Annotated in this window: 227 protein-coding genes, 4 tRNA genes and 1 pseudogene (2 of these 232 cut by a window edge); 83 read left to right on the plus strand and 149 right to left on the minus strand. The window is 63.8% G+C overall.

The genetic code is table 11. From position 1 onward, the window contains the following. The 7 genes from groL to AC3ZI9_RS12275 all read right to left on the minus strand — a co-directional run. On the minus strand, window positions 1–1,513 hold the 5' portion of the coding sequence (gene groL, locus AC3ZI9_RS12245; RefSeq protein WP_087000409.1) for a chaperonin GroEL. The gene continues 95 nt to the left of window position 1, outside the view; only the first 1,513 of its 1,608 coding nucleotides appear in the window; it begins with the start codon at window positions 1,511–1,513; its stop codon lies beyond the left edge, outside the window. Window positions 1,514–1,577: 64 nt separating this feature from the next. After that, window positions 1,578–1,874, minus strand: a complete 297-nt coding sequence (groES, locus tag AC3ZI9_RS12250) for a co-chaperone GroES (RefSeq protein WP_087000407.1) — start codon at window positions 1,872–1,874, stop codon at window positions 1,578–1,580. A 168-nt stretch (window positions 1,875–2,042) separates the two neighbouring features. After that, entirely contained in the window at window positions 2,043–2,498 is a 456-nt protein-coding gene (locus tag AC3ZI9_RS12255; RefSeq protein WP_489923631.1) for a hypothetical protein, read from the minus strand. Window positions 2,499–2,623: 125 nt separating this feature from the next. Next, window positions 2,624–3,598 (minus strand): hypothetical protein, encoded by a 975-nt coding sequence (locus AC3ZI9_RS12260; protein WP_489923632.1) that lies wholly within the window; start codon window positions 3,596–3,598, stop codon window positions 2,624–2,626. 322 nt (window positions 3,599–3,920) lie between these two features. Then, complete coding sequence (locus tag AC3ZI9_RS12265; RefSeq protein ID WP_489923633.1) at window positions 3,921–4,397, minus strand: hypothetical protein; 477 nt, start codon at window positions 4,395–4,397, stop codon at window positions 3,921–3,923. A gap of 93 nt (window positions 4,398–4,490) precedes the next feature. Continuing rightward, entirely contained in the window at window positions 4,491–5,411 is a 921-nt protein-coding gene (locus tag AC3ZI9_RS12270) for a hypothetical protein (protein WP_489923634.1), read from the minus strand. A 36-nt stretch (window positions 5,412–5,447) separates the two neighbouring features. Continuing rightward, window positions 5,448–5,819 (minus strand): hypothetical protein, encoded by a 372-nt coding sequence (locus AC3ZI9_RS12275; RefSeq protein ID WP_096223353.1) that lies wholly within the window; start codon window positions 5,817–5,819, stop codon window positions 5,448–5,450. Window positions 5,820–6,305: 486 nt separating this feature from the next. Between AC3ZI9_RS12275 and AC3ZI9_RS12280 the strand changes: the two genes are divergently transcribed. Both AC3ZI9_RS12280 and AC3ZI9_RS12285 read left to right on the plus strand, forming a co-directional pair. Continuing rightward, window positions 6,306–7,550: a class I SAM-dependent methyltransferase gene (locus AC3ZI9_RS12280; RefSeq protein WP_441379817.1), complete on the plus strand. Its 1,245-nt coding sequence runs from the start codon at window positions 6,306–6,308 to the stop codon at window positions 7,548–7,550. Window positions 7,551–7,626: 76 nt separating this feature from the next. Then, complete coding sequence (locus AC3ZI9_RS12285) at window positions 7,627–8,769, plus strand: glutamate--cysteine ligase (protein ID WP_489923635.1); 1,143 nt, start codon at window positions 7,627–7,629, stop codon at window positions 8,767–8,769. Window positions 8,770–8,777: 8 nt separating this feature from the next. On the opposite strand, the gene tsaD is transcribed toward AC3ZI9_RS12285, so the two are convergent. The 7 genes from tsaD to rfbA all read right to left on the minus strand — a co-directional run bounded on the left by tsaD (window position 8,778) and on the right by rfbA (window position 14,297). Further along, on the minus strand, window positions 8,778–9,845 hold the full coding sequence (tsaD, locus tag AC3ZI9_RS12290) for a tRNA (adenosine(37)-N6)-threonylcarbamoyltransferase complex transferase subunit TsaD (RefSeq protein WP_489923636.1): 1,068 nt from the start codon (window positions 9,843–9,845) through the stop codon (window positions 8,778–8,780). Between the two features lie 24 nt (window positions 9,846–9,869). Then, window positions 9,870–10,316 carry a ribosomal protein S18-alanine N-acetyltransferase gene (gene rimI, locus AC3ZI9_RS12295; RefSeq protein WP_489923637.1) on the minus strand — a complete coding sequence of 149 codons (447 nt, stop codon included), beginning with the start codon at window positions 10,314–10,316 and terminating at the stop codon, window positions 9,870–9,872. After that, the gene (gene tsaB / locus AC3ZI9_RS12300; RefSeq protein WP_489923638.1) at window positions 10,313–11,023 is read right to left on the minus strand and encodes a tRNA (adenosine(37)-N6)-threonylcarbamoyltransferase complex dimerization subunit type 1 TsaB; all 711 of its coding nucleotides are present in this window, start codon (window positions 11,021–11,023) and stop codon (window positions 10,313–10,315) included. The genes rimI and tsaB overlap by 4 nt, the downstream gene beginning before the upstream one ends. Window positions 11,024–11,067: 44 nt before the next feature. Continuing rightward, the gene (locus AC3ZI9_RS12305) at window positions 11,068–11,565 is read right to left on the minus strand and encodes a hypothetical protein (protein WP_489923639.1); all 498 of its coding nucleotides are present in this window, start codon (window positions 11,563–11,565) and stop codon (window positions 11,068–11,070) included. A gap of 79 nt (window positions 11,566–11,644) precedes the next feature. Continuing rightward, window positions 11,645–12,193 (minus strand): tRNA (adenosine(37)-N6)-threonylcarbamoyltransferase complex ATPase subunit type 1 TsaE, encoded by a 549-nt coding sequence (gene tsaE / locus AC3ZI9_RS12310; protein WP_489923640.1) that lies wholly within the window; start codon window positions 12,191–12,193, stop codon window positions 11,645–11,647. After that, the gene (alr, locus tag AC3ZI9_RS12315) at window positions 12,186–13,388 is read right to left on the minus strand and encodes an alanine racemase (protein WP_441379813.1); all 1,203 of its coding nucleotides are present in this window, start codon (window positions 13,386–13,388) and stop codon (window positions 12,186–12,188) included. The genes tsaE and alr overlap by 8 nt, the downstream gene beginning before the upstream one ends. A 48-nt stretch (window positions 13,389–13,436) precedes the next feature. Then, entirely contained in the window at window positions 13,437–14,297 is an 861-nt protein-coding gene (gene rfbA / locus AC3ZI9_RS12320) for a glucose-1-phosphate thymidylyltransferase RfbA (RefSeq protein ID WP_087000372.1), read from the minus strand. Between the two features lie 74 nt (window positions 14,298–14,371). On the opposite strand from rfbA, the gene rfbB reads away from it, so the two are divergent. Both rfbB and AC3ZI9_RS12330 read left to right on the plus strand, forming a co-directional pair. Beyond that, window positions 14,372–15,370 (plus strand): dTDP-glucose 4,6-dehydratase, encoded by a 999-nt coding sequence (gene rfbB, locus AC3ZI9_RS12325; RefSeq protein WP_489923641.1) that lies wholly within the window; start codon window positions 14,372–14,374, stop codon window positions 15,368–15,370. A 1-nt stretch (window position 15,371) separates the two neighbouring features. After that, complete coding sequence (locus AC3ZI9_RS12330) at window positions 15,372–16,808, plus strand: sugar nucleotide-binding protein (RefSeq protein WP_489923642.1); 1,437 nt, start codon at window positions 15,372–15,374, stop codon at window positions 16,806–16,808. A 121-nt stretch (window positions 16,809–16,929) separates the two neighbouring features. On the opposite strand, the gene AC3ZI9_RS12335 is transcribed toward AC3ZI9_RS12330, so the two are convergent. The 3 genes from AC3ZI9_RS12335 to AC3ZI9_RS12345 form a co-directional block, all read right to left on the minus strand. Beyond that, the gene (locus tag AC3ZI9_RS12335; RefSeq protein WP_489923643.1) at window positions 16,930–18,339 is read right to left on the minus strand and encodes an oligosaccharide flippase family protein; all 1,410 of its coding nucleotides are present in this window, start codon (window positions 18,337–18,339) and stop codon (window positions 16,930–16,932) included. A gap of 147 nt (window positions 18,340–18,486) precedes the next feature. Continuing rightward, window positions 18,487–19,680: a glycosyltransferase gene (locus AC3ZI9_RS12340; protein WP_489923644.1), complete on the minus strand. Its 1,194-nt coding sequence runs from the start codon at window positions 19,678–19,680 to the stop codon at window positions 18,487–18,489. Window positions 19,681–19,715: 35 nt separating this feature from the next. Continuing rightward, the gene (locus tag AC3ZI9_RS12345) at window positions 19,716–20,816 is read right to left on the minus strand and encodes a glycosyltransferase family 4 protein (RefSeq protein WP_489924042.1); all 1,101 of its coding nucleotides are present in this window, start codon (window positions 20,814–20,816) and stop codon (window positions 19,716–19,718) included. Window positions 20,817–21,083: 267 nt separating this feature from the next. On the opposite strand from AC3ZI9_RS12345, the gene AC3ZI9_RS12350 reads away from it, so the two are divergent. Further along, window positions 21,084–22,328 (plus strand): polysaccharide pyruvyl transferase family protein, encoded by a 1,245-nt coding sequence (locus AC3ZI9_RS12350; RefSeq protein WP_489923645.1) that lies wholly within the window; start codon window positions 21,084–21,086, stop codon window positions 22,326–22,328. Window positions 22,329–22,873: 545 nt separating this feature from the next. Then, window positions 22,874–23,599, plus strand: coding sequence for a glycosyltransferase (locus tag AC3ZI9_RS12355; RefSeq protein ID WP_489923646.1), 726 nt, complete (start codon window positions 22,874–22,876; stop codon window positions 23,597–23,599). A 147-nt stretch (window positions 23,600–23,746) separates the two neighbouring features. Here the strand turns inward: AC3ZI9_RS12355 and AC3ZI9_RS12360 are convergent, their stop codons facing one another. Beyond that, window positions 23,747–24,625, minus strand: coding sequence for an O-antigen ligase family protein (locus AC3ZI9_RS12360; RefSeq protein WP_489923647.1), 879 nt, complete (start codon window positions 24,623–24,625; stop codon window positions 23,747–23,749). Between the two features lie 117 nt (window positions 24,626–24,742). Between AC3ZI9_RS12360 and AC3ZI9_RS12365 the strand changes: the two are divergent. From AC3ZI9_RS12365 to AC3ZI9_RS12390, 6 genes and pseudogenes are all read left to right on the plus strand, one after another. Then, a pseudogene (locus tag AC3ZI9_RS12365) lies at window positions 24,743–24,826 on the plus strand (hypothetical protein); the annotation flags it as partial. 425 nt (window positions 24,827–25,251) lie between these two features. Then, a complete protein-coding gene (locus AC3ZI9_RS12370; RefSeq protein ID WP_489923648.1) occupies window positions 25,252–26,013 on the plus strand; it encodes a WecB/TagA/CpsF family glycosyltransferase in 762 nt (253 codons plus the stop codon). A gap of 144 nt (window positions 26,014–26,157) precedes the next feature. After that, window positions 26,158–27,192, plus strand: a complete 1,035-nt coding sequence (gene gmd, locus AC3ZI9_RS12375) for a GDP-mannose 4,6-dehydratase (RefSeq protein ID WP_489923649.1) — start codon at window positions 26,158–26,160, stop codon at window positions 27,190–27,192. After that, window positions 27,193–28,164 carry a GDP-L-fucose synthase family protein gene (locus tag AC3ZI9_RS12380; protein WP_489923650.1) on the plus strand — a complete coding sequence of 324 codons (972 nt, stop codon included), beginning with the start codon at window positions 27,193–27,195 and terminating at the stop codon, window positions 28,162–28,164. A 174-nt stretch (window positions 28,165–28,338) separates the two neighbouring features. Then, on the plus strand, window positions 28,339–29,616 hold the full coding sequence (locus AC3ZI9_RS12385) for a UDP-glucose dehydrogenase family protein (protein WP_489923651.1): 1,278 nt from the start codon (window positions 28,339–28,341) through the stop codon (window positions 29,614–29,616). Window positions 29,617–29,681: 65 nt separating this feature from the next. Next, complete coding sequence (locus tag AC3ZI9_RS12390) at window positions 29,682–31,124, plus strand: sugar transferase (protein ID WP_443425088.1); 1,443 nt, start codon at window positions 29,682–29,684, stop codon at window positions 31,122–31,124. Window positions 31,125–31,146: 22 nt separating this feature from the next. Here AC3ZI9_RS12390 and AC3ZI9_RS12395 read toward each other — a convergent pair whose 3' ends face one another. Then, window positions 31,147–32,625 (minus strand): NAD(P)H-hydrate dehydratase, encoded by a 1,479-nt coding sequence (locus AC3ZI9_RS12395; protein ID WP_489923652.1) that lies wholly within the window; start codon window positions 32,623–32,625, stop codon window positions 31,147–31,149. 3 nt (window positions 32,626–32,628) lie between these two features. Then, entirely contained in the window at window positions 32,629–32,979 is a 351-nt protein-coding gene (locus tag AC3ZI9_RS12400; protein WP_087000362.1) for a holo-ACP synthase, read from the minus strand. Between the two features lie 147 nt (window positions 32,980–33,126). Here AC3ZI9_RS12400 and AC3ZI9_RS12405 point away from each other — a divergent pair, with 147 nt between their 5' ends. Then, window positions 33,127–33,702: a mycothiol transferase gene (locus tag AC3ZI9_RS12405; RefSeq protein WP_489923653.1), complete on the plus strand. Its 576-nt coding sequence runs from the start codon at window positions 33,127–33,129 to the stop codon at window positions 33,700–33,702. A 62-nt stretch (window positions 33,703–33,764) separates the two neighbouring features. Here AC3ZI9_RS12405 and glmS read toward each other — a convergent pair whose 3' ends face one another. Beyond that, window positions 33,765–35,639 (minus strand): glutamine--fructose-6-phosphate transaminase (isomerizing), encoded by a 1,875-nt coding sequence (gene glmS / locus AC3ZI9_RS12410; protein WP_096223371.1) that lies wholly within the window; start codon window positions 35,637–35,639, stop codon window positions 33,765–33,767. 126 nt (window positions 35,640–35,765) lie between these two features. On the opposite strand from glmS, the gene coaA reads away from it, so the two are divergent. Both coaA and mscL read left to right on the plus strand, forming a co-directional pair. Further along, entirely contained in the window at window positions 35,766–36,725 is a 960-nt protein-coding gene (gene coaA, locus AC3ZI9_RS12415; RefSeq protein ID WP_489923654.1) for a type I pantothenate kinase, read from the plus strand. A gap of 72 nt (window positions 36,726–36,797) precedes the next feature. Beyond that, window positions 36,798–37,187: a large conductance mechanosensitive channel protein MscL gene (mscL, locus tag AC3ZI9_RS12420; RefSeq protein WP_087000355.1), complete on the plus strand. Its 390-nt coding sequence runs from the start codon at window positions 36,798–36,800 to the stop codon at window positions 37,185–37,187. A 117-nt stretch (window positions 37,188–37,304) separates the two neighbouring features. On the opposite strand, the gene glmM is transcribed toward mscL, so the two are convergent. The 40 genes from glmM to rpoB all read right to left on the minus strand — a co-directional run bounded on the left by glmM (window position 37,305) and on the right by rpoB (window position 74,601). Beyond that, entirely contained in the window at window positions 37,305–38,651 is a 1,347-nt protein-coding gene (gene glmM, locus AC3ZI9_RS12425) for a phosphoglucosamine mutase (protein WP_087000353.1), read from the minus strand. A 156-nt stretch (window positions 38,652–38,807) separates the two neighbouring features. Next, the gene (gene rpsI / locus AC3ZI9_RS12430; protein ID WP_087000351.1) at window positions 38,808–39,311 is read right to left on the minus strand and encodes a 30S ribosomal protein S9; all 504 of its coding nucleotides are present in this window, start codon (window positions 39,309–39,311) and stop codon (window positions 38,808–38,810) included. A 41-nt stretch (window positions 39,312–39,352) separates the two neighbouring features. Then, window positions 39,353–39,796, minus strand: coding sequence for a 50S ribosomal protein L13 (gene rplM / locus AC3ZI9_RS12435; protein WP_087000349.1), 444 nt, complete (start codon window positions 39,794–39,796; stop codon window positions 39,353–39,355). Between the two features lie 317 nt (window positions 39,797–40,113). Further along, the gene (locus AC3ZI9_RS12440) at window positions 40,114–41,052 is read right to left on the minus strand and encodes a tRNA pseudouridine synthase A (RefSeq protein ID WP_443425082.1); all 939 of its coding nucleotides are present in this window, start codon (window positions 41,050–41,052) and stop codon (window positions 40,114–40,116) included. A 133-nt stretch (window positions 41,053–41,185) separates the two neighbouring features. Then, window positions 41,186–41,686 (minus strand): 50S ribosomal protein L17, encoded by a 501-nt coding sequence (gene rplQ, locus AC3ZI9_RS12445; protein ID WP_443425081.1) that lies wholly within the window; start codon window positions 41,684–41,686, stop codon window positions 41,186–41,188. A gap of 81 nt (window positions 41,687–41,767) precedes the next feature. Then, window positions 41,768–42,778 (minus strand): DNA-directed RNA polymerase subunit alpha, encoded by a 1,011-nt coding sequence (locus AC3ZI9_RS12450; protein ID WP_087000343.1) that lies wholly within the window; start codon window positions 42,776–42,778, stop codon window positions 41,768–41,770. Window positions 42,779–42,949: 171 nt separating this feature from the next. Further along, complete coding sequence (rpsK, locus tag AC3ZI9_RS12455; RefSeq protein WP_087000341.1) at window positions 42,950–43,351, minus strand: 30S ribosomal protein S11; 402 nt, start codon at window positions 43,349–43,351, stop codon at window positions 42,950–42,952. Window positions 43,352–43,388: 37 nt separating this feature from the next. Further along, window positions 43,389–43,763: a 30S ribosomal protein S13 gene (gene rpsM / locus AC3ZI9_RS12460; protein ID WP_087000339.1), complete on the minus strand. Its 375-nt coding sequence runs from the start codon at window positions 43,761–43,763 to the stop codon at window positions 43,389–43,391. Between the two features lie 157 nt (window positions 43,764–43,920). Continuing rightward, window positions 43,921–44,034: a 50S ribosomal protein L36 gene (gene rpmJ / locus AC3ZI9_RS12465; RefSeq protein WP_087000337.1), complete on the minus strand. Its 114-nt coding sequence runs from the start codon at window positions 44,032–44,034 to the stop codon at window positions 43,921–43,923. A 79-nt stretch (window positions 44,035–44,113) separates the two neighbouring features. Further along, a complete protein-coding gene (gene infA / locus AC3ZI9_RS12470; RefSeq protein WP_007271050.1) occupies window positions 44,114–44,335 on the minus strand; it encodes a translation initiation factor IF-1 in 222 nt (73 codons plus the stop codon). Between the two features lie 239 nt (window positions 44,336–44,574). Continuing rightward, window positions 44,575–45,405 carry a type I methionyl aminopeptidase gene (gene map / locus AC3ZI9_RS12475; protein WP_087000335.1) on the minus strand — a complete coding sequence of 277 codons (831 nt, stop codon included), beginning with the start codon at window positions 45,403–45,405 and terminating at the stop codon, window positions 44,575–44,577. 125 nt (window positions 45,406–45,530) lie between these two features. Continuing rightward, window positions 45,531–46,106 (minus strand): adenylate kinase, encoded by a 576-nt coding sequence (locus AC3ZI9_RS12480; protein ID WP_096223373.1) that lies wholly within the window; start codon window positions 46,104–46,106, stop codon window positions 45,531–45,533. Continuing rightward, window positions 46,103–47,407 carry a preprotein translocase subunit SecY gene (secY, locus tag AC3ZI9_RS12485; RefSeq protein ID WP_096223374.1) on the minus strand — a complete coding sequence of 435 codons (1,305 nt, stop codon included), beginning with the start codon at window positions 47,405–47,407 and terminating at the stop codon, window positions 46,103–46,105. Before secY ends, AC3ZI9_RS12480 begins: the two co-directional genes overlap by 4 nt. A gap of 247 nt (window positions 47,408–47,654) precedes the next feature. Continuing rightward, on the minus strand, window positions 47,655–48,110 hold the full coding sequence (gene rplO / locus AC3ZI9_RS12490; protein WP_087000330.1) for a 50S ribosomal protein L15: 456 nt from the start codon (window positions 48,108–48,110) through the stop codon (window positions 47,655–47,657). Between the two features lie 2 nt (window positions 48,111–48,112). Next, window positions 48,113–48,319 (minus strand): 50S ribosomal protein L30, encoded by a 207-nt coding sequence (gene rpmD, locus AC3ZI9_RS12495; RefSeq protein WP_096223375.1) that lies wholly within the window; start codon window positions 48,317–48,319, stop codon window positions 48,113–48,115. Between the two features lie 3 nt (window positions 48,320–48,322). Then, the gene (rpsE, locus tag AC3ZI9_RS12500) at window positions 48,323–49,033 is read right to left on the minus strand and encodes a 30S ribosomal protein S5 (RefSeq protein ID WP_087000326.1); all 711 of its coding nucleotides are present in this window, start codon (window positions 49,031–49,033) and stop codon (window positions 48,323–48,325) included. After that, window positions 49,030–49,401: a 50S ribosomal protein L18 gene (rplR, locus tag AC3ZI9_RS12505; protein WP_087000324.1), complete on the minus strand. Its 372-nt coding sequence runs from the start codon at window positions 49,399–49,401 to the stop codon at window positions 49,030–49,032. The genes rpsE and rplR overlap by 4 nt, the downstream gene beginning before the upstream one ends. Window positions 49,402–49,403: 2 nt before the next feature. After that, entirely contained in the window at window positions 49,404–49,940 is a 537-nt protein-coding gene (gene rplF / locus AC3ZI9_RS12510) for a 50S ribosomal protein L6 (protein ID WP_087000322.1), read from the minus strand. An 18-nt stretch (window positions 49,941–49,958) separates the two neighbouring features. Continuing rightward, window positions 49,959–50,357 carry a 30S ribosomal protein S8 gene (rpsH, locus tag AC3ZI9_RS12515; RefSeq protein ID WP_087000320.1) on the minus strand — a complete coding sequence of 133 codons (399 nt, stop codon included), beginning with the start codon at window positions 50,355–50,357 and terminating at the stop codon, window positions 49,959–49,961. Between the two features lie 60 nt (window positions 50,358–50,417). Continuing rightward, window positions 50,418–50,990, minus strand: a complete 573-nt coding sequence (rplE, locus tag AC3ZI9_RS12520; protein WP_087000318.1) for a 50S ribosomal protein L5 — start codon at window positions 50,988–50,990, stop codon at window positions 50,418–50,420. Further along, entirely contained in the window at window positions 50,990–51,352 is a 363-nt protein-coding gene (gene rplX / locus AC3ZI9_RS12525) for a 50S ribosomal protein L24 (protein ID WP_087000316.1), read from the minus strand. Before rplX ends, rplE begins: the two co-directional genes overlap by 1 nt. A gap of 2 nt (window positions 51,353–51,354) precedes the next feature. Next, window positions 51,355–51,723, minus strand: a complete 369-nt coding sequence (gene rplN / locus AC3ZI9_RS12530; protein ID WP_087000314.1) for a 50S ribosomal protein L14 — start codon at window positions 51,721–51,723, stop codon at window positions 51,355–51,357. A 397-nt stretch (window positions 51,724–52,120) separates the two neighbouring features. Continuing rightward, window positions 52,121–52,411: a 30S ribosomal protein S17 gene (rpsQ, locus tag AC3ZI9_RS12535; protein ID WP_087000312.1), complete on the minus strand. Its 291-nt coding sequence runs from the start codon at window positions 52,409–52,411 to the stop codon at window positions 52,121–52,123. Further along, the gene (rpmC, locus tag AC3ZI9_RS12540; RefSeq protein WP_087000310.1) at window positions 52,411–52,728 is read right to left on the minus strand and encodes a 50S ribosomal protein L29; all 318 of its coding nucleotides are present in this window, start codon (window positions 52,726–52,728) and stop codon (window positions 52,411–52,413) included. Before rpmC ends, rpsQ begins: the two co-directional genes overlap by 1 nt. A gap of 2 nt (window positions 52,729–52,730) precedes the next feature. Then, a complete protein-coding gene (gene rplP / locus AC3ZI9_RS12545) occupies window positions 52,731–53,147 on the minus strand; it encodes a 50S ribosomal protein L16 (protein WP_087000308.1) in 417 nt (138 codons plus the stop codon). Continuing rightward, the gene (gene rpsC / locus AC3ZI9_RS12550) at window positions 53,148–53,969 is read right to left on the minus strand and encodes a 30S ribosomal protein S3 (RefSeq protein ID WP_087000306.1); all 822 of its coding nucleotides are present in this window, start codon (window positions 53,967–53,969) and stop codon (window positions 53,148–53,150) included. Continuing rightward, window positions 53,970–54,335 (minus strand): 50S ribosomal protein L22, encoded by a 366-nt coding sequence (gene rplV / locus AC3ZI9_RS12555; RefSeq protein ID WP_087000304.1) that lies wholly within the window; start codon window positions 54,333–54,335, stop codon window positions 53,970–53,972. A gap of 56 nt (window positions 54,336–54,391) precedes the next feature. Further along, window positions 54,392–54,673: a 30S ribosomal protein S19 gene (rpsS, locus tag AC3ZI9_RS12560; protein WP_087000303.1), complete on the minus strand. Its 282-nt coding sequence runs from the start codon at window positions 54,671–54,673 to the stop codon at window positions 54,392–54,394. A 12-nt stretch (window positions 54,674–54,685) separates the two neighbouring features. Further along, window positions 54,686–55,525, minus strand: coding sequence for a 50S ribosomal protein L2 (gene rplB / locus AC3ZI9_RS12565; RefSeq protein ID WP_087000301.1), 840 nt, complete (start codon window positions 55,523–55,525; stop codon window positions 54,686–54,688). A gap of 29 nt (window positions 55,526–55,554) precedes the next feature. Next, window positions 55,555–55,860 (minus strand): 50S ribosomal protein L23, encoded by a 306-nt coding sequence (gene rplW / locus AC3ZI9_RS12570; protein ID WP_087000299.1) that lies wholly within the window; start codon window positions 55,858–55,860, stop codon window positions 55,555–55,557. After that, entirely contained in the window at window positions 55,857–56,462 is a 606-nt protein-coding gene (gene rplD, locus AC3ZI9_RS12575; protein WP_087000298.1) for a 50S ribosomal protein L4, read from the minus strand. The genes rplW and rplD overlap by 4 nt, the downstream gene beginning before the upstream one ends. A 4-nt stretch (window positions 56,463–56,466) precedes the next feature. Continuing rightward, a complete protein-coding gene (gene rplC / locus AC3ZI9_RS12580; protein WP_087000296.1) occupies window positions 56,467–57,117 on the minus strand; it encodes a 50S ribosomal protein L3 in 651 nt (216 codons plus the stop codon). An 18-nt stretch (window positions 57,118–57,135) separates the two neighbouring features. After that, a complete protein-coding gene (gene rpsJ, locus AC3ZI9_RS12585; protein WP_013349689.1) occupies window positions 57,136–57,444 on the minus strand; it encodes a 30S ribosomal protein S10 in 309 nt (102 codons plus the stop codon). 415 nt (window positions 57,445–57,859) lie between these two features. Beyond that, entirely contained in the window at window positions 57,860–61,462 is a 3,603-nt protein-coding gene (locus AC3ZI9_RS12590) for a hypothetical protein (protein ID WP_489923655.1), read from the minus strand. 595 nt (window positions 61,463–62,057) lie between these two features. Then, window positions 62,058–63,248 carry an elongation factor Tu gene (tuf, locus tag AC3ZI9_RS12595; protein ID WP_087000290.1) on the minus strand — a complete coding sequence of 397 codons (1,191 nt, stop codon included), beginning with the start codon at window positions 63,246–63,248 and terminating at the stop codon, window positions 62,058–62,060. 232 nt (window positions 63,249–63,480) lie between these two features. Then, on the minus strand, window positions 63,481–65,595 hold the full coding sequence (gene fusA / locus AC3ZI9_RS12600; protein WP_087000288.1) for an elongation factor G: 2,115 nt from the start codon (window positions 65,593–65,595) through the stop codon (window positions 63,481–63,483). A gap of 83 nt (window positions 65,596–65,678) precedes the next feature. Further along, the gene (gene rpsG / locus AC3ZI9_RS12605) at window positions 65,679–66,149 is read right to left on the minus strand and encodes a 30S ribosomal protein S7 (RefSeq protein WP_087000286.1); all 471 of its coding nucleotides are present in this window, start codon (window positions 66,147–66,149) and stop codon (window positions 65,679–65,681) included. Further along, window positions 66,149–66,523 carry a 30S ribosomal protein S12 gene (gene rpsL, locus AC3ZI9_RS12610; RefSeq protein ID WP_087000631.1) on the minus strand — a complete coding sequence of 125 codons (375 nt, stop codon included), beginning with the start codon at window positions 66,521–66,523 and terminating at the stop codon, window positions 66,149–66,151. Before rpsL ends, rpsG begins: the two co-directional genes overlap by 1 nt. 548 nt (window positions 66,524–67,071) lie before the next feature. Continuing rightward, window positions 67,072–70,962, minus strand: a complete 3,891-nt coding sequence (locus tag AC3ZI9_RS12615; protein ID WP_096223377.1) for a DNA-directed RNA polymerase subunit beta' — start codon at window positions 70,960–70,962, stop codon at window positions 67,072–67,074. A 132-nt stretch (window positions 70,963–71,094) separates the two neighbouring features. Then, window positions 71,095–74,601 carry a DNA-directed RNA polymerase subunit beta gene (gene rpoB / locus AC3ZI9_RS12620; RefSeq protein WP_096223409.1) on the minus strand — a complete coding sequence of 1,169 codons (3,507 nt, stop codon included), beginning with the start codon at window positions 74,599–74,601 and terminating at the stop codon, window positions 71,095–71,097. A gap of 325 nt (window positions 74,602–74,926) precedes the next feature. Here rpoB and AC3ZI9_RS12625 point away from each other — a divergent pair, with 325 nt between their 5' ends. After that, on the plus strand, window positions 74,927–76,120 hold the full coding sequence (locus AC3ZI9_RS12625; protein WP_087000280.1) for an acetyl-CoA C-acetyltransferase: 1,194 nt from the start codon (window positions 74,927–74,929) through the stop codon (window positions 76,118–76,120). Window positions 76,121–76,351: 231 nt separating this feature from the next. Here the strand turns inward: AC3ZI9_RS12625 and AC3ZI9_RS12630 are convergent, their stop codons facing one another. The 10 genes from AC3ZI9_RS12630 to AC3ZI9_RS12675 form a co-directional block, all read right to left on the minus strand. Then, complete coding sequence (locus AC3ZI9_RS12630; protein ID WP_443390647.1) at window positions 76,352–77,629, minus strand: acyltransferase family protein; 1,278 nt, start codon at window positions 77,627–77,629, stop codon at window positions 76,352–76,354. 187 nt (window positions 77,630–77,816) lie between these two features. Then, window positions 77,817–78,191, minus strand: coding sequence for a 50S ribosomal protein L7/L12 (rplL, locus tag AC3ZI9_RS12635; RefSeq protein WP_087000275.1), 375 nt, complete (start codon window positions 78,189–78,191; stop codon window positions 77,817–77,819). Between the two features lie 68 nt (window positions 78,192–78,259). Continuing rightward, the gene (rplJ, locus tag AC3ZI9_RS12640) at window positions 78,260–78,826 is read right to left on the minus strand and encodes a 50S ribosomal protein L10 (protein WP_096223379.1); all 567 of its coding nucleotides are present in this window, start codon (window positions 78,824–78,826) and stop codon (window positions 78,260–78,262) included. Window positions 78,827–79,136: 310 nt separating this feature from the next. Next, window positions 79,137–80,426, minus strand: a complete 1,290-nt coding sequence (locus AC3ZI9_RS12645; protein ID WP_096223380.1) for an aromatic amino acid transport family protein — start codon at window positions 80,424–80,426, stop codon at window positions 79,137–79,139. A gap of 193 nt (window positions 80,427–80,619) precedes the next feature. Continuing rightward, a complete protein-coding gene (locus AC3ZI9_RS12650) occupies window positions 80,620–81,762 on the minus strand; it encodes a hypothetical protein (RefSeq protein ID WP_096223381.1) in 1,143 nt (380 codons plus the stop codon). Between the two features lie 207 nt (window positions 81,763–81,969). Continuing rightward, window positions 81,970–82,677, minus strand: a complete 708-nt coding sequence (gene rplA, locus AC3ZI9_RS12655) for a 50S ribosomal protein L1 (RefSeq protein ID WP_087000266.1) — start codon at window positions 82,675–82,677, stop codon at window positions 81,970–81,972. A gap of 152 nt (window positions 82,678–82,829) precedes the next feature. Beyond that, window positions 82,830–83,264, minus strand: coding sequence for a 50S ribosomal protein L11 (rplK, locus tag AC3ZI9_RS12660; RefSeq protein WP_087000264.1), 435 nt, complete (start codon window positions 83,262–83,264; stop codon window positions 82,830–82,832). 137 nt (window positions 83,265–83,401) lie between these two features. Next, window positions 83,402–84,241 carry a transcription termination/antitermination protein NusG gene (nusG, locus tag AC3ZI9_RS12665; RefSeq protein WP_087000262.1) on the minus strand — a complete coding sequence of 280 codons (840 nt, stop codon included), beginning with the start codon at window positions 84,239–84,241 and terminating at the stop codon, window positions 83,402–83,404. Window positions 84,242–84,338: 97 nt separating this feature from the next. Continuing rightward, complete coding sequence (secE, locus tag AC3ZI9_RS12670) at window positions 84,339–84,605, minus strand: preprotein translocase subunit SecE (RefSeq protein WP_087000260.1); 267 nt, start codon at window positions 84,603–84,605, stop codon at window positions 84,339–84,341. Between the two features lie 124 nt (window positions 84,606–84,729). After that, window positions 84,730–84,802, minus strand: a tRNA-Trp gene (locus AC3ZI9_RS12675). Window positions 84,803–85,042: 240 nt separating this feature from the next. Here AC3ZI9_RS12675 and AC3ZI9_RS12680 point away from each other — a divergent pair. Beyond that, window positions 85,043–86,242 (plus strand): pyridoxal phosphate-dependent aminotransferase, encoded by a 1,200-nt coding sequence (locus tag AC3ZI9_RS12680; protein WP_087000258.1) that lies wholly within the window; start codon window positions 85,043–85,045, stop codon window positions 86,240–86,242. A 36-nt stretch (window positions 86,243–86,278) separates the two neighbouring features. On the opposite strand, the gene AC3ZI9_RS12685 is transcribed toward AC3ZI9_RS12680, so the two are convergent. Together AC3ZI9_RS12685 and AC3ZI9_RS12690 are read right to left on the minus strand one after the other, a co-directional pair. Next, on the minus strand, window positions 86,279–86,953 hold the full coding sequence (locus AC3ZI9_RS12685; RefSeq protein ID WP_087000257.1) for a LuxR C-terminal-related transcriptional regulator: 675 nt from the start codon (window positions 86,951–86,953) through the stop codon (window positions 86,279–86,281). Next, the gene (locus AC3ZI9_RS12690; protein ID WP_489923656.1) at window positions 86,950–88,278 is read right to left on the minus strand and encodes an ATP-binding protein; all 1,329 of its coding nucleotides are present in this window, start codon (window positions 88,276–88,278) and stop codon (window positions 86,950–86,952) included. Before AC3ZI9_RS12690 ends, AC3ZI9_RS12685 begins: the two co-directional genes overlap by 4 nt. Window positions 88,279–88,402: 124 nt before the next feature. Between AC3ZI9_RS12690 and AC3ZI9_RS12695 the strand changes: the two genes are divergently transcribed. The 5 genes from AC3ZI9_RS12695 (at window position 88,403) to AC3ZI9_RS12715 (ending at window position 92,395) form a co-directional block, all read left to right on the plus strand. Then, a complete protein-coding gene (locus AC3ZI9_RS12695) occupies window positions 88,403–89,677 on the plus strand; it encodes a PspC domain-containing protein (protein WP_158225900.1) in 1,275 nt (424 codons plus the stop codon). After that, the gene (locus AC3ZI9_RS12700; RefSeq protein WP_241895301.1) at window positions 89,674–90,126 is read left to right on the plus strand and encodes a TIGR04086 family membrane protein; all 453 of its coding nucleotides are present in this window, start codon (window positions 89,674–89,676) and stop codon (window positions 90,124–90,126) included. Before AC3ZI9_RS12695 ends, AC3ZI9_RS12700 begins: the two co-directional genes overlap by 4 nt. A 40-nt stretch (window positions 90,127–90,166) precedes the next feature. Then, window positions 90,167–90,415 (plus strand): PspC domain-containing protein, encoded by a 249-nt coding sequence (locus AC3ZI9_RS12705; RefSeq protein WP_087000249.1) that lies wholly within the window; start codon window positions 90,167–90,169, stop codon window positions 90,413–90,415. Window positions 90,416–90,589: 174 nt separating this feature from the next. Then, a complete protein-coding gene (locus AC3ZI9_RS12710; RefSeq protein ID WP_489923657.1) occupies window positions 90,590–91,618 on the plus strand; it encodes a 6-phosphofructokinase in 1,029 nt (342 codons plus the stop codon). A gap of 42 nt (window positions 91,619–91,660) precedes the next feature. Continuing rightward, complete coding sequence (locus AC3ZI9_RS12715) at window positions 91,661–92,395, plus strand: GNAT family N-acetyltransferase (protein WP_441391681.1); 735 nt, start codon at window positions 91,661–91,663, stop codon at window positions 92,393–92,395. A 30-nt stretch (window positions 92,396–92,425) separates the two neighbouring features. Here the strand turns inward: AC3ZI9_RS12715 and ygfZ are convergent, their stop codons facing one another. From ygfZ to AC3ZI9_RS12730, 3 genes are all read right to left on the minus strand, one after another. Then, window positions 92,426–93,499 (minus strand): CAF17-like 4Fe-4S cluster assembly/insertion protein YgfZ, encoded by a 1,074-nt coding sequence (ygfZ, locus tag AC3ZI9_RS12720; protein ID WP_087000245.1) that lies wholly within the window; start codon window positions 93,497–93,499, stop codon window positions 92,426–92,428. 1 nt (window position 93,500) lies between these two features. Continuing rightward, entirely contained in the window at window positions 93,501–94,100 is a 600-nt protein-coding gene (locus AC3ZI9_RS12725; RefSeq protein ID WP_087000243.1) for a heme-binding beta-barrel domain-containing protein, read from the minus strand. Between the two features lie 196 nt (window positions 94,101–94,296). Continuing rightward, the gene (locus AC3ZI9_RS12730) at window positions 94,297–95,181 is read right to left on the minus strand and encodes a hypothetical protein (RefSeq protein ID WP_096223385.1); all 885 of its coding nucleotides are present in this window, start codon (window positions 95,179–95,181) and stop codon (window positions 94,297–94,299) included. A gap of 136 nt (window positions 95,182–95,317) precedes the next feature. On the opposite strand from AC3ZI9_RS12730, the gene mshD reads away from it, so the two are divergent. The 10 genes from mshD to AC3ZI9_RS12780 all read left to right on the plus strand — a co-directional run bounded on the left by mshD (window position 95,318) and on the right by AC3ZI9_RS12780 (window position 104,736). Further along, on the plus strand, window positions 95,318–96,301 hold the full coding sequence (mshD, locus tag AC3ZI9_RS12735) for a mycothiol synthase (RefSeq protein ID WP_096223386.1): 984 nt from the start codon (window positions 95,318–95,320) through the stop codon (window positions 96,299–96,301). A gap of 95 nt (window positions 96,302–96,396) precedes the next feature. Beyond that, the gene (locus AC3ZI9_RS12740; protein WP_096223387.1) at window positions 96,397–98,607 is read left to right on the plus strand and encodes an RNA degradosome polyphosphate kinase; all 2,211 of its coding nucleotides are present in this window, start codon (window positions 96,397–96,399) and stop codon (window positions 98,605–98,607) included. Continuing rightward, the gene (locus tag AC3ZI9_RS12745) at window positions 98,607–99,575 is read left to right on the plus strand and encodes an NUDIX hydrolase (RefSeq protein WP_489923658.1); all 969 of its coding nucleotides are present in this window, start codon (window positions 98,607–98,609) and stop codon (window positions 99,573–99,575) included. Before AC3ZI9_RS12740 ends, AC3ZI9_RS12745 begins: the two co-directional genes overlap by 1 nt. Window positions 99,576–99,657: 82 nt before the next feature. Further along, window positions 99,658–100,008: a GNAT family N-acetyltransferase gene (locus tag AC3ZI9_RS12750; RefSeq protein ID WP_241895303.1), complete on the plus strand. Its 351-nt coding sequence runs from the start codon at window positions 99,658–99,660 to the stop codon at window positions 100,006–100,008. Window positions 100,009–100,074: 66 nt separating this feature from the next. Continuing rightward, window positions 100,075–100,833, plus strand: a complete 759-nt coding sequence (locus tag AC3ZI9_RS12755) for a DUF1648 domain-containing protein (protein ID WP_158225901.1) — start codon at window positions 100,075–100,077, stop codon at window positions 100,831–100,833. 28 nt (window positions 100,834–100,861) lie between these two features. Beyond that, window positions 100,862–101,665, plus strand: coding sequence for a thymidylate synthase (locus AC3ZI9_RS12760; RefSeq protein ID WP_086999002.1), 804 nt, complete (start codon window positions 100,862–100,864; stop codon window positions 101,663–101,665). Continuing rightward, entirely contained in the window at window positions 101,662–102,243 is a 582-nt protein-coding gene (locus AC3ZI9_RS12765) for a dihydrofolate reductase (protein WP_086999005.1), read from the plus strand. The genes AC3ZI9_RS12760 and AC3ZI9_RS12765 overlap by 4 nt, the downstream gene beginning before the upstream one ends. Then, window positions 102,244–102,471, plus strand: a complete 228-nt coding sequence (locus AC3ZI9_RS12770; protein WP_342744379.1) for an NF038396 family protein — start codon at window positions 102,244–102,246, stop codon at window positions 102,469–102,471. It abuts the gene before it with no gap. Between the two features lie 109 nt (window positions 102,472–102,580). Continuing rightward, on the plus strand, window positions 102,581–103,699 hold the full coding sequence (gene asd / locus AC3ZI9_RS12775) for an aspartate-semialdehyde dehydrogenase (protein WP_086999008.1): 1,119 nt from the start codon (window positions 102,581–102,583) through the stop codon (window positions 103,697–103,699). 134 nt (window positions 103,700–103,833) lie between these two features. Beyond that, window positions 103,834–104,736, plus strand: coding sequence for a class II glutamine amidotransferase (locus AC3ZI9_RS12780; protein WP_086999011.1), 903 nt, complete (start codon window positions 103,834–103,836; stop codon window positions 104,734–104,736). Window positions 104,737–104,855: 119 nt separating this feature from the next. On the opposite strand, the gene AC3ZI9_RS12785 is transcribed toward AC3ZI9_RS12780, so the two are convergent. The 4 genes from AC3ZI9_RS12785 to AC3ZI9_RS12800 form a co-directional block, all read right to left on the minus strand. Beyond that, window positions 104,856–105,047, minus strand: a complete 192-nt coding sequence (locus AC3ZI9_RS12785; protein WP_086999014.1) for a hypothetical protein — start codon at window positions 105,045–105,047, stop codon at window positions 104,856–104,858. A gap of 78 nt (window positions 105,048–105,125) precedes the next feature. Then, window positions 105,126–106,190 (minus strand): UDP-N-acetylmuramate dehydrogenase, encoded by a 1,065-nt coding sequence (locus tag AC3ZI9_RS12790; RefSeq protein ID WP_489924043.1) that lies wholly within the window; start codon window positions 106,188–106,190, stop codon window positions 105,126–105,128. Continuing rightward, entirely contained in the window at window positions 106,187–106,633 is a 447-nt protein-coding gene (locus AC3ZI9_RS12795; RefSeq protein WP_443425078.1) for a MaoC family dehydratase, read from the minus strand. Before AC3ZI9_RS12795 ends, AC3ZI9_RS12790 begins: the two co-directional genes overlap by 4 nt. Further along, complete coding sequence (locus AC3ZI9_RS12800) at window positions 106,630–107,082, minus strand: FAS1-like dehydratase domain-containing protein (RefSeq protein WP_441380313.1); 453 nt, start codon at window positions 107,080–107,082, stop codon at window positions 106,630–106,632. The genes AC3ZI9_RS12795 and AC3ZI9_RS12800 overlap by 4 nt, the downstream gene beginning before the upstream one ends. Window positions 107,083–107,249: 167 nt before the next feature. Between AC3ZI9_RS12800 and AC3ZI9_RS12805 the strand changes: the two genes are divergently transcribed. Both AC3ZI9_RS12805 and AC3ZI9_RS12810 read left to right on the plus strand, forming a co-directional pair. Continuing rightward, the gene (locus tag AC3ZI9_RS12805) at window positions 107,250–107,576 is read left to right on the plus strand and encodes an ArsR/SmtB family transcription factor (protein ID WP_086999025.1); all 327 of its coding nucleotides are present in this window, start codon (window positions 107,250–107,252) and stop codon (window positions 107,574–107,576) included. 5 nt (window positions 107,577–107,581) lie between these two features. Beyond that, complete coding sequence (locus AC3ZI9_RS12810) at window positions 107,582–109,237, plus strand: SulP family inorganic anion transporter (RefSeq protein WP_443425077.1); 1,656 nt, start codon at window positions 107,582–107,584, stop codon at window positions 109,235–109,237. 7 nt (window positions 109,238–109,244) lie between these two features. Here AC3ZI9_RS12810 and AC3ZI9_RS12815 read toward each other — a convergent pair whose 3' ends face one another. The 5 genes from AC3ZI9_RS12815 to AC3ZI9_RS12835 all read right to left on the minus strand — a co-directional run bounded on the left by AC3ZI9_RS12815 (window position 109,245) and on the right by AC3ZI9_RS12835 (window position 112,878). Further along, complete coding sequence (locus AC3ZI9_RS12815) at window positions 109,245–109,502, minus strand: hypothetical protein (protein ID WP_086999031.1); 258 nt, start codon at window positions 109,500–109,502, stop codon at window positions 109,245–109,247. 19 nt (window positions 109,503–109,521) lie between these two features. Further along, window positions 109,522–110,484, minus strand: a complete 963-nt coding sequence (locus AC3ZI9_RS12820) for a DUF2797 domain-containing protein (protein ID WP_441380315.1) — start codon at window positions 110,482–110,484, stop codon at window positions 109,522–109,524. 86 nt (window positions 110,485–110,570) lie between these two features. After that, window positions 110,571–110,644, minus strand: a tRNA-Met gene (locus AC3ZI9_RS12825). Between the two features lie 71 nt (window positions 110,645–110,715). Continuing rightward, window positions 110,716–110,787: transfer RNA gene (locus AC3ZI9_RS12830), tRNA-Thr, on the minus strand. Window positions 110,788–111,003: 216 nt separating this feature from the next. Next, window positions 111,004–112,878 (minus strand): DEAD/DEAH box helicase, encoded by a 1,875-nt coding sequence (locus tag AC3ZI9_RS12835; protein WP_086999034.1) that lies wholly within the window; start codon window positions 112,876–112,878, stop codon window positions 111,004–111,006. Between the two features lie 282 nt (window positions 112,879–113,160). Between AC3ZI9_RS12835 and AC3ZI9_RS12840 the strand changes: the two genes are divergently transcribed. From AC3ZI9_RS12840 to AC3ZI9_RS12850, 3 genes are all read left to right on the plus strand, one after another. Beyond that, the gene (locus tag AC3ZI9_RS12840; protein WP_158225902.1) at window positions 113,161–113,586 is read left to right on the plus strand and encodes a hypothetical protein; all 426 of its coding nucleotides are present in this window, start codon (window positions 113,161–113,163) and stop codon (window positions 113,584–113,586) included. A gap of 79 nt (window positions 113,587–113,665) precedes the next feature. Next, on the plus strand, window positions 113,666–114,853 hold the full coding sequence (locus AC3ZI9_RS12845; RefSeq protein WP_086999039.1) for an amidohydrolase: 1,188 nt from the start codon (window positions 113,666–113,668) through the stop codon (window positions 114,851–114,853). Between the two features lie 30 nt (window positions 114,854–114,883). After that, on the plus strand, window positions 114,884–116,128 hold the full coding sequence (locus AC3ZI9_RS12850; protein WP_086999042.1) for a CaiB/BaiF CoA transferase family protein: 1,245 nt from the start codon (window positions 114,884–114,886) through the stop codon (window positions 116,126–116,128). 40 nt (window positions 116,129–116,168) lie between these two features. Here AC3ZI9_RS12850 and AC3ZI9_RS12855 read toward each other — a convergent pair whose 3' ends face one another. Together AC3ZI9_RS12855 and AC3ZI9_RS12860 are read right to left on the minus strand one after the other, a co-directional pair. Beyond that, window positions 116,169–117,326 carry a cystathionine gamma-synthase gene (locus AC3ZI9_RS12855; RefSeq protein ID WP_489923659.1) on the minus strand — a complete coding sequence of 386 codons (1,158 nt, stop codon included), beginning with the start codon at window positions 117,324–117,326 and terminating at the stop codon, window positions 116,169–116,171. 30 nt (window positions 117,327–117,356) lie between these two features. Then, the gene (locus AC3ZI9_RS12860) at window positions 117,357–118,733 is read right to left on the minus strand and encodes a cystathionine beta-synthase (RefSeq protein WP_489923660.1); all 1,377 of its coding nucleotides are present in this window, start codon (window positions 118,731–118,733) and stop codon (window positions 117,357–117,359) included. 116 nt (window positions 118,734–118,849) lie between these two features. Here AC3ZI9_RS12860 and AC3ZI9_RS12865 point away from each other — a divergent pair, with 116 nt between their 5' ends. After that, a complete protein-coding gene (locus tag AC3ZI9_RS12865) occupies window positions 118,850–119,878 on the plus strand; it encodes a DNA-3-methyladenine glycosylase family protein (RefSeq protein WP_443427017.1) in 1,029 nt (342 codons plus the stop codon). Window positions 119,879–119,893: 15 nt separating this feature from the next. Here AC3ZI9_RS12865 and AC3ZI9_RS12870 read toward each other — a convergent pair whose 3' ends face one another. Both AC3ZI9_RS12870 and trxA read right to left on the minus strand, forming a co-directional pair. After that, window positions 119,894–121,603, minus strand: a complete 1,710-nt coding sequence (locus AC3ZI9_RS12870; RefSeq protein WP_489923661.1) for an AMP-binding protein — start codon at window positions 121,601–121,603, stop codon at window positions 119,894–119,896. A gap of 99 nt (window positions 121,604–121,702) precedes the next feature. After that, complete coding sequence (gene trxA, locus AC3ZI9_RS12875) at window positions 121,703–122,071, minus strand: thioredoxin (RefSeq protein ID WP_086999051.1); 369 nt, start codon at window positions 122,069–122,071, stop codon at window positions 121,703–121,705. A 151-nt stretch (window positions 122,072–122,222) separates the two neighbouring features. Here trxA and AC3ZI9_RS12880 point away from each other — a divergent pair, with 151 nt between their 5' ends. After that, window positions 122,223–122,636, plus strand: a complete 414-nt coding sequence (locus tag AC3ZI9_RS12880; protein WP_086999054.1) for a hypothetical protein — start codon at window positions 122,223–122,225, stop codon at window positions 122,634–122,636. A 102-nt stretch (window positions 122,637–122,738) separates the two neighbouring features. Here the strand turns inward: AC3ZI9_RS12880 and AC3ZI9_RS12885 are convergent. Further along, a tRNA-Tyr gene (locus tag AC3ZI9_RS12885) sits at window positions 122,739–122,820 on the minus strand. Between the two features lie 182 nt (window positions 122,821–123,002). Here AC3ZI9_RS12885 and AC3ZI9_RS12890 point away from each other — a divergent pair. Next, on the plus strand, window positions 123,003–123,491 hold the full coding sequence (locus AC3ZI9_RS12890) for a YajQ family cyclic di-GMP-binding protein (protein WP_086999056.1): 489 nt from the start codon (window positions 123,003–123,005) through the stop codon (window positions 123,489–123,491). 103 nt (window positions 123,492–123,594) lie between these two features. On the opposite strand, the gene AC3ZI9_RS12895 is transcribed toward AC3ZI9_RS12890, so the two are convergent. The 5 genes from AC3ZI9_RS12895 to htpX form a co-directional block, all read right to left on the minus strand. Next, window positions 123,595–124,311 (minus strand): hypothetical protein, encoded by a 717-nt coding sequence (locus AC3ZI9_RS12895; protein ID WP_086999059.1) that lies wholly within the window; start codon window positions 124,309–124,311, stop codon window positions 123,595–123,597. 310 nt (window positions 124,312–124,621) lie between these two features. After that, a complete protein-coding gene (gene efeB, locus AC3ZI9_RS12900; RefSeq protein ID WP_198962395.1) occupies window positions 124,622–125,941 on the minus strand; it encodes an iron uptake transporter deferrochelatase/peroxidase subunit in 1,320 nt (439 codons plus the stop codon). Window positions 125,942–125,946: 5 nt separating this feature from the next. Then, a complete protein-coding gene (efeO, locus tag AC3ZI9_RS12905) occupies window positions 125,947–127,113 on the minus strand; it encodes an iron uptake system protein EfeO (protein WP_441380320.1) in 1,167 nt (388 codons plus the stop codon). 46 nt (window positions 127,114–127,159) lie between these two features. Next, entirely contained in the window at window positions 127,160–128,017 is an 858-nt protein-coding gene (gene efeU, locus AC3ZI9_RS12910) for an iron uptake transporter permease EfeU (protein ID WP_086999065.1), read from the minus strand. A gap of 150 nt (window positions 128,018–128,167) precedes the next feature. After that, window positions 128,168–129,034, minus strand: a complete 867-nt coding sequence (htpX, locus tag AC3ZI9_RS12915; RefSeq protein WP_086999068.1) for a zinc metalloprotease HtpX — start codon at window positions 129,032–129,034, stop codon at window positions 128,168–128,170. Between the two features lie 284 nt (window positions 129,035–129,318). Between htpX and AC3ZI9_RS12920 the strand changes: the two genes are divergently transcribed. Beyond that, window positions 129,319–129,744 carry a Fur family transcriptional regulator gene (locus tag AC3ZI9_RS12920; protein ID WP_489923662.1) on the plus strand — a complete coding sequence of 142 codons (426 nt, stop codon included), beginning with the start codon at window positions 129,319–129,321 and terminating at the stop codon, window positions 129,742–129,744. A gap of 46 nt (window positions 129,745–129,790) precedes the next feature. Next, entirely contained in the window at window positions 129,791–131,287 is a 1,497-nt protein-coding gene (locus tag AC3ZI9_RS12925) for a catalase (RefSeq protein WP_443346927.1), read from the plus strand. A gap of 90 nt (window positions 131,288–131,377) precedes the next feature. On the opposite strand, the gene AC3ZI9_RS12930 is transcribed toward AC3ZI9_RS12925, so the two are convergent. The 3 genes from AC3ZI9_RS12930 to AC3ZI9_RS12940 form a co-directional block, all read right to left on the minus strand. Continuing rightward, a complete protein-coding gene (locus AC3ZI9_RS12930; RefSeq protein WP_096223389.1) occupies window positions 131,378–132,811 on the minus strand; it encodes an FAD-dependent oxidoreductase in 1,434 nt (477 codons plus the stop codon). 197 nt (window positions 132,812–133,008) lie between these two features. After that, complete coding sequence (locus AC3ZI9_RS12935; protein WP_087000854.1) at window positions 133,009–133,305, minus strand: hypothetical protein; 297 nt, start codon at window positions 133,303–133,305, stop codon at window positions 133,009–133,011. 106 nt (window positions 133,306–133,411) lie between these two features. Beyond that, window positions 133,412–133,750 carry a WXG100 family type VII secretion target gene (locus AC3ZI9_RS12940; protein ID WP_087000852.1) on the minus strand — a complete coding sequence of 113 codons (339 nt, stop codon included), beginning with the start codon at window positions 133,748–133,750 and terminating at the stop codon, window positions 133,412–133,414. Between the two features lie 200 nt (window positions 133,751–133,950). On the opposite strand from AC3ZI9_RS12940, the gene AC3ZI9_RS12945 reads away from it, so the two are divergent. From AC3ZI9_RS12945 to rarD, 5 genes are all read left to right on the plus strand, one after another. After that, window positions 133,951–134,274 (plus strand): hypothetical protein, encoded by a 324-nt coding sequence (locus AC3ZI9_RS12945; RefSeq protein ID WP_087000850.1) that lies wholly within the window; start codon window positions 133,951–133,953, stop codon window positions 134,272–134,274. 6 nt (window positions 134,275–134,280) lie between these two features. After that, window positions 134,281–135,627 carry a type VII secretion integral membrane protein EccD gene (eccD, locus tag AC3ZI9_RS12950; RefSeq protein WP_443409567.1) on the plus strand — a complete coding sequence of 449 codons (1,347 nt, stop codon included), beginning with the start codon at window positions 134,281–134,283 and terminating at the stop codon, window positions 135,625–135,627. Window positions 135,628–135,642: 15 nt separating this feature from the next. Then, a complete protein-coding gene (locus AC3ZI9_RS12955) occupies window positions 135,643–136,704 on the plus strand; it encodes a nucleotide-binding protein (protein ID WP_441379752.1) in 1,062 nt (353 codons plus the stop codon). A 120-nt stretch (window positions 136,705–136,824) separates the two neighbouring features. After that, window positions 136,825–140,685 (plus strand): type VII secretion protein EccCa, encoded by a 3,861-nt coding sequence (gene eccCa / locus AC3ZI9_RS12960; protein ID WP_489923663.1) that lies wholly within the window; start codon window positions 136,825–136,827, stop codon window positions 140,683–140,685. Window positions 140,686–140,731: 46 nt separating this feature from the next. Further along, window positions 140,732–141,739, plus strand: a complete 1,008-nt coding sequence (rarD, locus tag AC3ZI9_RS12965) for an EamA family transporter RarD (protein WP_489923664.1) — start codon at window positions 140,732–140,734, stop codon at window positions 141,737–141,739. A 27-nt stretch (window positions 141,740–141,766) separates the two neighbouring features. Here the strand turns inward: rarD and gabT are convergent, their stop codons facing one another. The 3 genes from gabT to AC3ZI9_RS12980 all read right to left on the minus strand — a co-directional run bounded on the left by gabT (window position 141,767) and on the right by AC3ZI9_RS12980 (window position 145,038). Continuing rightward, window positions 141,767–143,155: a 4-aminobutyrate--2-oxoglutarate transaminase gene (gene gabT, locus AC3ZI9_RS12970; protein ID WP_441391648.1), complete on the minus strand. Its 1,389-nt coding sequence runs from the start codon at window positions 143,153–143,155 to the stop codon at window positions 141,767–141,769. Window positions 143,156–143,299: 144 nt separating this feature from the next. Continuing rightward, window positions 143,300–143,440, minus strand: coding sequence for a methionine/alanine import family NSS transporter small subunit (locus AC3ZI9_RS12975; protein ID WP_441391646.1), 141 nt, complete (start codon window positions 143,438–143,440; stop codon window positions 143,300–143,302). Continuing rightward, window positions 143,437–145,038: a sodium-dependent transporter gene (locus AC3ZI9_RS12980; protein ID WP_441391644.1), complete on the minus strand. Its 1,602-nt coding sequence runs from the start codon at window positions 145,036–145,038 to the stop codon at window positions 143,437–143,439. Before AC3ZI9_RS12980 ends, AC3ZI9_RS12975 begins: the two co-directional genes overlap by 4 nt. A gap of 120 nt (window positions 145,039–145,158) precedes the next feature. Here AC3ZI9_RS12980 and AC3ZI9_RS12985 point away from each other — a divergent pair, with 120 nt between their 5' ends. From AC3ZI9_RS12985 to AC3ZI9_RS12995, 3 genes are all read left to right on the plus strand, one after another. Beyond that, entirely contained in the window at window positions 145,159–146,565 is a 1,407-nt protein-coding gene (locus AC3ZI9_RS12985) for a PucR family transcriptional regulator (RefSeq protein WP_087000837.1), read from the plus strand. A 25-nt stretch (window positions 146,566–146,590) separates the two neighbouring features. Then, the gene (locus AC3ZI9_RS12990; protein ID WP_087000835.1) at window positions 146,591–147,025 is read left to right on the plus strand and encodes a hypothetical protein; all 435 of its coding nucleotides are present in this window, start codon (window positions 146,591–146,593) and stop codon (window positions 147,023–147,025) included. A 104-nt stretch (window positions 147,026–147,129) separates the two neighbouring features. Then, window positions 147,130–147,516 carry an HIT family protein gene (locus AC3ZI9_RS12995; protein WP_441379757.1) on the plus strand — a complete coding sequence of 129 codons (387 nt, stop codon included), beginning with the start codon at window positions 147,130–147,132 and terminating at the stop codon, window positions 147,514–147,516. 32 nt (window positions 147,517–147,548) lie between these two features. Here AC3ZI9_RS12995 and AC3ZI9_RS13000 read toward each other — a convergent pair whose 3' ends face one another. The 3 genes from AC3ZI9_RS13000 to AC3ZI9_RS13010 are packed head-to-tail and all read right to left on the minus strand — an operon-like array spanning window position 147,549 to window position 150,733. Further along, window positions 147,549–148,646 (minus strand): polyprenyl synthetase family protein, encoded by a 1,098-nt coding sequence (locus AC3ZI9_RS13000; protein WP_087000831.1) that lies wholly within the window; start codon window positions 148,644–148,646, stop codon window positions 147,549–147,551. 4 nt (window positions 148,647–148,650) lie between these two features. Beyond that, window positions 148,651–149,982: a geranylgeranyl reductase family protein gene (locus AC3ZI9_RS13005; protein ID WP_441379758.1), complete on the minus strand. Its 1,332-nt coding sequence runs from the start codon at window positions 149,980–149,982 to the stop codon at window positions 148,651–148,653. A 25-nt stretch (window positions 149,983–150,007) separates the two neighbouring features. Further along, window positions 150,008–150,733 (minus strand): demethylmenaquinone methyltransferase, encoded by a 726-nt coding sequence (locus tag AC3ZI9_RS13010; RefSeq protein WP_441379759.1) that lies wholly within the window; start codon window positions 150,731–150,733, stop codon window positions 150,008–150,010. Between the two features lie 70 nt (window positions 150,734–150,803). On the opposite strand from AC3ZI9_RS13010, the gene AC3ZI9_RS13015 reads away from it, so the two are divergent. The 5 genes from AC3ZI9_RS13015 to AC3ZI9_RS13035 all read left to right on the plus strand — a co-directional run bounded on the left by AC3ZI9_RS13015 (window position 150,804) and on the right by AC3ZI9_RS13035 (window position 154,731). Beyond that, window positions 150,804–152,159 carry an isochorismate synthase gene (locus AC3ZI9_RS13015; RefSeq protein ID WP_441379760.1) on the plus strand — a complete coding sequence of 452 codons (1,356 nt, stop codon included), beginning with the start codon at window positions 150,804–150,806 and terminating at the stop codon, window positions 152,157–152,159. A 139-nt stretch (window positions 152,160–152,298) separates the two neighbouring features. Continuing rightward, window positions 152,299–152,475 (plus strand): hypothetical protein, encoded by a 177-nt coding sequence (locus tag AC3ZI9_RS13020; RefSeq protein WP_489923665.1) that lies wholly within the window; start codon window positions 152,299–152,301, stop codon window positions 152,473–152,475. A gap of 43 nt (window positions 152,476–152,518) precedes the next feature. Next, window positions 152,519–153,109 (plus strand): transporter substrate-binding domain-containing protein, encoded by a 591-nt coding sequence (locus AC3ZI9_RS13025; RefSeq protein ID WP_489923666.1) that lies wholly within the window; start codon window positions 152,519–152,521, stop codon window positions 153,107–153,109. A 75-nt stretch (window positions 153,110–153,184) separates the two neighbouring features. Beyond that, on the plus strand, window positions 153,185–153,970 hold the full coding sequence (locus AC3ZI9_RS13030) for an amino acid ABC transporter permease (protein ID WP_087000823.1): 786 nt from the start codon (window positions 153,185–153,187) through the stop codon (window positions 153,968–153,970). 5 nt (window positions 153,971–153,975) lie between these two features. Further along, complete coding sequence (locus AC3ZI9_RS13035) at window positions 153,976–154,731, plus strand: amino acid ABC transporter ATP-binding protein (RefSeq protein ID WP_441379761.1); 756 nt, start codon at window positions 153,976–153,978, stop codon at window positions 154,729–154,731. A 10-nt stretch (window positions 154,732–154,741) separates the two neighbouring features. Here the strand turns inward: AC3ZI9_RS13035 and menD are convergent, their stop codons facing one another. Further along, window positions 154,742–156,631: a 2-succinyl-5-enolpyruvyl-6-hydroxy-3-cyclohexene-1-carboxylic-acid synthase gene (menD, locus tag AC3ZI9_RS13040; RefSeq protein WP_441379762.1), complete on the minus strand. Its 1,890-nt coding sequence runs from the start codon at window positions 156,629–156,631 to the stop codon at window positions 154,742–154,744. Between the two features lie 9 nt (window positions 156,632–156,640). Further along, window positions 156,641–157,609 (minus strand): o-succinylbenzoate synthase, encoded by a 969-nt coding sequence (locus tag AC3ZI9_RS13045; protein WP_441379786.1) that lies wholly within the window; start codon window positions 157,607–157,609, stop codon window positions 156,641–156,643. Between the two features lie 163 nt (window positions 157,610–157,772). Here AC3ZI9_RS13045 and AC3ZI9_RS13050 point away from each other — a divergent pair, with 163 nt between their 5' ends. Next, a complete protein-coding gene (locus AC3ZI9_RS13050) occupies window positions 157,773–158,693 on the plus strand; it encodes a phosphatase PAP2 family protein (protein ID WP_441379763.1) in 921 nt (306 codons plus the stop codon). A gap of 9 nt (window positions 158,694–158,702) precedes the next feature. Here the strand turns inward: AC3ZI9_RS13050 and AC3ZI9_RS13055 are convergent, their stop codons facing one another. Both AC3ZI9_RS13055 and AC3ZI9_RS13060 read right to left on the minus strand, forming a co-directional pair. Then, complete coding sequence (locus tag AC3ZI9_RS13055) at window positions 158,703–159,971, minus strand: MFS transporter (protein WP_441379787.1); 1,269 nt, start codon at window positions 159,969–159,971, stop codon at window positions 158,703–158,705. A gap of 4 nt (window positions 159,972–159,975) precedes the next feature. Continuing rightward, the gene (locus tag AC3ZI9_RS13060; RefSeq protein WP_489923667.1) at window positions 159,976–160,815 is read right to left on the minus strand and encodes an MBL fold metallo-hydrolase; all 840 of its coding nucleotides are present in this window, start codon (window positions 160,813–160,815) and stop codon (window positions 159,976–159,978) included. A 198-nt stretch (window positions 160,816–161,013) separates the two neighbouring features. On the opposite strand from AC3ZI9_RS13060, the gene AC3ZI9_RS13065 reads away from it, so the two are divergent. Then, entirely contained in the window at window positions 161,014–161,394 is a 381-nt protein-coding gene (locus AC3ZI9_RS13065; protein WP_489923668.1) for a hypothetical protein, read from the plus strand. Here the strand turns inward: AC3ZI9_RS13065 and AC3ZI9_RS13070 are convergent. Then, the gene (locus tag AC3ZI9_RS13070; protein ID WP_489923669.1) at window positions 161,391–162,092 is read right to left on the minus strand and encodes a TetR/AcrR family transcriptional regulator; all 702 of its coding nucleotides are present in this window, start codon (window positions 162,090–162,092) and stop codon (window positions 161,391–161,393) included. The two genes, AC3ZI9_RS13065 and AC3ZI9_RS13070, sit on opposite strands and share 4 nt — an antisense overlap. Window positions 162,093–162,268: 176 nt before the next feature. On the opposite strand from AC3ZI9_RS13070, the gene AC3ZI9_RS13075 reads away from it, so the two are divergent. Then, entirely contained in the window at window positions 162,269–163,207 is a 939-nt protein-coding gene (locus AC3ZI9_RS13075; protein ID WP_489923670.1) for an NAD-dependent epimerase/dehydratase family protein, read from the plus strand. Between the two features lie 148 nt (window positions 163,208–163,355). Here AC3ZI9_RS13075 and AC3ZI9_RS13080 read toward each other — a convergent pair whose 3' ends face one another. The 3 genes from AC3ZI9_RS13080 to pdhA are packed head-to-tail and all read right to left on the minus strand — an operon-like array spanning window position 163,356 to window position 167,097. Next, complete coding sequence (locus tag AC3ZI9_RS13080) at window positions 163,356–164,795, minus strand: dihydrolipoamide acetyltransferase family protein (RefSeq protein ID WP_489923671.1); 1,440 nt, start codon at window positions 164,793–164,795, stop codon at window positions 163,356–163,358. 2 nt (window positions 164,796–164,797) lie between these two features. After that, a complete protein-coding gene (locus tag AC3ZI9_RS13085) occupies window positions 164,798–165,913 on the minus strand; it encodes an alpha-ketoacid dehydrogenase subunit beta (RefSeq protein ID WP_441391640.1) in 1,116 nt (371 codons plus the stop codon). Further along, the gene (gene pdhA / locus AC3ZI9_RS13090) at window positions 165,910–167,097 is read right to left on the minus strand and encodes a pyruvate dehydrogenase (acetyl-transferring) E1 component subunit alpha (RefSeq protein WP_087000799.1); all 1,188 of its coding nucleotides are present in this window, start codon (window positions 167,095–167,097) and stop codon (window positions 165,910–165,912) included. The genes AC3ZI9_RS13085 and pdhA overlap by 4 nt, the downstream gene beginning before the upstream one ends. A 219-nt stretch (window positions 167,098–167,316) precedes the next feature. On the opposite strand from pdhA, the gene AC3ZI9_RS13095 reads away from it, so the two are divergent. Next, the gene (locus AC3ZI9_RS13095; RefSeq protein WP_087000797.1) at window positions 167,317–167,766 is read left to right on the plus strand and encodes an Lrp/AsnC family transcriptional regulator; all 450 of its coding nucleotides are present in this window, start codon (window positions 167,317–167,319) and stop codon (window positions 167,764–167,766) included. A gap of 35 nt (window positions 167,767–167,801) precedes the next feature. Here AC3ZI9_RS13095 and AC3ZI9_RS13100 read toward each other — a convergent pair whose 3' ends face one another. From AC3ZI9_RS13100 to paaA, 6 genes are read right to left on the minus strand one after another with little or no spacing between them, the layout of a single operon-like run. Next, window positions 167,802–168,581, minus strand: a complete 780-nt coding sequence (locus AC3ZI9_RS13100) for an enoyl-CoA hydratase/isomerase family protein (protein ID WP_087000795.1) — start codon at window positions 168,579–168,581, stop codon at window positions 167,802–167,804. Window positions 168,582–168,591: 10 nt separating this feature from the next. Then, entirely contained in the window at window positions 168,592–169,803 is a 1,212-nt protein-coding gene (paaE, locus tag AC3ZI9_RS13105; protein ID WP_086998005.1) for a 1,2-phenylacetyl-CoA epoxidase subunit PaaE, read from the minus strand. Next, window positions 169,800–170,288 (minus strand): 1,2-phenylacetyl-CoA epoxidase subunit PaaD, encoded by a 489-nt coding sequence (paaD, locus tag AC3ZI9_RS13110; protein WP_086998002.1) that lies wholly within the window; start codon window positions 170,286–170,288, stop codon window positions 169,800–169,802. The genes paaE and paaD overlap by 4 nt, the downstream gene beginning before the upstream one ends. A 10-nt stretch (window positions 170,289–170,298) precedes the next feature. Further along, complete coding sequence (gene paaC, locus AC3ZI9_RS13115; protein WP_086997999.1) at window positions 170,299–171,150, minus strand: 1,2-phenylacetyl-CoA epoxidase subunit PaaC; 852 nt, start codon at window positions 171,148–171,150, stop codon at window positions 170,299–170,301. Then, window positions 171,147–171,470 (minus strand): 1,2-phenylacetyl-CoA epoxidase subunit PaaB, encoded by a 324-nt coding sequence (paaB, locus tag AC3ZI9_RS13120; protein WP_086997996.1) that lies wholly within the window; start codon window positions 171,468–171,470, stop codon window positions 171,147–171,149. Before paaB ends, paaC begins: the two co-directional genes overlap by 4 nt. Next, window positions 171,471–172,460 carry a 1,2-phenylacetyl-CoA epoxidase subunit PaaA gene (paaA, locus tag AC3ZI9_RS13125; RefSeq protein WP_443409540.1) on the minus strand — a complete coding sequence of 330 codons (990 nt, stop codon included), beginning with the start codon at window positions 172,458–172,460 and terminating at the stop codon, window positions 171,471–171,473. It lies immediately after the preceding gene. A 200-nt stretch (window positions 172,461–172,660) separates the two neighbouring features. On the opposite strand from paaA, the gene AC3ZI9_RS13130 reads away from it, so the two are divergent. The 3 genes from AC3ZI9_RS13130 to AC3ZI9_RS13140 are packed head-to-tail and all read left to right on the plus strand — an operon-like array spanning window position 172,661 to window position 174,494. Continuing rightward, the gene (locus tag AC3ZI9_RS13130) at window positions 172,661–173,017 is read left to right on the plus strand and encodes a PadR family transcriptional regulator (protein WP_489923672.1); all 357 of its coding nucleotides are present in this window, start codon (window positions 172,661–172,663) and stop codon (window positions 173,015–173,017) included. Then, a complete protein-coding gene (locus AC3ZI9_RS13135; RefSeq protein WP_489923673.1) occupies window positions 173,014–173,718 on the plus strand; it encodes a hypothetical protein in 705 nt (234 codons plus the stop codon). The genes AC3ZI9_RS13130 and AC3ZI9_RS13135 overlap by 4 nt, the downstream gene beginning before the upstream one ends. A gap of 5 nt (window positions 173,719–173,723) precedes the next feature. After that, window positions 173,724–174,494 carry a hypothetical protein gene (locus tag AC3ZI9_RS13140; protein WP_489923674.1) on the plus strand — a complete coding sequence of 257 codons (771 nt, stop codon included), beginning with the start codon at window positions 173,724–173,726 and terminating at the stop codon, window positions 174,492–174,494. An 82-nt stretch (window positions 174,495–174,576) separates the two neighbouring features. Here the strand turns inward: AC3ZI9_RS13140 and AC3ZI9_RS13145 are convergent, their stop codons facing one another. The 5 genes from AC3ZI9_RS13145 to AC3ZI9_RS13165 all read right to left on the minus strand — a co-directional run bounded on the left by AC3ZI9_RS13145 (window position 174,577) and on the right by AC3ZI9_RS13165 (window position 179,029). Next, entirely contained in the window at window positions 174,577–174,978 is a 402-nt protein-coding gene (locus AC3ZI9_RS13145; protein ID WP_489923675.1) for a hypothetical protein, read from the minus strand. Between the two features lie 203 nt (window positions 174,979–175,181). Beyond that, window positions 175,182–175,940 carry an amino acid ABC transporter ATP-binding protein gene (locus AC3ZI9_RS13150; protein WP_443411353.1) on the minus strand — a complete coding sequence of 253 codons (759 nt, stop codon included), beginning with the start codon at window positions 175,938–175,940 and terminating at the stop codon, window positions 175,182–175,184. Beyond that, window positions 175,937–176,557, minus strand: a complete 621-nt coding sequence (locus AC3ZI9_RS13155; RefSeq protein ID WP_489923676.1) for an amino acid ABC transporter permease — start codon at window positions 176,555–176,557, stop codon at window positions 175,937–175,939. The genes AC3ZI9_RS13150 and AC3ZI9_RS13155 overlap by 4 nt, the downstream gene beginning before the upstream one ends. After that, on the minus strand, window positions 176,541–177,428 hold the full coding sequence (locus tag AC3ZI9_RS13160; RefSeq protein WP_489923677.1) for a transporter substrate-binding domain-containing protein: 888 nt from the start codon (window positions 177,426–177,428) through the stop codon (window positions 176,541–176,543). The genes AC3ZI9_RS13155 and AC3ZI9_RS13160 overlap by 17 nt, the downstream gene beginning before the upstream one ends. Window positions 177,429–177,580: 152 nt before the next feature. Further along, entirely contained in the window at window positions 177,581–179,029 is a 1,449-nt protein-coding gene (locus tag AC3ZI9_RS13165) for a serine hydrolase domain-containing protein (RefSeq protein WP_489923678.1), read from the minus strand. Between the two features lie 84 nt (window positions 179,030–179,113). Between AC3ZI9_RS13165 and AC3ZI9_RS13170 the strand changes: the two genes are divergently transcribed. Both AC3ZI9_RS13170 and AC3ZI9_RS13175 read left to right on the plus strand, forming a co-directional pair. Next, window positions 179,114–180,745, plus strand: a complete 1,632-nt coding sequence (locus tag AC3ZI9_RS13170) for an alkaline phosphatase D family protein (RefSeq protein ID WP_086997972.1) — start codon at window positions 179,114–179,116, stop codon at window positions 180,743–180,745. Window positions 180,746–180,793: 48 nt separating this feature from the next. After that, window positions 180,794–181,576: an SDR family oxidoreductase gene (locus AC3ZI9_RS13175; protein WP_489923679.1), complete on the plus strand. Its 783-nt coding sequence runs from the start codon at window positions 180,794–180,796 to the stop codon at window positions 181,574–181,576. A gap of 16 nt (window positions 181,577–181,592) precedes the next feature. On the opposite strand, the gene AC3ZI9_RS13180 is transcribed toward AC3ZI9_RS13175, so the two are convergent. Beyond that, window positions 181,593–182,591: a malate dehydrogenase gene (locus tag AC3ZI9_RS13180; RefSeq protein ID WP_443413545.1), complete on the minus strand. Its 999-nt coding sequence runs from the start codon at window positions 182,589–182,591 to the stop codon at window positions 181,593–181,595. 415 nt (window positions 182,592–183,006) lie between these two features. Then, window positions 183,007–183,471, minus strand: a complete 465-nt coding sequence (locus AC3ZI9_RS13185) for an SRPBCC family protein (RefSeq protein ID WP_441379774.1) — start codon at window positions 183,469–183,471, stop codon at window positions 183,007–183,009. Window positions 183,472–183,826: 355 nt separating this feature from the next. Between AC3ZI9_RS13185 and AC3ZI9_RS13190 the strand changes: the two genes are divergently transcribed. From AC3ZI9_RS13190 to AC3ZI9_RS13215, 6 genes are all read left to right on the plus strand, one after another. Further along, complete coding sequence (locus AC3ZI9_RS13190; RefSeq protein WP_489923680.1) at window positions 183,827–185,998, plus strand: S9 family peptidase; 2,172 nt, start codon at window positions 183,827–183,829, stop codon at window positions 185,996–185,998. Window positions 185,999–186,155: 157 nt separating this feature from the next. Further along, complete coding sequence (gene paaI / locus AC3ZI9_RS13195; protein WP_443382454.1) at window positions 186,156–186,608, plus strand: hydroxyphenylacetyl-CoA thioesterase PaaI; 453 nt, start codon at window positions 186,156–186,158, stop codon at window positions 186,606–186,608. A 74-nt stretch (window positions 186,609–186,682) separates the two neighbouring features. Further along, window positions 186,683–188,002, plus strand: a complete 1,320-nt coding sequence (locus tag AC3ZI9_RS13200) for an AMP-binding protein (protein WP_443382452.1) — start codon at window positions 186,683–186,685, stop codon at window positions 188,000–188,002. A gap of 10 nt (window positions 188,003–188,012) precedes the next feature. Further along, window positions 188,013–188,621: a TetR/AcrR family transcriptional regulator gene (locus AC3ZI9_RS13205; protein ID WP_443382450.1), complete on the plus strand. Its 609-nt coding sequence runs from the start codon at window positions 188,013–188,015 to the stop codon at window positions 188,619–188,621. 136 nt (window positions 188,622–188,757) lie between these two features. Continuing rightward, window positions 188,758–189,450, plus strand: a complete 693-nt coding sequence (locus AC3ZI9_RS13210; protein WP_443382448.1) for a nicotinamide mononucleotide transporter — start codon at window positions 188,758–188,760, stop codon at window positions 189,448–189,450. 47 nt (window positions 189,451–189,497) lie between these two features. Beyond that, entirely contained in the window at window positions 189,498–190,109 is a 612-nt protein-coding gene (locus AC3ZI9_RS13215) for a GrpB family protein (protein WP_443382446.1), read from the plus strand. Window positions 190,110–190,134: 25 nt separating this feature from the next. Here the strand turns inward: AC3ZI9_RS13215 and AC3ZI9_RS13220 are convergent, their stop codons facing one another. Beyond that, window positions 190,135–190,770 (minus strand): GNAT family N-acetyltransferase, encoded by a 636-nt coding sequence (locus tag AC3ZI9_RS13220; protein WP_443382444.1) that lies wholly within the window; start codon window positions 190,768–190,770, stop codon window positions 190,135–190,137. Window positions 190,771–190,955: 185 nt separating this feature from the next. Here AC3ZI9_RS13220 and AC3ZI9_RS13225 point away from each other — a divergent pair, with 185 nt between their 5' ends. From AC3ZI9_RS13225 to AC3ZI9_RS13240, 4 genes are read left to right on the plus strand one after another with little or no spacing between them, the layout of a single operon-like run. Beyond that, window positions 190,956–192,653, plus strand: a complete 1,698-nt coding sequence (locus AC3ZI9_RS13225) for a thiamine pyrophosphate-dependent enzyme (RefSeq protein ID WP_443382442.1) — start codon at window positions 190,956–190,958, stop codon at window positions 192,651–192,653. Between the two features lie 45 nt (window positions 192,654–192,698). Continuing rightward, window positions 192,699–193,142 (plus strand): hypothetical protein, encoded by a 444-nt coding sequence (locus AC3ZI9_RS13230; RefSeq protein ID WP_444561085.1) that lies wholly within the window; start codon window positions 192,699–192,701, stop codon window positions 193,140–193,142. Continuing rightward, the gene (locus tag AC3ZI9_RS13235; protein WP_443382438.1) at window positions 193,129–194,622 is read left to right on the plus strand and encodes a sensor histidine kinase; all 1,494 of its coding nucleotides are present in this window, start codon (window positions 193,129–193,131) and stop codon (window positions 194,620–194,622) included. Before AC3ZI9_RS13230 ends, AC3ZI9_RS13235 begins: the two co-directional genes overlap by 14 nt. After that, window positions 194,594–195,262 (plus strand): response regulator transcription factor, encoded by a 669-nt coding sequence (locus tag AC3ZI9_RS13240; RefSeq protein ID WP_443382436.1) that lies wholly within the window; start codon window positions 194,594–194,596, stop codon window positions 195,260–195,262. Before AC3ZI9_RS13235 ends, AC3ZI9_RS13240 begins: the two co-directional genes overlap by 29 nt. Before the next feature lie 40 nt (window positions 195,263–195,302). On the opposite strand, the gene paaZ is transcribed toward AC3ZI9_RS13240, so the two are convergent. Beyond that, window positions 195,303–197,435, minus strand: a complete 2,133-nt coding sequence (paaZ, locus tag AC3ZI9_RS13245; protein WP_443382434.1) for a phenylacetic acid degradation bifunctional protein PaaZ — start codon at window positions 197,433–197,435, stop codon at window positions 195,303–195,305. Window positions 197,436–197,655: 220 nt separating this feature from the next. On the opposite strand from paaZ, the gene AC3ZI9_RS13250 reads away from it, so the two are divergent. Beyond that, window positions 197,656–198,552, plus strand: coding sequence for a serine protein kinase RIO (locus tag AC3ZI9_RS13250; RefSeq protein WP_443382432.1), 897 nt, complete (start codon window positions 197,656–197,658; stop codon window positions 198,550–198,552). 12 nt (window positions 198,553–198,564) lie between these two features. Here the strand turns inward: AC3ZI9_RS13250 and AC3ZI9_RS13255 are convergent, their stop codons facing one another. From AC3ZI9_RS13255 to AC3ZI9_RS13275, 5 genes are all read right to left on the minus strand, one after another. After that, the gene (locus AC3ZI9_RS13255; protein ID WP_443382430.1) at window positions 198,565–199,554 is read right to left on the minus strand and encodes an NAD-dependent epimerase/dehydratase family protein; all 990 of its coding nucleotides are present in this window, start codon (window positions 199,552–199,554) and stop codon (window positions 198,565–198,567) included. 103 nt (window positions 199,555–199,657) lie between these two features. Next, on the minus strand, window positions 199,658–200,365 hold the full coding sequence (locus AC3ZI9_RS13260; protein ID WP_443382428.1) for a tyrosine-protein phosphatase: 708 nt from the start codon (window positions 200,363–200,365) through the stop codon (window positions 199,658–199,660). Between the two features lie 50 nt (window positions 200,366–200,415). Next, window positions 200,416–201,318 (minus strand): 3-hydroxyacyl-CoA dehydrogenase family protein, encoded by a 903-nt coding sequence (locus AC3ZI9_RS13265; protein WP_443382426.1) that lies wholly within the window; start codon window positions 201,316–201,318, stop codon window positions 200,416–200,418. A gap of 2 nt (window positions 201,319–201,320) precedes the next feature. Beyond that, window positions 201,321–202,130, minus strand: a complete 810-nt coding sequence (locus AC3ZI9_RS13270) for an enoyl-CoA hydratase/isomerase family protein (RefSeq protein ID WP_444561111.1) — start codon at window positions 202,128–202,130, stop codon at window positions 201,321–201,323. 17 nt (window positions 202,131–202,147) lie between these two features. Further along, window positions 202,148–203,371: an acetyl-CoA C-acyltransferase gene (locus AC3ZI9_RS13275; protein ID WP_443382424.1), complete on the minus strand. Its 1,224-nt coding sequence runs from the start codon at window positions 203,369–203,371 to the stop codon at window positions 202,148–202,150. Window positions 203,372–203,664: 293 nt separating this feature from the next. Between AC3ZI9_RS13275 and AC3ZI9_RS13280 the strand changes: the two genes are divergently transcribed. Beyond that, the gene (locus AC3ZI9_RS13280) at window positions 203,665–205,089 is read left to right on the plus strand and encodes an MFS transporter (RefSeq protein WP_444553350.1); all 1,425 of its coding nucleotides are present in this window, start codon (window positions 203,665–203,667) and stop codon (window positions 205,087–205,089) included. Between the two features lie 59 nt (window positions 205,090–205,148). Here the strand turns inward: AC3ZI9_RS13280 and AC3ZI9_RS13285 are convergent, their stop codons facing one another. After that, window positions 205,149–205,694: an SRPBCC family protein gene (locus AC3ZI9_RS13285; protein WP_444561086.1), complete on the minus strand. Its 546-nt coding sequence runs from the start codon at window positions 205,692–205,694 to the stop codon at window positions 205,149–205,151. Window positions 205,695–205,726: 32 nt separating this feature from the next. Then, window positions 205,727–206,875 carry a baeRF3 domain-containing protein gene (locus AC3ZI9_RS13290; RefSeq protein WP_444561112.1) on the minus strand — a complete coding sequence of 383 codons (1,149 nt, stop codon included), beginning with the start codon at window positions 206,873–206,875 and terminating at the stop codon, window positions 205,727–205,729. Window positions 206,876–206,981: 106 nt separating this feature from the next. On the opposite strand from AC3ZI9_RS13290, the gene AC3ZI9_RS13295 reads away from it, so the two are divergent. The 3 genes from AC3ZI9_RS13295 to AC3ZI9_RS13305 are packed head-to-tail and all read left to right on the plus strand — an operon-like array spanning window position 206,982 to window position 210,000. Further along, on the plus strand, window positions 206,982–207,932 hold the full coding sequence (locus AC3ZI9_RS13295; protein WP_444561113.1) for a 1,4-dihydroxy-2-naphthoyl-CoA synthase: 951 nt from the start codon (window positions 206,982–206,984) through the stop codon (window positions 207,930–207,932). Window positions 207,933–207,941: 9 nt separating this feature from the next. Continuing rightward, on the plus strand, window positions 207,942–209,060 hold the full coding sequence (locus AC3ZI9_RS13300) for an AMP-binding protein (protein WP_444553352.1): 1,119 nt from the start codon (window positions 207,942–207,944) through the stop codon (window positions 209,058–209,060). A 43-nt stretch (window positions 209,061–209,103) separates the two neighbouring features. Continuing rightward, window positions 209,104–210,000, plus strand: a complete 897-nt coding sequence (locus AC3ZI9_RS13305; protein WP_444553353.1) for a 1,4-dihydroxy-2-naphthoate polyprenyltransferase — start codon at window positions 209,104–209,106, stop codon at window positions 209,998–210,000. A gap of 11 nt (window positions 210,001–210,011) precedes the next feature. On the opposite strand, the gene AC3ZI9_RS13310 is transcribed toward AC3ZI9_RS13305, so the two are convergent. Further along, window positions 210,012–210,281 (minus strand): DUF4229 domain-containing protein, encoded by a 270-nt coding sequence (locus tag AC3ZI9_RS13310; protein ID WP_444561087.1) that lies wholly within the window; start codon window positions 210,279–210,281, stop codon window positions 210,012–210,014. Window positions 210,282–210,335: 54 nt separating this feature from the next. Between AC3ZI9_RS13310 and AC3ZI9_RS13315 the strand changes: the two genes are divergently transcribed. Next, window positions 210,336–210,761: a PLDc N-terminal domain-containing protein gene (locus AC3ZI9_RS13315; protein WP_444561088.1), complete on the plus strand. Its 426-nt coding sequence runs from the start codon at window positions 210,336–210,338 to the stop codon at window positions 210,759–210,761. Window positions 210,762–210,795: 34 nt separating this feature from the next. Here the strand turns inward: AC3ZI9_RS13315 and AC3ZI9_RS13320 are convergent, their stop codons facing one another. The 6 genes from AC3ZI9_RS13320 to AC3ZI9_RS13345 form a co-directional block, all read right to left on the minus strand. Next, window positions 210,796–211,023, minus strand: coding sequence for a hypothetical protein (locus AC3ZI9_RS13320; RefSeq protein ID WP_444553356.1), 228 nt, complete (start codon window positions 211,021–211,023; stop codon window positions 210,796–210,798). A 170-nt stretch (window positions 211,024–211,193) separates the two neighbouring features. Next, window positions 211,194–212,255 (minus strand): c-type cytochrome biogenesis protein CcsB, encoded by a 1,062-nt coding sequence (ccsB, locus tag AC3ZI9_RS13325; protein WP_444553357.1) that lies wholly within the window; start codon window positions 212,253–212,255, stop codon window positions 211,194–211,196. Between the two features lie 18 nt (window positions 212,256–212,273). Next, entirely contained in the window at window positions 212,274–213,986 is a 1,713-nt protein-coding gene (resB, locus tag AC3ZI9_RS13330) for a cytochrome c biogenesis protein ResB (RefSeq protein WP_489923681.1), read from the minus strand. Beyond that, window positions 213,953–214,747, minus strand: a complete 795-nt coding sequence (locus tag AC3ZI9_RS13335) for a cytochrome c biogenesis CcdA family protein (RefSeq protein WP_444553359.1) — start codon at window positions 214,745–214,747, stop codon at window positions 213,953–213,955. The genes resB and AC3ZI9_RS13335 overlap by 34 nt, the downstream gene beginning before the upstream one ends. After that, window positions 214,744–215,379, minus strand: a complete 636-nt coding sequence (locus AC3ZI9_RS13340; protein ID WP_444553360.1) for a TlpA family protein disulfide reductase — start codon at window positions 215,377–215,379, stop codon at window positions 214,744–214,746. Before AC3ZI9_RS13340 ends, AC3ZI9_RS13335 begins: the two co-directional genes overlap by 4 nt. Before the next feature lie 7 nt (window positions 215,380–215,386). Beyond that, on the minus strand, window positions 215,387–216,049 hold the full coding sequence (locus AC3ZI9_RS13345) for a histidine phosphatase family protein (RefSeq protein ID WP_444553361.1): 663 nt from the start codon (window positions 216,047–216,049) through the stop codon (window positions 215,387–215,389). Window positions 216,050–216,221: 172 nt separating this feature from the next. Here AC3ZI9_RS13345 and AC3ZI9_RS13350 point away from each other — a divergent pair, with 172 nt between their 5' ends. Continuing rightward, window positions 216,222–217,064 (plus strand): hypothetical protein, encoded by an 843-nt coding sequence (locus AC3ZI9_RS13350; protein ID WP_444553362.1) that lies wholly within the window; start codon window positions 216,222–216,224, stop codon window positions 217,062–217,064. 6 nt (window positions 217,065–217,070) lie between these two features. Here AC3ZI9_RS13350 and AC3ZI9_RS13355 read toward each other — a convergent pair whose 3' ends face one another. Together AC3ZI9_RS13355 and AC3ZI9_RS13360 are read right to left on the minus strand one after the other, a co-directional pair. Continuing rightward, window positions 217,071–217,718 (minus strand): redox-sensing transcriptional repressor Rex, encoded by a 648-nt coding sequence (locus tag AC3ZI9_RS13355; RefSeq protein ID WP_444561114.1) that lies wholly within the window; start codon window positions 217,716–217,718, stop codon window positions 217,071–217,073. 5 nt (window positions 217,719–217,723) lie between these two features. After that, window positions 217,724–217,978, minus strand: coding sequence for a glutaredoxin family protein (locus tag AC3ZI9_RS13360; RefSeq protein ID WP_444553363.1), 255 nt, complete (start codon window positions 217,976–217,978; stop codon window positions 217,724–217,726). Window positions 217,979–218,080: 102 nt separating this feature from the next. Between AC3ZI9_RS13360 and AC3ZI9_RS13365 the strand changes: the two genes are divergently transcribed. Next, window positions 218,081–218,899 carry an HAD family hydrolase gene (locus AC3ZI9_RS13365; protein ID WP_444553364.1) on the plus strand — a complete coding sequence of 273 codons (819 nt, stop codon included), beginning with the start codon at window positions 218,081–218,083 and terminating at the stop codon, window positions 218,897–218,899. A 118-nt stretch (window positions 218,900–219,017) separates the two neighbouring features. On the opposite strand, the gene AC3ZI9_RS13370 is transcribed toward AC3ZI9_RS13365, so the two are convergent. From AC3ZI9_RS13370 to AC3ZI9_RS13395, 6 genes are all read right to left on the minus strand, one after another. After that, the gene (locus AC3ZI9_RS13370) at window positions 219,018–219,116 is read right to left on the minus strand and encodes a 30S ribosomal protein bS22 (RefSeq protein WP_003792170.1); all 99 of its coding nucleotides are present in this window, start codon (window positions 219,114–219,116) and stop codon (window positions 219,018–219,020) included. Window positions 219,117–219,243: 127 nt separating this feature from the next. Then, the gene (locus AC3ZI9_RS13375; protein WP_444553365.1) at window positions 219,244–219,456 is read right to left on the minus strand and encodes a helix-turn-helix domain-containing protein; all 213 of its coding nucleotides are present in this window, start codon (window positions 219,454–219,456) and stop codon (window positions 219,244–219,246) included. Window positions 219,457–219,662: 206 nt separating this feature from the next. Next, window positions 219,663–220,214: a flavin reductase family protein gene (locus AC3ZI9_RS13380; RefSeq protein ID WP_444553366.1), complete on the minus strand. Its 552-nt coding sequence runs from the start codon at window positions 220,212–220,214 to the stop codon at window positions 219,663–219,665. Window positions 220,215–220,303: 89 nt separating this feature from the next. Further along, the gene (gene gdhA / locus AC3ZI9_RS13385) at window positions 220,304–221,644 is read right to left on the minus strand and encodes an NADP-specific glutamate dehydrogenase (RefSeq protein WP_444553367.1); all 1,341 of its coding nucleotides are present in this window, start codon (window positions 221,642–221,644) and stop codon (window positions 220,304–220,306) included. 165 nt (window positions 221,645–221,809) lie between these two features. Further along, window positions 221,810–222,421: an ArsR/SmtB family transcription factor gene (locus tag AC3ZI9_RS13390; RefSeq protein WP_444553368.1), complete on the minus strand. Its 612-nt coding sequence runs from the start codon at window positions 222,419–222,421 to the stop codon at window positions 221,810–221,812. 52 nt (window positions 222,422–222,473) lie between these two features. Continuing rightward, entirely contained in the window at window positions 222,474–223,619 is a 1,146-nt protein-coding gene (locus AC3ZI9_RS13395) for an acetoin utilization protein AcuC (RefSeq protein ID WP_444553428.1), read from the minus strand. Between the two features lie 202 nt (window positions 223,620–223,821). On the opposite strand from AC3ZI9_RS13395, the gene AC3ZI9_RS13400 reads away from it, so the two are divergent. Then, a protein-coding gene (locus AC3ZI9_RS13400) for a TrkH family potassium uptake protein (protein ID WP_444561091.1) crosses the window boundary here: on the plus strand, window positions 223,822–224,036 show its 5' portion. The gene runs 1,204 nt beyond the window's last position; only the first 215 of its 1,419 coding nucleotides appear in the window; its start codon is at window positions 223,822–223,824; the stop codon falls past the right edge of the window.

Genomic DNA, 224,036 nt, shown 5'->3' on the forward strand with positions numbered 1-224,036 from the left:
GAAGTGCTGAACGCGTCACCTTCACCGGGTCGATGACACCGGCTGCCAGCAGGTCCTCGTACTCACCGGACTTGGCGTTGAAGCCCGAGTTCACCGCCGACTCGGAGACGTGGTTCGCCACGACGTAGCCATCGAAGCCTGCGTTCTGGGCGATCCAGCGCAGCGGCTGGACCAGTGCACGGCGGACGATGCCCACCGCAGCAGCGGCGTCGCCTTCGAGGGCGGTCACGTTCGGGTCGGTGTCCAGCACGGAGAGCGCGTCGACCAGGGCGGTACCGCCACCGGCGACAATGCCTTCCTGGATCGCTGCACGCGTGGCGGAGACGGCGTCTTCGATGCGGTGCTTGCGTTCCTTGAGCTCAACCTCGGTGGCTGCGCCGACGCGGATCACGCCGATACCGCCGGAGAGCTTGGCCAGACGCTCCTGGAGCTTTTCCTTGTCCCACTCGGAATCGGTGCGGCCGATTTCGGCCTTGAGCTGGGCCACGCGATCATCGACATCCGCGGTGTCGCCGTTGCCGTCGACAATCGTGGTGTTGTCCTTGGTGACCGTGATGCGGCGGGCGGAACCGAGAACCTCGGTACCGACCTGGTCCAGCTTCAGTCCGAGGTCCTGGGACACGACCTGGGCACCGGTGAGGATCGCGATGTCCTGCATCATGGCCTTGCGGCGATCGCCGAAGCCCGGGGCCTTGATGGCCACGACGCTCAGCGTGCCACGCAGCTTGTTGACCACCAGCGTGGACAGGGCTTCGCCCTCAACGTCCTCGGCAATGATGAACAGCGGCTTATTGGCCTGCAGGACCTTCTCCAGCAGCGGCAGGAAGTCCTGCACGGCGGAGATCTTGCCGGAGTGAATCAGGATCATGGCGTCTTCGAGGACGGCTTCCTGACGTTCCGGGTCGGTCACGAAATGCGGGGACAGGTAGCCCTTGTCGAACTGCATGCCCTCGGTGATGGTCATTTCGGTCGAGGTCGTGTTCGATTCCTCGATCGTGATGACACCTTCGGCGCCGACCGTGCCGAACGCCTTGGCCAGCAGCTCGCCAATTTCGTCGTCCTGGGCGGAGATCGCGGCCACGTTGGCCACGTCCTCGCCTTCAACGGGGCGGGCGTTCTCTGCCAGACGGGCCGTCACGGCCTGGACCGAGGCCTCGATGCCACGCTTGATCTCGCCCGGCGCAGCGCCGGCCGCGACGTTGCGCAACCCTTCCTTGACCAGTGCCTGAGCGAGCACCGTGGCGGTGGTGGTTCCGTCACCGGCGACATCGTTGGTCTTGGTGGCGACCTCCTTGGCGAGCTGGGCTCCGAGATTCTCGTAGGAATCGTCAAGCTCGATCTCGCGGGCGATGGTCACGCCGTCATTGGTGATCGTGGGGGCTCCCCACTTCTTGTCCAGGACCACGTTGCGGCCGCGCGGGCCGATCGTGACCTTGACGGTATCGGCCAGCTTATTGATGCCGGCCTCGAGCGCCTTGCGGGCGTCGTCGTTGAATGAAAGCTGCTTTGCCATGTTGCTACTCCTTGCTCACCGCGTGAAGCCCCGGCCGCTGGGGCCGGGGCTTCACGCTCGGGAACTACTTGACGACGATGGCCAGAACGTCGCGGGCGGAGAGGACGAGGTACTCGGCGCCGCCGACCTTGACCTCGGTGCCGCCGTACTTCGAGTAGATGACGACGTCGCCCTCGGCGACGTCGACGGGAACGCGGTTGCCGTTGTCGTCAACGCGACCCGGGCCCACTGCCACGACCTTGCCCTCCTGGGGCTTTTCCTTGGCGGTGTCAGGGATGACCAGGCCGGAAGCCGTGGTCTGTTCTGCCTCGAGCGGCTGAACAACGATGCGATCCTCGAGAGGCTTGATGGAGACCGACATGCGGATCTCTCCTTTGCGTGAGTTACCAATGGTTACGGGGCCGTTGGGGTGTACCAACCGTCGTCGCGGTGCCAGCTGGCAAGTACCTCAGGCTTTAGCACCCGATGTCTTCGAGTGCTAATACAGACTCTATGAGGTCGCTGGCACTCGGTCAAGGCGAGTGCCAAATCAGACGCTGTGAGCAGCCTTGCCGCGCTGGATGCCCCAGACCCCGATGCCCATGCCGATGAGGCAAAGCAGAAGGACCGAGATGAATCCCCCGACCGGTAAGGACAACAGTTCCCTCGCCGTGCTCGCCTCGATACCGGAGCCGAAGTATTCGCCTCCGCCGCGGAGATAGGAGCCGGTCAATACTGCTTGGATGCCCCAGGCCGCGATGAGAGACAGTCCGGCCACCACGCCGATGGACAAAGCTGCATAGAGGACGACCCGGAATCCGAGAGCCGAACCACGGGGCCAGATGGCCTCCCCCGCGTCGACGTCTCCGGCTGCCAGGGCTTCCGGGAAGCTGTCCAGAAGTCCGTCACCGGTTTCAGGGAGGCCCTCAGCTGCCTTCCCGTCCCCCGGGATCGAAGTAGCCGGGGCACCTGGTGAGGGGGTGGGGAATTCATCGGCGGGGTTCATGATCCAACGGTACCTGCCACCGACTTTGCGCGCGCCCCCCGGCTCTTCATTGACATTCCGCGGTGCGGGCGCGGAAATCCCCGCCAAGGTCACCGTGAAGTACACCGCCGTAACCCTCGATGAAGCTAGTGAAGTTGAAGAGCCAGCCCGATCTCCTGGCTCATGGTTTTCCAGACATGTGCCGATGGCGTTGCTTGGACCATCATGGTCCCTTCCGGGGAGCGGCCAATCGCAAAGTGTCCGGCACTCCCGGCATTAAGCCACGCTCGTTCCATGTCCAGATCCGGCATCCTAAAGCGCCACACGAACCAAGATTGGGCCCATGCTCGCTCCAAAGCGCGATCCGCTCCCGCAGGCGGGGCGCCGGAACCTTCAAGCCTGTTTTCAAAGGCCGCCATGGGAACTTGGTCGACGCTTCCCGGCACGCTCCACGCGGGCCCCAGACCGGCCCAGGCAGCGATGACACCCGGCAGGCTCCCCTCACGGATCACGTCCAGGCGTGCAGCCCCCGGCGGGACGGCGTTTTCCGTCTCACCGAGCACCAGCTGCGCATGCGAGGGCCGCGAGGCGACCAGCACGCCGCCTCCCCCTGCCCAAGCATCAAGCTGGGTGGTTTGGGTACCGTACTGGCCTTCGACGACAAACCGTCGTCGAGCCGAATTCAGGGGAACCGACAACAGCTCGAAGGCGCGGGTGAAGGCGCCGTCCGGCTCCATGAGTCCTACGGCCACTAGTTCGGCGCACTCCCCGGCCGCGGCCATCATCTGCATCTTCCCCAGCCGACGCTGCCCGGCATGGTCCATGACCAAACGGAAGGCCGCATCAGTCAACACGGGGCCTGCCGGTCGATACGGCTGGATCCGGCAGACCCGGTCCACGGCTTCGGCACGGATCCCCGAGGCTTCCTGGAGGTACGGGTCCAGCGGCGGTTCACGCATGGGTTCGGGCATCGATCCATCGGCTACTGCATCATCGATGATCGCCCCAGCAAGGATCTCGGCGAACAGCGGGGCAATGTCCTCCTGTTGTTCCACGGTGTAATGCGCAGCGATTTCTACGGCGTTCGCTCCGGCGAAACACAACCAACGGTCAATCAGCACCGTGTGTTCGTTGGTGGAGAAGGTGAATAATTGACCACGCGCAGGCCGACCAGCCACCTCCCCGCGATCGTGTGCGATGCAATGGGAGCCTGGTATCCCACCCAATATTCCGGCGAGTGACTGCGCGCCCAGCGCCGGAAGCGAACCAGAGGTGGGCCGGCTGCGCACGACGATGTTCGGACGGAACGTATCTGGAGAGACCTCGGGATAGGCCAACACCATCGTGTCGGCTTCCCCCGCACGCCTGACCCACTCCGGTGGGCAGGGCAGGCCAACGGTCTGGTGAACTTCCCTGGGCCACCCCCTGTCGGGATGTCGGAGCTCATCGGCTCTCCCCATCGTCATCCGGTTTCGCGCCCCGGGGCCCGCCCTGTCCCCCGTTGTGGTGCCGGGCAGCGACGCCGAGACGGCCATAGAGTGCACCACCAGGCGCGAGTGCCTGAGAGAGCCGATCCTCGCCTGCTCGTATTCTTCTGCGGGTTTCCTTGATCCAGGCCGGAAGCATGAAGGAAGGGAGCCAGAACACGGCGATGATGCCCACGACCAGACTCGGAAACAACAGGAAGAAATGGGCCAGCTGAAGCAAGGGTGGCGCATACCCCAGGACTAGGGGCCCCACGCCGATCATCATGAAGGCCACCCCGAGATACAAGGAAGCCAGCCCCGGCCAGCCGGGCATCAACGAGCCCTTGAGCATCAGCCAGGCTTGGCATCGGCCACGATAGGCCAGTATCCCGGCGATGAAATTCACCAGACCGAACGCGAAGGACACCCACGGGGCCAGTTGTTCTGCCGTCATGTGCGGCCTCCTTGTCGTTCGCCACGCCGGTCGGCAACGTGGCCGGTCCGCGCTCGAGTTCCTGGCTGCCCGCATCCACAGACGGGCTACAAACTATCCGAACACTGAATTCCACGCGTCGCTGACCTGATCGCCTGCGTCCCCCAGGAGATCCTTGCCACCATCCCAGGCGGCTTGGGCGATGTCCTTGATTCCATCGCCGATTCCGGATTCGTTCAAGACCCAGCTGAGGCCGATGCCGACGCCGAAACCGATCACCGTGCCCACGGGGCCACCCATCGCAGTGCCGATCGCAGCGCCCGCCAACCCGGCACCAATGTCCAGGCCAACCTGGACCGTTCCCTGAACACCAGCCATTTCTCGGGCGCGGGCTGAAATTTCGTCCTGGGTCCAATCAGGGTGGTCGGTGACCAGCTCGGCCTCGGCCTGATCGTACTCGTCCTTATCGGTGAGTCCTATCGTGGCAACGGTGGCAATCGGCCCGGCCACGCGCAGGGCCTTGGTGAGTTTGCCACCATTGCGCATCGCATCGTCGAAGTCGAGGATCCGTCCCTTCACGTCCCAGAAACGAGGCCCACCCTGGGTATAGAGGGTGGAATGGGTATCGACCCGGTTCTTGTACCAATCAAAGCGCTCATAGGCCCACTGGTTGATGGGAGTCCGCATGCCGGTCCACGCCTTCTTGGTCCCGGTATGCTCAACGTCCTGGATTTCTACCCGTGACCCCACCTGTTCTGGTCCAGTGATGAATGGTGCCCGAATGATATCGCCGTCGACGTCGACTACCCAATCGGCGCTCGGAGCAGTAGTGCTGTAATCCCACAAGGGAACCTCGACCGCAGTGGAAACCGTGTAGTTATAGACCACCGAGTCGAAAGTCGCCCAGGCGGCCATGGTGACGTAGTCACCCGAGCCCAATTCCGGTTTCAACAGCCCGGCGTTTTCAATGGCCTGTCCATCGATGCCTTCCAGCGTGGAGGAACAGTTCTCTGCCGCCTTGACCAAGTCCCCCACGAGGATATTGACGCATTCCTGAACCAGGTCCGTCGTCTAGATGCCCGCGGTAACCTCCGTGCCCGCGGCCACGAGTTCATCGTGTTCGGAGATACGCAGACGGGCCTCCGTCTTGCGGATTTCCAGCTCGCGGATCTTCGACGCGAAGTCCTGCGTGGCATCCTTGACGAGAGACGTGGCACCCTTGACTGCCGCACCGTGGGTCGTGATCAGGTCGAACAACTCTCTGACCTTTTCCTGCGCCGTCTCGGGTTTCGTGGTGAACCCCGGGTACAAGCCTTTCCACGCCGTCTCGCAATCCTCGACCTTTTCGCAGAGGTCTTTGCCCTTCTTGGCGAGAGCCGAAGCAGCAGAGTCGATAACTGCGGGCTCCGGCCAGTCCTCAAGCCCCGTCGCGTCAATGACCATACCTGTTCCTCCACGGTCAGTGCGTCGTCGATTTCCACAACAACACTCTGCTGCATTGAGGTTTGTGCACTGTCCATCATCGTGGCATCGCCCTGTTCGAAGGCCTGTACCGATTCCTCCATGCCGGTGACCGCATCTTCGTCGCTTCCATCAGGTCTTCCATCGTCCCCAAAAGTGCTTCGCGCTGAGAATCCAGGTCCTCCCGTTCGCTTCTGACTTGTCGCAACGCGCCGCGCACCGTCGCCGGGACAATCGCGTACCCGTGCACACCGCTCGTCTGCCTCTGCCCCGCTACTCGTGATACCGGCAACCATCCGAGTTTTCAGCCGGTCCCCGAACTTCCTCACCCACCAAGATATCCGCGCCCCTGCAGCCACGCCATGGGCAGAACTCCCCATGGCGGGCACCAAGCACAGTTGACTCCTCGACCCAACTACCCTTCTTGAAGGCGATCGGACGAGCCAACCGGCGACTAGGCTGGTTCCCATGCCATCCCCCGCGCCTGCCTCGGAAAATCTTGCCGCCATCCTCTCCCCCGAGGGTTTTGGCCTGCTCAACTCCCTTCCCGTCGACGCGGCGACCACCGACCAAGAGGCGTTGGAACTGAACCTGCGCTTGCGCAAGGAGGGGCACGAGGCCGAACTGGTCACCGCCGTCGTCCACCAGGCCCGACTCCGCGCCCAGGGAACCAGCAAGCTCGGCCCGTTCGCCGAGCACATGATCTTCACCCGCGCCGGACTCGAACAGGCCACCCGGCTCAATATCGCCGCCCTGCATGCCCAACGGTTCGTCGGTGCCGGATTCTCCAAGGTGGCCGACCTCGGTTGCGGGCTGGGCGTCGATTCCATGGCCATGGCCTCCCTGGAACTAGACGTCACCGCCGTCGAACTCGATGAGACAACCGCCGCGGCGGCCACCGTGAACCTCATGCCCTGGCCCAATGCCCGCGTGGTCAACACGGATGCCACCACCTTCGACCTGGAAGGCTTCGACGCCGTCTGGTTGGATCCGGCACGGCGCACCACCTCGTCGTCGGGCACCTCCCGGCTCTTCGACCCCGAAGCGTTCAGCCCACCGTTGTCCCATGTCGAAGCATTGGCGGACAGCGGGCTGCCCGTCGGGGTGAAGCTCGGTCCCGGGATCCCCCATGAGTCGCTCCCGGCCAACTGCGAAGCCCAATGGGTTTCGGTTAACGGCGATGTCACCGAAGTCGCGCTGTGGTTCGGCCCGCTGGCCCGGGCAGGAGTCCGTCGAGCCGCCTTGGTCGTGGGCACTGCGGGTTCCCACGAGCTGACCTCCTCCACGGACCACGACGCCGGGGCCTCACTGCGCGGTGAGGTTCCCGTCGGCGACATCGGAGGCTACCTCTACGAACCCGATGGGGCGGTCATCAGGGCCGGACTGGTGGCCGAGGCACTTCAGCAGGTCGGCGGCCACCTGGTGGACCCGCATATTGCCTACTTCTGCGCTCCCGAACATATACAGACCCCCTTTGCCCGGGCCTACGAAGTGCTACGTGTCCACCCCTATAACGTCAAGGCGCTGCGCATGTGGGCAAAGTCCGAAGGGATCGGCATATTGGACATCAAGAAACGCGGGCTCGATGTCGCACCGGAGGAACTACGCAAGATGCTGTTGGCCGGCGTGGGGAAGAAAGCCAAACGCCGGGCGACGCTGGTCCTCACTCGGATCGGCGATCGCCGTGTGGCCATCGAGGTCACACCGCTGTGAGCTGGTTGTCCCCAGCGGCCGGTCCCCCACAGCTAGACTGAGCCGGTACTCATACCCACCGACGTCAGGAACGCGGATGCAGATCGATTTCGCCGACTCCCGGCAATCAACGCTCGGCGTCGAGTGGGAAGTTGCGCTCGTGGACCACGAGAGTGGGGATCTGCGATCGGTAGCCCAACAGGTGTTGGAGGGCATTCATGCTGCCCATGGCGGGTTGGATCCCGATGAGGAGCACCCGCATGTGAAGCAGGAGCTGCTGTTGAACACGGTCGAGATCGTGACCGGAGTCTGTGAAACGGTCAGCGAGGCCAAGACCCAGCTCCACGAGAACCTCGGGGTCATCCGCAAGGTCACCGATCCCCTGGGAATCGACCTCTATAGCGCCGGCTCCCACCCCTTCGCCTCCCCCAAGCTGCAGCCGGTCACCGACCAGGAGCGCTACGCCAAGCTCATTGATCGCACCCAGTGGTGGGGCCAGCAGATGGTGATCTACGGGGTGCATGTCCACGTCGGCCTGGATCGTCGGCAGAAGGCTCTACCCGTGGTCGATGGCCTGATCAACTACCAGCCCCACTTCCAAGCCCTTTCGGCCTCCAGCCCGTTCTGGGGCGGGGAAGACACCGGCTACGCTTCCCACCGGGCCTTGATGTTCCAGCAGTTGCCCACGGCGGGGCTGCCCTACCATTTCGAGACCTGGTCGCAATTCGAAGGCTACGTCGCTGACATGCTGCACACCGGTGTCATCGACGACATCTCCGAAATCCGCTGGGATGTCCGCCCGGTCCCCCGGTTCGGAACCGTGGAGATGCGGATCTGCGACGGTTTGTCCTCGCTGCAGGACATCGGCGCCATTGCGGCCCTCACCCAGTGCCTGGTGGATGACATGTCCACCACTTTGGACCACGGCGGCAGCATCGACGTGATGCCGCCCTGGCATCGCACGGAAAATAAGTGGCGGGCCGCCCGCTATGGCATGGACGCGATCATCATCCTCAATGCCGCCGGTGATGAAATGCTGGTCACCGACCACCTGATGCGAGAGCTGAACCGGTTGGAGCCGGTGGCCCGCAAACTGGGGTGCAGTGATGAACTCGCCGACGTCGAACGCATCATCCGAGGTGGAGCCGGCTACCAGTGGCAACGCAAGATCGCTGCCGCCAATTCAGGGGACCTGCGCGCCGTGGTGAAGGACAACATCGCCAGAATGCACATCGCCTGAGCAGCGGGCTACAGGCTGATGGCCGATACCGGTTGGCCGGAATCGGCGGAGAATTCCAGACCGGTGGGCTCGACCCCCTCCATCACCAGTTGTGAGGCCAGCGCCGCCACCATCGCCCCGTTGTCGGTGCATAACCCGATCCGCGGAACCCTCAAAGTAATGCCGGCAGAGGTGCACCGGGCGGCAAGTAGTTCACGCAGGCGCGAGTTCGCCGCGACGCCACCACCGAGCAGGAGGTTGTCCAGCCCGTGTTCGGTGCAGGCCATGATGGCTTTTTTGGTCACCACGTCGACCACCGCTTCCTGGAAGGAGGCGGCGATGTCCGCCACCGGGAGTTCTTCGCCGCGGGCCCGGTATTGTTCCACGCAACGGGCCACCGCTGTTTTGAGTCCCGAGAACGAAAAGTCGTAGCGGTGCTTTCCCGGGGATTCGGGGGTACCGGTGAATTTCGGCAGCGAAAGCCCGCGGGGGAAGCGGATGGCTTTCGGGTCGCCCTCACGGGCGATCTTGTCGATAACAGGTCCGCCCGGATAGCCCAACCCCAGGAGTCGGGCCACCTTGTCGTACGCTTCGCCGGCAGCATCATCGATGGTGGCCCCGAGCAGCTCCACATCGGAGGCCAGCGAATTCACCCGCAGGATCTCGGTATGTCCCCCGGAGACCAGCAAGGCACCCAGCCGGTCGGGCAGAGCCCCGCCGTCGAGCACCCCCACCCCCACATGGGCTACCAAATGGTTGATGGCATACAGCGGTTTTCCCGAGGCCAGGGCCAAGGCTTTTGCTGCGGCCACTCCGACCATGAGCGCCCCGGAGAGACCGGGGCCCGAGGTGACGGCGAGCGCGTCGACGTCGGCCAGGCGCACGCCGGCAGTGGAGAGGGCTTCCTCCAGTGTCGGTACGAAGGCTTCCAGGTGGGCCCGGGAGGCAATTTCGGGGATGACTCCCCCGAAGCGGACGTGTTCGTCCATGGAGGAGGAGACCGTGTTGGCCAGTAGTTCGGTGCCTCGGACGATCCCGATACCGGTCTCGTCGCAGGAGGATTCAATGCCCAGAACCAGGGGTGCCGCGGAAGTCATGGCTCCAGTTTAGTGCTGTCCGGGTCAGCTGCCGGCCAGCCCCAGTTTCATGATCCTGGCGTCCACACCGCCGGGATAGTATCCGCGCCGGGTGTGGATGTGCTCGAACCCTAGATGTTCGTAGAGTCCCTGGGCGCGAGGATTATCGGCACGCACCTCCAACAGGACATCTTTCGCTCCACGTTCGGTGGCCTCGGAGATGAGTCCACGCAGCAGCGTGGATCCGATCCCGCGCCCCTCGTAGACGGGAAGGACGGCAATGGTCTGGATATCGGCCAAGGGCAGCACGCACATCATGCCGCAGTAAGCCACAATTCGCCCTTCCTCCTCCGCCACCCAGTAGCGTCGGGTTCCGGTCTGTCCCAACTCCTCGTGGAACATGCGCAACGGCCAGGCGTCCTCGGGGAAGAGCTCTAGTTCCATCTCCCACACGGCCGGGATATCTGCTTCGGTCATCTCGCGGAACTTCATGAGGCCGGGGTCCCCTTCATCTGCCGGGGCACCTTGGCATCGGATTCGCGCAGGTACAACGGGGTGGTGGACAGCAGCTCCTGGCCCCGGCCCAGGACCCGGATGGCCCAGGCGCCCAACGAGGCTGCCGCGGGCCGGCGTTCGGCGAAGCCAGGTTCCACCCTCGCCCCGATGGCTTCCAACCGTTCCGCATACAGCCCGGCTCCGGCACCGTGCATCGGCAGTGCCGGCAGGGTCTCCGCGGTTCCGACCTGTGGCCCATCAACCAGTTCGCCAGCTGCTGTGTAACGGGCCCAATACAGTTCCTTGCGCCGGGCGTCGATGGCGACACAGAATCCGCCGTCACCTGATGCGGCGCGGCCCCCACGTTCCCTCTCGGACATCACGTCCCAGGCGATCGCGTCCAGACTCATGACCCCGTGGACGGGTATTCCCCAGACGAAACCCAGGGTGCGGGCGGTGGCAATGCCCACACGCAACCCCGTGAAGGGCCCGGGGCCGACCCCGACGACGATGCCATCCAGTTCGGTGCCAGCAATCCCCGCCTCGGTCAGCAAGGAGTCGATGCCGGGGGCCAGGACCTCGGAGTGGGTGTTCGTTTCCGTGGTTTCGAAGGAGGCGAGCACCTCGGAGGGACGGTCGGTGGAAGGTTGCGAGAGCACTGCCGCGGAGGCAGCTGCGGACGTATCTATGGCCAGAATGAGCACCGGTCCATCGTATGCCGGTCCGGCCCCACGTGTCAGCCGGGCTCTCAGGCGGCCCACACCATCCGCTCTTCCAGTGCATCGAAGTCGGCGATGAAGTGGCTGAAATGATCCAGCGTGCAGGTCGCCGCAATTTCCAGTGTGGTCGCCCCGGCGTCGATGACCCACCGCCGGGTGAACAGGGCCACCCCGCGATGCCTGTGGGTGAGATCCATCCTCCACGCCTGCTGGCCGGCCATGGTGGAGGCGGTCTCCTCGATGATGTGCAGCCCCTCGATCCCCTCCAGCAGGTCCCGGGAGGGGTATTCGACGGCGATGATCGTGCTGGGCAGTGCCGTGGATTCGGGGCGTCGGGAATCGAGCTCCCTGCTGATCGAGTCCAGGATGTCCAGCCCGTGGACGGTGACCGGCACAGCGTCGCTGCCCACGAACAGTTGGGTGTGTTCCGGTGGCGGCGGGGCTCCGGTATGAAAAGCCAGAAAGCGGCATCCTGCGGTATCGATCTGCTGCCAGCCCGCTGGCAGCTGCGCGCTGACCTTCAACATTTCCGTCCGGCTTCCATCCGATCCACCCTAGGGCGGCGGCCCGGAACCCGCGATGGGGAGAACTCCCCATCCGGTGGCTTCAGAAAAGTCGGTGGTCCGCCCACCGGGGCCCGAAGGCGGCAATGGTCAGGGTCCGCGGATCCTCGTCCTCTGTTTCGGAGTAGTCCAGCACGAGTTCGCCGCCCGGTTCGGCCATGGTTTCGCCGGTGGCACGCAGCAGGGCGATCTCCAGGCGTGAGTCGCTGAGCTGCTCGGCTTTACCGGCGCCCCATTCGATCACGGTGACCGCCGATTCCAGGCTCTGGTCCAGGTCCAAGTCGTCGAGTTCGGCGGCCGTTCCGAGGCGGTAGGCGTCCACGTGGACCAGATCGGGGCCGCCACGGGTGGAGGGGTGGATCCGTGAGAGCACAAAGGTCGGCGAAATGATCCCTGACCGCACCCCCAAACCGGCACCCAGTCCTTGGGTGAACGTCGTTTTCCCGGCACCGAGTTCACCGTTGAGCAGGATCAGGTCCCCGGCTTCCAGCTGTTCTCCCACGCTGGCTGCCAGTTCCTGGGTCGCCGTCGCCGACTGGGCGGTCAGCTCGACGGTCCAGACCGGGAGGGCCCCCACTGCCGGTTCAGCCATCGGCTGGCCCCCATGAGCCCTCAACGTAGACCCGCGGGACGCGTTGGGAGACCCGAGTGACGATCTCGTAGTTGATGGTGCCCGCCGCGGTGGCCCAGGCATCGGCTGCTGGCCCGTCACCGCCGAACAGGACAGCTTCGGTTCCCACCAGGGATTCAGGATCCTCGAGGGGACCCAGGTCAACAACGAACTGGTCCATGGCGATCCTGCCGCGGCTGGGTAAGACTCGTCCGTCCACCAGCACCGGCGCCTCCACCGCTGAACGCGGTACCCCGTCACCGTAACCGAGCGGGATGAGCCCCAGCGTCGTGGCTTCCCCCGTGCGGTAGGTCAGCCCGTAGGACACCCCCTGGCCCTTCGGCACCTTCTTCACATTCGTCACCCGGGCGACCAAACGCATGGCAGGGCGCAACCCCAACTCAGCCGAACTCTGGTCAGCGAAGGGGCTCAGCCCGTACATGCCCAAGCCCAGGCGGACCAGGTCGAAGTGCGCATCCGGACGAGACAGAATGGCCGGGGTGTTCGCCGCATGCCTGACCTCGAGGTCGAAACCTGCGTCTTCGGCCAGGCTGACGGCCTCACGGAAGGCCGCCAGTTGTTCATCGGTCTCTTCGCGGTCAGGTTCATCGGCAACGGCCAGGTGGGTGAAGACCCCCACCACGCGCAGTAAGCCGTCCTCCTGGTAGGCATTCGCGGCGCCGAGTAGTTCATCCCAGCGGTCCGGCGGGCAACCGTTGCGGCCCAGACCGGTATCGATTTTCAGGTGCACCCGGGCGGGCAGCTCGGCCTGTTGGGCTGCCGCAGCGATATATTCCAGTTCCCAGCCGCTGGAAACTCCCAGGTCGATATTGGCGGTGATGGCTTCGGCGAACGGGGAGTCGATGGTGTGCAGCCACGCCAACAGCGGCGCCGTCACGCCGGCAGCGCGGATGGGTAGCGCCTCACTGATGTGGGCGGCCCCGATCCACCCGGCTCCTGCCTGCAGGGCAGCCTGGACGACGGGGATCGTTCCGTGGCCGTAGGCATCGGCTTTCACCACCGCCATCACGGTGGCCGGCGCCGCCAATTCGATCACCCGCTTGACGTTGTCTCGGATGGCCGAGAGGTCGATTTCGGCGCGGCGTTCGAAGCCGGGGGCAGTCCCGGGACTTCCGGCAACGCCGGGCCCGGTGAGGGGGTCAAGGTTCGCAGTCACGGTTCCATTCTCGCACTTGGCCTGCGGCCGCGGGCTCAGCGAGGCGTCTCAGTGCAGCAATTCCAGCAGGTAGGCCCCGTATCCGCTCTTGAGAAGCGGGCGGGCCAGCGCTTCGAGCTCGGCATCGGAAATGAACCCCTGCCGCCATGCGATCTCTTCCGGGGCGCTGATCTTCAGCCCCTGCCGGGCATCCACCGTGCGAATGTAGTTCGACGCATCGTTCAGCGATTCGAAGGTCCCGGTATCTAGCCACGCCGTACCGCGGGCCAGCACCGAAACCTGCAGCTGGCCCATCTCCAGGTAGCGTCGGTTGACGTCGGTGATTTCCAGTTCCCCGCGCGGCGATGGTTTCAGCCCCCGAGCGATCTCCACGACCTGGTGGTCATAAAAATACAGTCCCGGGATCGCATATTTGCTGCGCGGTTTCTCGGGTTTCTCCTCCAGCGAGACGGCCCGGCCCGTGGTATCGAATTCGACGACACCGTAGGCGGTCGGATCGGCCACCTGGTACCCGAAGATGGCAGCGCCTTCCAGGTCGGCGAGCTTCTGCAGCTGGGTGCCCATGCCGGAGCCGTAGAAGATGTTATCGCCCAAGACGAGCGCCACGTTGCCGCCGTTGATATGTTCTTCCCCGATCAGGAAGGCCTGGGCGAGGCCGTCAGGGGATTCCTGGACGGCGAAATCCAGGGTGATCCCCCATTGCGACCCGTCCCCCAGCAGCCTGCGGAATTGCTCCACGTCCTGGGGTGTGGTGATCAACAGAATGTCCTTGATGCCGGCCAACATCAGGGTCGCCAACGGGTAGTAGATCATCGGCTTGTCATAGACCGGAACGAGTTGTTTGCTGATGCCTTGGGTGATCGGGTGCAGCCGCGACCCCGTACCACCGGCCAGAATAATTCCCCTCATGGGCCTTACGCTACGTTGCCACGAGACGAATGCGGAAGAGTGCGACGCCGGTGCCACCGGGTAACCTGAATCTCATGGACAAACTTGTGGTCACCGGTGGCGCCGGTTTCATTGGTTCGAACTTCGTGCACTATCTGATGGAGAACACGGCTACGCAGATCACCGTGTTGGACAAGATGACGTATGCCGGCAACCGGGCTTCACTGCAGGGGCTGGACCCCCAACGCTTTCGGCTGGTCGAGGGCGATATCTGCGATGCGGCCCTGGTGAACCAGCTGGTGGGTGAGGCGGACGCCGTCGTGCACTATGCGGCGGAATCGCATAACGACAATTCCTTACGCGACTCGCGCCCCTTCCTGGATACGAACATCATCGGCACCTACACGCTGCTGGAGGCCGCCCGCACCCACGATGTGCGCTACCACCACATCTCCACCGACGAGGTGTATGGGGATCTGGCCCTCGATGAGCCCCAACGGTTCACCGAGCACACCCCCTATAACCCCTCCAGCCCCTACTCCTCGACCAAGGCGGGCTCGGATCTACTGGTCCGGGCGTGGGTGCGTTCCTTCGGGGTGCGGGCCACCCTGAGCAACTGTTCGAATAACTACGGCCCCTACCAGCACGTGGAGAAGTTCATTCCACGCCAGATCACCAACCTCATCGACGGGGTCCGTCCACGGCTTTATGGCAGCGGGGAGAACGTGCGCGATTGGATCCACGCCAACGATCATTCCAGCGCCGTGTGGAGAATCCTGACCGCAGGCCGGATCGGGGAAACCTACCTCATCGGTGCCGACGGGGAACGCAATAATCTCCAGGTGGTGCAGTCGCTCCTGGGCATCATGGGCCGGGATCCCGACGATTTCGACCACGTCACCGATCGTGCCGGCCACGACCTGCGCTATGCCATCGACTACACCAAACTGCGCACCGAACTGGGGTGGACCCCCGCCCACGCGGATTTCGATTCAGGTTTGGCGGACACTGTGGACTGGTACCGCAACAACGAATCCTGGTGGCGCCCCCAGAAGGCCGCCACCGAAGCCACCTATCGGGCAGCCGGGCACTGAAATGACCACGCCTCAGCCCCCGACGGCCCCACTGGTCACCGCTTCGGAGACGATTCCCGGCCTGTTGGTGGTCCGCCTGCCAGTTCACGGGGACAACCGCGGCTGGTTCAAGGAGAACTGGCAGCGGGCGAAGCTGGTCGCCCTGGGACTACCTGACTTCGGGCCCGTCCAGAACAACATTTCCTTCAACGCCACCGTGGGCACCACCCGCGGTATCCATGCCGAGCCCTGGGATAAATACGTTTCCGTCGCCACCGGCAAGATTTTTGGTGCGTGGGTGGATCTACGTGCCGGGGAATCCTTCGGGAAGGTCTTCACCCTGGAGGTGGATTCCTCCACAGCAGTCTTCGTGCCCCGCGGGGTCGGCAACGCCTTCCAGACACTCGAACCCGATACCGCCTACACCTACCTGGTCAACGACCATTGGTCGGCCGCAGCCCTCGAGAAGTACGCGTTCTTGAACCTCGCCGATGAAACGGCAGCCATCGACTGGCCGATCCCGCTAGAACAAGCCGAACTCTCCGAGAAGGACCGCAAGCATACCCGCCTGGCCGACGTCACCGCGGTCGCCCCCCTGAAGACCCTGGTCCTCGGGGCGGGAGGCCAGCTCGGGGCGGCCCTCAAGGGGCGCTTCGCCGGCCGGGAAGACGTGGACTTCGCCACCCGCACCGAACTCGACCTCACCGATGCCACAGCTCTGGCAGGCCACGACTGGTCGGCCTACTCCACGGTCATCAATGCCGGCGCCTACACCCGGGTCGACGAAGCCGAAACCGCTGCCGGAAGGGTAGAGGCCTGGGCGGCCAACGCCACCGGCGTCGCCGCCCTGGCCCGGATCTGCACCGAGCACCGCCTGACACTGGTGCACATTTCCAGCGATTACGTCTTCGACGGCACCTCCCCGAGCGCCTATCCCGAGGACGCGCCGTTCTCACCGCTCGGGGTCTATGGGCAGTCCAAGGCGGCAGGCGATCTGGCCGTGGCCACGGTCCCTCGTCACTATCTGGTGCGCACCAGCTGGGTCATCGGCGATGGAAACAACTTCGTGAAGACCATGCTTTCCCTGGCCGAGCGGGGCATCGAGCCCACGGTGGTCAACGACCAGTACGGGCGGCTGACCTTCACCGATACCATCGCCGATGGTATCGCCCACCTGCTTGACAGTGGGGCCGAGTACGGCACCTATAACCTGACCAATGGCGGGGAGGCACTCAGCTGGGCGGACATTGCAGCAGAAGTCTTTGCGGCCGCTGGGCGGGACCGCGGCGACATCACGGAAGTGAGTACCGCCGAGTACTTTGCCGGAAAGCAGGTCGCCCCCCGACCTCTGAATTCGGTTCTGGACCTGTCGATGATTCAATCGACGAACTTTACGCCGTCAGACCAACGCCTCGCCCTTCGAAAATACTTGCGCTGCCGGTTTTCCGAGGGTCGCTGAGAAGCAGACGAGGAACACTCAAGGAAACTGGAAAAAGACGGTCCAGGCCGGTGCTCCACACCTGTACTCCTTCTGTTCTGGCTTGTGGATCTGGCAGATAACGAATTAGCCAAGTCAAGGTTTAAGAACGCCGGACCGCCAATCTAGCAACTTCAGCTACGCCCTTCACCTCGCGTCTGACCGGTCTGATGAGGACTATCAGCAGTAGGCCGGCGACCGTTGCAAGTACTATCCCTAGAAGCAGGGACAACAACGGAGGAAATTCAGAAAGGTTCGAGATACTAGCCGCTCCGCCTACAGGAAGTGCAAAAAGCATGATTCCTCTGAGCGCACTAAAGAGTATAAGTTTCGCGTCAAGACCAGCCGCTCGACCAGAGACCAAAGTTGCTACGGGCCAATAGACTAGCCACGCGACAGCGTTCCCCGTGGCCACGCCGTAGACACCCCATGGAAGTCCAGCAAGGGTAAACAGTATAATTGCAGGTTGGGACCACAGGCTGAACTTGAGTGCACTTGATGTATTTCCTGACGCAATGAAGACCCACTGCGTAGACTGCCCGAGAGTTCGAAAGATCGCACCGACGGACAAAATTCTAAGTACATGTCCAGCGAGTTCCCAATCGGGTCCAAGGACTGTGAAGATCAATTTCGGCGCCAATGCAGCTACAACTGCAAAACCAGTCGCCGTAGAGTAAGTAAGTACCGCCTGTGATCGAAGTACGTACTGCGTCATCCGATCTGGAACGCCCTTCAGCCGAGAAAGGACCGGTACGGCTACCTTCTGGAGCTGGTCGACAGTAGCATTTATCGGCATTACGGCAATTTGGTGAGCTCGGTCGTAGTTTCCAAGCGCCGAAGGTGTCACAGCAAGTGCCATTATGGGCATTAATATATTTCGAGATCCATCCCTAAGCACGGTTGTTCCAAATACCCTAAGCCCAACCAAGAGCAGACCCTTGACCTCACTTTTCCAGTTCCCAGGCATCCCCGGAATCAAGCCAGCCGCTAAAACAGAGGCAGCTCCTTGGACACCGACGAAGACGACGCTCAACGAGAGTACTGCCGAAATACCGTAGCCAGAGAATGCGAGCGTTATGGCAGTCAAAGTGGCAACAATTTGCGCTAGTACATCAGAAATTGCGAGGTAAGTGAATTTGAGCCGCCTAATTAGGTGAAGGCGAAACTGCGATTGAACCCCGCTGATTAGAGGCACAACCGCGAAAACTTGCATCATAATCACTAAGTCTGGTGCACCGTAAAAATCCGCAACGCGGTGTGCAGAGACAAACATTAGTAGCCCAAGAAGAAGACCAAGAGTGGCGTTTATATAGAGCAGGGTGGAAGTCGCCCGAAGGCTAATAGTCCGCGCCTGGAGAGTCGCCATCGGCAGTCCCAAATTGATTATATTGGAGGAGAATGCCCCAATCGCCCCAACCACTGCCACCAACCCGAAGAGTGACGGCGGCAGCAAGCGTGCAAGGACAACCATTCCGAGAAGACGGATGAAAATGGAAGTGCCCTGAGCCAGCATTGTGGCTAGGCCTCCTCGAGCGCCATCTCTCGCAAGACTCATCTGCTATTCTCTTCTGGATATTTTTTAGTCACAAATACTCTTTGAGTTTCTCGGCGCAAGCTTTGGGACACTATCAGCCTTCTGATGGACATATCCGCACCTTAATCAAATGTCAGACACATCTGCAGGCGATTTCCGGCGACCTGCCAAAACCTCTTCATATACGCCTTTCAGATTCGCGCCGACCTGTGCGGGAGAGAAACTTCGAAACCAGTAATCTCGCGCTTTCATCGAAGCGACTTCCAAGCCCTGAGCAGACGTTTCCATAATATCCATTAGACGAGAACTCCAGACCTGAGGGTCGGCTGACGCTACGATATATTGGGGATCTAGTGGCCTTACGATCTCCGGAAGCCCACCAACCCCAGACACCATCGGTAGTGCCCCGGATGCAAGGGCTTCAACGGCGACTCTCCCGAATGGTTCCTCCCACTGCGAAGGAACTAGTACAACTTTCGCATCGGCCATCAGCTCAGCAGTCGCTGGCGATGAGATCTCCCCAAGGAATTCAGAATTGTCTAGGCTATCGATTGCAGCAGAAATTACGGGAGACTCAATTCCGCTCCCCGCGAAGCAAAAGCGCTGGTCGGGCATTTCTTTAGCCATCTCAACGGCGATATGAGCCCCCTTCTCCGCTGATAGTCTCCCCACGAAAACGGCATCGAACTTGCGTTCCGAAAACCTAGAAGGAGAGGCGACATCGCGGGGCTTCACCGCATTGTGGACTACGAACGAAGGAGTACCTAACGGAAGAAGTGGCAGTAGAATCTCGGACATTGCATTACTCACGAATATATAGGCATCCGGCGCATATCGCGCCTCGGCCTTAGTTTCCCAAAAGGCGTAATTGGTGGCTCCGAGAGAAGCAACGTAGCTTTGGCGATAGCAACGATGCATCACCCCTGGAACGCGTCCAAGCGACCCCAGACAATCAGTGCAGCTACTGCCGTTCCTCCGAAACGTACCCGCTATGCACCCTTTACGATAATTGCGAAGCGTCCGCACCCAAGGAATATTGGTCAGCTCTAAGGCGTGAATTGCACTCGCACCGAGCCTAGGAAAGATATTCTGAGCGTGGACGATGTCCGGTTGAAACCTGCGTATCTCTTCTTCAAGCGATCGCCTCACCGCGCTCTGCGGAAAAGTGCTCCCGACTCGTTCTACGACGCTAGCCGTAGCTAACCTTTCGTTGTCGACGCGGTGTAGATGTACATCAATTCCAAGCCCGCGGAGCGATTCAACCTCCGTAGTAACAGATTGCCGTTCGCCTCCAGATCTCAGGTAATCGTTATAGAGCATGAGAACTCTCAAGAAAAGCCCCTATTCCAAATAGATTAAAATTCCGAAGCGGCGCGCTGTTGCAAACTAGCTAGGCATGCTGCCTCGAAATTCTTGGCATTGCCTTCAACTGTGAACATGGCTAGCGCGCGCCTGCGCAACCGTTCACCGCAAAGAGACCGTTGAGAAGGATCGATGAAGTTCAATAGCTCCCGTCTTAGTGCATCGACGTCACCCGCCGTGATAACTGGCGCGATGCCTCCTGTAGCCCAAGGCATAGGCTCGATGTTTGACGTTATAACTGCCCGCCCCAACAACATGGCATCAATTAGCTTTACTGGTAGCTGTCCCCTCGCGTTCAAATTGTCCTCGCTGGGAAGCACGACTAAATCCGCCTCCGCGGTTATTTGGAGGCCCTTTTCCAAAGGAACGGGTCCAACCCAATCCTCCCAAGATTTGGCGTCGACGGGAGCACTAGCAGTGACAATAAGACGAAACCCTTTTGAGGCAAGGCCTTCAACAGCAGCACGAAGGGTGTCGATGCCTTTGTGTGCCCTTGGAGTCCCCACAAACGCAACAACTGGTTGTCGGCTTGTGTGTCTGGCCCCCAGCCCAACATCGCCTCGTACATGGGGGACCACAAGACCACCGTAGCGTTCGTTCAGAACGGGATTGCTGACCATAATTGAGCAATGCTTGCTAAGGCCTTTCAACAGACACGCTTGAACCCAAAATCGATAATTGTAAAGACGCCACGCTATCCCACGCCATATTGGGCGCCAAGATAAACGCAGCTCCAGATCAGGGTCATCTATATCTAAGACAAGCGGAAACGGCTGTATTTTTCGGGCTCTTAGCGCGATTCCTAGAGAGTTTGGTAGCGGTTTCACGGCAATAACGACGTCAAAGTTACGTGCCTCGTCGGCTAACAGCTCGGCGCGCGCGCGCCGTGTCTTTAGGTTTGCCACTGTGCAGTCAGCCGCAAACTCCGTATTCTCCAAGGGACCCCAAACGCTATTTCCCTTAAATGAAAGAACTCGAACACGATATCCAAGTGACCTAGCTAGTAACCACAATGCAAACGTTCGCCCCGTGGAGTTATCAGTAATATCTGGCGTTAGTAAAAGAACGGAATTTATATATCCGGAATCGCGCATTTTGTGATTAACCAAGCCTTGAAATTATCGCCTAAAAGGAACGCCGAACTCTTACGAACGCGTGATTCAACTGCCAAAAGGCTATCGTAGTATGTAGCTCAAGAGCAGCGCGTTCAACCCAGATTCAGCAGGCAAATACGAGCATCGTGGAGTTTCAAACTTCGGAAACTGATGCATCTACCTACGCTGCTCACCATAAAAACAATTAACGGAGCCATCAGCCCTCTTGGGCGGTGCGAGCTCGGGTTCAATGGACGGAGACCACCTATGGGCGGCACCACTCTTCTTATCGGGGCATACGAACGTGAGAATTTTGGCGACTTACTATTTTTGAGTCAAACAGAATCATACTTGAAGTCGACAGCGACCTTGGCGACAGCACCATTCCCCGGTGCAATGAAAGAGTTTATCGATAAAGACATAATCCAATACGGGAGGGCTATCGAGAGCAATCGTCCCAGAGCCGTTTGGTGCGCTGGCGGAGAAGTCGGCGGCACTTCATTGAAGCAGGCATTCAAAATGTCAGCAGTCGACCATGACGTTGACAGAACAGCGAAATTAAGTTTGAGCGATTTCCATCAGTTTCTACGCAGCAATACAGGACTATCGGAATTCAGTTCCCCGTATCTGCCGCGCATGTCGGCCCACCGGCACACGCATGAAAGCGTCATGATCATTAATTCGGCCGGCCTGTCGGGCCTGCGACGCCTTATTGGAAGTCGCCGAAGTGAGGCTTGGGGGGCTGTTCGGGAAGCGCGTTTCATATCTGTACGAGATCAAGATTCAAGCAACCTACTTAGGCGTCATAGAGTTCCCCATGCCCTGGCTCCCGACCTAGTTCATACACTCGGGCTCGATGAATCGTTCAGAAATGCCGCGGAGCCGGATCTTGCCCTCGTGCAGGTCAAAGCTGCGGTTTTGGAACGCGTAGGAACCGAAACGCTGGCTAAAGCCTTGGTCGAGAGTCCTGCGTTGAAACCTTTCAGGATCAGACTATTCTCAGCAGGATCCGCGAGGGGCCACGACGACTCACGTTTATACGAACAAGTCGAATGTCGAGTCAGGGCAATGGAGCCCAGGCGGGACATCAGCATCTCTCAGACGACACGTCCGCTAGATAAGGCACGCGAGATCGCCAATAGTGGATTGTGGATCGGAACGTCTCTTCATGGGCTAATCATCTCCTCAACTTTCGGAATTCCGCGTATTGGCCTTCACCTTGAGAAGCTCATCCGCTACGCAAAGACGTGGAACGACGACATGCCGGTCGGAGCCGAAATCTCCGAGATCAATGCTGCTGTCGAAAGGGCATTGCATGTCGCAACGAGAACAGAGCAATCCTCCGCTGGCCTCAGACTGGCTCAGCTTGCAGATGACAATATCAAAGCTGCCATCAAGAGCTTAGAAAGTGCCCCACTATCGGACCTTCACCGAGACCAGCGAAACGCGGTCCATGACAGGCGAAGGAGTTCTGTATCCATTTTTCTGGATTTTATCGAGAATCGCAGGTGATAGGCCACCCTAGAATTCAAACTGGTCATGAACTGCTGATGCTAGGAGTACCTTCTGAGGTTATGCGCCACCATATTCTTTTAGAAATAGAAAGTCACTAAGGAGAGAAGAAAATGGTGGCAGCCAAACATTCCGTCGTCTACTTATCCGCGTACGCGTGCGACCCAGACGAGGGGAGCGAGTCTGGAGCAGGATGGGCGGCACTAATTAGTGCCGAAGCGAATGCAAAATGTGTAATCTTATTCACCCGTGAGGGAAATGCCCCAAACTTGGAGACAAAAATCGCGGAGTTGAATCTGAATGTAGAGACTGTGCGTATTCCGACATCGTACGACTCTCGAGACTCTACCTACCGTCGCTATATCCAGTGGCTATGGCGGGCCTCGAAGATAGTGAAAACACGGACGACTACTCCGGGGGTATTCCAGCACGCCACATTCGCTTCGGATTGGATGCCAATTCCAATATTCGCTGGCTTCGGCTCTCCACAACGCGTGGTATGGGGCCCAGCAGGCGGGTCTACTTATCCGCCCTTTAGAATATCCATGAAGATCGGCCTTGGTTTCGCACTAAAAGAAGTTTTTAGGCATTTTCTGACAGCGTCAGTGCGTAGATCCACGCATCGTCTTCTTGCTTCCAAATTGAACGCATTCATCGCATTGAACGCAGATGCGGTTAGGCACGCCCCAAAGAACATACCAGTACTGACGCAGCCAAACTGTGTGATGGACTACGATCGCCTACCTAGCCGCGATATGAATGCCACACGAAAGGTGGTCTTCGTAGGGAGGCTTATCGAGCTCAAGGGAATTCGGCTAATCTTCCAAGCATTCGAGCATCTGCCCAACGATTGGAGTCTTACAATCGTTGGAGACGGCCCACTTCGAGTTCATGCGAAAGATCAAGCACGCACAAGCGACGGAAGGATTACGGTAACTGGACAATTGACCAGGGAAGGTACGCTAAATGAGATTGCCGCCGCATCGGTCATGATTTTTCCCAGTCTTCATGACTCGGTTGGATGGGCTGCGGCAGAGGCTTCAGGAATGGGGGTTCCGGTCGTTTGCCTCGATTTAGGCGGCCCACAGTTGGTGGCTGGGCCCAACGCAAAGGTTGTTGCCGCTAGCCCCGGGCGGTCTCTTGCTAGGCGACTCTCACAAGCGGTTGCAAGCGCTGACTACTGGGTCGGTGAGCCGTTCAGGAACTGGACCAAGATGCGTATGGATTTCACTTTTTCCGAAGCATACGGTCCCCCTCGCCCCAGCCAATAAATTCTTCCCGCTCGTCGAAATCATGTCGTCCTCCAAAGCGACTTTCTTGATTCGCCCTGGTCGGGTTGGTTGGGGCCCTATCAGGACTGCTAACGGGAACCAACCAGCACTTCCGAAGCGCGGTTAAAATATTCTGTCACGCGTGAACTAGAACTTGCTCATGCTGTCCGACGATTTTCGCTTACCCTGAGTTTGTCGGCCATCCGGCGCGGTCAAGCATGCCAGAGCCAGGACAAAAGCGAGGTAACCGAATGGAGACTCGAGGATAACGCCAGCTGAGGCTGAAACCAGAATCCCAAAAGCCAAGCCAAGCCCAAGCGGTTTCAACTTCTCGGCCGGTTCCCGACGTAGCTTCACCACTTGGGCGAATATGAGAATAAGTGCGCCAATTACAAGACTTAAGCCCACAACACCGGTCAGGGCCACCCAAGTGACCGCCACGTTGTGTGCGGCTCTGACTGTGGGATCTCCAGACAGATAACGAAGAGCACCACTCGCTGCTACCGGGTTAGAACCGAATCCATAACCAAACCAAAGGGTCTTCCAAGAGTCTAAAACGTAGTGAATAACCAACGCCCAAGCATCCAGACGTGCTTGCCAAGTATTCTGACCACTCTGGTACTGTGCACTCTGATTTGGAACAAGCCGAATAAATCCGGCAGCCCACCGAGGCGGATTGCTCAGTAAAAATACCCCTGCAACCATTGCCGGTGCTGAGGCAACTAGGAGCAATCCGAGGCGATGCATCCGGCGCCTTGTACCGAGACCAGATTTTCGAGTTAGCAGTGTCACTAGATATACCGCGAGCGCCGCGAATAGCCCAGCACGGCTTCCACCTAAGAGAATCGAGAGCATCGCCAAGCCCATCAAGGGGACCCTGACCGTGAAGTGGAGCCGTTCGTCTATATGCAGCGCAGCAAGGGCAATGCCAGACACTAGAAGATCGAAATCCCCGCGCGTGCTAAACGCGGGAACACCAGCAAAAGGAACTGCAATTTCCGGCAAAACTCCCATCGCAGCTGGCAAGTACCAAATTAGGTGAACTATAGCTGCGTTCCGAATCCAGCGAAAAGTACTTCCACGCCCCAAAATACGAACAGCGTGATAAAACCCGGGTAGCAGGCTTAGGTACACAAACGGTGCAGCGTCGCGGAACGTGTATATGGAAAATTCTGGCGCACCCAAGATCCCGACTGCCAACACCATGAGCATGAGGAGTGCGCTTAGTGTCAAGAGTGGAGGAGTTCTGATTCGCATCGTGCTTGTGCCGGCCAAATACGACAAAACCAGTAGCGCGAATCCAGACATGATCAGCAGGTCGGCAGCGTACAGCGGCGTACCCGGTACACCCAAATAGCTCCCCCACCGTCCAAAGGCGACACCTACTAGACAACCTAGGACTATGATTTTCGAAGCCGCAATTTCTGACCACGACCTCAGCATGAGAGTTTTAACAATCTATCCTCTCAGGAACAGCGTTTAAGTGCGACCAAGAGTAAGTATACTTAAACGGTGCAAATCTTAGCGATGGCTTGTTGCGCCTTCATCCTCGACGCTGTTTCCAAACTCTGTACAGCTGCAGGCCAAGCACTTCAATACCCGACTGATACGGACAAGTTTTGATCCACACGAGCGAGCCGCCTAGATTGAACGTGGGCGGAGTGAAATTTCATGCTGTTCGCAGTTACAAAGAAGCGATACAAACAGTCTTCGACGCTACGAACACATCGAAGAATGGTCTTTCTGTACGCTTTTCAAATGCCTACTGTGTCGCATTAGCCTCCAAAGATCTTGGATACCGCGATGTCCTGAACGGCCCTGGACTAACTTATCCAGACGGTGCACCGGTAGCTCTTCTCATGAAGCTCCTGAAGAGCGGCCGCCACAGATCAAATCGTGTTCGGGGACCATCATTTTTCGAAACAATGCTGGATTCTTGCTGCGATAAGACTTCGATCCACGCATTCGTTGGGACGACCGATACGACGCTGGCGAAACTATCGACGAAGATTGCTTCTCGTTACCCTTCAATTGTGAACGGCGGCACATACTCACCACCGTTCACCTCTGACCTGGACACTCTGGTAGATGGCATAGCTGCTTGGCTACCCAAAAGAGTCGACTATGTGTGGCTCGGACTGGGTAGTCCCAAACAGGACCTAGTCGGAGTGCGCCTTGCACAGATCACAGGAAGTACAGTTCTTGGCGTCGGAGCGGCTTTCGACTTCATGGCAGGAACTTCACGCGAGGCGCCGCCGTGGATTCAACACGCTGGCGCCGAATGGATCTATAGATTTCTGTCCGAACCACGCAGGCTGTGGCGTCGATACATATTCGGCAATACACGATTCATATTGCTCGTCCTTGCTCAATTCTTTACGAAGATCAGTTCCGGCAAAAAACGTATCGTCTAAACGCCGGACCGCATAACCTCTAGGAAATCGCAGTGCCCCTCCTAAGAGGATTCGAAACGATGAAAACAAGTCTGGCGAGATCAACTAGCATCTCCATTGACAGCCAATCTTAATGCAATCCGAAAATGAACTGGTGGGGGTATATTGATCAAGCGAGCATTGATAACGGGGATTACGGGACAAGACGGTTCCTACCTTGCTGAATTGCTTCTAGGAAAAGGGTACGAAGTTCACGGACTAATCCGGCGAGCTTCAACCTTCAACACGGCGCGCATCGATCATCTCTACGTTGATCCCCATCAGCCCGACGCCAAGATGTTCCTACATTACGGCGATCTCTCGGATGGGGTCCGACTCGCGACGCTTCTGGCGCAGATCAATCCGGACGAGGTTTACAACCTCGCTGCGCAATCCCATGTTCGTGTTTCCTTCGACGAACCGGAACACACCGGGGACACCACAGCTATCGGAACTATTCGCCTCCTTGAAGCCATGCGCATGGCCAATGTTGATGCTCGCTTTTACCAGGCTTCGTCCTCGGAAATGTTTGGCGCTACTCCTCCACCACAGAACGAAGAAACGCCCTTCTACCCGCGTTCGCCGTATGGTGCGGCAAAGGTCTACAGCTACTGGGTCACCAAGAACTACCGCGAGGCCTACGGCATGTACGCGGTTAACGGGATTCTCTTTAACCATGAATCTCCCCGACGCGGCGAGACTTTCGTGACACGAAAGATCACGCGTGCCGTAGCCGCAATCAAGGCGGGCACTCAGCACGAGCTCTACATGGGCAATCTCGACGCAGTTCGGGACTGGGGATATGCTGCTGAATTTGTCGAAGGCATGTGGCGCATGCTGCAGGCTGACGAGCCGGACGACTTCGTGCTGGCGACGAACGCAGGCTACACCGTCCAAGATTTTCTGCAATTGTCCTTCGAACATGCAGGTCTCAATTGGAAGGACTATGTGAAGTTTGACGAGCGCTACCTTCGTCCTACGGAGGTCGATGCCCTGGTCGGCGACTATTCGAAGGCCGAAGAGAAGCTCGGCTGGGTGCCGACCGTGAAAACACCCGAACTTGCCCGGATTATGGTGGATGCGGACATCGAAGCGCAGAAGAATGCCGGCACTCCCTGGATCGACAACGTGGCGCTCAAGAGCTGGATGGTTTCTGCCTAGATGCCGGACGTCCACTACACCGCACGGCCCCTCGAACGCGATGCAAGAATCTACGTCGCCGGACATCGAGGTCTCGTCGGGTCTGCGATCAAACGTAAGCTCGAGGCCGAGGGATTCACCAACATCATCAGCCGGACGTCGGCCGATCTTGATCTCAAGAATCGCGATGCCGTATTCGACTTCTTCGCGAAAGAGAAGCCACGCCACGTTGTGCTGGCAGCTGCCAAGGTAGGCGGCATCTTGGCCAACGACAACCACCCCGCGGACTTCCTCAGTGAGAACATGCAGATCCAGGTCAACACCATGGACGCTGCCCTTGCATACGACGTTGACCGCCTACTTTTTCTGGGTTCGTCCTGCATCTATCCAAAAATGGCGCCCCAGCCGCTCAAAGAAGAATACCTGCTCACCGGGCACCTAGAGCCAACCAACGACGCCTACGCGATCGCCAAGATTGCTGGCATTCTCCACGTGCAGGCTGTGCGACGCCAGCACGGCAAGCCATGGATCTCCGCCATGCCCACCAACCTCTATGGCCCGGGGGATAACTTCTCCCCCGCGGGGTCGCATGTCCTACCGGCACTCATCCGCCGGTACGACGAGGCGGTTACCTCTGGACTTGAATCCGTGACGAACTGGGGAACCGGTTCCCCACTTCGCGAGTTCCTCCATGTCGACGACATGGCATCGGCGTGTCTGTTTCTTCTCGAAAACTACGATGGGGGCCAACAAGTCAATGTTGGCGTCGGAACCGACGTCACCATCAAGGAACTCGCGGAGACAGTAGCCAAGGCAGTCGGTTACGCCGGCGCCATGGAATGGGACACCAGTAAACCTGATGGAACGCCGCGGAAACTGATGGACGTCAGCAAGCTCTCGAAAGCAGGGTGGAAAGCGTCCATACCCCTCGAGCAGGGGATTCAGGATACTGTCGATTGGTTCCGGGACCATCAGGATTCCTTCCGCGGTTGACGCCGACGCGTGGGAATTCGAACGTCCGGGTGTGTACTTAAAATCGACATCTCGACATTGAACCGTTCCCTGATTGGACTAGGCAATGACAAAGCAACAAGGGGGTAGAGAACCGTGGCACTTCACATAGCGGTGATCGGTACTGGTTACCTCGGGGCGACTCATGCAGCGTGTATGGCAGAGCTCGGTTTCGAAGTTCTCGGACTTGATGTCGACCAGGAGAAGGTCGACAGTCTTTCTCGTGGCGAGCTACCATTCCACGAGCCTGGCCTGCCCGAGCTTTTGCTCAAGCACATCGACTCCGGACGTCTGCGCTTCACCACATCCTACGAGGAAGTCGGCGCATGGGCAGATGTCCACTTCATCGGTGTGGGTACACCGCAGTTGCCGGGCGAATACGCTGCGGACGTGGCTTTCGTGGACGCGGCAACCGTGTCGCTCGCGAAGAACATCACCAAGGATGCGCTGATCGTCGGCAAGTCCACAATCCCCGTGGGAACAACGCGTCGGCTCCTGGGCCTCATCGCTGAGCACCAGCGCGAAGACGTCCGGATCGATCTCGCATGGAACCCAGAGTTCCTGCGCGAAGGATTCGCCGTCAAGGACACGATCACACCGGATCGATTGGTTGTGGGCGTAGACAGCGTGCGTGCAGAAGAGACACTCCGCGAGGTCTACGCTTCCGCGTTGGCTCTCGACACCCCCTTCATCAGCACGGACTTCGAGACCGCCGAACTCGTGAAGGTTGCGGCGAACGCCTTCTTGGCAACCAAGATCTCGTTTATCAACGCCTTTTCGGAAGTCACCGAGGCCGTCGGCGGGGACATCCGTACGCTGGCCGACGCCATCGGTCACGACTCCCGCATCGGCCGCAAGTTTCTCAATGCCGGCCTCGGTTTCGGAGGTGGCTGCCTCCCCAAGGACATTCGCGCACTACAGGCGAGAGTAAGCGAACTCGGCCTCGACCGGACCATGCGCTTCCTCACTGAAGTCGATGAAATCAATCTTCGGCGTCGTGAGCGGGTCGTGTACCTCGCTACCGAGATCCTTGGTGAACTTGCAGGCAAGAAGATCGCCGTATTGGGCGTGACGTTCAAACCCGACAGTGATGACGTGAGGGACTCTCCCGCTCTGGACATTGCAGCGAGGCTGTATGGATCAGGAGCCGACGTCACCGTCTATGACCCCGAAGGCAATGCGAATGCTGCCAAACGCTTTCCGCGCCTGCACTACGTCGATGACACGTCCACTGCCGTCGCCGAGGCGGACCTGGTGATGCTCCTGACGGAGTGGCCTGAGTTCAAGGCCTTGGAGCCCGCGTCACTTGAGAGCTTCGTCAATGAAAAGCGGATCATCGACGCGCGAAATGTCCTCGATGCCACTTCGTGGGAAAAAGCCGATTGGCACTTCACCGCCCTTGGCCAGTACTTCGAGCCCACGGCGCCCCGCTAACGCAAGAACGAATACCCAAAGTTGGACTGCTCAGCGGCCAACGAAACGATTCCGGGGGGAATATCTTGAAAAACCCGCACGACGATTGGCATTCGTCGATTCCCAGGCTTTGGGGGATCGTGGATCTGTTGTGCATCTCTGTTGCCGTCGTCGTTGCCCAGCTCGCACGTTTCGGCGCATCAAGCGACCCCGAACTAGCTGGCGCGGTCCCGACCAACTACTGGCTGGTCACTGTCCTCATCGGTTTACTCTGGTGGGCAGCCCTTGCCGGGTGGCAGTCTCGGGACGTCAAGATCCTGGGCGCCGGAGCCGAGGAATATAAGCGAGTCGCCGTCGCATCCCTTTATCTCTTCGGCGCCATCGCGATCGTCTCCTACGCAGGCGAGATCCCCACGGCCCGTGGCTATGTTGGCGTGGCCCTGCCTTTGGGGATCTTCCTGCTTCTAGCGAGTCGTTGGTTCATGCGGAAATGGCTCATTCGGCGCCGCGCCGCAGGACGGTTCACCCGCAAACTTCTGCTGATCGGCGCTCCTTCCGCGGTTGAGCATCTGCACGAAAATCTGTCCAGAGATTTCGGCGCGGGATACACACCAGTGGCCGCCATCCTCCCCGGCCATTCGCTGCACTCCCCCACGGGTCAGGAACTCCAACTTCCGGTGGTCAGCGTGAGCTCAGAGCTCCCGGCGGTGCTGGAGGCCATCGAAGCGACCAACGTCGACGCGATCGCCATATCAGCCGGATCCCACCTCAAGCCCCGGGTCATCCAACAGCTCGGTTGGGAACTTCAGGACCGCGGTGTCAGCATGATCATGGCGCCGGCCCTGACCGGCGTCGCCGGACCGCGAATCCACACCCAGCCAGTGGCTGGCCTACCACTCATCCACGTCACCACGCCAAAGCTCAACGGTGCCAGTTCGTTGGTCAAGCGCACCTTCGACATCGCCGGCTCGGGTTTGGCCCTGCTGGCGATTTCTCCGATTCTTCTGGTGACCGCCCTCCTGGTTCGGGCCGGCAGCCCTGGCCCCGCCTTCTTCCAGCAGGAGAGGGTCGGGAAGCACGGAGAGACATTCAGGATGCATAAGTTCCGTTCCATGGTTGTCGATGCCGAAGAACGCCTTGCCGCGCTGCAGGAGGCCACCGAGGGAAACGGTACGCTTTTCAAGATGAAGGCAGATCCTCGTATCACCCGCCTGGGTGCTTTCATCCGCAGATACAGTATCGACGAGCTCCCACAGCTGTGGAACGTATTTATGGGGGATATGAGCATGGTTGGTCCACGGCCACCACTGGTCTCGGAAGTCGAAACCTACGAAAAGTATGTGCTACGTCGTTTGATGGTCAAGCCCGGCATCACCGGGCTCTGGCAGGTTAGCGGACGATCGGATTTGTCGTGGAATGACAGTGTCCGGCTGGATCTTTATTATGTGGAGAACTGGTCGCTCATGAGCGATCTGATCATTCTCTTCCGCACGGCCAAGGCAGTTCTGGGCAAGGACGGCGCCTACTAACGCTCGACGCGGCCCGCCTTGCTCACCCCCTGCTGATGGAACGTGCCAGTGCTTGGGCATGGGGCTGGCCTTCCACGGCGATGCGCCGTCCAGCTTCTGCGTGGACATGGGCCGATGTGGCCGCCAGCTCTACTCGCGAGCGTGTCGATGAGCCATGTTGGCTGTCGACAGCCAACATGGCTCCCAGAATGCCGGTCAGCACATCGCCGCTTCCCGCTGTAGCCAACTCGGGTCCGCCGTTGTTGCTGACGATGGTCGGGCCGTCGGGCGCCACGCATACCGTGGCCGGTCCCTTCAACAGCACCACCGAGGAGTACGCCACAGCGGCCCACCGCGCCCACCGAACGGGGTTCTTCTCAACAGCTTCCCGATCCAAACGCATGCCAGCGCGCTGGAGCAGCTCGGTGAGCTCTCCTGCATGCGGGGTCAGCACCAGTTTTGAGTGGCCTTGTCCCTGAGACAGCTCTGCCAGCGCGCTGGCGTCAACCACGCAGGGCAGTCCGGAGGAAATAGCCGTCCGTGTTGCCGCGAGTTGATCGGCATCCTCGCCGATTCCCGGGCCTACCGCCCAGGCTTGCACATGCGCCTGAGCATCCTGGGCTGCTACCGCTTCGGGGACGGTCTGGGACAAAAGTGGCCGGACGGTCTCGGTGGTTACCGTCCGAAGCATACCGACGCCGGTGTTCACCGCTGCCGTCGCCGAAAGGACGGCAGCGCCCGGGTACTCGTCGGAGCCGGCCACCAAGCCCAAGACTCCTCTGCTGTACTTCTGTGCGCTGCGCGCTGGACGCGGGGACAGTCTGTGGGCATCGCTATCTTCCATGACGAACAGGTCTGGTTCCCCGAGGTACGGGCTCAGACCGATGTCCACGACTTCGACGCGTCCCGAGAGCAGGTGTCCGGCACCGACCGTGAGCCCGGTTTTCATCGCACCAAAGGTCACTGTGAGATCTGCTTGAAGCACAGCATCTGGCGCGCTTCCCGTATCGGCGTTCACTCCTGAGGGCAGATCGCAGGCGACGACCAGAATATCGTCAGGAATCGTGGGCATCGAGACGCCCCCACGGGCCCCCGTTCCCAACACCGCGTCGATGACCAGGTCCACTCCGTTGAGTGCTTCAGTGGCCCGATGCCAACGGCGGTTGCGCCCCCGTGATCCTGCGGCTCCTTCCCTCCCGGCTTCGACGACCTTGCCGCCAGCCCGCTTGAAGGCTGCCAGGCCTTCTACATGGACCTTTGGCGCCATGAGAACGGCCGTGCAGGCCACCCCGCGGCTTGCCAGCCGTGCCATAGCGAAAAGTGCGTCGCCACCGTTGTTTCCGCTTCCGATGAGTGCGGCGATCCGAGCACCATAGACGCCGCCAAAACTCTCACGCAGCAGGTTCATGGTGTGGTGGGCCAGCCCGTGGGCCGCCCGACGCATCAGGGATGCCCCGTCCTGCCCTTGGAGGAGCCCGGCCTCGGCAGCACGGATCTGGGTTCCGGTATAGGCATTAATCATGTTCTAACGCTCCGCAATGACCATGGCCGTGGCCAGGTCTCCATCGTGGCTGAGGGATAAGTGCCAATGACGGACACCCTTGGCTTCAGCGACCTCGGCCACCGTGCCGTCGATCTTCACTTGTGGGGCACCTGCGGCGTCCATGACGACCTGGCAATGCTGCCAGTTCATGCCGGCCGGAGCACCGAGAGCTTTGGCGACCGCTTCCTTCGCGGCGAAGCGTGCCGCCAACGACCGCATGTTCAGCGCGCGCTCTGCCGGCACAAAAAGTCGCTCACATAACGCCGGGGTTCGTTCCAATTGCGTCGTGAAACGGGAAACCTGCACGACGTCCACTCCAATGCCCACAATCATTCCCCCAGCCTATCGGTTTCGGAGTCCTCATATGGTGGTCATGCGCAGGTGACGCGCGCTATCGCTGAACCGGTTCCAGGCGTAGCGTCGCTGACATACCTGTCGGCCGCCATCGTGCCGGAGGAGCAGCCCACGAAAGGACCACCGATGAGCGCGAATATTGCCCGCGAACTTCTACGCGACGGATTCGATCGTGTGGCGCAGACCGTCCGTTCGGTCACCAGCGGTACCGATGCCAGCGTTCTGCTGTATCAGCCCGACCCCCAGTCGAATCATGCCGCTTGGCTGATCTGGCATCTGACCCGTGTGCAGGACGACCATATGGCGGACCTCGCTGCCGTGCTCGGCGGTGCCGCGGCTCCCTCCCCCGGTGCGGCACAGCACATCCCAGCGGGGCAATTATGGCTCGAACATGGCTGGGCGCACCGTCTGGCGCTGCCCTATGAAGAGTCGGACACCGGGTTCGGACATGACGCCGAGCAAGTCCGGGCCTTCGACAACGGCGATTCGGGCCTTCTCTCCGCCTACCATCAGGCGGTCCACGACCGCACCCTGCAGATCCTCGAGTCCCTCGGTAGCGGGGACTTCGAACGGATCGTCGATACGCGGTGGGAGCCTCCGGTGACGGCCGCCTCCCGTTGGGTGAGTGTTCTCAACGACACCACCCAGCATGCCGGTCAGGCAGCCTATGTGCGCGGACTCGCCGAACGGGCGTTGGGGTAGGTGATCAGCGAAGGAGCCCGGTGCATGAACACATCGGGCTCCTTCAGCGGGTGCGGATCTGCCTACTCGACCGTGACGGACTTCGCCAGGTTGCGGGGCTGGTCGACGTCAAAGCCCTTGGAACTGGCCAGTTCACAGGCAAAGAGCTGCAGCGGCACGGTGGCCAGCAGCGGCATCAACAACGTCGGAGTCTCCGGAACGTAGAAGACAAATTCGGCGTAGTCCCTGACTGCTTCGTCCCCGGATTCGGCGATCACCAAGGTCTTGGCTCCTCGCGCCCTGACCTCCTGGATATTAGAGACGACCTTCGAATGCAGTGAATGCCGTCCCCGCGGGGAGGGCACGACGACGAATACCGGCTGGCCGTCATCGATCAGCGCGATGGGCCCGTGCTTCAGCTCGCCCGCGGCGAAACCTTCGGCGTGGATGTAGGCGATCTCCTTGAGCTTCAAGGCCCCTTCCATGGCTACCGGGTAACCGACATGGCGTCCCAGGAACAGCACCGAGCTGGCCTCGGACATCGACCGGGCCAGCGTCTTGATCTCCTCCGCCCGGTCGAGGATGTCCTGGATCTTGGCGGGGATGTCCTGCAGGTCGGCCAGGATGTCCTTGATTTGGCCGGTGAACAGGTTGCCGCGCAACTGGGCCAGATAGAGTCCCAGCACGTAGGTGGCGGTGATCTGCGCCAGGAAGGCCTTGGTCGAGGCCACGGCGATCTCGGGGCCGGCGTGCGTGTACAGCACGGCGTCTGACTCGCGCGGGATCGTGGAACCGTTGGTATTGCAGATCGACAGCGTCTTGGCCCCTTGTTCGCGCGCATAGCGCACTGCCATCAACGTATCCATGGTCTCCCCCGACTGGGAGATGGAGACGATCAGGGTGTTGGCGTTCACGATCGGGTCCCGATACCTGAACTCGTGGCTGAGTTCGACCTCCACGGGGATGCGGCACCAATGTTCGATCGCGTACTTGGCGACGGAGCCGGCGTAGGCGGAGGTTCCACAGGCCAGCACGATGATCTTGGAAATATCGGCCAGCTCCGCGGAATCGATCCGCAATTCGTCGAGGGTCATCCGGCCCTCGGCGTCGTACCGGCCCAGGAGGGTATCGGCGACGGCGGCCGGCTGGTCGAAGATCTCCTTCTCCATAAAGGAATCGAATCCACCCTTTTCCGCGGCTGCCGCGTCCCAATCAACATGGAATTCGGTGCCTTCGGCAGGGTTGCCTTCAAAGTCGGTGATGACGTGATGATCCGGGGTGATGGTGACCACCTGGTCCTGCCCCAGTTCCACCGCACGCCGGGTGAAGTCAATGAAGCCGGAGACGTCGGAGCCCAGGAAGTTCTCGCCCTCCCCGAGCCCGAGGACCAGCGGCGAGTTCCGTCGTGCGGCCACGACCACGCCGGGCTGGCTTTCATGGATGGCCAACAGAGTGAACGCGCCTTCGAGCCGCTGGCAGGCCAGCTGCATGGAGCGGGCCAGATCCCCGCCGCCGGCGTGAGTGTAGATATCGCCCAGCAGCACGGCGGCAACCTCGGTGTCGGTTTCCGAGTCGAAGACATGGCCAGCAGCGAGGAGTTCGGCGCGCAAATCTGCAAAATTTTCGATGATGCCATTGTGGATGACGGCCAGCTTCCCGCCGTCGGCCAGATGCGGGTGAGCATTGACGTCAGAGGGGCCACCATGGGTGGCCCACCGGGTGTGGCCGATGCCGGTCAGCGACGGCGGCAGCGGACGGGCTTCGAGTTCGCCGATCAGATTGGCCAGCTTGCCGGCCTTCTTGCGCGATTCGAGCCCTGCTTCTCCGATCACCGCGATCCCTGCGGAATCGTAGCCACGGTATTCCAACCGGCGCAGCCCCTCCAGAACCACGTCAAGGGCCCCATGGTTACCGGTCGTTTTTTCTGGACGGCCTACATAGCCAACAATTCCACACATGCGCACAAGAATACCGCGCCGAAGAACCGATATTGATCATTTCCGGCCCCCGAAACGAGTGGCCGCCACGGCTGGTGGCTGCGCTCCGGTTTGGGAATACGAGGACCTGCTTGGCACAATTCAGTGGTGAGCGCCCCCCGAGACCACGACGCCGGAGTCTCCCCTTTTGTGGAACTGGACCGGCAGACCTGGGCACGACTGTCCAACGAGATCACCCAACCGCTCGACGAGGGGGATCTGATCAGGCTCAGTGGGTTGGGTGAAAAACTTGATCTCAAGGAAATCAAGGACGTCTACCTTCCCCTCTCCCGCCTGCTGAACCTCTATGTGCAGGCAGCCGGACAGTTACATCAAGCCACGAACACCTTTTTGGGCGAATCGACCCGACGCACCCCCTTCGTCATCGGCGTTGCCGGCTCCGTGGCCGTCGGGAAGTCCACGACGGCCCGCGTACTCCAGGAGATGTTGCGCCGGTGGCCGGATACCCCCAATGTCGAGTTGGTGACCACCGACGGGTTCCTGCACTCCAACGAAGTGTTGGAACGCCGCGGGCTGATGCATCGCAAGGGGTTTCCTGAGGCCTACGACCGGCGCGCCTTGCTCCGCTTCGTTTCGGCGGTGAAGTCCGGTGCCGAGGAGGTTCGTGCCCCCTGGTACTCACATCTGACGTACGACATCGTCCCCGGCAAGGAAGTCGTCGTTCACCGCCCCGACGTGCTCATCGTGGAGGGACTGAACGTGCTGGCCCCGGCCCAGGTCAGAAGCGATGGGACGGCCGGTTTGGCGCTCAGCGACTTTTTCGATTTCTCCGTCTACGTTGACGCCCAGACCCAGGCGATCGAGAACTGGTACGTCAAGCGGTTCATGAAACTGCGCAGCGGCGCCTTCGCGGATCCTGCCTCCTACTTCCACCGGTACTCCAGACTGTCCGACGATGAAGCCCGCGAAACCGCTTTGGGGATCTGGCGCCGGATCAACGAACCAAACCTCCGGGAGAATGTCCTTCCCACCCGTGGCCGCGCCCAGCTGGTGCTCACCAAGGACAGCGATCATTCAATCCGGCGCATGCTGCTGCGCAAAATCTGACCAACAGGTCATCAATAAAACCATTGGATCTAAATCCCCACGTGCCCGGCAGACATCTGTATAGTTGTTCGCATGTTACAGGGATTCAAGGAATTCATCATGAAGGGCAACGTCGTTGACCTTGCCGTCGCCGTCGTCATTGGTGGCGCCTTCGCCACAGTGATCGATGCGTTAGTCAACAGCGTTCTGATGCCGTTGATCTCGGTGCTCGTCGGCACCCCGAACTTCGATAACTTCCTGGCCGTCGGCCCGGAGCACGCGATCAAGATCGGCGTCCTGCTCACCGCAGTCGTCAACTTCTTGCTCGTCGCTGCGGCAATCTACTTCGTCGTGGTCATGCCCATGAACAAGATGATTGAACGCCGCAACGCCCGTCTGGGCATTCTTCCCGAAGAGGAGGAAATCGATCCACAAGTCCTCCTGCTCACCGAAATCCGCGACTCCCTCCAGCCGCGTACTTAGTTTTCCTTGAAGGACCGGCTGCTACCTGCAACCGGATAAACCCAGCGGGCCCCGTCTCAGGACGGGGCCCGCTCGATTTTCATGGTTAGGTTCTGTTCGACCTGCCGGCCTCTGTGGTCAGAGCGCCAATTCGTTCTTGACGACACCGGCCAACCGGCTGGCCACATCGTCGGCGACGAGGTGGTCGGTCGCCTCGACCATCACCCGGACGACCGGCTCGGTACCGGAGGGACGCAGCAATACCCGTCCGGCACCGCCTAATTCGTTTTCCGCGCCCTGGACGGCCAATGAGACCGCTGCGTTGGAGTGCGCGGCGTGCTTGTCCACGCCCTTCACGTTGATCAGCACCTGTGGAAGGACCTCCATGACGGCCGCCAATTCCTTCAGGGTCTTCCCCGTGGCTGCCACGCGCGCGGCGATTTGCAAACCGGTCAGGACGCCATCACCGGTGGTGGCGAAGTCGGAGAAGATCACGTGCCCTGACTGTTCACCACCGAGGGTGAACCCGCCGTCGCGCATGCCCTCCAGAACGTAGCGGTCCCCCACCCCTGTTTCGGCGATGGTGATGCCCGCGGCCTCCATGGCCATCTTCAAACCCAGGTTACTCATGACCGTGGCTACGAGCGTGTCATCCTTGAGCTTGCCGGCTTCCTTGAACGCCACGGCCATGATGGCCATGATCTGGTCCCCGTCCACGACGCTGCCTTCGTTGTCAACGGCCAGGCACCGGTCGGCGTCCCCGTCGTGGGCAATACCCAGGTCGGCCCCCTCGGACAGGACCTTCGCCTGAAGCATCTCCAAATGGGTCGAGCCGCAACCGTCGTTGATGTTGTTTCCATCGGGATTCGCCCCGATCACCACCACCTCTGCCCCAGCGGCGGCGAAGGCATCCGGTGAGCAACCGCTAGCCGCGCCATGGGCACAATCCAAGACGATCTTCAGCCCTTCAAGACGGTGCGGCATGGTCTTGAGCAGATGGACCACATAGCGGTCCTCCGCATCCGCGAAGCGTTGAATCCGGCCCACGTCCGCGCCGAGCGGCCGGGGGGACTCCCGATCCAGCTCGGCTTCGATGGCATCTTCTTGAGCGTCGGAGAGCTTCTGGCCTCCGCGGGCCAGGAATTTGATGCCATTATCGGGTGCCGGGTTATGGGAAGCGGAGATCACAACACCGAAGTCCGCTTCGATATCGGCGATGAGGTAGGCGGCCGCCGGGGTCGGCAGGACGCCGGCATCGAAGACGTCGACCCCCACGGAGGCGAAACCAGCTTCGATGGCTGCGGAAATGAAATCACCACTGATTCGAGGGTCACGTGCGATCACGGCCACCGGGCGGGTTCCCTCGGCAACAGTTCGCAGACCAAGCACCACTGCTGCTGCCTGCGCCAAGTTCATGGCGAGTGCCGGGGTGATCAGTTCGTTTGCTTTTCCACGCACACCATCGGTGCCAAATAATCTAGCCATCCCGCCCATCTTATCGCCCGGAAACGATAAAAATGTGGCGGCTGGCAACGATCCGGCCACACTTTCACCCTCGCACGGCCCCATTAAGCGGCCGAGGGCCCCACGGCATATGCCGTGGGGCCCTCGGTGGGAACCCTGCGGTTCCAGGGAAGCAGATTAACGCTTCGAGTACTGCGAGGCCTTGCGTGCCTTCTTGAGGCCAGCCTTCTTGCGCTCGATGACGCGGGCGTCACGAGTCAGGAAGCCGGCCTTCTTCAGGGCCGGACGGTTGTTCTCGCGGTCAATCTCGTTCAATGAGCGAGCAACACCCAGGCGCAGTGCGCCGGACTGGCCGGAAGGCCCGCCACCGTGGATGTTGGCGATCACATCATACGCACCGTCGAGCTCCAGGAGCTTGAACGGATCGTTGACTTCCTGCTGGTGCAGCTTATTCGGGAAGTACTCCTCCAGCGTGCGACCGTTGACGGTCCACTGGCCGGTGCCCGGGGACAACCGAACGCGGGCGATAGCCTGCTTGCGACGGCCGACGGCGGAGCCACCGACAGTCAGTGCCGGACGTTCCTTGACGACGGTCTCTTCGGCCGCCGGGGACGACTCGGAGGTGTAGGCGGACGGAGCCGCACCCTCGGTTTCATTCAGCTCTTCAGTGTTCTGAGCCACGATTCTCCTTGAAAACTAGTCTCTTGTTTCGGGGCCCAGCGCTACTGCGCGACCTGGGTGATTTCGAAGGTCTTGGGCTGCTGGGCAGCATGCGGGTGCTCGGCTCCGCGGTAGACCTTGAGCTTGCCCAGCTGCTGAGCAGCAAGGGAGTTCTTGGGAAGCATGCCCCTGATGGCCTTCTCAACTGCCTGAACCGGGTTCTTTTCCAACAGTTCGGCGTAGCTGACGGACCTCAGACCACCCGGGAAACCGGAGTGGCGGTAGGCGCGCTTCTTTTCGAGCTTGGCGCCGGTGAGGGCAACCTTCTCGGCGTTGATGATGACGACGAAGTCACCCATGTCCATATGAGCTGCATAGGTGGCCTTGTGCTTGCCGCGCAGCAGGGTTGCGGTCTGGCTGGCGAGTCGGCCCAGCACGATGTCAGTGGCGTCGATGACGTGCCACTGGCGATCTGCGTCGCCGGGCTTCGGAGTGTACGTACGCACGTTTATTGCCTTCGTTTCCTTGGATACTGGTCAAGCGTTCCACCTGCGGCAGCTGTGAGATCCACCAGCAGGGAAGAGCACTGTGTTATCGATGCGCTGTACCAGTTCTTCAGGTGAGGTCTGAATCTAACCGGCCATCCATCAGCTGCCTGCAGTCTCCACAGACCAGGGCCCTGCAACTGGGCCGTCACGCGGAAAAAGTTGTGTCAGGCATAGGACATGCACAACAGCAGCCTACTTTACCGTATGCGCGGCCCGGCACCAAAAGCCGCGATACCGGGCCTTTACTGCTCCCCTGTTCTGGGCCCCAGGGCGCCTCAGGATCGTTGCAGGTCTTCGGGACGACGCCGCGCGCGGGTGGTTTCGGCACGCAGGCCCAGCTGGTCGTCTTCCGGGTAGGCCACCTGTTCCAACACCAGCGGATGCGGTGCAGCCATGCGGGTCCGATGGTCTCGGATCGGCTCCGCGATCCGACGTTCCACCCATCCCGGAGCTTCCTCCCCATCGCCGACCCGCAGGACCGCGCCGATGAGGGTGCGCACCATGTTGTGGCAGAACGCGTCGGCTTGGAGGCTGGCCACTAATATGCCGTCCTCGGCCCGGGTAAAGGTAAATGCTTCCAGGGTCCGAATGGTGGTGGCGAAGTTCTTGGGCCGGCAATAGGACAGGAAATCATGTCGGCCGAGGGCAACCTGTGCCTCGGCGTTCAGCAGGCCCGGGTCCAGCTCCCGCGGATGCCATAACGTCATGGACCGGGTGAGTGGGTCCCACCGATGCTGCCCGTCGGCGATGCGGTAGCTGTATCGGCGCCAGAGAGCTGAGAATCGGGCGTCAAAACCATCGGCTGCAGCCCTCGCCTCGTGGACGAAGACCTCTCCCCCGATGCGGGACGTGACACCGCGGACGCGTCGCAGCAGCGCCTCGTCTTCGGTCAGGTTCTTTCCGCGGGGCAGGGCCCGGTATTCGGCTTCGGTCAGATCAAAATGGGCGACTTGGCCCCTGGCGTGGACTCCCGCGTCCGTCCGGCCGGCGACCGTGGTGCGGACGTCACGCCGAAAGAGCAGCCCCAGGGCCTCCTCAAGGCTCCCCTGGACCGTACGCCGCCCCGGTTGGGTGGCCCAGCCGGAGAAACTAGAGCCGTCATAGGCCAAGCGCAGGCGGATGCGCACGGTCGCTGGTTCCACGGTGTTGGCCCCGGCCACGCCGGTTCCAGCGTCGGGCACACGTCCGCTGGCGGTGTCGAGGGGGAAGTTCATGAACCGAGTCTAGAAGCGGTGCACGCTGTGGCGCCATTTGGGTGGGGCACGCCGCTCACGACGAAGGGGCCGGGACCATCCCGTGGGATGGTCCCGGCCCCTTCTGAAGAGGAGTCGGCTTTAGGGCCGGTCCTTACTTATCGTCGGATGCCTCGGTGGCTTCCGCCGGAACCTCGGTCTCGGCGACCTCGGGCTCGGCAACCGGAGCGGACGTCTCGGCAGCCTTGGTGGCTTCCTTCACGACGGCCTGCTTCGGGGAAACGGGCTCGAGGACCAGTTCGATGACAGCCATGGGGGCGTTGTCGCCCTTGCGGTTGCCGATCTTGGTGATGCGGGTGTAGCCACCTTCACGCTCGGCCATGGCCGGGGCGATGTTGGTGAACAGCTCGTGCACCACTGACTTGTTGGTCCGGTTGCGCGAGGCAATAGCCGCCTGGACGCGACGACGCGAGGACAGGTCTCCGCGCTTCGCGAAGGTGATCAGGCGCTCGGCGTAGGGACGCAGGCGCTTGGCCTTCGTCACCGTCGTCGTGACCGACTTGTGCTCGAAGAGCTGGGTCGACAGGTTCGCCAGCATGAGGCGCTCGTGGGCTGCTCCGCCTCCGAGGCGCTTTCCCTTGGGTGGGGTAGGCATTGTTTTTTCTCCTAGATGGAGCCCGCCGCCCCGCGCAAAGGCGCGGGCCTTGGGGCAAAGTACATTACTTTGAAGGCGGCCTTAGGCCTCTTCGTCACCGAATTCGGCGTCGTCCTCGTCACTGGCGGCTACACGCGCGGCCAGATCAAACCCTGGAGGTGAATCCTTCAGGGACAGACCCAGCTCGATCAGCTTGGCCTTGACCTCGTCGATGGACTTGGCACCGAAGTTCCGGATGTCCATCAGGTCGGCCTCGGAGCGAGCAACCAGCTCGCCTACCGTGTGGATTCCCTCGCGCTTGAGGCAGTTGTACGACCGGACGGTCAGCTCGAGATCTTCGATCGGCAGAGCCATGTCGGCGGCGAGTGCGGCGTCCGTCGGGGACGGGCCGATCTCGATGCCTTCGGCGGCCGAGTTCAGCTCGCGGGCGAGTCCGAACAGTTCAACCAGGGTCGTACCTGCCGAAGCGACGGCGTCGCGGGGCAGGATGGAGTCCTTGGTCTCGACGTCGACAATGAGCTTGTCGAAGTCGGTGCGCTGCTCGACACGAGTGGCCTCCACACGGAAGGTCACCTTCAGAACGGGTGAGTAGATGGAGTCGACCGGAATACGGCCGATCTCGGCATCAAGGCTCTTGTTCTGCGCCGCCGAAACGTAGCCGCGGCCACGCTCGATCGTGAGTTCCATATCGAACTTGCCCTTCGCGTTCAACGTCGCGATGTGCAGATCCGGGTTGTGGAACTCGACGCCGGCCGGCGGGGTGATATCCGCGGCCGTGACGACGCCGGGGCCCTGCTTGCGCAGGTAGGCGACGACTGGCTCGTCATGCTCTGAGGACACAGCAAGGTTCTTGATGTTCAGGATCAGTTCGGTGACGTCTTCCTTCACACCCTGAACGGTGGTGAACTCGTGCAGCACGCCGTCGATGCGAACACTGGTGACAGCTGCACCAGGGATCGAGGACAGCAGCGTGCGGCGCAGCGAGTTGCCCAGGGTGTAGCCGAAACCCGGCTCCAAGGGCTCAATCGTGAACCGTGAACGGTTCGGGGCAACTACTTCTTCGGTAAGGGTGGGGCGCTGTGCAATAAGCACTTACATTTCCTTTCAGCGAGCATCCGCTATATGACGCAACACATGTGGGTGGAAACGACGTCTGCCGTCAGGCGTCCGTCTAGATCGGGCGAATGATCCGCAGTTGGCGCGCGCCGCCGTCGTCCCCGGAGTACGGAGACGACGGCGGCACAGGCCTATAACTGGGTCAAACTAGACGCGGCGGCGCTTCGACGGGCGGCAACCGTTATGGGCGCTCGGGGAAACATCCTGGATGGATCCCACTTCGAGGCCGGTGGCCTGCAGTGAGCGGATGGCGGTTTCGCGACCCGAACCCGGTCCCTTCACGAACACGTCGACCTTCTTCATGCCGTGTTCCTGGGCACGCTTGGCGGCCGACTCGGCTGCCATCTGCGCGGCGTACGGGGTCGACTTGCGTGAACCCTTGAATCCGACCTCGCCGGCCGAGGCCCACGAGATGACGGCACCGGTCGGGTCCGTGATGGACACGATGGTGTTGTTGAAGGTGCTCTTGATGTGCGCCTGACCAAGCGCGATGTTCTTCTTGTCCTTGCGACGCGGCTTGCGGACCGCTCCACGAGTCTTTGGGGGCATTGCTAACTCCTACGAAGTATTTGGCTGGGACCGCTGTTTAGCGGGTCTTCTTCTTACCGGCGACGGTGCGCTTCGGGCCCTTGCGGGTGCGAGCGTTGGTCTTGGTGCGCTGTCCGCGGACCGGCAGGCCCTTGCGGTGGCGAATGCCCTCGTAGGAGCCGATCTCTACCTTGCGGCGGATGTCGGCCGAAACTTCGCGGCGGAGATCGCCCTCGACCTTGAAGTTGCCCTCAACGTAGTCGCGCAGCTGCAGGAGCTGGTCGTCACTGAGGTCCTTCACACGAGTTTCCGGGGTGATCCCGGTCTCGGCAATAGTTTGTTCTGCACGGGTTCTACCCACGCCGTAGATGTATGTCAGCGCAATGACAACACGCTTTTCGCGCGGGATGTCTACGCCTGCAAGACGAGCCATATTGGTGTCTTCCTTACATGATTTTCGGAGGTCTGGAGGCAGCACATCCCGTTTCCAGGTCCCCGGCCTCCGTGCCCGGGGGTATGCGTCCCGCGTAATGGACGCCGTACTGCCGATATTCGATTACTACGCGCAGGTTGAGATTCCCGAAGGAGACTTAGCCCTGACGCTGCTTGTGGCGTGGATTTGCGCAGATCACCATGACCCGCCCATTACGGCGAATCACCTTGCACTGCTCGCAGATCGGCTTCACGCTAGGGTGAACCTTCACGGTATTTCCTTTGCGGTTGCGGTTTCAGTGGAACGATAACGACCTTCGCTCCCCCGGAAGACCGGGAGGACGGAAGTCCCTACTTGTAGCGGTAGACGATGCGTCCGCGATTGAGGTCGTACGGGCTGAGTTCCACCACTACGCGATCCTCAGGAAGGATTCGAATGTAGTGCTGACGCATCTTTCCCGAGATAGTGGCAAGTACCACGTGTCCATTCGGCAGCTCAACGCGGAACATCGCGTTGGGCAGTGCTTCCGACACGGCGCCTTCTACCTCGATGACACCCTCTTTCTTGGCCATATCCTCCGCTAACGTTTGTGCCGGTCGCTGACGCTTCCGACGTGTATGTTCGTGGCTGACGAGCGCCCGTGCCCGACAGCAGCATAAGACCGCGTGTTTTTTGGGCACAAACGTAGAGACAACCAACAAATAATCCTACGCTCTGGAACCCAATATGCGAAATCCCCGGTTTGATCACTGCGCACCTGCCGGAAGAGTGGTAATGCTCCTCGACGGGGACCTTTCTTCTGCCGCGGCACCTAGTCCTGGAGCGGTGCCGGGGTGATCCCGAACGGTGCCAAGCCGGCCGCACCGCCGTCGTGCGCTGACAGTACCCAGATCCCTCCGAGGTGTACCGCCACCGAATGTTCCCACTGCGAGGCTCTCGACCCGTCGGTGGTCACGACCGTCCAGTCATCATCCAACGTGCGGGTTTCGATGCCCCCGCGGACCAACATCGGCTCAATGGCCAGGCACATGCCCGGCTTTACCCGTGCGCCGCGGTCCCCGGACCGGTAGTTGAGCACGTCCGGGGCCTGGTGCATCTCCGTGCCAATGCCGTGGCCGACATAATCCTCCAGAATCCCCAACGGCTCACCTTCGACGGAACTGACGTAGTCGTCGATGGCTTCTCCGATGGCGCCAACGAATCGTGCGTTGGCCAGGGCGGCGATTCCCCGCCACATGGCTTGCTCGGTGACATCGGAGAGCCGCTGGTCGGCGGGGTCAGGAGTACCCACCAAAATGGTCCGCGCGGAGTCTGAATGCCAGCCATCGATGATGGCCCCACCATCAATTTTCAGAACGTCCCCATCGGCGAGTACATAGTCGGAGGGGAACCCGTGAACGACCTGATCGTTCACCGAAGCGCAGATCGTGGCAGGGAACCCATAGTAGCCCTTGAAGTTCGAGGTGGCCCCATGACGTTCCAGCACGCCTTCGAAGAGCGCATCGAGTTCTGCCGTCGTGGTCCCGATACGTGCGGCGTCAACCACGGTGTCCAACGCTTCGGCCAGCACCAGTCCGGCTTCTCTCATTTTACGGATCTGTGCGTTGGACTTGTACTCGATCTTGGGCTGGCCGAATGCCATGCGGTGTTCCTTTGTTTCGTTGTTCATCTGCGGGGTGCTTCTCGGTAAACACCCCTGAAATGCCGCGACGGCCGCCCCACGCGAGAGAGATCACGTGGAGCGGCCGTCGGTTCAGGCGGGTGACGTTAGGACGCGTCGCCTTCGAGGGCGCTCATCACACGGTTGGTGACCTCGTCGATGTCGCCCAGCCCGTCGACGTGGCGGACGATACCCCGTTCGAGGTAACGGTCCACAACGACCTGGGTCTGCTTTTCGTAGACATCCAGGCGGTGCCGGATGACTTCCTCGGTGTCGTCTGCCCGGCCTTCGACCTCGGCCCTCTTGAGCAAGCGTGCCACCAGCTCATCGGAGTCGGCGGTCAACTGCAGGACGATATCCAACGAGGTCTTGTTTTCCTCTAGGATCGCGTCGAGTTCGTCGACCTGGGCCGAGGTGCGCGGGTAGCCGTCCAAGAGGAAACCTTCGGCCACGTCATCCTGCTTGAGACGGTCGCGCACCATGCGGTTGGTGACCGAATCGGGGACATAGTCGCCGGCGTCCATGTATTGCTTGGCTTCGATCCCCAACGGGGTTCCGCCCTTGACGTTGGCACGGAAGATGTCGCCCGTGGAGATCGCAACGATCCCCAGCTGCTCCGTAATACGTGCTGCCTGCGTTCCTTTGCCCGAACCAGGCGGGCCAATGATCAAAAGTCTGGTCATCGCAGAAGTCCTTCGTAGTGTCGCTGTTGCATCTGGGCGTTGATTTGCTTGACCGTTTCCAGTCCCACACCAACCATGATGAGGACCGAGACGCCGCCGAACGGGAAGTTCTGATCGGCCTTGATCAGGACGAAGGCGATCAATGGCGTCAGGGCGATCAGGCCAAGATAGATGGCTCCGGGGAACGTGATGCGGCTGAGCACGTAGGACAGGTAGTCCGCCGTGGGCTTGCCGGCACGGATACCCGGAATGAATCCACCGTACTTCTTCATATTGTCCGAGACCTCGATCGGGTTGAACGTGATCGCGACGTAGAAGTAGGTGAAGAATATGGTCAGCAGCAGGTAGACGAGCATGTACAACGGGCTGCTACCGCTGAAGTTGCTTTGGATCCAGGCGGCCCAGCCGGGCAGCGAACCATCGGGGTTCATATTGAACTGGATGAGCATCTGCGGCAGCGCCAACATCGATGACGAGAAGATCACCGGGATCACGCCGGCCATGTTGACCTTGATCGGGATGTAGGTGGAGCTGCCCCCGACGGTGCGTCGACCCACCATGCGCTTGGCGTACTGCACCGGCACACGACGCTGGGACAGTTCGACGAAGACGACCAAGGCCACGACGCACAGCCCGATGATGATGACTCCGGTGAAGACGCCCCACCCCTGGGTGCTGGCGATGGAGCCCATCGAGGAGGGGAAGCCCGAAGCGATCGACACGAAGATCAGGATGGACATGCCATTGCCGACACCCTTTTCGGTGACGAGTTCGCCGAGCCACATGATCATGCCTGTGCCGGCGGTCAAGACGATCACCATGAGCAGGATGTGCACAATGCTCTGATCGGGAATGATCGGCAACTGGCAGCCTTGGAAGAGGTTTCCGCTGCGGGCCAACGACACCAAGGTGGTGGCCTGCAGGAGTCCGAGGGCGATCGTGAGATAGCGGGTGTACTGCGTCAGGGTCGCCTGACCGGCCGCGCCTTCCTTATGAAGGTCTTCGAACCGGGGAATGACCACGCGCAGCAGCTGCACGATGATGGAAGCGGTGATGTAGGGCATGATCCCGAGGGCGAAGATCGAGACCTGCAACAGGGCGCCGCCACTGAAGAGGTTGACGAACTGGTAGAGCCCACCGGAAGTATCGCCCATTTCAAGGCATTGTTGGACGTTGCCGTAGTCGACCCCTGGCGCGGGAATGTAGACGCCGAGACGGTAGATGGCAATGATGCTGAGCGTGAACAGCAACTTACGTCGCAGGTCAGGCGTCCGGAAGACCCGGGCAATGGCGCTGAGCAAGCGTCCTCCTGAAAGGTGTGGTTTCGGCCTGATGCCGTAATGGACTTCTGAGAGTCTACCGGTTCTCGGGACTGTTCGAAGCAGTGGGACGGCCGGTGCCACCGTGAAGTGGCCCCGGAACTAGGTGCCCGGCAGGTGGTGGGGTTCTCCCATCGTTCCGTGGGGCGGGATGCGAAAGGTCCCCAGCGCGCCGGGACCTGCCCGGGCGTTGGGGACCTTTCAGCTGTGCCGTGCTTTCATCGGGACCTTAGAGCGAGGTCACCGAGCCGCCGGCGGCAGCGATCTTATCCGCGGCTGACGCCGAGAAGGCGTCGGCCTTGACGTTCACCTTGACGGTGATGTCGCCGGAACCCAGGACCTTGACGGGCTGGTTCTTACGAACCGCACCCTTCTCGACCAGGTTGTCGACGGTGATGTCGCCGCCTTCGGGGAACAGTTCCGAGATCTTGTCCAGGTTCACGACCTGGTACTCGATACGGAACGGGTTCTTGAAGCCGCGCAGCTTCGGCAGGCGCATATGCAGCGGCAGCTGCCCGCCTGCGAAGCCGGCCTTGACCTGGTAGCGGGCCTTGGTGCCCTTCATACCACGGCCTGCGGTCTTGCCCTTGGACGCTTCACCGCGACCCACACGGGTCTTGCTGGTCTTAGCGCCTTCGGCGGGACGCAGGTGGTGTACCTTCAGTGACTTTTCGTTACTGGCCATGATTACTTCGCCTCCTCAACCTTTACGAGGTGCTGAACCTTGTTGACCATACCGACGGTCACGGCATCGGCGTCACGCACCACTGTGTGGTGCATACGCTTCAGGCCGAGTGACCGCAAGGTGTCACGCTGGTTCTGCTTGCCGCCAATGACGGACTTGGTCTGGGTGATTACCAGCTTCGCGTTGCTCGCGACAATGTTCTTCGCCACAGCTTACGCACCTGCCTTCTGGTTGAGCGTGCGCAGCATCTGGGCCGGCACGACTTCGTCCATCGGCAGTCCACGGCGCGCAGCAACTGCGGCCGGCTCCTCCAGGGCCTTCAACGCCGCGACGGTGCCGCGAACGATGTTGATCTGGTTGGCGGAGCCCATGGACTTCGACAGAACGTCATGGATACCAGCGCACTCGAGCACGGCACGCACCGGACCACCGGCGATAACGCCGGTACCCGGAGCAGCCGGACGCAAGAGCACAACGCCAGCGGCGGCTTCACCCAGCACCAGGTGCGGGATGGTGGTGCCGACGCGGGGAACGCGGAAGAACGACTTCTTGGCTTCTTCAACGCCCTTGGCGATGGCCGCGGGAACTTCCTTGGCCTTGCCGTATCCGACGCCGACCATGCCGTTGCCGTCGCCCACCACAACAAGTGCGGTGAAGCTGAAGCGGCGGCCGCCCTTGACGACCTTGGACACGCGGTTGATAGCTACCACGCGCTCAAGGAACTTGTCCTTGTCATCGTTGCGGCTGTCCTTGGAATCGCGGCCGCGGCCACGTCCCTCGCCACGGCCACGGCTTTCGCCACGACCGCCCTTTTCGCCGCTCTTTTCGTTGCGACGACCGGCGGAGGTGTTCTCCGTCGTGGTCGTAGCTGCCTCAGTGGTTTCCGACACCTGAGTTTCCTTCTCGTTAGTAGCTTCGCTCACAGTGCCAGCCCACCTTCCCGCGCGCCGTCCGCTACCGCGGCCACTCGGCCGTGGTACCTATTGCCTCCGCGGTCAAAGACCACGGTATCGATGCCTGCGGCCTTGGCACGCTCAGCGATCAGTTCGCCGACGCGCTTGGCCTTGGCGGTTTTGTCACCGTCGAAGGAACGAAGGTCCGCTTCCATGGTGGACCCGGATGCCATCGTGACGCCCTGGCTGTCATCGACAACCTGGACGAAGATGTGGCGAGCCGAACGGTTGACCACCAGGCGCGGGCGCAGGCCCGAACCGGTGACACGCTTGCGGACGCGCAGATGGCGACGGCTGCGAGCTGCGGCCTTGCTCTTACCCTTAATTGAAAGAGCCATGTTTACTTACCAGCCTTTCCGACCTTGCGGCGGATAACTTCGCCTTCATAGCGGATGCCCTTGCCCTTATAGGGATCCGGCCGACGGAGCTTGCGGATGTTGGCTGCAACTTCGCCAACCTGCTGCTTGTTGATGCCGGAGACAATCACCTTGTTGTTGCCCTCAACGGCGAGCGTGATGCCCTCCGGAGCTTCAACGGGGACCGGGTGCGAGAAACCCAGAGCGAACTCCAGGTTGCTGCCCTTGGCCAGCACGCGGTAACCGGTGCCGTGGATTTCCAGCTTCTTGGAGTAGCCGTCGGTGACCCCGGTGATCATGTTGGAGATCATCGTGCGGGTCAGGCCATGCAACGAACGCGATTCGCGCTCGTTGTCCGGACGCGACACCGTGAGGACATTGTCCTCCAGGGCAACCGTGATCGGGGAGACAACGGTGAAGTTGAGCTCGCCCTTGGCGCCCTTGACGGCAATCTCGGATCCGTTGACCTTCAGGTCGACGCCGGCAGGGATAGTGATTGGAAGTCGTCCAATACGTGACATGGTGCTTCTCCCTTCCCGTTACCAGACGTAGGCGAGGACTTCCCCACCTACACCCTTCTTGGCTGCCTGGCGGTCCGTCAGGAGACCCGAGGACGTGGACAGAATGGCGATGCCGAGTCCACCAAGGACATGCGGCAAGTTGGTGGACTTCGCGTAAACGCGGAGGCCCGGCTTGGAAATACGGCGGACGCCAGCGATGGAACGCTCACGGCTCGGACCGAACTTCAGGTTGATGGTCAGGTTTTTGCCTACCTCGGCGGCCTCTTCGACGAAGTCGCCGATGTAGCCTTCCGCCTTGAGGATCTGGGCAACGCGCACCTTCAGTTTTGAAGACGGCATGGACACGGTGTCGTGGTATGCCGAGTTCGCGTTGCGCAGACGAGTCAGCATGTCTGCGACAGGATCTGTCATTGTCATTTGGGCTGAGGCCCTTCCTCGCTACGGTTTCCGCTCCCGCGGACCTGCAACGTAGTTGATCTAGTTATCGTCGGTCCTGAACGGGAAGCCCAACGCCTTGAGGAGCGCGCGGCCTTCTTCGTCGGTCTTGGCGGTGGTCACCACAGTGATGTCCATGCCGCGGACCCGGTCAACCTTGTCCTGGTCGATTTCGTGGAACATTGCCTGTTCCGTGAGACCGAAGGTGTAGTTGCCGTTTCCGTCGAACTGCTTGCCGTTCAGACCGCGGAAGTCGCGGATACGCGGCAGAGCCAAGGTGACCAGGCGGTCAACGAATTCCCACATGCGATCGTTGCGCAGCGTGGCGTGGGTGCCAATCGGCATTCCCTCGCGCAGCTTGAACTGTGCGATCGACTTGCGGGCCTTGGTCACGAGCGGCTTCTGGCCGGTGATGGCCGTCAGGTCGCGAACAGCGCCTTCGATGAGCTTGGAATCCTTGGCTGCCTCGCCGACACCCATGTTCACAACGACCTTGACCAGGTTCGGGACCTGCATCACGTTCGTGTAGCTGAACTCGGTCTGCAGAGCTTCGCGGACCTCGGAGCGGTACTTCGCCTTCAGGCGCGGCTGAACCTTTACTGCTGTTTCAGTCATTAGAGTGCCTTTCCGGAAGCCTTGGCGTAACGAACACGCACAGTCTTCTTCACGCCATTCGTTTCCACGGTTTCTTCGCGGAAGCCAACGCGGGTCGGCTTCTTCGACTCGGGGTCAATGACCGCGACGTTCGAAACGTGGAGGGGAGCCTCAACGACCTCAATGCCGCCCGTGGAGGCGCCGCTTTCGGTCTGGCCGGCCCGAGTGTGCTTGGTGACGCGGTTGATGCCCTCGACGAGCACGCGGTTCGCCTCGGGGAACACCTTCAGGACCTTGCCCTGCTTGCCGCGGTCTCCACCGCGATCGGCCTTGGCGCCGGTGATGACCTGAACCAGGTCACCCTTCTTGATTTTTGCGCCCATGGTTACAGCACCTCCGGAGCCAGCGAAACGATCTTCATGAACTTCTTATCGCGAAGTTCACGCCCGACGGGACCGAAGATACGGGTACCCCGCGGCTCGGTGTCCGCCTTGAGGATGACCGCTGCGTTCTCGTCGAACTTGATGTACGAACCGTCGACGCGGCGACGTTCCTTCTTCGTGCGGACGATGACGGCCTTAACCACATCGCCCTTCTTGACGTTGCCGCCAGGGATTGCATCCTTGACGGTGGCGACAATAGTGTCGCCGATGCCTGCGTAGCGACGTCCGGATCCACCGAGAACACGGATGGTAAGGATTTCCTTAGCACCGGTGTTGTCAGCCACCTTGAGTCGCGACTCCTGCTGAATCACTTTCAACTCCTGTCGTCTCGCCGGTTCTCCTAGGGAGCCTTGCGGAACGGATATGGTCCATCTGCGACGCTCGCTTACCCCCATCTCCAACACAGGCAGGATTCACGGGGAATCCGATGCTGCTGGGGAAATCGGGCCGAGGCGAAATGCCGCAGAGCCGTGCCGCGCACCGAGCCCGGATCAGACCGGGCCGCGCACGAATGCCTGCCATGAAGGTGGATAGTCCTCGCAACAGAGCGCACAGGCTGTCGAGTCTACGCCAGAGGTGCGCTGAGGGCCAAACCCGTGATATGGGGGCCACGCAAGCGGCCTCTTAACAAAAGCACGACGCCGGTGCGCTCCCCTCTCGGGGCGCTCACCGGCGTCGTGCTTTAGATCCCTGCGGATCGGGAGGAGGCTACTTGGCCTTCTCCACGATCTCGACCAGGCGCCAGTTCTTGTCCTTGGACAAGGGGCGGGTCTCAGCGATGATCACCAAGTCGCCGATACCGGCGGTGTTGGCTTCGTCGTGAGCCTTGATCTTCTTATTACGACGCATGACCTTGCCGTACAAGGCGTGCTTCACACGGTCCTCGACGTCAACGACGATGGTCTTCTGCATCTTGTCGGAAACCACGTACCCGCGGAGGGTTTTGCGGTAACCGCGAGCTTCTGCTGCTTCAGCCACTGCGTTCTCCTTCTCGCTCATTACTTGGCTTCCTCAGGTGCATCGGCCGGCTCGGCCGTCTTCGAGGACTTCTTGGCCTTCTTATCGGCCTTGACTTCCTCGACGGGGGTCGAAACCTCCGCACGAATTCCGAGCTCACGCTCGCGCATCACGGTGTAGATGCGTGCGATATCGCGCTTGACCGACTTCAGACGACCATGCGACTCGAGCTGACCGGTGGCGGACTGGAAACGAAGGTTGAACAACTCTTCCTTCGCCTTTTTCAGTTCCTCGACCAGACGGGCGTTATCGTAGCCATCCAGCTGTTCGGTGGCGAGATCCTTGGATCCGATTGCCATACCTATTCACCACCCTCACGACGCACGATGCGTGCCTTCAGCGGCAGCTTGTGGATCGCCAGGCGCAGGGCCTCGCGAGCTACCTCATCGGTAACACCGGAGAGTTCGAAGAGAACCCGTCCCGGCTTGACGTTTGCAACCCACCACTCAGGTGAACCCTTACCGGAACCCATACGGGTTTCGGCAGGCTTCTTGGTCAGCGGGCGGTCCGGATAAATGTTGATCCAGACCTTACCGCCACGCTTGATGTGACGGGTCATGGCAATACGGGCAGCTTCGATCTGACGGTTGGTCACGTAGGCCGGTGTCAGGGCCTGGATTCCGTAGTCACCGAAGGAGACCGTGGTGCCGCCGCTAGCCATGCCCGAACGATCCGGGTGGTGCTGCTTGCGGAACTTTACTCGGCGTGGGATCAGCATTTAAGCCTGCCCTCCTTCTGCGGACGCCGGAGCCTGAGCCGCCGGAGCAGCTTCGGTTGCCGGAGCGCCGGTGTTGCGGTCGTTACGACGACGGCGATCTCCACCCGGTCCACCCGGACGTCCACCGCCACGCTCGCCACGGCCACGGGCCGGGGCAGCAGCGTTCTGTGCAGCAAGTTCCTTGCTGGTCAGGTCGCCCTTGTAGATCCAGACCTTCACGCCAATGCGGCCGAAGGTGGTCTTCGCTTCGAACTTGCCGTAGTCGATGTTCGCGCGCAGGGTGTGCAGCGGCACACGACCTTCGCGGTAGAACTCCTTGCGGGACATTTCCGCACCGCCCAGACGACCAGCGCACTGGACACGGATGCCCTTGGCGCCTGACCGCATGGCGGACTGCATGGCCTTCTTCATCGCACGGCGGAAAGCCACGCGTGAAGCAAGCTGTTCGGCGATGCCCTGGGCAACCAGCTGAGCTTCGATCTCGGGGTTCTTGACCTCGAGGATGTTCAGCTGAACCTGCTTGCCGGTGAGCTTCTCCAGCTCGCCGCGGATGCGATCGGCTTCGGCGCCGCGGCGGCCGATGACGATGCCCGGGCGGGCGGTGTGGATGTCAACGCGGACACGATCGCGGGTGCGCTCGATCTCCACCTTGGCGATGCCGGCACGGTCCATGCCGGTGGTCATGAGCTCGCGGATCTTGACGTCCTCGCGGACGAAATCCTTGTAGCGCTGACCCGGCTTGTTACCGTCGGCGAACCAGTGCGACACGTGGTCCGTGGTGATGCCGAGACGGAACCCGTTTGGGTTGATCTTCTGTCCCATTTACTTTTCCCCACCCTTCTCCGGGCTTGAAACAACCACGGTGATGTGGCTGGTGCGCTTGTTGATGCGGTAGGCGCGGCCCTGGGCCCGCGGCTGGAACCGCTTCATCGTCGCACCTTCGTCAACGAAGGCTTCGCTGATGAACAGCTCGTCCTCGTTGAACGCAACACCATCACGGTCGGCGGCGACACGGGCGTTTGCCACGGCCGACGCAACTACCTTGAGTACCGGCTCCGAAGCACCCTGCTGGGCAAACTTCAGAATCGCCAGAGCCTCATTCGCCTGCTTGCCACGAACAAGGTCGACGACGCGCCGGGCCTTCATAGGCGTTACGCGGATATGGCGCGCAATTGCCTTGGCTTCCATTGCTTTCCTTCTCTCGTCTATCAAAGGGATGCTCAGCGCTCAATAACCCTTGCGGGTTAGCGGCGCTTACCCTTCCTGTCGTCCTTTACGTGGCTGCGGAATGTCCGCGTCGAGGCGAATTCGCCGAGCTTGTGCCCGACCATCGACTCAGTGACAAACACGGGAATGTGCTTGCGTCCGTCGTGTACGGCGATCGTGTGCCCGAGCATGTCGGGGATGATCATCGAACGGCGGGACCACGTCTTGATGACGTTCTTGGTGCCCTTTTCGTTCTCAGCAGCTACCTTCACAAAAAGGTGCTGATCGACGAAGGGGCCTTTCTTCAGGCTGCGTGGCATGTCTCCAGGCTCCTATCGCTTGTTCTTGCCAGTACGACGACGACGCACAATGAGCTTGTCGCTTTCCTTGTTCGGACGGCGGGTACGGCCTTCCGGCTTGCCGTTCGGGTTGACCGGGTGACGACCGCCACTGGTCTTGCCCTCACCACCACCGTGCGGGTGGTCGATCGGGTTCATAACCACACCACGCACGGTCGGGCGAACGCCCTTCCAGCGCATGCGGCCGGCCTTGCCCCAGTTGATGTTCGACTGTTCGGCGTTGCCGACATAGCCGACCGTCGCACGGCAGCGAACGTCCACGTTCCGGATTTCGCCGGAAGGCAGGCGGAGCTGCGCGAAGCGGCCCTCACGGGCAACCAGCTGGACCGAAGCGCCAGCCGAACGTGCCATCTTGGCACCCCCGCCTGGACGCAACTCCACTGCGTGGAGCACGGTACCGACCGGAACGTTGCGCAGCGGCAGGTTGTTGCCCGGCTTGATGTCGGCGTTCGGGCCGGCTTCAACCGAGTCTCCCTGGGAGAGCTTGTTCGGAGCGATGATGTACCGCTTGGTTCCATCAATGTAGTGCAGCAGCGCAATGCGGGCGGTGCGGTTCGGGTCGTACTCGATATGAGCGACCTTGGCCGGCACGCCGTCCTTGTCATGACGACGGAAGTCGATCAGACGGTATTGGCGCTTATGTCCACCACCCTTATGACGGGTAGTGATCTTGCCGGAACTGTTGCGTCCACCGGTCTTGGTGAGCGGGCGGAGCAGCGACTTTTCCGGGGTAGTCCGGGTAATTTCTGCGAAGTCGGCCACGCTCGAGCCACGCTGGCCCGGGGTAGTCGGCTTGTATTTACGGATTGCCATGTTTTATTCCTCGTTAAAGTGGTCTCCGCTTATGAAAGCGGACCGCCGAAGATGTCGATCGTGCCTTCTTTAAGGGAGATGATCGCTCGCTTGGTAGCTTTGCGGGCTCCCCATCCGAAGCGGGTGCGCTTGCGCTTACCTGCACGGTTGATGGTGTTGACGGAGTCAACCTTGACGGAGAAGATGCTCTCCACCGCCAGCTTGATTTCCGTCTTGTTCGAGCGCGGGTCGACCAAGAAGGTGTATTTGCCTTCGTCGATCAGGCCGTAGCTCTTTTCCGAAACGACCGGCGCCAGGATGACGTCGTGCGGGGACTTGGAGAAGGTGGCGCTCACTTGGCGTCCTCCTTGTTGACCAGGGCATCGAATGCGGCCTTAGTGAATACCACGTCATCGGCAACCAGAACATCGTAAGTGTTCAACTGGTCGACGTAGAGAGCGTGGACGTCCACGAGGTTGCGCACGGAGAGTGCTGCAACATCATTGGCGCGGTCGATGACTACGAGCAGGTTCTTGCGCTCGGTGAGAGCGCGCAGGGTGGCCAGTGCTTCCTTGGTGGACGGCGTGGTGCCGGCAACCAAGTTCTCGATCACGTGAACGCGATCGTGACGGGCACGGTCCGAGAGGGCTCCGCGCAGGGCGGCGACCTTCATCTTCTTGGGGGTGCGCTGCGAGTAATCGCGAGGCGTCGGTCCGTGGACGATGCCACCACCGGTCATCTGAGGTGCACGGATGGAGCCCTGACGAGCCCGGCCGGTGCCCTTCTGCTTGAACGGCTTGCGACCTGCACCTGAAACCTCGGCGCGGGTCTTGGTCTTGTGCGTACCCTGACGGGCGGCAGCAAGCTGACCTACGACGACCTGGTGCAGCAGCGGAATGTTGGTCTGGACATCGAAGATCTTGCCCGGGAGCTCGACCTTGAGTGCTGTGTTAGCCATTTGCTTATGCTCCCTTCACGGCGGTGCGCACGAGGACGACCCGGCCGCGGGCGCCGGGAACGGCACCCTTGATCAACAGGAGGTTCTTCTCGGCGTCGACTCCGTGAACCGTGAGGTTCATCGTGGTCACGCGCTCGTTGCCCATGCGGCCAGCCATGCGCTGTCCCTGGAAAACGCGGCCGGGCGTGGATGCCCCGCCGATGGAACCGGGCTTGCGGTGGTTCTTATGTGCACCGTGCGAGGCACTGGCGCCGTGGAAACCGTGGCGCTTCATGACGCCGGCGAAGCCCTTGCCCTTGGAGGTGCCCACGACGTCGACCTTCTGGCCGGATTCGAAGACGTCCACGGCCAGTTCCTGGCCCAGGCTGTACGTATCGGCATCCGCGGTACGCAGCTCAACGACGTGGCGACGCGGGGTGACCCCTGCGGCCTCGAAGTGACCGGCCAACGGCTTGGTGACCTTACGCGGGTCGATCTGGCCGTAGCCGATCTGAACCGCTGAGTAGCCATCCCGTTCCGCATTGCGGAGCTGGGTGACGACGTTGGAATCTACCTGCACGACAGTGACGGGGATGAGGTTGTGGCTCTCATCCCAGACCTGGGTCATGCCGAGCTTCGTGCCCAGCAGGCCCTTTACATTACGGGTTGCGGTCATAGTTTCTCAGCACCTCCCCTAAAGCTTGATTTCGATGTTGACGTCCGCCGGCAGGTCGAGACGCATCAGCGAATCAACAGCCTTCGGGGTCGGATCGACAATGTCGATCAGACGCTTATGCGTGCGCATTTCGAAGTGCTCACGGCTGTCCTTGTACTTGTGGGGCGAACGGATCACGCAGTACACGTTCTTCTCCGTCGGCAGCGGCACTGGGCCGACTACGGTTGCGCCTGCGCGCGTGACCGTCTCAACGATCTTCCGGGCAGAAACGTCAATGACCTCGTGGTCATACGACTTCAGCCGGATGCGGATTTTTTGTCCCGCCATGGCGTCATGCCTCTTTCTAAGTAGCACTCTCTGTACAGTTACTGTGCACTAACGGGCCCTTACGGACCGGCACACCTCGCACGGGCTGAATCCGGGTAGACCCGGGTTCCTCACCCCGCCGAAGCTCCGACCCCCGCGGTCGGGCGTGTCGCCTAGATTTGGCTTCACGCTCCACAGGAATGGGGGCGGGTCATATTTGGTCCTCGATGTTTCCGTCGTATCCGCCCCTGCTCCGGGCATTATCCCGGACGGGACGCAATCTCGGTCGAAACCGGCCCCTGCCCCGGTATCGGCGAACCGATCGGCGAGCACAAGGCACAAAGAGGCGCTTGAACAACTTATCCAGTGTGTCAGAAGTTCGCTGGATTTACCAATCAGGCGACGTTGGGGGTCTAGCTCTTCGTCTGGCGGCCGTCTACCTCTTCTGCTGCTCCGGGGCCGGCACTCCCGTTTGTTTTTCCTGCGTGGGAGCCGGAGGCGCCGAATCCGGTCCCTCCGGTTCCGGGACGGGAGCCTGCGGCACCTCCTTGTCCTTCCCCAGCCGTTGGAGTCGCCAGATAGCCAGGGCAATCAACCCGGCAGCCAGGAACGCGAGCAGCAGGATCGTGAATCCACGCAGGAACCACAGGATCATCAGTGCAGCGGCAACGGCACCCCACACCACATACAACCGTCGGTTGAGCAGGAGTCCGGCTGCCAGCAGCAGGACATGAGCCAAGAGAAGCCAGGCCTGTCCCCACCCTTGTTCCAGAGCCAGACCGAAGGGTGCCGAGCCGGAGAGCAATACCGCCGAGGCGATCAGTGGGTAGTCGGCGTCCTTGCGTCGACCAGCCCTGATTTCGTAGGCCGCAAGCAGAGCGAACAGGATGACCCAATACTGTGTCATCCAGAACCAGCCGGGTTGCCCGTAGGCCAGATGCCAGGCATGTTGGGCACAACCGGCAATCACCAGGGCGGCGACCTCGCCGCTTCGTTCACGGTGCCTGCGGGGGAATTCCGCGACGGTAGCGACTGCGGCAACGGCAATCATGAAGGTCCCGATGTAGGCCAGTGTCGTTGCTGGTCCTGCGGGGCCCTCACGGGACTGCATCACGCTGGCTTCGAAACCGTCAATGAACAACACAACGATCGCCCCGCCCGTCAAGAAACGAGCATGTAACCAGGACCAGCTGCGCGGTGCGGTAATGAGACCCGATTCATCCCGCGTCTGTGGACGCTGTAACCATCCGGCGGCATAAAGCAGGACGGCCGATGACACCGCCGAGATCATGTACACCTTCGACAGGACCACCCTACTTTCGGGATCCCCGACCCACTGGGCCAAGGCCAAGGATACCGCCCACGGCAGGAACACGATGGCCCCCGAGAGCAGCAACGGCAGTCCCCTCGTCACCGCGAACACCACACAACCGGCGGTTGCGGCCAACAAGATCGCCGCAAACCAGAGGTCGCACCCCGGAACCGTTGCCGGGTTGGAACCTGCAGAGGTGTTTGAGCCGCCGAGGACGACTGCGGCGGCGAAGCCCAAATAGCCGGCCACGGCAATAGCCCTCGCCATCGGATGGGCGCTGTTCTCGGGGCCGGGGCCGGATCGGCCCAGCAATCCAGCCCCTTCCCTTCCTGCCAGGAGCGAGGTGACACGTCGGCGTAGGGCAGTATCGGGAGCCAGCGCTTCGAAACCCATCATGAGCACGGAGAACATGAGCAGCAAGACCAGCAACACCTTTGTGTTCCACAGCGGCTCCGTCAACCAACCACCTTGGCGTAAGGAAATCAGGCCCGAGGGAATGAGCAGCAGCCAGACCCACGCATAGGCAACCACCAGGATCTGCATCCTGGTCACGGTCCGCCACATGCTCGAGGCGGTGTTCGGCGCCGCCACATCGGTGCGCCACTTCAGCAGCCCCACGGACAGCAGACAGAAGTACTGCACCAGAAGCGAGACCATATCCACCCCGGATCCCGGGCCACCATGGATTCCGAAGTACACCAGGGGCCCCAGGAACAGCAGCACGAGGGTCGCGTTCGAAATCGTCGAGCCGTAGGTCGACGGGGTCCCATCGCCCCGCCGACGCGTCCAGAGCCGTGCCGTCTGCCCCACGGCCAGGCTGATGGCAAATACAGCCCACCGTACGTGTGCGTCAGCATGTAATTGGTAGGACAGTTCGAGGATCGAGAGGGAGAGGAACAGCTGCGCCGTCACGGCATAAGCCAGTCGTTCCTTCGCCCCGACGGCTCGGAACAAACGCCAGGCAGCGTGAGACAGTGCTGTCAGACACACGGCAAGAACCAGCCAGCGGTTCTCGATCTCGAAGCTTGCCAACCAGGTGCCGACGATGACCAGTGGTGCCACGCCCTGGGCGATGAGGCTCTTGCGTCGCGCGGCACGTCCGCTCCCCCTGGAGAGTGTTTCCAAAAGGGTGTTGGAGCCGAGGACAGACAGCACTAGGGCGGCCAGGGCCACGGCGGTCGTCCACGGGTCACTGCCGGACTCCAGCGAGCTCAGGCGGACTTCGGTGACGACCACCACGACCAAGCTGCTCAACATGAAGCCAGCTTCCAACGTCCAGGCCGCCAGTGCGGCGAGGGCCATCCACGAGATCACAAAGATGAGGATGGCGATGATCATGAGGTCTCGGGTCTCAGTTCCCCCTTCGGCCCACCGGCTGGGGTCACCGAAGAACCAGGCAGTCAGGCTCGGTCCCGATGTTGAGGTCGTGACGAGGAATCCGCTGGTGGCCCAGGCGCCGATCGCTGTAAGCCCGATCGGCAGGACGGCGAGGATTCCACGACGCAGCCTGCGGAAATGGCGGCCAACGGCCAGCCGGAGACCGGGGACCGCGCAGGCCAGCCCCACCACCAAGAAGGCCACCTGGCGCCACGGTGAGAGCACAACCCCGGGTTCCAGAAGGCCTGCCAGCCCCATGAGCAGGGCAATCCATGGAAGGAATTTTCTGCCCCGCGCGCTCAGTGCCGCCGAGCTCAGCGCCACCAAGAGGAGCAAGTAGTTGATCGAGGCCCAGCCGGTGGAACCACCGCCGTTGAATGCTTCGTTCAGCACGAGCACCAATGCCGCTGCCCCGGCGAGCAACCCTTGGATTTCGATGCCAACCAGCGCGCGAACCTGCGGGGCCACGAAGCGCCGGTACCGCTCCCCCGCATAGTGCACGGCGACGGCTTGGAGCAGGAGGACGATCCCCAGGGTACGTGCCATCCCCCAGGGGCCAGCACCAAACACGTATGCGAGCAGCACGATGGCTCCGGTGGCACAGACCCTTCCAGCGACCAGGTTCAGGGCGCGTTCTGGGGCCGGGCCGAAAATGGTCACCGCCACGTAGTATATGGTGCCCGCGATCAGGAGCAGGCTCAGGTCTTCGGCGCCGAGCGTCTGCCCCAGAAGAATTGCGGCGAGCAGGGTGGCAGGTGCGAGGAAGCGATGGGTCTCGGTGAAGGCCCTGAGATACAAGTTGCCCAGCCAGCCCGGGCGGCCGTAGGCCAACGCCGTGCCAACCGCGGCCAGCACCATGGAGAACATGAAATACCAGAACAGCCCCCGGTTCAGCACCGCACCACCCGCCCATGCCGAGGAGACCAAGAAGGTGAGGCTGAGATAGGCCACGACGCGGCTGTCCAGTCTGGCGGCAGCATAGACGAACGCCGCGGTCCCCACGAGCGACGTGACCCACCACGCCGTCACCGGGTCATGCACCACCAGGGCAGAAAGTGCCAGACCGCTCACGGGAATCAAGGCCAGACCCGTCCCGGCGAAGGCCATGCCTGCGGGGCGAAGCCGCTCACTGAACGCGTGGATCACTAGTCCTGCGACATAGAACATGGTGGTTACGGCGACCAGCCCGCCGAACTTCGCCAACGGCGGCATGGCCAGACCGATGAAGAGCGAGGCTGCTGCCACCAACAGCAGAGAGGCCGCGTAGAGAGTGATGTTGATGTTGCGCAGCGTGGCCTTCTCACGTTCTTGCGCGGACCGCGGTGGAGGCGGCTGCCGAACGCCCACCATGGGAGGCGTTTGTCCAGGCGCGGGAACATGATGATGGCTCGGAGCTAGGGGAGACGGATGGGTCTGATACCGCTGAGCAGGAATTCCGTCGACGTTCGCCATAGCGTGCACCGGTTTTGGCCCGTTCTCTAGTGGGCGCGGAAGGACGGGAAGGAAGTCGCCATCTTTGGCCAGGGCGGTGGCTGGTGTGAGGTCGCCGGGGGCACCTGTCTCTACCGTCGGCAAAGACGCGGAGGCCTCTTCACGGAGAGCGGAGTCGCGTCCCTCTTGCCAGGCTTGCGCCAGTGCAGACGGCTGGATGCCGCCTGAGGTGACCTGCGCTTTGCCATGCCGGGAACCCAACAGCCAGCCAACCAAGCCACAGGCCACTAAGGCCACCAAAACCAGAACGGATCCCACGCAGACTCCCACGCCGTCGAAGATATTTATTCACAAGACTAGTGAAACCCTACCTTGACTCGTGGGGATACCGGCGGACAGCGCCCCGGCCACGGATGGGCCCTGTTCAAGATGGTCAGGCACACAGACACGAAAAGGCCCCGCTGTCGAAACAGCGGGGCCTTTTCTGACCAATGGTCAGATCATTAGGTAGTGACTACTTGGTGATCTTCGTGACGCGGCCTGAGCCAACGGTGCGGCCACCCTCACGGATGGCGAAGCCGAGGCCGTCTTCCATGGCGATGGGCTGGATCAGCACAACGCTCATTTCGGTGTTGTCGCCAGGCATAACCATTTCCGTGCCCTCGGGCAGGGTGATGACACCGGTGACGTCCGTGGTGCGGAAGTAGAACTGCGGGCGGTAGTTCGAGTAGAACGGGTTGTGACGTCCGCCTTCATCCTTGGAAAGGATGTAGACGTTGGCCTCGAACTCCGTGTGGGGAGTGATCGAGCCCGGCTTGACGATAACCTGTCCACGCTCGACATCGTCGCGCTTGATGCCGCGGAGCAGCAGGCCACAGTTCTCGCCGGCCCATGCTTCGTCGAGCTGCTTGTGGAACATCTCGATACCGGTGACCGTGGTCTTCTGGATCGGACGGATACCGACGATCTCGATGTCGGAGTTGATCTTCAGCGTGCCACGCTCGGCGCGGCCGGTGACGACCGTGCCACGACCCGTGATGGTGAAGACGTCTTCAACCGGCATCAGGAACGGCTTGTCCTTATCGCGGACCGGGTCCGGGATGTACTCGTCCACTGCCTGCATCAGGTCCTCGACGGACTTGACCCACTGCGGGTCGCCTTCAAGAGCCTTCAGCGCGGAGACACGCAGGACCGGGGCGTTGTCGCCGTCGAACTCCTGCGAGGACAGAAGTTCGCGAACTTCCATCTCCACGAGGTCCAACAGCTCCTCGTCCTCGACCATGTCGGACTTGTTCAGCGCGACCAGCAGGGTGGGGACACCAACCTGGCGGGCCAGCAGAACGTGTTCGCGGGTCTGAGCCATCGGGCCGTCGGTTGCTGCAACCACGAGGATCGCACCATCCATCTGGGCGGCACCGGTGATCATGTTCTTGATGTAGTCAGCGTGACCCGGCGCATCGACGTGTGCGTAGTGACGCGCTTCCGTCTGGTATTCGATGTGCGAGATGTTGATCGTAATGCCGCGCTGGCGCTCTTCCGGGGCGGAGTCAATCGCCGTGAAATCACGCTGGTCGTTGAGATCGGGGTACTTGTCAGCAAGCACCTTCGAAATGGCAGCCGTCAACGTCGTCTTACCGTGGTCAACGTGACCAATGGTGCCGATGTTAACGTGCGGCTTAGTCCGCTCGAACTTTGCCTTCGCCACAGGTTCCTCCTAGAACGTTTTCAGAAGACTTACCCCGCCTGCGCGGTTCGCAGGCGAAACTTAATAAAGTCTACTGGGGGCTTGTTTACTTTTTGAAATTGCGGTTTCCGTCCGGCCCCGCTATGGGAACCCTTCGTTCGCCTTGGGGAGGCCAGCCGGACATTGCTGCCCGGCTGGCAAACCCGGTGTCGCTCACCTTTCGGCCTGCGACTAGTTTAGTTCCCTGGGGTGATTACTCGCCGCGGGACTTCTGGATGATCTCCTCGGCAACTGCCTTGGGGACCTCTGCGTAGCTCTCGAACTTCATCGAGTACACGGCACGACCTTGGGTCTTGGACCGCAGGTCGCCAATGTAGCCGAACATCTCCGAGAGCGGAACGCCGGCCTTGATGACCTTTACGCCCGATGCGTCTTCCATCGACTGGATGGAGCCACGACGGGAGTTCAAGTCACCAATGACGTCACCCATGTACTCCTCAGGAGTGCGGACCTCAACGGCCATCAGCGGTTCCAGGATGATCGGGTTGGCACGACGTGCGCCCTCCTTGAATACCTGGGATCCGGCGATCTTGAAGGCCATCTCCGACGAGTCAACGTCGTGGAAGGCACCATCGAGAAGCGTTGCCTTGACCCCGACCATCGGGTAGCCGGCCAGGATGCCGAACTGCATGGCGTCCTGGATGCCTGCGTCAACCGAGGGGATGTATTCGCGAGGGATACGTCCACCGGTGACAGCGTTCTTGAACTCGTAGAAGGTCCCGTCGCTGGTGTCCAAGGGCTCGAAAGCCATCTGGACCTTAGCGAACTGGCCGGAACCACCGGTCTGCTTCTTGTGGGTGAAGTCGACCTTCGCGACCGAAGACTTGATCGTTTCGCGGTAGGCAACCTGGGGCTTGCCCACGTTGGCTTCCACACGGAACTCGCGCTTCATGCGGTCCACCAGGATATCCAGGTGGAGTTCTCCCATGCCGCCGATTTCCGTCTGGCCGGTGTCTTCGTTCAAGGAAACGGTGAACGTGGGGTCCTCGGCCGAGAGCTTCTGGATGGCGGTGGAGAGCTTCTCCTGGTCACCCTTGGTCTTCGGTTCGATGGCCACGAAGATCACCGGGTCCGGGAAGGACATCGACTCAAGCACGATCGGCGCATCCAGAGCCGACAAGGTATCACCGGTAGTGGTGTCCTTGAGGCCAATGGCTGCGTAGATGTGCCCGGCATGTGCTTCCTCGACCGGGTTTTCCTTGTTGGCGTGCATCTGGAAAAGCTTTCCGATGCGCTCCTTCTTGCCCTTGGTGGTGTTCATGACCTGAACACCCGGGGATGCCTTGCCGGAGTAGACGCGGATGAACGTCAGCTGACCGAAGAACGGGTGCGCTGCGATCTTGAACGCCAACGCCGAGAACGGCTCGGTCTCGCTCGGCTTGCGCGTCATCGGGATTTCCTCGTTGCGAGGATCGTGCCCGATCATCGGCGGCACGTCGATCGGTGACGGCAGGTAGGAGATGACGGCATCGAGCATCGGCTGGACGCCACGGTTCTTGAATGCTGAACCGCAGAAGACCGGGTAGGCCTCGGAATTGACAGTCATCTTACGGATGCCGGCCACCAGTTCCTCGTTGGTGATTTCCACACCTTCGAGGTACTTCTCCATGAGCTCATCGGAGGACTCGGAAACATCCTCAATCAGCTTGGCCCGGTACTCCTGGGCGCGCTCCTGCAGGTCCTCGGGGATCTCGCGGGTCTCGTAGGCGGCACCCATGGTGACATCGCCCTTGGAGTCGCCAGGCCACACGAGTGCCTTCATCTTGATCAGGTCAACGACACCGATGAAGTCGCTTTCGGAGCCGATCGGCAGCTGCATGACCAGCGGCTTGGCACCCAAACGCTTAACGATGGTGTCGACCGTGTAGTAGAAGTCAGCGCCCAGCTTGTCCATCTTGTTGACGAAGCAGATGCGCGGAACGACGTACTTATCGGCCTGGCGCCAGACGGTCTCTGACTGCGGCTCGACGCCTTCCTTGCCATCGAAGACGGCAACGGCGCCATCGAGTACGCGCAGAGCGCGCTCGACCTCGACCGTGAAGTCAACGTGGCCAGGGGTGTCGATGATGTTGATCTGGTTGTCGTCCCAGAAAGAAGTCACGGCGGCAGACGTGATCGTGATACCGCGTTCCTTCTCCTGCTCCATCCAGTCAGTCGTCGATGCACCGTCGTGCGTTTCGCCGATCTTGTGGTTCACACCCGTGTAAAACAGGATGCGTTCCGTAGTAGTGGTCTTACCGGCATCGATGTGCGCCATGATGCCGATGTTGCGGACCTTCGTGAGGTCGGTGAGCACGTCCTGTGCCACGTTGTCTCCCTTTGTCTATGGTTTCGAGTCACACGGCGGCGAGGCACCGGGGTGCCTCGCCTCGCCGTCGTACAAGAGGCGATTTACCAGCGGTAGTGGGCGAATGCCTTGTTGGATTCAGCCATCTTGTGAGTGTCTTCGCGGCGCTTAACAGCGGCACCGAGACCATTCGAGGCGTCCAGGATCTCATTCATGAGACGCTCTACCATCGTCTTTTCGCGGCGGGCCTTGGAGTAGCCAACGAGCCAGCGCAACGCCAGAGCCGTCGCGCGGCCCGGCTTGACCTCGATCGGCACCTGGTAGGTTGCGCCACCAACGCGACGGGACTTGACCTCAATGGAAGGACGGACGTTGTCCATGGCCTTCTTCAGGGCAACCACCGGATCGGCATTGGTCTTGGCCTGCACGCCTTCGAGGGCACCGTAGACGATGCGCTCGGCGGTGGACTTCTTGCCATCGACCAGGACCTTGTTGATCAGCTGGGTGACGAGCGGTGATCCGTGGACGGGATCGGAAACGAGGGGGCGCTTGAACGCCGGACCCTTACGAGGCATTACTTCTTCTCCTTCTTGGCGCCGTAGCGGGAACGAGCCTGCTGACGGTTCTTCACGCCCTGCGTGTCGAGCGCGCCGCGGACGATCTTGTAACGGACACCCGGGAGGTCCTTCACGCGACCGCCGCGAACGAGCACGATGGAGTGCTCCTGCAGGTTGTGGCCTACACCGGGAATGTACGCGCTGACTTCCACGCCGCCGGCCAGGCGCACACGGGCAACCTTACGCAGTGCGGAGTTCGGCTTTTTCGGGGTGGTGGTGTACACGCGGGTGCACACGCCACGACGCATCGGGTTGCCCTTCAGGGCAGGGGCCTTGGTCTTGTTGACCTTCGGCGAGCGGCCCTTCCGGACCAGCTGCTGAATAGTAGGCACTTTCGTGTCCTCCGGTTTCTTGGTTCTGCTGCGCCCGACGCCCACATGCGGCGTTCCGGACACTGCGCTTTTGGTCGTTTCATCGCAGCGCTTGCGGAGTCGACCGTAGGCGTGCAAAAGTGTGGCATTTGTTGCGCAAGTTCCCCGCAACCCGGACCGTGTCCATTTGCCACACATAAAAACAATTAGTCATAGCTTATCACGCCGTCCAGTCCGACCGTAACCAGCAATCACGAGGCCTCGATCACGCCCCGCTGCTGGGCACCGTCACCATCACGGGTCGCAGGTCACTCATCATCCACCGCCCATCGTGACGTCGACGATGAATAGTCGTCTTTACATCCAGTGGACTACTCCCCTATCCATACGATGTGTTGTGATTCGCAGGGACCTGTTCGCCCAGCACCGCGTCCAGGCCGCTGCCAGGGTCCCGGTTCGTGGAAGGCTCGGAACCAGGGACAGTTTTGTCCCCGCCCCCCACAGACGACTATGGCCGGCACCCCGCGAGGGATGCCGGCCATGATGCCGATCAGCTGATCAGCTGGTGCCTAGCGGAAATCGTTGCCGAGATCGTAGTCATCCATCGGGATGGCGTGGAACTCCGGGCTCATACCCGGCTCGACACCTTCATAATCGAAGCCCGTGAAGGCGCTCGGACCCGTGAAGAGGTTGGCCTTGGCTTCCTCCGTCGGTTCCACCGAGACCTGCGTGTAGCGTTCCAAGCCGGTACCGGCCGGGATCAGCTTACCGATGATCACGTTTTCCTTCAGGCCCAACAGCGGGTCGCTCTTGCCTTCCATCGCGGCCTGAGTCAGAACACGCGTTGTCTCCTGGAAGGAAGCGGCCGAGAGCCAGGAATCCGTGGCCAACGAGGCCTTGGTGATGCCCATGAGCTCGTCACGACCCGATGCCGGAGTCTTCCCTTCGGAAACCGCCTTGCGGTTTTCGCTGGTGAAGCGGGCACGGTCTGCCAACTCGCCCGGCAGCAGCCCGGTGTCGCCGGATTCGATGACCGTGATGCGGCGAAGCATCTGGCGCACGATGACTTCCACGTGCTTATCGTGGATGCCCACACCCTGGGACTGGTAGACCTCCTGGACTTCGCGGACCAGGAACTTCTGGGCCTCGCGGGGTCCGAGGACACGCAGCACCTGCTTCGGGTCGATGGCGCCGGCCACCAACTGCTGGCCCACCGCCACCGAATCTCCGTCGGCCACGAGCATACGTGAACGCCGAAGCACCGGGTAGGCGCTTTCCTCGGAGCCGTCATCGGGGGTGATGACGATCCGCAGCTGCTTCTCGGCGTCCTCGATGGTGACTCGTCCAGCAACTTCAGCGATTGGCGCGACGCCCTTGGGGGTCCGTGCTTCGAAGAGTTCCTGAATACGGGGCAGACCCTGGGTGATGTCATCCGCGGAGGCGACACCACCGGTGTGGAAGGTACGCATGGTCAGCTGGGTGCCCGGCTCACCAATCGACTGTGCGGCAATGATGCCCACCGCTTCGCCGATATCCACGGTCTTGCCGGTGGCCAACGAACGGCCGTAGCACAGGGCACAGGTGCCGACGGCGGATTCGCAGGTCAGAACCGAACGGACCTTGATCTCCTGGACGCCCGCTGCAAAGAGTTCGTCGATGAGGATATCGCCCACATCAGCGCCGGACGCTGCCAGCACCTTGCCATCGTCGCCAACAACGTCGACGGCCAAGGTGCGGGTGTAAGCCGAGTTCTCAACGGTCTCGTGCATACGCACGGTACCGATCTCGTCGACGTAGGCAATCGGCACATTGAGGCCGCGTTCGGTGCCACAGTCCGCTTCACGGACGATGACATCCTGCGAGACGTCCACCAGACGACGCGTCAGGTAGCCCGAGTTAGCGGTCTTCAGCGCGGTATCCGCGAGCCCCTTACGGGCACCGTGGGTAGCGATGAAGTACTCGAGAACCGACAGACCCTCACGGTAGGAGGACTTAATCGGCCGCGGGATGATCTCACCCTTCGGGTTCGACACCAGTCCACGAATACCTGCGATCTGGCGCAGCTGCAGCCAGTTACCACGAGCCTTCGAGGTCACCATGCGGTTGATGGTGTTCAGTTCCTCCATGCCGGCCTGCATGGCCTCGGCTACCTCGTCGGTGGCCTTGGTCCAGACATCGATCAGCTCCGAGCGACGCTCGTCATCTGCGATCAGACCCTTGTCATACTGCGACTGGACCTTCAGCGCCTGCTCCTCGTACGGGGCGAGGATGGACTTCTTGTCCATGTTCGAGGTGATGTCAGAGATGGCCACGGTGATACCCGAGCGGGTCGCCCAGTTGAAGCCGGAGTCCTTGAGATTGTCCAGCGTTTCCGCGGCGACGTTCTTCGGGTACCGCTCGGCTAGATCGTTGACGATCTCCGAGAGCACATCCTTGCCGGTGACCTGGGCAACCCAGGGGTAGTCGGCGGGCAGCGTCTCATTGAACAGAACCTGCCCGAGGGAAGTCTCGATCAGCGCCGGGGTGCCTTCTTCCCAACCTTCCGGGGCCGGCTGCTCGGAAGAAGGCACGAAGCCATCCACGCGCATCTTGACCAGGGCGTTCAGGTGAAGGTCGCCGCGGTCCATGGCCATGATCGCTTCAGCCACCGAGCTGAAGGCATGACCTTCGCCGGCTTCCCCGGGACGCTTGGTCGTCAGGTGGTGGAGTCCAATGATCATGTCCTGCGACGGCAGTGCCACGGGGCGTCCATCGGAGGGCTTGAGGATGTTGTTGCTCGAGAGCATCAAAATCCGTGCCTCGGCCTGGGCCTCGGGGCTCAGCGGCAGGTGTACTGCCATCTGGTCACCGTCGAAGTCGGCGTTGAACGCTGCACAAACCAGCGGGTGCAGCTGCAGGGCCTTGCCCTCCACCAGCATTGGCTCGAAGGCCTGGATACCCAGACGGTGCAGGGTGGGTGCACGGTTGAGCAGCACCGGGTGTTCGGTGATGATTTCTTCGAGCACGTCCCAGACCTGCGGGCGGTACCGCTCGACCATGCGCTTGGCGCTCTTGATGTTCTGAGCGTGGTTCAGATCCACCAGACGCTTCATCACGAACGGCTTGAAGAGCTCCAAGGCCATCTGCTTGGGCAGACCACACTGATGCAGCTTCAGCTGCGGGCCGACCACGATGACCGAACGGCCGGAGTAGTCGACACGCTTGCCGAGAAGGTTCTGACGGAAGCGTCCCTGCTTGCCCTTGAGCATGTCGGAGAGCGACTTCAGCGGACGGTTGCCCGGTCCGGTGACCGGGCGACCGCGACGGCCGTTGTCGAACAGCGAGTCAACAGCTTCCTGGAGCATGCGCTTTTCGTTGTTCACGATGATCTCGGGAGCACCAAGATCCAGCAGCCGCTTCAGGCGGTTGTTGCGGTTGATCACGCGACGGTACAGGTCATTCAGGTCGGAGGTCGCGAAACGGCCACCGTCCAACTGGACCATGGGGCGCAGCTCCGGCGGAATCACCGGGACGGCGTCCAGGACCATGCCCATGGGGCTGTTGGTCGTCGTCAGGAACGCGTTGACGACCTTCAAACGCTTCAGGGCGCGGGTCTTACGCTGGCCCTTGCCGTTCTTGATGATGTCGCGCAGCAGTTCGGCTTCGGCTTCCATGTCGAAGGAGGCCAGACGCTTCTGGATCGCCTCGGCGCCCATGCAGCCTTCGAAGAACAGGCCGTACTTCTCGCGCAGGACGCGGAACAGTCCTTCATCACCTTCGAGGTCGGCGACCTTGAGGTTCTTGAAGCGGTCCCAGACCTGCTCGAGACGCTCGATCTCGGCGTCGGCCCGCTTGCGCACCTGGGCCATGGTCTTATCGGCGAGGTCGCGGACCTTCTTCTTCTCGGCAGCCTTGGCACCTTCGGTTTCAAGCCGCGCGAGGTCGTTCTCCAGGTCGCGGGCGATGGCCGCGATATCGGAGTCCCGGTTGTCCACGAGCTGCTTGCGCTCGACGTCGTGCTGGGCCTGCAGGTTCGGCAGCTCAGCGTGACGACGCTCCTCGTCAACCGAGGTGATCATGTAGGCGGCGAAGTAGATGATCTTCTCAAGATCCTTCGGTGCCAGGTCCAACAGGTAACCCAAACGCGAGGGCACGCCCTTGAAGTACCAGATGTGGGTGACCGGGGCGGCGAGTCCGATGTGACCCATCCGCTCACGACGCACCTTGGCACGGGTCACCTCGACGCCGCAGCGCTCACAGATGATGCCCTTGAAACGAACACGCTTGTACTTGCCGCATGAGCATTCCCAGTCGCGGGAAGGACCGAAGATCTTTTCGCAGAAAAGACCGTCCTTTTCCGGCTTCAGGGTGCGGTAGTTGATGGTTTCCGGCTTCTTGACCTCGCCGTAGCTCCAATCGCGGATCTCTTCCGCGGTGGCCAGGCCAATGCGCATATTTCCAAATGAGGATTCGCTGGACATATGGTCCCTGTCTCTCTCTTGTTCTGAAGAAGTCTAATGTTCTGCGGCGGGCACTAGGCCCGCTGGGGTGGGGAAAAGGAAAGCGGTCGACGACGGACGCCCGGCATGGATGCCGGGCCCCCGCCCGTCGTGCTAAACCTCGTCGACGGAGCTTGGCTCGGCCCGGGAAAGGTCGATGCCCAGCTCTTCCGCAGCCCGGAACACTTCTTCGTCCGAGTCCCGCATCTCAATGGGATTGCCATCGGTGGAGAGGACCTCCACGTTGAGGCAGAGTGACTGCATTTCCTTGATGAGCACCTTGAAGGACTCCGGAACACCCGGTTCCGGGATGTTCTCGCCCTTCACGATGGCCTCGTAAACCTTCACGCGGCCGTGGATGTCATCGGACTTGATGGTCAGCAGTTCCTGCAGCGTGTACGCCGCGCCATAGGCCTCGAGGGCCCAGACTTCCATCTCACCGAAGCGCTGGCCACCGAACTGTGCCTTACCACCCAGCGGCTGCTGCGTGATCATGGAGTACGGTCCGGTCGAACGAGCGTGGATCTTGTCGTCGACCAGGTGGTGCAGCTTCAGGATGTACATGTAGCCCACGGACACCTGGTCCGGGAAGGGCTGTCCGGAGCGGCCGTCAAACAGCTTGGCCTTGCCGGAGTTGCCGATCAGGCGATCGCCATCCCGGGTGACATTGGTGTGGTCCAGCAGTCCGCGGATCTCGTCTTCCTCTGCACCGTCGAACACCGGAGTGGCGACGGTCGTGGGGCCTGATTCGCGGGGCAGGTTGGGCAGTTCCTTCACCCAGTCCGGCTCACCCTCGATCTTCCAACCCTGCTTCGCTGCCCAGCCAAGGTGGATTTCCAGGACCTGTCCGACGTTCATACGGCCAGGAACACCCAACGGGTTCAAGACGACGTCGACCGGGGTGCCGTCCTCCAGGAACGGCATGTCCTCGACCGGCAGGATCTTGGAGATGACGCCCTTGTTGCCGTGACGCCCGGCCAGCTTGTCGCCGTCGGCGATCTTGCGCTTCTGGGCCACGTAGACGCGGACCAACTGGTTCACGCCCGGAGGCAGTTCGTCGTCGTTATCCCGTTCGAAGATCCGGACCCCGATGACGGTGCCGGATTCGCCGTGGGGAACCTTCAGGGAGGTGTCACGCACTTCGCGTGACTTCTCGCCGAAGATGGCCCGCAGCAGGCGCTCTTCAGGGGTCAGTTCCGTTTCGCCCTTGGGGGTGACACGGCCAACGAGGATGTCACCGGCCTCGACCTCGGCACCGATGTGGATGATGCCACGTTCGTCGAGCTGTCCCAGAATTTCTTCGGAAACGTTCGGGATGTCTCGGGTGATTTCCTCGGCACCAAGCTTGGTGTCGCGGGCATCGACCTCGTGCTCTTCGATGTGGATGGACGTCATCACGTCGTCGGAAACCATCCGCTGGGACAGGATGATGGCGTCCTCGAAGTTATGTCCTTCCCAGGACATGAAGGCCACCAGCAGGTTCTTACCCAACGCCAGCTCACCATTGTCGGTGGACGGGCCGTCGGCGATGATCGACTGGTATTCCAGACGTTCGCCTTCGGAGACCCGCACCCGCTGGTTGTAGGCGTTGCCGTGGTTTGAACGGGCGAACTTCATGATCGGGTAGGCGGAGTCGGTTCCGTCGTCGTTCATGACGGTGACCAGATCGGCGGACACCTCGGTGACCACGCCCGGCTTGGCAGCGGTGATGGAGTCGCCGGCGTCGACCGCCACGTACTTCTCCATGCCGGTACCCACCAGCGGGGCTTCCGAAGCCAACAGCGGCACGGCCTGGCGCTGCATGTTCGCACCCATGAGGGCGCGGTTGGCGTCGTCGTGCTCCAGGAACGGGATCAGCGCGGTGGCCGCGGAGACCATCTGGCGCGGGGAGACGTCCATGTAGTCGATTTCGGCCGGTTCGACGAGCACGGGCTCGCCGCCGCCGCCACGCTCACGGCAGAGGACCAGGTCCTCGGCGAAGCGCAGGTCATCGGTCATCGGTGCATTCGCCTGGGCGATAATGCTTTCGAGTTCCTCGTCGGCGGTCAGGTAGTCGACCTGGTCGGTGACCTGGCCGTTGACGACCTTGCGGTACGGGGACTCGATGAAGCCGAAGTTGTTGATGCGGGCGTAGGTAGCCAGCGAACCGATCAGGCCGATGTTCGGGCCTTCGGGGGTTTCGATGGGGCACATACGGCCGTAGTGCGAGGGGTGCACGTCACGGACTTCCATGCCGGCTCGGTCACGGGACAGACCACCCGGGCCCAGCGCGGACAGTCGACGCTTATGCGTCAGTCCGGCGAGCGGGTTGTTCTGGTCCATGAACTGCGAAAGCTGTGAGGTTCCGAAGAACTCCTTGATCGCAGCGACCACGGGTCGGATGTTGATCAGCGTCTGCGGCGTGATGGCCTCGACGTCCTGGGTGGTCATCCGTTCACGGACGACGCGCTCCATGCGGGACAGGCCGGTCCGGACCTGGTTCTCGATGAGTTCGCCGACGGCGCGGATGCGACGGTTGCCGAAGTGGTCGATGTCATCGACCTCGACCCGGATATCCGCCTTTACGCCCTTGCGGACGCCAGGAACGGTGGGTTCACCGGCGTGCAGAGCAACGAGGAACTTGATCATCGCGACGATGTCGTCGATGTTCAGCACCGATGCGTCAGCAGCGTCCAGCGGGGTCTCCACGCCGAGCTTGTGGTTGATCTTATAGCGACCAACCTTGGCCAGGTCGTAACGCTTGGAGTTGAAGTAGAGGTTGTCAAGCAGCGCTTCAGCGGCATCGACCGTCGGCGGCTCACCCGGACGCAGCTTGCGGTAGATGTCCAGCAGCGCCTCCTCCTTGGTCTCCGTCGCGTCCTTTTCCAGGGTCGCGCGGATGGAGTCGTACTGGCCGAACTCCTCGAGGATGCGGCCTTCGGTCCACCCGAGGGCCTTCAGCAGTACGGTTACTGACTGCTTGCGCTTGCGGTCCAGACGCACGCCGACCTGATCGCGCTTGTCGATTTCGAGTTCGAACCAAGCACCACGGGACGGGATGATCTTCGCCGTGAAGATGTCCTTGTCACTGGTCTTGTCCGGGGTGCGCTCGAAGTAGGCGCCCGGGGAACGCACCAGTTGGGAGACCACGACACGCTCGGTGCCGTTGATGATGAAGGTGCCCTTGCCGGTCATCAACGGGAAGTCACCCATGAACACGGTCTGCTGCTTGATTTCGCCCGTGTTGTTGTTCATGAACTCGGCCTTGACGTACAACGGCGCGGCGAACGTGGCGTCGCGGTCCTTGCACTCGGCTTCGGTGTACTTCGGGTCCGCGAACTCCGGTTCCGAGAAGCTCAGGGACATGGTGCCCTGGAAGTCCTCGATCGGGGAGATCTCTTCGAAGATCTCTGCCAGACCGGACGTGTCGGCGACACTGGTGATGCCCTCGGCACGCGCCGTCTCCAGACGGGCCTTCCAGTTATCGTTGCCGACGAGCCAATCGAAGCTCTCGACCTGCAATGCCAGCAGGTTCGGCACATCCAGAGGTTCGTGGATCTTTGCGAATGAAATTCGGCCAGCCGCTTCAGCGGTACGAGCCGAACTAGCGGTTTGATGATTTGAGGTGCTCGAGGCGACCAAGAGGGATCCTTCCACAGACCGTCAGGTTTCCGGCGCCAACCCCCGCCCGGGATGAGGAACCCGGAACACCACCGAACATCGGGCCCACCGCTATATGAAGGCCGATTGGAAAGAGGGAAGACGCAAAGATCCACAGTACACGTCCGTAGAGAATCTGTCTACCATACTAGATGCTCGCAAGAAATGCCCGTAGGCCGGAAAAATAATTTCCGACCCCGCCTTCAGTCTGCGCCATCTCCGAGCGAAGCAGCCCGCTTTGGTCTTTATGCTCCACGTCACGATAATTGAACATGAAGTAGTTCCCCCAGCGAAAGCGAGCACCACCATGTCCGATCCACGTGAGGCAGTCCTCGTTTCAGGAGCCCGGACCCCCTTTACCCGCCTCAAGGGCCAGCTTGCGGGCTTTAGCGCCGTAGAGCTCGGCGCTGCCGCCATCACCGGCGCCCTGGAGAAGGCCGGCGTTCCGGCCGCCGATGTGCAGTCGGTCATCATGGGCCACGTCGTCCAGGCCGGCTGCGGACAAAACCCTGCCCGGCAGTCGGCCATCAAGGCAGGCATTGGATGGGACGTGCCCACCGTGACCATCAACAAGGTCTGCCTTTCGGGCCTGGCCGCAATCACCGACGCCGCCCGCATGGTCCGCCTGGGTGAAGCAGACGTCGTTGTGGCCGGCGGTCAGGAATCCATGACCAACGCCCCGCATATTCTGCCCGGCAGCCGCAAGGGGTGGAACTACGGAAGTTTCACGGCCATTGACTCCGTCGATCACGATGGGCTCACCGACGCCTTCGACGGCCAGTCCATGGGCGTCAGCACCGAGACCCGGAACGGCGAACTCGGCATCGATCGGGCCTCACAGGACGAAGTCGCCGCCGCGTCCCACACCCGGGCAGCAGCTGCCCGTGAAGCCGGGATCTTCGACGAAGAGATCCTGTCGCTCTCCGTTCCGCAACGCAAGGGCGATCCGCTCACCGTCGACTCCGACGAGGGTATCCGGCCGGACACCACGGCCGAGAAGCTCGGTGGCCTGCGCTCGGCTTTCGCCAAGGAAGGCACCATTACTGCCGGAAATTCCTCCCCACTCTCCGATGGTGCCGCGGCAGTGGTGGTGGCATCGCGCGAATACGCGGAAAAACATGGCCTGGAGATCTTGGCGGTCATCGGCGCTCCGGGGCAGGTTGCCGGCCCGGATACGTCCTTGCACTCACAACCTTCCAATGCCATCACCGCGGCCCTGGGCAAGGCCGGCTGGACGGTATCGGACCTGGACTTCATTGAAATCAACGAGGCCTTCGGTTCGGTCGCCTGCCAGTCGCTCAAGGATCTGGACTACCCACTGGAGAAGACCAACCTCCACGGTGGCGCCATCGCCTTGGGCCACCCGATCGGCGCCTCGGGTGCCCGGCTGGCCTTGCATGCAGCACTCGAGCTGCAACGCCGAGGTGCGGGCAAGGCAGCTGTCAGCCTCTGCGGCGGCGGAGGCCAGGGCGAGGCATTGCTGCTCTTCCGTGATGCCTGATAGGTAGGAGCATTCCGCCTTCGGGCGTCAGGGAGCGGTCCGCGGCTGGTTGTCGCGGACCGCTTTCAGTTTCTTTTCAGTTCCTGGCCTCCCCGGCCGGTGCATGGCCACGGCACCCCGGGACCGCCAACCTTCCAGTCCGGCCTCGGCTGGTCCGGCACGATGCGGTGGCGGAACGCTGCCGGGGTGAACGCCTTGCGCCGTTGCCCGTTTCCGCATCACCCCCTCCGGCTAAAGGCCCCGAGTGATTCCTCCTTGGGTATGGGGAACCACGCGGGCGGCCGACTGGCGCCGGGCGTCGGCTCGATTGACCCGTTCGGCGAGTCCCCTCCCCCTGTCCAGCAAGACTGTCAGGTCATCGACCCGCGCGGTGACGGCTTTGCCCAGGCGCCGGCCCAGTGTCTGCTCGACGAACCGATACACCAGATAGGCGGCCACCGCCGCGGCCCCCATGGCGATCATCAGGACCACCGGCCGCGGGAGGTATCCGCTGAGCTGGTCGATGATCCACCAACCCCAGATCTCGTGCAGCAAATAGATGGGATACGTCAGCGCCCCCGCCAACGCGAGTCCAGGAAGATTGACCCGACTCAAGGGCGTCAACGTCAGCAGGGCGATCAGGGCGAAGATTCCGACGACGATAGCCCAGTAGGCCTGTTCCGGGATCTGGTATCCGACAAGGCTGGCGGCTTCCTCCGCCCCCTTCTGACCGGTCAGCACCGCAGCTTGGACCACGTTCAACCCCAAGGCAGCCCATCGCATCGGCGTGTGGCCGAACCGGTAGATGAGGAAGAGGCAAATGCCGCCAGCAAAAAGGGCAGCATGTTCGGGGATCAGTGCCTGCCGAACAAAGTTACTGGGAATCAGTGGAGCTAGGAGGCCGACCAGCGGCCAGATCACGGCAAACGCCAGTATCCGACGACACGTCACCCAGCCCAACATCATCAACAACAGGACCAGCCCGTAGAAGCGCATTTCGGCCCAAAGGGTCCAGTAGACGCCGTCGACATACGGGACGTTGAAGCCGCGCTGCATCATCGTCAGGTTCACGGCCCAGTCGGAGAAGGAAAGCCGCTTGCCCATCACTGGCCAGATGAAGAAGATGAGCACCCCGGTGGCGAGCACCGCCACCCAGTAGGCGGGAAAGAGCCGGCCGACACGTGAACCGATAAATTGTGCCGGCCGCTTCCCATAGGCCGAGAGCAGGATGACGAAGCCGCTGATGACGAAGAACAGCTGGACTCCCATGTTCCCGAATACTGACAGACGGGAGAGATTTGGCCAGGCGGCCTTGGCCGGCTCGACGCCCCAGTAGCCGTGGTGCCATGCCGTGTAGTGGTAGAGGATCACTCCCACGGCGGCTACGAGACGTAGCCCGTCAAGCAAAGCCATACGAGGTTTGCCGCGGGGAGCTTGTCCCGCATCCGGCGGAGTACTGCCAGCCTCGGCTGCCGTGGTGACAACCCCGGTGGGGGCCTGCTTTTGGAGTGTTGCCGTGCCGTAGTCCATGCCGCCCACTCCTGTCGCTCTCCGTCTACGTTATCAAGTCGTTACATGTCACGCTAGCAAAGCGGAGTGGAACTTCTTCAACAATATGACGGGCGTCACGAGGGCTGGCTCCTTCTGGCCACCGGTTAAACAGCGTTGCCCCGCCCACCTGGTCGGTGGACGGGGCAACGCTCATGTTGCTTGCTGGTTACTTGAGAGTAACGCTAGCGCCGGCGGCCTCGAGGGCCTCCTTGGCCTTGTCGGCAGCATCCTTGGATGCGCCTTCCAGGACGGCCTTCGGGGCGCCGTCAACGAGGTCCTTGGCTTCCTTCAGACCCAGTGAGGTCAGTGCGCGGACCTCCTTGATGACTGCGATCTTCTTGTCGCCGGGGCCTTCGAGGATGACGTCGAATTCGCTCTGCTCCTCGGCTGCCTCAGCGGCACCGCCGGCCGGGCCGGCAACAGCAACGGCTGCAGCGGTGACGTCGAAGGTCTCTTCGAAGGTCTTAACGAACTCGGAGAGCTCGACGATGGTCATTTCCTTGAAGGCCTCAAGGAGCTCTTCTGTGCTGAGCTTCGCCATGATGTGGCGTCCTTTCAGTGGGGCGGCACGCTATGGTGCCACGAGATTTTTGGTGGTTTGAAGAGCCTTTAGGCTTCTTCGGTGGCAGCGTCGGCAGCAGGTGCTTCCTCGGCCTCGGCGGCAGAAGCTTCGGCCGGAGCCGACGCTGCACCACCTTCTTCACGCTTGGCGCGCAGTGCATCGATGGTGCGGACTGCGGCGGAAGCCGGAGCCTGCAGGACACCGGCGATGCGGGCCAACTGGTGTTCGCGGGACTCAAGCGCACCGAAGGCGACCACCTGAGCGGCGTCCATGGACGCACCCTCGAAGTAGCCGGACTTGACGATCAGCTTTTCGTTGGACTTCGCGAAATCCGTCAGGCTCTTGGTCGCGGCCACTGCATCGCCCTTGATGAAGGCGATGGCGGTCGGGCCGGCCAGCTGGCCATCGAACGAATCGATGCCGGCTTCCTTGGCTGCGATGCCCGTCAGGGTGTTCTTCACAACCGAGAACTTGGTGTCTGCACCAAGCGCACGGCGCAACTCCTGGAGCTGTGCAACGCTGAGCCCACGGTATTCGGTCAGGACAGCGGCGCTCGACTCCTTGAAGTCGTTGATGATTTCCTGAACTGCTGAAATCTTGATTTGCGTTGCCATAACCCTCCTTCCGGGGATTGTTTATGAGTCGGTCTGACCGGTCCACGAGCCCGGAAGGGCTGGCATAAAAAACGCCCCGCGCAGATGCACGGGGCTTGGCTTTTTCCAACGGGTAATCGCCAGAAAAAGAAAGGCTTCGTTCACCTGCGTAGGCCGCCCAGAAGCTGGGACTTTCGGATGGTTTCCCATGCTGGCACGGGCTACCACCGACCGACGGTCTTTGGTTCGTCTAGTTTATCTGTAGACCTACCCGAGTACCAAATCGGGTCTGGGTGGCGCCGTCGAGGTTCCGCGGGCGCCACCCCATCCATCAGCGCAGCAGGCTAATGAGGATGCCGCCGACGGCGACGATGCCTGCAATGACCACGAAGACGTTGGAGGCCCTCCCCCGGAACCGGGCCAGGGCGGGAACCTTGTGGATGGCGTACATGGGCATCAGGTAGAGCACGGCGGCGATCACGGGGCCAGCCAACGATTCGATCAGCGACAGGATGCTTGGATTGAGGATGCCCGCTACCCAGGTCGTGACGATAAGGAAGGTGCTCACCCCGATTTTCAGGGCACGGTCGCTGATGCGCTTCTGTTGCGGATCCACCATGGTCCGGACGATCGCCGTGGCTCCTTCGGCGGCACCTAGCCAATGGCCGAAGAAGGAGGAGGCGATGGCGGCAATGGCCACCGCTGGGCCCAGCCAGGCAATGATCGGCATGTCCATGACATTGGCCAAGTGGGAAAGGACCGGCAGATTCGCATCCTTGGCATCCTGTAGCCCCGCCGGGCCTAGGGCCAGGACGCATGACCATACGAAGCCCATCGTGAAGACGACCAGCAGGGTTGCGACCCCGCGCAGGATCGATGAGGCCTTATCCACCGACCCGACGCCATAGCGTTCGCGTAAAGACACGGAAAACTGGGAGATGGCCGGGGAATGGTTGAAGGAGAAGACCAGGACAGGAATCATCAGCCACAGCGACATCGCGAAGTCGCCAACTGCGGGAAACGCACCGAACCCTTCGAAGGACCAGGACGGGATGAGCAGGAGCGTGACCGCCAAGAGCACGGCGATGAGCGGGTAGACCAGCCATTGGGTGACGACCAGCATGACTTTCTGACCGGCGACCATCACCGAGGACAGCAGGAGGATGAGCAGCCCGGCCAAGAGCCAGCGAGGCCACGGGTCCATCCCGAGCTGATTGACCATCAGGCTTTCGACGGTATTGGTGATGCCCACCCCGTAGATCAGCACAATGGGGTAGATCGCCAGGAAGTACAAGAACGTGACCACGCGGCCGGCGTTCTCCCCGAAGTAGTTCCGCACTACCCCGGTGATGTCCTGGTCCGGGTTCGGCGAGGCGCAAACGATACGGGATAGCGCCCGGTGGGAATAGTACGTCATCGGCCAGATCAACACCGTAGCGATGAGTAGCGGCCATAACCCTCCCAGCCCGGCGTTCATGGGCAGGAAGAGAATGCCTGCGCCGACCGCGGTACCGAACAGGCCCAGAGTCCAGCTGGTGTCGAACCGGTTCCAGGCCGGAACGACGGCCCGCCTGGTGGAAACCGTCTTCTCGGGAGGGACGGGTGGTTGGCTCGTTGACATGGGAGAACTCCTCCGTTGGCGGTTCTTCAACATTTGGCATGGAGCCCCGAAGACCAACAGAGTGTTGGGCCTGGGCAGCAAGGGGACTTTCATCTGCCGGTGGTGTGGGACCTCGGGATCTGACCGATGCCGCAGCATTGGGTCGCAGAAGGCTCCGCTGCCATCTTCCCCCAGAACGGACCTTGAACGCCATTTAGCCGTTGGGGGGCAGGGGCACCCCCGAGGTCCGGGTCCATTCGCCTTCGACCATGCAGGCGGCGAACCCGAGGGCCTCATTGACGTGGAGCATGTAGGAATTCTCCGCAGCATTCCAGGTATAGATGCGCTCGACCCGGGGCAAGGCGTCCAGGATCCGCCGATGGTTGGCCGCCTTGACCCGTAAACCGAGGCGGTGGCCCCGATGTTCCGGAAGAACGAGTGTCCCCTCTTGGAAGGCGATCCGTTCCTGCCCGTCGAAGACCACCAGCTCCGTATAGGCCACGAGTTGGCCACTGCCGAGGTCCCGGGCGACCGTGACCACGGAGGTGGTTCCCTGCTTCCGTCGCCGCGCCTCCATCGTGCGCAGCCGATCGCCGTCCCAGCGCGAGGGTTCGAAGCTCAGTCCACCTGCTGGAGGGTCGATGTCCATTCGCTCAATAATCCTGCAGTAATCTGCCACGTGGGCCTCGGGAACCGGCCCCGTCCAGGATTCGAGAACGTACCCGGGCCCGGCCACGGCAGCTTGCTTTTCCAGGCGCACCAACGAAGCACCGTCTGCTGCGCTGATCCCCACTCGGCTGCCACGGTCCACCAGGCCCAGCGTGAAGCCGTGCCGGTGGGCAAAGGCGGGCCCCGGCGCCGCGGTGCTGATCCATCCGGCCCCCGAATCCGGCCTCAGGATTCCCTCCGCAGGGTCCGCGGCCACCCCCTCGCCGCCGTTTTCCAGCGAGACTCCGGTATAGAGGTTCAGTACGGTGCGGTTGTCTTCCAGGCAGAGGTCGGCAACCCGCCGAAGGAGCCGGCTGCCCAGCCCGTGGGACCGCCTCGGCCCAGCCACGACGAGATCGATGTCGGCCGACTGGCGGTTTTCGGCCAGCGGCAGGAAAACGATGGCCGCAGCAATAATGTCCGCTCCCGGCTCCTCTCCGTCACCAATCATGTGGATCATATGCCTGCCGTAGGCGCTGGGTTGGACACGGGCGATTTCGACGGCGTCCCCGGTGACCAGGTCATCGTGTCCGAGCTCTTCAATCCCCGACTGTCGGAAGAGGCTGCGGATGGCCGAGAACTCGGCGCCGCCGGGCCCTTGCAGGGTGGCCGGAATGGGCAGCTCTCGAAGCGTGAGTTGTTCTGGCATGGCGGCCTTCCGCTGGTGGTCAGAGCGGCAGACAGCTACATCAAACCACTGATTGGCACTTCTCAATCAATATTCTAGCGAGTCCGGTCCTCCCGGGTAAAGGGGCCGGCCGATCCACTTTCCGCTCGCACGGGTTAACCCAAAAACCCCCGCACCGTGAGGTGCGGGGGTTCCTGCGGTTCCACCTGATCGGGGAGCCTCTGCCAATTAGGCGTCGGCGATGACCTTGGTCACGTTCGGGTCCACCGGGATGCCGGGGCCGAAGGTGGTGGCCACGGTCGCCTTCGAGATGTAGCGGCCCTTGGAAGCCGAAGGCTTCAGGCGCAGAACCTCTTCGAGCGCTGCTGCGTAGTTCTCCGCCAGCTTGTCGGCGTCGAAGGACACCTTGCCGATGATGAAGTGCAGGTTGGAGTGCTTGTCGACGCGGAAGTCGATCTTGCCACCCTTGATGTCGTTGACGGCCTTGGCGACGTCCATGGTCACCGTGCCGGTCTTCGGGTTCGGCATCAGGTTACGCGGGCCCAGGACCTTGCCCAGACGTCCAACCTTGCCCATGAGGTCAGGGGTGGCCACGGCGGCGTCGAAGTCGGTCCAGCCGCCCTGGATCTTTTCAATCAGGTCGTCGGAGCCAACGAAGTCGGCGCCGGCGGCGATGGCCGCTTCGGCCTTATCGCCGTTGGCGAAGACCAGCACGCGGGCGGTCTTGCCGGTGCCGTGGGGCAGGTTGACCGTACCGCGGACCATCTGATCGGCCTTACGGGGATCGACGCCCAGGCGGAAGGCGACCTCTACGGTCGAATCCGTCTTCGCGGAGCCGGTTTCCTTGGCCAAGGCAATGGCCTCGGTCGGGGAGTACAGGTTGTCGCCATCAATCTTGGCGACAGCTGCCTGGAATGCTTTGCTGCGCTTTGCCATCTGCTTGTTCTCCTTATGCAGTCGTGGTCATTCGTGGATCGCGCTGGACCCTGCCACTAGGACGTCGGTGGCTGCCACCGGTTGGAGGCTTCCGACGTCGTTCTTTGATGTTTGGTGGGTGTTTCCGCCGGGACGGAAACGGTGAGGCGGTCTTAGCCTTCGACGGTGATGCCCATGGAGCGGGCAGTGCCGGCGACGATCTTTGCGGCGGCCTGGACGTCGTTGGCGTTCAGGTCCTCCATCTTGGTGTTGGCGATCTCCTCGACCTGTGCGGCGGAGAGCTTGCCGACCTTATCGGTATGCGGCGTGGAGGAGCCCTTGGCAACGCCCGCAGCCTTCTTGATGAGCTCAGCAGCCGGCGGCGTCTTGGTGATGAAGGTGAAGGAACGGTCTTCGTAGACCGTGATCTCCACCGGGATGACGTTGCCGCGCTGGGATTCCGTGGCGGCGTTGTACGCCTTGCAGAACTCCATGATGTTCACGCCGTGCTGACCAAGTGCCGGACCGATCGGCGGGGCCGGGTTGGCGGCACCTGCCTGGATCTGCAGCTTGATGAGGCCGGAAACCTTTTTCTTCTTCGGGGCCATATCGGGACCTTCTTCTCATTGCGTTTCCCGCGGAACACAGGAGCGTGTTCCGGGGTGGTGGCCGCCGTGGCGCGACGGCCTTGGTCGTTTCCAGCTGCGGAAAGCGGCCGCGCTGGGAACGAAGTCTTCGGTGATCCCTACTGGATCTTCGTGACCTGGCTGAACGACAGCGTCACCGGGGTCTCGCGTTCGAAGATCGACACGAGGACCACGAGTTGCTGGGACTCGAGCTTGATCTCGCTGATCGTTGCCGGGAGGGTTTCGAACGGACCATCGTTGACGGTCACGGACTCCCCCACGGTGAAGTCGACGTTGACCTCGGTGATCGGGGCGCGCCCCGGCTTCGAGGAGCCGCCTTCCTGCGCGGGTTCCTCGGTCACGATGGTGTGCTCGAGCATGGAGAACACCTCGTCGAGGCTCAGCGGTGTCGGGTCATGGGCGTTGCCCACGAAACCTGTGACACCGGGGGTGTGACGTACGGTGCCCCACGATTCGTCGGTCAGCTCCATGCGCACCAGGACATAGCCGGGGATGCGCACGCGGCGAACGATCTTCCGGGTCGTGTTCTTGATTTCCACGACCTCTTCCATGGGGACCTGGATTTCATAGATGAAATCCTCCATGCCCAGGGTCTGGGCGCGGGTCTCCAGGTTCACCTTCACACGGTTCTCATAACCGGCGTAGGAGTGGATGACGTACCAGTCACCGGGCTGGCGGCGCAGCTTGGTCCGGTATTCCTCCTTGGCGGCCGCAACGGCCTCCTCGGGGGACAGTTCGGGAGCCCCTGCTGCTTCGTCCTCGCCCGTGGCGGTGGATTCATCGGCGTTGGAGGCGTCGTCCGCGGTTTCCTCGGACGCCTCGGCGGCCGGGGTCTGTTCCGAAACGACGGAATCGACCGGCGCCTCTACGGCGTCGGCCTCGGTTGCCTGCTCAACGGCGTCGTCGTTGGCCTGCGGTTCGAGTTCCTGCTCGGACACTGCGGTTCCTGCTTTCTTTGACTGGTAAACCAGAACATTTCATCGTGGCTGGGCCGAGGGATACCGACATCGCCCTCTTCGGGGGCGTCGGCAGCCGCTACTGCTCCGGTGGGTTGGTGAAGACCAGGATCGCGCCGTTTCCGAACAACAGGTCCAGCCCGCTAACGATCAGCATCACCAGGATCACGAAACCCAGAACGGTCAGCGTGTAGTTCACCAACTCGCTACGGGTCGGGGTGACGACCTTCTTCAGCTCGGAAATGACCTGGCGGAAGAACAAGGCGATACGCGCAAAGAAACCGCCCTTGGCGGGCTTGCCGCCTCGGGGGGAGCCCGTGGAGCGTCCCGTTGTTGCTTCGGTCACTGTGCCTCGATTCGAGTTCTTCGCATCTTGAAACAATCACGGTGTACCGCGGCCTGTCGGCCGCAACACACCGTGACGTGGATTTCGCCGAGCCCCCACATCCAAGATGTGGGTTGCCACTGCGCAGGGCAGACAGGACTCGAACCTGCAACCTGCGGTTTTGGAGACCGCTGCGCTACCAATTGCGCCACTACCCTTCGGATTGGTCGTCCGTCCCGCCGTGGTGGCCCTTCAAGCACACCGCGTCGAGGCGTAATCCAACACCGAGGGAACAGTCTACGCATTGACCACCCACAAGTCGAACCGGATCGACCTCGCGGACCGACTGTCTTGGCCTGACTTCCATGGGCCTGGTGACGCATTCTGTGCCGCCCGGCGGAGCGCGGCTAAGCTGGAATCAGCTAGGCCCCACGCCCTCGACCCCAGGAAGCGAACCCATGTCACGCATTTCCCGACGCATCGGATCGATCGCCGAATCAGCCACGCTCGCCGTGGACGCCAAGGCCAAGGCGCTTAAGGCCGCCGGGCGTCCCGTCATCGGGTTCGGTGCCGGCGAACCCGATTTCCCGACGCCCGACTATGTTGTGGAGGCCGCGATCGAAGCGGCCCGCAACCCACGATTCCACCGCTACTCCCCCGCCTCGGGCCTGCCGGAATTGAAGGCAGCCATAGCAGCCAAAACCCTGCGGGATTCGGGCTATGCCGTGGAGGACTCCCAGGTCTTGGTCACCAATGGTGGCAAGCAGGCGGTGTACAACACGTTTGCGACCCTGTTGGATCCTGGCGACGAAGTCATCGTCCCCACCCCCTATTGGACGACCTACCCCGAAGCGATCCGCTTGGCGGGCGGCGTGCCGGTGGAGGTCTTCGCAGGTCCCGAGCAGGGGTACTTGGTGACAACCGAGCAGCTCGAGGCAGCGCTGACCGAGCGCACCAAGATCCTGGTCTTCGTTTCCCCCTCCAACCCGACCGGCGCCGTCTACCCTCCGGAGATGGTCGCCGAAATCGGCCGGTGGGCCGCGGCGAAGGGCCTATGGGTCGTCACCGACGAGATCTACGAACATCTGACCTACGACGACGCGAAGTTCACCTCGATCGCCACCGCAGCCCCGGAATTAGGTGACCGGGTCGTCATCCTCAACGGCGTGGCCAAGACCTATGCGATGACCGGTTGGCGGGTGGGTTGGATGATCGGCCCCTCGGATGTCATCAAGGCGGCCACCAACCTGCAGTCCCATGCGACGTCGAACGTCGCCAACGTCCCCCAGATGGCAGCTTTGGCTGCCGTCGCTGGCCCGTTGGATGCCGTGGATGAGATGCGGACTGCCTTCGACCGTCGGCGCAAGGCCATCGTTGCTGGGCTGAATGCCATCGACGGGGTGGAATGCCCCACCCCGAAGGGCGCCTTCTACGTCTACGCCGATGTCCGCGGTCTTTTGGGCCGGGAGATTGACGGCGTCCGCCCGCAGACATCTGCCGAGTTGGCCGCCTTGATCCTGGAAAAGGCCGAGGTGGCCGTGGTCCCCGGCGAGGCCTTTGGTCCCTCGGGTTTCCTACGCTTGTCCTACGCGCTCGGTGATGACGATCTGGCCGAAGGCATCGGTCGGATCGCCACCCTCCTGGGCCGCGCCGCCTAGGTGCACCGGTCCCCGGTCGGGCCGTGGAGCCCAGGATCAGAGAATCCGGCGGTCCACGGCCCATCGGGTGAGTTCGTGACGGTTGGACAACTGCAGCTTCCGCAGGACCTTGGAGACGTGGGTTTCCACGGTCTTCACGGAGATGAATAGTTCCTTGGCCACTTCCTTATAGGTGTATCCCCGGGCGATGAGTCGCATCACCTCCAGCTCCCGGTCGGACAGCAGGTCCAGTTCGTCCTCGGCGCTGACGCCGGCCTGGGTGCCGAAGGCGTCCAGGACGAAGCCAGCCAGTCGCGGGGAGAACACCGCGTCTCCTGCCGAAACCCGGATCACGGCGTCGGAGATCTCGGCACCGGAAATCGATTTGGTCACGTAGCCGCGGGCCCCTGCCCGGATGACGGTCACGACGTCTTCGGCCGCATCGGAGACGCTGAGGGCCAGGAAACGCACGTCGCCGAGTAGTTCTGAGCATCCCGCCAAGACTTCCGCACCTCCGCCCCCACGGCCGCCGGGCAGGTGCACATCGAGGAGGACGACGTCTGGACGTCGCTCGCTGACGGTCCGGATGGCCTCTTCCACGGTGGCGGCCTCGCCGACCACCCGCAGCCGATCGTCCAGATCGGATTTCAACCCGGAACGGAAGATCGCGTGGTCATCGACCACCACGACACTGATCTGCCGAGCTGCCGCTGTCGGTTCGAGGGTATTCACCGGTTCTGCTCCTCCATCGGTTCGTGCTTTATGGCCAGGTGCACTTCGGTGCCCCCGGTCGTGCTGGAAATCGTGGCGGTACCTCCGTTGCGTTGCATTCGGCCGATAATTGATTCCCGCACCCCCAGCCGGTCCTGTTCCAGATCCTCTGGATCGAAGCCGGTTCCGCGGTCACGGATGAAGACATCGACCCTTCTCGGCGAGGCCTCCACATAGACGGCAACCGTCCCCCCGGCATGTTTGGCAGCATTCAGCATGGCCTCGCGGGCCGCCTGCACCACGGCATCGTGCCCTTCGAGACCTTCGAGGTCCCCCACGGCGACGACGTCGATCACCGCGTCATGGGACTCCTCAAGCCGGGCAGCTTCGACGCGGATGTCCTCACAGATACCGCCCTCCGCCCGCGGAGTGTCCCGGTAGAGCCATTGACGCAACTCCCGTTCCTGGGCCCTGGCTAGCCGGAGTACTTGGGCCTCGTCTCCGGCGCGCATCTGGATCAGGGCCAGGGTTTGCAGGACCGAATCGTGGAGATGTGCGGCAATTTCTGCTCGTTCCCCGATTCGGACCCGACTCGCCCGTTCGGATTCATAGTCCCTCCAGAACCTCAGGCCCCACGGGGCGAGGACCAGCAACACCCCAGCCAGGACGATGACCGCGACGAAGACCCCGTTCCACAACGCGTCCAGGCTGACGGCGCCGGAGACCAGGAAGATCAGTCCCAGCACGACGAGGGCAACACCGCCCACCAAGCGCACCACTCCTGCTGCCCGCTCGGCCCCAGCGGCCTTGCGTAAACCTTGCCGGCGGACTCCGTCGAGTTGCAGCCAGGCCAGAACGGCACCGGCGATAATCAGCACGGCAGGCCAGATGAGCCCCCACGCCACCGGCAGGCCCTGCATCTGGGCGAAGAGCAACAGGCTCAGCAACAGCAGCCCGGCCCCGGCCAGGACCTGACGGCCTGCCAGGCCGCCTAGACGCCAGTGCAGCCAGGCACCGGTCCCCTGCGGGGCGGCAGGATCACCGGTAGCCTGCTGTTCCCCTCCTGCCCCGGTCCCGAGGAAGCCCCCGGTGTCGGTGGCCAACGAGATCGGTGCCCCGGCACGGGAGCGTTCGGCATCCTCGAGGGCGTCCTCCCGTGAGGGGACCATGACCCACAGCCAGCCATACAGGACAATCCCGGCACCGGCGAAGAGGGTCAGCAGAGCCATCCCGAACCGGATATTGCGCACCGGGTACTCCAGGTGGACCGCCAATCCGGCGCAGACTCCGCCCAGCACGCGAGGTTCAGCACGCAACAGGGGCGGGCGGCTGCGCGTTTCGGTCATGACCCCATACAAACATGCCCCGGACCGTTCGCTGGTCCCACTCAGGGGAATCGGGGGAAGGATCAGGGGCCGTTCAGGGCAGACCCCGATGGTGGCAGGAGCCCTAACAGGCAAGGATGAAAACATGAATCACGCACCTGTAGAAAATTCCTTCTTCCGTTGGCTCCGGGGGCTGGGCGTCGAGCGCGGTGAACACCACTGGATTGGTGGTGTCTCCTCGGGCTTGGCGCGGCGCTTCGGCATCGACACAGCCCTGGCCCGCGGCCTGCTGCTGATCGTCGTCATCTTCTCCGGAGTCGGGCTCCTGCTGTATGGCTTGGCGTGGGCCCTGCTGCCGGGCCCCGATGGACGTATCCATCTCCAGCAGGCAGGACGCGGGCAGTGGAGCAGCGGGATGACCGGTGCGCTGATCTTCGTGGTCATCGGACTGGTCAACGGGCCCTCCTTCTTGGGCGGATGGCGCTTCGACACCAGCGATTCATGGTGGAGCAGCCTCATCTGGACCGCCGTTTGGGTGGGGGCCATCATCTGGTTCTTCTCCACACGGTCGTCGCGTCGACAGAAGCGTCTGGATCATCAGGGCCTCCCGGCCGACGGCGTCCCGGGCCAGCCTGCGCCCGGTACGGACCCCACCCAGGGCCCCTCCGGGTCCGCTGCGACTCCTCAGGCTGGCGCGGGTGCGGACTCCGAAATGAATACGGGCATCACCCACCCAGGAAAGGCCCCCACGGCCAAGAACCGCCAGCCCCGGCCATCCCGGGTCCGCCCAGCCATTCCGGGTCACCATGTCGCGATCTTGCTGGGCGTGGCCGTTCTGGTCGCCGGGGCCGTCATGCTCACCGCGATGGAGGCGATCTTGGACTACGGCGGCCGCGAGGTCACAGTGGCTCTGGCTGCCGCACTGACGGTACTGGGCGCCGGCCTGGTCGGCGCCGCCCTGCGCTCGTTGCGTGGAGGGGCCCTGACCGGATTCACGATCGCGCTGCTCGTCCCCACCCTCCTGGTCGGCGGAATCGGCACCCAGTACGCTCCGAGCACCAGCTGGCCTGGACCAGTCGTGCAGCGCTCTGGCAACGAATACACCTACGTCTTCAACAACGGAACCCTTGACCTGAGTCGGTACGGGCAGGACATGACGGAGGACACGAAGCTGAAGGTGAACAACGTCTTCAGCAGCCTGAAGGTCATCGTTCCGGACAACCTCCCGGTGAAAATCACCGCCGACTCAGCCTTCTACTCGCTGCAGGTACCTGACGGCGAGGGGGTCCGAAAATACTCGGGGATCGCCAGTGGAGACACCATCAACATCAACCCAGAAGCCGATGGCCCGATCCTGCACCTCGACATCGACGGGGCCTTTAATTCCATCGACATCACCTCCAAGGAGGTCACACCATGAGCGATCCCAGTACCGGACATGAGCCCGAACAGGGCCCGGTAGAATCTCAGCCGGAGCAGCCGACCCGTCCCATCGGCCCCCCGGAACATCCGACGACACCGATCGGCAGTACCGGGCCGACCCCGTCTCCGAAGGAACCCGGCCCGATGCCAGGGGAACCGACGACGAACGCCGACTTCTTCACGGCACGACCCGGGCCGCTGGGCGTCCCTGCCGAAGAAGCACCGCCGATGGCCCCAGAGAACCACGGCATGCCGTTGGGGACGTTCGTCTTCGGGCTCGTGGTCATGGCCATCGGACTGTTGATCCTGGTTTCGGTCTTCTACAACATCACCCTGAGCGGAAGTACGGTGGCCATCGTCCTGTTCCTCGGTGCTGGTCTGGTGTTGATCGTCGGCGGCCTGGTGGCCGCACGCCGTTCCTCCCGGACACACCCCGCCCGCTCCTGATACCGTCACAGTCCAGCAGCACACCTTGAAAGGAATCCCCATGGAATCCGTTTATCAGTCCCTCCGGGCCATCCGCTTCCGCCGCGGGCCGAAGCGGATGGCCGGCGGCATCGCCGGCGGAATCGCCCAGGCCACCGGCTGGGATGTGACGATCGTCAGGATCGCCATCCTGCTCAGTTTCCTGCTCCCGTTCATCGGGGTGCCGCTGTATCTCGTGCTGTGGCTCATCCTGCCCTTCCACGACGACAGCATCCCACTGGAGCGCATCATCAAAACGGCCCGCTCGTAGCGTCGCCGGCTGCCCTGCCCCGCTGAACGGGGCAGGGCAGTGTGACGCGTTCCGACATCGCTGTGGTGGCCGTCTCATGGGCCAGTTGCTAGCATCGAGGTGTTGAGCTCAACGTCGCGCTCCCCTGAAGGTCCCACAGTGGGACGAGAACCCGACGAAAGCACACACATCACCATGCGCATCGGAATCCTGACCAGCGGCGGAGACTGCCCGGGGCTGAACGCCGTCATCCGCGGGGCGGTCCTGAACGGCATCAAGAGCCACCACCACGAATTCGTCGGTTTCCTCGACGGCTGGCGTGGAGTCGTCGAAGGTGATGTGGTCGATTTGCCGCGCGAACGCGTCCGTGGCATCTCCAAACAGGGCGGCACCATCCTGGGCACCTCACGCACCAACCCCTTCGATGGGGAAAATGGTGGACCCGAGAAGATCCAGCAGACCCTGGACCGGCTGGGTATTGACGCCGTGATCGCCATCGGCGGTGAAGGAACACTGGCCGGGGCCAAACGACTGACCGATGCCGGGCTGAACATCGTAGGGGTCCCCAAGACCATCGACAACGACCTCGACGCCACGGACTACACCTTCGGCTTCGACACCGCCGTCGCCATCGCCACCGAGGCCATTGACCGGCTTCGGACCACCGGAGAATCCCATCACCGCTGCATGGTGGCCGAGGTCATGGGACGGCATGTGGGCTGGATCGCCCTGCACTGTGGCATGGCCGCTGGTGCCCATGCGATCCTCATCCCCGAACAGCACACCACCATGGAGCAGATCAACGCCTGGGTCCTCGAGGCCCGGGACCGCGGGCGTGCTCCGCTGGTCGTCGTCGCCGAGGGATTCGTCCCCGAAGGCTCTGAAGAGGCCTACTCGGATCGCGGCCACGATTCCGTCGGCCGCCCCCGGCTGGGCGGGATCGGCGACCAGTTGGCCTACCGCATCGAAGCAGACACCGGCGTCGAAACCCGGGCTACCGTCCTCGGACATATCCAACGGGGTGGCATTCCCAGCGCCTTCGACAGGGTTCTGGCCACCCGGCTGGGCATGGCCTCGGTGGACGCCGTGGAGGAGAAGGCTTGGGGGAACATGGTGGCCCTGCGCGGCACCAACATCCACCGGGTTCCCTTCCAGGCCGCCCTGAACAACCTCAAACGGGTTCCGCAACAACGCTACGACGAGGCCTCGCTGCTTTTCGGCTAGCCCAATGGGACTGAAGGCCCGGCGATCAGTAGTGTGGTGATCATGGAACTGGAGACCGGAACGCTGGCCATCATCGCGTTGGCGTGGGCCCGACGACTGCACATGGAGGACTCCGCCCTCGCCTCCGTGGCGATGGGCGGTGACACCCCGCTGCGCATCAACCACATCGACGAAGAGTCCTCAACGGTGACGTTCCTGCGCTTCGGCGCCGGGTCGGTGCTCTGCGGTCCCGACTGGCTGCTCCGGGCCGCCGCCGAGACCTCGGATGAGGAGCTGGCGGCCGAAGCGGTCCTGCTGGGCCTGCTGCGCGACCACGGCGATGTGTCGGCCAGGGGGTTGGGCGAATCGCTGCTGTACCATGCCGACCAGCCGCCGGAAATCGTGGAATCGACCACGACCCTAGTCTCCGATGAGGTATCCACCGCCGTCGAGCTCGAGGAGTTGTGCCCCCGTGACGATCTTGCCGGGGTGCGTCTTTCCCACCAGGACAAATCCTTCACCCTCATCTCCGAAGAGGGCCAAGCCCCTCTAGCAGGCGCCGGGTATTCGGTGTGGGAGGGTCTCATTGCAGATCTGGCGGTTCTCACGGCGCCCTCCCTGCGCCGGCACGGATTGGGGACCTATATCGCAGCGGTGGCCGCCGACGATGCCCTCAGTGAGGGGTTCGTCGCCCAGTTCTCCGCCGATGTGAACCATAAGGGTGCCCAGCGGCTGGCCGATGCGTTGGGCCTCGTGCTTTCCGGTTCCCTCACCCGGGCGAGCCTGGGCGGGGAATAACACGGACGACGACGGAGCGCCGCGGAAGGCCTAGCGGCGCGGGCGAAGGAAACCGGTAGCCCGGCCCACGACTTGACCGGCGTCCGGAGTCACGATGGTTTCCTGGTTCACCGGGTACTCCTCTTCACCGTCCAGCACGGTCAAGACCGCTTCGGGGTCGGTATTGCGGCGTACGACGGCCAGGGCGACCGGCCCGGCTTCGTAGTGCCAGGCGACGGAAGTGACCTTGCCGACGGTCTTCTCCCCCAGCTTCACCTCGCTCCCGGCGGCAGGATGGGAGTGCATGCTGCCGTCCAGGTGGAGGAAGACCACACGCCGCGGTGGACGGCCGAGGTTGTGAACCCGGGCGATCGTCTCCTGGCCCTTATAGCAGCCCTTATCCATATGGACCGCGGTGCGCAGCAGATCCAGTTCGTGGGGAATCGTCTTTTCGTCGGCGTCCACGGCCACCCGCGGGCGCCATGCCGCCACGCGAAGCGCTTCGGCTGCCATCGTCCCGGACAGCCGGAGCTGACCGACGGCGACTTCCAGTTCGACCCGCGGAACCAGATATTCGATCCATACCCGGCCGGCCGCCGGATGGTCGGGGGTCGAGTAGGCGTAGCCGCCGGCGCTGATACCGGGCCAGGGGTCATGCCAGGCGGTGAAACCGGCCAACGACTCGATGGGGGCACCCGCGCCGACAACAGCCCAATCGGCCGTGGCATCGTGGACTTCGACGCGCAAGGTGAAGCGCATGGAGTCCAGCCATGCGGCCAGTGGAGCGGCATCGGCAGCCTCCACCAAGAGCCAGGCCGTCTCGCCATCGTCGACGACGTGGCAGGCGTATTCGATGCGTCCCTGCACGGTGAGCAGGAGTGTTTCGGCGCCTTCTCCCGGAGCCAGGCCGAGCAGCAGCTGACTCGAGAGGGTGTTCAGCCACGACAGCCTGTCGACACCGGCGACGGTGACGACCCCGTGATGTGACAGATCGACGACGGCGTCGCCCTCGTCGAGTCGGCGTTGTTCGGGCAGCGGTTCGCCATAATGGGCGGCGACACCTGCGTCGATTCCCGTGCCTTCGATGGCCCCGTCACGTCCGAGCAACGGCGATTTCCACGTCATGTCATGCCTCTTTCGTCAGGGCGGCAGAAGCATGCGCCGCCAAGGCAGTACCGCCGGCCGCGACATCCCAACGCCAGAACAGCTGTCCGTTGACCAAACCGAACATCCGTGTGGCCGCAGAAAACTCCTTGGAGTTCGAACCGCGGACCACCATATCCGTGGCCAACTCGATGCGCGGCCCGTTGATGCTGCCGTAGTACAGCTCACACACTCCACGCGGGTGGGCGATGTTCACCACGATATTGAACCCGCCCTCGGGCGCGCGGAGCGCCTCGACGTCGTCGGCGGTGCGCAGGGTGGGAACGATATCGCCGGGGATCAGGCCGGGACCGCCGTCGGAGTCCTCCAGCGGGCGGTCCAGCCCCCAATAGCCCTGTTCGGTGGCCAGCGGGCGCAGCTTATTGCCCTTTTCGTCGCTCAGCCAGCTCTCGGCCCGGTAGGACAAATAGGGCGTGGAGTCGTGGGTGAACTCGACACGCTGCACAAAGTGGGCGTCCTCGCCCTCGCCTTCGCCCAGTCGACCGGCACCTTCCCAGGTGCCAATCAGCCAGGAGAGCGGGACGAGCTCGGGGGTCAGGTCGGTAGGTAGCTCAATGGGCATGCAGCGTGGTCCTGCTACCTCTGGCCCTTGAACAGGCGCGTGACGACCAGACCGGCAAAGCCGGCCATCCCCAGCCCGGCAACCACCAGCAGGGTGATGAAGAAGATCTCTAGTGCCATGTAATTCGATTCCATGCCACCATCCTAACGCCGTGTCGGCACGAAAGGGATTCGGTGTCCGGCACGGGGGTCGCCACTTAGTGCAGGAGCAGGCGTTCCACGTAGTAGACCAGCGCCCCCGAGGCGATGACCGAGGCCACGCCCACGGCAATGGCCCCCCAGATACCCAGGACGCCGGAGGGGGCCACCGTCGCGCCCTCCGGCGAAGAACCCGGAGTGCCCGCGGCTTCGTCGGCTGCCCCGGCAGGGGCACCGGGCACCCCCGGGGCCACGGCTGAGAAGGAGCCTGCCCGCAGCACCTGGGCCTCCGAAACCACGAGCACGTGGAAGCAGACGACGACCGAACCCACCACGGCCCCCACCACCACGGCAGGGATCACGGGAACATCAGCGACCAGAACACTGGCGACCCCACCGACCAGGATGGCGGCCAGCAGGCCCAGCGGCGCCGTGAGTCGCTCGGGCCACGGAATGGCGCTGACCAGGACGGCGGAGGCAATACTCAGTCCCGAGAGCAGCATCATGGAACCGTTGGTGGCGTTGGGGGTCAGCCGATCGGCGGCGACCCATCCGCTGCCGAAGACCACCACGAGGACGCCCGCGCAGCCGCCCAGGGTCGATTCGAGGCGTTGCCGCTGGCCCGTCCCGCGCACTAGTTGGGTCACGAAGACCAAGATCACCCCGACGGCGCCGAAGGCCCCCATCCACTGCAGCGGAGAGGGCATCGGGGCCACGGTGGCCGCCGTCGCCGCTCCGATGCCGGCGAGCGCGATCACCGTGCTCACGGGCAGCGGGGCGGGCATCCCGACCAGACGGGGATATCCCCAGGCAAACACGAGGATGCAAGCACAGACCACCGCCCAGATGGCCCAGCTCCCGGCTCGGTCCGGGCCGATGTAGCTGGAGGCGACAAGTGCGGCGACCGCCACGAGCGACGCTGCGGCAAAGGTTTTGGTTCTCACGCCTTATATCCTGCCCTATATGAGCCCGGTCGTGGCCAGCACGGTGTCCTGTCCTCCGAGGTGACGTCGAACCACGACGCGCCCCGACAGGGGTCGCGGGCTGCACAAGCAGGTCCAGCGGGGATATGTTGGGTGCATGAGCGCGACCCAGAACACCGATTGGACCATCACCCTTGTCAACGGCAGGCCTGATCAGGACCTGCTGCGGCGGATCACCGCCCTAGCGGCGGAGGCCGAGGACAGCGACGGTAATCCGCCGCTGAGCGACCAGACGATCGTGGAACTGCGGACCGGGGAGGCCTCCGAGGGCCTCATGGTTGTCACCGCTTGGCTCTGCGACGACGATGGCGCGGTTTCCGGGGAGTTGGTGGGCGTCGCCGTGGCTGTTTCCACCGGCGATCCGACCCCCGGGACCCTTGAGCTGGTGGTCCACCCCGAATACCGTAACGATGGGATCGGTGCCGCACTGCTGGCCTCCCTCGATGCCCGTTCCCCCTTGGAAGCGATGCAGGCGTGGTCGCACGGCAACCATGCTGCTGCGTCCCGGCTGGCGCAGCGCCACGGGTTCGTGCCCATTCGTGAGCTATGGCGTATGCGTTTGATGCACGACGCAGGACTTCCGGCCGCCGAGATGCCTCCCGGGTACCGGCTGCGCCGGTTCGTTCCCGGACAGGACGAGGAAGCCTGGTTGGCGGCCAATGCCGCGGCATTCGTGGACCATGCGGAGCAGGGTTCGATGACCCGGGCAGACCTGCTGGCCCGGATGGACGAGGACTGGTTCGACCCCGAGGGCTTCCTGATCGCCGAGGCTGGGGACGGTTCGATCGCCGGCTTCCATTGGACCAAGGTCCACCCGCCGTTGAAGGACAGTGCCACCGGAGCGCACCAGAGCCTGGGGGAGGTCTATGTGGTCGGTGTGGTCCCCGCAGCCCAGGGCACCGGGCTGGGCAGGGCCCTGACCATTGCCGGCATCGAGCATTTGCGCTCTCGTGGCCTCCAGGCCGTCATGCTCTACGTCGATGCCGACAACACCGCCGCCGTCGGGCTCTATAACAAGCTCGGTTTCACCCGTTGGGACGTGGACGTGATGTATGCGCACGGCACGACGACCGCCGGGTAAAGTAAAGCAGGAACGCACCGTCGCGCCTGCGCCGGAATCGTGGGCGCCCCGGAGCTTGTCGCAACTCCACACATTTGTACGTTAGGACGGACCCGATGGACAGCACCTCCGTAGCCGCAGCGAGCTTTGGCGACGGTGATGTGCCATCGGCCCGGGCGACCCAGGACCGCATCGAACTACCGCTCTTCGATCCGCCGCTGGGTCCTGAGGGGGATTTCACTCTCGACCGTTTCCTGGACCGTGAGGTCAGCTGGCTGGATTTCAATGCCCGCGTACTCGAGCTCGCGGAGGATCCCGACCTGTACCTGCTGGAGCGCATCAGCTTCCTGTCGATTTTCGCCTCCAACCTCGACGAGTTCTTCATGGTCCGCGTCGCCGGTCTCAAACGCCGGATCGCGACCGGTTTGGCGGTCCCTTCGGCCGCCGGGGTGAGCCCCATCGACCAGCTCGAGGAGATCCTGGTGATGGCCAAGGATCTGCAGTTGCGTCATGCTCGGGTCTTCGCCGAGACGCTGCGTCCCGCGCTGGCCGCCGAACAGATCGAGATCACCCGCTGGAACCAGCTGGACCAGTCGGCACAAGAGGAGATGCGGCGGTGGTTCGTCGCCCAAGTCTTCCCGATTTTGACTCCCCTGGCCGTGGACCCGGCCCACCCGTTCCCCTACATTTCGGGGTTGTCGCTGAACCTTGCGGTGATCGTGCGCAACCCGGTCAGCAGCAAGGAGCTCTTCGCCCGGCTGAAGGTCCCCGATATGCTGCCGCGGCTGATTTCGGTGGACGGGCCCCGCGCCGGAAACACTGCAGGACGACTGGCCCGGTTCATCCCCCTCGAAGATGTCATCGCCCAACACCTGGAATACCTCTTCCCGGGGATGGAGGTCGTCGAACACCACACGTTCAGGGTGACCCGCAACGAGGACCTTGAAGTCGAGGAGGACGACGCAGAAAACCTGTTGCAGGCCCTCGAGAAGGAACTGCTGCGCCGTCGTTTCGGCCCTCCGGTCCGCCTCGAAGTCGCCAGCGACATCAACCCCACCATCCGGGACTTGCTGGTGCGGGAGCTCGGGGTCGAGGAGGACGAGGTCTTCGAGGTACCCGCGCCTTTGGACCTGCGTGGTCTTTCGGTGATTGCCAACATTGATCGCGCCGACCTGCACTACCCCAAGCAGTTGGCCCACACCAGCCGCGATTTGAACCCGTCGGAGACCTCGAAGGCCGCCAATGTGTTTGCTGCGATGCGCCGCCGGGACATCCTGCTGCACCACCCCTACGATTCATTCTCGACCTCGGTGCAGGCCTTCCTCGAACAGGCAGCCTCCGACCCGAAGGTCCAGGCCATCAAACAGACCCTGTACCGCACCTCGGGGGACTCCCCGATCGTCGATGCCCTCATCGACGCCGCCGAGGCGGGCAAGCAGGTCTTGGCCCTGGTGGAGATCAAGGCCAGATTCGATGAACAGGCAAATATCTCGTGGGCCCGGAAGCTCGAAGAGGCGGGCGTCCATGTGGTGTACGGGATCGTGGGCCTAAAAACCCATTCCAAGCTGTCCCTGGTCATCCGTCGTGAAGGTGACCGGCTGCGTCGCTATTGCCATATCGGCACCGGCAACTACCACCCGCGCACGGCCAGGTACTACGAGGATCTCGGCCTATTGACCACCGATGAGCAGGTCGGAGAGGATCTCTCCCGGCTGTTTAATCAGCTCTCTGGCTATGCTCCGCGTTCGACCTTCAAACGCCTGCTGGTGGCTCCCCGATCACTTCGTTCCGGACTGATCGACCGCATCGACCAGGAGATTCAGCACCGCGAGGCGGGGCGTGAGGCCCGGGTGGTCATCAAGGTCAACTCCATGGTCGACGAGGCCATCATCGATGCCCTCTACCGGGCCAGCCAGGCCGATGTGAAGGTCGATGTGATCGTCCGGGGCATCTGTTCGCTGCGCCCCGGGGTACCCGGGCTGAGCGAAAACATCAGGGTCCGCTCCATCTTGGGCCGTTTCCTGGAGCATTCACGGGTCTTTGCCTTCCATAATGATGCGGACCCGGTGATCTACATCGGCTCTGCAGATATGATGCACCGCAACCTGGACCGCCGGGTAGAGGCCCTGGTCAGAATCTCCAATCAGGAGGACGTCGCAGAGTTGCAGCGCATCCTGGACCGGTATCTGGACGAGGGGACCGCCAGTTGGCATCTTGACTCGGACGGTGATTGGACCCGCCACCACCTCGGCCCGGACGGGGAACCGCTCTCCGACGTGCAGTCGTGGCTGCTGGAATCCCGCCAGCGCTGGACGGCCCGCCGCTGATGTCACTGGTACTGCGCACGTCCGATGACCCCCTCGTCACCGGCGGGACCGTCAAGGTGCTCGCGGGCGGGGCGATCCCCTGGCGGATCTCCGAGGGAAACCTCGAGGTTCTCCTGATTCACCGGGAGAAGTACGACGACTGGTCCTGGCCCAAGGGCAAGCTCGACGATGGTGAAACCCTCCCGCAGTGCGCCGTCCGGGAAGTGCAGGAGGAAGTGGGCCTCCGGATCACCCTGGGCATCCCGCTTCCGGCGATCCGCTACCCCGTGAAAGCCGGACAGAAGGTCGTCTACTACTGGGCGGCCCACGTCCCCAGCGAGCACTTCGCGCCCGATGGCCACGAAGTCGATGCCGCACGCTGGGTTTCCTGCGCCGAGGCAAGGCGCCAGCTGACGAACCCTTCGGATATCGACCCACTGGATACCCTCGAGGGCGCCTATATCAATGGCCGTCTGGCCACGGTCCCCTTCATCGTGGTCCGCCATGCCAAGGCGAAGCCGAGGTCGAGCTGGACGAAGGAAGAAGGCAAACGCCCGCTCGCCGCCACCGGTAAGCGACAGGCATTGGAAGTGGACGCACTCCTGTCCTCCTGGCGCCCCGAACGGGTCGCCAGCAGCCCCTGGACACGATGCATCCAGACCGTCTCCCCGTATTTGAAACGCCACGACCTGGGCGTGAAGCTGGTTCCTGCGTTGACCGAGCATGAGGCCAAACGCCGACCGTCCACGGCACGCAAGGCAGTGTTGAAGCTGCTCAATAAGGGTGTCCCGCAGGCCGTGTGCACCCACCGCCCGGTCTTGCCCCTCGTGTTCGACGCGTTGGCCGAGCGGCTCCCCGGGCCCTTGGCCCGTTTCCTGCCGGCCGCAGACCCTTATCTGCGCCCCGGTGCCATGGTTGTGTTGCATCTGCCGGTGACGAAACTCCGTAAACCGGTATCCGTTGAGGTCTTTGAAACCTTCGATGACTGATACCCGGCCGTTGGGCAGGTAGTGCCCGGGCGGGGCGCCGAGTAGGCTCGGTGAACAGCTATCCGCCGTTCCAGGAGGTAATGTGACCGCCGACCACGAGCAACAGCCCGCAGTGCCGGGCTGGCGTCCGGAAAAGATCGTCCATGAGGGTCTGCGTCTGGAACATGACGCGGACCGCGGCCGGTATGCGCTCTGGCAGGGCGAGGAATTCATCGGCTTCCTCGGCTACAGCACCGACCCGCAGAGCGGGATCGTGACGCTGCAGCACACCATCATCGATGAGGCCCATGGCCGCCATGGGTATGCCCGGGCCCTGGTCACCCTGGTGCTGGACGAGCTACGTGCGGCACGGCGCCGAGTCATCGTCGAATGCAGCTACATCCAGGACTATCTGGATCGCTACCCCGAATATCAGGACCTGGTCCTCGAATAACCGAATCAGAACGACGTCAGCAGGCGGGCAGCCAACGCCGGACCCCCTAGGATCGAAGGCATGGGGATGACGATCACTGACAAAGAGTTGACCCGCGGTCGTGGAGGAATTTGGCTGACCTATCTGGTGGGGCTGCTGCTTCTCCTCGCCACCCAGCTGTACGGCTTGAGCCTGTATGCGGGGTTGCCCGAAACGGTCCCCACCCACTGGGGACCCTCCGGCGCCCCGGACGCCTTTGCGGACAAATCCCCCGGCGCCGTTTTTGGCATGTTGTGGATCGGCGCGGGGGTCATCGTCGTGCTGGCTTTCATCGCCGCAGTGGTCCCTGCGATGTCACCGGCTCGTACCCGGGCCTCCGAATATCGCCGCGTTCGTCGCGAGGGGATGATCCGGGGAACCATGAACGCCTTGGGCGTGGCCTCGATCGCCCTCGCTGCCGTGTTCTCCAGCCTGGCCCTTCAAGGCTGGCTCAGACCGGAGCACGTGGGCGGTTGGTTTGCCGTCTTCCTCGCGCCGATCCTGCTCGTTCCCATCGGCTGGGCCATGTGGCGGGGTTCGCGCTGGGGCCAACGCCGCGTCGTCGAACTGGGCATCCACCCGGATGAGGACGAAGCCGCCGAGGAACGCCGCTGGGTCGCCGGCGGGCTGTTCTACAACGATCCGGTCGACCCGCAGATCCTGGTCCCCAAACGGGAGGGAACGGGGACGGGGTTGACCATCAACATCGGCAATCCGAAGGGAAAATGGGCCATCGTGATCTTCCTGCTCGTGATCCTCGGCCTGCCCATCGCCATGTCACTGGGCATCGCGGCGGGCACCGCCTAGGCCCCCTGGAGACCGGTAGACTTTGGCCATGGCTATACCCACCCCCTATGAGGATCTGCTCCGCGATGTGCTGGAAAACGGCACCCCGTCCCCGGATCGAACCGGAACCGGCACCCGCAGTGTCTTCGGCCGGCAAATTCGTTTTGATCTGCAAGCCGGATTCCCGCTGATCACCACCAAGCGCGTCCACTTCAAATCGGTGGCCGCCGAACTCTTGTGGTTCCTCCGCGGGGAATCCAACGTCTCCTGGCTGCAGGAACAGGGCGTGCGGATCTGGAACGAATGGGCCGACGAGAACGGCGACCTCGGGCCGGTGTACGGGGTGCAGTGGCGCTCCTGGCCCACCCCTGATGGTGGACATATCGACCAGATCACCCAAGTGGTCGACGCCCTGAAGACCAACCCGCATTCCCGCCGCCATCTCGTCTCGGCCTGGAACGTGGCCGAACTGGAGAACATGGCTCTGCCGCCCTGCCATGTCTTCTTCCAGTTCCATGTCTCCAACGGCAAACTCTCCTGCCAGCTCTACCAGCGCAGCGCCGACACCTTCCTCGGGGTCCCCTTCAATATCGCTTCCTACGCCCTGCTCACCCATCTGGTAGCCCAGCAGGTCGGCCTCGAGGTCGGGGAGTTCATCTGGACCGGCGGGGACGTACATATCTACGACAACCACCTCGACCAGGTCAACGAACAGCTCGGCCGGGAACCCTACCCGGCTCCCCGGCTGCGGTTGACCCGCACCCCGGAGTCCATCCTGGACTACCGGCTCGAGGACTTCGAGATCCTCGACTACCAACACCACCCGACCATCAAGGCACCGGTGGCCGTATGAGCCGCCACTCCGCCGACGCGACCACGGACGCTACGCCGGCAGGCCAGACCGGTGCCGCCGGGCGCATTGGCATGATCTGGGCCCAGACGGTGGACGGGGTGATCGGCCAGGAAGGCACCATGCCCTGGCACCTGCCCGAGGACATGAAGCATTTCAAGAACACCACCATGGGCCACCCGGTCATCATGGGCCGGCGGACCTGGGCCTCGATCCCACCGAAGTTCCGCCCCTTCTCGGGCCGTACCAACATCGTGCTGACCTCCGAAGCCCAGACGGCATCCGAGGTAGCCGAAGCTGGCGCCTCGGTGGCCGGATCCCCCCAGGAGGCACTGGATATCGCGGCCACCGCCGAGGGCCCGGCCGAGACCTGGATCTGCGGCGGTGGTGAGGTCTACGCCGCCTACGAGCCGTTGGCCGACACCGCAGTGGTCACGGTCATCAACATCGACGCCGCGGGCGATACCCGGGCTCCCCGGTTGTCTCCCGTCTGGAAATTGACGCTCAGCGAACCGTCGCAGGGATGGCTGACTGCCGCCAACGGGACCGAATACCGCCACGAACTTTGGGAGCGCAGCTAAGTGAAGGAAGCTTTCAAGGAACTGACGACGAAGCCGGAACCGCTCTTCGCGATCGGTTTCATGCTCTTCCCCCTGTTGGCCCTGATCTGTGCCGCACTCGGGCTCTGGATGATCATCACCGGCCAGGTCATCGGCGGGATCATCGTGTTGTTCACGATCACCCAGGCCTTTGCCCTGGGTGCCTTCTGGGCCATCAACCGCCGCGCCAAACTGCTCTCCGATCAGTAGCCCAGGCCCCACGAAAAAGAGTCAGGATCCGGCTGGGAAGCCCGGCATGGGCGGCTGGGCGAAGTAACCCGGCTGGGGTTCGACCCCCTGCCCACCGTACGATGGTTGAATGACTTCTACCGTTGGATTCATTGGATACCGAGGCATGGTTGGCTCCGTGCTCATGCAACGCATGCTCGACGAAGGGGACTTCGAGGGCATCGACCCGGTCTTCTTCTCGACCTCAAACCCGGGTGGCCCCGCCCCCTCGTTCGCCGCGGGTGCGGACGTTTTGCAGGATGCGTACGACGTCGACCAGCTGGCCAAGCTGCCGATCATTGTCACGGCCCAGGGTGGTGACTACACCCAGCGCGTCCATCCCGAACTGCGGGCCCGGGGATGGAAGGGCCTGTGGATCGATGCAGCATCCACCCTGCGCATGAACGACGACTCGATCGTCGTGCTGGACCCGGTGAACCGCAATGTCATTGACGCCGGACTGGCCGGCGGCACCCTGGACTTCATCGGCGGCAACTGCACCGTCTCGTGCATGCTCATGGGCCTGGGCGGACTGTTCCGCAACGGGCTGGTCGAATGGGGTACGGCGATGACCTACCAGGCGGCCTCCGGTGGCGGTGCCCGCCACATGCGCGAACTGCTCAACCAATTCGGTGGGATCCATTCCTCCGTAGGCACCGAGCTGGCAGATCCTTCCTCCGCCATCCTGGAGATCGACCGCAAGGTCCTCGAGGCCCAGCGCAGCGGCTTGGATGCCTCCGAGTTCGGTGTTCCGCTGGCCGGCTCGCTCATCCCGTGGATCGACGCCGATCTGGGCAACGGCCAGTCCAAGGAGGAATGGAAGGCCGGAGCGGAGACCAATAAGATTCTGGGCACCACCGCGGATAACCACATCATGCTCGATGGTCTCTGCGTTCGCGTCGGCGCCATGCGCTCGCATTCGCAAGCCCTGACCCTGAAGTTGACCGAGGACCTGCCGCTGGATGAAATCGAGCGCATCCTCGCCGAAGACAACGAGTGGGCCACCGTGGTCCCCAACTCCAAGGAGGCCACCATGGAGCAGCTGACCCCGGTTTCCGCTTCGGGAACGCTGGACATCCCGGTTGGACGTCTCCGCAAGATGGAAATGGGCCCGAAGTACCTCTCGGCCTTCACCGTCGGCGACCAGCTGCTCTGGGGTGCCGCCGAACCGCTGCGCCGCATGCTGGCCATTGCCCTGGGGCGCCTCTAGTCCCTGAACCCGCCACGACGACGGCTGCCCTCCGGGAGCCGTCGTCGTCGTTTAAGCGGGGCTGCAGCCCAGCCTGTTGCCTGCACGGCTGCCCGGGTCCAGACTGGCCTGACCAACCAGTTGTGGAGGTGGCCATGTGCCGCTGGCTTGCCTATGTGGGATCACCCATCACCATGGATACGGTGCTGACCAGGCCAAATCATTCACTGTTGGACCAGAGCCTGCTCGCCCGGGATCTCCAACTGCCCTCGCTGGCCATGTCTTCTCAGTTCCGCGACCATGCCTTCCCCACCAACGGGGACGGGTTCGGCTTGGCGTGGGCGGGCGTCAACGGCACGCTGGGGCAGTACCGGGAGATCACTCCCGCCTGGGACAGCCAGAACCTTCGTCATCTTGCGGCGCAGATCTCCTCCGGATGCTTTCTGGCCCATGTGCGTGCCGCCCCCGGGGGAACCATCGCCCAGGACAACTGCCACCCCTTTGTCCATGCCGGGTGGATGTTCCAGCACAACGGTGACATCAACGGCTTCAGTGCCGTCAAACGTGAACTGACCTTCGATGTGGCCCCCGAGCTCTACCCCTTCATCCGCGGTAATAGCGATACCGAGGTCTGCTTCTTCCTGGCCCTCACCTACGGATTGGCTACCGACCCCGTCCGGGCACTGACCCGGATGATCCTCCGGATCGAGCAGGCCCGGAAGGACCGGGGCCTGGCCGAGCCGTTCCGGGCCACCATCGCCGCCTCGGATGGGGAGCGGCTGTACGTCCTGCGGTGGGTCAGCCCCGACGCCCCGGCGGTCAAGGCCCCCTCGCTCTTCCACTCCTCTGGAGCGATGACACTGCATGTCGGCGTCGGCTTCGGGGCCGGCACCGGAGAGTTGGAGATGCTGCCCGCCGACGCCCAGCTGGTGGCCTCCGAACCGCTGGAGCTGCATTGGAGCAAACGGCACTGGGTTGAAGTTCCCCCGGCCACGGTGGGGGTCTTCACCCGCGGCCACGACCCGGTCTTCACCGCCTTGGAAACTACCGGCGGCTAGGCCTGCCGCCGGCTAGGCCCCGGCCACCCGGGCCCGGGAGACGCGAAGGGCGGGGGTACCAGCGGTTCGACCCGCGGTACCCCCGCCCTTCGAGGCATAGCCAACCGGCTCGCGTTGACTCAGGTGTCGTGGCGGGCGCGTCCCACATCCTCATGTGCCGTGTCATAGAGTCGCTGCAGCGAGGCCATCCGCTCATCGCTGATCTCCCCGGCAGCATGGGCCGCCTTGCCCTGGTCGAGCAAGCGTTTGGCTTCCTTCATGTTGCCTTCGGCCAGATCCATCGCGTGTTCCAGGCTCGTCTCGTGTTCCATGCCTCAATAATGCGTCAGTTCAGCCCTAAAAGTCCACGATGACTTGCACGGGGAGGAAATGTTAATCCTTCCGTGTCCTTAGAGCTCAATACCGATGAGCAGCGACTCGTTATGCAGGGTGACCCCGAAACGTTCGCTGACGCCGTCGCGAACGGCCCGGGCGATGGCCAGCAGGTCCTGCGCGGTGGCCTCACCACGATTAGTGATCGCCAGGGTGTGTTTGGTGGAGAGCGAAGCCCTCCCCCCGGCCAGTGAAGCGCCCGGGGTGCCGGGGAGCCCGAAACCTTTGGCGAAGCCGGCTCGGTCGATCAACCAGGCCGCAGAGAGCTTGGTTCCGCCCTCGGCGGGGAAACGCGGTGCGTCCTCGGGCAGGGATGCAGCGGTCTCGGCATCGACGATCGGGTTCGTGAAGAAGGACCCGGAGCTATAGGTATCCCGGTCGGAGGGGTCCAACACCATGCCTTTTCCTGCGCGCAAGCCCAGAACGGTGGAGCGGACGGCTGTCGACTTCGCGCGTTCGCCGGCCTGCACGCCCAGGGTCCGGGCGAGTTCGGCATAAGCGATCGGAGCTCCCCATGCGGAGGTCTCCAGCACGAAACTGACGTCCAGGACCACATAACGGGGGGAACCCTCCACCGTGGTCGCCTTGAGGAGGGAGTTCCGGTATCCGAAGTCCAGATCGGCGGCACCGAAAACCACCAGGCGGGCTTCCTGCCGGTCCCAGGCCCGCACCGATTCCAGTGTTTTGGACACATCGGTCCCATAGGCACCGACGTTTTGCACCGGGGTGGCTCCTGCCGAACCGGGAATCCCCGATAAGGCCTCGAGCCCTACCAGGCCGGCGTCGAGGGTGTACCGGACGACGTCGTCCCAGGGGTGCCCCGCCTGTACCGTGACGCGGGTCCCGCCGGGCGCGCTGGCAATATCCACGCCCCGGGTCGCCACCCGCAGCACGGTGCCCGGGTAGCCGTCATCGGAAATGACCAGATTGGAGCCGCCACCGACCAGCAGGATCCGGTGGCCTGCCTCGTCCGCTTCCCGCACAGCGGTGATGAGCTCTTGCTCGGTCCGGGCCTCGAGGTAGGTCCCGGCGGGTCCCCCGACCCCATTGGTGGTCAGAGTGGACAGCAGTGGGCCCATCAGAGTTTGACCAGTGCCTGCGCCTTGACCAAGACCTTTTCCCCACCGGCCATGACCGTCAGGTCCACGCGGACCGTGCCTGCCTCGAGATCCATTGCCCCGATCACACCGGTGACATCCAAGGCGGTGCCCTGCGCGTCGGAGGGGTTCGTGCCGGCGGGATCCTCGACGATGACCGGCTTGGTGAAGCGGCTCTGGTAGTCGATGACCGCTCCCGGGTCACCGACCCAGTCCTCCACGAGCGTGACGGCGGCGCCCATGGTGAACATGCCGTGGGCGATGACCCCGGGCAGTCCGACCTCGGTGGCGAAGCGTTCGTTCCAGTGGATCGGGTTGAAGTCACCGCTGGCCCCGGCATAGCGCACCAGATCGGCTCGATTCACGTGCAGCGTGCTGCTGCCGATCTCCTGGCCTTTTTCCAGGGTGGCGACATCGATGTTGCTCATGCTGCTTCCTCTCCGCGGACGAGAATCGACGAAATGGTGGTGGCGACGGATTCCCCGCAGGCCGTGGTGATTTCCGCGCGCGTGGTGATCATCGCGCCGGTTCCCATACCGCGGACCTTGTCCACATGCAGTTCGGCCACCAGTTCATCGCCGGCAACGATGGGGCGGTGCAGGGTGAAGCGCTGGTCGGCGTGGACCACCCGGGAGAAATCGATGCCCGACTCCGGATCGGCAATCAACTGGGCATCGGCCCGTTGGGCGACGATGATCGCGAAGGTCGGCGGCGCCACGAGATCGGCATGGCCGAGCGAGGCTGCGGCTTCAAGGTCGTAGTGGGCGCGATGGGTGGCCTTCGTGGCCGTCGCAAATTCGCGAATCTTCTCCCGGGAGACCACATAGGTCCCGCCCGCCGGATAGCTGCGCCCTTCAAGGGCCGGATTGATGCTCATATGTCCTCGCTGTCAGGCACGTCGATGGCTGGAACTGCTCGGCCTCCAGCCTATGACACCGGGCCCCGGCAGGGGGCGAACGGTGGTGGAACGTGGCTCGTGTTCCCGACCACGCCCCCTCCGGTATGATGGATTGATCAAGTCAGCGAGTTGTGGTGAAAGGCGACATGTTCCTGGACGATGAGCAACGGCCCCTTTATGAAATCAAGGCCAACCTTTTCAAGGGCCTCGCCCACCCGGCACGCATCCGGGCCCTGGAAATCCTGTGCGCCGCCGAGGGTGGGACGGCCACGGTGTCCGACCTCTTGGAGCAGATGGACATCGAGTCCAGCCATCTATCCCAGCATCTCAGGGTGCTGCGTCGCCACCAGGTGGTGACCTCCGCGCGCCGAGCGAGCCACGTCTATTACTCCCTCGCCCACCCGGGGATCTCTGAATTGCTGGATATTGCGCGGATCTTCCTGAACGACCGGACGAGTGCGGGACCACGATGAAGGCCATGCGGCGCATCCACTCGTTCCTGCCGACCCTGAACGATTACGCCGAACTCCCCACGACCTGGCGCGCCGACATCCTGGCCGGGGTGACGGTGGGGATCGTCGCCCTTCCTCTCGCCCTGGCTTTCGGCGTGACCTCCGGAGTCGGCGCGGCAGCCGGACTGGTGACGGCCGTCGTCGCCGGATTCGTGGCGGCCATCTTCGGTGGCTCCCATGTGCAAGTTTCCGGCCCCACGGGGGCCATGGTGGTGATCCTCGCGCCCATCGTCGCCACCCATGGGGCGGGCTCGATCGCCCTGCTCTCGGTGATGGCCGGAGTGATCGTGTTGTCCGCGGGATTCCTGGGGGTGGGCCGCGCCGTGGCCTACATCCCGTGGCCCGTGGTGGAGGGGTTCACGCTCGGCATCGGGACCATCATCTTCCTGCAACAGGTCCCGCTGGCCACCGGTACCACGGCGCCCGCCGGACTCAACACCGCGGTGGCTGCCTGGTTGGCCGCCTCGACCTCGCTGTGGCCCACGGCAGCCATCACCCTGGGGATCGTGCTTTTGGTCGCCGCCTTGATGGTGTTCGGCCCCCGGATCCATCCCGGGCTGCCCGCCAGCCTGGCCGCCGTCGTGCTCATCACCGTCGCCGCCGAATGGCTCCAGCTGGATATTCCCCGGATCGGGGAACTCCCCTCGGCGCTCAGTGCCCCCTCCTTCCCCAGCTTCACGGTGCCCCTCATCGCCGACCTGGCGGGCCCCGCCCTGGCCGTCGCGGCCCTGGCAGCCATTGAATCGTTGCTCTCCGCGCGGGTCGCCGCCGGCTTGGTGGGCCCCAACGGCTCCGCCACGGGCCCTTACCAGCCCGATCGCGAGCTGTTTGGCCAGGGGTTGGCTTCGATCGCCGCGGGGCTCTTCGGGGGCATGCCAGCCACCGGGGCGATCGCTCGGACTGCGGTGAATGTGCGCAGCGGTGCTCGCACCCGTTTGGCCTCCGTGGTGCATGCCCTGCTGCTCCTGGTGGTCGTCTATGCCGGGTCCCAGCTGGTGGGACGCATCCCGTTGGCCGTGTTGGCCGGGATTCTCATGGTGACCGCTACCCGCATGGTCTCCCGACACACCATGGCCTCCATTCTGCGTTCGAGTCGAGCCGATGCCGCCCTGTTCGTGATCACCGCGGTCATCACCGTGGCCTTCGACCTGATCGAAGCCATCCAGATCGGAGTGCTCGTGGCCGCATTCTTCGCCCTGCGCACCGTCGCCAAGGCCTCAGGAGTCGCCCGGGAACCGTTGGAAGGCCCCGCAGCGGAGGGCGACGAACGGATCGCCATCTTCCGGCTCGACGGGGCCATGTTCTTCGGGGCGGCAGAGAAAATCCTGCAGGACCTGCAATCGGTGACGGGAGTCGAGGTGGTGATCCTGCGCCTGTCACGGCTGCGGATGCTCGACGCGACCGGCGCCCACGCCCTGGTGGAGATCATCGGGGCGCTGGAACGCCGCAAGGTCACCGTGCTGATCAAGGGCATCAAACCCGAGCATCTCCAGCTCGCCGATACCGTCGGGGTGATCGCCGCCCTGAGGCACTACCGCCACTCTTTCGATGAGCTGGAACCGGCGATCGACCATGCCCGCAAACATGTGCGTGAGAACCGCGAGGCCGACGAGGCCAGCTGAGCGTGTCTTAGCGCCCGGATTTCTGTTGGGGGGCTGGCGGGTTCTGCCGCCGATAGGCCTTCACATCTCGGCCACGGACCATCAGACCCCCCACATGGGTCAGCAGGCCGACCAGGATAATGGCGACCGCCGTGTACATCAGCGGACGGTTGGTGGTGTTGGCGCCGACCAACGCCAGGATGATGCCCAGTCCGGAAATGGACATGGAGGCGATCACCAGGAGCTTATAGAGGCTCGACGCCGATTCCCAGGGTGTGCTGATCATGCCCTCCAGTGTATCGGGGTCAGAACAAGGAGTCCTGCGCGGCGGGTATCGCCGTGGAGTACTCGCCCGGGGTGACCCTGCGCCCCTTGAGCACCGCGGCATCGGCGGCGTAGAGACGTTCCGAGCCCTCCAAACGCACACCCAGGCTCTGGCCCAGCACGGATTCGACGACGAAACCGTGGGTACTGGCGCTGAGCCATCCGGGGTAGGCATAGAGCTCCCCGGCATCCCAGGCAGCCAGCATCATCCGAGCCTGCCGGGGCGGGGCGAAGGCCTCCTCCGCGGGTTCGACCTCGAGCTCGCGGACCGCGGGATCCTCGGCGAGCAGGGCCAGCACGCGCTCCGCTGCCGCCTGGTGCACCCCGGCCAGCGAACCGGCGTCGTACACTCCAGTGGCAGAGGGGCCGCCCTGCCCCGGCTCGGTCAATCCCGAGGTTTTGGCCGAGGACCGCACGGCTTGGCTCAGACCGAGTCGTTCGGTGACCAGGTCCTCGAGTACGCGGACCACACGTCCGTCGGCTGCCAACGCCACGTAGGTGCCGTTGACGGCACCCTGCTGGGCGAGCCGGCGCCACTTATTGCCCTCCCCCGCGGTACCGACCTTGGAGGCCCCGTTGGCGAAGGTGGCGACGTAGAGCCACTGCGGGCGGGCCAGATAGGCGCGTAAACCCGGCGGGGCGATCCCCGAGCGGTGAAAGTCGTGCATGAAGCGGGCTTCGTCACGCGCCACGCAGGACCCACATTGGGTTCCGCGTTCGGCACGTGCGGCGTCGGGGCAATCGACGTGTTCCCACCCCTCGGTTGCGTGGACCAACGTATGGCCCAGGCACCAGCGTCCGGGGGCCACGGCGAAGGAGCAGCTTGTTCCCGGTTCCAACACGATGTCGGCTCCTGCGCCGTGACGGGTGCGCCGGGTCCAGGAGGGGGTGGTGCCATCGGCGGGCCATTCGATACCGCTACTGAGCAGGGCCGGTGATTCCATCCCTCCAGCATAGATGGAGGGGTTCGGGATGCTGCGGCCGCGTTAACGACGAAATCCGCCCCGCGAACGGGACGGATTCCTATGGGTAGCGGTGCCGGGACTCGATCCCGGGACCTCACGATTATGAGTCGTGCGCTCTAACCAGCTGAGCTACACCGCCACGAATGTGAAATGCCCGCGTCTGCGTCGGTTTCTCTCGCGAGTCGACACGGACGCGGGCTTTCCATTCAGAGCCCCCCACCGGAATCGATCCGGTGACCTCGTTCTTACCAAGAACGCGCTCTACCACTGAGCTAGGGGGGCAACGGAGAAAAACATTACCAGCATTTCCCGCCCGGATGAAATCGGGGGCACTCCTTGTGTTGGACGCCACATAATGAGCGCACGCACGGACCTCATCGGACCGACGACTACCCCGTCACCGCGGGCCCCTGGACGGGCTGAAGGCCGGGCATCCCCGTGGGGACACCCGGCCTTCAAACCTTGTCAGTCGGCGGGCCGCAGTGGGCCCTGCGGCTGCTAGTAGCTGCGGCCGCGGCCGCCTTCGAAGCTGCGCTGGGAGCTACGGGGCTTACGCGATCCGCCGGAGCCGCCACGGCTTCCCTCGTCCTTGCGGTAGCCTCCGCCGCCGCCACGGTTGCCGTCGAAGCCGCCACGGTCCTTGCGGTAGCCGCCCCCGCCGCCTTCGCGTTCGCGGCGTGGCGCACGGCCGGTATCCAGCTCCAGGCGGATCAGCTCGCCACCGATGCGGGTGCGGGACAGCGAGTTCCACTGGTCCTTGGACAGTTCGGCGGGCAACTCCACCAAGGTGTGGTCGGCGCGGATATCGATCCCGCCGATCTGGCCGGAGTTGAAGCCGCCCTCATTGGCCAGGGCACCGACGATCGATCCGGGCATCACGCGTTGGCGACGTCCGACGGCGATCCTGTAGGTCGCGTTGCCTTCGGTGAGGGTGCGTGTCGGCCCGCGGGAGCCGAAGCCATCCTTGGCGCCCTTGGACATGCGTGCCTGCTTGGCCGGCGGGGTTGGCAGTTCCTCCATCAGCAGCGGGCGTCCACCCTGGGCCATATGGGCCAGGGCTGCGGCGACCTCCACTGCCGAGACGTCATGTTCGGCCTCGAACTTCTCCACGAGGTTGCGGAAGACGCCCAGCTCCTGGGAGGCCAGGGTTTCGGAGATCTGGCCGGCGAAACGCTCGAGGCGCTTATCGTTGACGATATCGACGCTGGGCAGCGCCATGGCCTCGACCGGCTGGCGCGTGGCCCGCTCGATGGCGCGCAGCATGTGCTTTTCACGCGGGGTCATGAACAGGATCGCGTCACCCTGGCGTCCGGCCCGGCCGGTGCGGCCGATGCGGTGCACATAGGACTCGGTGTCGTGCGGGATGTCGTAGTTGAAGACGTGGCTGATGCGCTCGACATCGAGGCCACGGGCCGCAACATCGGTGGCGACCAGGATGTCGATCTTGCCGCTGCGCAGGTTCTCGACCGTGCGTTCGCGCTGCTGCTGCGGGATGTCGCCGTTGATGGCTGCGGTCGTGAATCCGCGGGCCTTGAGCTTATCGGCAAGGTCCTCGGTGGCCATCTTGGTGCGCACGAAGGCGATGACGCCCTCGTGGGCTTCGGATTCCAGGATCCGGGTCATCGCGTCGAGCTTATGCGCGCCCATCACCTGGACGTACCGCTGGCGGGTGTTCTTGCCGGTGGTGGTCGAGGACTTCACCGACACCTCCTGCGGGTTGCGCAGGTACTGCTTGGAGATCCGGCGGATGGAGCCGGGCATCGTGGCCGAGAAAAGGGCCACCTGCTTCTCCTCGGGGGTGGCCTCGAGGATCTTGTCGACCTCTTCCGCGAAGCCCATGCGCAGCATCTCGTCGGCTTCGTCGAGGACGACGTACTGCAGATGCGACAGGTCCAGGGACCCCTTGTTGATGTGGTCGATCACACGCCCCGGGGTGCCGACGACGACCTGGGCGCCACGGCGCATGGCCGAGAGCTGCGGGCCGTAGGGGGAGCCACCGTAGACGGGCAGGACGGTGAAGTCACCCATGTGCTTGGCGTAGGAGGTGAAGGCCTCGGCGACCTGTAGCGCGAGTTCGCGGGTCGGGGCCAGGACCAGAACCTGGGTATTGCGGGCGGTCCCGTTCTGATCGGCCAATTCGGCCATCCGTGACAGGGCGGGGATCGCGAAGGCTGCGGTCTTGCCGGTGCCGGTCTGGGCCAGACCGACGACGTCGCGGCCTTCCAGGAGCATCGGGATGGTCGCGGCCTGGATCGGGGTCGGGGTCTCATAGCCGAGGTCCTCGACGGCTGCGAGGACGCGGCCATCGATCCCGAGGTCGGAGAACTTCACCGGGGTCTCTTCGGAGGGGGTTTCGGGCGTGTTGGTGGACATGTCGGAAGACACGGGGCATTACCTCATTCATAGGGGCGGATAACCCGTGGCTCTGACGAGGCGGGATCCGCGGCACATTCGGACTCAAACACCAGTCCGGCCGCTCCCCTATGAAGAAACTGCCCGCTATTTTGCGGACTCACACACGATGAGCTCCTGCCTCAAGAATTGGGCAGGATGCGAGGGAAGCCGGATATCGGTGAGATCCCAGTCTACAGGAGGGTGCGGCACGACGACGGGCCGAACGCTGTGCGGTTGGGCACACCCAGTAAGCTGGCAGGCGTGAACAAACTTCCCCTCACCCTGCGACTGGCCGTCGGCTGGTGGACCGTGCTGGCAGCCGCCCTGCTGGGTCTGGGCATCGCCTCGTGGGGGAACTCCAAACTCTTGGACGACCGCGGCCCATCGGGGCTCGTGGCACTCGGAGTGCTGCTGGCCCTGCTGGGCCTCGGCGTTGGTTACGGCGCCTGGCGCCTCTCCCGCGGAAAACTGGCTGGGCGCGCCTGGCTGACGACCATCGGACTCATCGGCGGGGTTCCACTGATCCTGCGCGGCCCCCGACTCGGGGTCATCGGGGCGACCCTGCTCATCGGCGTCGTCCTGCTCTGGTTGCCGCCGAGCCTGGCCTATTTCAAGGAACAGTCCCGGGCAGCACGGGCCGAGCGCAAGGCCCAGCGCCGTGCCCTGCGCAGCCTTCCTCCGAAGTAGCCCGAACACACCGTGTCGCAGCTCACGGTGGGGCGATAGGCTCGGGGCATCCCGTCACCGCTTCGAAAGGGCTTCACCCATGAGTCTGCTGGCCATCATCAACGCGCACGTCGTCCCCATCGAGTCCGAACCCTATGACGGGGCGGTCATCGTCCGAGACGGCAAAATCGAGGCCAGCGGCCCAGATATCGTCGTTCCCGCCGGCGCGGACATCGTCGACGCGAACGGCCAATGGCTGCTGCCGGGGTTCATCGACGCCCACGTCCATTTGGGTATGCACCCCGAAGGGGAGGGTGGCGCCAGTGCCGACGTGAACGAAATGACCGACCCGATCATGGCGGCGGTCCGCGCCATCGACGCGGTGGATCCTTTCGACCCCGGCTTCGACGATGCGCTGGCCGGGGGCATCACCACGGTCAACGTCAACCCCGGATCCGGGAACCCGGTCGGCGGGCTGGCCGTGGCCATCCACACACATGGCCGCTATATCGACGAGATGGTGCTGCGCTCCCCCAGCGGCCTGAAGTCGGCCCTCGGAGAGAACCCCAAACGTGTTTACGGGGAGAAGAAGCAGACCCCTTCCACCCGGCTGGGCACCGCCATGGTGATCCGCAAGGCCTTCATCGAGGCACAAAACTACATGGCCAAGGCCGACTCCGAAGCCATCGATCCGCGCATGGAAGCCCTGGCGATGGTGCTGCGCCGAGAAATCCCCTGGCGTCAGCATTGCCACCGGACCGATGATGTGGCCACCGCCATCCGTTTGGCCGATGAGTTCGGTTACGACCTGGTCATCGACCACGGCACCGAGGCCCATCTGATTGCCGACCTGTTGGCAGAACGCAAGATCCCGGTGTTGATTGGTCCGTTGTTCACCACCAAATCCAAGGTCGAATTGCGCGGGCGTTCACTGGCCAACCCGGGAAAATTGCACGACGCCGGGGTAGAGATCTCCGTGATTACCGACCACCCGGTGGTGCCGATCAACTTCCTGGTCCACCAGTGCACCCTGGCGGTGAAGGAAGGGCTGGACCCGGTGACGGCGCTGCGCTCGATCACCATCAACCCGGCCCGCGTGCTCGGCCTCTCGGATCGCCTCGGTTCCATCGAAGCGGGCAAGGACGCCGACCTGGTGTTGTGGTCGGGGGACCCGTTGGACGTGATGCAGCGGGCCCAGCAGGTGTTCATCGGTGGCCGGAAGGTCATGGAGTTCGATGCCAGGACCCGCCTTCCAGTCGTCGTCGACCGGGCTGTGGCCCGCCCGTAGTTTCTCTCCACTCTTTCGAAAGGAGCCCTCGTGTCCCCCACGAATGCACCGTCCCCCTCGACCGCCGGCGGCCCGTTGGCCGGCTACACCGTTCTGGATCTGACCCGGGCGTTGGCCGGACCTCATGCCGGCATGATGCTCGGAGACCTCGGGGCCCGGGTCATCAAGGTCGAAACCCCCGATACCGGGGATGACACCCGGATTTGGGGCCCACCCTTCGTGGGTCCCGAGGACGACCCGCAGGCCACCTATTTCCTGTCCTGCAACCGCAATAAAGAATCCCTGTCCCTCGATCTCAAATCCGAGGAGGGCCGGGCCACGTTGACCGCGTTGATCCGCCGGTCGGACGCCCTGCTGGAAAACTTCAGGTCGGGGGTGCTCACCCGGTTGGGGTTCTCCATGGAGACGTTGCAGGAGCTCAACCCCCGGCTCGTCATCCTCTCCATCACCGGCTTCGGCCATGACGGTCCGGAGGCGAAGCGCAGCGGCTACGACCAGATCGTCCAGGGGGAGGCGGGGCTGATGTCCCTGACCGGTTCCGGGCCGGATGATCCCCAACGCGTCGGCGTGCCGATCACCGACCTGCTGTCGGGGATGTACGGCGCCTACGGGGTCTTGGCTGCCCTGCTGGAACGGGAGAAGACCGGTCGCGGCCAGGTCGTGCGGACCTCGCTCTTGGCATCGGCCATCGGTGTGCACGCTTTCCAGGGCACCCGGGCCACGGTCGCCGGGGAGGTCCCGAGGGCCCAAGGTAACCACCACCCCTCGATCGCCCCCTACGGTCTTTTTGCCTGCCGCGGCGGCAACGTCCAGATCAGCGTTGGTAGTCATAAACTCTGGAAGGCCTTGACCGGGGCCTTCGGCATCGATGGAGAGGACCCCGACTTCGCCACCAATGCCGAGCGCGTCCACCACCGTGAGAAGCTCATTACCGTGATCGAGGACGCCTTCAGTGCCTATGCTCCTGCCGAGCTGTTGGAGAAGCTGAACGAGGCAGGGGTGCCTGCAGGAAAGGTCAGGACCCTGGATGAGGTTTATGCCTGGGAGCAGGTGAAATCCCAGGGTCTGCTGGTCGACGTCGAGCATCCGGTGCTCGGGACGATCCAGCTGCCCGGCCCGCCGCTACGGTTCTTCGACGCGGCGACCGCCGAGGAGACCACCCGCACCGCCCATACGTCCCCTCCCCTGCTCAACGCCGATGCCGAGTCCATCCGGTCATGGCTCGAGGAGGAGAACCCCGCCCCGTCGGCCGGGGTCCCGGACGCCACGGATTAGGTTCGGCTGCCCCGCCCTGGGGGCGGGGCAGCCGGTTCGGTTACAGCTGGCTGAAGGCGCGTTCGAGGTCGGCGATCAGGTCCTGAACGTCTTCGATCCCGCAGGACAGGCGCAGCAGGTTCGCAGGAACCTCCAGTTCGGTGCCTTTCACCGAGGCGTGGGTCATCTCCGCCGGGTAGTTCATCAACGATTCGATGCCGCCGAGCGATTCGGCAAGGGTGAAGACCTGGGTGGACTCCGCAATTTTCCGCGCGGCCGTCTCGCCTCCGGTGAACTGCACCGAAACCATGCCACCGAAGCCGCTCATCTGTGATGCCGCCAATTCGTGGCCCGGATGGTCCTTCAGACCCGGGTAGAGGACCTTTTCGACTTCGGGACGGCCCAGCAGCCATTCGGCGACGGTTTGTGCGTTCCGGCAATGCCGATCCATCCGCACCCCCAAGGTCTTCAGGCCACGAGTGGTCAAGAAGGCGTCTAATGGTCCGTTGACCGCCCCGGCGGCGAACTGCAGGAAACCGATCTTCTCCGCCAGCCCGGCATCCTTGACGATCACCGCTCCGCCACCGACGTCGGAGTGTCCCCCGATGTATTTGGTGGTCGAGTGGACCACCACGTCCGCGCCCAGATCCAACGGCTGCTGCAGGTACGGCGATGCAAAGGTGTTGTCCACGACCAGCAGGGCACCGGCGTCGTGCGTTGCCTGCGCGATGGCGGCGATATCAGTGATCTTCATCATCGGATTCGAGGGCGTTTCCAGCCACACCAGGGCGGTCTGGTTGGCCGCGATGGCTGCGGCCAGCGCCTGGGGGTCTGCCATGTCCACGGGGGTGTTGCCGATGCCCCAGTCCCCGAAAATACCTGAGATCAGTCGGTAGGTTCCGCCGTAGGCGTCGTTGCCGAGCACAATGTGGTCTCCGGGGCGGGTCAGCGCCCGGATCAACGAATCCTCGGCGGCCAGGCCGGAGGCGAACGTGAAGGCGTGGGCCCCGTTTTCCACGGCCGCCAGCTGCTCCTGCAGCGCATCACGGGTCGGGTTGGTACCGCGGCCGTATTCATAACCGTCACGCAATCCGCCGATGCCGTCCTGGGCATAGGTGGTGGAGAAATGTACGGGCGGCACGACGGCGCCGGTGCGCGGTTCGAAGGCTTGTCCCGCGTGGATGGCACGAGTGTTAAAGCCGTTGGTCGGGCTGCTCATGGAAGTTCTGCCTTTCGCTGGAGGGGTGGGTCAGTGGTTCAGGTGGTTCAGCAGGTCCTGTCGGGTCAGCACGCCCACGGGGCCACCGTTGTGGGTGACCAGCAAAGCGTTGGCTTCCTGCAAGTGGAGGCGAGCAGCACCGATCGTTTCTCCGGCACCAATCAGCGGAATGGGATCGCCAACATGTTCGGAGACCGCCTCGGTCAAGGTGGCTGCACCGGAGAAGAGCAGGGCGGTGAGCTCACGTTCGTCGACGCTGCCAACGACTTCTCCCAGACGCACCGGGGGCTCGGCGGAGAGGACGGGCAGCACCGAGACACCGTACTCGTTCATGATGTTGATCACGTCGCGCACCGATTCCCCCGGATGAGTGTGGATCAACTCCGGCAGGGTGCCGGTCTTGCCGGCCAACACCTCCGCCACGGTCCCCTCCTCACCGTCGGTGATGAACCCATAGGACTTCATCCACGAGTCGTTGAAGATCTTCGCCAGGTAACCGCGTCCGCCGTCGGGCAGGATGACCACCACGACGGCGTCTTCGTCCAGGTCCTGCGCCGCCCGCAGCGCGGCCACGACCGCCATACCGGAAGAACCTCCGACCAGCAGGCCTTCCTCCCGGGCCAACCGGCGGGTCATCGCGAACGAGTCCGCATCGTCCACGGCGATGACCTCATCCGGGATTGCTGGGTCGTAGTTCCCCGGCCACATATCCTCCCCGACACCTTCGACGAAATAGGGCCTCCCGGTGCCTCCGGAGTACACCGATCCGTCGGGGTCCGCAGCGATGACCTTGACCTGACCGGTGGTGCGGTCCGCCGAAACCTCCTGGAGATAACGCCCGGTACCGGTGATGGTTCCCCCGGTGCCGGCGCCGATGACCACATGGGTCACTTTTCCGTCGGTGTCGTTCCAAATCTCGGGGCCCGTGGAGGCGTAGTGGCTGGCGGGTGCCGCGGGATTGGAGAACTGGTCTGGTTTATAGGCACCGGGGATGTCCCGGACCAGCCGGTCGGAGACCCCGTAATAGGACTCGGGTGAATCCGGGGCCACCGACGTCGGGGTCACCACGACCTGGGCCCCGTAGGCGCGCAGGACATCAAGTTTTTCGGCGCCCACCTTATCGGGGGCCACGGATATCGTCTGATACCCCTTGGCTTGGGCCACCAGGGCCAGTCCGACGCCGGTGTTTCCCGACGTCGGTTCGACCACCGTGCCGCCGGGTGCCAGTTTTCCGGATTTTTCCGCGTCCTCGATCATCTTCAACGCAATCCGGTCCTTGATGGAGCCTCCCGGATTCAAGTATTCGACCTTCACCAGGATCGTGGCCCGGACACCCTCGGTGACCTTGGACAGCTTCACCAACGGGGTGTTGCCGATGAGCTCCAGAACGGATTCCGCGTATTTCATGGAACCGACTCTACCGCCGGGCTACCGCGGTTCCCGGGTCGGACGAAACCCTAAGTCATGGACCGGGCACGCACCACCGGCTGGGTCTTGGCGCGCGTCGGTGGGATCATCGGGGGATGACCCCCAGTGCAGCTCCCGGCTACCCGGCACCGGCCGCCCTGCTGCGCCCGACCGGCCCGGTGGACGCCCCGGAGGCCTACGGCCAGTGGTCCGCTCCGCGGGGATACGACCTGGCAGCGACGCTCGGTGTCCTCCAGCGCGGCACTCATGATCCGTGCACCCGGGTGGGCGCGGACCGGGCCTGGTTGTGTTTCGAAACCGGGGAGGGAGCGGCCACCTTGCTGGTGATGCTGCACCGTAGCGGTGCCCGGCAAGCCGATGGTCCCCTTGAGGGGCCGAGGATTTCCCTGCGGGCTTGGGGTCCCGGGGCCTCCCGGGCCGTCCTGTCGGCCCCTGCCTTGCTGGGCGCGGAGGATGACTGGTCAGGTTTCGACGTGGGCCCGCGGGAAGATTTACCCGACTGGATCGGCGAGGCACGACGGCGGAATCCCGGCTTCCGCCTGCCCTCGACGGCGCGGGTCTTCGACGCCTTGGTGCCGGTCATCCTCGAACAGAAGATCACCACCATCGAAGCCCGCCACGCCTGGCGGTATCTCGTCTCCCATTTCGGTGCCCCGGCTCCCGGTCCGGCGCCCGAGGGGTTGGCGATCGCCCCCGGGGCCCACCGCCTGCGCCTCATCGGAGGATGGGACTGGCATCGGGCCCGGGTTGACGATTCCCGCCGTCGGACCGTGCTCCGGGCGGCCGAAGCGGCAGCCGGCATCAACCGGCTCGGCGCCCTCGACCTCGCTCAGGATCCGGGCGGGAAATTGCAGTCGCTTCCGGGGATCGGCCCGTGGACTGCCGCCGAAACCGTGCAGCGCAGCCATGGTCACCCCGATGCTGTGTCCATCGGTGATTTCCATCTGCCTGCCTACGTCGGCCATGCACTGGCCGGCACGGCGACCGACGATGCGGGGATGCTACGGCTGCTGGCCCCCTACTCTGGGCATCGCCAACGCGTGGTCCGACTGATCGGGCTGACAGGATTCCACAAACCGTCCTTCGGACCCCGGCTGGCGCCGATGGATCACCGTGACCGCTAAGGTCGGCACCGCGGGCTAGTTCCCGGCGACCATCCTGATGGCTTCCTGACGCATCTCCACCTTGCGGATCTTCCCGGAGATCGTCATCGGAAAACTGCTGCGGATTTGTACGTAGCGGGGGATCTTATAGTGGGCGATCCGCCCGCCACAGTATTCGCGCACCGTTTCCAGGGTCATCTCCGGGGCCCCTTCGTGCAGAATGATGCAGGCCATGATCTCCTCCCCGTATTTCTCGTCGGGAACCCCAATGACCTGGACGTCCTGGACATCGGGGTGTCGGTAGAGGAACTCCTCGATTTCCCGGGGCGAAACATTCTCGCCGCCACGGATGATCAGGTCCTTGATTCGCCCCTCGACCCGAAGATAGCCGTCCTGGTCCATCGAGGCCAGATCCCCGGTATGCATCCATCCGTCGGCGTCGATCGCCGCGGCCGTTTTCACTGGTTCCCCCCAGTAGCCCTTCATCACGGCGTAGCCCCGCGTGCACAATTCGCCGGTCGAGCCCCGGGGAACCACCTTTCCGGAGACCGGGTCAACGACCTTGGATTCGAGTTGGGGCATGGTCCTGCCGACGGTCTGGGTGCGGCGTTCCAAGGAATCGTCGGTGCGGGTCATCGTGGAGACCGGCGAGGTTTCGGTCATTCCGTAGCAAATGGCCACTTCAGTCATGTTCATCTCGGAGATCACCCGCTCCATCACCTCCTCCGGGCAGGTCGACCCGGCCATGACCCCGGTACGCAGGGTGGTCAGGTCGTAGTCGGCGAAATCGGGAAGGGCGAGTTCGGCGATGAACATCGTGGGCACCCCGTACAGGCTGGTGCCTCCATGGGCCTGCACGGCGTGCAGGGTCTCCTCTGGTTTGAAGGCCCGCCCCGGCAAGACGGTTGCCGCCCCATGGGAGAGCGCCCCCAGGTTGCCGATCACCATGCCGAAGCAGTGGAAGAACGGGACGGGCAGCACCACCCGGTCGTTCTCGGTGTAGCCGAGCAATTCGGCGATATGGAAGCCGTTGTTCAGGATGTTGTGGTGGCTTAAGGTCGCACCCTTGGGAAATCCGGTGGTCCCCGAGGTGTATTGCAGGTTGATCGCATCATGGGGATCCAGGGACTTCAAGGTCGCTTCAAGGCTCGCCTGCGGTGTTTGATCTGCCAGCTCCAGTAAGGACTCCCAAGTGAACTCCCGTCCGGGGTTCTGGGCGACATCCGCCGAAGCATCCCATCCGGTGGGATCAAGGCCGTCCGGGCGCGGCAGATGGATCAGATCCTGCAGCGGGTTGTCCTGTGCGGCCACGGTCCGGGCCATCGCGGTGTAGTCACTGCTCTGGTCCGAGGGTGCGACGGCCAGAGCCCGCATGCCGCATTGCCCGACGACGAAGGAGAGTTCCTCCAGGCGGTAGGCAGGGTTCACATTCACCAGAATGATGCCCGCCTTGGCGGTCGCGTATTGCAGCAGCGTCCACTCGGCACAGTTCGGGCTCCAGATACCCAGCCGGTCACCGATGCCGATCCCCGCAGAAATCAAGGCTCGGGCGAGCTGGTCGGTGGCCCGGTCCATCTGCGCATAGGTCCAGCTGCGTCCCGTTGCTACCTCGATGACGGCCGGATATTCAGGGAACCGGGCCGCCACCGATCGGAAGTTCTCCCCGATGCTCTGCTCCAGAACCGCGGGAACGTTGCCCCCGTGAGTGTAGGAATCGGCGCTAGCGGGGTTCTCGGTATCCATCATCGACGGCACCTTTCAGGGATTGCGGTCCAACTGTCTGTGATCCACAACATATCAGCCCCGCGCTGGCCTCTCGCGCCCCTCCCCGAGGGACGTCCTACGCTACTGGCCGGGGGTCTGTTCGGCGAGCTGGGCATGGACTTCCTGCATGTCGATGCCCTTGACCGCCTCGATCAGGTCATCGAACTGGGAGGACCCGATGGCGCCGGGCTGGGAAAACACCAGCACGCGGTCGCGGAAGGCCATGAGCGTGGGAATCGAGGTGATCCCCGCCGCCGCTGCTAGGCCTTGCTCGGCTTCGGTGTCCACCTTGGCGAAGGTGATGCCGTCATGCTTTTCCGAGGCGGCAGCGAAGATCGGGGCGAACTGCTTGCAGGGTCCACACCAGGAGGCCCAGAAATCGACGAAGACGATGTCGTTGTCCTGGATGGTCTGCTGGAACTGTTCTTCGGTGATGTCGATGGTAGCCATACCTCCACGGTAGCCTCCCGTCCTGCCGCATGTCTGCCCCGGCGTCGTTCGGTGGAGGGGTTTTCCACAGCTTGGCGCTCCCCCTGTGCCGGGCCATGGCATCTACCTAGGCTCATTTCTAGAGGGAATCGACCCTGAAGGAGGAACGCACATGCCACGCTGCACACTGCTGTTCGTGATTGAAGGTGAACTTCTGCGGGAGTCCATCCGGGCCAGCTGCGAACTGGCCGATGAATATCAACGACTCATGCCTCAGGTGATGGAGGTATCCAAGTCCGAGATTTTTGCTGTCGGTGAAGCCCCACGAATCCAACGACGCATGCGGCTTCCCCATCCGCTGGACGACTGCTCCTCGGCTGCCACGAGCGCCGGCCCGATCCACGCCCTCTGGTCTCCTGCCGGGTGGTGGACCCCTGGCGATTGTCCCCCGGCTCCCCCGGATTCCAATGGTGCGACCGCGTGGCAATGGGCCCACTATGGGACCGTCATGAAAGCCAGTCGGGATGCACATCTCATCCTGTGGGATCTGTACATCAGGCACGTCGGCAACGAGCTGGCCGCCTGAAGCTCGTCACTTGACCTATCTCTGCGCGGGCCGGTTCCGGACATGAGAAAACCCCGGACTCGTGAGTCCGGGGTTTTCAGCGGTCCGCGCTGGGACCGTGGGTGGCAGATACTGGATTCGAACCAGTGAAAGCGATGCTAGCTGATTTACAGTCAGCCCCCTTTGGCCACTCGGGAAATCTGCCCGAAGTTCCGTAATGGAACGAGTAGAAACTTTACCGAAATTCCTGCCAAGAATCGAATCGGCTTTCCAACCGGGCTCCGGCGACGTGCTGAAGCCTGGCTCCCGGCGCCTTGATGGGGTGCCCCAGTGCGCCCCTGCCGATAGGCTGGAGGCCAATGCAGGAAATCAACTTGAGGAGGACTTGTGGCCAGTGAATCCACATTCGATGTCGTGAGCAAGGTCGACAGCCAGGAAGTTTCGAACGCGATGAACCAGGCCCAAAAGGAGATCTCGCAGCGCTATGACTTCAAGGGCGTCGGAGCCGAACTCGACTTCAGCGGCGACAACATCTTGTTGAAAGCCAGTTCAGAAGAACGTGTCAAGGCAGTGTTGGACGTCTTCCAGTCCAAACTGGTCAAGCGAAAGATCTCATTGAAGTCCTTGGACGCGGGCGAACCTTACGCCTCGGGCAAGGAGTACCGGATCGAGGCCTCCATCAAGGAGGGGATCGCCCAGGACGTCGCGAAGAAGATCAATAAGCAGATCCGTGACGAAGCACCCAAGGGCGTGAAGTCCACCATCCAGGGCGACGAGCTGCGGGTCTCTTCAAAGTCCCGCGATGATCTGCAGGCGACGATGGAGATGCTGCGCAAATTCGAGGATGTTGACTTGCAGTTCGTGAACTTCCGCTAGCTCTTCACCTCACGCACGCTGCGGGGCCGCCGTCCTGCTGGATGGCGGCCCCGCAGCATCTGGGCTTCAGGTTTAACGAGAGATCAGTTGATGGCCCCGGCCGTTAGTTGTCCGTCTCCGGTGGGGAGGTCAACGTCAAGGTTTCGCCGTCCGGACGCGGGATTTCAATGCCGCCCAAGTCATCGGCGGTCTCAGTACCCATGGCGAGCGTGATCGAGTGATCAACGTTGTCCATGATTTCCACGGGTGGCCGGAGGTCCTGATGGTTTCCGGGGATCGCCAGAATGGTCTTTTTCACTTGTGGCATCTCCATGTCCGGTGGGAGCAGGTGGGCCACCAGACCATCAGAGCCCTCGCCCTGATCCACGCGTACTGAGAGCCCCTGTTGCTGGACCTCCGGAATCGTGCTGCATTGGATTCCGGGGCTTCCGTAATCCACCGGGGTAGCATCCCCGTGGCCCGGGGTCGCCCAGGCGATGAAGCAGAGGTTGTCCTCCGAGTCGGTGGCTATAAATTGTGCGGTATACGACGAACTACCCAGCCAGCGAACACTGTCGCGGTTGATGTTTCCGAGGTCGGCCTTTGCGGGCAGCTGATCATCCTCACCCGGTGTGCGTTTCAGGGCGGGGTAGAGCTCTTCCGCTTGGGGTGGGGGCGTCTGCTGCGCTGTTTCGGTTGCCGGTCCAGAGGAATTACTTCCCTGGACTTCGCTCGAGCTGGCTGGCGCGGATTCGGGTTCTGAAATACAGGCGCTGCTACCGACGAGAACAGCTCCCACCGACAATGTGCTGATGATGAGTCTTGCGTGTTTCACAATCATCGTCTCCTGAGCGTTGTCGCGGACCTACCGTCGTCTCCGTAGGACCGCACCGTGCGTTAATTGCCGTCGTTTTCCAATGATTCAACACACTGAGTCTAGGAAGTTACTGCCGCCACTTCAATGATGCATTACTACGGAATACCAGTGACAGTTTTTGCTCCTGCCTACGAGTGTTTGCGTTATATGGCGCACCGTCGGGTGCTGTCAGGAGCAGCGGCGCGGCTATGGGACAGAAGCAACGGATCAATCTCGCGTGCACCCACTCGCGAGAGACCTCCGGCCACTCATGAAACCTGGCTTCGACGCGATTTTACGTCGCTGACTTGAACAGGCCTTCGCCCAGGTAGCCATCCGGGTCGGTCACCCCTGGGGGAACGGCAAAGAGACCTGACCCCGTGTGTTTCAGATACTCAACCAGTAGATCGTTCTTGGCCATGGCCATTTGCATCGGCACGTAGTGGGTACGCGGATCCACCACGTAGGCAATGAAGAACAGACCAGCGTCGAGCCGCCCCAGACCATCGGAGCCGTCCGTGTAGTTGAATCCGCGGCGCAGCATCCTCACACCCCCGTTCCGGCTCGGATGGGCCAGGGCGACATGTGAGTCCCCCGCAATCAATGGACCTGCGGAACCCTTCATATCGAAGTCGGGTTCGTCGAACTCGGCGCCGCCCGAAAGGGGTGCACCTTCTCGTTTGGTCCGTCCGATGTCCAGTTCTTGTTCGCGCAACGATGTGCGGTCCCAGGTTTCAATGTGCATCCGGATCCGGCGAGCCACCATATAGGTCCCGGCATTCATCCACGCTTGTCCGCCCGTGGCCCCTGAGACCCACACGTGGTCGGCCACGGCCTGGGTTTCCTGCGATTTGACGTTCGCGGTCCCATCTTTGAAGCCGAAGAGGTTTCGTGCGGTGACCTGGTCGGTCGAGGTGGAGGACGTGCGTCCGAAGCCGATTTGGCTCCACCGCACACGAGCACGACCGAAGCCGATCCGCGCCAGGTTGCGGACGGCGTGGACGGCGATTTGCGGATCGTCGGCGCAGGCCTGGACCACCAGATCACCATCACTACGGTGTTCTTCCAGCGCGTCACCGGGAAAGTGCGGTAGCTCGATCAGCGCCTCGGGCATCCGATCGCCCAACCCGAAACGGTCCTTCCCTCCGTGGGTGAAGAGGCTGCGTCCAAAGCCGATGGTCACGGTGAGGTGGCTCGCGGGAAGATCCAACGCTTCGCCGGTGTCCTCCGGTGGAGCGTCATAGGCGCCCCCCGTGGCCCCCTTTGGGCCCCCGACCGGCTGGCCAGCGGTCATCGATTCGATCGCGGCCGTCCAATCCTTCAGCAGCGAGATCAGCTCGTCTCGGTCAGCTGTCGTGACGTCGAAGGCGGCCGTATGCATCCGGTCCTGTGCTTCGGTCTCGATTCCCGCCTGGTGCTCCCCCCTGAAAGGAACGACGTCTTGTTGTGCTTTCGGAGTGGAAACACGTTCCACGGCGGCGGCCCCCGTGGCACCTGCTGCAGCACCGACCACGCCGCCGATGCCTGCGGCTGCGAACAAGGTCCGGCGTCGTAGACCACGGGCCGGCGGCCCCTGCTCCTGGACCGTTGCCTCTTCGAGGTGTTCTTCCTCCACGGCTGCTACTTCACCACCGCGGCGGTGAGCCGGGATAATGGTTCCGCCAAGGCGTCGACGCCAGCGGCGAGTTCCTGGGTCTGGGTTTCGGTCAATTCGTCGAAGTACACGAACCCGTCTCCACGTTTGTACTGGTCCAGGAGCTTCTGCAGCGCGGTGAAGTTCTTTTCGAGGCTGGCATCGAGCTTCGCGTCGTCCTGGTCGAGCAACGGTTTGAGATCCTCGTAGGCGATGCGGGCCCCGTCGACGTTGGCTTGGAAGTCCCAAAGATCCGTGTGAGACCAGATCTCCTCTTCACCGGTGACCTTCCCCGTGGCCACCTCGTCAAGGAGTTCCTTGGCCCCGTTGGCCAGCGCATCCGCAGTGAACTCGACTTCCAGGGTGCGGGCCTGTAGCTCCTCGGTATCGGCGACCATCTGGTCGGCGATCTTCTGGCGTTGGGCGGAACTCATGTCCTGATAGTCGCCCTTCGGCGGCCACAGGTCCTTCTCCGCCCGGTGCCAACCGGTCCACTCCTGCCCCGGCTCCAGATCGGCTTCTCGGGCGTCAAGGATCGGGTCCAGGTCGCCGAATGATTCGGCCACCGGCTCGATGCGTTCCCAGTGCATACGCGTCGATGCGTAGAGCTTCTTGGCCTGTTCCGTGTCACCTTCCGCGAAGGCCCGGGCGAACTTTTTGGTACCTGACAGCAGCTGGTCGGTCTGATCCTTGACGTAGGCGCTGTACTGCGTGGTGGCGGTCTCCTGCAAGGCAGCCCGGTCGGCGCTGATCTCCTCGCCCTCGGGCACCGGTCCCACAGCAAAATCCGCCCGGATGCCGTCGCCGACCATGCCTGGTTTGCAAGCAGTAGCGTAATTTCCTTCCGGAGCCACCACCACCAAGTCCCGGCTCAGACCGGGCCCGATATTCTCCACCTCTCCAATAATGCGCAGACCGTCTTCTGCCAGCAGATAAAATTCGGTGACCTGGGATCCTTCGTTTTTTACCGAGAATTTAAGCGTTCCCCCGGGCACGCTTTCGGCGCTCACCTCGCAGGTGTCATCGGTGCTGGTCACCGCAATGGTGCCGTCCTCGCCACCGGCTGCGGTCGCATTGTTATCGGTGCAACCGGCCAGAGTGAGCGCGGCTACCGCTAGGGCGGCGATAGCGGGGAGGGTGCGGTTGGAGGTCATGGGGATCCTTGTAGGGTCGAGGCGAATTCGCGGAGGCGACGTAAATTTAGGCGTTTGAACCGACGGCGGTATCGGCCGATGAACTCGTCCGGGCCTTCGGGCTCCCGCGGCGCAGGCCCCGGAAGTAGAAGTAGAAAACGGGGACGACATAAGCTGTCCATGCGGTCGCCTCAAGCCAGGTGGTGGCCGGGGAGAAATTGAAGACCCCCTTGAGTACGGTGCCGTACCAACTCGAGGGCGGGATGATGTGGGAGACGTCGAAGGCCAGGCGATGCAGCCCCGGTAGGATGCCGGCTTCCTGCAGATCGTGGATGCCATAGGCCAGGACACCTGCAGCAACGATGATCAACGCCGCGCCGGTCCAGCTGAAGAACTTGGCGAAGTTGATCTTGACGGCACCGCGGTGGATCAAGGCGCCCAGGACGACGGCGACGGCGAGGCCAAGCCCTGCACCGGCGATGGGTTCCCACGTCTCGCCGGTGGCGCGGGCTGCAGCCCAGATGAACAGGGCAGTTTCCAAGCCCTCCCGGCCAACGGCCAAGGCGGCAACGAGGACGAGCACCCAGGCCTTCCCATCGGCCGCGCCGTCTACTTTATGGCGCAGGTCGGTGGCCATGGACCGTGAGGTCCGGGCCATCCAGAAGATCATCCACGTGACGAACCCGACGGCGACCAGGGAGAGGGTCCCGCCGATGGCCTCTTGCGCTTCGAAGGTCAGGCCGCGCGGGCCGAAAGTCAGCAGCGCCCCGAAGGCCAGCGATACGGCTACCGCGACGCCGACACCTGCCATAATCCGCGGTACCAGATGGGTCCGCCCGGTCTTGCCCAAGTAGGCCAAAAGGAGCACGACGATCAGAACGGCTTCGAGCCCTTCCCGCAGGCCGATCAGAAAATTCGCGATCATTATGGTGCTTCCGGATGGGCGTCAAAGTGTCTAGGTAAGCCTTACCTATGCCCATGACGATACGCAACCCTTGCCCAATGACCAAACGGGCGTTCCAGGGTCAAGGACCTGCCAACGCCCACCCGCCGTTGACGTCAGTGATCCATCCGGCTATTCCAGCGGGCGACCTGCCATCTTTTCCAGCCGGGCAATCCTGTCGGCCATGGGCGGGTGCGTAGCAAAGAGCTTCTTCGCGCCACCGAGGAAAGGATTGGCGATCATGAGGTGGGAAGTGTTGACCAGGTTCTGCTCCTCGGGCAACGGGGCCCGCTGGACTCCCGTTTCAAGCTTTCGCAACGCAGAAGCCAGGGCCAGCGGATCGTTGGTCAACGTGGCACCGTCTTCGTCGGCGTCGTATTCACGGGTCCGACTGATCGCCATCTGGATCAGCGCCGCTGCCAGCGGGGCCAGCAACGCTGTCGCGATCATGGCCAGTGGGTTGGCATTGCGGCGGTCACCTCCGCCGAAGAAGAGCATGAATTGGGCCACGGAGGTCACGACCCCGGCGACCGCGGCCGCCACCGAAGAGGTCAGGATGTCCCGGTTGTAGACGTGCATGAGCTCATGCCCCAGCACTCCGCGCAGTTCACGTTCGTCCAGCAGGTTCAGGATGCCCTCGGTGCAGCAGACGGCCGCGTTTTGCGGGTTCCGACCGGTGGCGAACGCATTCGGGGCCGCCGTCGGGGAGACGAACAACCGCGGCATCGGCTGGCCGGCACTAATGGAGAGCTGGTTGACGATTCGGTACATCGCCGGCTGCTCCTGCTCGGTCACCGGATAGGCCTGCATGGAGCGGATGGCGATCTTATCGCTATTCCAATACCCATAGGCCGTGGTCCCCAGCCCGATGAGGGCGAAGATCCAAATGAACGACGAGCGGCCCGTCCCGGAGGCGATCAGCGATCCGATGACCAACAGCAGGGCGAACATGCCGCCAAGCAGGGCGGCCGTCTTGAGACCGTTGAAATGGTTGTGCACCGGGTTCCACTCCTTGATAGTGCTTCTGACCATCGAGATGACGGCCGGGTTACTGGTTAACGGCCCGCTTTCCCCCGGTGTTCCGGATGAGCCGCGGATCACACCGCGGGAGAGCCGGAGTAGCGGGCACACCGACCCTTGATCCTATGACACCCTCCGGGGCATCACACAGCCCCCTTGATCAATGGCGGTCGACTTAGCGTGCCCTATCTTGACTTCATCAAAATAGGGAGTTGAATAGGGGTATGGATCACACGGAGCAGCTACACGAATTGGGACTGCGCGTGACACGCCAGCGCCTGGCCGTGCTGCGCTTCTTGGAAACGAATCCGCACTCCTCCGCCGACACGGTGGCTTCCGGGGTGCGTGAGGAGTTACCCGAGGTGTCCATGCAGTCCGTCTATAACGTGCTGAACGACCTCACGGCGCTGGGGATGTTGCGGCGGTTTACTCCGCCCGGCTCCGCGGCCCTGCACGAGACGCGCGTGGACGACAACCACCACCATGCGGTGTGCATGGCCTGTGGACGGATCGAGGATGTCGAGTGCGCGGTGGGCCACGCCCCCTGCCTCTCTCCCTCCGATACGCATGGCATGAACATCCAGATCGCTGACGTGGTCTATCAGGGGGTATGCGCTTCCTGCAGGGAATCTGCGCAGGCCACCGAAGTTGCCGGTTCCGGGGCTCCGGTTCCGGAGAACGTCGCCTGAGACCGCCCAGCCATCGACCAGAAACCATCACCTGAAGGAGAACCTCTTGTCTGAGAACTTCACCACCACACAAAGCGGTGCCCCCGTCCCCAGCGACGCGCATTCGCTGACCACCGGCGCCAATGGCGTCACCGCCTTGCATGACCGTTACCTGGTCGAGAAGCTGGCCTCGTTCAACCGCGAACGTGTCCCGGAGCGCAACCCGCACGCCAAGGGTGGCGGCGCTTTCGGCGAACTGACCATCACCGAGGACGTCTCGAAGTACACTCGTGCCGCGGTTTTCCAGCCCGGTGCGAAGTCCGAGACCCTGGCCCGCTTCTCCTCCGTGGCCGGCGAGCAGGGCTCCCCCGACACCTGGCGTGACGTACGTGGATTCGCACTGCGTTTCTACACCACCGAAGGCAACTACGACATCGTCGGCAACAACACCCCGGTGTTCTTCATCCGCGATGGCATCAAGTTCCCGGACTTCATTCACTCGCAGAAGCGCCTGAACGGCTCAGCCCTGCGTGATGCCGACATGCAGTGGGATTTCTGGACCCTCTCCCCCGAGTCCGCACACCAGGTCACCTACCTCATGGGCGACCGCGGCCTGCCGACTTCCTGGCGTGAGATGAACGGCTACGGTTCACACACCTACCAGTGGATCAACGCCGAAGGCGAGCGCTTCTGGGTGCAGTACCACTTCCAGTCCCGCCAGGGCGTCCACAACATGAACAACGAGGAGGCAGAGAAGCTCGCGGGCTCCGACGCCGACTTCTACCGCCGCGACCTGTACGACAACATCGAGGCCGGAAACTTCCCGACCTGGGACGTGTTCGTGCAGATCATGCCGTACGAAGACGCCAAGACCTACCGCTTCAACCCCTTCGACATCACCAAGGTGTGGCCGCACGCCGACTACCCGCTGGTGAAGGTCGGCCACTTTACGCTGAATCGCAACCCGCAGAACTTCTTCGCCGAGATCGAGCAGGCCGCCTTCTCACCGTCGAACATGGTTCCGGGCACCGATATCAGCCCCGATAAGATGCTGATGGCCCGCGTCTTCTCCTACCCGGATGCCCAGCGCAACCGCATCGGAACGAACTACAACCAGTTGCCGGTCAACCAGCCGCACGCTGCCCACGTGAACACGTACATGCACGAAGGCAACATGCAGTACCACTTCAACGACGCGACGACCCGCCCCTACACCCCGAACTCGTACGGTGGAGCGGCAGCCGAGCCGGAGCGTGCCGGCGAAGGCAGCTGGGAAACCGACGGCACGCTCGTTCGTGCCGCGCAGACCCTGCGGAGCGAAGACAGCGACTTCGGCCAGGCCGGAACGCTGTACCGTGACGTTTTCAGCGCCGAGTCCAAGGAGCGCTTCCACGACAACCTACTCGGCCAGGTCGCAGGAATCACCCGTGACGACATCCGTGAGCGCTTCTTCCAGTACTGGACGAACGTGGACGAGAACCTCGGTCAGATTCTGCGCGATGGCTACGCAGCAGGCAATCAGGGCACGACCGATGGCGCGTCGGAGCAGTCCGGCAAGGCCTAAGCACCCCGCCACCGGTACCCATCGGTGACCCGCAGAAAAGCCCGGGATCCCTTCAAGGGGATCCCGGGCTTTTCTCGTGGCCTCGCGGAACTACTGTTGCTGGGAGATGCGCACCATCTCGTCGCGCTCCACCACTTTGACCCGCTCGCGGGACACGGGCCCGCGGCTGGTTTCCACCGTGCCTGCCGCCTCGCCCAGCGCATGCTCATGGGCGTCCAGCGCGACCCAACCCTCCCAGGTCGTATAAGCGACTTCGCGTTCCGCGAGTAGTTCGATGATCGCCTGCTCATCGGGGTGTATCGCGGCGGGCAGTTCGAGCCGATCCTCGAGCAGGTTACCAATGGTTTCCAGGGCATCACCCTTGGTGCTTCCGATCAGGCCCACCGGCCCCCGCTTGATCCACCCGGTGGCATACAGTCCCGAAATCTTCTCCCCGTCATCGTGCAGGACACGGCCGCCCTCGTTCGGAATCACGCCACGGTTCGGGTCGAATCCGACCTCCGCGAGTTCCGAGCCGAAGTAGCCGATGGCCCGGTAGACGGCCTGGACGTCGTAGTCCACGATGTCCCCGGTCCCGCGCACGTTACCGGTGCCATCGAGTTCCTGGCGTTCGAATCGGATGCCTTCGACGGCCCCGTTGTTCCCGGTGATCTCCACCGGGGCGTGCAGGAAGTGCAGGTGCAGTCGCCGCGAGGCAGGGGTCCGGGTACCGGCCTCCTCGGCCTCTTCACGGTCTTCCTGCTCGATGAGCCAGTTGGTGAGGGTGTTGACCATGGTCTTGGCCTGGTTGTTGGTTTTGATCGTCTCATCGGAGGCGGCATCGAATTCGAAGTCCTCCGGGTAGAGGACGATGTCCACGTCCTTCGAATGCGAGAGTTCGCGCAACTCCAACGGGGTGAACTTCACCTGGGCGGGGCCGCGACGGCCAAAGATATGGACATCGGTCACCGGGGAGGCCGCCAGGCCCGCATGGACGTTATCCGGGATCTCGGTGACCAGCAGGTCCTCGGGATGTTTGGAGAGCATCCGGGCGACGTCCAGGGCGACGTTCCCGTTGCCGATGACCGCGATCTGCCGCGCGTTCAGGGGCCAGGTGCGCGGGACGTCGGGGTGCCCGTCGTACCAGGAGACGAAGTCCGCGGCCCCGTAGGCGCCGTCGAGTTCCATGCCGGGGATGTTCAGGTCGGCGTCCTGGATGGCCCCGGTGGCGAAGATGACTGCGTCGTACATGTCTCGAATATCGGCCAGAGTGATGTCTTGGCCATAGTTGACGTTTCCCAGGAAGCGGATGTCCCCGCGGTCCAGGACCTTATGTAGCGCCTTGACGATGCCCTTGATCCGTGGATGGTCCGGCGCGACACCGTAGCGGATCAACCCGTAGGGGGTCGGGTACCTGTCGAAGAGGTCGATGCTGACCTCGAACTCTCGTTCGGCCTTGGTCAGGATGTCCGCAGCGTAGACGCCAGCCGGGCCGGCGCCGATGATGGCGACTCGCAGCGGACGATCAGCAGCAGGGTTGGACACTGTTTTTCCTTTCGGCGGTACTCCTGGGATGTGTCACTCCGGAGAGGAATTAACACACAGCCACCTAGTCTAATTGCACTCACGCCGCCCCGCGTATTTGTGTGGGAGCGCACACACTCATGGGGCGGGTGACCGACCGGCCACCCGCCCCATGACGGACCTCAACCGCAGCGTGATAAACCGCGATCCTTGAGCAATTAGCTCCAGATGCCTTGGACCTTCCCGCTGGCGTCCTTGGCGGTCACGGAGTTTTCTCCCAAAAGCTTCCGCGCCCGATGTACGAGCTGGAGAGTTTCATTGGCGGCATCGATCCAATCCTTTTCGACGCTGGAGTAGGCATCTCCCGAGTTGCTGTCCTCCCAGTTGTCCTTGACGAATTTCGTCTGGGATTCGCGGTCGCCGATGATGCTTTCAATACGTCCGGCAATGCGGATGATGTCGCCTTCGGCGCGCGAGGCGGCGTCGCTGTCAAACTGAATGAGGTCGTCTGCCATGTTCAAATCCTTTGCTGTGGGTCCGTGCCGGACCGGTATATCGGGCTAGTGAGGCGATACCGCCCCGTCAGCAGCGCCCCGAGGCACTGCGAAGCACTGGCTACTGCTAGAAGCGGAAGTTCGAGGTTTTGGCTCCGGACGCCTGGTTTTCGGCTTCCTTGCCGCCGGCTTCGAAGTCGTCATCCATCTGGACGTAATGCTTGGCACTCTCCGCCTGGCCCTGCGAGATGCCCGAGAGGGCCTTGACGAGGTCCTGCTGGACCCGCTGGGACTCGGCCATGAAGTTCTCGTAGGAGACCGCACCGTTGCCCTTGAAGGTGGTCTTCAGATCTTCGACTCCATCGACCAGTTCCTCGACCAACCGCACCAGCTCATCACCTGAACCGCTGGCCTCCTCAGCCGCCTTGCCGATGGCATTGACATCCATCTTTCCCTTAAAGCTCATATCCCTGTTACCTTTCCTCGATGCGGGGCGGACCCTCGCTGTCCGTGCCTTGCTTGCTACCAGCTAACGGCACGGCGATAAACAGGGTCAAGCGTCCTGCATGGGGAGAACTACCCATGCTCCCGGTTTTCTGCCATTTTTCATCCATTCACCTGACATGATGGACTCACACCAACACATCGTTAGATCGAGAGGGAACCGTGGCGACTGAATTCGACAACCAACTCATCGAGTCGGTCGCCGTCCGTCGCAACCGGGTTACCGATGCGCTTCTCTATGGTGAGAATCCGACCGAGCGCCGCTGGAAGGCGACGACTAAGCAGTTCCTGTTCAGCCTCGTCGCCGCGGCACTGATCACTGCCATCTGCATCGGGGTCTCCTTCGTCTCAAACATGCTCGCAACCCGGGCCGCGGAAAAGAAGCAACGGCAGGATCAGATGCAGAGCTCTGCCATCCTTTTCTTGGCGCCTAACCAGTCAGCCTGGCCCTCGCCCAGCCCGAGCCCCGGAAGGATGGGGAACTAGCCCGTCATGGCCCAGCCCTACACACGCGTGACCCTCGTGGGAGAACGCCGCAATGCCGACCTCTTGCTGCCCGCCACCGAATCCGTGGGAACACTGATGCCACAGATCCTGGACCTGCTCGGAGACAGCCCGGGCGACTCCGTCGCCACCAAGGTTCTCCTGACCGCCACCGGGGAGCCCATCCCCTCGCGGGAAACGTTGACCCAAGCGCAGGTCGTCGACGGTGCTCGCCTCACGCTCGTCAGCAACAGTGAAGCCCCACCACCTGCCGTCGTCTATGACATCTCCGATACCGTCGTCGAGCAATCCCGGGAAGTGCGGGGTTCATGGGACCGCACCCATCTGGTGACCGCATCGGGGATCTTCGCCGCGTTGGGGCTCTGGCTCGCCCTGGATATCTTGCTGGGAAGGTACCTGCCTGAGGCCCGTTGGTGGATCCTGCTCGCTGTGGGGGCCGGGCTCCTGGCATTGGGCGCTTCGGTATCTGCTGCGTCCCGGCCCGTCTCCTCTGCCCTGATGGGCGCGGGCTGGGGTGCGGGCATGATTGGCCTGCTTCATTGGTCCGCTACCCCCTCGTTGCGACTGTTATTGGCCGCTGCGGGCACCGCCGCTTTCGTCGCCTGCTTGGCGACGGTGCTCAAACATCCACGAGCCGTCCTGTTGGGCGCCGGTGTTCTGGGGACGCTGACCGGCATCTGGGCCGTGGCCCTGCCCTTGGCCCGTTGGGCATCGGCCAGTACCGATACCGACCTCGAGGTCGGCGTCGGCGCCATCGCGGCAATTTGTTCCATCCTCATCATGGGTCTGCTGCCGGCCTTGGCACTGTCACTGTCGGGTTTGTCCACCCTCGACGACCAGCGGGCCAAAGGCACCTCCATCTGGCGCCGAGATGCCATCACCGCCATCCGCTCGGCCCATGCCGGACTCACCCTGGCCACCGTGGCCGCTGCCATCTCCGCTGCCGTCGGGATGTGGTTGGTCGCCACGGATGATCGGCATCCCGTGTGGACACTTCCCCTACTCCTGGCTCTCGCATTGGCAACCCTGCTGCGCTCCCGGGCCTTCCCTCTGGCTCTGGAACGCTACGCGCTCTATGCCGCCACGGGCATCGGGGTCCTGGCCGGCGCAGGGGCACTGACTCGGTTGAACGAAGACACCGTGTGGATCGTCGGGCTGTCCATCCTGGTGCTGGCCGTCGTGATCGGCCTGGGCTTGGCGGTGGATCTGCCAGACCATATCGAGGCACGAATCCGGCAGATCTGCGAACGACTCGAAACCCTGGCCATACTCGCCACGATCCCCCTGCTCATCGGCTACTTCGGCGTCTACGCCCAAATGCTGGACACGTTCTAGCACGGAGGACCTTCCATGACCGCATCTCAGCATCCCGGCCACCCGGCGGGCGAGCAACAACTCGACCCATGGGGGCAGCCACTCAATGATCCCTGGGCACCCACGCCGGATAGCCGACGGGGTGGCTCCGGAGGGGTTCCCGGCCCCTCCACACGGCGGGCCCGGCCCTCCTCCGATACGTTGGGCGCACCGTTGGAGAACGACCGCCGCCGGCTATCCGGTGTCCGGGCCACCGGCGGATCCCTCCGGCGCATCCTCGGGATGTTGTTCGGTGGCAAACACCGCGCGACGGAAATTAGTCAATTCGCTGCCGGCGTGCAGGCCCCGGTCACCACCGGTCGACGGATCGCCGTGGTCTCGACGCGTGGCGGTGCAGGAAAAACGACGGCCGCCGCGCTCCTGGCCCGCACGTTCTCTGCCCTACGGACCGACAGCGTCTGCGTTCTGGACCTCGACCCGGGCCATGGAAGTCTCGCCCTGCGCCTAGGGATCGATGATGCCCTCGCACTAGACTCCATCGTCCCAGAACTCACCAACGGCGCCCAGCCCGGCGCCGCGCATCTGGCCGAGTTGCTTGCCCCGGCCGCCGACGGGCTTTACGCAACGGGGCCACGCTCAGGCTCACCGCAGCGGACTGCGGCTCCGCTGCTACGGGAAGCCGCGTCCACTGTCTCCCGGTATTTCCCCATCACGTTGCTTGACTGCCCCACCGGTCTGGAAGCTCCCGAAACCCAGGCCGCACTGGCTGACTGCCACGGGGCCCTCTTCGTGGTCCCGGCGACGCTCTCGGGCCTCGATGACGCTCTCACTGCCTTGTCCAGGTGGCGGATGAACCCGCTCCTCGCGCCAGTGCCCCTGACGGTGCTGGTGATGCAGCAGGACCATTCATCGGCGCTGCAAGCCCTCGACCAAGCGGGCCGGCTCTCCCGGCTCGGTTTCGATGCCCACGCCATCGGCTACGACCGGCATCTAGCCGCCGGTGCACGAGTCACGCTGCCATTGATGCTTCCGGCTCATCGGGAGGCAGGCACCGTCCTGGCCGCCCGTAACCTCGAACTGGCCAACGGGGTCCAGTAGCCGATGGCTCAGCGAATCATTCACCGCCCCGCGCGGACCTCGACACCGTTGCGTATTTTCCGTCCCTTCCTTCTTGACGGGCCCCCACCGGTCGAGGGCGAAGCCCCCGGTCTGAACTTGATGTCTATCGTGCCCATGCTCGGCGGCGCGGTATCCATGACGGCCATGATGATGTTCCGCAACTCCCCCTTCGCGGCCATCGGAGCCATGATGATGATCGTGACCGTGGTGATCGCCATCTTCATGATGTTCTCCAACCGAGGTAAGGCCGTGCGGACCCGCACCCAACTGCGCGAGAACTACATGCGCTACTTGGAACGTTCCCGCGTGAAAATGCGTGCCGACGAGATCGAGGCGCTCGGGGTGGCCCGGCAAAGTGCCCCGCCACCCGAGGCTTTATTCGATATCGTGCGCACGCCCATGCGGCTCTGGGAGCGTCGCCGCGGGAACGAGGACTTCCTGGACGTTCGGCTCGGCTCAGGGGCCCGCCCTTGCCGGGATATCACGGTCAGCGAGGTTTCCGGCGCCACCCAGCAGACCGATTCCTTCATGGCCGCCGAAGCAGAAATCCTCAAACGCCGTTTTTCGACCAGTCCCGATATGCCGGTGACGGTTCCCCTCGATTCGGTGGGGAACGTCAGCATCATCGGCGACCGCGAATTCGTCACCTCCACCACCCGGAACCTCCTGATTTCGGCCAGCGCGTTCCATTCCCCCGAAGATTTGGGTCTGGGCATCAGCACCCCCGAACATTTGAGGGACGACTGGCAGTGGGCCACGTGGTTGCCGCATCTGGCGGATCAAAGCCGAAGTTCGGGGGTGGAGTTGGAACGCCGGATCGCCCCCGACCTTGCGTCGTTGGCCGACGTCATGAATACCGATCTGCAACGCCGGGCCAAGATCGCCGTGGAAGCAAAAAAAGTGAATAGTCGGGCGGGGCAGGCCCTGGCACGACTCGTCGTGGTCTCGGATACCCATGGAACACAGGCACAAGAGCTCCCCTTGGCCGACCGGTTCCTCTCCCCCGGAGACCTCGGCCTCACGGTCCTGCACTTGGTGCACGATCGCAGCGAGGAACCCAGCGACATCACCATCAGGATCACCCAGACCGGCGAGGGATTCCAGGTCCAGGACTACCGCTCGGACTCGGTACATCCCGAAGTTTCCTTCGGGTCCTTGGACCCGCTATCCGTCGCAACAGCCGATGCGTTGGCCCATGAACTGTCCCCGCTGCGGCTTTCAGCCGATTCCTTGGAACATGGCGGTTCCGGACAAGGCGCCGAGAGCTATTTGGGGATGCTCGGCCTCAGCTCGAATCTGGACCGTGCCGATATAGAACGCACCTGGAAACCGCGTGGCGACGCCGAGTTCCTTCGGATCCCCCTGGGACCAGACGACGCTGGCCGTCCCACGGTCCTAGATTTGAAGGAGTCCGCCCAGTTCGGCATGGGCCCACACGGGTTGTGTGTCGGGGCTACGGGTTCGGGAAAATCGGAGATGCTGCGTTCACTCGTCTTCGGATTGCTGGCCACTCACTCCCCCGACGTTCTGGCAATGGTCCTCGTGGACTTCAAAGGCGGTGCCACCTTCGCCCCCTTCGAGGGCGCTCCACAGGTCACGGGCATCATCACCAACCTCTCGGACGACCTTTCCCTGATCGAGCGCGTCTACGCCAGCCTCAACGGGGAAATTTTGCGTCGCCAGGAAGTCCTCAAGGCTGCGGGAAACATTGCCAACATCACCGACTACCAAGTTCACCGCAATGAGCGACTAGCCCGTGGCGAAGACATGGCACCCTTGCCGCATCTGGTGGTGATCATCGACGAGTTCGGTGAGCTGCTCACCGCCCGCCCGGATTTTATCGATCTGTTTCTGTCCATCGGGCGCATCGGCCGGTCTATCGGCGTCCACCTTCTGTTGAGCAGCCAGCGCGTTGAATCGGGAAAGCTCAAGGGGCTGGAAACCTATCTGTCCTACCGATTGGGCCTGCGCACACTGTCCGAATCAGAATCGCGCACGGTGTTGGACAGCCCCGATGCCTTCCATTTGCCCCCGGTCCCCGGATACGGCTTCCTCAAGGTCGACACCACGGTCTATACGAGATTCAAGGCCGGCTACGTTTCCGGCCCGGTCGAGGACGTCAGGCAAGATGAGGCAGACGAGATGGCCCCTGCCGAGGTCGCCGATGTGCTCACGGTCCCCCGCTATGCGGGGGAGGAACCGGAAGGGGAAACGAGCACCACCCAGAAGAAGGACGGAGCAGCCAAACGCACCACCGGCCCCACCGTGATGTCCACGCTGATGGACACGTTGCGTTCGTTCCCGCGCTCGGTCCAAGAAATCTGGTTGCCTCCGCTGCCCGCCGCCATCTCCTTGGATGCCGCAGCTGGCGGCGTCCATCCGGGCAAACATGGCCTTCAACTGGGTTCAGGAGGCGGGTTGCGCGTACCGATCGGTCTGCTCGACGACCCGGCCAAACAGTGGCAGGGTCTCTGGCATATCGATTTCACCTCAGGCGGCGGGAACCTGATGATCACCGGTGGCCCCCAGTCGGGGCGCAGCACGTTATTGAGGACCGTCGTGGCCTCCATGGCGTTGACTCACTCTCCCCATGAAGTCGGCATCTACTGCATCGACCTGCTCGGCTCCGCACTGCTACCCCTTGGCGGGCTGCCCCACGTCGGCGGCACGGCCATCCGTACCAACCGCGAAGTCGTCCGCCGCACCGTGGAGGAACTGGTAGGCATGCTCCTGGTCCGTGAACGAGTCTTCGAACACCACCAGATCGATTCCCTCACGACCATGCGCCGCATGCATGCCGATGGTCGGCTCCCCGAACTACCCAGCGCCGACATCTTCTTGGTGATCGACGGCTATGGGCAGATCGCCGACGACTTCGAAGAGATCCAGGAGAACGTCTTCGCGTTGATCATGCGCGGTGGAGGCTACGGCATCCATGTCGTGACCACCCTGAACCGCAATGCGGAACTTCGCATGGCGCAGCAGGGCTTCTTCGGCAACAAAATCGAGACCGCCCTCGCCGAACCGTCAGACTCGCAGATCGACCGGAAGGTTGCCCCCGGTGTCAATCCTGAGGCCCCCGGACGGGCGTTGTCGGACCGCAAGTTGATCGGCCATGTGGCGCTGCCCCGGATCGACGGAGTCGATGATCCCGAGGACCTCTCCGACGGCCTGAAAGACCTCGTGGCCCAAGTGGCCGAACACACCACCGAAACCGCCATGCAGGTCCGTGTTCTCCCGGCCAGCGTCGGCTGGGAACAGGCGCCCCCAACACCGGGCCAGGGACAGTTCCCACTGGGCCTGCGCGAAGTCGACCTCGGCAACCACGTCTTGGATCTGCAGTCCAAGGACCGGCACCTGATCATGCTCGGTGACGAAGAATCCGGCAAATCCAACATTCTGCGCAATGTCATCGCCACGCTGGTTGATCAGCACACCCCGGATGACCTGCTCTTCGGTGTCTACGATCCCCGCAAGGGACTCGACGACGTCGTACCCGACGACTATCTGGGTGGCTACGCCGGCAGCGCCATCGTCGGGGAACAGCTTTCCGCGGCTTTGGCAGCCGAGTTGGAGCTACGCAGCACGGGAGGTGACGATGACAACAAGCCCAGCAAGGCGAAACTGGTCGTCATCGCCGATGATTACGACGTGCTGACGGCCAGCGGTTCCTCCCCCTTGTCACGCCTCACCAAATACCTGCCCATGGCCGACGAACTTGATCTTCACGTCATTTTGACCCGCAAGGTCCGCAGCGCCAGCCGAGGCATGTATGAATCATTCTTTTCCACACTGCGCGACGCCGGAACGGCTGCACTGATCATGAGCGGGGACCGTTCCGAGGGCGGATTGATCAACAACATTCGTGCCCGGCCCCTGCCCCCGGGCCGCGGGCAGCTAGTCCAGACCGGGCGTCCGGTACAGACGGTACAGACCTACCTGAACCCCGACACGGAATAGTGTCGGAATGTGGAATAGGCCGGGGGCACCCCGGGTTGCCAAGAGTATGCCCCACGAAAGTACCTCCGAAGCCCCTGCACGCCCGGGGATGACCGGCACGACGACACGGCCGAGCCGTGCCGGGTTGGGCCAGGGGCTTGGCGCTTACGCGCTGTGGGGCCTGATGCCGCTGTACTTCATGACGATCGCGATCGCCTCCCCCACGGAGATCGTCGCCAACCGGATCGTGTTCAGTCTGGTCTTCTGTCTGCTGCTCATCACCTTCACCCGCAGTTGGAATGACCTGCGCGTGCTTTTGCACGACCGCCCGGCCCTGCGACGGCTCGCGCTCGCCGCGGTGCTGATCACGGCGAACTGGGTGACCTACGCTTTTGCCGTGCTCAACGGGCACGCGGTGGAGGCGTCACTGGGCTACTTCATCAACCCGTTGGTCTCCGCCGGCCTGGGAGTGGTCTTCCTGAAGGAACGGCTGACCCGGCTGCAATGGACGGCCCTGGGTTTCGGACTCGCTGCGGTACTGGTGCTGACCTTCGCCTACGGTTCGGTGCCGGTGATTGCGTTGACCCTGGCCTTCTCCTTCGGTCTGTACGGGTTCGTGAAGAATCGTGTGGGGCGCACCGCCACGGCCGTGACCAGCCTGACCGTCGAGACTGCCTTTCTGACGGTTCCTGCCATGGTGTACTTGGGATGGCTGATGTCCCGGGATGAGTCGACGGTGCTCAGTAACGGTCCGGGACACTTCTGGCTCATGGCGGCGAGCGGCATCGTCACCGCGGTACCCTTGCTGCTCTTTGGCGGCGCGGCCCGCAGACTGCCGTTGAGCACCTTGGGAACCCTGCAATTCTTGAACCCGGTGATGCAGTTCATCATTGCCGTGGCGATCTTCGGAGAGGCCATGCCTCCTGTACGGCTCGCCGGTTTCGCCCTCGTCTGGGTGGCCATCATCCTGGTGGCTGTCGACATGCTGCGCCGGCCAGGTCCTCCCCGGATGGCGCGCCGCTCAGCAACTGCCGCCGCGATTAAGCACGACGGCGCCGGACCAGCCAACGGCTGATCCGGCGCCGAACGTCGCCTTGATCGGTCAGGCGTGCTGGCGAATGGCTTCTTCCAGAACATCGAAGGCGTCGGCCAACAACTCGTCGGAAATGACCAGTGGCGGCAACAGGCGCACCACGTTGCCGTAGGTGCCGCAGGTCAGGATGATGACCCCTGCGGCCAGGCAATCAGCGGCGATCTTCCGGGTCACCTCGGCGTCGGGTTCCTTCCCTCCGACCTTGACAAATTCGATGGCCAGCATGGCTCCACGGCCGCGCAGGTCCCCGATGGCAGGCACTTCCTGCTGCAGTGGGCGCAGCCGGGTGTAGAAGGTCTCCTCGATGGCCCGGGCGCGGCCGTTGAGGTCCGCTTCGGCCATGTATTCCACGGCAGCCAACCCCGCGGCGACCGCCACCGGGTTGCCGCCGTAGGTTCCGCCAAGCCCTCCGGGGTGAACTGCATCGAGGAGTTCGGCCCGGCCGGTGACAGCCGAAAGCGGCAGGCCACCGGCGATGCCCTTGGCCAGGGTGACGATGTCGGGGACCACGGATTCGTGGTTCACCGCGAACCAGTCGCCGGTGCGGCAGAAACCGGACTGGACCTCATCAGCGATGAAGACGATGCCTTGTTCCTTCGCCCATTCGGCGATGCGCGGCAGGAATCCCGTGGCGGGGACGATGAAACCGCCCTCGCCTTGGATGGGCTCGATGATGATGGCGGCGATCTGGTCCCCACCGATCTGCTTTTCCATCGAAAGGATCGCCCGTTCGGCGGCTTCCTTGCCGGAGATGTTCGGGTTTTCCTCACGGAAGGGGTAGCTCATCGGCATCCGGTAGATCTCCGAGGCCAACGGCCCGAATCCGCGCTTATAGGGAGCTGCCTTGGCGGTCAGGCCCATGGTGAGGTTGGTGCGGCCGTGATAGGCGTGGTCGAAGGCGACGACGGCGGTGCGTCCCGTGGCGACACGGGCGACCTTGACGGCGTTCTCCACGGCTTCTGCGCCGGAATTGAAGAACACACTCTTCTTGGCGTGCTCGCCAGGAGTGAGCTCGGCCAGCTTCTCCGCCAATTCCACGTACCCCTCGTAGGGGGTGACCATGAAGCAGGTGTGGTTGAAGCGTTCCGTCTGCTGGCTGACGGCGGCAGCGACCTTCGGGTTGGAGGCGCCCACGGTCGTCACCGCAATGCCGGAGCCCAGGTCGATGAAGGAGTTCCCGTCCACGTCAACGATGACCCCACCATCAGCGTCCGCGGCATAGACCGGCACTGAGGAGGCGACGCCGGCAGCAACGGTCGCGGCGCGACGTTCGGCCAGGGCCAGGGAGGCGGGGCCGGGGAACGCCCCGGTGATGTTGCGCTTTTGTTCGAGCCGGTATTCGATCTCCACGGCGGCTTCCTTCCATTGGGTACTGCGGTTGGGGCCATGCTTCGGCATTGAGCCTACGGTCAGCCGTCCAACGGACGCTAGGGTGCCTGGCACAGGGCTACCCGTGATGCGTTATGCATCCGCACAGCACACAAACGGCGGTGCTCCCCATCCCTGGAAAGGGACGAGGAGCACCGCCGGTGAGGGAAGAGGCTAGAGCTCGGGTGCGATGTTCTCGGGCAGGTCGTCCTCGGGCTCCTCGGGGTGGCGGGAGAGGTTGATCAGCGCAAGCGCCAAACCGCCCCAGACCGTCACGATGGCAATGATCAGCATGGTGATCGCAATGGGTGTCATGGCTGGGTCTCCTTGTTTTTCGCGGCCGTATACGCATCCTCGTCGGCCTTGACTACGTCGTATTCCGGGTCGTTATTGGCCTTGGATTTCTTGCTCCAGGGAACGAGCGTCAGCAAGAGGGCGATGACGATCAGCGAACCGGCCATCCCCCATCCGAAGACTCCGTTAAACCAGGCAGGGTATCCGCTGTACTGTTCCGTGGCCTTGTCCTGCAGCTCGGAGATCAGGATGTAGCCGAGCACGATCGGCGTCAGGCCTCCGAGCAAGATCCGCCAGAGCCCACCCATTTTGAGGCTGGACGTGCGGTTGAGGTGCTCGTGCAGTGCCGGCAGCTTGGTCACCCCGACAGTCACCACGATGACCGCTGCCAAGGCCACCGCCATGATGCCGAAGCTATTGACGAAGGCGTCGGTGGTATCCAGCAACTGCAACCCCGTGGTGGTGGGGAAGAGCACCAATGAAATCAAGGCGATGGGTACGGTCACCACCAGTGTGGAAGAAACACGCCCCCAAGCCAGCTTGTCCTGGATGGCCGCGACGATCACCTCGAGAATGGAAATCAGCGACGTGATGCCGGCGAAGACCAGGGCCCCGAAGAACAACACGCCCAGCACCGAACCGAAGGGTGCCTGCGAGACGATCGTCGGGAACGCCACGAAGGCCAGCCCGATGCCGCCGCTGACGACATCGTCGATCGCCACGCTCTGGGCCTGCGCCATGAAGCCCAGCACGGCGAAGACGCCGATGCCCGCCAGCAGTTCGAAACCGGAGTTGGCGAAAGCCACCACTGAACCGGATCCGGTCAGGTCGGTTTTGCGTTTGAGGTAGGAGGAATAGGTGATCATGATGCCGAAGGCGATGGAAAGGGAGAAGAAGATCTGCCCGTAGGCTGCGGCCCAGACTCCGGGGTCCGCCAAGGCGCCCCAATTCGGGGTGAAGAAGGCGTTCAGTCCTTCCATGGCCCCGGGCAGGAACAATGCCTGCACGACCAGGATGACGAACATGACGACGAGCAGCGGCAGGAAGATGCTGTTGGCCTTCGAAATGCCCCGCCGGACACCCAGGACCATGATGGCGATGATCACGGCCCAGACGATGAACAGCGGGATCAATACCCCCGGTACGTAGTCGAAGCTCAGACCGGGGACTTCTGCGACCTTCAGGAAGTCGCTGGAGAAGAAGGTGTCCGCGTCGTCGCCCCAGGCCTTGTTGAAGGAGAAGATCGTGTACATCGCCGCCCACGCGATGATGACCGCATAGTAGATGGCGATGACGAAGCAGATCAGCACCTGCCACCAGCCCAGCGGTTCGGCGGCACGGTGCATGCGCCGGTAGGCCAGCGGCGCTGAGCCGCGATATTTATGCCCCACCGCATAGTCCAGGAAGAGCAGTGGGATGCCTGCCGTCAGCAGGGCCACCAGATACGGGATCAGGAAGGCGCCGCCGCCGTTTTCGTAGGCAACGTAAGGGAAACGCCAAATATTGCCCAAGCCGACGGCGGAACCGATGGCCGAAATGATGAACAACTTGCGCGAGGAGAAAGTTTCTCGTTTATGGCTCTTGGCTGTCGCTGCCCCGGCCTGAGATGGAGTGGTCATGTCATACACCGTAAACTGCTGTTGCCCTCGTCACAATTACCTCGAGTCGCGTTCGTCATAACACCCAACGATTTCGGTACGCATAAGGCCAATGCACAATCACCGACTAGACTGGCAGACATGGCGATGACGCTTTCCGGACTGCTGTCCTCCCCCACCCTGAATCTGCGGCCTCTGACCGGCGTCGACGACGCCGAAGACCATCCCCTCTCCTGGGCCGCCGTCACCGAATTGGCGGACCCCACACCGTTCCTGGCCGGCGGAGAGGTCCTGCTCACCACCGGCGTCCGGCAGAAGACCGTTGCCTCCCAAACCGGCTTCGTCGACCATGCCGTCCACGCCGGTGTGGTGGCCCTGGGCTATGGGACGGGGCTGACCCACACCAAGGTTCCTGCGGCGGTCATCCGGCGTGCGGCGGAGGTGGGCCTGCCGCTCTTCGAGGTCCCCTATGAGACACCCTTCGTGGCCATCACCCGGATCCTGGCCGAAGCGCTGGCCGCCGAAAACGTGGCCCGGATGGAACGACTGTTGCAGGGTCACCAGCGACTGGCTTCAGCGCTCCTTGGCGGCGGCCTGCACCCACTACTGCGGGAACTAGGCCGGCAACTCCAGCGACCCGTTTCCCTCACCCAATATGGTGCCCGGATCCACGGCCCCTCCCCGGCTGCCGATGGCTGGCAGAGCATACCCGTTTCCACTGGGCTGCAAGATCGATGCACCCTGTTCCTGGAAGGACAGGAGGCTGGCGGGGGGCTCATCGAATACGCGCAGTCGTTGATCAGTGTCGAACTGGCCGGGCGGGCTCGGCTTCGTGAATCCCACCGGACCACCAGCGGGCAGGTGCTCACGGACCTGACCCGTGGAACGGTCGAGGGCCAGGATGCCGCCCTGCGCCTGCAAGCAATCGGCATCGCTCCCCATGCCGCCCACACCATCCTGCTGGTTGAAGCTGTCAGACCGCGCAGCCGGGCCTTATCCACCTTGCCGCTGCCGCCCGGACGGGAGAAGGGCGTCTCGGCCATGGTCGAGGACCGGCTCGCAGTGGTGCTCGAAGCCGGGGACGGCGAAGCCGCTGCCACGGAGTTTGCCGCTTACCTCTCCGGTGCCGGCATCCCTGCCAGGGTCTCCTACGGAGGTTCCTACGCCCAGGTGACGGGTCTGCGCTGGAGCTACTTCGAAGCCATCGAGGCGCTCCGTCATGGGGCCCGGATCAACCACCCCTCAAGAATTTCGTTGACGTCGCTCCTCTTGGCAGCCCATGACGTGCCCCTGCAGGCCCTTGCGGCCGAGGCCCTGGAACCGTTGACTGATTTTGATGCAGCGCACGGCTCCGATCTGATGCTCACCCTGCGGCGGTTCCTGGAGCTCAACGGCAGCGTCGGCACGGTCGCCGAAGCACTGGGTCTGCACCGAAACACCGTCAGGTACCGGCTGCAACAGATCGCCGACCTCAGTGGTTATGACCCGTCGAACACCCCGGACCGGGTCCAGTTGTGGCTGGCGCTTTCGGCCCGCGACGTCTACTGACTCCCGGGACCGATAGTATTTAGGCATGGCTGAAATGTTCGTGGAGAAGTTCCGTTCCCTGATTCCCAAATATCTTGATGACCAGTGGGTTTCACAGGATGGGTTGACCTCCGAAGAGCTCGGGGACGAGCTCTCCGAGGCCGGCGTCGAGATCCCCCAGGTGCTCCAGGAGTTTTATTTGGCGGTCGGCGCTTGCGATGACCTCATGGAGGCCTATTACTTCTTCTTCGACCCGGATGAGCTGGAGATCGAGGACGGCTATTTGCTATTCATGGAAGATGAGGATGAACAACATGTCTGGGGTTTCCGCGCCGACCAGTTGGACATCCCGGATCCGATCGTCCACCGCCGTCGTAATTCCAATGGATCGTGGGACAGCGAGGAGGGGACCTTCAGCGAATACGTACTCGACATGTTCGAGTGGGTCTTCGAGGAGCTGGAACCCGAACTGGAGGTCTAGCGCACGTGCCGGCGCACCCCTATGGAAGTCATGAGCCGCCCGGGTACAACTGCCCCTTCTGCGAGCTACTGGCCGGAGGACCGCTGTCGGAAGACAACCTGTGTGTGCCAACCGACCTGGTGTACAGCGACCCGACCGTCGCCGTCATCATGGCCTGCGATGGATTCGGTGACTACGGCGGGCATGCCATGGTCATTCCCGCCGCCCATCTGGAGTCCCTCTACGATCTGGACGATAGCGTCGCTGCAGCGATCATGATCATGACGCGCAAACTCGCTTTGGCCATGAAACTGGCGTGGAATCCGGAGGGCACCTCGACCCGTCAACATAATGAGCCGGCCGGAAACCAACATGTCTGGCACTACCACCAACACGTATTTCCGCGCTATTGGGACGATAACCTCTACCGCCAGCTACGCCATCGGGTACCCGCTGATATCAGGGCCCGCAAGGCCACCGAGTTGTCGGCAGCCCTCGCCGAACTCGGCTGAGCCCCACCTGCGGTGCGAGCCAGCCCGCGCGGTTAGTTCTCCCGCGAGACCACAGCCTCGGCAAAGGCCGCCAGCGAGGACTTCACCGGCCCTTCGGGCAAGGGAGCCAGCGCCGCAATGGCGTCGGCAGACCATTGGCGGGCCACCGCCCAAGACTTCTGGGTGACGTCATGGGCCGCTAGTGCCGCCACGGTGCGGGCCAGGTCCTCGTCACTGGACAGATCCCCGTCGACGAGCGTCAATACCTCGGTCGCGGACCTGTCCCCCGCAGCTGCGGCTTCACGCAGGAGCAGCACCGGAAGGGTGGGGACGCCTTCTCGCAGATCGGTTCCGGGGGTTTTGCCCGAAGCCACCTGGGCCCCGGTGACGTCAATGACATCATCGGCCAGCTGGAAGGCCACCCCCACCTTCTCGCCATAGTCACGCATGACCTCCACATGTTCGGCTGCCCCGCCGAACAGCGCGCCAAAGACGCCCGAGGTGGAAATCAGCGATGCCGTCTTATCCCCGATCACGTCGAGGTAGTGCGCCACCGGATCCTCCCCCTCACGGGGACCGACCGTTTCGTGCAATTGCCCCAGGCAGAGCCGCTCGAACGTCTTGGCCTGCAGTTCCACGGCCTGGGGCCCGAGTTCGGAGCCGATGACCGATGCCCGGGCGAAGATCAAGTCACCGGTGAGGATGGCCGTTGAATTGCCCCACACCTCGTGGGCGGTGGGGGCCCCGCGCCGGTAGGAGGCCGAGTCCATCACATCGTCATGGTAGAGCGTGGCCAGATGGGTGAGTTCGACGATGGCAGCCGCCTTGATGGTCTCAGCCGTGACTCCTTCACCCAGCAGTGACGTCAGGATGACCAGCAGTGGGCGGACACGCTTGCCGCCGGCTTCGACCAGGTGACGGCTCGTGGCGTCGATGAGCGGATCGGAATTAGCGACGGCGGCGCGCAGCACCTTCTCGACCTTGGCCATGCCCTGGGAAATGGCGGGGCCGAATTCTTCGTCCTCGGCGACGGCTCGGAATCCCGGCGGCAGGTTGATGCCGGCGGCGATGGCCGAGGTTTCCGCGAACAGGTCAACGGATTCGGGCACACCGTGTCCGGCGGTCGTCCAGTTGGTCGGGGAATCATTCACGGTTCTAGGACCTGCTTGTCATCTGGGTGGGTCGTTTCTCGGGCCGTGCCCTGGGAGCCTGCCGGTTTTCGGTGGGCGGGGCCAGCCGTTCCAGCACATGGATCACTCTATCCTCAAAAGAGCGTCCACCCTCGTCGGTGAGATTGGCGAGCATCCTGACGACGAACCGCATCAGCACCGGGGTGCTCATGCCGGTGCGCAACGCCAGCTTCATGATCTTCGGGTTGCCAATGAGGCGGGCAAACAGGCGACCGAGGGTGAAATGGCTGCCCCAGGCGTTCCGCACCATGTCGGGGTAGGAAGCCAGCAGTGCCTCCCGAGCTCCCGGCGTCGTACCGTGCAGACCCGAATGGGCATCGATCACCAGTTCGGCGGCCATGCGCGCCGATTCCATCGCATAGCTGATTCCTTCTCCGTTGAAGGGCGAGACCATGCCTCCGGCATCGCCGAGCAGCATCAGTCCCGGGGTGTAGTGGGGGGTGCGGTTGAACCCCATCGGTAGGGCGGCCCCGCGAATGGGTCCGACCTGATTCTCCTCGGTGAATCCCCATTCTCCAGGCATCCCTGCCGTCCAATCACGCAGCACCTGACGGTAGTCCATCTTGCCAAACTCGCGGGTGGAGTTCAGGATGCCCAATCCGACGTTGGAGGTTCCGTCGCCGACCCCAAAGACCCAGCCATAGCCGGGCAACGGGCGCCCCGACTTATCCGGTAGTTCGAGCCAGCCTTCCATCCAGTCGTCATCGTGTCGCGGGGAAGTGAAATACGTTCTGTAGGCCACGCCCATCGGACGGTCATCGCGCTTATGCAGTCCGCTACTGACCGCAGTACGTGTTGAGTTCCCGTCGGCGGCCAGGACGATATCGGCGTGGAATTCACGGGTCTGGCCCGTTTTGCGACCCCGCTCGTCCAAGATGTTCGCGCTGACGCCGGTGACACGGCCCGTCACGTCCCGGACCACGTCGGAAACACCGTGGCGTTCCAGCACCCGGGCGCCACCGGCCTGAGCGTGACGGGCGAGTGTTTCGTCGAATCCTTCGCGGGTACGGATCAGTCCGTAGTCGGGGAAGTCGGTGAGTTCGGGCCAGGGGATCTCCAGTGAACGTCCACCGGCGACCAAGCGCAGCCCCTGGTTCCGGCGCCAGATGCCCGTCTCGGAATGGTCGACTCCGAGACGGGCGAGTTCGCGCACGGCGCGCGGGGTCAGGGCATCCCCGCAGACCTTCTCCCGGGGGAAGGCGGTCTTCTCTAAGACCGTCACCTCGATGCCGGCACGGGCCAGATAGCTGGCTGCGGTCGAGCCGGCAGGCCCGGCCCCGACGATCAATACAGACACGAGTGTTCCTTTGTCGACAAAGTGGCTAGCCGGCCGGACGGGCGGCGGACTGGGGGTCCACCGGTTTGGTGGCCCGGTGCACGGCGACGATGCCGCCGCTGAGATTGCGGTACCTGCAGTTTTCCCACCCGGTTTCGGCAACCCAGCCGGCCAGGCCTTCCTGGTTCGGCCAGGCACGGATCGATTCCGCGAGATACACGTAGGCGGCGGGGTTGGAGGTGACTTTCCGGGCCACGGTCGGCAACGCCCGCATCAGGTATTCGGTGTAGATGGTCCGGAAAGGCGCGAAGGTGGGATGGGAGAACTCGCACAGCACCAGGCGCCCGCCCGGTTTGGTCACGCGCAGCATCTCGGCCAGCGCCTTCTGGGGATCGCTGACGTTGCGGAGGCCGAAGCTGATGGTCACTGCGTCGAAGCTATGATCGGCGAACGGCAGATTCATCGCGTCCCCTGCCACGAAATCGATATCCGGGCGGCGCCGTTTACCGACCTCGAGCATGCCCAACGAGAAGTCGCAGGCCACAACTTCAATCCCGGCATCGGCGTAGGGCTCCGAAGACGTCCCCGTTCCTGCCGCCAGATCCAGCACTCGCTGACCGGGCTGGGCCCCAACGGCGTCCACGACGACCTTGCGCCACAGCCGCGCCTGCCCCAAGGAGAGGATGTCATTGGCCAAGTCATAACGCGGTGCAACGTCATCGAACATGGCTTGGACTTCTTCTGGACGTTTTTCCAGCGATGCACGACTCATGTTCTCAGTATCTCAAAATTCGACGTCAGGGCGAAAAGCGCCCCACGGCCACGGGTAGGCTGGAACCATCATGAACATTGATCTTCCCGGCTCCGTCGCGCCGGAAACCGGTAGCGCGCAGATGCAGGACGCACCCGCGCCCCGGCTGCGCAGTATCACCATCCCCCGCGCCCCCGGGCAGGAAAGCTCGCTGTTGGACCTGCTCGTCCGCGACGATTCCCTCGTCTGGGGCCGCCGTGGCGAGGGCCTGGTCGGTTTCGGGGAAGCGGTCCGCTTCGTCGCCGACGGGCCGGATCGCTTCCGCAGGCTCCGGCAGTGGTGGGCCGACGTCTCGACCGCCGCTGAGGTCCAGGACGACGTCGACCAGCCGGGAACCGGGCCGGTCGCCTTTTCCTCCATCGCCTTCTCGGGCACCAGCGCCCATGCTTCACGGCTGATCATCCCGCGCGTGCTGGTGGGGCGATCCGGGGATCACGGTTGGTTGACCCTGATCACCGACGACCCCGAGGCCGAACTCAGTGCTGCCACAGCCGAGGCCGAACTGGCCGGACTACTCGAGGAGGCCTCCATCGAGCGCGACCTCAGCCCCGGCAATGACCAGCTGGTCCCCGGCCGGGTCTCGGAGGACCAATACCAGGAGTCGGTGCGTGCCGGTGTCCGGGCCATTGCTGCCGGAGAACTCACCAAACTCGTCCTCGCCCGGGATGCCGTGGCCGAACTGGGCTCTCCGCTGGCCGTTTCCCAAGTGCTGCGGGAGTTGGCCCTTCGCTATGCCGATTGCTGGACCTATTCGGTCGACGGACTGATCGGTTCAACCCCCGAGATGCTGGTTAAGGTCTCCGGGAACACCGCACGGGCCCGGGTGCTCGCCGGAACCCTGGATCGAGCCACGGCACCAGCCGGTGACGACGGGTACGCCGAGCGGATGCTCTCGGGGAACGAGAAGCAACGCCACGAACACCGGTTGGCCATTGATTCGTTGACGCTGGAGCTGGGACCGCTGGTCACCGGAATGGTCTCCCCCGAGGAGCCCTTTGTCCTGGAACTACCCAACGTCTGGCATCTGGCCTCAGATGTCGAAGCGCAGTTGCGTGTCCACGACGACGGGACCTCACCGTCGGCCCTGGATCTGGCAGAGGTCCTGCACCCGACTGCGGCGGTTTGCGGCACACCGACGGCGACGGCCGCTGACCTCATTCTTCGGTTGGAGAAGATGGACCGCGGCCCTTACGCAGGGCCTGTCGGGTGGGTCGATGCCATGGGCAACGGGGAGTTCGGCATCGCCTTGCGGGGTGGAGTCATCGAATCCCCGACGAGCGTGCGCCTCTATGCCGGTTGTGGCATTGTGGCCGCCTCGGATCCGGCCGCCGAGTTGGCCGAGTCGTGGGCGAAAATGCGCCCCATGCGTGAAGCGCTCAATTTGTAATCTTTTTGTCACCAAAACAACTTGTTTACTGGAGCGACACCACTGTAGCTTGTGATGAACATCTCATTCAGCCCATCCCCGGGCTACACTGGCCATCCCGGCGAGGATGTCCGTCGGTTCACTCGAGAAGGACACTTACATGCGGATTCACTCCAGCTTCACTAAAGCTCTGGCCGTTTCGGCCGTTGCCTTGATGTCATTGACGGCTTGCGGCGGCTCGGACGGCGGAAGCGAAACGTCCGCCTCGGCTGGCGGCGATGATCTGGGACTGGTGACCGCGGGCACCCTGACGGTCTGCTCGGACATCCCCTATTAAGCCCTTCGAATATGAGGAAAACGGTGAATACACCGGCTTCGACATGGACATGGTGGGCGAGATCGCCAAAGCCATGGACCTGAAGCTGGCCATCAAGGACGTCGGCTTCGACGGTCTGCAGTCCGGCGTCGTCCTCGCCTCGGGACAGTGCGATATGGGGGCCAGTGCCATGACGATCACCCCGGAGCGCGAGAAGAAGCTCGCCTTCACCGATGGCTACTACGACTCCGAACAGTCGCTGCTGGTGCCCAAGGGCTCGGATATCAAGTCCATCGATGATCTGGCCGGCAAGAAGGTGGGCGTCCAACAGGGCACCACGGGCGAGAAGTACACCCGCGAGAACGCGCCCAAGGACGCGAAGATCAAGGCCTATCCCTCGGACGCCGAGATCTTCCCGGCCTTGCAGTCCAAGGGTGTGGACGCGGTGTTGCAGGACCTCCCGGTCAACCTGGAGCACACTCAGGGCGATAAATTCGAGATCGTCGCGAAGTTCAAGACGGACGAGCAGTATGGTTTCGCCGTGAAGAAGGATGGCGGCGAGGCCCTGCTCAAGGAGCTCGACGCCAAGCTCGCCGAGCTCAGGGACAACGGCAAGTACGACGAGCTCTACGACAAGTACTTCTCCACGAAGTAGTAGTAGCCCAGACGGGTTCGCCCCGGGGGTTTCTCCCCGGGGCGAACCCCTGACAACACCCGGAAGGCAACATCGTTGAAACCCTCCACCCGCAGGCGCCTCTTCCGTGGCAGCCTCTACGTCATACTGCTGCTCGTCGTGGTGTCGCTGCTATTCATCGCAGACTGGAAGGAGATCAGATACAACTTCCTCGACGTCGACATCGCCAAACAGCTTTTCCCCCAGATCATCATCGTGGCTGCAAAAAACACCGTAATCTACACGGCCGTTGCCTTCGTTGGTGGACTGTTCCTGGGCCTTCTGCTCGCCCTCATGAAGCTCGCCCCGATTGGCCCCTACCGGTGGATCGCGACCGCCTACATCGAACTCTTCCGCGGGCTGCCGGCCCTCCTGGTCATCTTCGGCATGGCGTTCGCCGTCCCCTTGGCCTTTGGCTGGAATCCACCGGGAGGTAGCGCCAGCGCGGGTTTGATCGGTTTGATCTTGGTCTCCGGCGCCTACATCGCCGAGACCATCCGTGCCGGCATCCAAGCGGTTCCTGCGGGCCAACGTGAGGCGGCCAGTTCTTTGGGGATGGCGCCGGGCTGGACCATGGTCTCCGTGGTGCTTCCTCAGGCCTTCCGCATCATCACCCCTCCGTTGACCAACGAATTGGTCATCATCATCAAGGACACCTCACTGCTGTTCATCGCGGGCATGGCGCTGGCAGACCGGGAGCTGACCACCTTTGCCCGCGATGCGCTGTCGCAATACGGCAACTCCACCCCGCTAATCATGGCGGGTCTGATGTATCTGGTCATCACGCTGCCGCTGACCCAGCTCGTGGCCAAGCTCGAACGCCACCAAAACAGAGGACGGTAAGGCCCATGAACTCACAGGAATCAGTGGCGGCCCATCCGGCCATCGAGGTCCGCGGCCTGCATAAGAGCTTCGGTGACAACGAGGTCCTCACCGGTATCGACTTCCATGTCGGCCAGGGCGAGGTGGTTTGCGTGATCGGCCCCTCCGGTTCGGGCAAGTCAACGTTGCTGCGTTGCGTGAACCGGCTCGAAGAACCGACCCAGGGAACCATCCTGGTCGAGGGAATCGACATCACCGACCCGGAGACGGATCTGAACAAGGTCCGTACGCGGATTGGCATGGTCTTCCAGCAGTTCAACCTCTTCCCCCACCTGAACGTGTTGGATAATTTGGTTCTGGCCCAGCGCCGGGCCAAGAAGCGCGGAAAGGCCGAAGCCCGTCGGGTCGCGCAGGGGAACCTGGAGAAGGTCGGGCTCGCAGATCGCGGCAAGGCATTCCCCAACCAGCTCTCGGGTGGCCAGCAACAGCGCGTGGCGATCGCCCGGGCGCTATCGATGGACCCGGATATGATGCTCTTCGACGAGCCGACCTCGGCGCTCGACCCCGAATTGGTGGGTGACGTGCTGGCCGTCATGCGCCAACTAGCCGACGAGGGCATGACCATGATGGTGGTGACCCACGAGATGGGATTCGCCCGAGAGGTCGGTGACCGGGTGGTGTTCATGGACGGCGGAGTCGTCGTCGAACAGGGCAAGCCCGACGACGTGTTGGGCAACCCTCAGCACGAGCGCACCAAGGGTTTCCTCTCCAAGGTCCTCTAACCCCACGTCACTAGTCCGATAGCGTGGCTCCTGCTCTGGCGGGAGCCACGCTATCCGTTGGGCTGTTGGCCTCCCCGGTGCTCTGACGGCCCCGCGTTTCAGCGACGGCTGCCATGATGCTCTGGTGTAGTCCGCGCACTCCGGCCCGGTCGATCCTCACGTCGACGATGCGGCGGCGCACCTCCGAGTCGGCCGTCGGACCGGCAGCCAGGACGGCTTCCAGAGCCCGGCGATCCTCAACACGGACATAGTCCAAGCCGTAGGCTGCGGCCAGTGCGCGCAGGTCCACGCTGTGTGGGGTGGCGAAATAGCGTTCCACGGTCCGCGCATAGGCCGGCTGCTCGGCCAGGGCACCATGTTCGAGCGTGGAGAAGATCGCCCCACCCCCGTCATTGAGCACCACCAGGTCCATCACCGGCACCGTCTCGCCGGCACCGATGAACAGGCCTCCAACGTCGTGGAGGAAGGTCACATCCCCTACGAGGACCGTGGTGCGTTCCCCGACGTATTGCTGTGTCCCCAGGGCGATACCCGTGGCGGTGGCTAGGGTCCCGTCGATTCCTGCGAGCCCGCGGTTGGCGTAGACGGCACGACCGGCACGGCCGGGGTTGCCGGCGAGGTCGACATCGCGGATCGCATTGGAGGAGCCGAGGACCAACGGTCCGGTGTCGGCGCTCCAGACCAATTCCGCCAAATCCAGTCCGGTCAGCTCCGTCGCCGACGTCGCCTCCGCGATGATGGTGGTGGCCCGTTGTGCAGCCGTGGTCCATTCGTTGAGCCAGGTAGCGGGTCCCCGACCGGCGAAGCCCGCCAGCTCGCCTAACTCGGTGATCACCCGGTCTCCACGGTGTCCAGCATCGAACCAGGCCACCGGCTCCGGGACGTAGAGTGCCGGGGGCAGCTCGCGGTGGGCCAGCAGCCGTCCCACCTGACGATTCAACGTCGGCCTGCCAAAAACCACGACTCGTTCAATCCTGGCTTCGAACTCGGGGATCAGTACCCGATAGGGGCCGATCGCGTTGGGACCGAAACGGGCGTTCGAACTCGGCTCAGCCAAAAGCGGCAGGCCCAATACCCTGGCGAATCGTTCGGCTACGGCGGTGGCGTCATGCCCGGCGATGACCACCGTGCGGCGACTCTCGAGCTCCACCTCCCGGAACTGTTCCAGCACTTTGCCCGACGGCAGGTCCTCGACCGCGGCGGTGTCCCCCACAGCTACTGTGCCGCGCCCGGGGGCATCCATCAGGACTTCACGGCTCTCGTCAGTGTCCGGAATGAGCGGGTCCCGGAAAGCGAGGTTGATGTGTACCGGACCACGGGCAGCGAGTTGGACGGCGGGACGCAGCGCCCTCGAGGCCGGACTGGGGGTGCTGACGTCCACGGCATGCACTCCGGTTTTGGAACCTGCAAGGGGTAGCCCTTCGCCAGCCAACAGGGCACGTCTGACGTCCGGTGACGGATCCTGACCCGCGGGGATGTCCACGCAGTACCGCACATGCACCCCGAACAGGCCGGCCTGGTCGGTGGTCTGGTTGGCCCCCGTTCCACGCAACTCCTCCGGACGGTCGGCGGAAACGACCACCAAGGGCACCGCCGCGTGGTTGGCTTCCATCACTGCAGGGAGCAGCTCCCCCACCGCGGTGCCGGAGGTGGTCACGATCGCTACCGGTCGGCTCGTGGCCAGCGACATCCCCAAGGCGGTGAAACCGGCGTCCCGTTCGTCGATGCGGATGTGCACACGCACTTCCCCCCGGGTCTCGGCCTCAGCCAGCGCATAGGCCAGCGGGGCACTACGGGAGCCCGGGCACAGCACAACTTCACGGACCCCGTCCTCGGTGAGGGTCCCTACGGCGAACCGTGCCGCGTCCATGGAGGTCAGGAGACTTTCCGACAACGTCATCACCCCATCCTATGGCTGGCGGGGCCCCAAAAGCCCGGCACAGCGCCGTAGGCGTTCCCTCCACCAACGCTGCCGTTCAGGAGTCGCAGCATGCCGGCGCAGCAGCTCGTGATCGGCGACCACGTCGCGGACCTGAAGCGACCCCCCATGGGCTTCATACCGGTTGGTGCAGACATCGTCGGCAAATAGGGACACCGTCCCGAGCCCACAGGCGTGGGGCAGCTCGGGTAAAGCTGCTGCCAAGGCCACCCCGGTACGGATCCCGACGGAGGAATCCAACGCCGAGGAGACGACGGCGGGCAGACCTGCTTCGGCCACGATCCGCAGGGCCGCACGGACCCCTCCCAGAGGCTGGGCCTTGACGATGATCAGATCAGCGGCATCTGCCCGAGCCACCGCCAGTGGATCCGATTCCTTGCGCACCGATTCGTCGGCGGCGATTTTTACTCCGAGCCCCCGGTGCAGGACCTCCAGGCGCAGACGACGCAGCCCGGCGATGCCGGCGACGGGCTGTTCAGCGTATTGCAGGTCGAAACCGGCGAGCGCTTCGAGGCCCTCGAGAGCTTGTTCGTGGCTCCACCCCGCATTGGCGTCAACCCGGAGTGCCGCATCCGGCAGCAAACGACGGACTTCGGCGACGCGAGCCACGTCGTCGTCCAGGCTTTGACCTCGTTCGGCGACTTTGATTTTGACCGTGTGCGTGGCATCAAAAGAGGTCAGCACCGCTTGGACACCTGAGGCCGGAACCGCGGGGACGGTCGCGTTGACCGGGATGCTGGTCCGCACGGGTGCGGGGAATCCTTGCCACCCGGCTTCGAGGGCGCAGCGCAACCACGGTGCCGCCTCCGCGTCGTCGTATTCGAGGAAAGGGGAGAATTCTGCCCACCCGGCAGGCCCGTCCAGGAGCAGGACCTCGCGGTGAGTCACTCCCCGGAAACGCACCCGCAACGGCAGCGACACGATATGGGCCGAGGCCATGATTTCCTCGAGCGAGGGGAGACCCCCGGTGGCATTGATCTCGCGTGACTCCGGCGCGGGAACGCCTAGGGTGCGCGATGCGTTATCCGGTGTAGCCATCACACCATCGTATCGGCGGCGGGTCCGCCCGAACCCGCCCGGCTCATGGGATGCTAGGAGCGATATGAACGAGACCAGGGAAATCCCCATTCAGGGCGGACCGCCCCACCGTGCAGCCCGCAATCCTGGGTTGTGGATTCTGGCGATGCTGTTGGTCGCCGGACTGTTCAGTGTGGCTTATTGGGCGTTCGTGCTCACCGCCACGGGACAGCAGGCCGACGATGATGCCCTGCGGGGTGCGACGGCCTTCCTGGACAGCGATACGGCCCGTGCTGCGGCCCTGTCATTCTTGAACCAGCTGCCGTTGATCTCCGGCATCGTGGCGTTGGTGGCGTTGCTGGCTGCCGCCATCCTGCGGCGCGACCTGCAGGCACCAATCGTGGCCGCCCTGTCCTTCGGTGCGGCCGTCGGCAGCACCCAGGTGCTCAAGCACCTCATGCTCGTCCGACCGAACCTCGGTATTTCCGAGGCCACCGGTAACTCGTTCCCTTCGGGACACACCACGGTGGCTACGTCGGCGCTGATCGCTGTCTTCCTGGTGACGTCCCCCCGGTGGCGCCCCCTGATCGCCACCTGTGGCGGACTCTATGCTGCGGTGACCGGTATTTCCACGTTCGCGCTGGGCTGGCATCGGCCCTCCGACGTGGTTGCCGCCTATTTGGTGGCCGGCTTCTGGGGGTTGCTGGCCGGGCTGATCATCCTCCGCAGGCAGCCGGGGTGGAACCGCTGGAAAGGACCAGATTCCTCCTGGTCCTCCTCCGGAATCTGGCCTACCCTCTTATGGTTTCCGGGGATCCTCGGGTTCCTTGGCTCGGCGGCGGTGTATCTGTTCGTCACGCATCTGGGCCGGACGGCGGGGACCTCGGCGCGCAGTTGGTTCCTCGTCGCGGGGGCACTACTGATCATCGGTGCAGCGGGCAGCCTTTTCGGGCTGCTATGTGGGGTTTTTTCCCATCAGACCCGGGGGCGCGCCCCCCTGTCCTGATCCGGGTTGCTACCGTCCCGGTGTCCGTGCGCTGCGGGCATCGAGGCTTCCCGGTGGTGCTTGGCGCGGGATGAGCCAGGCGAAGAGCCCTCCCCCGGCGAAGGAAAGCACCGCGACGGCCAAGACGCCGGCACCCAGGCTGGCGACGGCGGTCACCGCCGACAGGAGGACGGGCCCGGACATCACGCCCACATCCGAGATCAGCCGCCAGAAGCCCAGGAACTGCGGCCTACCCACCGATGGTGAATGATCGGCGCCCAAGGTCATGACCAGACCCGAACCGATCCCATTGCCCAGCCCCAACAACATCGCCACCAGCAACAGGGGCAGGGGCTGATGGGTGAATGGCATCAGGGACAGGGCAACACCCATGACCACCATGCAGGGCACGGCAATCCAGGTCCGCCCCCAACGGTCCATCATGGCCCCTGCCGGATAGAACACCAACATGTCCACCGCCCCGGAGATGCCATAAATCAGCGAGGTGGCAGAGGCGTCCATGCCCAGGTGCTCGGCCCAGAGCGGGATGACTGCCTGGCGCGTGGCCCGCACCGCGGAGATCACCATGATGGCCGTCCCGATCGTGGCATAGGTGCGCCAGTGCGCGGCCAGGATCCTCCCCAGGGTGACCGTCGCGGCCTCCGGCGCCGGGCGGGCACCGGTTCCGGCGGTTCCCTGATGCGCCGTCCCGTCGGGGATCTGGAGTTCAGGGATGCCGATGCAGACCCCGGCGGCGGCAACCATGGCCACCAACCCGACCCAGTAGGCCCCTTGCAGGCCGAGGAAGTGCATGGTGGCTGCACCGACGAAAGGGCCGATGAACAGCCCAATACGCAGGGTTCCACCCAGTCCCGACATGGCTCGGGCCCGGTAGGTGATCGGCACCGCATCGGTGAGGTAGCTCTGCCGGGCGAGGTTGAAGACGGAGCCGGCCATCCCGATCATCAGCACCCCGGCAGCATAGAGGACCAGGTTGACTGCGCTCAGGCAGGCCACCATGCCGGCGCTGGCCCAAAGCGCTGCACCGATCATGGCGGTGCGCTCACCGAGCCGGGCGATCAGCAGGGACGCGGGGATGTTGGTGATCAACGATCCGACACCGATGAGTGTGATGACCAATGCTGCTTCGGCAACCGTTGAACCGTGGCCGCGGGCGCTCAGCGCGATGACCGGCAGGATGCTGCCCTGGCCCACCGCATAGAGCAGAGACGGCGCGTAGATCCGGAAGATCAGCGTCCGTAGAGGAGTCCCCCCACCGGGGAGCGAGGTCGAGGTGATGTCTCTACTCCCCTTGCGGCCCGGTGGTGTCCCTCACCCGGCGAAGCAGGTGCCGCGACTGCGCCGGGGCATAGGGCAGGGAGGGAATGACCCGAGCCGGGTCGGTGGAGCGGTCTTCGAGCGCGACACGGCACAGCTTGATGGCCGTGCGAAGCTCCTCCCGCTGGTCCCGCACGAAATCCAGGTCCACGAACTCCCCATGTCCGGGCACGACCACCGGGTGGCTTCCACCCAGGGCCATGAGCCGTCCCAGGGCCTCGTTCCATGAGTCGGGGAAGGAGCCCCCGAATTGGGGTTTGGCCCCCTCTTCGACGAGATCGCCGACAAAGAGCACATCCCCGGAAGCGATGAGCAGATCCCCTTCGGTATGGGCGGGGCCGAGGTGGAAGAGCGTGATGGACCACCCCCCAAGATCCAGTTCCACGCCGTCGATTCCCACGGTTCGGTTCGGGGCAAGAATTTCGGTGTGTGGACCGCGGGCCGCAGCCATGGCCGGGTCCACCTCCAGCACCAGGTCGCGTTGTGCGGCGCCGTGGCAGGCGATCGACGTGGCGGCTGCGGCGTGACCCCAGATATCGACCACGCCCTGGGCCCGGAAGTACGCATTGCCGAAGAAGTGGTCACCGTGTGCATGCGTATTGATCAGCATCAGGGGCAGGTCGGTCAGGGTGCGGACCGCCGCGTACAACTCGGCGGCTTCGGCCGGCCCTGCCCCTGAATCGATGACAGCCGCCCGCTCATCACCGATCACCAGACCGGCATTGACGGCAAAGCCGTCCAGACGCAGGGCATAGCTACGCTCCCCCGCCCGCCGCCAGGGAGCTGCTGTGGCCTGGGCACTCATGATCCATCCTTGTCCCGGCGCCCGTGGGCGGGCCCCGGTTCGCCGCAGTGACTGTCGATGTTCCGACTCTATTCCCCCTTGCCCACGGGGCGCGGATCCGGTGGCACCCGTCGGGGCGGCCCCGGTGGGTAGGCTCGAGAGGAATAAGGCACCGGCGAGGATCCGTCGGGAGCATCCAGAGGACCGGGGGAAACACCGATGAAACGCATTTCGTTCAAACTCATGATCTACGGGGTCGCGATCCTCATCATCGGTGTGGCACTGCAGCTGCTCTCGATGAACCTCCTGCAGTTCCTCTTCGACAAGGTCGATCCGCAAGACATGGTCACCGCCAACGCCTTGAGGGCGTTAAGCACGATTTTCAGCACCGCCGTCATCCCCCTGGGCACCACGTTCATTGGCGCTTCGGTGGTGGTGCGCATGCTGGAAAACCATCTGCATCTCGACGAGCGCAAGTCCCCCGCCGAGCCGAGCAATGACGCCGGGTCCGAAGGAACCGAGGTCCCCGACAGCGCGGCCACCTCCGAGGGCGACGACGACTCGGTGGAGACCTTTTCCGATGACTTCTACCGCCGCTAGATCCCACCGCCTGCACCAGATCCGGGGTTCAGCCCCACCTGTGTGGCCAGGAGCCGGACGGTTTGTTCGAAGATCTCCCCGGGGTCGCCGAAAGTAGCTGGCCCGTAGTGGCCGAATACTTCGAAGGTGACCGCCCCGAACAGACCGGACCAACAACTGAAGCCCCGGGCCACCAGTTCTGCGGGCATGACGATTCCATATTCTTGTTTGATCGCTTCGAGGTCCTGGCCGAGCCGCACCGGGAAATGTGTTTTTTGCTGCCCATCGGAGCCACTGGCCGCCGTCGTGATGGTCCCGTTGTTCCAGGCCTCGTCAAGAATCGTGAAGAGGGCAACCACGACCCGGGTACCTGCTTCGTTCGTGAGTGCGGCCGGTGCTGTATAGCCCGGGACCGGGGTCCCGAACAGCAAGGCGTAGCGGGCGGCATCGCCCAGCGCCCAGCTGCGAACGGCCCGGGCCAGCACCTCGAATCGCTCCAGCGGGTGTGCCGGGGCATCGGCCACTGCCGTTTCAACCTGCTCGCCCAGATCCGAATACGCCTCGACGATCAGGAGGGTCAACAGTTCGTCCCGGCTGGAAACATAGCGGTAGATGGCCGAGGAGACGATACCCAGCTGCCGGGCCACGGCTCGTAGCGATAGCGCGGCGGGCCCCTCGGCAGCCAGTTGTTCACGGGCGATACGCAGAATTTCGGCCATGGTGCGCTCCCTGGCTTGTTCGCGCGGCGTCAACGTCCTGGTCATGATCTCATCAAACGACACCTCTGGGAGCACTGTCAACTTAAGAGAGCACCGCTCTTGACCACATCATTCCTTGACGGTAGCTTTGCAACAGAGAGCACTGCTCTCATTTCCGTCCTACGAAAGAGCAGGCCATGTCCCAGCAATTCCTGGTCGCCGGATCCGGCCCCGTCGGTTCCACCGTCGCCCTCCAACTGGCCGATGCCGGCCATACCGTGGTGATGGCCACCCGCTCAGGCAGCGGGCCGGCCCACCGGCTGATCCACAGGGTCCGCGCCGACGCGACGGATGCGTCACAACTGGCCAAGGCCGCCACCGGCGCCTCGGCGATCTTCCATTGCGTCCACGCCGCCTACCGGGCCGACGCCTGGCGAGCTATGCTGCCACAGGCCGAAGAGGTGGTTTTGAAGGTCGCCGGTGAACTGGGGATTCCCGTCGTCTTTCCCGAAGGTCTGTACGCATACTCCGAGCCGGACCAGGTCATGGACGAAGACTCTCCACGCGAGGCAGCCAGAGGCAAACGGGGCATCCGCACTGGGCTGCTGACTGCTCGGCAGGCCTCAGGGACTTCGACGGTCAGCATGGTTGCTTCGGATTTTTTCGGACCACTGGTGGAGAACGCCCATGCCGGGTCGCGTATGTTGGAGGCTGTTTTCTCGGGCAAACGCCTCTTCGCGATCGGCCATCCGGGCCAGCCCCACTCTTTCACCTTCGTCCCGGACCTCGCTGCGGCGATGATCCGTGCCAGCGAACGGCCGGAATTGTGGAACCGGGTCCTCCATGCCCCGACGGCGGTTCCCACGACACAGCGGGACCTGGCGGCCGCGTTTGCGCGGGCAGGAGGGGTCAAACCACCCCCGGTTTCGGGGTTGCCAGGGTGGTTGCTGCGCCTGGTGAGCGTCGCCGCTCCCGGCCTCCACGAAATGACCGAGATGGCCTACCAATTCGATCGACCGTTCATCATGGACTCCCACGCCAGCCAGGAAGCGCTCGGTCTCGAACCCACTCCCCTGCCCGCGGCCGCGGCAGCGGCCGTCCACTGGTGGCAACATTCCCGGCTGGCACTGGCCTGAAGCCTTTCCTTCCGGAAGGCTTCCATCGACCGCCACGGACTCGGCGGATGCCCACGGTCGCCGGATCAGTGAGCTGCCGAGATGGAACTGGCGCGGAAGAAGGTTTCCCCCGCGCCGGTTCCTCACCTCGACTTCTGCAGGCCGGGGCCTACAGGTCCGCGAGCACCGAGCCGGGGTTTTCGATGGCGTCGGCAATATAGCGCAGGAACCCACCCGCGGTGCCGCCGTCACAGACCCGGTGGTCGAAGGTCAGGGTCAATTCGGTGACCTTACGGACGGCCAGCTCCCCGTCCACGACCCACGGACGGTCAATGATGCGCCCGACGCCGAGAATGGCAACTTCCGGATGGTTGATGATCGCAGCTGAGCCATCCACCCCGAAGACACCGTAGTTGTTCAGCGTGAACGTGCCACGAGTGAGCTCGGCGGGAGTGCATTTGCCCTCACGGGCCACCCCGGCCAACCGGCGAACCTCGGTGTCGAGCTGCCGGGCGCTGAGGTCTTGGGCCTGGGCAATGCTGGGCACCATCAGACCGCGATCCGTCTGGGCGGCGATACCCAGGTTGATCCCGTCGAAACCGATAATTTCCTGTCCCCCATCGGAGGCGTCCTGGATCCGGGTGTTCAGTTCCGGGTACCGGGCCAAACCGGCGACGGTGAAGCGGGCGATGAACGCCAGCAGCCCGGGAGTGTTCCGGGGATCTGCCGCCTTGAGCTTGGCCCGCATGCGGACCAGTTCGGTGGCGTCGACGTCGACCCACACCGTGGCCTCCGGGATTTCTTGGCGCGAGGTGCTCATGGCTTGGGCAATGGTCTTACGGACACCCTTCAACGGTGTACGTGAGCTAATGCCCAGCCCCGAACGGGGGTCGGCCCCGACCACGCCGCCGGCCGAAGCCGCAGCCGAGGAGGCTGCCGACACTGCCGGCGCCCCGTCCGACGAGGCGTCGATGGCCCCCTGGACATCGGCACGCATGATCAGCCCGCTCCGGCCAGAACCGGTCAGCGTTGCGACGTCGATCCCGTGGTCCTTCGCGAGTTTGCGGACCAGTGGGGAGATCACGGTCGGTGCCGTGGCTCGGAACTGCGACGGAGTCTCAACCGGTAGCGCCGCCGGGGCCGCGGCGGTGGAGGGCGCCTTCGCCATGGCGGGCGCCGAGGAGCGCGGACGGCGGGTCCGCTTGGTCGATCCGGCCCCGCCGGGGGTGCCGTAGCCGACCAGGACGTTGCCCGAGCCTTCTCCGGCTCCGGCCCGCTCCTCCTCGCGGTAGGACTGTGCCGTTTCCACGGGGGCCGCCTCGGTCGTGGCCGGCGCTTCCGCCGGAGCGTCACCGTCGGCCACCCCCTCACCGTCATCCACGGAGAGCAGCGCCTTGCCGACGTCCATGGTGTCGCCGGCGGCACCATGGAGTTGATGTACGGTGCCGGCGAACGGGCTGGGTACCTCGACCAGGGATTTGGCGGTCTCGACTTCGGCGATCGGCTGGTCCACGACGATCGTGTCCCCCTCGGCCACGAGCCAGTTCACCAAATCCGCCTCGGTCAGTCCTTCGCCCAGATCGGGAAGCAGGAATACCTTGATGCTCATGTCTAGTCCTCCCACTGCAGCGAGTCGACGGTGTCCAGAATGCGGTCCACGCTGGGCAGGAAGAAGCCTTCCAGCTTTGGCGCCGGGAACGGAATGTCGAATCCCGTCACCCGCAATACCGGGGCGGCCAGGGAGTGGAAGCAGCGTTCCTGCACCCGGGCAGTGATCTCCGAGGCGACGGAGGCGAATCCGGGGGCTTCGGAAATGACCACGGCGCGGCCCGTCTTGCGCACCGAAGCGCAGACGGTCTCGTCATCGAAGGGGACGATGCTCCGGACGTCGATGACCTCCAGTGAACGACCTTCCTCGGCGGCCGCCGCTGCGGCAGCCAAGGCCGTGGAAACCGACGGGCCGTAAGCAATCAGCGTGGCGTCGGTTCCGGCCCGGGCGACGGCAGCATGGCCTTCGGTGGGGTGTTGACCCGCGGCGGCAGCGGCTTCATACTCGGCACGCAGTCCCTCAAGATCCACCGGATCCTTGGAGAAGTACAGTTTCTTCGGCTCCAGGAAGACGACGGGGTCGTTGGAGGCGATGGCTTCGCGCATCATCCGGTAGGCGTCGGACACCGTTGAGGGCGTCATGACCTTCAGCCCGGGCGTGTGTGCGTAGTAGGCCTCCGAAGAGTCGCAATGGTGCTCGACACCTCCGATGCCACCGGCATACGGGATGCGGACGACGACCGGCATGTCCACGGCACCGCGGGTGCGGTTGCGCATTTTGGCCAGATGGGAGGCAATCTGTTCGAAGGCCGGGTAGGCGAAGGCGTCGAACTGCATTTCGATGACCGGGCGCATACCGTTCATGGCCATGCCAATCGCCATGCCAACGATGCCGGATTCGGCCAACGGGGTGTCAAAGCAGCGTTCGACGCCGAAGCGTGCGGTCAACCCGTCGGTGATGCGGAAAACGCCGCCGAGGGTACCGATATCTTCCCCGAAGAGGACGACGCCGGTATCGGCTTCCATGGCGTCGGCCAGGGCAGTATTCAGTGCCTTGGCGAGGGTGACCGGACGGGGGCCTGTGGCTTCGGCACGCTCGGCGGCACGCTCGCTCGCACGGGCCGTGGCGGCGCTGACATTGCCGTTGGCCTCGGATGAAGTGGTGATATGCGGGTTCACTTGGCGTCCCCTTCCCGGGAGAGTTCATCCGCGAGCAGGGCGCGCTGTTCGGCGAGCTGCGGGGTCTGGGTGGCGTATACATGATCGAAGAGTTCCAGCGGGTCGATCTCCGGGTCCTGGTTCAGCCCGTCACGCAGGGCCTGCGCCGTGTGTTCTGCCTGGGCAGCAATACGTTCGGTGACCGCATCGTCGAGCAGGCCCTTGTTCTGCAAGTACGTGGTCATCCGGTTCAGCGGATCCTTCCCCCGCCAAGCCGTCACTTCCTCGTCCTCCCGATACCGGGTGGCATCATCGGCGTTGGTGTGTGCCTGCATGCGGTAGGTATGGGCTTCCACCAGCAGCGGGCCGGACCCGGTACGGGCCAATTCCACGGCACGCCCCAGCACGGCCATGAGGGCGACCAGGTCGTTACCATCCACGCGTTCGCCGGCCATGCCGTAGCCGACGGCCTTATGGGCCAGCGACGGGGCCACCGACTGCTGGGACAGTGGAACGGAAATGGCGTACTGGTTGTTCTGCACGAAGAAGATCACCGGCAGGTTGAACACAGCGGCGAAGTTCAGGGCCTCGTGGAAATCGCCTTCACTGGTGGCCCCGTCGCCACACATCGCCAAGACAACAGTGTCCTCGCCGCGCAGCTTGGCCGCATGGGCGACGCCGACCCCGTGCAGCAACTGGGTGGTCAACGGGGTGGACTGGATGCCGACCTTGTATTGGCGCGGATCGTAGCCGCCATGCCAGTCACCCCGGAACAGCACCATCGTCTCCACCGGATCCACTCCCTTGGCCATCACTGCCACGGAGTCACGGTAGGTGGGGAACATCCAGTCGTTCTCCCCCAGGCACAGGGCCGCCGCCACCTGACAGGCTTCCTGGCCATGGCTGGAGGGGTAGACGGCCATCCTGCCCTGGCGGACCAGGGCTGAGTTCTGGTCGTTGGCGCGCCGGCCGATCACCAGCTGCTCGTAGGCCTTCAACAGGGTCTCGTCGTCGGGAAGCGGGTATTCATGACCCGGCTCGGTCCCCTGGTCCTCGACGGGTCGCAACGAACCACCCTCATCGACGATCTGGATCTGGCCGCGTGAGGGCAGCAGGTAGTCCTCCACGGAAATGCCGAAGTGACGGCAGACGCTGTCGAGGTCGGCAGCTTCGGTGGCTTGCGGCTCACCTGGCACGGCGCTCATGATGTACTCCTTCGTAGAATCCCGGGCGCCCGACAGACCGCATCAGCACGGCACCGTCGAAAGCACTTCGTGACTCAAGTATGCGAAGGAGCAACCGATCGTATCCAGTTAAGGACAAATGCCTAGAAAGATGCGAATAAATATCGTATTCTTGAAGACAGATCGTCACTGTGAGTGACGTTACATCGTCTTTCGTAGACACCCGTCCCGGAGGAAACCATGGACTCGATTCCCGTTAAGCTCGACGACGTCGACCACCGCATCATTGCCGAGCTGACCCGTGATGGCCGGCAATCGGTGACCACCGTGGCGCAGAACGTCCACGTCTCCCGCGCCCACGCCTACTCGCGGATCAACAGGTTGCAGGACGAGGGGGTCATCACCCGGTACATGGCCGTCGTCGACCCGGTGCGGGCGGGGCTGCGCTCCTCGGCCTATGTCACGTTGAAGTTGCGCCAGCATTCATGGCGTGAACTCCGCGAGCGGCTCGCAGCCCTGCCGGAGGTCCATCACATCGGCCTGGTGGGCGGGAACTTCGATGTGATCCTGTTGGTCAGGGCCAAGGACAATGTGGATCTGCGCCGCGTGGTCTTCGACAACATCCAGTCGATGCCCGGTGTCCTGGACACCCAGACGTTCCTGGTCTTCGAGGACGTCGACACCCGCTAGCGAGTGCGGGCCGGACGGTAACCGCCCCGCCCGGATCAGCCCTTGAAGTGTGGCTTGCGCTTCTCCTGAAAGGCTTTGAATCCCTCGGCGTAGTCGGCAGTGGCGCAGAGTCCATCCTGGGCCCGATTCTCGTGGGCCATGGACTCCCAGAGCCCGAGCCGCTGGTCGCGCACCTCGGCCACCAGCGCTTTGGAGGCCACGAAGGCCTGGGTGGCCCCCTGGGCGACCGTGCCCACGATTCCCCGCGTGCTCTCCAGGAGTTCGTCCGCTGGCATCGCCCGGCTGAAGAGGCCCGAGCGCACCGCTTCCGCCCCCGAGATCAGCTCGGCCGTATAGATCATGTCCAGCGTCCGATGGGCGCCCAACCGCTCGGTGAACAACCAGTGGCCGCCCGAATCCAGCGTGGCCCCGAGGTTGGCGAAGGGCGAACCGATCTTGGCGTTCTCCGCCACGTATACGACGTCGGTGGCAATGGCCAGACCCAACCCGACGCCGAGGCAAGCTCCCTGGACGGCGGCAAAGGTCGGGGCCGGGAACCCAGACATCTGGCGCAACAACGGCTGCACCAGACCGCCCAGGTAGCCCTGGACGTCATCCTCCGCCGGGTCAACATCGGAGATATCCCGCCCGGCGCAGAAGCCACGGCCTTCACCGCGCAACAGGAGGGCCCTGACCTCACCGGATCCCACGGCTTGGGCGGCCCGCTCGTAGGCATCGGAGAGTTCGCGCAGGGCGCCCTCATTGAGGGCGTTCATCTTCTCGGGCGCGTTGAGCACGACGTCGGCGATGCCGTTGGAGATCTGCAGTTCGATCATGCGGTGCCTCCTAGGCGTCGTAGTTCACGGACACGGCGTCCGAGGTCGGGTGCGATTGGCAGGTCAGGATGTAGCCGGCTTCGATCTCTTCGGGTTCCAACGCATAGTTCTCTTCCATCTCCACCGTCCCCGTGACCAGTTTCGCGCGGCAGGTGCCGCAGACGCCACCGGCACAGGCGAAGGGGACGTCCGGACGCACGCGCAGGGCGGCGTTGAGGATGGTCTCGCGGGCGGAGAGCGGCGATTTCACTTGGCCTTGGAGTCCGTCCAACCGGAATTCGATGTCGTAGTTCTCACCTGAGTCATCGGCTTCCACGGCCCGACCGATCTGGCCTTCGGGACGGTTGGGCCGGCCGGTGGTGAAGAGTTCGTAGCGCACCTTCTCCGGCGAAACCTCCTGCTCGCTCAGGTGGTCGCGGACCAACTGGACCAGTTCGAACGGGCCACAGAGGAACCATTCGTCGATCTGGTTGGTGCGGATGACCGACCCCAATAATGAGGTGAGCTTTTCGGCGTCGAGCCGTCCGGAGAGCAGCGGGGAAATGCGCTGTTCACGCGAGAGCACATGGTGCAGGGCGAAACGCGAGGGGTAGCGGTCCTTCAGATCCGCCAGTTCCTCCAGGAACATGACATCCATGGCTGCTCGGTTGGCGTAGATGAGGTCGAAATGGACGTGCTCGTTGGCTGCCAGCACGGTCCGGGCGATGGCCATCACCGGAGTGATCCCCGACCCGGCGGCGACGGCGACGAAGTTGTGGCTGATCGTCGTGTCGATCGATGCCGGGTCGTTGAGCGCCGTCATCTTGTGCTTGGAGATGAAGGCACCCGAGGGGCTCATCACCTCCATCGTGTCCCCGGCCCGCAGCGATTCGTTGGCCCAGGACGAGAAGAGGCCGCCCAGATCGCGTTTGATGGCCACCTTGATTTCACCCGGCTTCGGCTCGGCACAGATGGAGTAGCTGCGCCGGACCTCGGAGACGTTGCCTTCTTCATCGGGCAAGTCCTTGCGCAGGGCGACGTACTGGCCGGGAAGATAGTCGTACTCCCCCATCAGATCCTCCGGCACGGCGAAGGTCACCTCGATGGCCGCAGCCGTCAACCGGCGGACCTCGCTCACCTCGAGGGTATGGAAGGCAGCCCGACGGCGGGACGTGGTTCCGGTTTCGGAACCGTCTGCCGCTTCGGTGTCGTCGGCCTCGGGCAGGGGGGTCGTTGCAGTCATGAAAGCACCTTGAAGTAGTCGAAGGGTTCCAGGCACTCCCGGCACTGGTAGAGCGCCTTGCAGGAGGTGGACCCGAAGCGGGAGAGTTCTTTGGTATTCAGGCTGTGGCACAGCGGGCATTTCACGGCCATGCCGAGGGTGACCGGGCCGCGGTGACCGGTTCCTGTCGGCGGCGCGATCCCGTATTCCTCGAGCTTGGCCTTGCCGGATTCGCTCATCCAGTCGGTGGTCCATGCCGGGGAGAGCACCAGATCGACGGTGACGTCGCCGTAGCCCTCGGCGTGGAACGCCGTCTGCAGGTCCTCGCGGATGGCGTCCATGGCCGGGCACCCCGAATAGGTCGGGGTGATGACCACTCGAACACCGCCGTCCTCGTCGAGTTGGACATCGCGCAGGATCCCCAGGTCCTCGATGGTCAACACGGGGATCTCGGGATCACAAACCTGCGCGGCGATGGCCCGCAGGGTCGTCGTGCTCGTGCTCATGGCTTGCTCCTTACCAGCTGGCGCCGGGGTGCTTGCGCGCCAGGACCTGCATTTCGGCCAACAGGTGTCCCAAATGTTCGGAGTGCTCGCCGTGGCGGCCGCGGCACAGCGCGAACGGACCGGTGGGGACCTCGAGGCCTGCCGACTCAAGAATGGCGGCGAACTCTTCGTCCCACCGTTCACGCAGGCTTGAGGGCCATACCCCGGCGTCGCCCAGTTCGTCGTACAGGTCCTCGTCTTCGAAGAGTTCGCCCACGTAGGGCCAGAGGACCTCGAGGGCATGGCGCATCCGGCGGGCCGATTCCTCGGTACCGATGCCCAGCCGGCGCGTCCACATCATGGCATGGTCACGGTGGTAGTCGACCTCCTTGACCGCCTTGGCGCAGATCGCCGCGATGGTTTCGTCGGAGGAATCCAGTAGCTCGGTGTAGAGCAGGTGCTGGTAGATCGAGATCATCAATTGGCGCATGATGGTGACGCCGAAGTCGCCATTGGGCTGCTCAAACAGGTGCAGCGAGCGGAATTCCTCCTCCTCGCGCCAGTAGGCCAGATCGTCTTCGCTCTGGCCCCAGGCCAACCCGGCATAAGACAGGAACGACCGGGCATGGCCGAGCTGGTCCAGGGCGATATTGCCCAAGGCGATGTCTTCTTCGATTTCCGGGCCGCGCGAAATCCAGTTCGACAGACGTTGGGCCAGTATCAGGGCGTCATCGCCTAGACGCAGGGCGTACTGTGCCACCGCTTCGCTCGGCGCCCCCTTCTGGAGCTGAATATCCTCCGGACGCAGGGCGTTTCCGGGGGTGATGCGGGTGGCCGAGGCGGTGGAGTCGCCGTAGCTCTCGGTGGTCTCGGTGGCGCTCACAGGTGCTTCACGCCTTCGCTCTTCTTGTAGTACGTGGCGTGCCGGTAGTCCTTACCCTGAGGGGACTCGAAGAACTGGCCCTTGGAATCCGGGTCGGAGGCGATGATATCCGTGGAGGCCACCACCCAGAGCGAGACACCCTCATTGCGGCGGGTGTACAGGTCCCGGGCATTGCGCACAGCCATTTCGGAATCCGGTGCGTGCAGCGATCCGGCGTGCACATGCGACAGACCACGGGCGGAGCGGACGAAGACCTCCCACAGAGGCCATTCGCGTGTGGCGGGGGTACCGGCGTCGTGCTGGTTCTTTTCCTGGGCCACCTAGGCCACCTCTGCTTCTTGTTGCATCTTCTCGGCATATGCTGCGGCGGCCTCGCGGACCCAGGCGCCTTCGTGGTGGGCGTCGCGGCGGCGCTGCAGGCGCTGGGCGTTGCACGGCCCGGCCCCGGCGATCACTGCCTTGAACTCGGCCCAGTTCAGGTCCTTATGCATCCATTTGCCGGTTTCCTCGTCGAAACGCAGTTCGGGATCGGGCAGGGTCAGCCCCAGGACCTTGACCTGCTCGGCGATCATGCCCACGAAACGCTGGCGCAGATCGTCGTTGGTGAAGCGCTTGATCTTCCATTTCATCGTCTGCTGTGAGTTCGGCGAATCCCCGTCCGGCGGACCGAACATCATCAGCGAGGGTTCGTAGAAGCGGTTGATGGCGTCCTGTGCCATCTGCTTCTGCGACTCGGTGCCGGCAGCGAGTTCCATGAGGATCTCGAAGCCCTGGCGCTGGTGGAAGGATTCCTCTTTGCAGACCCGGACCATGGCCCGGCCGTACGGCCCGTAGGAGGCACGGCACAACGGAACCTGGTTCACGATGGCGGCTCCGTCGACCAGCCAGCCGATGGCACCCATATCCGCCCAGGAGCGGGCCGGGTAGTTGAAGATCGAGGAGTACTTGGCCTTGCCGGAGATCAGCTGCTCGGTGAGCACGTCACGGGGAGTGCCCAGGGTCTCGGCGGCCGAATAGAGGTAGAGCCCGTGGCCTGCCTCGTCCTGGACCTTCGCCATGAGGATGGATTTGCGCTTCAGGCTCGGTGCGCGAGTGATCCAGTTGGCCTCGGGCTGCATGCCGATAATCTCGGAGTGGGCGTGCTGGGAAATCTGCCGCGTGAGGGTCTTGCGGTAGCCCTCCGGCATCCAGTCGCGCGGCTCGATGCGCGAGTCGTCGGCGATCACCGCGTCAAAATGCTCCTGCGCCGCCTCTTCCTCGGGCGTCAGTACCGCGGACAGGGGCCCTTTCGGGTCGTTCTGTGCAGCCAAGGGGCTCACCTCACTGTGACAAGTTTCGAATTACTGACCGTTCGTTCAGGATATGGGGCAGATCACCTATCCGTCAATTGATGAGCTTCAACCTACGAAAGATTGACACACTTACTAGTTAGACAGACAATCTACTTATGTCCGCCCACCCAGGAACGCACGACGACGGGACGCCAGGACCCCCCTGGCCCACTGACTGGATGCGTGCACTCCTGGGGCTGTGCACGTTGCGGGCCCTGGAAACCGGGCCGTCCTACGGCTATGCGATCATCGCCGAACTGGAGCAAGCAGGTCTGGGTGTGGTCAAGGGCGGGACCCTGTACCCGCTGCTGACGCGGTACGAAGGCGCCGGCTGGGTGGAGACCGAATGGCGGGCCGGAACCTCGGGCCCGGGTCGCAAGTACTTCTCCCTGACTACCGCGGGGCGGGCCGAGCTCGAACGCCATCGTCGGCGCTGGCAGGAATTCGCGGCAGTGACCTGCGACTTCCTGGGCCCAGGACCACCCGGTACCGACCTCCCCCTGTCAAACACTACTGAAAGGCGGACCGGGCCATGAGCTCCACGCAAACCGACGAGTCCTGGATCGAAGCCTTCATCTTCGCCTTGCGCCTGCGCCGCGTGCGCGGAGATGCCATCGGCGATGCCGTGGCCGTGGTCCGCGAACATATTGCAGATTCCGGACAGGGCGCCGACGAAGCCTTCGGCACAGCCGATGACTACGCGAAACAGCTGGACTTACCCACCGTGCCGACCGGCCGTTGGACCGATCCTCCGGTTCTGGGAACCGCGGTGTCCCTGGTCGGGCTCATCGCCTTCGCACCAGCCATTTCCACCCTCCTGCGGAATGCCAGCATGGAGATGTCGCTGCCGCAGCTGTTCCTGTTCGCCATTCCTGGCGCGCTGCTGCTGACCTTGCCGTACTACTTCACCTACGGCCTGCGTCATCCCTGGATCTTGAGTACCGGGGCCGTCCTGGCGATCCTCGCCGGCACCAGCGCGGGGCTGCTGGCCCCGGAGCGCGGCTTCCAGGCCATCGCCGCGTGGGAACCGTGGTGGCTTGCGCTCGGGTCAGGGGCCGCCATCCTGGCGGCCAGCGGCTGGGCCGCAGTCAACGCGTGGCGCACCGGCCCTGAACCAATCATCGATCCCACGACCCGGCCACCTGCCCCGGTGGGGCGCGTCCAACGACTCATCCGGTTGATTCCGCACCTGCTGATCCCGCTGATGGCCTTGGCCGTCCTCGTCTCGGAGCTATGAATGCCATGACTACGCGAAGCAGCGAACACCACGTCTCGGCGTCAACCGATCACGAAAGGCAGATCATGGGCCCCCTGCAGACCGACAAGTCCTGGATCAACGACTTCATCTTGGCCCTCCGCCTGCGCGAGGTACGCGGCGATGCCATCGGCGATGCGGTGGCCATGGTGCGCGAGCACATCGCCGATTCCGGCCACTCCGCCTTCACTGACTTTGGGGACCCTCGTTCCTACGCCGACGAGCTGGAGCTGCCCACTGTTCAAGGCGTCGTGTGGTCCAGTTCAGCCGTCATGGCCCCCGTGGTGTCCCTCATGGCAATCTTTGTTCTGGGTCCCGCTGCTTCTGCGGTCTTCGGCGGTTCCACCCTCGACTTCTCGGGGCCACAACTGAGCCTCTTCCTCGTCCCGATGACCCTCATGCTCGGGTTGCCGTACTACTTCAATTATGCCGTGCGGCACCTGTGGGTCTTTGCGCTGGTCTTCGTTCTGGCCACCGGCGCGGCGGCCCTGGCAGGCTTCTTCGACCCCCGACGTGGAACACCGACCGTCGTGGCCCTGGAGCCGGGGTGGGTGCTCGGCGCAGCCGCTGCGACGATCGCCCTGGCGACCGTCTGGCAGCTCCGCCGGGCGCTGACCGATAGCCCGGATTCACTGGTGGATCCGCTGCAACCATCATCGGCGCCCGAACGCCACTCCAGACTCGCGGCCGTGCTGCCAGCGTTGTTCATGCCGGCCGGGGCACTCATCGTCCTGGCCGTCGCCTGGTTGGCCCGGTAGGCACCGGGTTCACGCGACACTGCCCGGACCCCCTGGTGGAGACCATGGGGGTCCGGGCAGTGTCTTGGACGGTCCAAGGAAGCTATTCGACGTCGCCCAGATCCTCCTTGATGTCAGCAGTCAGGTCATCGCCGGCATCCTCGGCCAACGCACGGCCCAGCCCCTCGTCTTCCTCCTCGTCAATGGAGGCATTGGCCAGTCGGTCGGCCTCCGGGTCCGAGAGCTCACCCTGGTCTTCCAGGACGTCGACTTCTTCATCGACGAACGGCAGGTCTTCCTCTTCGGTGGAGGTGGGTTCGCGCAGCGGGTCGCCCTCTTCCATCATGGCGACGTCGTCCGATGACCCTTCCGCGGGCTGTCCTCCCCGACCATCGGTGGGTACCGGTTCCAGCGGATCACCGGTGGCCTCTTCCGGGTCCGGCACGAACTCGGATCCGAGGCTCGGCTCCATGTTGGGGTCTCGTTCTGGCGTTGCGGAACTCATGACTCGCTCCTTCGCTGGTTACCTGCAGGGCGGCGGATGCCGCCTTGCCGTTCCCGGATTGCGGCTCCGGAAACGTCCATCTTCACCGTAGGCACGTAGAGCGTCCCCGGACAAGGAGCCAGGACCCCAGGAAACAGCAGCGGCGGTGAAACGGCCATCGCCAAGCCGGTCCACCGCCGTCGTACGGCGTTCCCCTTCCGGGGTCAGAGGACCTTGGAGAGGAACTCCTTGGTGCGTTCCTGCTGCGGGTTGTTGAAGAGCTGCTCGGGCGTCCCTTCCTCACAGACGACGCCGTCGGCCATGAAGATCACCCGATCCCCCACTTCACGGGCGAAGCCCATCTCGTGGGTGACCAGAACCAGGGTCATCCCCGAATTGGCCAGATCCCGGATCACTTGCAGGACCTCACCCACCATTTCCGGGTCCAGGGCACTGGTGGCCTCGTCAAAGAGCATGATCCCCGGGTTCATGGCCAGCGCCCGGGCGATGGCCACACGCTGCTTCTGCCCGCCTGAGAGTGCGGCTGGCCGGGCATTGGCCTTCTCGGCCAACCCGACCCGGGTCAACAATTCCATCGCCTTCGCGCGTCCCTCTGCCTTGGACGCCTTCTTCAACTCAACCGGAGCCAGCATCACGTTCTCCGCCACGGTCATATGCGGGAAGAGGTTGAAGTGTTGAAACACCATGCCGATATGGCGGCGGACGTCGTTGATGTCCACCTTCGGGTCGGTGAGGTCGAACCCGTCAACCACCACCGTGCCCCCGGAGATGTCCTCGAGCTTGTTCAGGCACCGCAGGAACGTCGACTTGCCCGAGCCCGAAGGGCCGATCACGCAGACGACTTCCCCTTCAGCCACCTCGGCGTCGATCCCCTGCAGGACCTCGTTGGAACCGAACGATTTGCGCAGCCCACGCACCTCGATCATCAGCTTGCGGTCCGTGTCCGTTGTCGACGCACTCATTTGTTGAACCTCCTGTCAGCGAAGTTGGCCAGCTTCGTCAGCAGCATGACCGCGACGAAGTAAATGACGCCGACGATCAGCAGCGTCTCGGTGACGCGGAAGTTCGCCGCGTAGATTTGCTGGCCCTGGTACAGCAGTTCGGCGAAGCCGATGGCCAGCAGCAGGGACGAGTCCTTGAGCATGATGATCAGCTGGTTGATCAGCGATGGGGTCATCATCTTGAACGCCTGCGGAACAACGACCTTCTGCATGGACTTTCCGTAGCCCAGGCCCAGAGACCTGCTGGCCTCCATTTGGCCCGGGTCCACCGATTGGATGCCGCCGCGCACGATTTCCGCGACGTAGGCTCCCGAGTTCAGCGACAAGGTCAGGACGGCGGCGACCCAGATATTGATGGGTAGACCCGTCAATTGGGGGATGCCGAAGTAGAACATGAAGGCCCAGAGCAGCAGTGGGGTGCCGCGGAAGACGTTCACGAACGTGGTGGAGATCCCGCGCACGATGATGTTCCGCGCGATCTTCATGAATCCTGCGGCCAGGCCGATGATCATGGCGACCACGAAGGAGATCCCGGTGACGACCATCGTGTTCTTCAGACCTTTAAGCAGTGCCGGCAACGAACTTTCCAGCAGTTCCCAGAAGGTCGTGGGCTGGGCCGCCGTGGGATCCCCGAGGTACTCGTCGAGGATCTTGTCGTACTTCCCCGTCGGCCTTGAGTTTGGCTAGTCCGTCGTTGAAGGCAGCCAACAGGTCGGCGTTCTTTCCCTTGTTCACGGCGAAGCCATAAGAGCCGCCCGGCACCTTGTCGGTGACCGTTTTCAGCCCGTTGTTTTGGGCGATACCGTAGGCCAGCACGGGGTAGTCGTCGAACACGGCGACGGCGTTTCCGGACTTCACCAGTTCGTACATGCTCGCCGACTGGTCCAGTGATTTGACCTTGAAGCCGTATTTCTTGGCAATGGACTTGGCGTAGGTCTCGCCTTCGGCGCCGGTCTTCGCGGTGACGGTCTTGCCCTTGAGATCCTCATAGCCGGTGATGTCGTCATTGCTCTTGGCAACGGCCATCTGGACGCCGGATTCGAAGTAGGGCTCCGAGAAGTCGTAGACCTCCTTGCGCTCATCGGTGATGGACATGCCGGCAATGACGCCATCGACCTGGTTGGAGGTCAGCGCCTGCAGTGCGGCATTGAAGCCGAGCGAACGGATCTCGACCTTGAAGCCCTGGTCTTCGGCCACCGCGCGGACAATGTCCATATCGATGCCGGTCAGTTCGCCGTCGGCACCGCGGAATTCAAAGGGCGCGAACGTGGTGTCCGTGCCGATGACGAAGGTCTTGCCTTCGACGGCCGAATTACCGGAACCGGATGCCGACGTATCGGCTGCCGCTCCCGTCGCACCGAATAAAAGCGAGGCCACGGCCAGGAACGCCGCGACCACCAGCCCTGTTCGACGGCGCCCGGTGCGGGCCGTCCTGATGTGATGTCGCACGTTCTGTACCCCGTTCACTAATGGTGCGGCCCGTCTTCACGGGTCTTGGACTCACTTAGACAATAGGGCATGGTGACCCGACTCACAGGGAGTGTTCAGCGGCGCGTGTTATATCCAGCCCTGCATCCGACGACGGCTGCGGTCTGGCCGGGTCAGCTGGCGGGGTTCACGACCCGCGACGGAACATGAAAATCGGTTTGACGGACCAGTTTCATCCCACCGGGGCCACGGATGACTGCGGCTCCGGCGGCATCGAAGGCAAAAACGAAGTCCTCCCCGTACCCGCCGAAGCCGTTGGGGTCGCGCGTACGCAGGGTCCGGGCATCCACATACTCCAGTGGTTCGGTCAGCGCCGGGTCAGGGGATGCACCGAGGGACAGGCAATACAGCTTGCCACCGAGCTCGACGATGTCCTGGACGCCCCAGAGTCCCGCGAACCGCCCGGTGAACCGGTTCAGCTGTTCCACCGGGACATCGGCGTACGAGGACGGGATTTCTGCGGCTGCCAGGGATGCCAGTCCGATGAGCTGCTCACCCCAGGTCGTGGCTGGTCCGTCGATGGCGTTGGTCAGCACGCTGAGGGCCACACCTGTTTTCGGCAACCCCCAGCTGCGGCTGATATGTCCCGGGTAGCCGCCACTATGGCCGAAGGTTTCCTGCCCATGGACTTCTTGCAGGATCATCCCCAACCCGTAGTCCCTGCCGGGCACCCCCGATTGTTCGAGCGCGCGTTGCATACGGCGTTTGGAGTGTTTGGAAACCGGAGACCCTGCGGCCTGCTGCCCCGGGCGCTGCGGCAGATGGGCCGTGAGGAATCGAACGACGTCGCCGGCGGTGGAGTAGAAACCGGTCGCAGCACTCAGTGCCCCGGTATCCACATGGTCGATCGTGCATCGATGCTCGAGGGTATAGGGCTCACCCATCACGGCCAGCGCCCCGTAGCCGGTCGCCAGTTTGGTGGCCCCCTCATCCAGATCCGGCCCGGTATCGTGCAGCGCCAACGGATCAATCAGCTTCTCCCGGACGTACCCGCGGTAGTCCTGCCCGCTGGCGGCCTCGATGATCAGTCCCAGCAGGCCATAGCCGATGTTGGTGTATTTGAAGTGGGTGTGGCGTCCGATGACCCGACCGTTGGCGGCGGTTTCGAGGAGTACCCCTCGTCCGGGGAAGGGCCGGGACAGGACCCAGAAGTCCGAATCGGTGCCGTCGCGGGTCAACCCGGAGGAGTGGGAGAGCAGCTCCCCTACGGTGACCTTCCCCGTTTCCGTTCCGGCCAATTCGGGCAGGTGGTCGGCGACCGCGTCTTCAAGTGTCAGGGACCCTGCTTCGACCAGCTGAAGGATGGCGGTGGCCGTGAACATCTTCGAATGCGAGGCGATGCGGAACTGGTGGGCGTCCGTCATCTCGGTACCGGCGGCGACATCGGCGTAGCCGCCGGCGATGGTCCCGATGACCGTCCCGTCGACGGCGACGGCGACCTGGTAGCCGGGTTGCCGATCGAAGGAGCGCAGATGCTCCAGATAGCGAGGTGCGTAGGCGAGGACGGATTCCCAGGCGGCGAGCGCGGGATTGGTTTCGGCTGTCGGTTCTTCAGTGGCCATGGAACCATCCTGCCACCAGGGGTTTCTGCTGCCGTTCATCGTGTGGAAAGGTGCTGGTCTTCTGCCTGAGGTTGGCTCGTGGATATGGATTCCTTCCGGCCCGGCGCCTCGCGCCGTTCACTGCTCAAAGGCGCGGCTTCCGCTTCGACTTTTGCCGCCGCCTCGCTGATCGTTCCCCCCGCTTCCGCCATGAACCCTGCGTCAGCCATCGCTTTGTCGGCCCGACGCCTGACTCTGCCCTCCGGCATCTCCACCGGAGACGTCTCGACGAACTCTGCCGTCTTATGGTCCCGCGCCTCGGGGCCGGGCCGTCTGCACGCGGTGCTCCGCGCCGCCGGTCAGGATGGCGAGGCGCTCCGCGGACGCCATGCACGAACGTTCCACCTGTCGGGTTCGCAGGCCCGGGCGAGCACCGATTTCACCGCCAAGTTGCACGCGCGCAGGCTGCCCGCGGGCATGCGCTTCGCCGTCGAACTGTATTTCGAGGACGACCACGGCCGCCGCAGCGAAACCGGCCGCGGTTCCTTCACCACGGCCCCTGCACACGGCCACCGGCACGGCCATGACTCCTCATCGCAGAGCTTCGTCTGGACAGCGGACACCGCCGGGCAGGGCTACGGCATCAACGAGGACATCGGGGGAATGCGCGGTTACGCGGCCATGCACGCCACCGGACCCGATTTCTTCCTGCATTCGGGAGACACCATCTACGCGGATGGTCCCCTGGAAGCGGAGATGAAGGAGCCCGATGGCCGGATCTGGCGCAACGTCGTCACCGAGGAGGTCTCCAAGGTGGCCGAGACGCTGAACGAATACCGGGGTCGCCACCGCTACAACATGATGGATGAGAACCTGCGGGCCATGTATGCAGAGGTCCCGGTGGTAGCCCAGTGGGATGACCACGAGACGATGAACAACTGGTACCCCGGTGAAATCATTGATGATCCGCGTTATGCCGTTCGCCAGGTCGACACCCTGGCCGCACGCTCCCGGCGTGCCTGGCAGGAATACATGCCCATCGCCGATCGGCGGGCCCTGCGACCGGGAACGGGATTCGAACCCACCCGCATCTACCGTCACATCGAACGCGGACCCCACCTGGATCTGTTCGCCCTGGACATGCGCTCGCACAGGAGCCCGAACACCTCCGGGCTGGAATCGCAGGCAACCAGCATTCTTGGCGAGGAGCAGTTGCAGTGGCTCATCCGCTCGCTGCGCCGTTCCCCGGCCACGTGGAAGGTCATCGGCAACGACCTGCCACTGGGGCTGGTCGTCCTGGACGGCAAGGGCCAGGAATCGATCTCCAACGCCGATCACGGTGCCCCGCTGGGACGCGAACTCGAACTCGCCCGCCTGCTCTCGGCCATCAAAAGGCACCGCATCAGGAACGTCGTCTTCCTCACCGGCGACGTGCACTACTGCGCGGCCCACCACTACTCCCCCGAACGCGCGGCCTTCCGCGATTTCAACCCCTTCTGGGAGTTCGTCGCCGGGCCGATCAACGCGGGATCCTTCGGACCCAACGCCCTGGACCTGACCTTCGGCCCCCAGGTCGACTTCCAGCAGGCAGGACCTCCTCTGGGCTCACCGCGTTCGGGTGAACACCAGTACTTCGGGCACGTCAAGGTGGCCGGGGATGGCTCCGAGTTCACGGTCAAACTCATCAACGCCCTGGGCCAGGTCCAGTACTCCAGGACCCTGGTGCCCGAACGCTAGTCCGTGCATGGGTTCCCGGTACGACGCCGTATCGCTAGCCTCGGTACCATGTCACCTTCACAGCAGAAGCACCTGGCACTGGTCACCGGCGTCAGACGCCGCCGGTCGATCGCCTCCGGCATAGCGCTGGGCCTGGCCCGGGACGGCTGGGACCTGATCCTGAATCATTGGCAGCCCTACGACGAGCGCATCGACCTGGAACGCGGCGAGGACGATCCACATGCCATCGCCGATGCCTGCCGCGAGTACGGGGCGCAGGTCATTCTCGTGCCGGGCGATCTGGGCGAACCGGTGTTTCCTGGCCAGCTGATGGGCTCCGGCCCGGCGGGGCGCACGGTGGCTGGTCTGGTGCTGGCACACTGCGAATCGGTGGACAGTTCGATCCTGACCACCGATATCGAGAGCTGGGATCGGCATTTCGCGGTCAACGCCCGCGCCTCGTGGTTGCTGATCAAGGCCTTCGCCGAACAACTTCCCTCCACCGGGCTTTCCGAGGGAGGAGTCGGCGGCCGGATCGTCGCGTTGACGAGCGACCACACGGCGGGCAACCTGCCCTATGGTGCCAGCAAGGGCGCCCTGGACCGTCTGGTCATCGCCTCCGCCCTCGAGCTTGCCGAGCGGGGCGTCCGCTCCAATGTCATCAACCCCGGGCCCATCGACAACGGCTGGATGGATGAGGAACAACGGGCAGCCCTGGTGCGTGCGACACCCGGGGGCCGGCTCGGCACGGGCCGGGACACCGCCGAACTGGTGCGTTTCCTGTTCTCCGACGCGGGGTCCTGGATCACCGGCCAGTTGCTGCACAGCAACGGAGGGTTCCGGACGTCCTGAGCGTGGCGCCGGAATCCTAGAGCAGGCCCAGTGAGGTGACGGCCTCGCGCTCGGAGACCAGTTCGGCCACCGAGGCGTCGATGCGCTCCCGCGAGAACGCGTCGATCTCCAGCCCCTGGACAATCGAATACCCGCCGTCGGCAGTGGTGACGGGGAAGGACGAAACCAGCCCTTCGGGAACCCCATAGGAGCCATCCGAGGGCACTGCCATGCTCGTCCATCCGCTCTCACCGGTCTGCGTGCACCACAGGCGCAGATGTTCGATCGCGGCATTCGCCGCCGACGCCGCCGAGGAACCACCCCGGACGTCGATGACCTCGGCACCGCGGTTGGCCACCCGGGGAATGAATTCCTCCCGTGCCCAGGCCTGTTCCACCCTCTCGGTGGCCGGGCGGCCGTCGATCTCGGCGTGCGTGAGGTCCGGGTACTGCGACGCCGAGTGGTTTCCCCAAATGGCGATATTGCGGATGGTGTCGACGGGGGAGCCGGTTTTGGCGGCCAGCTGGGCGACTGCCCTGTTGTGGTCCAGACGCGTCATCGCGGTGAAGCGCTGCGCGGGGATGTCGGGGGCGTGGGCCGCGGTGATCAGCGCGTTGGTGTTCGCCGGATTGCCGACCACCACCACCCGCAGGTCATCGGCGGCGTGCTCGTTCAGGGCCTTGCCCTGGACCGAGAAGATGCCGCCGTTGGCGCTCAGCAGGTCGGCCCGTTCCATGCCGGGTCCCCGCGGGCGCGCACCCACCAGCAGCGCGAGGTTGGTCCCCTCGAATCCTCGGTTCGGATCATCGAAGACCTCGACGCCGGCGAGCAGCCCAAAGGCGCAGTCGGTGAGTTCCATGGCGGTGCCTTCTGCGGCACGGGTCGCCTGGGGGACCTCCAGGAGATGCAGCCTGACAGGAACATCGGGTCCCAGTAGCGCGCCGGAGGCGATACGGAAAAGGAGGGAGTATCCGATCTGTCCGGCGGCTCCGGTGACGGTGACGGTGACGGGCGGGATCTGGCTGGTGGTGTCCATTTCGTCAGTCTAGGCCGAAGCCAGACCCGGCGTGCCGCGCAGCCGGTCTCGGGAACCGCTGCCCGCTGGAGTCGATCTGGAGCGATCCCACCTTCACTGTTGTGCCGCATCAAAGGCTCGTTGGGTGAGATCGCTCAGCTGTCAGACGCTAGCGCCGGGTATTTCACTTTTCACAAGCCACCCCACGACGAACGAGCAGAGGCCCTCGACCTTGCGGGCAACACCCTCTACTTTTAGGCGATCTCCACGTATCCATCAGAAGATTTGTCCGTACGTGGACTCGTATCAGCTGTTGAGACAGTGGCAAGTGTTGTACTTGCTTGCCGGGTAGGGCCCGCGAGGCCGGGTCAGTTGTGAATCGCACCGGGTTTGACCGAGACGCCCAAAATCCGGTGCGATTCACCGTCGAGACCCGTTATACCTGCGAGACAGCAGAGGCCAGATTGCCCAGTGAGGACTCGAGGTCTTCCTGCGGGATGGCCGGAAAGCTAATCTGCTTCAAAACATCCTTATCCGTGACCGAGCTCCAGTCGTACGTGACCGAAACCTTGGTGGAATCCGGCCCCTGGGGTTCAAGTTCCCAAACCCATTGCCACCCTGGGGGCTGCTGTCCCTGCGGGGCGGTTTCCCAAGCCAAAAGCTTGTTTTCGTCGAAACCAACCACATGGTTGTCTGTCTTGTAATCCCCTCCCATTTTTTCCCAGTGCATGTTCATCGTAAACATCTGGCCCACCGCAGTGATGCGGTCGGACTTGTCATCGGACTGGACCAATCCCGAGCCATCAAGCTCGGCGTGCCTCTCCGGGTTGGAAAGGACACTGAAGAGGGTGTCCGCCGGGGCATCAATGGTCCTCGACGCTGTGATTTCCTTTTCCGACATGGTCTGCTCCATTCTTTTGCACGAAAACGATCGCTCGACCGCATCCCTGGAACTGGGAACGGACTCGACACACTACGCCCAACAACATCCTCGTCAACCGGAATCCGATGTGCCACAAGTGGTGTGCTTGAAAAATTGCTCATGAGCCATGACTCCTCGGGTGAGAGAAGCCACGGCCCCGGCCCGGAGGTGGCCGGGAAATGGTGAATACAGAACCCGTCTCCTGGGCACGATTCCACGATCTTGATGGCTTGTCTCCCACGTAGCGACGTGGAGCAGGGCGCATATCGGGGCTGACGTCTGAACAACACGCCGCTGGCGAACAGCGCGCGAGGCGCCAACGTCATGGCGTTGAATGGGACGCATGAGCGAATCCCCCATCGAAGCGCAGCCTCCCGTCGCTGCCAAGATCCCCGTCCAGCGCACTCACCACGGCGATACGTTCGTTGATGACTATGAGTGGTTGCGCGAGAAGGAGAATCCGAAGGTCATCGCCCACCTCGAGGCCGAGAACACCTATGCGGAGGCGGTGACCGCCGGGCAGCAGGAGCTGCGTGAGAAGATCTTCGCCGAGATCAAGGAGCGCACCGAGGAGACTGACCTCTCGGTTCCTGCCCGCAAAAATGGTTGGTGGTATTTCAGCCGGACCGCGGAGGGCCAGCAGTATGCGGTGCACTGCCGCGCCGCCGCCACCGACACCGGTGATCCTGTCGCCGACTGGACGCCGCCGGTCATCGAAGCCGGAAAACCGTTCGAGGGTGAGCAGATCCTGATCGACGGTAATGCCGAAGCCGAAGGCCAGCCTTTCTTTGCGCTGGGCGGTTTGGCCGTCGCCGAGGACGGGAACCTGCTCGCCTACGCCCAGGATAATGCCGGTGACGAACGCTTCACCCTGCGCATCAAAGACCTCTCCACCGGGGAACTACTTCCCGATGTCATCGAGAACGTTTTTTACGGGTTGGCTTTCTCCCCGGACGGCACCCGGGTCTACTACACGGTGGTCGATGATTCTTGGCGTCCGAACCAGGTCAAGGTTCACACCCTGGGCCAGGACCCCTCCCGCGACACCGTCGTGCTCCAGGAAGACGATCCGGGCATGTGGATGGGCTTCGACCTCTCCCCCGACCGCCAGGAACTGCTGATCTCCATCGGCAACTCCGAATATGCGGAGACCCATTCGCTGGATCTGGTCGATCCACTCGCCGCTCCCCGCCTGCTGCTGGGCCGCGAGGCACAGATCCTTCATGGCATGGACCCGGTGACCGTGGACGGCCAGCGTGCCTATCTCCTCACGCATAACCTCGACGCCGAGAACAACATGGTCTCCCTGGTCGCCGCCGACGAGTTCTCCAAACCGTTGGCCGATCAGCAGTGGGCCACGGTCTTCGCCCACCGCGACGATGTGAAGATCGAGGGCACCGCGGTCACCGCCTCTCATGCCATGGTCTCCGTCCGCCAGGACACCATTGAACGAATCCAGGTCCTTCCGCTGGCCGGGCTGGGCACCGAATCCCAGGCCTCCGTGACCGAACCGGACTTCGACGAGGAGCTGTACACCTGCTCTTTGGCCGGCGCCGAATACGATGCCCCGGTCATCCGTCTGGTCTACACCAGCTTCCTGGTCCCGCCGCGCATCTACGACTACACGCTGAACTCCGGGGAGCTGTCGCTGCGCAAGGAGACCCCGGTCAAGGGAGGGTACGATGCCGATGACTACGTGGCCGAACGAGAATGGGCCACCGCCGCCGATGGGACCCGGATCCCACTGTCGGTGATCCGCCGCCGGGAGGTTTCCAGGGATGGTTCCAACCCGGCACTGGTCTATGGCTACGGCAGCTATGAGATGAGCATGGACCCCGGTTTTTCGATTCCCCGGCTTTCACTGCTCGATCGTGGCGTCGTCTTTGTCATCGCGCATGTGCGCGGCGGTGGCGAGTTGGGTCGCCACTGGTACGACGACGGTAAGAAGCTGGCGAAAAAGAACTCCTTCACCGATTTCGTCACCGCCACCGAGCACGTGGTCGCCACCGGGTGGGCCCACCCGCGCCGCGTCGTGGCGATGGGCGGTTCGGCCGGAGGCCTGCTCATGGGCGCCATCGCCAACTTGGCACCGCAGTTGTACACCGCGATCGTGGCGCAGGTCCCGTTCGTCGATGCCCTGACCAGCATCCTGGATCCGGAGCTGCCGCTCTCGGCCTTGGAATGGGAGGAGTGGGGCAACCCGATCACCGACGCGGACGTCTACGCGTACATGAAGTCCTACACCCCGTACGAGAACATCGTCGCGGTGCAGTACCCGAAGATCGCCGCGGTCACGAGCCTGAACGACACCCGGGTGCTCTACGTCGAACCGGCGAAATGGGTACAGCGCCTGCGTGACATCAGCACCGGCAGCGAACCGATCGTGTTGAAGATCGAAATGGACGGTGGGCACGGCGGCGCCTCGGGTCGTTACGAGGCGTGGAAGGACCGGGCGTGGGATTACGCCTTCGCCCTCGACGCGCTCGGTGCCACCGAACGTATCTGAGCAGAACTCACCTGAGGTTTCGGGCAGGGCGGGATCCATGCGGATCCCGCCCTGCCCCGTGCGTTAACAAAGCCTCTCCCACGGTTCATGGCTTGACTTGAATCACATTTCAAGATTACCTAATGAACGTTCAGTAATTCGTGGATGGAGTCCCAGCATGACCGATACCGACGTCGATGCGGCGGCAGCGGAAACCTCCCCGCAGCACGCCGTGCTCACCAACGACCACGCCTCGGAATGGCTCGGGATCAAGGTGGTCCACGTCAGCGAGGGCGAGGCCACGATCACGATGACCCTGCGTCGTGAAATGCTCAACGGCTTCGGCATCGGCCACGGCGGAATGATCTTCGCCTTGGCTGACACGGCCTTCGCGATGGCGTGCAACCCCGCCGAGGGCTCCGCGGACACCGTCACCGTGGCCTCGGGCGTGGACATCAACTTCATGAAGCCGGGCCTCCCGGGCCGACTGCTCACCGCCGAGGCGACCCGCCGTCACCAGTCGGGGCGCAGCGGCCTGTACGACATCCAGATCCGCCAGAGCACGCCGGAGGGCGGCGAGGAGATCGTCGCCGAGTTCCGCGGTCGTTCGCGCACCGTCACCAAGCGCTAGATGCCCGCCGCCGGAACCACTCCTGCGACCTCACGCATCCTCCACCCCACCCAGCTATCACCAAAGGGCCAGCAATGACGCATACAGTCCCAGAAACCGAACTCCCCAACCCGCTCGATGCCGAAGAGACGATGAGCCGGGACCAGATCGAGTCCCTCCAGCTCACCCGGTTGCAGGAGACCGTGGCCTACGCCTATGACCGCGTCCCGCTCTATAAGGAGAAGTACGACGCCGCAGGGGTCCACCCCACGGATCTGAAGGAACTCTCCGACCTGGCCAAGTTCCCCTTCACCGACAAGGAGGACCTGCGCAAGACCTACCCGTTCGGGATGTTCGCCGTCCCGCAGCACGAGGTCGCGCGGATCCACGCCTCCTCGGGAACCACCGGGCGGGCCACCGTGGTCGGCTACACCCAGACCGATCTGGACGACTGGGCCAAGCTCGGCGCCCGCTGCCTGCGCCTCTCGGGGGTCAAACCGGGGTGGAAGGTCCATAATGCCTACGGCTACGGGTTGTTCACCGGCGGACTCGGCGCCCACGCGGCGGCCGAACGGCTGGGCACCACGGTGATCCCGATGTCCGGCGGCCAGACCGAGAAGCAGATCACGCTGATCAACGACTTCGCCCCCGAAGCCATCCTGTGCACCCCCACCTATCTGCTGACCATCGGTGACGCCATGCAGCGCAAGGGCATCGATCCGCGGTCCACCTCGCTGAAGGTCGCCGTCCTCGGCGCCGAGCCATGGACCGAGGAGATGCGCCATGAGCTCGAGGTCATGTTCGATATCGATGCCTGCGACATCTACGGCCTCTCCGAGGTCATGGGCCCGGGGATGGCCGGCGAATCAGGTGAGACCAAGGACGGCAGCCACATCTGGGAGGACCATTTCCGTCCGGAGATCATCGATGCCTTCGACCCGTCCCAGGTCCTGCGCGACGGCGAACACGGCGAGCTGGTCTTCACGTCCCTGACGAAGCAGGCGCTGCCGATCATCCGCTACCGCACCCATGACCTGACCCGCCTGTTGCCGGGCACCGCGCGTCCCGGGCACCGTCGCATGGGCCGGATCACCGGGCGCAGTGATGACATGATCATCCTGCGCGGGGTGAACCTCTTCCCCAGCCAGATCGAGGAGATCGCGTTGAAGGTCGGTGGACTCTCACCCCACTTCCAGCTCGAAATCACCCGTCCGGGCCGGATGGACGAGCTCGCCGTGAAGATCGAACGCCGGGTGGACTGCACCTCGGACCGGGCCATCGAGGCCAGCCGCGAACTGCAGAAGCTCATCAAGATCCATGTCGGCTCCAGTTGCCGCGTCGACGTGGTGGACCCCGAGTCCCTGCCACGTTCGGTCGGCAAGCTGCGGCGCATCTACGACCTGCGCAACAAGTAGGATCGTCGGCATGCCCACCACCGCCAGCAGACCCTCCGGGGCCAAACGCGGCCGCCCCGGCCACGACCAGGACTCCGTCTTGTCCATCGCCGTCCAGGTCTTCAACAGATACGGCTACGATGCGACGTCCATGGGGACGCTGGCGGACCATCTGGGCATCAGCAAATCGGCGATCTACCACCATGTCCCCTCCAAGGGAGACTTGTTGGACCGGGCCCTGGACGAGGCCCTGGTGCCGCTGGAGGCCCTGGATCAGGATCCCCGCGCCTCCAACGGCACCGCCGGGCAGCGTCTCGAGTTCATCCTGCGTTCGACCATCAGGGTGCTGATCGAACGCCAGTCCTATGTGACCCTGCTGCTGCGACTGCGCGGGAACACCGAGATCGAACGTCTGGCGCTGGAACGCCGGCGTGCCGTGGACCGGCGTCTGGCCCGGTTGGTGATCGATGCCCAGCAGGAGGGCACGCTACGTCAGGACATCGACCCGCGCACCACCACGCGCCTGTTGTTCGGGACGATCAACTCGCTCGTGGAGTGGTACCGCACCGATGGCCCTTCGACTCCCGAGCAGGTCGAGGACAACGCAATCGCGATGATGCTCGACGGCCTTCGCCCCTGATTCCTGCCCTCGCCCGGCCCCGGATCGCTCCCGGCGTGGATTCGAATGCGGCCACGTTCCGGCGGTACCATCGTGGGGTTCCCTCCGTGTGGCTCCCCGCCCACGCCTGCTCCCATCCGTTCGATAGGCATTCTTCGTGGACCAGCTCTTCCAGACCCTCTTCAACCAGACCGCTGGCACCGCCGAGGCAACGATCCTCGCGCTCGACGCGCTGGGTGTGCTGCTGACCGGGATCGCCTTGCTGTTGCTGGCCCGCCGCAACGACCTCGGCTGGTGGTTCCAGATCATCGCCGTGTTCGCCGGTCCGATGGTCATCGCCCTGCAATTCGGTTACGACGGCTTCTTCAAGGCCGTCCCCTATCTGCTGGTCCCGATCTACGGTCTATGGCGTTTCAGCAAGTACCGCCTGCAGGGGAAGTTCGGCCGAGCCGTCGAGGTCAGGTCGTTCACGGCCTCCTCCCTGGTCTGGGGTTTCGTCATCACCCTGCTCATCGCCTTCGCCTCGGCCCTTCCCACGATCTTCAGCGGGCAGATCCTGGGCAGCATCCAAATCAGTTTCTGGTTGACCCTGGTCTTTTCTGCCTTGGTTCCCGCCGGCCTGGTGGGGGTGGCCAACGGCTTCCGGTGGGCCTGGCTCGTGGTGGCGGCATCGGCCGTCGCCCAGGTGGCCGTCTACTTCGGCAACCAGCCGGCCTTCGCCACGCTCGGGGTGCTTGTCCTGCAGTTCGGTGCCTCGCTCTTCGGCTGGTGGGCCTGGCGTCAACTCCCGGCCGAGGCCGTCCAGGACGACACCGTGGAATACCCGCCGAGCCCCTACCAGGAGGCCTGACAGCAGTCGGTTCCCGTCGCCACCGCGGCGTAGTAGCCTGTCGATCCATGGCCACCGACGAAGAAATCATGAACCATCATGATGAGGAACCGGATCCCGGCGTGTGGGTCACCGGCCCTCCCGTTCCACGTCCCATCGTCATCGCGGAGCCTGATCCCCTGTGGCCCGCCACCTTTGAACTCATAGCCGCACGTCTCCGCGCGGCGCTTGGCCCCACGGCCCTGGCGGTGGAGCATGTCGGGTCCACCGCGGTTTCCGGGCTGCCGGCCAAACCGGTCATCGACATCGATGTCACCGTCGCCGATCCTGCCGACGAATCCTCCTACCGCGAGGCGTTGGAGGGTGCGGGGTTCACCCTGGTCGTCCGCGAGCCGGACTGGCATGGGCACCGGTGCTTTCGGCTCGAGACCCCGGAGGCCAACGTGCACGTCTTCGGCCCCGACTGCCCCGAAACGATCCGCCACAGGCTCTTTCGCGACTGGTTGCGCGTCCACCCCGGGGACCGGGATCTGTATGTCGAGGCCAAACGCTCCGCGGCGGCGGCAACCATGGCCGCCGGCGGCGTCGTCATGGACTACAACCGCCGCAAGGAAGACACCATCCGGGCCATCTCCGACCGGATCTTCGCCACCTCGGGACTGCAGGCCACGGACGGTTGAACCCCTTTCCCCTGGCCGGCGGGCCTCACCCCGGCAGGATGTCCAGGGGGACGGTCTCAGGGGACGGGTCCGTGGCCAGCCGGGCCCAGAGCGCGGTATCAAAACGCTCCCAGGCCCCGCCGTCGTCCTGGTAGCGCAGCTTCTGGCGTTCGACGCCCTCCCGGATGAATCCCGCAGCCGCGGCGACGGCGCCGGAGGCCGGGTTGTTCAGCCGGTGCCCCAACTCCAGCCGATACAGGCCCCACGTCCTGAAACACGTGCCGGCGAGTGCCGCCACCGCGGCGGAGGCCAGCCTCTGGCCACGGGCCGAGGGCTCGACCCAATAGGACACCCAACCGGTCTGGTGCCGCCATTCCATCCCGGACACCATGACGTGTCCGACGGCCACGCCGTCCACGTCGATGGCCAGTGCCTGCAACGTGACCGGATCCGGCCCCTGGTCCTGGGCCTCCTCGGCGGTCGGTTCCCGGACCTCGGCGCGCGGGACCATGACGTCCAGCCAGGTCCGGGCCCCAGCGGCATCGGTGATGGGCCGCGCCGACTGTCCGGCCATGTCGGGTGCGGCGTGGGCCCGGATCACCGAGGCGATGTCACGGTCGCTGAAAGTCCAGGGGCGCAGGACGGCCACCCGGCCCGTGACGGTGTGGGAACTCTGGGTCATGCTCCCCATCCTACGGACGGACAGCCGCCGCCGGGACCCCTGTTTCATGACGATGCCATGTCGGTGTTTCTGGGACCAGAAGCTACTGTCCGGTAACTTAGCTGTCGGCACGCACGGACGCTTCGGCTCCTTCCCGGAGCCCGTGTCCCCAGTGACGGTTCATTCAACGGCGAAAAAGGTCACCCATGACAACCACCCCGCACGCATCCACCGCAGCCGATCCCACCCCGGCCCGGGGGTCGGCTGCAACCGGCACCACGACCGCCGGCCATCTGATCGTTGAGACCCTGGTCGCCCACGGAGTGGAGCGGGCCTACCTCGTCCCCGGCGAAAGCTACCTCGATGTCCTGGACGGGTTGCACGACTCCCCCATCGACACGGTGGTCTGCCGCCACGAAGGCGGGGCCGCCTACATGGCCGAGGCCGACGGCAAGATGAACCCGCGGCCGGGCATCGCGATGGTCACCCGTGGCCCCGGGGCGGCCAATGCCCACGTGGGCCTGCATACCGCCTGGCAGGATTCCACCCCGATGGTCCTCTTCGTCGGGCTCATCCCCTTCGAGCACCGGGAAAAGGAGGCCTTCCAGGAATTCGATCCCAAGGCCTGGTTCGGTACCGGCGCCAAACGCGTTATGATCCTCGACCACGCGGAACGCGCCTCGGAGGTCGTCGCCGAGGCGATGTTCGCCGCCATGTCCGGGCGCCCGGGGCCGGTGGTCGTCGGCCTGCCCGAGGACATCATCACCCGTCCCGTCCCCGCGGAACTGCACCCGCGGATCCCGGTCGCCTCCGGAGGCATGACCGTCACCGATTGGAAGGCACTGAACGGGGCCCTGAACGAGTCCGAGAAACCATTATTCGTTTTCGGAGGCAACGACTGGACGGCCGAGGGCGCCCGGGAATTCACCACCTGGCTCGAAGAGCACGACCTTCCGGCTGCCGCGGAATGGCGCTGCGAAGGTACCGTCCCCTTCACGTCGCCCTCGTATGTGGGGCCCATCGGTTACGGACGCCCCAAACCCACCTACGACCTGCTCGAGGAGACCGACCTGCTCATCTTCGTGGGCACCGTCCCCGGCGACGTCATCACCGATGGCTTCGCGGTCCGGCAGAACTGGGAGAAGAAGAACTTCCTGGTGACCATCGATCCGTCCCTGCGCGGGCGTTCGGGCCCGGTATCGCATCAGATCGTGGCCAAACCCGATGTCTTCATTCGTGACCTGGTCCGCATGGAACTGCCCGTGAAGGATTCCTGGCGTGAATGGACCACCCGGATGCGCGCCGAACAAGAGAAGTTCGCCGCCTTACCCGAGAACGGCCCCGGGGACGGACCGGCCCGGATGTCCACCCTGATGGCCCAACTGGTTCCCACGCTGCCCCGTGACGCCATGGTCACCTTCGGCGCCGGGGAACACACCAACTGGGCACACCGCTACTTCCCCACCAACGGCTATGCCTCCATGATCAGCGCCCGCAACGGGTCGATGGGCTATTCCATCCCTTCGGCCGTCGCCGCCTCCCTCGCCCACCCCGGCCGTCGCGTGGTGAGCATCGCCGGGGACGGGGAGTTCCTCATGAACGGCCAGGAACTGGCCACCGCCGCGCAATACGGGGCGACACCACTGGTGATCGTGATGGACAACCAGGAATACGGCACGATCCGCACCCACCAGGAGCGGGAGCATCCGCACCGGGTGTCCGGCACCCAGCTGAAGAACCCCGACTTCGCCCTGATGGCCACCGCCTTCGGCGGATTCGGCATCCGCGTCCAGGACGACGACGAGATCCCCGCGGCGCTTCAGGCGGCACTGGCCGCGATCGACGACGAGGGACGCTTCGCCCTGATCCATCTCATCGTCGAGCAACGCGTCAAGGCATACTAGGAAGCCTCTCATCTGCGGCTCATCCGAAGGAGGAACACTAGGGGCATGAGACGGTTCGTGAATCTGACCGCCGCCATCGTGATTCTGCTGGCGATGGTGGTCGGCGCCTTTGCTGCTGCCCGGGCGCTGACCACCCCGCACGATCAGGATGTGGGCCCCGGCCTCGTCGTCGACAACGGAACGCTGCCGGCACTGCCGGGGAACCTGAACGCCCCCGGCTCCGGCGACAAGGCCTCCTATAGTCCGCCGATCAACGCGACCGAATGGCCCGTATCGTCGCCGGCTTCCTCCCCGCCCGCCGACTCCTCCTCCGCGGAGGCGAGTCCCTCCAGCGCACCGGCAGCCCCGGCGAAGACGCGCGTCCCGCCCCAGACCAAGGCCCCCGTCGCGCCGCTTCCCCCGTCCCCCGCGGACGACGATGACGACGATGATGACGATGATGACGATGATGACGATGACGACGAGGATGATGACGATGAGGAGGATTAGCCCGGCCCGTGGGGGCTGGTCGGTCAGATCCCGCGTCCTCATCGGGATGATCGCCATCGTGACCATCACCCTGGTGGTCGCCGGGGCAACGATCTATCTGCTGCAACGGTCGGCCCTGAACGACCGGATCGATGATTCCCTGCGCCGGACCGTCGGTGAGTTCCAGGTCCTCGCGGCCCAGGGCCTGGATACCGAAACCGGCAAGGCCTTCACCGAGGCGAACGACCTGCTCTACATCGCCATGCAACGGACGTTGCCGGCCCGCACCGAGGGCATGGTCAGCTTCAGCCAGGGGAACCTGCAATGGACGGCCCCCGAAACGGTCGACCTCCGGTTGGAGAACGACGAGGAATTCGTGGACTGGGCGGCGACCACCGGCCCACCGCACCGGATCGCCCTCAGCTCAGTCACGACCTCCACCACCACCTACCGGGCCGTGATCGTCCCGGTCCAGCTGGCCGCCGACCAGGAACCGGCCCGACTCGTGCTGGCCTACGACTACGGCGCCGAGGTCAGGGCCCTGGATCGCGGCTTCGAATTCTTCATCGCCGTCGGTGCCGGCGTCACGGTCCTGGCGGGCATCGCCAGCTGGCTGATGGTCGGACGGATGCTCCTACCGGTCAGGCTCCTGCGTGAGACCGCCGTGCAGATCTCGGAAAACGATCTCTCCCAACGCATCGATACCGTGGGGAACGACGAGTTCGCCGATCTGACCCTCACCATCAACGCCATGCTCGATCGGCTCGAAACCGCACTGACCTCCCAACGGCAACTACTCAACGACGTCGGGCACGAGTTGCGCACCCCGGTGACGATCATCCGGGGCCATCTGGAACTGATGGACGACCACGACCCCCAGGACGTCATGCAGTCCCGGGACATCGCGGTGGATGAACTCGACCGCATGTCACTGCTCATCGACGACCTGGTCACGCTGGCGAAATCGGATGGCCCCGATTTCGTGGTTCCCCGGCCCGTGGAACTGGGTCCCTGGCTCGATGAGCTCCTGGACAAGGCCCGCGGCCTCGGTGACCGGAACTGGCAGGTGGACCAGCGCGCCGACGTGTCCGTCGCCGTGGACCCCCGGCGCTTGACCCAGGCCGTGCTGCAGCTGGCAGCCAACGCCGTGAAGTTCAGTGGCACCGGGACGGCGATCGGCCTCGGCTCGGCCATCATCCGCGACGGCGGTCCCGTCGGCGGACCCGGGACCGACCGGCTGCGGCTGTGGGTTCGCGACCAGGGAACGGGGATCGAGCCCACCGACCAGCAGCGGATCTTCGAGAGGTTCGGCCGGGGCCGCAACAGCACCCGGAGCTTCGGCTCGGGGCTCGGCCTGAACATCGTTTCGGCCATTGCCGCCGCCCACGGGGGTATTGTCGAAGTGGACTCCGCCCCGGGGCGCGGTTCGATCTTCACCCTCACACTTCCCGTCCAAGAGGAGAACACCGGACATGAGCCGGATCCTGATCATCGAAGATGAGCAGCGCATTTCATCCTTCGTCGCCAAGGGCCTGAAGGCGGCGGGCTTGCAACCCAGCGTCGCCGATACCGGCGAAGCAGGTCTGCGGTTGGCCACCGACGGGGAATTCGAGGCCATCATCCTGGATCTTGGTCTGCCCGATCTCGACGGATACGAGGTCCTCAAACGCCTGCGGGCCTTCGGGTTGCAGACCCCGGTGATCATCCTCACCGCCCGCAGCAGCATCGACGACACGGTGACCGGCCTGCAAAGCGGAGCGGACGACTACATGGCCAAGCCCTTCCATTTCGAGGAATTGCTGGCCCGGCTGCGGTTGCGTTTGAAACCCGAAAACAGCACCTCGGATCCCGCCCTGCTGAGCAATGGCGACCTGGAGATGGATTGCCGGGGCCGCCGGGCCCTGCTCCAGGGCCGGGAAGTCGACCTGTCGGCCCGCGAGTTCGCCTTGGCCGAGACGTTCCTGCGCAACCCGGGCCAGGTCCTCAGCCGGGAACAGCTGCTCTCCCGGGTCTGGGGCTACGACTTCGATCCGGGATCGAACATCGTGGACGTCTACGTGAGGTATCTGCGCAATAAGCTCGGCGCCGAACGCTTCGAGACCGTCAGGGGGATGGGATACCGGATGGTGGATCTGGGATGAGCTGCCAGCGGCACTCGCCGCCGGCAGGTTCCCGGAGGCCTCAGTCGCGCGTCGACCAGTCCCGGTAGATGGTGTCTTCCTTCTCCACCAGGGTCAGCACGTCATAGGTCGCCACGATCTCATCGTCCTGGTTGTGGATGATGGCGTCCCAGGCGACCTCTCCATACTCGTCGGTGACCCGAGGGGTGATCCGCTTGGCGGTGAGCGTGACCCGGACCCGGTCCCCGGCCGGAACGGGGGTGATGAACCGCAGGTTCTCCAACCCGTAGTTGGCCAGCACCGGCCCCGGGGCCGGCTGGACGAAGAGCCCCGCCGCCCAGGACACCAGCAGATACCCGTGGGCGACGACCCCGGGGAAGAACGGGTTGGCCGCCGCCGCCTCCTGATCGGTATGGGCGTAGAAGGTATCGCCGGTCGTGTTCGCGAAGGCGGTGATCTCGTCCAGGGTGACTTCACGCAACGGGGAGGCGAAGGCGTCGCCGATCCGCAACTCGGCCAATGATTTGCGGAACGGGTGGATGGCTCCTTCCACGGCCCCGAATTCGGGGGCCCCGGCGATGACCCGGTCTGCTCCGGCATGCCAGACGCCGGTGACGGCGGTCAGCAGGTTCGGGGAGCCCTGGATGGCGGAGCGCTGCATGTGGTGCTTGATGGACCGGACGCCGCCGAGTTCCTCGCCGCCGCCGGCGCGGCCCGGCCCGCCATGGACCAGATGCGGGACCGGGGACCCGTGACCGGTGGAGGTGCGGGCGGTCTCGCGGTTGAGGATGTGGATCCGGCCATGGTGGCCGGCGATCCCGATGGTCAGGTCACGGGCAACGTCCCCGTCGTTGGTGCACACCGTGGCCACCAGCGAGCCGCTGCCGCGGGCGGCGAGCTCCACTGCCTCGTCCAGGTCCGTGTAGCCCAGCACGCTGGCCACCGGGCCGAAGGCCTCCAGCGAGTGGACTGCTTCCGCCTTCGCATCGGCCCAGGTCAACAGCAGAGGGGACATGAACGCGCCCTCGGCGACCTCGTGTTCCTCCCCCGAAGCGGTTCTGACCACGGGGGCATCCAACGTGCCGTAGGCGATCTCGCCGCCGGCAGCCAGCATGTCCTGGACCGCGCCGCGGACATCGCGCAGTTGGTCCAGCGACGCCAGGGCCCCCATGGTGACCCCCTCGGCCCGCGGATCCCCCACGACCACCCGCTGGGTCAGTCGGGCGCCGATGGCGGCCACGACGTCGTCTTCGAGTCCCGCCGGGACGATGGCGCGGCGGATGGCGGTGCACTTCTGGCCGGCCTTGACAGTCATCTCGGTGGTGACGGATTTGATGAAGGCCTCGAACTCGGGGGTGCCGGCCACTGCGTCGGGGCCGAGGATCGCGGCGTTGAGGGAGTCCGTTTCGGCGGTGAAGCGGATGCCGCCGGAGACGACGTTCGGATGGGATTTCAGGGCGTCCGCGGTCGAGGCCGAACCGGTGAAGGAGACCATGTCCCGGTAGTCGAGCACGTCCAGCAGGGTGCGGGCGGAGCCGGAGACCAGTTGCAGGGAGCCGGCGGGCAGGAGTCCGGATTCGACCAGCATCCGCACGACGGCCTCGGAGAGGTATCCGGTCGGGGTGGCGGGCTTGACGAGGGTGGGGACACCGGCGATGAAGGCGGGGGCAAACTTCTCCAACATGCCCCAGACCGGGAAGTTGAAGGCATTGATCTGTGCGGCGACCCCGGGGATGCGGGTGAAGATATGGCCCCCGAGGAACGAACCGTCACGGGATAGCGGCTCGGCGGGGCCGTCCTGGACGACGTTGGAGTTGGGCATCTCACGACGGCCCTTGGAGGACAGGATGAACAGGGCCCCGATTCCGCCGTCGATATCGACCATGTTGTCGACCTTGGTGGCGCCGGTCCGGTAGGAGACGTCGTAGAGTTCCTCGCGGCGTTCGTTGAGGTACTGGGCCATCTCCTTGACCCGCAGGGCCCGCTCGTGCAACGTCAGCTTCCCGAGCTCACGGTGCCCCACGGAGCGGCCGTGGTCCACGGCCTCGGCCAGATCGAGACCAGCAGCGCTCACCAGGGCCAGCTGTTGGCCGGTGTTCGCGTCCAGGACCGTCGTGGCCCCGTCAGTGCCCTCGGGAGTCCACCAGGAGTCCTGGATATAGCTGGGTACCAGCTCGGGGGTCTGCGTTGTCATCGTCGACAAGTCCTTCCTGAACGATCGGTCGGTATTTGAGGCCCAGCCTACATGACGGCCAGTGGGGCGCGGTCGATCCGAAAGTGATTGACTTTCCTCGATCACTGTTGTTGACTCAGGGTCCCGCCCATCACCGACTCCCGGGAGGCCGCCATGACGACCCTTGTTGCCCCACACGCCCCGACCTCCATCGACCACCTCCCCGGGAGCCACCACCTACATGACTTCGAATTCCGCTACTGATCCGGAAACCACCTTCCAAAAACTGACGCCCGCGACGTCCGGACACGGCACCGGCGAGGAACGCCCCGCGGGATGGAACATGCTCGACGATTCCCTGGCCGCCAATCAACGCTGGTCCACCTGGAACAACGTGGAACGACTGATGCGCGGCCCCACGCCCCGCCCGGGGTTCATCATCGAGGACGCCGGGGCCATCGACACCGAACTCGGGATCCTGAAAACCGGCAAGGAAGCAGACGTCTTCCTGCTCGAACGCGCCACCGACACCCGCCGGTCCCTACTGGCCGCCAAGAGGTACCGGCCCCCCGAACAGCGCGCCTTCCGCCGCTCCACCATCTATACCGAGGGGCGCACGGTACGGCGCAGCCGGGATGCGCGGGCACTGAAGAACGGTTCCTCCTATGGCCGCCAGGTCGAGGCGGCCCAGTGGGCCGCCGCCGAATGGAACTTCCTGGTCCGGGCCCACGAAGCCGGGATCCCGGTCCCCTACCCCGTGCAGGTGGATGGCACCGAGATCCTCATGGAATTCATCACCGACCCCGACCATCCCGACGCCGCAGCCCCCAGACTGCAGCAATTGCGGCCGACGCGGCCTGTGCTCCAGTCCTTTTTCGACCAGCTCGTCGAGGCCATGGGCGGGTTCGCCTCGCTGGGATACGCCCATGGAGACCTCTCCCCATACAACATCCTGGTCTCCGGAAACCGGTTGGTGATCATCGACCTGCCACAACTGGTCGATCTGGCCGCGAACCCGCTGGGCGCCGATCTGCTGGCCAGGGATTGCCGGAACGTCTGCTCCTGGTTCACCAGCCGGGGACTCGACCAGGATCCCGAGGAGTTGCTCGCCGACCTTTTGGCCGCCGCCTGGACCTGACGATGATTCAACTCAGCCCAGTCGGTTGATCAGCTCCGCCTCGTGATCCGCGCTCAGTCCCGAGCGCAGCTCCTCGGTGGGGTCGTGCGCGGCGATGATATCGGAGAACGTCTCGGCCAACGGACGGCGCACCAGCCCCCACTTCAGGGCCCTGCGATCCGACCGGCGGGCGAAGCCGGCGAATTCGGTCCCGGCGGGCAGGATCAGCGGGAGCGAGCGGGGGCCCGACCAGGGGGCGACGGCGTCGTCCGGCATCCGGTGCAACGGGTAGGGCACGACGGCGGCACTGTATCCCGCGGCACTCTGGGCGCTGGCGATCACGTCACCCAGCGGCATCTCGGCACCGACGACGTTGACCGGTCCGTTGCGGGCCTCGAGCCCGGCGCGCAGGATGAAGGCCGCCAGATCGCGGACGTCGACGATCTGGACATAGCGGGCCTCGCCGTCGTCGTCGGGGACGAGGACCGGCTCCTGCCCGCGGGCGAACCGCAGGGGCCAGTAGGTGGACCGGCCGGTGGGGTCCCCGGGGCCACCGATCAGTCCCGGACGGACCAGCAGTGCCGCATTGCCACGGGAGGCAACGGTGAGCCATTCGCAACCGGCCTTGGCTTCGCCGAACTTCTCGTCGCTGTAACCCAGGCTGGAGTCCTGGGCCACCAGGAGCTTCGAGGCCTCGGCGGCCCCCGCCCGGGAGTGGACGGCGTAGGCGGAGCAAGAGGAGACGAAGACCCAGTGTCCGGCTTGCGGGGACAAGGCTTCCACCGCCGCCTTGGCGTGGGCGGGCCGGCAGGTCAGTTCCACCACGAGGTCCCAGGGTTCGGCCGCGGCCCCCGCGTAGGCGTCCTCGACCTCACGATCGACCCGGAATTCGCGGACCCCCTCGGGGAAGCCGTCCGAACTGCCACGGGCCAAGCACCCGACATCGTGCCCGTCCTCGACGGCCTGCAGCGCAAGGGTTCGGCCCAGCCACTGGGTACCACCGAGGACGAGGATTTTTGCCATGCCAACCAGCCAACTCCCCCGGCCCGGGTTCTGGCAAGTCGAATTCGAAAAATCGTTGGATCGGACGATATGTGTCCTCCCGCCGATCCCCGACCGGCAGCGGTCAGGCCCGGGAGCCCGCGAGCAGTTCCCGCACCGCATCGATCTCGGCGACCGTCAGCCCCTGCCCGAGCAGAAAGGCCTCGACGTCGATCCCGTCGACGAATTCGGCCAGTGACTGCTGGCGTCCGGCAATGACCGGGGCCAGCTCTTCCTCGCTCAAATGCCGTTCATAGGGGTGTTTGACCGGGCTGATCCGGTGCCATTCGTTGATTCCGCGCGCTCCGGCATCGTATTGGCCGGGAATCAGATCCTGCCTGCCGACCAGGGCCAGCGCCATGGAGATGATCATTCCCGTCCGGTCCCGGCCGGCGGAACAATGCACGACGACGGAGCCCCGGGCCGCCGCCAGGGCACGGAAGACGCCGGCCACCAGCCGGGGGAAGTGCTCCAGGTTCGCCGGGTAGTAGCGCGGATCGCTGAGGTACGGGGTGTCTGCCGAGGCGGCCGCGGCCATGAATTCCTCATGGGCCTGGTCCTCGGTGGGGCAATGCAGCACGGTGATCCCCGCCAGCGCCCCGGGGTCGACCGCGGGGTCGGTGGGCCGACGTCGACGCTCGTCGGCATTGCGCAGGTCGATGACCGTGCGGATGCCTGCGTCATGGGCCTGGGCCCACCCGCGTTCGGTGAGCCATTCGCTGCGGCCCATCCGGTAGAGCCGTCCTGCCACGCGCCGCGCGTTGACGGCGCCTTCCCAGTTCACCTCGTTCATGGGCCCATCCTGCCATGCGCCCCCATCGCCGGCAGGAGGGGCCCCACGGATCAGCTCCAGTCGTAGAAGCCCTGCCCGGTTTTGCGGCCCAGGTCCCCGCGTTCGACCTTCCGGCGCAGGATCGCCGGCGGGGCGAAGCGTTCACCGAGCTGCTCGGCCAGGTATTCGGCGATCCCCAGCCGCACGTCCAGCCCCACGAGGTCCGTGGTCTTCAACGGGCCGGTGGGGTGTTTATAGCCGAGCACCATGGCGTTGTCGATGTCCTCGGCGGAGGCAACGCCCTCCTCGAGCATGCGCATCGCCTCCACGGCGAGCATGACCCCCAGCCGGGAGGAGGCGAAGCCGGGGGCGTCGTTGACGACGACGGCGGTCTTGCCCAGACCGGCCACCCAGCCGCGGGCCTTCTCCACCAGGGCCGGCGCGGTCTGCTCGGCGATGACGACTTCGATCAGGGTCGAGGCCGGGACCGGGTTGAAGAAGTGCAGCCCCAGGAAGCTCCCGGGACGGGCCAGATGACCGGCCAGGCCGCTCATGGACAGCGAGGAGGTGTTCGAGGCCAAGACGGCCTCGGAGCCCAGCTCGGCTTCTACCGCCTGCAGCGAGGAGACCTTCAGGTCCCAGATCTCCGGGACGGCTTCGACGACCAGTTCGCGGTCCCCGAAGTCGGCGTAGTCGGTGCTCACCGTCAGGTGGGCCAGATGGTCCTCGACGGCTCCTGCCAGGCCGCGGTCGATGGATTTGCCCACGGCCGTGGCGACCCGTTCCCGGGCGGCTTCGGCACTGGGTGCGTCGCGTTCGACGATGAGCACGTCGGCTCCCTTGATGAGGAAGCCATGGGCGATGCCGGCGCCCATGCGGCCCCCGCCCAGGACCCCGACCCGGGTGGGCAGGGACGTCGAGGCGTCGGCCTCGCTCGGGACGGCGGTGTTCTTTTCCGGGGTGCTGGGGGTCATCGTTACTTCTTCTTCCTGTCGAGGAATGCCTGCATGCGGTCGAATTTGGCTTCTGACTCAAAGAGCATCGACTGGGCCAGGGTGTCGATCACCGGGTGGGCTTCCCGCGGGGTGTGGAACACGGCCTTGGTGACCCTGACCGCCAATGGGTCCTGGGCGCCGATCCGGTCCGCCAGCCCCTCGGCGGCACCGCCCAGTTCGGCCGAGCCGACCAGTTCGCCGATCAAACCCACCTTCAGGCAGTCCTCTCCGGTGAGCACCTTCCCGGCGAGCAGGATCTGTTTGGCCATCGGCTCCCCGACGAGCTCCTTCAACCGCCAGGTGGCCCCGGCGGCTGCCATGATGCCCAGATTCGTTTCGGGGTTGCCCATCCGCAGGGCCTCGGTGCCGATCCTGAAGTCGGCGGCGTAGGCCAGCTCGGCACCCCCACCGAGCGCGTAACCGTCCAGGGCGGCAATGACGGGCATCGGCAACCGGGCGATCCGCTCGAAGAGCGAGGAGTTGATCCCGGCCAGGGCGTCTTCGCGGCGGCGTTGGCGCAATTGGGCGATATCGGCGCCGGAGGCGAAGATGCCCTTGGCCCCGGTCTCCGGATCCGAGGGGGTCCCCGAAAGGATGAGGATCTTCGGGGAGGCCTCCAGATGGCTGCAGACCGCATGGAGTTCATCGACCATCGTCTGGTCGATGGCGTTGCGGACCTCCGGGCGGTGCAGCCGGACGGTGATCCGGTCGGCTGCCTCGGTGACGATCAGCGTGGCGAAGCCCGCGGCGTCGAGCCCGGCTGCGCCGTCGTGCTGCTCCTGGGGACCCAGGTCTTGTGCACCCACCACTAGACCCCCTCGACGAGCAGGGCGGCTCCCTGGCCGACGCCCACGCACATGGTCGCCAGTCCCAATTTGTTCCCTGCGGAGGCTTCACGGTCCAGCCGGCCCAGCAAGGTCAGGGCGATGCGGGAGCCGGAGGAGCCCAAGGGGTGGCCCAGCGAGATGGCGCCGCCGTCGTTGTTGACGATGTCGGGGTCCAGGCCGAGTTCGCGCATGGAGGCCAGGGACTGGGAGGAGAAGGCCTCGTTGAGTTCCACGGCGGCGAGCTCGTCCACGGTATGCCCGGTGCGTTCGAGGACCTTCCTGGAGGAGGGGACCGGGCCCATCCCCATGATTTCCGGGGCCACCCCGGCCGAGGCCCCGTCGAGGATGCGGGCGCGCGGGGTCAACCCGTATTTCTCGATGGCCGCCTCGGAGGCGACGATGATCGCCGAGGCGCCGTCGTTGAGCGTCGAGGCGTTGCCTGCGGTGACGACCGAACCGCCCTTGACCACCGGGCGCAGTCCGGACAGGACCTCCATGGTGGTCCCGGCGCGCGGCCCCTCATCGGTATCGACGATGGTCCGGGCGCCCTTGCGCCCGGTCACGGTGACCGGAACGATCTCCTCGGCGAAGCGGCCGGCGGCGATGGCTGCCAGGGCGCGTTCGTGGGAGCGTACGGCGAAGGCGTCGCAATCCTCCCGTGAGGTGCCGAAGACGCGGGCGACCTCTTCGGCGGTCTCGGGCATGGAGAAGGTGGTCTTCCCGTCGCGGGAGAGCTCCCCGGAGAGGAAGGCCGGGTTGGGGAACCGCCAGCCGATCGAGGTGTCGTAGGTGGCGCCGGGCTTCGCGAAGGCCTTGGAGGGCTTCTCCATCACCCACGGGGCGCGGGACATCGATTCGACCCCACCGGCGACGACGATGTCGGCGGCCCCCGCCTTGATCATGTGGCTGGCCATCGTGATGGCGGACATCCCCGAGGCGCACAGCCGGTTCACGGTGATCCCCGGGACCGAATCGGGGTACCCGGCCAGCAGCCAGGCCATGCGGGCGATGTTCCGGTTCTCCTCCCCGGCCCCGTTGGCGTTGCCGAAGATGACCTCGTCCACCAGCTCCGGATCGACTCCGGCCCGTTCGACGGCGGCCCGGACGGTCAACGCCGCCAGGTCATCGGGACGCACGGAGGCCAGGGCCCCGCCATAACGACCGACCGGAGTGCGGGCTCCGCCCACCAGGAATGCTTCGGACATGAAAACCCCTCTTCGGTTGGCCTCTGTTCAGGCATCTTTGCCGGCCGTGGAATGCGTCTCGGGACACAATTACCGACCAATCGTTCACTAAGAGATTCCCACCCCGCATCCCACCGGTCAACTCACCCCGGCCCTGATGACGAAATTGACCGCTTTTATACCTGCCGGTAATATGGATGCCTTTGACAGACTCCGATGCTCGACACCGGATCGTGGACCGTCGCCGGCCCTCCGCCCTGGGCGCTCAGAACCGGCCCCTGTCGACGAAAGCTGAAGAATTTTGGGAGGCACCCATGCCACCGAACGACAGCACAGACTCCCCCTCGACGGAGGGCACCCCCGACGCCACCGCACAGGCCCCCATCGACTACTCCGAGGACATCGGCCCGGATCTTGACACCGCCGAGGGCCGCTCGATGATCCACAAGGCCACCGCGGCTTCAGCCATGGGCAACCTGACCGAATGGTTCGACTACGGCGTATATGCGGTGGCGGTGACCTACATCACCGCTCATTTCTTTCCCGGGGAGTACGGAACGATCCTGGCGTTGGCCACCTTCGCCGTCTCGTTCGTAGTGCGCCCCCTGGGTGGAATCATCTGGGGCCCGCTGGGCGACAAGCTCGGACGCAAAACCGTCCTGACCCTGACCATCCTCATGATGTCCGGGGCCACGTTCCTCATCGGCGTGCTCCCGACGTTCGACATGGTCGGGATCCTGGCTCCGATCCTGCTGATCCTGCTGCGCCTGGTGCAGGGTTTCTCCACCGGCGGCGAGTACGGCGGCGCGGCGACCTTCATGGCCGAATACGCCCCGGACAAGAAGCGCGGTTTCTTCGGCTCCTTCCTGGAGTTCGGCACACTGGGCGGCTTCGCCCTCGGTGCTGCCGTCATGCTGCTTTTCCAACTGGTGCTCCCCGAGGCGGCCATGGATTCCTGGGGCTGGCGGATCCCGTTCATGCTGGCCCTCCCGATGGGCCTGGTCGGTTTGTACCTGCGTAATAAGCTCGAAGACACCCCGGTGTTCCAAGAGCTCGAGGAGACCGGCGGGGTGGAGGAGGGCGGCAGCCTCAAGGCCGTGATCACCCAATACTGGCGCCCGATGTTGGTCATGTTCGGCATGGTCTCCTGCCTGAACATGGTGAACTACACCTTGATCACCTACATGCCCACCTATCTGGAAAGCCAGCTGGGAATGGATTCGAATCAGGCGCTGATCGTCATCATCCTCGGTGAGGTGGCCATGATGTGCGTCATCCCGTTCGTTGGCGGCCTCTCCGACAAGGTGGGTCGCAAGCCCATGTGGTACGCCTCCACCCTCGGTCTGATCATCTTCCCGGTACCGATGTTCTGGCTCATCGGCCAGAACTTCGGGCTGGCCATCATCGGCTTCGCGGTACTGGGTCTGTTGTACCTCCCGCAGCTGGCCACGATCACGGCCACCTTCCCGGCGATGTTCCCCTCCCAGGTCCGCTTTGCCGGCTTCGCCATCACCTACAACGTGGCCACTGCGTTGCTCGGTGGCACCGCGGCCATTGTCAACGAGGCGGTCATCGACAGCACCGGATTCGTGCTCTTCCCGGCCGTCTACATGATGATTGCGGCGGTCGTGGGTCTGATCGCCGTGCGTTACATGGTCGAAACCGCCGGCGCATCGCTGCGCGGCACGGAGACCCCGAATGCCAACGACACCGGGATCCTCGCCGAGGATCCCCGCTAGGCCCTGGAGGCAACTACGGCGGGCCCGGAACCATCCTGATGGTTCCGGGCCCGCCGTCGTCAGGCAGTCCCCCGGTCCGGCCCCGGCACCCCGGGGCCGGGATCCGGCTCGACGTCCGCCCCCGAGATACCCATGCCGGTGCCCTCCCCGGGATCCCCGTCGGGGCTTTGCCGGACCTCCTCATGGGCTCCCCGGGCCTCGGCGGCCTGGGCCAGGTTCCTGGCCAGTTCGTCGAGCCGGGCCTTGGGGTCCTCCTCGTCGTCCCCCAGCAGGCCGTGCAGGAGCCCCGAGTCCCGGCGGTCGAGCACCACCGTGCACCCGAATTCGGTCTCGGCCAGTTCGAAGGTGATCTCCGAAGCGTCCAATCCCCACCCGGGGCCCGTCCGCCAGGTCATGCTCCGGCGGTTCGTGGCCGTGGTGACCTGCATCCGGGTGCTGTCCTGGCCCTCCGGGCCGAGCAGCGTGATGGACTGGCCGTCCTGGATGCCTCCATCGACGTGCTCGACCCCGGGGACCCAGCGGCAGTACTGGGCACCGTCCTGCAGCACACTCCACACCACATCCGCGGTGGCGTTGACATCCTGTTGGGTTCGCAACGATTCCATCCTCGGAGCCTACCGCCCTACCCCCGCGGTGTTCAGTACCTGAAGATCGCGGAGATCGGGCTGTCCGGGTCGGCCGGTTCCGAACTGGCATGGACCAGTCCCCCGCTGCCCATCGTGGCGACCGCTGCCGCCTCGATCTGCTCGCAGCCGGCATACCGGTCGTCCCGTCCCAGCGCCACGATGGTGTGGGGTCCGGAAGCAGCCTGCTCCCAGCACCACGGATCGGCCTGGATGAACAGGGTCTCGATCCGCCCGTGCAGGGCGGCTTCATGGATCTCGGCACGATCGCTGGAGACCCTTCCGGTCCCATGGAGGGAACGGAACTGCTCGATCAGCTTCGACCTCTCGGCACGCAACCGGTCTTCGATGACGGGCCAGGCCAGCCGATGCAATTCACCGGAGGACAGAGGGTCCGGGTTGCGGATCACGGCGTCGTCCAGGATGTGGGGATAGTCCCCGGCGCCCCGATATTCTCTCACGAGCAGATCGGGGCCCACAAGCACCAGGGGCAGTCCGCGTTCGAACAGCAGCGGACGCAACCCGCTGGCGGCTTCACGCACGAACCGTGTCACTTCGTTCTTCTTGAAGTGTTCATCGGCGGCACCGTGGCCGTAGAACACGGCCGAACCGCCCTTGGTTCCGGCGTCGGCAGCCGGCCGGGCCATCGTGTCCGACCGGGGTTCCTGGGCCTCGACGACGTCGCGCAGGGCAGTGGGCACCCCGTTCAGCTCGAGTTCGGCCACCTGCTGGCGGTCGCCCTCCAGCAGGCGCAGGTTGCGTTGGCTGACGGCCAACAGCAGGAATTGTTCATCGCCCGAGAGCAGCCGGAACAGCGGCCCCAGCACCAGCCGGTCACCGACCGTGGAGAATTCGGGGACGGAATACGGCACCCGGTAGCTGGCGTGCCACCCCGGCCGCATGAATAATGCGACCCCGTCGCTCATGTGCTGCCAAGCCCAGGCATCGTCACGCAGCTGCCTGGCAGGGGCGAGCAGGTCGTCGATTTCGGCCGGGCGTAGACGCCCTTCCAGGGATTCCTCGAGCGCGCTGAGCAGGTTCTTCCAACGCAGCTGGTCCGCCCGGGACTGGTCGCCGAAGCGGTGGGTGGGCATGAACATCGAGATATGCAGTGCCGCCGTATCGGCTTCAGCCAAGAACGGTAGATCGGCACGGGTGATCATTTCCAACGTGTCCTCCTGATTCCAGTGGACACTTCATTCTACAGGGTGTCGAAAAACCCGCCCGGACGAGGTCCACGACCCTGCTGGCGCTAGACTCGTGGGCGTGATTGAAAACGTGCTTCCACCCCAGGTATCCGATCTCTTCGACCCCACCCGCTGGCGGGTCGTGGAGGGTTTCGATTTCGAGGACATCACCTACCATCGGCAGGTGGAACGCGATGCCCAGGGCAGGATCCTCCGTGATCTGCCCGCCGTACGCATCGCCTTCGACCGGCCCGAGGTGCGCAACGCCTTCCGCCCCGGAACCGTCGATGAACTCTTCAGGGCCCTCGATCATGCCCGCATGACCTCCGATGTGGCCACCGTGCTGCTGACCGGCAACGGCCCCTCCGCCAAGGACGGGGGCCACTCCTTCTGCTCCGGTGGGGACCAGCGCATCCGTGGCCGGGACGGCTACCGCTACGCCGGCGGCGAGACCGCCGAGTCGATCGACCCGGCCCGGGCCGGGCGCCTGCACATCCTCGAGGTCCAACGGCTGATGCGCACCATGCCCAAGGTCGTCATCGCCGTCGTCAACGGGTGGGCGGCCGGCGGCGGCCACTCGTTGCACGTGGTCTCCGACCTGACCATCGCCTCCCGTGAGCACGGCAAGTTCAAGCAGACCGACGCCACGGTCGGCTCCTTCGACGCCGGCTACGGTTCGACCTTGTTGGCCCGGCAGGTCGGCCAGAAGAATGCCCGCGGCATCTTCTTCCTGGCCCGCGAATATTCCGCCGAGGACATGGTCTCGATGGGAGCCGTCAACGAGGCGGTGGACCATGAGCGCCTCGAGGAGGTCGCCCTGGAATATGCGGCCGATATCGCCCGCCAGTCACCGCAGGCGATCCGGATGCTCAAATTCGCCTTCAACCTGGCCGACGACGGGCTGGCCGGCCAACAGGTCTTCGCCGGGGAGGCCACCCGCCTGGCCTACATGACCGATGAGGCCGTGGAAGGCCGGGATGCCTTCTTGGCCAAACGCGAACCCGACTGGTCCTCGCACCCCTACTACTTCTAGGAGCCCGGGATGGACATCGCAGAGATCCTGAAGGCCCTCGCCGCGACCCTGAACGACGAGGGGCCGGCGGTCGAGATCCTGCCCGGCGAGGCAGCGGGCAGCCACCGGATCGACACCCCGCAGGACGTCCCGGAGGGCACCGCCGCCGTCGTCCGGACCTCTGGTTCCACGGGGACACCGAAACGCACCGTGCTGCCCACGGATTCCCTGGCGGCCTCGTCCATGGCCGCCGCCGAACATCTGGGCACCGAAGGACAGTGGTTGCTGGCCCTGCCCGTGCACTACGTCGCCGGCTTGGCGGTGCTCACGCGCAGCCTCTACGCAGGAACCCGTCCCTGGGCCATGGACCTGGCCGGCTCGTTCACTGCCCAGGCCTTCACCGCTGCCGCGGGCGAGCTGACCGACAAGGTGCGCCTGACCTCCTTGGTGCCCACCCAGCTGGCCCGCCTGCTGGAGGATCCGGCACCGGAAACCATCGCGGTGCTGCGTCGGTTCAACACGATCCTGCTCGGCGGCGGGGCCGCCTCGGAATCGTTGCGTTCCAGCGCCCGCTCCCACGGCCTGAACATCGTGCGGACCTATGGGATGACCGAGACCTGCGGTGGCTGCGTATACGACGGCAAACCGCTGCCCGGGGTGCACCTCGACGTCGCCGCCGGCAGGATCCGCCTGGGCGGGGACGTCCTGGCCGCGGGCTACCTGGACGACCCCGCCCACACGGCCGAGCGTTTCCTCCTCGACGCCGCCGGGCGGCGCTGGTTCACCACCGATGACCTGGGCAGCTACGAGGACGGGGTGCTCAACGTGCTCGGGCGCATCGACGATGTCATCAACACCGGTGGCGTGAAGATCTCCGCCGCCGCGGTGGCTGCCGCCATCGAAGCGGTCCCCGGGGTCCGCTCCGCCCTGGTGGTGGGGGTCCCCGACCCCGAATGGGGCTCCGCCATCGGTTCACTGGTCACCGGGGAGGCCACCGGAGAATCCATCCGAGATGCCGTCAGGTCCTCGCTGGGGCCCGCGGCCGTCCCCCGCCGGTTGCTGCAGGTCCCCGAGCTTCCTGCCCTCCCGGGCGGCAAACCCGACCGTCGGGCGGCAATTTCCCAGTTGGCGGCGGCAGGGAGAGAATAGGACGCTGGACCAACAGCCAGCACCCACCCGAGAGGACCCTGCCGTGGCCACACCCGCCCAATGGATCGAAGGCGCCCGGCTGCGCACCCTCCCGATGGCCATCGCCCCGGTCATCATCGGCACGGCGGCGGCATTCGGGGTGGCGGGCGAAGTCCATTGGATCCGCGCCGGGCTGGCCGCCCTGGTGTCCTTGCTGCTGCAGATCGGCGTGAACTACGCCAACGACTACTCCGACGGGATCCGCGGCACCGACGACGTCCGCGTCGGCCCGTTGCGGCTGACCGGCTCCGGCGCGGCGAAGCCTGGCCGGGTCAAGGCCGCTGCCTTCGGCTGTTTCGCTGCCGCCGCGGTGGCCGGGCTGGCCCTGGTGGTCCTGTCCGAGGCCTGGCCGCTGCTGCTGGTCGGGGTCGCCGCGATCTTCGCGGCCTGGGGCTATACCGGCGGGGACCGGCCCTACGGCTACCAGGGCCTGGGCGAGGTGTTCGTCTTCTTGTTCTTCGGCCTCGTCGCCACCCTGGGCACCACGTTCACCCAGGTCCTCGAACTGCCTGCGACCGCCTGGGTCGGTGCCTGTGCCACCGGATTGATCGCCACGGCCCTGCTGATGGCCAACAACGTGCGCGACATCCCCACCGACCGCGAGGTCGGCAAAAGGACCCTGGCGGTGCGTCTGGGCGATGACGGGGCCCGCATCTCCTATGTGCTGATGCTGGGGCTGGCCCTGCTGCTGCCGCTGCTGGTCGTGGCCGACTTCCCCTGGCTGATGCTCGTCGTCCTGATCGCCCCGCTGTGTCTGATGCCGTCCTGGGTCATGTTGCGCACCCGTCGGCGCGCGGCCCTGATCCCGGTGCTACGGCAGACCGGGTTCATCAACCTCGGCTACAGCGTGCTTTTCGCCATCGGCATGGTCGTGACGGTCGTGCTCCGTCAGCAGGGCTGATCCGCGCTGGACTACTGGAAGTCGTCCTCGGCGTCCTCGTCCTCACGTTCGACCGTCCCCTTGTGGGTCCCCGGGTTCCGGCGTAGCTCCTCCACCCGTCCCTGGACCTGCCGGACGCTTTCAGTCCGCATCCGGTTCAGGAACAGATAGGCCACGCAGAAGGCGATCACGGCCGCGATGATGGCGGCCAACCAGGGGGAAAAGCCCAACAACCAGTACAGGGCGGCGAAGACCGCGAAGAAGAGGACCAGACGAATGAGGGAGTACTTGAGGAACTGCACTCTTCGATTCTACCGGCTGGAGCAGCGGCACGTTTTCTTCACTACAATGGATCCATGGTCAGAAACTTGATGCTCGGTGCACTGGTGGCCCTCGCCGTCACCATCTACGCAGTGATCCAGTGCGTGCAGACACCGGCGAACCGGGTGCGCAGCATCGCCAAGCCCTGGTGGATCCTGGCCATCATCCTGCTTCCGCTCATCGGGGCCCTCTTATGGTTCTGGCTCGGCCGTCCGGACGACTCGGGCTCGGGCCCCTCCCAGGGCCAGCGGCCCACCCGTGGCCCGGCGGCCCCCGACGACGACCCGGACTTCCTGCGCAGCCTCGAAACCCAACGGCGCCAACGCGCCAAGGAGGAGGACCTGCGTCGCCGTGAGGCCGAGCTGAGGGCCCGTGAGGAGCAAGCCCGGAAGAACCAGAACCCACCGCATGACGATGGGACGCATTCCTCCGACCAGGACTCGAACCCGCCGAGCAGCTAGGCACCCTTCCCGGGCCGAAGGGGCCCTGCACAGTTCAGTCGCGAGGCTGCTTTGCTGCTTCCTTCCGGACGCGGGCGAAGAGGATCCCCAGGCTCACACCGCAGCCCACCACGAAGAGCATGGCCAGCCCCAGCAGCACCAGCTTGGCCACCAGTGCCGCCAGGAACGTCGAAACCAGCGCCAGCGCGATGGCGACCATGGCCAGCAGCAGCGGCAACATGGCAGTGCGGTGGAAGGGCAGGGGGTCCTGGGCTGAGGGCATCAAACCACTCTAGGTCATCGCCCGGGCGCCGGAGGGCACACTGCCGGGGCTTGCGTCGTTCCCTGCGGTCCCGCCTCCCGCCTGCCGTCCCGAGGCCACCCTCTGGACGAAGAGGGCCCGGGAGGAAACCTTGCGGTCTCCTCCCGGGCCCCTCGGGGATCCGGCGGTGGCTAGACTCCCGCGTAGGAGTGCAGGCCGTTGAAGTACAGGTTCACCACGGTGAAGTTGAAGACGATGCACAGGTAGCCGATGATGCTCAACCAGGCCGACCGGGTGCCGGTCCAGCCACGGGTGGCCCGGGCGTGCAGGTAGCCGGCGAAGACCACCCAGATCACGAAGGTCCAGACTTCCTTGGTGTCCCAGCCCCAATAACGGCCCCAGGCGGCTTCGGCCCAGACGGCACCGGCGATGAGGGTGAACGTCCACATCACGAACGCGACGGCGTTGATCCGGTAGGCGAAGTTCTCCAACGCGGCCGCGCTGGGAACCAGACGCAGGAACGCCAATTTATCGGATTTGCCGGCGGCCAGCTTCGATTGGCGGTCTGCCTGCATCAGCTGCAGGACGCTCAACGCGAAGGTGATCGTGAACAGCGAAGAGGCCAGGACGGCAATGGAGACGTGGATGACCAGCCAGGGGCTCTGCAACGCCGGGACCAGATGCGCGACCGGGGTGGGGAAGCCCATCGTCGCGGCACACAGCATCAACGTCACCAGGCCGATGACGAAGGTCCCCATGAAGCGCAGGTCCTTGCGCAGCAGCACGACCAGGAACACCGCAGCCACCAGGAAGGCGCCGGTGGTGAGGAATTCATACATGTTCCCCCACGGCACCCGGCCGGCAGCGATGGCGCGGGAGACGACGGCGAACCCGTGGATCAGTACGCCGATCCAGGCCACCGAGACTCCGATGCGGGCTGCCGTGCGCTTGCCGGCATCCCGGGTGTAGTTCATCGATTCGTTGACCAGCAGGCCATCGTCTTCGGCGGGGGCATGCGGACCAGCAGGAGCGCTGGTCGCGGCGGCGCCACGTGCGGATCCCGTTCCGGCGGCACCGGCCATGGCCAGCTGCTTGGCCTCCTCGGCCAGCAGGCCCGATTCGAGTTCACGGATGGTGCGGCTCGATTTGGCCAGATCCCAGGCGAAGGCGATGAAGGCAATGGCGTAGGCCATGGCCGCCAGCAGCATGAAGAGGTCGCTGTAGGCGCCGAGGTTTTCGTTGATCGTGGGCATGCGTTTTTCCTCTGTCTCCTAAACTTCGGTCCGGTCGGTGCCGGTGAATTCACGCTCAAGAAGTGTGCGAATCTCCCGGGCTTCCTGCCGTACACGCGGGTCCTCGCCACGGGCGAGCACTCCGTATTCGATGATACGCCCACTCTTTTCCCCGGAGCCACCCGATTCGCCCGCGGCGGGGTGCACCTTGATCCAGGCACGCCGGCGGGGGGTGAACAGGGAAACGGCCAGACCCATCAGGGCCAAGGCGGCGAAGATGCCCACCGGCAGCTTGCCCGGATCGTGGTGGACGTCCAGGGCGGCGTAGCGTTTGATGCCCTTGAAGGTGATCGTGCCCTTGTCCTGGGGCAGTTCCACCGTCTGGCCGGCATTGACGACCAGGCCGCCGGCGTCCAGCTTCCTGCTGTTCAGTTCGTTCAGGTCGTCGGTGTCCAGGACGAAGACGTTCTGTGGATCCCCGGAGTCCAGACCGAGGTCACCGTAGTAGGAGTTCAGCTGCAGTTGCGGTTCCGTCGGGCTCGGATCCAGGGAGACCCCCACCCCCTCGGCGGTGATCCCCGCCGTGGGGAGGAACAGGCCGACGAAACCGAGCTGGTCGGGGGCCGCGTCGGGGACCTTCAGGACCAGCAGGGAGGTGAAGACCTCGTCCTGCGGCACCGCCACCACCGGGCCGGAGTAGGCCACCTTGCCGTTGCCGTCGTGCACGACGATGTCCGGGGCGTACCCGTTGCCCACCAGATAGACGGCGGTGCCACCGATCCGCAGCGGATGGTTCACGCGCAGATCCTGCTTCCGTGGCTTCTGGCCGGGTTCGGACGTGGTGACCTGGGCATGGAAGTCGATGGGCTGGCCGAAGTGTGTGGTCGATTCGCGGTCGTAGGTGACATCGAAGTCGTCCAGAGCGACGGAGAAGGGGCTCAGCGAGCCTTCCTTGAAACCGGTTCCGGGATTGAAGGAGTCGTAGGAGACCAGCGTGTTCACGAAGGACTCACCCTCCACGACGATCCGCTGGCCGGTGTACCCGTAGACCCCACCGATCGCGACGGAGGCCAAGACGCCGATGAGCGAGAAGTGGAAGACCAGGTTCCCGATTTCACGGACGTAGCCGCGTTCGGCGGCCACCGACGGCGTCGTGCCCCCGGGACGTTTCTCGACCCGGTAACCGCGTTTGCGCAGCAGGGCGGCGGAGCGGTCGAGGACCTCCCCGTCGCTGCGGGCGGCCGGATCGTCGGCCAGTTCGAAGCTCCCGTTCTCGGGGAGCCGCGACAGCCGGGCCGGGGTACGCGGTGGCGGGGTGCGCAAGGTCTTGTAGTGCTTCTTCGCCCGGGGAAAGACACAGCCGATCAACGAGATGAACAGCAGCAGGTAGATCGCGGAGAACCAGACGGAGGAGAACACGTCGAAGAGCTGGAAGGTATCGAGCCATTCCCCCAGCACCGGCTTGTTCTCCAGGTAGGCGGTGACCTCCGTCGGGTTCACCGGGCGCTGCGGGAACAGCGATCCCGGCACGGTGGCCACGGCCAGCAACAGGAGCAGGAACAAGGCGGTACGCATGCTGGTCAGCTGGGTCCAGGCCCACCTCACCATGCCCCAGGGCCCCAGGGACGGTACCGCCACCTCGGGCTTGCGGCCTCCCCGGGGGTTCTTCCCGCCCGCGGAACCCGAAGATGCGTGATTGGACTTGCTGTTCAGGGCCATCAAATCGGCAACCTTATCTCGTTGGCGAACCATGTTTGCAGTTGCACGACCCATTCACCCCACAGCCCCGTGACCATCACGAGGCCCAACAGGATGAGCAGGAGGCCGCCGGCGCGCATGACGGCCACCTGGTGGCGCTTGAAGAAGGCCAACGTCCCCGCGGCCCTCCTGAATCCCAGGGCGATGAGCAGGAACGGCACCCCCAGGCCCAGGCAGTAGGTGAAGGTCAGCAGGGCACCGCGGGCCACATTCGCGTCGGGACCGGTACTCATGATCAGCACTGCGGACAGGGTGGGCCCGATGCATGGGGCCCATCCCAGACCGAACGTCATGCCCAGCACGGGGGCACCCCAGAGACCTGCCGGGGGCCGGTGGTGGATCTTGCGATCACGCTGGAACCAGGAGAATCCGCCCATGAACACGATGCCCATGACGATGACCACCAGGCCCAGGGCCTGGGTGACCCAGTCCCCGTCCCGGGCCAGCCAGACGGTCGCCTTGGTGAAGACGATCCCGATGAGCATGAAGACCACGCTGAAGCCGAGGACGAACAACCCGATGCCGGTGACCATCCGGCCCCGTTTCTGTTCGGCCAGATCCGCCCCGGTCAGCCCGGTCACATAGCCCAGGAACCCGGGAACCAACGGCAGGACGCAGGGCGATAGGAAGGAGACGAGCCCGGCGAGGACGGCCACCGGGATCGAGAGCAGCAGCGAGCCGTCCTGGACGGCCTCGGCGAAGGGGTTGCCCTGGACGCCCAGCGCCGGAAGGGCAGTGACGAGCCCGGCGATCACGCGGACTCGGAGACCAGGTCGGAGATCAGTGCCTTCAGCGTGGACTCATCGGCTTCACCCAGCAGGCGGGCCGCCACCCGGCCCTGGCGATCAAGCACCAGCGTGGTGGGCACGGCCTGCGGGGGGACGTATTCGGTCATCGAGAGCAGGATCGATCCGTCGGCGTCGGGCATCGAGGGGTAGTCGATCTTGAAGGTGCGTTCGAACGCGTGCGCCGTGTCCTGGCCATCACGGACGTTCACCCCGTAGAACTGCACGCCCTTGGATTTGAAGGCCTTGCTCAGTTTGGCCAGATGCGGCGCCTCGAGCCGGCACGGGGCGCAGGCGGCATACCAGAAGTTCAGGACGGTGATCTGGTCCTTGAGCTGCGCCGAGTCAATGGTTTTGCCCTCGTACGTCGTGCCGTCCAGTTCCACAGGTTTCCCGCGGCTTGCCTGGTCGTATTCCTGGACGGAACCGTCCCCGGCAATGTAGTTCTTCCCGTTGCCGGCCTTGGCCTGTTCCGCCAGCGGGTCCTCGGTCGCGGCGCAGGCGGCCAGCGGCAGGACGGCGGCGAAGAGCGCGGCGGAGCGCAGGACGTGTCGTCGGGCGGGAAACGGTGAATCGGACAGGCGGGACGGATGGGACGGCATGTGTTCTTCAGGCTCCGGGGATGTTAGCCGCGTTGGCCAGCAGGTCAGCGCAGGGTTCGGTATAACGAACGGCAACGAGCCGTTCCCCCTCAAAATCCAGGCTGGTGACCGACGTGAGCGTGCATTGCCGCTTCCGGGGGTCATGCCACAGGTGCTTGTTTTCGGCGGCCAGGCGCGTCACCCAAATGGGTAGCTGGTGGCTGACCAGCACGGCTTGGGCTCCGGGGCCGCCGAGTGAAACGGCCCGGTCGCGGTGATCCTTCACCGCGGCCATCATGCGCTCGACCTGGACCCGGTAGGGCTCCCCCCAGGACGGACGCAACGGGTTGATGAGGTAGGGCCAGTGCCGCGGGTTGCGCAGCTGCCCCTTGACTCCGGAGAGTCCCTCGAAATGGTTTCCGCCTTCGATCAGTCGATCATCGGTGGCGATCTGCAGGCCCAGGGCCTTGGACGTCGGCTCGGCCGTTTCCTGGGCCCTGACCAGTGGCGAGGCCGCCAGATGCACGATTGACGCGCCGGCGTCGCGCTGGGCCACGAAGTACTCCGCGGCACGATCCGCCATGGTGCGGCCGAGATCGGAGAGGCGGAATCCGGGCAACCGGCCATAGAGCACCTTGTCCGGGTTGTGGACCTCCCCATGGCGGAGCAGGTGGACGGTGGCGACAGGCATGCATCTAGTGTCTCAAACCTTTGCGGCGTCGCCTAAAAGGGGGACGGTGATCCACTTCACGCATCCCTCGCGGGCGCATAGTGTCAGCCTTCGTGATGATGCCCCGACAGGGGTCGGGCGCATTAGTCTGGGAGCTGGGCCCACCGTACGCAACACCAATGGAGGACAGACGATGAGCACCCCCACCCCCGAGGACCCGCAGCAGGACCCGGATGCCACCAACGACGGCACCACTCCCCCGGTTCCCGGTCCCCCGCAGTTCGGACAACGCCTGCCCGAGACCGGGGCCGACGCCACCGGGTCCCCCCAATACGGCCAGAACCCTCCGGGCCAGCCGGGCCAGTACGGCCAGGGCACCCAGGGCCCCGGTTCCTCCGGGCAGCCGGGGGCGGGCCTGCCTCCGGGCTACGGCCAGCCCGGTCAGCCGAACCTGCCCCCGGTGGGACAGGGCCATGCGAATCCCGCCCCCTCCCCCTATGGCTACGGTTACGGCCAGCAGCCGGACGGTGGGGCAGCGGGCTTCGGGGGAACTCCCGGCACGCGGCCGGCACCCCCGAAACAGCTCAAGGCGGCATTCTGGTTGATCATTGGCGCCGGGATCATCACCCTGGTGCAGGCGCTGATCCTGATCTTCCTGCCGAACGCCATGGTCGTTGAGGCCATCCGCGAAGCCATCGCGCAGCAGGGTCCCGAGACCCAGCAGCAGCTCGACGACGCCGGGATCGACCTCGAATCGATGATCAGCGCCCTGAAGGTCGTCGTCCTGATCATGATGGTGGTCGTGGCCGGGGTCTACGCGCTGATCGCCAGCTTCATCCGCAAGGGCAGCAACGGGGCCCGCATCACCGGCACCGTCCTAGCGGCGATCTCCCTGTTCGGGTTGTTCACCCCGTCGGATCCGATCTCGCTCCTGGTGATCCTGCTCGGCGTGGCCGGCATCGTCCTGGCCTGGCTGACGCCCTCCTCGAACTACGTCAAGGCGATGGCCCAGCGTAAGCGGGGCGGCTTCCGCTAGCAGCCCTCAGTCCTGGTCTGCCGGGCGGCCCGCCCCGAAGCCTGCGTGGTAGGCCAGGATCTGCAGTTCCCGGGCCATGTCCACCCGGCGCATGTGGATGCCCTCGGGAACCTGGAGGATCACCGGGGCGAAACTGAGGATGTTGGTGATCCCGGCACCGACGACCCGGTCGCAGAGTTCCTGGGCCGCCGGTCCGGGGACGGCCAGCACGGCCATGTTCAACCCCAGTTCGGCCGTGGCCGCAGCCAGTTCACCCACCGGACGGACCGCCAGCCCGCCCACGGCATCGCCAATGACGGTTTCGGCGATGTCGAAGACCGCTTGGATGCTGAACCCGCCTTCATGGAAACCGGCATAGCCGGCCAAGGCGCGGCCCAGGTTGCCGGCACCGAGGATGCCGACCCGCCAATCCCGTTCCAACCCCAGGGTCTCGGAAATGGTCTCGGCCAACACCTCGATCCGATACCCGACGCCCCGGGTCCCGAAGGTCCCCAACAGCGAGAGGTCCTTGCGCAGGATCGCGGAATTCACTCCGGCGGCGGCGGCCAGGACCTCCGAGGAGATCGTCGGGCGACCGACCTCACGCATGGCCTCCAGGGCGCGCAGATAGCCGGTCATGCGACTCAGCGTCGCCTCGGGAAGTGCCTTTTCCATCGGATTCACGCACTGATCAACTTCTCGAGCCGATCCGCATCAATGACCCAGAAATCGCGTTGCACCCCATCCACCAACAGCACCGGCACCTCTTCGCCGAATTGCTGCATCAGGGCCGGATCGTCATCGATGAGGACCTCGTCCCACGCGACTCCATGCCGTGCCGTCACCGTCTGGACGGTGGCGCGGGCGGCCCCGCAGAGGTGGCATCCGGTCCGGCTCAAGAGCCTGACCCGGGGTGGTTGAAGCGAAGAATCCATACTCCAAACCTACCGTTACTCCCCCTCGGCCGGGCAGAAACGATCCTCCCCGTGACGCACGGCACCGCTCGCGTGGCCCGTCTCGGTGGATAGACTATCCAGATGCCAGAGCAGCCCCGAGCCGCCCATGTACCGGCAGCCCCACCATCCCCCGGGCATGCCGCCGCCTTCTTCGACGTCGACAACACCATGATGCGCGGGGCCAGTCTGTTCGCCGTGGCCCGGAAGATGTATAGCCGGGGGGCGTTCAGCCTGCGCCACGCCCTGTGGATGGGCGTGCAGCAGATCAGCTTCATGGTGCGCGGCGAGGACCTCGCGCAGGTCCACCGGATCAAGGACCAGGCGCTGGCCCTGGCCGCCGGCATCCTGGTCGATGACATGAGCGCCCTGGGCGACGAGATCTACGACGAATTCATTGCCAGCCGGATCTGGCCCGGGACCCGGGCGCTGGCCCAGGCGCATCTGGACGGAGGCCGGCCGGTGTGGCTGGTCACCGCCACCCCCTTGGAAGTGGCCGAGGTGATCGCCGACAAGCTCGGCCTTTCCGGTGCGCTGGGCACCGTGGTGGACCAACACGAGGGGGTCTATACGGGCCGGCTGGTCGGCGAGATCCTGCATGGCCCGGCCAAGGCCACCGCCGTGACCGAGCTGGCGGCCCGCGAAGGCCTGGATCTTTCGACCAGCTGGGCCTACAGCGATTCCTATAACGACGTGCCGCTGCTGACCGTCGTCGGACATCCGGTGGCCATCAACCCGGATGTACGCCTGCGCCGCCACGCCCTGGCCCACAACTGGCCCGTATATGACTTCCGCCGTGGACGGCATGCGGCAACGATCGGCATCCGGGCGGCCACCGTCTCGGGCGCCGTCTACGGGCTCTGGCGCGGCCTGCGGATGATGCGCCGACGCTTCCGCCCCTAGGAGCCGGGTGGGGCGGGCCCTGCCTCCGGCAAGGCCCGGACATGACGACGGCGGGGCCCCACCCGAAGGTGGAACCCCGCCGTCAAGCATCAGGGGCGGGATCCTGTCCCGCCGCGTGCTACTTCTTGTTGCGACGCTGGTGGCGCGTCTTACGAAGCAGTTTACGGTGCTTCTTCTTGGCCATCCGCTTGCGGCGCTTCTTGATAACTGAGCCCATTTGGTTCCTCACAGACTAATGATTGATTTCTGCTGACGACCACGCGGGGAGCAGGCAGCAACCATCGCGGACGTTAAATGTTCCCTACTAGTTTACCTTGCCCAAGGCGACCGTGCGGACCACGCCCTCAGGCGGTCTCCGACGTCCCGTCCACACGCGCGGTTTTCAGGTAGTCCTCGACGGCGGTCTCCGGCACGCGGTAGGAACGACCGAAGCGAACTGCCGGAAGGTCTCCCGCATGCACCAGGCGATACACAGTCATTTTCGACACACGCATCATCTCGGCGACTTCCGCCACCGTCATGAAGCGCGCATTCGAAAAGTTCTTAGCGTCGGCCATCGGCAATATTCTCCTGGTTCGGATGATAAAGGAACACCCCAGCAAGGCATCGCGTGGAAAAACCCGTACGCAGTACCATCTAGCAGACCACACTAGTGGCTGGTGATGCGATTGTGAAACCCGTCGCAGCAACCCGGCCCTCCGGTGTTCCCCCCCGACCAGGCCCCGGACAGCGCGAAGCAGGCGCCTCGGAGCCCTGGTGCCGGTCAGCGCCGCAAATGGCGGTATTCACGGGAGAAGTGGATCAGTGGATCGTTCGCGCCGGCGTCGTCGTCGGTGGTGCCCATCGCGACGACCTCCCCGGCGACCACCAGATGTGTCGCCACCTCGTGCACCGCCGTCGTCCTCAGCTCGAACCAGGAGATGGCCCCCTCGATCACTGCGGCCCCACTGACCGGGGCGCGCCGGAAGGGGACCTGGCTCAACAGGCCATGGACGGGATTGGCGGGGCTGGCCAACCAGTTCGCGATCCCCTGGTGCTCCCCGTTCAACAGCGACAGCGTCCAGCCTTCGGACTCGGAGACCGCCTCCCCGATGCGTCCGTCCGCGTAGAGGCTGACCAGCATGGTGGGCGGATCGTAGGAGACGTCCAGGAATCCGGTGACCGTCGCGGCGATGTCCCGGCCATAACGGCGGGTGGCCACCACTGCGGCCCCCGAGGCGATGTCCCCGGCGAGCAGGCGGTAGGTGTCGATGTCGTCCTGCTCGAGCGCCTCGGGGTCGATGCGGTGGGCGGCGAGTGCTTCGGTGTTCTCCATCCCCCCATGTAAACACCCCGGACGCAACGATGTCCCGGACACCGCGGTGCCCGGGACATCGCCGGCCCGTCCAGTCCGGTCCAAGGCCCCTAGATGACTCCCAGGGCGAGCATCGCGTCGGCGACCTTCATGAACCCGGCGATATTGGCCCCGGCCACGTAGTTCCCCGGCTTACCGTAGGCATCGGCCGTCGTGGCACAGGTGGTGTGGATGCCGACCATGATCTCTTCGAGCCGGCGTTCGGTATGCCCGAAACTCCAGGAGTCACGGCTGGCATTCTGCTGCATCTCCAGGGCCGAGGTCGCCACTCCGCCGGCGTTGGCTGCCTTGCCCGGGCCGAAGAGCACCCCGGCTTCCTGGAAGATGGCGATCGCATCGGCGGTGCAGGGCATGTTCGCACCCTCGGCGACGGCCAGGACGCCGGTTTCCACCAGTCGCTTGGCATCCTTGGCCTCGAGTTCGTTCTGCGTGGCGGCGGGCAGCACGACGGTGGCGTCCACATCCCAGACGCAGCCGCCCTCGACGTATTTCACGTTCCCGCCGCGTCGATCCGCGTAGTCACTGATCCTGCCGCGCTCGACTTCCTTGATCTCGCGCAACAGCTCCACGTCGATGCCGGCTTCGTCGACGATGTATCCGCTGGAATCCGAGGCCGCCACGGCGGTGGCCCCCAGGGATTGCGCCTTGGCGATGGCGTTGATGGCCACGTTGCCGGAGCCGGAGACGACCATCCGCTGCCCGTCCAGGCTGGAGCCACGAGTCTTGAGCATCTCCTGGGCGAACAGCACGGCCCCGTAGCCGGTGGCTTCGGGACGCAGCAGCGAACCGCCCCAGCCCATGCCCTTGCCGGTCAGGACGCCCGATTCATAGCGGTTGGTGATGCGCTTGTACTGGCCGAAGAGGAAGCCGATCTCCCGGCCACCCACGCCGATGTCTCCGGCCGGGACGTCGGTGTATTCGCCGATGTGGCGGTACAGCTCGGTCATGAAGGACTGGCAAAAGCGCATGACCTCACCGTCGGACTTGCCGCGCGGGTCGAAATCGGAGCCGCCCTTGCCGCCGCCGATCGGCATGCCGGTCAGTGCGTTCTTGAATACCTGCTCGAAGCCCAGGAACTTAACGGTGCCCAGGTAGACCGAAGGATGGAACCGCAGTCCACCCTTATACGGGCCCAGCGCCGAGTTGAATTCGACACGGAAGCCACGGTTGATCTGCACCTTGCTCTCATCGTCCACCCAGGGGACCCGGAAGATGATCTGGCGCTCGGGCTCGCACATGCGTTGCAGGATGGCGGCGTCGGCGTATTCGGGGTGCCGGCCGATGACGGTGTTGAGGCTTTCGAACACCTCGGTCACGGCCTGGTGGAATTCGGATTCACCCTGGTTGCGGTGGAAAACGTCTTCCCGGATATCGAGCAGATTCTGATCCAAGGGGTACTCCTTCAAGAACTGAGAGGTGGGCGCGACGGCACCCATGGGGGGGTGGTGAGCGTCGGCGCTCCGAGAAGAACAATGACACGTCGGAGGGCATCGAACCCAACCGATCGTAAAAAATCCGTGAATCGCCCGTAACGTGGAACGGCCCGTCCACCGCCCCTAGCGGCGTCGCCCGAACTTCGGTTTCTGCAGCCTTTCCAGCAGATCCTGGGCCCGGCCGGTGACCTGTTCGACGGTCCGCCCCACGGTCCGCCCCAGCTGCTGCGGAGCATTCCCGGAGCCCGGGATGGCGGGGTTTTCGTGCTCGAGGTCCGTCGCGTCAACCGTCGGAAGCCCATCCTGTTCGCGCTGTTGGGCGGCGCGGTAGGAAGCTGCCACCTCCAGGGCCCGAACCGTCGCTTCCTCGTCGGTGCCGTCACCGCTACCCGCCGCGTCGCGGGCATTGCCGAATGCCATGTCCTTCTTGTACTCTGCGCCCGTGAGCCCGGTCACCGCCGCTTCGGTGCCGGGGTGGCCGGGGAAGGCGGCCAACCAGGTGGCGGCCCGGTGCAATGCCCCGGGTTCGACGGAATAGATCCGCCGCTGGCCGTCGGCCCGCATGCGCAGCACCCCGGCTTCGCGCAGGACCTTCAGATGCTTGGATACGGTCGGCTGGGATACTTCAAGAAGCTGCACGAGGTCACCGACGGAGTTCTCCTCTTCGCGCAGGGCTTCGAGGATCCTGCGCCGGGTCGGATCTGCCAGGACGGAAAAGACATCGTCGAAGGTCATTCCATCACCTTATCCGCAGAAGTTCTTCCGGGCATCCCGCCCCGGGCGGCGCTCAATCAAACCAGGGGTCCAACCCGAAGACGGGAAAGACCTCCTTGCGCGTGGCCATGATGGTCCGGTCGATGAAATCCGCCGGATCGTAGCCGACTTCCCAGGAGCGCCACCAGAGGTCGACGCCGTCGTTCATCAACGCGGGACCGGTGGCACCATATTTTTCCTTCACGTAGGCCAACCAGCTCCCCGGCACCTCGGTACGCAACGGGACGGGCCGGCCGCCGGCGATGGCCACCAGGTGGCTCCAAGCCCGGGGGACGACCTGGATGAGGTTGTATCCCCCACCGCCGGTGGCGATCCACCGGCCGCCACAGTGGCGTTGGGCCAGATCGGATATATCCAGTGCATTCTGCCGCTGCCCGTCGATGCTCAGCCGCAGGTTGCTCAGATCATCCTCGCCGTGCCCGTCACAGCCGTGCTGACTGACGATGACCTCGGGTTCGAAGGCGGCCACCAGTTGCGGCACGACCGCATGGAAGGCCCGCAGCCAGCCGGCATCTGTGGTCCCGGCGGGCAGGGCGACGTTCACGGCACTGCCCATGGCCTCGGATCCTCCTGTTTCGTTGGCGAACCCGGTTCCGGGGAACAGGGACATGCCTGATTCGTGCAAGGAGATGGTCAGTACCCGGGGATCGTCCCAGAAGATCGATTGGGTTCCGTCCCCGTGGTGGGCATCGACATCGATATAGGCGACCCGCTGCGTTCCACCGTCCAGAAGCCGTTGGACGGCCAGCGCGGCATCGTTGTAGACGCAGAATCCGCTGGCCTTGCCGCGGGAGGCATGGTGCATGCCGCCGGCAAAGTTGACCACGTGCAGGGCCCGTTCGGCCAATACGGCGTCGGCTGCCTGCAGCGACCCGCCCGCCAAGCGGGCACTGGCCGCGTGGATATCGGCGAAGGCCGGGGTGTCCTCGGTGCCCAGCCCGCGTTCCTCGTTGATCTCGTCCGGATGTTCCCCGGCGTACCGGACGGCGGAGATGTACTCCGGGTCGTGCACCAGGGCCAGTTCCTCGTCGGTGGCGACCTCCGGTGCAAGCAGCGAGATGTTCCTGCGCTCCAGGATCCCCAGCCCCTCGACCAGGCGCATCGTCAGATCCAGACGCGAGGGATGCATCGGATGACTTTCGCTGAAGCGGTAGGACATCAGCTCCTCGCTCCAGAGGACCTCGGTCGGCGGTGACGGCGGTGTACTCAAGCTCACGGGCTCAGGCTACGCGATATCCGCCTTTCGCGGGTGGATGTCTCCGCCGCGGCGGGTGTCCACCACCGTGCCGCGCACGGGTACTCTACTGTGGACAGTGCCGGGAAACGCCCGGAGCCATCGTTTCCCGGAGCAGCCCGCGACCATGTCCTCCACACCATCAGCCACCCCGCTCAGCTGGGGGAACGCCGTACCGCGTATCCTCCACGGGGTGCGAGACTTCGTCGACACCGTCGCAGCGACGTCGCCGGCCCGGCTGGCTATCGGTGTGTTCCTTCTGGTCATCGCCCTGTTCACGACCCTGCTGTCCTTGCCGGTGGCCTCCTCCACCGGGGAATTCACCCCGCTCCACGATGCCCT

The organism is Arthrobacter sp. AOP36-F1-5 (assembly GCF_058137995.1).

Coding starts and splice junctions, on each gene's coding strand:
- AC3ZI9_RS13025 (WP_489923666.1), top strand. CDS start 152,519: ATGGACATGGTGGGCGAGATCGCCAAAGCCATGGACCTGAAGCTGGCC.
- AC3ZI9_RS13380 (WP_444553366.1), bottom strand. CDS start 220,214: ATGGAGAACACCGAAGCACTCGCCGCCCACCGCATCGACCCCGAGGCG.
- AC3ZI9_RS12975 (WP_441391646.1), bottom strand. CDS start 143,440: ATGACACCCATTGCGATCACCATGCTGATCATTGCCATCGTGACGGTC.
- AC3ZI9_RS12330 (WP_489923642.1), top strand. CDS start 15,372: ATGACCACGCCTCAGCCCCCGACGGCCCCACTGGTCACCGCTTCGGAG.
- AC3ZI9_RS13065 (WP_489923668.1), top strand. CDS start 161,014: ATGAAACGCATTTCGTTCAAACTCATGATCTACGGGGTCGCGATCCTC.
- AC3ZI9_RS12630 (WP_443390647.1), bottom strand. CDS start 77,629: ATGGACTACGGCACGGCAACACTCCAAAAGCAGGCCCCCACCGGGGTT.
- AC3ZI9_RS13070 (WP_489923669.1), bottom strand. CDS start 162,092: ATGGCCGAAATTCTGCGTATCGCCCGTGAACAACTGGCTGCCGAGGGG.
- AC3ZI9_RS13035 (WP_441379761.1), top strand. CDS start 153,976: ATGAACTCACAGGAATCAGTGGCGGCCCATCCGGCCATCGAGGTCCGC.
- AC3ZI9_RS13145 (WP_489923675.1), bottom strand. CDS start 174,978: ATGAGTTCCGCAACGCCAGAACGAGACCCCAACATGGAGCCGAGCCTC.
- tsaE (WP_489923640.1), bottom strand. CDS start 12,193: ATGGCTGAACCGGCAGTGGGGGCCCTCCCGGTCTGGACCGTCGAGCTG.
- AC3ZI9_RS12980 (WP_441391644.1), bottom strand. CDS start 145,038: ATGACCACTCCATCTCAGGCCGGGGCAGCGACAGCCAAGAGCCATAAA.
- rplJ (WP_096223379.1), bottom strand. CDS start 78,826: ATGGCAACGCAAATCAAGATTTCAGCAGTTCAGGAAATCATCAACGAC.
- AC3ZI9_RS12985 (WP_087000837.1), top strand. CDS start 145,159: ATGGCGATGACGCTTTCCGGACTGCTGTCCTCCCCCACCCTGAATCTG.
- AC3ZI9_RS13220 (WP_443382444.1), bottom strand. CDS start 190,770: ATGACCCAGAGTTCCCACACCGTCACGGGCCGGGTGGCCGTCCTGCGC.
- AC3ZI9_RS13020 (WP_489923665.1), top strand. CDS start 152,299: ATGCGGATTCACTCCAGCTTCACTAAAGCTCTGGCCGTTTCGGCCGTT.
- AC3ZI9_RS12590 (WP_489923655.1), bottom strand. CDS start 61,462: ATGGTGGGCGTTCGGCAGCCGCCTCCACCGCGGTCCGCGCAAGAACGT.
- AC3ZI9_RS12335 (WP_489923643.1), bottom strand. CDS start 18,339: ATGCTGGCTCAGGGCACTTCCATTTTCATCCGTCTTCTCGGAATGGTT.
- rplE (WP_087000318.1), bottom strand. CDS start 50,990: ATGACTGAAACAGCAGTAAAGGTTCAGCCGCGCCTGAAGGCGAAGTAC.
- efeO (WP_441380320.1), bottom strand. CDS start 127,113: ATGACCTCCAACCGCACCCTCCCCGCTATCGCCGCCCTAGCGGTAGCC.
- AC3ZI9_RS12810 (WP_443425077.1), top strand. CDS start 107,582: ATGCGGCGCATCCACTCGTTCCTGCCGACCCTGAACGATTACGCCGAA.
- asd (WP_086999008.1), top strand. CDS start 102,581: ATGACTTCTACCGTTGGATTCATTGGATACCGAGGCATGGTTGGCTCC.
- rplA (WP_087000266.1), bottom strand. CDS start 82,677: ATGGCAAAGCGCAGCAAAGCATTCCAGGCAGCTGTCGCCAAGATTGAT.
- gabT (WP_441391648.1), bottom strand. CDS start 143,155: ATGCCGAAGCATGGCCCCAACCGCAGTACCCAATGGAAGGAAGCCGCC.
- paaZ (WP_443382434.1), bottom strand. CDS start 197,435: ATGACAACGCAGACCCCCGAGCTGGTACCCAGCTATATCCAGGACTCC.
- AC3ZI9_RS13235 (WP_443382438.1), top strand. CDS start 193,129: ATGAGGAGGATTAGCCCGGCCCGTGGGGGCTGGTCGGTCAGATCCCGC.
- AC3ZI9_RS13285 (WP_444561086.1), bottom strand. CDS start 205,694: ATGGAATCGTTGCGAACCCAACAGGATGTCAACGCCACCGCGGATGTG.
- AC3ZI9_RS12880 (WP_086999054.1), top strand. CDS start 122,223: ATGCCACGCTGCACACTGCTGTTCGTGATTGAAGGTGAACTTCTGCGG.
- rplC (WP_087000296.1), bottom strand. CDS start 57,117: ATGACCGCAACCCGTAATGTAAAGGGCCTGCTGGGCACGAAGCTCGGC.
- AC3ZI9_RS12440 (WP_443425082.1), bottom strand. CDS start 41,052: ATGAACTTCCCCCTCGACACCGCCAGCGGACGTGTGCCCGACGCTGGA.
- infA (WP_007271050.1), bottom strand. CDS start 44,335: ATGGCCAAGAAAGAGGGTGTCATCGAGGTAGAAGGCGCCGTGTCGGAA.
- AC3ZI9_RS12800 (WP_441380313.1), bottom strand. CDS start 107,082: ATGAGCATCAATCCGGCCCTTGAAGGGCGCAGCTATCCGGCGGGCGGG.
- mshD (WP_096223386.1), top strand. CDS start 95,318: ATGAGCGCGACCCAGAACACCGATTGGACCATCACCCTTGTCAACGGC.
- AC3ZI9_RS13130 (WP_489923672.1), top strand. CDS start 172,661: ATGCGTGCACTCCTGGGGCTGTGCACGTTGCGGGCCCTGGAAACCGGG.
- AC3ZI9_RS12715 (WP_441391681.1), top strand. CDS start 91,661: ATGGAACTGGAGACCGGAACGCTGGCCATCATCGCGTTGGCGTGGGCC.
- AC3ZI9_RS12805 (WP_086999025.1), top strand. CDS start 107,250: ATGTTCCTGGACGATGAGCAACGGCCCCTTTATGAAATCAAGGCCAAC.
- AC3ZI9_RS13355 (WP_444561114.1), bottom strand. CDS start 217,718: ATGGAAAAGGCACTTCCCGAGGCGACGCTGAGTCGCATGACCGGCTAT.
- rplP (WP_087000308.1), bottom strand. CDS start 53,147: ATGCTGATCCCACGCCGAGTAAAGTTCCGCAAGCAGCACCACCCGGAT.
- AC3ZI9_RS12340 (WP_489923644.1), bottom strand. CDS start 19,680: ATGCTCTATAACGATTACCTGAGATCTGGAGGCGAACGGCAATCTGTT.
- rfbA (WP_087000372.1), bottom strand. CDS start 14,297: ATGAGGGGAATTATTCTGGCCGGTGGTACGGGGTCGCGGCTGCACCCG.
- AC3ZI9_RS12795 (WP_443425078.1), bottom strand. CDS start 106,633: ATGAGCAACATCGATGTCGCCACCCTGGAAAAAGGCCAGGAGATCGGC.
- AC3ZI9_RS12690 (WP_489923656.1), bottom strand. CDS start 88,278: ATGACCGAAACGCGCAGCCGCCCGCCCCTGTTGCGTGCTGAACCTCGC.
- AC3ZI9_RS12680 (WP_087000258.1), top strand. CDS start 85,043: ATGTCACGCATTTCCCGACGCATCGGATCGATCGCCGAATCAGCCACG.
- AC3ZI9_RS12400 (WP_087000362.1), bottom strand. CDS start 32,979: ATGATTGTGGGCATTGGAGTGGACGTCGTGCAGGTTTCCCGTTTCACG.
- AC3ZI9_RS12275 (WP_096223353.1), bottom strand. CDS start 5,819: ATGGTCATTGACGCGACGGGGCTTGAGGACTGGCCGGAGCCCGCAGTT.
- rplO (WP_087000330.1), bottom strand. CDS start 48,110: ATGGCCAGTAACGAAAAGTCACTGAAGGTACACCACCTGCGTCCCGCC.
- AC3ZI9_RS12755 (WP_158225901.1), top strand. CDS start 100,075: ATGACGATCACTGACAAAGAGTTGACCCGCGGTCGTGGAGGAATTTGG.
- AC3ZI9_RS12405 (WP_489923653.1), top strand. CDS start 33,127: ATGAGCGCGAATATTGCCCGCGAACTTCTACGCGACGGATTCGATCGT.
- AC3ZI9_RS13140 (WP_489923674.1), top strand. CDS start 173,724: ATGACTACGCGAAGCAGCGAACACCACGTCTCGGCGTCAACCGATCAC.
- AC3ZI9_RS12710 (WP_489923657.1), top strand. CDS start 90,590: ATGCGCATCGGAATCCTGACCAGCGGCGGAGACTGCCCGGGGCTGAAC.
- AC3ZI9_RS12395 (WP_489923652.1), bottom strand. CDS start 32,625: ATGATTAATGCCTATACCGGAACCCAGATCCGTGCTGCCGAGGCCGGG.
- AC3ZI9_RS12385 (WP_489923651.1), top strand. CDS start 28,339: ATGGCAGAGCTCGGTTTCGAAGTTCTCGGACTTGATGTCGACCAGGAG.
- rfbB (WP_489923641.1), top strand. CDS start 14,372: ATGGACAAACTTGTGGTCACCGGTGGCGCCGGTTTCATTGGTTCGAAC.
- AC3ZI9_RS12695 (WP_158225900.1), top strand. CDS start 88,403: ATGAATCACGCACCTGTAGAAAATTCCTTCTTCCGTTGGCTCCGGGGG.
- AC3ZI9_RS13060 (WP_489923667.1), bottom strand. CDS start 160,815: ATGAGTGCCCAGGCCACAGCAGCTCCCTGGCGGCGGGCGGGGGAGCGT.
- AC3ZI9_RS13250 (WP_443382432.1), top strand. CDS start 197,656: ATGACTTCGAATTCCGCTACTGATCCGGAAACCACCTTCCAAAAACTG.
- AC3ZI9_RS12740 (WP_096223387.1), top strand. CDS start 96,397: ATGGACAGCACCTCCGTAGCCGCAGCGAGCTTTGGCGACGGTGATGTG.
- rplB (WP_087000301.1), bottom strand. CDS start 55,525: ATGGCAATCCGTAAATACAAGCCGACTACCCCGGGCCAGCGTGGCTCG.
- AC3ZI9_RS13075 (WP_489923670.1), top strand. CDS start 162,269: ATGTCCCAGCAATTCCTGGTCGCCGGATCCGGCCCCGTCGGTTCCACC.
- AC3ZI9_RS13360 (WP_444553363.1), bottom strand. CDS start 217,978: ATGGATTCTTCGCTTCAACCACCCCGGGTCAGGCTCTTGAGCCGGACC.
- AC3ZI9_RS12380 (WP_489923650.1), top strand. CDS start 27,193: ATGCCGGACGTCCACTACACCGCACGGCCCCTCGAACGCGATGCAAGA.
- AC3ZI9_RS13180 (WP_443413545.1), bottom strand. CDS start 182,591: ATGGACACCACCAGCCAGATCCCGCCCGTCACCGTCACCGTCACCGGA.
- paaE (WP_086998005.1), bottom strand. CDS start 169,803: ATGACTGCAACGACCCCCCTGCCCGAGGCCGACGACACCGAAGCGGCA.
- AC3ZI9_RS12745 (WP_489923658.1), top strand. CDS start 98,607: ATGTCACTGGTACTGCGCACGTCCGATGACCCCCTCGTCACCGGCGGG.
- AC3ZI9_RS12645 (WP_096223380.1), bottom strand. CDS start 80,426: ATGTCAACGAGCCAACCACCCGTCCCTCCCGAGAAGACGGTTTCCACC.
- AC3ZI9_RS12835 (WP_086999034.1), bottom strand. CDS start 112,878: ATGTCCACCAACACGCCCGAAACCCCCTCCGAAGAGACCCCGGTGAAG.
- AC3ZI9_RS12895 (WP_086999059.1), bottom strand. CDS start 124,311: ATGATTGTGAAACACGCAAGACTCATCATCAGCACATTGTCGGTGGGA.
- AC3ZI9_RS12865 (WP_443427017.1), top strand. CDS start 118,850: ATGACCCCCAGTGCAGCTCCCGGCTACCCGGCACCGGCCGCCCTGCTG.
- rplR (WP_087000324.1), bottom strand. CDS start 49,401: ATGGCTCTTTCAATTAAGGGTAAGAGCAAGGCCGCAGCTCGCAGCCGT.
- rimI (WP_489923637.1), bottom strand. CDS start 10,316: ATGAAGTTCCGCGAGATGACCGAAGCAGATATCCCGGCCGTGTGGGAG.
- rplQ (WP_443425081.1), bottom strand. CDS start 41,686: ATGCCTACCCCACCCAAGGGAAAGCGCCTCGGAGGCGGAGCAGCCCAC.
- AC3ZI9_RS12345 (WP_489924042.1), bottom strand. CDS start 20,816: ATGCGCGATTCCGGATATATAAATTCCGTTCTTTTACTAACGCCAGAT.
- AC3ZI9_RS13260 (WP_443382428.1), bottom strand. CDS start 200,365: ATGAACGAGGTGAACTGGGAAGGCGCCGTCAACGCGCGGCGCGTGGCA.
- AC3ZI9_RS12255 (WP_489923631.1), bottom strand. CDS start 2,498: ATGAACCCCGCCGATGAATTCCCCACCCCCTCACCAGGTGCCCCGGCT.
- AC3ZI9_RS13315 (WP_444561088.1), top strand. CDS start 210,336: ATGGTCAGAAACTTGATGCTCGGTGCACTGGTGGCCCTCGCCGTCACC.
- rpsC (WP_087000306.1), bottom strand. CDS start 53,969: ATGGGACAGAAGATCAACCCAAACGGGTTCCGTCTCGGCATCACCACG.
- glmS (WP_096223371.1), bottom strand. CDS start 35,639: ATGTGTGGAATTGTTGGCTATGTAGGCCGTCCAGAAAAAACGACCGGT.
- menD (WP_441379762.1), bottom strand. CDS start 156,631: ATGACGTTGTCGGAAAGTCTCCTGACCTCCATGGACGCGGCACGGTTC.
- rpmC (WP_087000310.1), bottom strand. CDS start 52,728: ATGGCAATCGGATCCAAGGATCTCGCCACCGAACAGCTGGATGGCTAC.
- AC3ZI9_RS12705 (WP_087000249.1), top strand. CDS start 90,167: ATGGAATCCGTTTATCAGTCCCTCCGGGCCATCCGCTTCCGCCGCGGG.
- AC3ZI9_RS13320 (WP_444553356.1), bottom strand. CDS start 211,023: ATGCCCTCAGCCCAGGACCCCCTGCCCTTCCACCGCACTGCCATGTTG.
- rpsJ (WP_013349689.1), bottom strand. CDS start 57,444: ATGGCGGGACAAAAAATCCGCATCCGGCTGAAGTCGTATGACCACGAG.
- AC3ZI9_RS12480 (WP_096223373.1), bottom strand. CDS start 46,106: ATGACCAGACTTTTGATCATTGGCCCGCCTGGTTCGGGCAAAGGAACG.
- AC3ZI9_RS13170 (WP_086997972.1), top strand. CDS start 179,114: ATGGATTCCTTCCGGCCCGGCGCCTCGCGCCGTTCACTGCTCAAAGGC.
- AC3ZI9_RS12935 (WP_087000854.1), bottom strand. CDS start 133,305: ATGGCAGACGACCTCATTCAGTTTGACAGCGACGCCGCCTCGCGCGCC.
- AC3ZI9_RS13240 (WP_443382436.1), top strand. CDS start 194,594: ATGAGCCGGATCCTGATCATCGAAGATGAGCAGCGCATTTCATCCTTC.
- rplF (WP_087000322.1), bottom strand. CDS start 49,940: ATGTCACGTATTGGACGACTTCCAATCACTATCCCTGCCGGCGTCGAC.
- efeU (WP_086999065.1), bottom strand. CDS start 128,017: ATGATCGCGAATTTTCTGATCGGCCTGCGGGAAGGGCTCGAAGCCGTT.
- AC3ZI9_RS13375 (WP_444553365.1), bottom strand. CDS start 219,456: ATGGCCGACGCTAAGAACTTTTCGAATGCGCGCTTCATGACGGTGGCG.
- AC3ZI9_RS12305 (WP_489923639.1), bottom strand. CDS start 11,565: ATGTTGAAGGTCAGCGCGCAGCTGCCAGCGGGCTGGCAGCAGATCGAT.
- AC3ZI9_RS13395 (WP_444553428.1), bottom strand. CDS start 223,619: ATGTCCTACCGCTTCAGCGAAAGTCATCCGATGCATCCCTCGCGTCTG.
- AC3ZI9_RS12285 (WP_489923635.1), top strand. CDS start 7,627: ATGCAGATCGATTTCGCCGACTCCCGGCAATCAACGCTCGGCGTCGAG.
- rpsM (WP_087000339.1), bottom strand. CDS start 43,763: ATGGCTCGTCTTGCAGGCGTAGACATCCCGCGCGAAAAGCGTGTTGTC.
- rpsS (WP_087000303.1), bottom strand. CDS start 54,673: ATGCCACGCAGCCTGAAGAAAGGCCCCTTCGTCGATCAGCACCTTTTT.
- map (WP_087000335.1), bottom strand. CDS start 45,405: ATGGCATTCGGCCAGCCCAAGATCGAGTACAAGTCCAACGCACAGATC.
- trxA (WP_086999051.1), bottom strand. CDS start 122,071: ATGGCTACCATCGACATCACCGAAGAACAGTTCCAGCAGACCATCCAG.
- ccsB (WP_444553357.1), bottom strand. CDS start 212,255: ATGCCCACGATCAACGAAAACCTCGGCGCCTACAGCGACCTCTTCATG.
- rpsQ (WP_087000312.1), bottom strand. CDS start 52,411: ATGAGCGAGAAGGAGAACGCAGTGGCTGAAGCAGCAGAAGCTCGCGGT.
- rarD (WP_489923664.1), top strand. CDS start 140,732: ATGCCCCACGAAAGTACCTCCGAAGCCCCTGCACGCCCGGGGATGACC.
- AC3ZI9_RS12785 (WP_086999014.1), bottom strand. CDS start 105,047: ATGGAACACGAGACGAGCCTGGAACACGCGATGGATCTGGCCGAAGGC.
- paaI (WP_443382454.1), top strand. CDS start 186,156: ATGACCGATACCGACGTCGATGCGGCGGCAGCGGAAACCTCCCCGCAG.
- AC3ZI9_RS13365 (WP_444553364.1), top strand. CDS start 218,081: ATGCCAGAGCAGCCCCGAGCCGCCCATGTACCGGCAGCCCCACCATCC.
- AC3ZI9_RS13255 (WP_443382430.1), bottom strand. CDS start 199,554: ATGGCAAAAATCCTCGTCCTCGGTGGTACCCAGTGGCTGGGCCGAACC.
- AC3ZI9_RS12860 (WP_489923660.1), bottom strand. CDS start 118,733: ATGAAATACGCGGAATCCGTTCTGGAGCTCATCGGCAACACCCCGTTG.
- AC3ZI9_RS13135 (WP_489923673.1), top strand. CDS start 173,014: ATGAGCTCCACGCAAACCGACGAGTCCTGGATCGAAGCCTTCATCTTC.
- AC3ZI9_RS13275 (WP_443382424.1), bottom strand. CDS start 203,371: ATGTCCGAAGCATTCCTGGTGGGCGGAGCCCGCACTCCGGTCGGTCGT.
- eccD (WP_443409567.1), top strand. CDS start 134,281: ATGGCCCAGCCCTACACACGCGTGACCCTCGTGGGAGAACGCCGCAAT.
- AC3ZI9_RS12765 (WP_086999005.1), top strand. CDS start 101,662: ATGAGCCGCCACTCCGCCGACGCGACCACGGACGCTACGCCGGCAGGC.
- AC3ZI9_RS12265 (WP_489923633.1), bottom strand. CDS start 4,397: ATGACGGCAGAACAACTGGCCCCGTGGGTGTCCTTCGCGTTCGGTCTG.
- AC3ZI9_RS13350 (WP_444553362.1), top strand. CDS start 216,222: ATGAGCACCCCCACCCCCGAGGACCCGCAGCAGGACCCGGATGCCACC.
- AC3ZI9_RS12990 (WP_087000835.1), top strand. CDS start 146,591: ATGGCTGAAATGTTCGTGGAGAAGTTCCGTTCCCTGATTCCCAAATAT.
- rpsH (WP_087000320.1), bottom strand. CDS start 50,357: ATGACAATGACAGATCCTGTCGCAGACATGCTGACTCGTCTGCGCAAC.
- AC3ZI9_RS13010 (WP_441379759.1), bottom strand. CDS start 150,733: ATGAGTCGTGCATCGCTGGAAAAACGTCCAGAAGAAGTCCAAGCCATG.
- ygfZ (WP_087000245.1), bottom strand. CDS start 93,499: ATGACGTGGAAATCGCCGTTGCTCGGACGTGACGGGGCCATCGAAGGC.
- rplX (WP_087000316.1), bottom strand. CDS start 51,352: ATGGGCGCAAAAATCAAGAAGGGTGACCTGGTTCAGGTCATCACCGGC.
- rplL (WP_087000275.1), bottom strand. CDS start 78,191: ATGGCGAAGCTCAGCACAGAAGAGCTCCTTGAGGCCTTCAAGGAAATG.
- rpsG (WP_087000286.1), bottom strand. CDS start 66,149: ATGCCTCGTAAGGGTCCGGCGTTCAAGCGCCCCCTCGTTTCCGATCCC.
- AC3ZI9_RS13370 (WP_003792170.1), bottom strand. CDS start 219,116: ATGGGCTCAGTTATCAAGAAGCGCCGCAAGCGGATGGCCAAGAAGAAG.
- AC3ZI9_RS13095 (WP_087000797.1), top strand. CDS start 167,317: ATGGACTCGATTCCCGTTAAGCTCGACGACGTCGACCACCGCATCATT.
- AC3ZI9_RS12280 (WP_441379817.1), top strand. CDS start 6,306: ATGCCATCCCCCGCGCCTGCCTCGGAAAATCTTGCCGCCATCCTCTCC.
- AC3ZI9_RS12355 (WP_489923646.1), top strand. CDS start 22,874: ATGAAGATCGGCCTTGGTTTCGCACTAAAAGAAGTTTTTAGGCATTTT.
- AC3ZI9_RS13100 (WP_087000795.1), bottom strand. CDS start 168,581: ATGATCGAACTGCAGATCTCCAACGGCATCGCCGACGTCGTGCTCAAC.
- AC3ZI9_RS12350 (WP_489923645.1), top strand. CDS start 21,084: ATGGGCGGCACCACTCTTCTTATCGGGGCATACGAACGTGAGAATTTT.
- AC3ZI9_RS13185 (WP_441379774.1), bottom strand. CDS start 183,471: ATGTCGGAAAAGGAAATCACAGCGTCGAGGACCATTGATGCCCCGGCG.
- AC3ZI9_RS13340 (WP_444553360.1), bottom strand. CDS start 215,379: ATGCCGTCCCATCCGTCCCGCCTGTCCGATTCACCGTTTCCCGCCCGA.
- AC3ZI9_RS12780 (WP_086999011.1), top strand. CDS start 103,834: ATGTGCCGCTGGCTTGCCTATGTGGGATCACCCATCACCATGGATACG.
- AC3ZI9_RS13290 (WP_444561112.1), bottom strand. CDS start 206,875: ATGATCACCCGTGCCGATCTACCGTTCTTGGCTGAAGCCGATACGGCG.
- AC3ZI9_RS13080 (WP_489923671.1), bottom strand. CDS start 164,795: ATGAGCATCAAGGTATTCCTGCTTCCCGATCTGGGCGAAGGACTGACC.
- tsaD (WP_489923636.1), bottom strand. CDS start 9,845: ATGACTTCCGCGGCACCCCTGGTTCTGGGCATTGAATCCTCCTGCGAC.
- rplD (WP_087000298.1), bottom strand. CDS start 56,462: ATGGCTAACACAGCACTCAAGGTCGAGCTCCCGGGCAAGATCTTCGAT.
- AC3ZI9_RS12615 (WP_096223377.1), bottom strand. CDS start 70,962: ATGTCCAGCGAATCCTCATTTGGAAATATGCGCATTGGCCTGGCCACC.
- AC3ZI9_RS13050 (WP_441379763.1), top strand. CDS start 157,773: ATGAACGAGACCAGGGAAATCCCCATTCAGGGCGGACCGCCCCACCGT.
- AC3ZI9_RS12855 (WP_489923659.1), bottom strand. CDS start 117,326: ATGAGCAGCCCGACCAACGGCTTTAACACTCGTGCCATCCACGCGGGA.
- AC3ZI9_RS13265 (WP_443382426.1), bottom strand. CDS start 201,318: ATGACCCCCAGCACCCCGGAAAAGAACACCGCCGTCCCGAGCGAGGCC.
- AC3ZI9_RS13165 (WP_489923678.1), bottom strand. CDS start 179,029: ATGGCCACTGAAGAACCGACAGCCGAAACCAATCCCGCGCTCGCCGCC.
- groES (WP_087000407.1), bottom strand. CDS start 1,874: ATGTCGGTCTCCATCAAGCCTCTCGAGGATCGCATCGTTGTTCAGCCG.
- AC3ZI9_RS13045 (WP_441379786.1), bottom strand. CDS start 157,609: ATGGCCTCGGCCCATATCGTGTCGCTGCCGTTGCGGGTGCGTTTCCGG.
- AC3ZI9_RS13015 (WP_441379760.1), top strand. CDS start 150,804: ATGAACATTGATCTTCCCGGCTCCGTCGCGCCGGAAACCGGTAGCGCG.
- eccCa (WP_489923663.1), top strand. CDS start 136,825: ATGTCTATCGTGCCCATGCTCGGCGGCGCGGTATCCATGACGGCCATG.
- AC3ZI9_RS13390 (WP_444553368.1), bottom strand. CDS start 222,421: ATGACCTTCGACGATGTCTTTTCCGTCCTGGCAGATCCGACCCGGCGC.
- mscL (WP_087000355.1), top strand. CDS start 36,798: ATGTTACAGGGATTCAAGGAATTCATCATGAAGGGCAACGTCGTTGAC.
- rplV (WP_087000304.1), bottom strand. CDS start 54,335: ATGGAAGCCAAGGCAATTGCGCGCCATATCCGCGTAACGCCTATGAAG.
- AC3ZI9_RS13190 (WP_489923680.1), top strand. CDS start 183,827: ATGGGACGCATGAGCGAATCCCCCATCGAAGCGCAGCCTCCCGTCGCT.
- AC3ZI9_RS12940 (WP_087000852.1), bottom strand. CDS start 133,750: ATGAGCTTTAAGGGAAAGATGGATGTCAATGCCATCGGCAAGGCGGCT.
- AC3ZI9_RS12760 (WP_086999002.1), top strand. CDS start 100,862: ATGGCTATACCCACCCCCTATGAGGATCTGCTCCGCGATGTGCTGGAA.
- AC3ZI9_RS12870 (WP_489923661.1), bottom strand. CDS start 121,603: ATGATGGATACCGAGAACCCCGCTAGCGCCGATTCCTACACTCACGGG.
- AC3ZI9_RS13150 (WP_443411353.1), bottom strand. CDS start 175,940: ATGAGTGCGTCGACAACGGACACGGACCGCAAGCTGATGATCGAGGTG.
- AC3ZI9_RS13225 (WP_443382442.1), top strand. CDS start 190,956: ATGACAACCACCCCGCACGCATCCACCGCAGCCGATCCCACCCCGGCC.
- AC3ZI9_RS13175 (WP_489923679.1), top strand. CDS start 180,794: ATGTCACCTTCACAGCAGAAGCACCTGGCACTGGTCACCGGCGTCAGA.
- AC3ZI9_RS13215 (WP_443382446.1), top strand. CDS start 189,498: ATGGCCACCGACGAAGAAATCATGAACCATCATGATGAGGAACCGGAT.
- AC3ZI9_RS12845 (WP_086999039.1), top strand. CDS start 113,666: ATGAGTCTGCTGGCCATCATCAACGCGCACGTCGTCCCCATCGAGTCC.
- AC3ZI9_RS12625 (WP_087000280.1), top strand. CDS start 74,927: ATGTCCGATCCACGTGAGGCAGTCCTCGTTTCAGGAGCCCGGACCCCC.
- paaD (WP_086998002.1), bottom strand. CDS start 170,288: ATGAGCACGAGCACGACGACCCTGCGGGCCATCGCCGCGCAGGTTTGT.
- AC3ZI9_RS13230 (WP_444561085.1), top strand. CDS start 192,699: ATGAGACGGTTCGTGAATCTGACCGCCGCCATCGTGATTCTGCTGGCG.
- AC3ZI9_RS13200 (WP_443382452.1), top strand. CDS start 186,683: ATGACGCATACAGTCCCAGAAACCGAACTCCCCAACCCGCTCGATGCC.
- rplK (WP_087000264.1), bottom strand. CDS start 83,264: ATGGCCCCGAAGAAGAAAAAGGTTTCCGGCCTCATCAAGCTGCAGATC.
- AC3ZI9_RS12725 (WP_087000243.1), bottom strand. CDS start 94,100: ATGCCCATTGAGCTACCTACCGACCTGACCCCCGAGCTCGTCCCGCTC.
- AC3ZI9_RS12650 (WP_096223381.1), bottom strand. CDS start 81,762: ATGCCAGAACAACTCACGCTTCGAGAGCTGCCCATTCCGGCCACCCTG.
- AC3ZI9_RS13280 (WP_444553350.1), top strand. CDS start 203,665: ATGCCACCGAACGACAGCACAGACTCCCCCTCGACGGAGGGCACCCCC.
- AC3ZI9_RS13345 (WP_444553361.1), bottom strand. CDS start 216,049: ATGCCTGTCGCCACCGTCCACCTGCTCCGCCATGGGGAGGTCCACAAC.
- AC3ZI9_RS13205 (WP_443382450.1), top strand. CDS start 188,013: ATGCCCACCACCGCCAGCAGACCCTCCGGGGCCAAACGCGGCCGCCCC.
- glmM (WP_087000353.1), bottom strand. CDS start 38,651: ATGGCTAGATTATTTGGCACCGATGGTGTGCGTGGAAAAGCAAACGAA.
- AC3ZI9_RS12820 (WP_441380315.1), bottom strand. CDS start 110,484: ATGGAATCACCGGCCCTGCTCAGTAGCGGTATCGAATGGCCCGCCGAT.
- resB (WP_489923681.1), bottom strand. CDS start 213,986: ATGGTTCGCCAACGAGATAAGGTTGCCGATTTGATGGCCCTGAACAGC.
- AC3ZI9_RS12700 (WP_241895301.1), top strand. CDS start 89,674: ATGAGCGATCCCAGTACCGGACATGAGCCCGAACAGGGCCCGGTAGAA.
- AC3ZI9_RS12815 (WP_086999031.1), bottom strand. CDS start 109,502: ATGATCAGCACACCCTGGGAATCGGCGTCGAGCCTCTATAAGCTCCTG.
- rpsK (WP_087000341.1), bottom strand. CDS start 43,351: ATGCCCCCAAAGACTCGTGGAGCGGTCCGCAAGCCGCGTCGCAAGGAC.
- AC3ZI9_RS13300 (WP_444553352.1), top strand. CDS start 207,942: ATGGACATCGCAGAGATCCTGAAGGCCCTCGCCGCGACCCTGAACGAC.
- pdhA (WP_087000799.1), bottom strand. CDS start 167,097: ATGAGCGCCGTGCCAGGTGAGCCGCAAGCCACCGAAGCTGCCGACCTC.
- AC3ZI9_RS12955 (WP_441379752.1), top strand. CDS start 135,643: ATGACCGCATCTCAGCATCCCGGCCACCCGGCGGGCGAGCAACAACTC.